Raw genomic sequence first — 225,497 nt, forward strand, 5'->3', positions numbered from 1 at the left:
CCGATGGTGATGTACGCCAGCACGATCGCCGCGCCGACCACGATCGCGGTCCAGAGCGGCCAGCCGAGCAGCGCCTGCATGACGAGGGCCAGTGCGTAGAGGTTGACGCCGGCGATCAGCACCTGGGCGACGGCGAAGCTGATCGCGTTGAGCAGGTGGGTGGGGCGGTTGAACCGCAGCCGCAGGTACTCCGGCACGCTGCGGACCTTGGAGCCGTAGTAGAAGGGCATCATCACGATGCCCAGGAACACCATCGCGGGGACCGCGCCGATCCAGTAGTAGTGGACCGTCATCACGCCGTACTGGGCCCCGTTCGCGGCCATTCCGATGATCTCCAACGCGCCCAGGTTCGCCGAGACGAAGGCGAGGCCGGTCACCCAGGCCGGCAGGGAGCGGCCGGAGAGGAAGAAGTCGACGCTGGTCCGGATCGCCCGGCGCGCGGCGAAACCGACCCCGAGGACGGTGACGAAGTACAGCGCCAGAATCAGGTAATCGAGGCCGTTCATGTTGAGCCGAAGACCGTCGCCGTCCATCCCGTCACCCCTCGTCCCGACGTCCGCGCTGGTTGGTGCGCGCGCGCCCTATTACCCAGTCCGAGCGGTTTCACTCCCGAAGGTAGGGCCCGTCGCGTTCGGCCCCGGCCGGGCGTTCTCGCACGAGCTGGCCGTACCCGTCGGCGCACAAGAAGGCGCCCCGGCCGTGACGGCCGGGGCGCCAGTTGTCGGTCGGGTTGCTCAGCGACCGAGCACGCGGTCCAGGAAGTCCCGGTAGTTGCGGACGGCCATCCGCAGCTGCTCGGTGTCGGCCGAGCCGGCGTCCTGCCACCCGCCCAGCGTGGTCTTCTGCGCGGCCAGCGCCGAGGAGAGGGCCTGGATGGCCTCCTCCACCAGCGACTGCGCCTCGCCGGCAGCGGCCTGCGGGTCGTCGACGAAACGCAGCTGCACGTCCCGCCAGCGCTCCCGGAAGCCCTGCGCGGTGTCCGTGTCGAGGAGCGTGGCCGGCTCGGCCGCGACTGTCGACCCGGCGGGCAGGGATCTTCCGGCGGACTCCAGCGTGGGGCTGGTGTCGTCGCCGGGGACCGGTTCGCCGTCCGCGTCCGGGTCGACCATCTCCGGTGTCGCACTGCCGTAGCCGGCCGCGCCCGCCGTGGCGGCGTCCCGGTCGCCGGTCAGATCGCTGCGCCGCTCGGGGGCGCCGTCCGTACTCCCCGGCGGGACGACGGTCCGCGCGGACGTGTCCGCGTCGGCGCGGTCGTCGAGGTCCGTACGGTCGTCGACGTCCGTGCGGTCGTCGACGTCTGCGCTGTCGTCGTCGACGTCCGTGTCGCGGCGGTGCAGCTCGGCGGTGGGGTCGGCGCGCAGGCCTTCCCGCTCGCCGTCCTCGGCGCCGTCGCCCGGCTGGGCGGTCCGCTCGGCCCGGGGGTCCGGCTGATCCTGCGGGCGTGGGCTGGCCAGCGCGGAGGCGGCCACCGCGTCGGCGACCGTGGTGGCCCCGAACGTGGTCGGCAGCGGCCCCGGCTCGTGGAAACCGCCGTCGTCGGTGGACCGGTCGTCGCGCCGGTGGCGCGGGTCGGAGTCGTCGGTCAGCTCGTCGTCGGCCGGGTCGTACGCGGCGTCCCGGTCGGTGTCGTCGGTCCGCTCGTGGCCGGTGGTCTGGTTGTCGAAGGTGCCCCGGTCGTCGAGGGCGTCCTCAGGGACGTCGGAGCGGCCAGCCCGGTCGTCGGCCGGGGGTACCGGCGCGGACCGGACGGCCTCCGGGTGGTCGTTGCTCACCTGCTGCTCTTCCTGGCGCATGGGTGGCCTCCTCAGCGGCTCGTGGCGTCGTGGTCCGGGTGGTGGCGCTGTTCGGGCGTGCGGTGGCCGACCGGCTCCTCGCCCAGCAGGTCGGCGAAGAGTGCGCGGTAGTGCACGACCGCCTGCCGCAGCTCCTCGGTGTTGGCCTCGCCCCGGGAGTTGCGCAGGTGGATCTCGTGCGCGTCCCGGTAGTTGGTCAGCGTGCGGGCGTGCTCGACGGAGAGGTGGGCGATCTGGTCGGAGAAGTCGCCGGTCGGGTAGCCCTGCTCCTCGATGAGCCGGGTGACCAGTTCGTCCGCGTCGCCCACGGTCTCGCCGGGGGAGTCGATGAAGCGGACCTGGAGTTCCTCCCAGGCGGCGGCGTACCGGGCCCGGGACTCCGGGCTCAGCGGGGTGAGCGTGAGCTCGGCATGCCGGCGTTCCCGGTCGCGCAGTTCGCGCTCGGCGGCGGACCGGCTGTCCTGTTCCGCCACCACCCGGTCGTACTCCGGCCCGAACCGGTTGCGCAGCGAGCGACGGCTGTTGAGCGAGCGGGCGGCCACGGCCAACGCCGCGACGATCACCAGCACGACGAGCACGATGACGATTATCTGCGTGGGCGACATGGGCTCCTCCTTCGTCTTCTGGTATTCCCTCCGCGCAGTGATCGCCAATCCCGATCCGAGGCACTTTCCTGATGAGGGCCACAACTGCCCGGCTACCAAAACTTGACTCATTCCAGAAAAGGCGGTTGGGTGGGGCGATGCACCCACAGACCAGCAAGCCGATCCTCACCACCCGGCAGGGTCACCCCGTGCACAACAACCAGCAGCAGCGGACGGTGGGCTCGCGCGGCCCCGCCACGCTGGAGAACTACCACTTCCTCGAGAAGATCAGTCATTTCGACCGGGAGCGGATCCCGGAGCGGGTGGTGCATGCGCGCGGTTTCGTCGCACACGGCGAGTTCGAGGCGTACGGGACGATCGGCGACGAGCCGGCCGCGACGTACACCCGGGCCAAGCTGTTCCAGGTCAAGGGCAGGAAGACTCCGGTGAGCCTGCGCTTCTCCACGGTCATCGGCGGCCGGGACTCCTCCGAGGCCACCCGCGACCCGCGTGGCTTCGCCGTGAAGTTCCGCACCGAGGACGGCAACTGGGATCTGGTCGGCAACAACCTGCCGGTCTTCTTCATCCGTGACGCGATCAAGTTTCCCGACGTCATCCACTCGCTGAAGCCGGACCCGGTGACCTTCCGTCAGGAACCGAACCGGATCTTCGACTTCATGTCCAACACCCCCGAGTCGATGCACATGCTGACCTGGCTGTTCAGCCCACGCGGCATCCCGGCCAACTACCGGATGCAGGACGGCTTCGGCGTGAACACCTACCGGATGGTCAACGCCGCGGGCGAGGGCGTGCTGGTCAAGTACCACTGGAAGTCGCAGCAGGGCATCGAGTCGCTGACCGAGGAGCAGGCCGCCGCCATCCAGGCGAGGGAGTTGGGTCACGCCTCCAAGGACCTCTACGAGGCCATCGAGCGCGGCGAGTGCCCCCGGTGGGAGCTGCACGTCCAGATCATGAGCGACGACGAGCACCCGGAGCTGGACTTCGACCCGCTGGACGACACCAAGACCTGGCCCGAGGACGTGTTTCCGCTGCGCCCGGTCGGCATGATGACGCTCAACCGCAACGTGAGCAACGTCCACAACGAGAACGAGCAGATCGCGTTCGGCACCGGCGTGCTTGTCGACGGCCTGGACTTCTCCGACGACAAGATGCTTGTCGGACGGACATTCTCCTATTCGGACGCCCAGCGCTACCGGGTCGGCCCGAACTACCTCCAGCTGCCGATCAACGCGCCGCGCGAGGACGTACAGGTCAACACCAACCAGGACGGCGGCCAGATGTCGTACGGGGTGGACAACCGGGCCGGTAACCCGCACATCAACTTCGAGCCGTCGTCGGTGGCCGGTCTCGACCAGGCCGACGAGTCGTACCGGGAGTACCGGCCGTTCGTCTCGGGTCAGGTCATGCGCGCGCCGATCGAGCGGCAGAACAACTACGGCCAGGCCGGGGAGCGCTTCCGCACCATGCCGCAGTGGGAGCGCGACGACCTGGTGAAGAACCTGGTCAACCTGTTGGGACAGTGCGACAAGCACATCCAGCAGGAAATGGTCTGGCACTTCAGCCAGTGCGACGACGCCTACGGTCGGCGGGTCGCCGAGGGCCTCGGCATCGCCGACCACGCCTGATCCCGACCGTTCGTCGCCGGCTCCGCCGTTCCCACCCGCCGCACATCCCGGAGCGTCGATGTCGGCGCGACGGGCGGTAGTGCAACGGCCCTCGATTACGTATCCTGCCCAAGGCGCCCGCGCCGGTGCCCGGCGATGCGGCCGGGCGCGCAGTCGGCCGGCGCGTTGCCCGGCAGTGCCGGCACCCCTCCTGCCACCCCTGTACGGGCGAGGTCTGATGAGAACCCGCGACTGGCCGATCCGCTCGAAGCTGACCGCGTTGGTCGTCGCGCCGGTGACCGCCCTCCTGGCACTGTGGATCTTCGCGACCACCCTGACCTTCGGTCCCGCCCTGAACCTGCTCTCCGCCCGCACCCTGCTGTACGACCTGGGCCGCCCCGGCGAGACCGTGGTCACCGAGCTGCAACGGGAACGCCGGCTCTCGGCGGTGCAGCTCGCCGGCAGCACCGAGCTGCCCGCACTCGCCGAGCAGCGCGGGCGCACCGACCGGGCCGTCGCCGAACTACGCCGCCGGGTGGACGGGGAGCCCCTGCGCGACGCCGCGGACGACCTGCTGGAATCCCGGGTCGACCAGCTGGTCAACGCCCTGGCGGCGCTACCCAGCGGGCGGAAGTTCATCGACGACCGCAAAGTGGACCGGGCCGGCGCGATCGGCCTGTACAGCGGCATGGTCTCCGCGGCCTTCCAGGCGTTCGCCGGCATGGCGACCCTGACCGACCCGGACATCAACCGGCAGGCACTGGCGCTCACCGCGCTGGGACGCTCCCGGGAACTGCTCGGCCAGAGCGACGCGCTGCTGGCCGGCGCGCTGACCGCAGGGCGGTTCGCCGAGGGGGAACACACCCAACTCGTACAGGCCATCGGCAACCAACGGTGGCTCACCGAGAGCGCCCTGGCCGACCTGCCCGAGAGCGGCCGGGCCGCGTACCAGCGGTTGACCGAGGGTGAGGCGTTCACCCGGCTGCGCACGATGCAGGACGCGTTGGTCGTACCCAACCGGTCCGGCCGCCCCGCGGTCGACGCGGCGTCCTGGCAGGCCAGCCAGGACGCGGTGCAGCAGCAGTTGCGGGACTTCGAGCTGTCCGAGGCCGACGCCCTCACCGACCGTTCGGTGCCGATGGCGGTCCGCATCCTGGTGCGGCTGGCCGCCGCCGGCGTGCTCGGACTCATCGCCGTGGTCGTCTCGGTGCTGGTGGCGCTGCGGGTCGGCCGGACCCTGGTCCGGCGGCTCAGCGGCGTCCGCACCGCCGCGCTGGAGCTGGCCGAGCACCGGCTGCCCGACGTGGTGACCCGGCTGCGCCGTGGCGAGCAGGTCGACGTCGCCCGGGAGGCGCCGCCGCTGGAGTACGGCCACGACGAGATCGGCGAGGTCGGGCGCGCCTTCACCGAGGTGCAGCGCACCGCCGTCCAGGCCGCGGTGGACGAGGTCACCCTGCGTCGCGGGCTCAACGAGGTCTTCCTCAACATCGCCCGACGGAGCCAGAGCCTGGTGCACCGTCAGCTGCACCTGCTGGACCGGATGGAGCGACGTAGCGAGGACCCGGACGAACTGGCCGAGCTGTTCCAGGTCGACCACCTGGCCACCCGGCTCCGCCGGCACGCCGAGGACCTGGTCATCCTCGCCGGCTCCGCACCCGGCCGGGGTTGGCGAAACCCGGTCGCGATGGTCGACCTGATCCGCGGCGCGATCTCCGAGGTCGAGGCGTACGAACGGGTGGACGTCACCGCCGTGCAGCCGGCCGGCGTGCTCGGGCGGGCGGTCGGCGACGTCATCCACCTGCTCGCCGAGCTGGTCGAGAACGCCACAGCCTTCTCCCCGCCCGACACCCGGGTCACCGTCAGCGGGACGCAGGTGGCCAACGGGTACGCCCTGGAGATCACCGATCAGGGGCTGGGCATGTCGGACGCGGCGCTGGAGACCGCCAACACCCGGCTGGCCAGCTCGCCCGAGTTCGACCCGGCGCAGAGCGCCCGGCTCGGCCTGTTCGTGGTGGCCCGGTTGGCGGCCCGGCACGGCGTACGGGTGGGGTTGCGCCCCTCCGGGGCGGGCGGCGTGACCGCCGTGGTGCTGATCCCCGGCGACCTGGTCACCACCGAGCCGCCGGCCGGCCCCGACCCGGCCACGCTCGGCGCCGCGTCGGCCGACCCGAGCCGGCGGCTGGCTCGGACGGCGCGCCGGGGCGCTGTGACCCGCCCCCGTACCCGCCCGCCGACCGCCCCGTCCGCCAGCACGGCCCCGCCCGCCCCGCCCACCGGAGCGCCGACCTTGGCCACTCCGCCTGTCGATGGGCGCGAGGAGGGGGCGGCGACCTCCGACGAGCCGGGGGACGAGCTGGATGGCCTGCCCCGCCGGGTGCGACGTCGTACCCCCGCCGCCCAACCCCGGTCGACAGTCACCGATACGCCGTCGCCCCGCTCGCCGGAGGAGGTCCGTCAGGTGATGGCGGCGCTGCAGGCCGGCACGGCGCGCGGACGCGCCACCGCCATCACCCCGACTGCACCGCCGGCGGCCACCGGCCCGGCGGTCCCCACCGATCCGCCGACGATCCCTGAACCCCCGACCGTGACTGAGAGGGACGCCTAGTGCCGCATTCGACGAAGCAGAGCGCCGGCCTCGACTGGTTGCTCGACGAACTGGTGCAACGGGTACCGGCTGCCCGGGAGGCGGTGGTGCTCTCCGCCGACGGCCTGCTGCTCGGCTGCTCGGCCGAGTTGGAGCGCTCCGACGCCGAGCACCTCTGTGCGCTCGCCGCCGGCTTCTCCAGCCTCGCCCGGGGCGCCAGCCGGCACGTGGACGGCGGCCCGGTCCGGCAGACAGTGGTGGAGATGGAGGCGGCGTACCTCTTCGTCACCGCTGCCGGGCAGGGTGCCTGCCTGGCCGTCGTGAGCGACGCCGACGCGGACATCGGGCTGGTCGCGTACGAGATGGCGATGCTGGTGATCCGGGTGGGGGAGAGCCTCGCCGCGCCGGCCCGACCGGCGGCGGGTGCCGGAGATGCGGACTGAGCCGCCCGGGCCGCAGCACGAGTGGCTGGACGCCGCAGCCGGCCCGGTGATGCGCCCGTACACGCTCACCGGAGGCCGCGTACGCTCCGCCGTCGACAATTTCAACCTGGTCGCGTTCGTGTTGGCCGGTTCGGACGTCGACGCGGCGAGCCAGTCGCGCCTGCCGCCGGAGCATCGACGGCTGGTCGCGTTGGCCCACCGGCCGGTGTCGGTGGCCGAATTGGCAGCCGAGTTGGACCTCGCGGTCGGCGTGGTCCGGGTACTGCTCGGTGATCTCCTCACCCAGGGCCTGATCGCGGTGCACGAGCCGCCGACCGCCGGCATCCTTCCCGACGACGACATCCTCAAGGCGGTGGTCAGTGGACTCCGTGCGCTATGACCAGGTGGGCACCAGCACCAGCATCCCGCTGGCACTGAAGATCCTCATCGCGGGAGGCTTCGGGGCTGGCAAGACGACCTTGGTGAGCGCCCTGAGCGAGGTCCGACCGTTGCAGACCGAGGAGGTGCTCACCGGTGCCGGGATCGGCACCGACGACATCTCCGGCGTGGAGGGCAAGTCCACCACCACTGTGGCGATGGATTTCGGCCGGATCACCATCAACGACGACCTTCAGGTCTACCTGTTCGGCACGCCGGGTCAGGACCGGTTCTGGTTCCTCTGGGACGAGTTGGCCTTCGGCGCGCTCGGCGCGGTGGTGCTCGCCGACACCCGGAGGCTGGCCGACTGCTTCCCCTCCATCGACTATTTCGAGCAGCGCGGCATCCCGTTCGTGGTGGGCGTGAACTGCTTCGACGATTCCCGCCGGTTCAACCTGGAGACCGTACGCCGAGCGCTGGACCTGGACCCGGACGTGCCGATGGTGCTCTGCGACGCCCGGGACCGGCAGTCCGGGAAGATGGTGTTGATCTCTCTGGTGGAGCATGTCGCCCGACAGCGCGGCGAGCCGGTGCCGACGGCCTGAGAACCGGGCCGGAAAGCCGGTTAACGGGCGGGCAACGCGGGCAGCCTCTGGTTGGATCAACGAAGGATGCCGGCGGAGGAGTGGGACGTGAGCGGTCAGGGTGAGGTCGTCCACATCGGGGGTTACACCGCGCAGAGTGGCGGACGGGGCAGCGGCATCGTCGCGGCACGTCGGGACCCGACCACCGGGGCGCTGACCCCGCTCGGCACGGTCGCGGTCACCCCGTCCCCCTCCTTCCTGGCGCGGCACCCCGCCCAGCCGGTGCTCTACGCGGTCAACGAGCTGGCGGACGGGGAGATCAACGCCTGGCAGGTCGGGGCGGACGGCGCGCTGGACCCGCTCGGCAGCCGGTCGACCGGCGGCGCCGAGCCCTGCCACCTGGCGGTGCTAGCCGGCGGCGATCACCTGCTGGCGGCCAACTACGGCAGCGGCAGCATCGCGGTCTTCCCGCTCGACCCGGAGGGCGTGCCCGGCGAGCGCACCGACCTGGTGGTGCACGAGGGGCACGGTCCCGACCCGGAGCGCCAGGACCACGCCCACGCCCACATGGTCTCGCCGGGGGCGGGCCGCGGGCCGATCTTCGCCGTGGATCTCGGCACCGACTCGGTCTATCGGTACGACCTGGACGACGCCACCGGACGACTGGTGCCGCGTGCCCCGCGGATCCGTACGGCGCCCGGGACCGGCCCTCGGCACCTGGCCCGGCACCCGGACGGACGGCGCTGCTACCTCGTCGGTGAGCTGGACGCCTCGGTCACCGCGTACGAGGTGACCGACGACGGCGCGTGGCACCAGCGCGGGCGGGTCGAGGCGAGCGAGCGCGCCGGTCACGTCCAGCCGTCGGAGGTCACGGTCGCCCCGGACGGCCGCTTCCTCTACGTCGCCAACCGTGGGGTGGGAACCGTGGCGGTTTTCAGCCTGGGCGGGGAGTTGCCCGAGCTGGTGGCCGAAGTGGACACCGGCGGCGAGTGGCCTCGGCACTTCGCTCTGATCGGGGAGCACCTCTACGTCGCCGACGAGCGGGCCGACATGGTGCGGGTGTTCCGGCGCGACGCCGACACCGGCGTTCCGGAAGCGGTCGGCGAGCCGGTGCCGGTGCCGAGCCCGACGTGCGTGCTGCCCTGAACGATGATTCAAGAGACGCGAGTGCTGCACTGATTCGGCAACGCCGTGAGGCTGCTACGTCACTCTGTGTTGCAAAAAGGTGGTCAACTGTTTCTCCTCCGTAACTTTAGTCCGAACGGATGTGGCAGAGACGGCACCTAGTACGCAAGATGGTCACCGTGTCAGCAGGCCGCCATCGCATGCGTTCGAAACTCCACCTAGCCGCCGCCGCCGCAACGGTGGGGGTGCTCGTCGTGACGACGGGCGCGTGGTTCGGCTATCGGGAGTTGATCCAGCCCAGTTGCTCGGGCGAGATCCGGCTCGCCGTGGCGGTCGCCTCCGAGCTCGCGCCGGCGGTGGACGCCGCCGCGTCCCAGTGGGTGAAGGACGGCGCCGCGGTAGGCCCGACGTGCATCCGAGTCGACGTCTCCGCGTCCGACCCGGTGGACGTGGCGGCCGTGGTGGCGGCCAAGCACGGCGCTGTGCTGGCCGGCGTGGGCCAGGCCAGTGGCACCGCCGTCAGCCCCGACGTGTGGGTGCCCGACTCCTCGACCTGGCTGCTGCGGTTGAAGAAGGACGCGACGGCGTTCGCTCCGACCAACGGCGCGTCCATCGCGCGCAGCCCCATCGTCGTCGCGATGCCCGAGCCGATCGCCACCCGGCTGGGCTGGCCGGACAAGAAGTTCAACTGGACCGACCTTCTCAAGCAGGTCAACAACACGAGCGCGCCGCTGCGGACCGGGATCGTCGAGCCGACCCGCGACGCTGCCGGCCTGTCCGGTCTGCTCTCGCTGACCGCGGCCGCCAACGGCGCCGGCGGCGACGCCCAGCGCAACACCGTCGGCGCGCTCCGCGCACTGGCCACCGGGCGCTCCTCGCTCCGCAACGACCTGCTGGCCCGCTTCCCGACGGCCAACGACTCGACGTCCATCGCCAGTGGTCTCGGCGCGGCGGCGCTGTCCGAAGAAGACGTGATCGCGTACAACAGCAAGAAGCCGCCGGTGCCGCTCGCCGCGCTCTACATGGAGCCGGCGCCGATGCCGCTGGACTACCCGTACGCGGTGCTGCCCGGCATCGAGCCGAGCAAGGCGTCGGCGGCCAAGGTGCTGTTCGAGCTGCTCACCAGCCCGACCTTCCGTAACCGGCTCGCCGCGCAGTCGCTGCGCGCGCCGGACGGCAACTGGGGCGAGGGTTTCAAGGCGCCGCAGGGTGCTCCGAGCCCGGCCGGCGGCGCGCCCACCGCGCCGGCGAACGGCGGCACCGCGGCGGGTGGCCTGGACCCGGCCGCCATCCAGCGGGTCGTCTCCAGCTGGTCGATCGCCACCCAGTCCGGTCGGATGCTGGCCGTCATCGACGTCTCCGGCTCGATGAAGGACCCGGTGCCCAGCGCCAACAACCGCAGCCGGGAAGAGGTCACCGTCGACGCGGCCCGTCGCGGCCTCGGCCTCTTCGACGACTCCTGGTCGATCGGTCTGTGGACCTTCTCCACCCAGCTCGTCGGCAACCGGGACTACCGGGAGTTGGTCCCCATCGGGCCGCTCTCCGGCCAGCGGGCCCAGTTGGAGGGCGCGCTCGCCACCGTCAAGCCCTCCAGCGGTGACACCGGCCTCTACGACACCATGCTGGCCGCGTACCAGGCGGTGCAGGAGAACTGGCAGCCCGGTCGGGTCAACTCGATCGTGCTGTTCACCGACGGCAAGAACGAGGACGACAACGGCCTCAACCAGCAGCAGTTGCTCGCCAAGCTCAAGCAGGCCGCCGACCCGGAGCGGCCGGTCCAGGTCATCATGATCGGCATCGGTGAGGGTGTCAGCAAGGCAGAGCTGGAGTCGATCACCAAGGTGACCGGTGGCGACGTCTTCGTCACCAAGGACCCGAGCGAGATCGGCAGCATCTTCCTCAGCGCCATCGCGCGGCGCCCACCCGCACCGCGCTGATCCGACGCTCAAGACGTCGAAGGGCCTGCCGTACCGTCGATTCGGTATGGCAGGCCCCCTTTCGGCCACCAGGCTGTTGAGGAAAAGTGACGGCAATACGTCGGAAGCAATCGGCAGTCATAGTTGTCAAGGCAGGATGTCGACTGTTCCGGCATAGTCGGTCCGCCTCCGGTCCGACCCGTCGGCCGGGGCCATCCTGTACAGAGTGGGAGGGCCGGTGAGCGTGGCGACACTGTTGACCCCCGCCACGTCGGCGGAGCCGAACGGTCGACGCACCGGCCTGGTGGCGCGCGCCGACGAACGGTCCTACGTCCGGGTCCTGGTGGTGCTGGACACCACAGTTCTCATCATCGCGTTGCTGATCGGGTACGTCACCCGTTTCGGTGAGGGCGAGCCGACCGGCTCGGACATCCCGTACGTGCTGGTCGCCCCCGGGTTGGTGCTGGCCTGGCTGATCTCGCTCAAGGCGCTCGGCTGCTACGACGACCGGGTGATCGGCTACGGGGCGGACGAGTACCGGCGGGTCAGCTCCGCCAGCCTGCGCCTGGCCGGGGCGATCGCCATCTTCGGCTACATCGCCGACGTCGGAGTCTCCCGGGGCTTCCTGGGCATCTCCTTCGCGGTGGGCACCGTCGGGCTGGAGGTGGCGCGGTTCGCCGCCCGCAAGCGGCTGCACCGGGCCCGCTCGGTCGGTGCCGGCTGGTCCCGCAAGGTGCTGGTGGTCGGCGACACCGCCCACGTGTTGGAGTTGGTCCACACGCTGCGCCGCGAGCCGTACGCCGGCTACCAGGTGGTGGGCGCCTGCATCCCGGACGCGTTGCTCGCGCCGGTGGCGCAGCGGCTGGGTGACGTGCCGGTGGTGGGGTCGTTCCGGGGCATCCCGGAGGCCGCCACCGCGATCGGCGCGGACACGGTCGCGGTGACCGCCTCCGGTGAGCTGACCGCGACCCGGCTGCGCCGCCTCGGCTGGCAGTTGGAGGGGACGGGCGTCGACCTGGTCGTGGCACCCGCGCTGACCGACGTCGCCGGTCCGCGGATCCACACCCGCCCGGTCGCCGGCCTGCCGCTGATCCACGTCGAGGCGCCCGAGTTCCGCGGGGTCCGCAAGCTGGTGAAGGGTCTCGTCGACAGGTCCGCCTCGTCGCTGGCGCTGGCGGTGCTGCTGCCGCTGATCGCGTTCATCGCCCTGGCCATCAAACTGGACAGTCGGGGCCCGGTGCTGTTCCGGCAGGTCCGCGTCGGCCGGGGCGGCCAGGAGTTCGGTGTGTTCAAGTTCCGCACCATGGTGGTGAACGCCGACGCGTTGCTCGCCGAGTTGACCGCGCGCAACGAGACCGACGGCCTGATGTTCAAGATGCGCCACGATCCCCGGGTCACCCGCGTCGGCCGGCTGCTGCGCAAATGGTCACTGGACGAGCTGCCGCAACTGGTCAACGTGCTGCTGGGTCAGATGAGCCTGGTCGGACCCCGCCCGCCGCTGCCCTCGGAGGTGGCCCGCTACGACGGTGACGTGGCCCGGCGGCTGCTGGTCAAGCCGGGCATGACCGGCCTGTGGCAGGTCAGCGGCCGCTCCGACCTGAGCTGGGAGGACGGCATCCGGCTCGACCTCTACTACGTGGAGAACTGGTCCCTCGCCGCCGACCTCACCATCCTCTGGAAGACCTTCGGCGCGGTGCTGAACGGCCGCGGAGCGTACTGACCACCGGTCACCGTTGCGGGCCGGCCCAGTCAAGGCAGACGACCACCGCGTCGTCGACCAGGTCACCGGCCACGAACGCGCGCAGATCACCGATCAGCGACCGGACGGCGTCCAGGGGCGCCATCGGCCCGGTCCGCCGCAGGAACCGGTCCAGTGCCGTCTCGCCGTAACGCACGTGCTGCCCGGTGGCCTCCACCACCCCGTCACTGACCACGAAGACCCGGTCGCCGCGCTCCAGCGGGAACTTCTGCTCGTGGTAGTCGGTCGCCTCGAACATCCCCAACGGGAACTGCGCCTCCAGGGGCTGCTCGGTGACGTCCCCGTCGCGGAGCAGGACCAGCCGGGGAGACCCGGCGTCCACCACGGTCATCATCCCGGAGCGCAGGTCCAGTTCCATCAGCAACGCGGAGAGGTGCTGCTCGCCCCGGTACAGGTCGTAGATGGCCTGGTCGGCGAGGGCGGCCTGGTCGGCCAGGCTCAGGCCGGCCCGACGCGCGTTGCGCAGCGCGTGGGTGGCCAGCGAGGTGAGCAGGGAGGCGGCCACGCCCTCACCGGTGCCGTTGATTGTGGACAACCAGAGCCGTTCCCCGTCGTCGGACCAGTCGAAGCTGTCGCCGCGCACCGCGTACGCCGGCTCCAACTGCCCGGCCAGGCTGAACGAGGGACGGATCCGGCTGCGGCCGGGCAGCAGGTCCCACTGCATCTCGGCGGCCAGGGTGAGGCGTTGGGTGCGCCGGGCCGCCCGATAGACGTCGGTGCCGGCGGAGACCGCCGCCACCTCGTGCGCGAGCGCCGTGGCGATCTCGGCCAGCGCGGCGACGACCTCCCGGTCGTCCGGAACGGGGGACAGGCGCAGCACCCCTCGACGCTCGCCACGCATGGTGACCGGGAACCAGGCGGTGCCGTCGGTCAGGATCGGCGACTGGTGGTCGAAGGCGCGCCAGGCGGGGTGCCCGGGGCTCGTGATCGAGTCACCCTCGGTGAGTGGCAGTAGCTCCGCGAGCCGATAGTCGACCTGGTAGAGCTCGACGTCGGTGATCCCGTACGACCGGCCGAGCACCTCCCCGATGCCCCCGACGAGCCGGTCAGCTGGTGTCTCGTTCAGGGCACGTCGTGCCCGATTGACCGGTTCGCTCATCGTCGCTCCTTCGCGGAAAGCTCGACCACCAGTGGGTTCGGAGTATTCTCGGGCCACCATGGCCGAAGTGAACCGTCCGACGGACCCCGAGACGAGTATGGCTGCCGCACTGGACGCGGCGGCCGCTGCCCTGTTGGGCATCTGGGAATCCGCCCGGGAGGGGACCGCCAACCGCGTGTCCGGTGCCCAGTTACGCGCGGTGATGGTGGTCGAGCAGTCCGACGGGATCAACCTGCGTCGGCTCGCCTCCCGACTCGACATGCTGCTCAGCTCCGCCAGCCGCCTCTGCGACCGGTTGGTCGCCGCCGGGATGCTGGAGCGCGAGCCGGGCCGCTTCGACCGGCGGGAGATCTCACTGCACCTCACCCCGGAGGCCCGCCGGCTCCTCGCCGAGCTGCGGGCCGACCGCCAGGCGCAACTCGCCGCCGTGCTGACCGGGATGAGCCGGGAGGGCCGCGACGCGTTGCTGCGCGGGATGCAGGAGTTCGACGAGGCCGCCCGCCGCCAGCAGGCGCAGAACCCGCCGACGCCCGGTGAGTCGACGGCCCAGGGGGACTGGCCGGACGACCCGGACCGGCCCGGTGGGCGCTCGGGGGACTGGTCGATCGATTCGGGTCGGCAGACCCGAGCGGTGTGGACGGGCTCGACGGGCGGCTCGGAACGATCGGTCGGCACCACCCGAGAATGGCCGGCCGGCGACCCGCCGGTGGCCCGTACCGCCTGATCGAGCCGGCCGGGCCGTCGCCCGCCGTTCATCCCGGCGGCGAAGCGCCCACGGCCAGCATCGCGATGTCGTCGTGGGCCTGCCCGTCCAGCCAGTCGTCGACCGCCCGGAACACCCGGTCGATCAGCGCCGCCGGCGGTTGCCCGGCGGCCGCCACGAGCGCGGCCCGCAGCCGGGCCTCGCCGAACATCGCCGCGTCGCGCGGGCCGCGCGCCTCGGTCACCCCATCGGTGTACGCGAGCAGCAGGTCGCCCGGATCGAGGTGCACCCGGGTCTCGGCGAACCGTGCGGCTGTCAGTGCCCCCACCGGCATGCCACCGACCGGGACCGGGGTGACAGTGCCGTCCGCGGTGACCAGCAGAGGCGCCGGGTGCCCCCCGCCGGCGATCCGGACGTCCAACCCGGCCGGCCCCCGGTCCAGGGAACCGAGCAGCACTGTGGTGAGCTGGCTGCGCCGCGCGGCGTCCGGCGCGTCGAACAGCGCCTGGTTGAGCAGGTGGACCAGCTCCAGCGGGCGTTGCTCGACGAGTCGCAGCGTCTGCAACGACTGGCGGACCCGGCCGGTCAGCACCGCCGCGCCCACGCCCTTGCCGCACACGTCGCCGAGCGCGAACAGGGCGCCGCGCGGGTGCGGGAACACCTCGTAGAAGTCGCCGCCGATGCGCAGGGTGTCGCCCGCCGCCCGGTAGCCGCCGGCCATGGTCACGCCGGGCACGACGGGCAACTCGGGCGGGAGCAGGCTGGTCTGCAGCACCCGGGCCAGGTGGGCCTGCTCGCCGTGCAGGTCGGCGGTGGCCAGCGCGGCGCCCGCGCGAGCGGCGAACTCCCGGGCCAACTCGATGTCACGCCTGTCGAAGCCGGCCCGCCCGGACCGACGGATGAGCAGCAGCGCACCGGCCGAATCGTTGCCGCTGAGCAGCGGGCTGGCCAGCACCATCCCCGGGGGGCCGAACCCGGGCGGCAGCAGGTCGGCCAGCTCGGTGAGCGGGGCGTCCGACCAGGGGCCCGGCTCGGCGCGGTCGCCGGCCAGTGCCTCGGCCAAACCGGGCACGGAGTTGGTCAACGCGGGACTGGCCAGCCCGGTGACCGGGGCGGGCTCACCGTCGGCGTACCGGATCCACCGGGCGCGCGGCTCGGCCGGCGCGGTCGGTCGGGGCAGTGCCACGGCGACGTCGGCCAGGTAGGGGACGGCGAGCGTGGTGGTGGCCAGGAGGACCTGGTCCCGGTGCAGGGCCAGCGCCAGCCGGCTGCCGGCCTGGGCGAGGAACGCGGTGCGGGAGCGTTCGGCGAGCAGGGCGTCGGCGCGGGCGTGTTCCTCGGTGACGTCGCGGACGTACCACGCCCACCGGGAGCCGGTGAGCTGTCGCCGGACGCCGCGCAGTCGCCGGCCGTGGTGGTCGGCGTCGAAGCGGTCAGCGCCGCTGGTGACCGCCCGGGCCAGGGCTGCCACCGGGCAGCCGGCCAGCTCGGTGCCGGCGTCGATCTCCGGGATCAGCTCGGCCGCCATGGCGTTGACCAGGGTGACCCGACCGGTCCCGTCCGTCGTCACCACAGCCTCGGCGAGCCCGTCGAGCAGCTCGCGGGCCAACCGTTCGTCGGTCGGCAACGGGGTGCCGCCGGGTTGCCGGGTCGTGGTCACCGCCGGACGCCGGCTCGCGTCTGACGACGTGTGCGCATGCTGCTTCTCGACTCCTCACCGGGGATCGTTGCCTGAGAGCAAGGGTACCGATCCTCCCCGACAGAGGCCCACGGCGTGGGGCGGCGATCAACCGGAGCGGGCCAGCCAGCCGGCGGGCTGCGCGACGATCCGACGGGCCACCGAGCCGGCGGCACCGACCGCGGCGGCCTCCGCGCCGAGCGTCGACGGCCGGACCGTGACCGGTGACCAGGCGGCGGTGAGCACCCGGGCGCGGATCTCGGCGAGCACCGGGGGGCACAGCCAGGGTGCGAGCGCCGCGTAACCGCCACCGAGCACCACGGTGTCCAGGTCGAGCAGGTTGACGACGCTGGCCACCGCGACGCCGAGCGCCGTTCCGGCGTCGTGCAGCGCCCGCAGCGCGTCGGCGTCGCCGGCCTCGGCCAACTCGGCCAACCGGGCCGTCGCGGTGTCCGCGGGAAGCTCCGCCCGGGCCAGCCCGGCGGCGGACACGATCGCTTCCTGGCCGGCGTACTGCTCCAGGCAACCCTGCCCGCCGCAACGGCACGGACGGCCCTCGGGGTGGACCGGAAGGTGCCCGATCTCGCCGCTCCACCCGCGTACACCGCGAAACAGCGCGCCGTCCAGCACGATGCCGGCGCCGATGCCCACCTCCCCGGAGATGTGCAGGAAGCTGGACGGGCCGGGTGGCTGCGAGTGCAGCTCGCCGAGCGCGGCGAGGTTGGCCTCGTTGTCCACCACCAGTGCGGGGACGCCGGGCACCTGCTCGATCAGCGGAGGGTGCTCGGCGAGCAGCGCGGGCACCGGCACGTCGCGCCAGCCGAGGTTCGGCGCGAGCCGGACCAGCCCGGTGTCGTCCACCAGGCCGGGCACCGCGAGCGCGGCCCCGACCAGGGTGAGGCCGTCCAGTGCGGCGTCGTCGCGAGCTGCCCCGGCCATCTCGACGAGGCGGGCCAGGGCGTCGGCGGGGGCCACCGGGCGCAGGTCGGCCCGGTATACCGTGCGGTGCCGGACCTGGCCGGTGAGGTCCACCACGCAGACCGCCAGGTAGTCGACGTTGACCTCCAGGCCGAGCCCGGCCGGCCCCTGATCGGCCAGGACCAGTCCGCGCGCCGGGCGGCCGGCGCCCGAGCGGGGCGCGGGGTCGGATTCACTGACCAGCCGGCCGGCGAGCAGGTCCTCGACCACCGCGGACACGGTGGCTCTGGTCAGGCCGGTCGCGGTCGCCAGGTCGGCTCGGGAGGGCGGTCGGTCGGCCGCGGCGATCCGGCCGAGGACCAGGGCGAGGTTGAGCTCGCGCAGACTGCCCTGACGGACTGCGCCGGCCGGGGCGTGGGTGAGGCTCACCCCTTGACAGTGCCATAGGGTGGGCAAATAATTCAATCGCTGAACAAATAGCGGACAACACCACCCCGGAGGTCGCTCATGGCACCCCGTCCCACCCCCGCCGACAAGTTCTCCTTCGGGCTCTGGACCGTCGGCTGGCAGGCCCGCGACCCGTTCGGTGACGCCACCCGTCCCGAGCTCGACGCGGTCGAGGCAGTGCACCGGCTCGCCGAGCTGGGCGCGTACGGCATCACCTTCCACGACGACGACCTGATCCCGTTCGGCGTCGACGCCGCCACTCGGGACCAGCACATCGCCCGGTTCCGCAAGGCCCTCGACGAGACCGGCCTCGTGGTGCCCATGGTCACCACCAACCTCTTCACCCACCCGATCTTCAAGGACGGCGGCTTCACCAGCAACGACCGCGACGTCCGCCGCTACGCGCTGCGCAAGGTGCTGCGGCAGGTCGACCTCGCCGCCGAGCTGGGTGCGAGCACCTTCGTCATGTGGGGTGGCCGCGAGGGCTCCGAGTACGACCTCGCCAAGGACGTCCGCGCCGCCCTGGACCGCTACCGCGAGGCGGTGGACCTGCTCACCCAGTACTCCATCGACAAGGGCTACAACCTGCGGTTCGCCCTGGAGCCCAAGCCCAACGAGCCGCGCGGCGACATCCTGCTGCCGACCATCGGGCACGCGCTCGGCTTCATCTCCCAGCTGGCCCACCCGGAGCTGGTCGGCCTCAACCCGGAGGTCGGCCACGAGCAGATGGCCGGGCTCAACTACGCCCACGGCATCGCCCAGGCGCTCTGGCAGGGCAAGCTGTTCCACCTGGACCTCAACGGCCAGCGCGGCATCAAGTACGACCAGGACCTGGTCTTCGGCCACGGTGACCTGATGAACGCGTTCGCCCTGGTGGACCTCCTGGAGAACGGCGGCCCCAACGGCGGGCCGGCCTACGACGGGCCGCGGCACTTCGACTACAAGCCCTCCCGCACCGAGGACATGGACGGGGTGTGGGCCTCCGCGGCGGCCAACATGAGCACCTACCTGCTGCTCAAGGAGCGCGCTGCGGCGTTCCGCGCCGACCCCGAGGTGATCGAGGCGCTGGCCGCCAGCAAGGTCGGCGAGCTGAGCACGCCGACGCTCGGCGACGGTGAGGGCTACGAGGAGATCCTGGCCGACCGGTCCGCGTTCGAGGATGTCGACGTGGACGCGGTGGCCGCCCGGGGCTTCGCCTTCGTCCGGCTCAACCAGCTCGCCGTCGAGCACCTGCTCGGCGCCCGCTGAGGCCCCGCCATGCCGTTGGTCGCAGGCGTTGACTCGTCCACCCAGTCCTGCAAGGTGGTGATCCGGGACGCGGAGACCGGCGCCCTGCTCCGGCAGGGTCGGGCCCCGCACCCGGACGGCACGGAGGTCGACCCGGAAGCCTGGTGGCAGGCGCTGCGCGGCGCCGCCGACCAGGCCGGCGGGTTGGCCGACGTGGCGGCGATCTCCGTCGCCGGCCAGCAGCACGGCATGGTGTGTCTCGACGAGGACGGCCGGGTGGTCCGCCCGGCGCTGCTGTGGAACGACACCCGATCCGCCGACGCCGCCGCCGACCTCATCGAGGAGGCCGGCGGCGGCTCGGCCGGAAGCCGGTTCTGGGCCGAGGCCACCGGCAGCGTTCCGGTGGCCAGCTTCACCATCACCAAGCTGCGGTGGCTGGCCAGGCACGAACCCGAGCTGGCCGCCAGGGTGGCCGCCGTCTGCCTGCCGCACGACTGGCTGACCTGGCGGCTGGCCGGCGCACCGGGGCTGGGCGCGCTGCGTACCGACCGGGGCGACGCCAGCGGCACCGGTTACTGGTCGCCGGCGACCGGCGACTACCGACTGGACCTGCTGGAGCGGGGCTTCGGTCGGCGGTTGGTGGTGCCCGAGGTGCTCGGTCCGGCCGAGTCGGCGGGAAAGCTCGCCGACGAGCTGGGCGGGCCGGGTGGTGCGCTGCTCGGCGCGGGCACCGGGGACAACGCCGCCGCCGCGCTGGGCGTCGGTGCCGGTCCGGGTGACGTGGTCGTCTCGATCGGCACCTCCGGCACCGTGTTCAGCGTCGCCGACGTGCCGGCCGCCGACGAGAGCGGCGCCGTCGCGGGCTTCGCCGACGCGTCCGGCCGTTTCCTGCCCCTGGTCTGCACGCTCAACGCGGCCCGGGTGCTGGACGCCGCCGCCGCGATGCTCGGCGTCAACCTGGACGAGCTGGCCGAGCTGGCGCTCTCCGCGCCGGCCGGCGCGGACGGGCTGGTCATGGTGCCCTACCTGGAGGGTGAGCGGACGCCGAACCGACCGCTCGCCACCGGAGCGGTGCACGGCCTGACCCTGCGCACGTCGACCCCCGCGCACCTGGCGCGGGCCGCCGTCGAGGGCATGCTCTGCGCGCTCGCCGACGGGTTGGACGCGTTGACCGCGCAGGGTGCCACCGTCCGCCGGGTCATCCTGGTCGGCGGCGGGGCCCGGTCGGCCGCGGTGCGTCAGATCGCCCCGCAGGTCTTCGGCTGTCCGGTCGTCGTGCCGCCGGCCGGGGAGTACGTCGCCGACGGCGCCGCCCGGCAGGCCGCGTGGGTCGCCCTGGGCGGCGACGCGCCGCCGGCCTGGGCGCTCGAGGGCACCGAGGAGTACGCGGCCGCGGCTGTCCCGGCCGTCCGCGACCAGTACGCCGCCGCTCGCGGGTTGGTGCTCGACCGGCGCTGACCGTGTGGATCGACGCGGGTGGGTGCGGGTCCACGGTGACCGGCACCCACCCGCGTGACGACCTTCTGCACGGAGTCTGGTTGGCTGCCGGTCATGACGGTGACCAGTGGTGGGCCCGGCCTGCGCCCGCACGGTCGGGGCGGTGGGCCGGCGCACCGGTTGTACAGCGTCGTGGTGTTCGTGGTGCTCGCCTCGCTGGACAATGTGGCGATCGGGCTGGTCCCCCCGCTGTACGGCCCGATCTCCGACGCGTTCGACGTGTCCGGGCGGCTGCTCGGCGTGGTCACCGCGGTCAGCTTCCTGGTCAGCGCGGTGGCGGCGGTCGGCTGGGCGTACGTCGGGGACCGGACCAACCGCAAGCCGCTGCTCATGGTGGGCACGCTCCTCTGGGCGGCGGGCACCGGCGGTAGCGCGCTCGCCGGCGGCTACCTGACGTTCCTGGCCGCGCAACTGGTCGCGGCGGTCGGCCTCGGCGCGGTCGGCTCGGTGGGCTTCTCCGTGGTCACCGACCTGATCTCACCGACCCGTCGAGGGCTGGTGATGAGCTTCTGGGGGCTCTCCCAGGGGGTCGGAACCCTCGCGGGCACGCTCGTCGGCGGGCTGCTCGGGGCGGCCGACTGGCGGCGGCCGTTCCTGCTGCTGACAGGTGTCGGCCTGGTCGCCACAGTGGCCTACCTGTTCACGTACGACATCCGGCGTGGCCAGAGCGAGCCGGAGCTGGCCGGCAGGCTGGACGCCGGCGCCGAGTACGACTACCGGATCAGCCGCGCCGACCTGCCGCGCATCCTGGCCCGACGGACCAACCGGTGGCTGATCCTGCAGGGTCTGACCGCGCAGGCCGCGTTCGGTTCGCTGGTCTGGCTGCCGGTGCTCTTCGCCGAACGGGCCGAGGCCCAGGGCTACTCGGCGTCTACCGCGGTGGTGGTGGGCAGCGTGTTCGCCACCCTGTTCCAGCTCGGCGGGGTGCTGTCCATCGTGGGTGGCCTGATCGGCGACGCGGTGCAACGGCGTACGCCGCGGGGGCGGGCGCTTGTCGCCTCGGTCGGCGTTCTCGCGGCGCTGCCGTTCTACCTGGTGTTGTTCTTCGTCCCGGTGACCATCGACGTGCCGGACGGCGCGAGCGGCGGCGCGGTGGTGGGTGCGGTGTTGGCCAGTGTGTTCACCGAGCCGTCGGTCGGGCTGAGTCTGCTCACCGCGATCGTGGCGCTCGCGTTGACCTCGGCCAACTCGCCGAACTGGTTCGCGTTGATCGCCGACGTCAACCCGCCGGAGCACCGGGGCACGGTCTACAGCCTGGGCAACCTGGTCAACGGGGTCGGACGCGCGGCCGGCAACGGGTTGGTCGGGGTGGCCTTCCAGGCACTGCGGGTGGCATTCCCGCCGCCGTTGAACTTCGCCGTCGGGCTGGCCGCGTTCCAGCTCTTCTTCATCCCGACCGGCGTCATGTACTGGCTCGCCTCGCGAACCTCACCCACCGACATCGACAACGTCCACGACCTCCTAAACACCCGAGCCGACCGCCTCTAACCCGCCCCCACCCCCACCCCCACCCCCACCCCGCCCCACCTCGTCGATCGTGGAGTTGTGGTGGGGGACAGATGACCCGTAGAAGGCCAAACCCGGCACCATAACTCCATGATCGATGGGCCGGACCACCCCTCGCCCCGCGATCTTGCGCTTACTGTCCCGACAAAAGCGATATAGAGCCCATACCGACATCCGAAACTGCAAGATCGGTGCGGCGGCGGCGTGGGCGGCACGCTCGACGTGCGGTTCCGCGGGCCCCAGGGGTCCCGCACGTCCCGCGCCATTCAAGATCGCGCTGCTTCCTGGTTCTAGTTGCCTTCCGGCGGGCCGAGGCCACTGCATCCTGGAAGTAGTGCGATCTCGAGGGCGCGGGGCGCGGGGCGCGGGGCGCGGGGCGCGGGGCGCGCGGCGGGCGGGCGGGGCGCGGGCGGGGCGCGGGTGGGCATGAATCGTTTACGACATCAGCTCCATAGCGAGCCGGTCCACACCGACCGGCCCGCCCGCGAGTACCGCGGAACGGACCGGTCGGCGCTGGGTCAGCCGTGCAGCCAGACGGTCACGTCGGGCGGGACCGTTCCGTCGTCGTTCAGGGGCGCACTGGCGGCCCGCACCTCGGCGCCGGCCGGCACCGGCACCGGGGCGGCGCCGAAGTTCGTCAGCACGGTCAGCTCACCGTTGCGGAAGCTCAGCACCTCGTCGCCGGAGGACAACCACTCCAGGGTGCCGCGACCCAGCCCGTGGGCACGGCGCAACTGCAGCGCCGTGCGGTACAGCTCGTACGTCGAGCCGGGCACGTCGCGCTGGCGGTCCAGCGCGTACTCCGCCCAGAGCGCGGGTTGCGGCAGCCAGCTCGCGTCGGTCGGCCCGAAGCCGTACGACGGGGCGTCGGCCTCCCACGGGATCGGCACCCGGCAGCCGTCCCGGCCGCGCTGGGTGTGCCCGCTGCGCGCCCAGGTCGGGTCCTGTCGGGCCTCGTCGGGCAGGGTGGTGTGCTCGGGCAGCCCCAGCTCCTCACCCTGGTAGAGGTACGCCGAGCCGGGCAGCGCGAGCATCAGCAGGGTGGCCGCGCGGGCCCGGCGCAGACCGAGTGCGGCGTCCGGCTGCGGGTCGCCGATGCCGATGCCGTTGGGGCGTACGGTGCCGACCGGCAGGCCGAGCCGGGAGGCGTGCCGCACCACGTCGTGGTTGGACAGCACCCAGGTGGTCGGCGCGCCCACCGAGTCGGTCGCCTCCAACGAGCGGGTGATCACCGCGTACTGGGCCGGTGCGGTCCACGCGGCGAGCAGGTACTCGAAGTTGAACGCCTGGTGCATCTCGTCCGGGCGGACGTAGCGGGCCAGTCGCTCGGCCGGCTCCACCCATGCCTCGGCGACCAGCACCCGCTCGCCCGGGTAGCTGTCCAGAACCTGCCGCCACTGCCGGTAGATCTCGTGCACGCCGTCCTGGTCCCACATCGGCGGGCGGGGCTTGTCGATCTCGTTGTCGGAGAGGATCTCTTGCGGCTCCTGCCAGTCGGCCAGGTCGGCCTGCTTGATGAGGCCATGTGCCACGTCGACCCGGAAACCGTCCACCCCGCGGTCCAGCCAGAACCGCAGCACGTCCAGGAACTCGGCGTGCACCTCCTGGTTGTCCCAGTTCAGGTCCGGCTGCCCGGTGTCGAACAGGTGCAGATACCACTGACCGGGCTGCCCGTCGGCGTCGACCGTCCGGGTCCAGGCTGGACCACCGAAGACGCTCTGCCAGTCGTTCGGCGGCTGGTCGCCGGCGGGACCACGGCCGTCGCGGAAGATGTACCGCGAGCGTTCCGGGCTGCCGGGCGCGGCCGGCAGCGCGGCCTGGAACCAGCGATGCGCCGAGGAGGTGTGGTTCGGGACCAGGTCGACGATCACCCGCAGGCTGCGGGACCGGGCCTCGGCGATCAGCTTGTCCGCGTCGGCGAGGGTGCCGAACAGCGGGTCGATGTCGCGGTAGTCGGCCACGTCGTAGCCGGCGTCGGCCTGCGGCGAGGGGTAGAAGGGAGAGAGCCACACCGCGTCCACACCCAGCTCGACCAGGTGGTCGAGACGGGCGGTGATGCCGGGCAGGTCACCGATTCCGTCCCCGTCCGAGTCGGCGAACGAGCGGGGGTAGATCTGGTAGATGGTGGCCTCGGTCCACCAGCCGGTGGCCGGGTGACCGGAGGAGGTCTGCTGCGTCGGGTCGGTGTTCAGGGTCGTCTCCCGTGTTGCGGTGTGTGGATTTCAGTGTGCCCGGGGCGGTGCGGTCGAGTCCCGGACCACCAATCGGGTGGGCAGGACCACCGGAGTGTCGCAACCGGCGCCCCGTTGACTGACGATGGGCCCCGCCGGTCGGGCCCCGAGCGGGTCGAGCAGCATCTGGGCGGCCAGCCGGCCCTGCTCGGCGGCGGGCTGGGCGACGGTGCTGAGCCCGAGCACACCGGCCAGGTCGTGGTCGTCGATGCCGACCACGCTGACGTCCTGTGGCACCCGCAGCCCGACGTCGCGCAGGGCGGTCATCGCGCCCATTGCCATCTCGTCGCAGGCGGCGACGATCGCGGTCGGCGGCTCGCCGCGGGCCAGCAGTTCGGCGGTGGCCCGGTTGCCGCCGTCGATGGTGAAGGTGGACTCGATGTCCAGGGTCGGGTCGGGCCGCACACCGGCGGACCGCAGCGCCGCCTGGTAGCCCCGGCGTCGGTCGAGGTGGGTGGTGAAGGCCAACTCGTCGTCCGGGTCGCCGGAGATGTGGGCGATCCGGTGATGACCGAGGTCGATCAGATGCTTGGTCGCGGCCCGCGCGGCCGCCACGTCGTCGATCCGTACGCACGGCCAGTTGGGCACCCTGCTGCCCGAGCTGATGGTGACTCCGGGCAGTTCGAGCGTGGCGAGCGCGGTCATGTCGGCCGGACGCAGGGGCGTGGCGACCAGCATCATGGCGTCCACCCGCTTGTGCAGGTTGGCCGTGCGCAGGACCCGCTGGCGGACCTGTTCCCGGCCGCCCAGGTTGTAGAGCAGCAGGTCGTAGCCGGACTGGTGGAGGTACTCCTCGACGGCCTCGACGACGGTGCTGAAGAACCAGCGGGTGATCCGGGGGACCACGACCGCGACCGTACCGGTCCGGCCGCCGGCGAGCCGGGACGCGCTCGGCGAAACCTCGTAGTCGAGCTGCTCGGCGGCGGCGAGTACCCGATGCCGGGTGGCGGCCGAGACCGTCGGTAGTCCGCGTAGCGCCCGCGAGACGGTGGCCGTGGACACTCCGGCCAACCGGGCCACATCATCGATCCTCGTCACGGTTTCCCCCGCTCGGTGCCCGGAGCGCCCGCCGCCGCCTCAGGGGCCAGGCGGCGACGGGCGCGGAGGGTCAGCCCTTGACGCTGCCGGCGAGCAGACCTCGCACGAAGAAGCGCTGTAGGGACAGGAACACGATGAGCGGTATGACGATGCTGACGAACGCGCCGGCGGTCAGGCGCTGCCACTCGTTGCCCCGGGTGCCGGCCATCTCGGCGAGCCGGACGGTGAGTGGGGCGGTCTCGTCGCCGCCGCCGGCGAAGATCAGCGCGACCAGCAGGTCGTTCCAGACCCAGAGGAACTGGAAGATGCCGAACGCCGCCAACGCCGGGGTGATCAGCGGCAGCACGATGGTGCGGAAGATCTTCGGGTGGGAGGCCCCGTCGACCCGGGCCGCCTCCATCAGGTCTCCCGGCAGCTGCGAGATGAAGTTGTGCAGCAGGAAGACGGCGAACGGAAGCGCGAAGCAGGTGTGCGCGAACCACACCTGGGCGAACTTCTGCTCGTCGACCAGGTCCCAGGCCGGCATCACTGTGACGCCGCCGAGGGTGACGCCGGTGGAGAAGAACTTCAACAGCGGCACCAGGGCCATCTGCAGCGGCACGATCTGCAACGCGAAGATCGCGATGTAGACCCAGTCCCGGCCGCGGAAGTTGATCCACGCGAGCGCGTACGCGGCGAGGCAGGCGAAGGCGAGCGGGAAGAGGACCGACGGGATGGTGATCGCCAGCGAGTTGACGAAGGAACCGGCGAGCTGCCCGGAGGACGACGACCGTCCGAACAGGACCTGCTGGTAGTTCTCGAACGTGAACTGCGGGTTGGTGAAGGCCGTCCACCAGCCGGTGGTCTTGATCTCGTCCTCCGGTCGGAGGGAGGAGACGAACAGGCCGAAGGTCGGGATGGTCCAGACCACCGCGATGACGATCGAGACGAGCGTCGCGGTGCGGCTGTTCAACCGCTTGCGGACCCGTCCAGCCGTGGTGGTGGGGGTGCCGTCGGTGTTCTGGGTGCCGGCGGCGACGGTGGGCGTTGCGGTCGTCATCTCAGCCCTCCCGCTGTTGACGGAGGTTGCGGATCTGGTAGATCACGACCGGGATGACCAGGATGAAGAGGAAGACCGCGAGCGCGGAACCCTGCCCGCTCTGGCCGTACCGGAACGCCTGGTTGTACATCTCGTTGGCGATCACGCTGGTGTCGTAGTTGCCGTTCGTCGAGGTCCGGACGATGTCGAAGACCTTGAGCGTGGCGATCGTGAGGGTCACCATCACGACGATCAGCGCCGGTCGGATGCTCGGCATGGTGATCCGCCAGAACATCTGCCACGGGCTGACACCGTCGAGCCGGGCGGCCTCGACGATGTCGCCGGGGATCGCCTTGATCGCGGCGGAGAGCACCACCATGGCGAAACCGGCCTGGATCCAGATCATGATGACGATCAGCAGCAGCGTGTTCAGGGGTGATTCCAGCAGCCACTGCTTGGGCTCACCGCCCATGCTGACGACGATCTGGTTGAGCAGACCGATCTGGTCGCCGTCGCCCCGGTAGGCGTAGACGAACTTCCAGATGATGCTGGCGCCGACGAAGGAGATGGCCATCGGCAGGAAGATCAGCGACTTGGCCACGGCCTCGAACCGGGCCTTGTCCACCAGTACGGCGTAGATCAGGCCGAACCCGGTCGCCACCAGCGGGACCACGAGCACCCAGACCAGGGTGTTGATCAGGACGCGGACCATCGCGTCATCAGAGAACAAGAAGCCGTAGTTGCGCAGCCCCACCCACTCGGTGCTGTCCCCGTTCATCAGGGAGAGCAACACGGTGCGGATGGCCGGCACGACCAGTCCGATGGTGAGCAGCAGCAGCGTCGGCAGCAGGAAGAAGAGCGCGAATATCCCCTCCCGCTGCCTGGGTCGGCGGGGCAGTGGAGCACCACTCACCGAGGCGGCGACGAGCTGCGCCTCCCGCCGCCGGGCGAACCAGGCCGGCACCACGTCGAGCAGCAGTAGCAGACCGCCCACCACCAACACGAAGGCGACCAGCCCGTACATCAGCATGAGGAACTTCGGCTGCTGATCGGCGAAGTCGAACTCCATCAACCCTCCCTTCCGGGTCCACCTCGGCCGGTGGCCCGGCCCGCGAACGCGGACCGGGCCACCGCCGGGATCACTTAGGCCAGCTGCTCTCGATGCCCTGGAGCACCGGGGCGGTCGCCTTGCCGTTCAGCCATTCGATCATGCCCTTCCAGAACGTTCCCGAGCCGACGGCGGCCGGCATCAGGTCGGATCCGTCGAAGCGGAAGGTACCCGTCTTGTCCTGCAGGATCTGGACGGAGAGCTTGTCGATGGGGCTGGCGACGTTGGCGATGTCCAGCTTGTTGTTCGCCGTGACCCAGTTGCCGAGCTTCGCGCGGCTGTTCACGTACTCGGCCGAGACGAGGTAGGTCTGCACCGCCTGCACCTCGGGGCGGTCGGCGTAGCCGACGACGAACTCGCCGGCGCCCAGCACCGGCTTGCCCTTGGCCGGGTCGATGGTCGGGAAGTAGAAGGCGAACGCGTCGCCGTCCTGGGCCACCTTGGTGCCCTCGGGGAACTGGTTGGCGTAGAACGACGCCTGTCGGTGCATCGCGCACTTGCCGGTGGTCACCGGCAGGCCCGCCTCCTGGAAGGCGGTGGTGGTGATGCTCTTGACGCCGCCGAAGCCGCCGTTGACGTACTTCTCGTTCTTGAGGATGCTGCCGGCGCGGTCGACCGCGTCGACGATCTTCGGGTCGTTGAACGGGATGCCGTGGGTGGTCCACTGGTCGTAGACCTCGGGGCCCTGCGTACGCAGGATCACGTCCTCGATCCAGTCGGTGGCCGGCCAACCGGTGGCGTCACCGGACTCGACGCCCACGCACCACGGCTTCATGCCGCTGGCGGCGATCTTGTCGCTCAGGGCGATGAGCTGGTCCCAGGTGGTCGGAACCTCCCAGCCCTTCTCCTTGAACGTCTTCGGCGAGTACCAGACGAAGGACTTCACGTTGGCGCCGAGCGGCACTCCGTAGAGCGTCCCGTTCACGGTGCCGTACTTCAGCCAGTCGGCCGGCATGTTCTGCTCGGCGAGGGCCTTGGTGTCGGCGCCGAGGGACTTCAGCTTGCCGGCGTCCGCGAAACGCTTCACGAGGCCCGGCTGGGGCACAAAGGCGATGTCGGGGGCGTTGCCGCCGTCGACCCGGACGGGGAGCTGCGCCTCGAACTCGCCGCTGCCCTCGTAGTCGATCTCGATGCCGGTGCACTCGGTGAACTGCGACCACGACCGCTCCAGCAGGTCGGCCTCGGCGTCACGGATGGACGCGTAGATGGAGACCTTCTTGCCGTCGTGGCCCTCGTACTTGTCGTATGCGGCGCACTCCGCGGAGCCCGCTTTGCTGCTCTTCTTGTCGTCGCCGGTACCGCAGGCGGTGGCGCTGAGCGCCAGCCCGATTACACCGGCGATCACGAAGGCCTGGCGTGGTCTGGTAAAGACCGCCATGCCGTCCTCCTTCCTAGCCGGCGCGGTCGTGCTGGTGACCCGTCGCCGGTCCGATTGGGCGTGCACACATGTAAGCGCTTGCATCCGGCGCGGTCCACCCCCTGTCAGACACGAGCGAGTAACAATCCGGAAACCTGCGGGCTGCCTGGTGGGCGCGTTCCCGGGACACGCTGGGGACTCTTTCGAAGATTGACGATATCTGTCAGGATGGGCGCACCGGATCGAAGGTTTTCTACATAGGAGGAGCTGTATGCGAAAGCGGTGGATCAGCCTGCTGGTGACGGGCCTCCTCGTCGGGGGAGCACTGGTGCCGGCGACCCCGGCGTTGGCCGCGCCCACCTTCAAGGTGCCGTTCCCGTGCGGCCAGTCCTGGTCCGGGCAGACCCGGTCGGCCCACAGCCCGGCCTACGCCGTCGACTTCAACCGCACCGACGACGTCGGCGACCCGGTGGTCGCCAGCGCCCCCGGCACTGTCGACCGGGTGACCGACCTCGGCGGCACCAGCTACGGCAAGTACGTCCGGATCAACCACGGTGGCGGATACAGCACCTACTACGCACACCTCAACGGCTTCAACGTCTCGGTAGGGCAGACGGTCGGGTACGGCAAGGTGCTCGGCTGGGTCGGCAGCACCGGGGGCTCGACCGGCCCACACCTGCACTACGAGCAGCGCCTCAACGGCGCCGACATCCAGGTCCGCTTCAACGGCGCCCTGGGGCTGTACTGGGGCACCAAGACCTACACCAGTGACAACGGGTGCTCCTCGGGCGGCGGCAACGGCACTGTCGACACCAGTGGCACGCCCCTGACCGTCCGCTCCGGCCCCGGCACCGGGTACGCCTCGGTGGGCACCGTCGCCGACGGCACCCGGGTGACCATCGCCTGCCAGACCAGTGGCACCACGGTCACCGGCACGTACGGCACCAGCTCGATCTGGGACCGGATCGGCTCCGGCCGCTACATCGCCGACGCGTACGTCTACACCGGCTCCGACGGATACATCCCCGGCGTGCCCCGCTGCTGACCCGGCGAACTCCCACGGTCCCCGGCGGTCGCCGCCGCCGGGGACCGACAGGTCAGTTGTTCAACTGCCAGATCGACAGGTTCAACGCGGCGGCGAAGGTGACCCAGGCCCAGTACGGCAGCAGCAGCGCCGCCGCCACCCGGGACACCCGGGCGAACAGCACCACGGTCAGGCCGATCGCCAGCCACATCAGCACGATCTCGGCGAACGCCAGCCCGTACTGCCCCGCGCCGAAGAACAACGGGGTCCAGATCGCGTTGAGAACCAGTTGGGCGGTCCACGCCCAGAGGGCGGGGGAGAAGCCGACCCGCCGCCACACGAGCCAGCCGGCCACCGCGATCAGCGCGTAGAGCAGCGACCAGACCGGGCCGAACAGCCAGGAGGGCGGCGCCCAGCCGGGCTGCCGCAGGCTCGCGTACTCGTCGGTGGTGCCCTGCACGCCCAGCCCGCCGATGGCGGCGGCGACGAAGACCGCCGCCGCGAAGCCGGCGAGGGCCCACCACGCTCGCCGCCCGGAGGTCGCCGGCGTGTCCCGAGATATCTCCATGGTCGAGATATTTCCTCCCGGCGTCGGCTCAAACCGCCTCGCGGGAGGGTCAAGGGCCGACCAGGCGCACAAAAAACGCCGGGATCGCCGCGGCCGGTGCCTCTGTCGGGAGGACGAAGCTCCGGTCGCGGCGACCCCGGCGGGTCCCGGTATTACGGCTGACGAACGCTAATTGAAGATGCTGACACCACCCGGGCCGACCAACAGCCCGACAACGATGAGGACGATGCCCCACAGGATCTGCCGGCGGAACAGCGCGAGGATGCCGGCGACCACGAGTACGACTGCGAGAATCCAGAGAATCAGCTCCATGACCTCTGACTACCCGACTGGCCGATCGGGGAAACCTGGTCGGTGTCGAGTTGATCGCCAACGTGAAAGACGCTGTACGCCTGCTTGATCACGGGGTGCGCGACGTTGCGGACGCGTACCCCGCCGGGGGTCGTGCCGCGCTCGGTGCCGGCGTGCGCATGCCCGTGCACGGCCAGCGCCGTGGGCGCCGAGTCGATCGCCTGCCCCAGCTGGTACGACCCGAGGAACGGGTAGATCTCCAGCGGTTCGCCGGCCAGGGTGTCCGGCACCGGCGAGTAGTGGGTGAGCGCGACAAGCATGTCGCAGTCGAGTGAGCGCAGCGCCGCACCGAGACGGTCGGCGCTGTCGGTGGTGGTGCGCACGAAGGCCTTCATCTCGGGCTCGCCGAAGTCACTCGCGCACCGCCCGGCGAACCCGCCGCCGAAGCCCTTGACGCCGGCGATGCCGAGCCGGCCACCCGCGCAGTCCAGCACCACGCCATTGCCCTCCAGCACTGTGATGCCCGCGTCCTCCAGCACCTTGACCACCTGTGGCACCTGGTCACACTGGTGGTCGTGGTTGCCGAGCACAGTCACCACAGGTACGGCCAACCCGCCGAACTCCTCTGCCACACAGCGCGCCTCGGCCTCGGTGCCGTGCCGGGTCAGGTCCCCGGCCAGCAGCAGCACGTCGGCGCACTCCGGCAGCTCCTCCAACGCCGGTCGGAACCGGCCGACCACGTCCTCGTCCAGATGCACGTCGCCCACAGCGGCGATCCGGATCACCATGGAACCTCCCTCAGGGCAGTTGCTCGATCTCCGTGGGTGCCTGGGCGCGGATCACCCCGATGTCGCTGGTGATCGGCACGTCCGGGAAGCGCTCGGACACCCGACGCAGGATCTCCTCCCGCCGGTGCGGGCTCTCCACCTCGCCGTAGAGCACGAGGGCGCGTTCCCGTCGAATCACGGTGATCCCCTGTTCGGCGACGGCGGGGTCCTCGACGAGCAGCCGTTGGATCTCCGCTTCGACGTACTCGTCCGGTGGCCCGGCGCCGATGTCGCGATGGTGGGTCACGATGTCCCCTCTCCTGGCTGGGTGCCGGCGTCCGGCACCACCTCCAGCCGGTCCAGCAGCACCAGGAACGCCTCGGCGTACGGCGAGTGCTGCGTCTCCTTGCGTACCCGTTCCCAGTCGATCTGCTCGCGCAGCGAGCGGGCCAGCGGCAGGCCGCGGGCGAAGTCGCAGTAGTGCTGGGAGAAGCTGAGCAGTTTGTGCACCATCAGCTGGGTGGCGGACAGCACCGGCATGTGGATCGCGTCCACCGGCCGGACGACCGTGTCGGCGAACGTCTCCTCGGTCACCGGTGTCTCGATCGGCCGGTGGATCAGGTCCACCATCCGGCCGTCGTCGAAGACCTTCACCAACCAGTCCTCGGGTGGACGCTCGGCCACGAAGCCGGCGGTCACCAGAGCCTCCAGCGCCTGTTCGACGTCGGCCTCCCGGATCAGGAAGTCGACGTCGTGGTCGCTGGAGTGGCCCCCGTGGGCGTAGACGGCGAAGCTGCCGCCCAGGGCGAACGGAATCTCGGACTGCTTGAGCACGGCGGCGACCTTCTTGAGGGTGTGCACAAGACTCTCGTCCCCGCGCTCAGCCATCTGGTTCCTCCGTCGTCGTGTTGGTGGACCGGCGGTTGGGTTTCAAACTCCGGTACCCGGCATTCCGGTCGGCCACACCTGCTGCTGTCGCGGTCGGGCGTCAACAGTGATAAAGCACCACAAACCTCGCGGAGCAGGTGCGTGGGTCGGATAACCTGTGGAGAGTGGCCAGATCATCGGGGATGCGACGACGCAAGGCCCGATTGCGCACCGTCGCCCTGATCGGCATCGACGGTTCGGGCAAGACCACTCAGGCACACCGGTTGGCCGACGCGCTGAACGCCGCCGGACGCCCCGCCACCTACCGCCGCAACGCCAGTGGCCGGCGCTGGCTCGGCCGGCTCGCCCACCGCCTCGGCCGGCCGGACGCGCAACGGCTCGTCGGGCGTGACGGCGTGCTGGCCGTGGAGTCGGTGCTGCGCTGGCTCGCCATCGCCGTCGCCCTGCTCAGTTGTCTGCTCACCGGCCGGACGGCGGTGATGGACCGCTACTCGGCCTGCCAGTACGCGAGCATCCGGGCGCACGGCGGACAGCGCTGGGAGCGGCTCGCCCGGGCCGGGTACCGGCTGTTCCCGACGCCGCAGGTGACCTTCCTGCTCGCCGTCGACCCGGCGGAGGCGTACCGGCGCATCGAGGAACGCGGCACCGACCACGAGACGATGGGGTGGCTGACCGCCGCCGACACCGCCTACCGGGCACTGCCCGAATACCCCAGCTTCGTGCTGGTGGACGCTGGCCGCCCGGCCGAGGAGGTGACCGAGCAGATTCAGGCGCACCTGGAGACCTGGCTGCCGCCCGCCGCGCCGGCCGGGGATGACGTCGGCCCGGTGGTGGCTCAGGCCCGCCCGTAGACCGGAACGGTGGCGCCACTGGTCGGGGCGGACTCGGCCGACGCGAGGAACCGGATCACCGGCGCGATCTCGTCCGGGGTCACCCAGCGGGAATGGTCGGCGTCCGGCTGGGCCGCCCGGTTCGCCGGGGTGTCGATGACACTGGGCAGCACCGTGTTGCAGCGCACGTTCTGCGACCGGTACTCCACCGCGACCGCGTTGGCGAAGGCCAGCACCGCCGCCTTGGCCGTCGAGTAGCCGGCCGCGCCCCGGAACGGGGCGACCGCCGCGCGAGCCGAGACGCAGACCACCGCGCCGCCGCCGGACGCCACCAGGTGCGGCAGCGCGGTCTGCGTGACCAGGTAGGTCGGCCGCAGGTTGACGGTGAGCATCCGCTCAAACTCCTCGACCGGCGTCTCGTGCACCAACCCGCCGCTGGCGTACCCCCCGACGAGGTTGACCACCGCGCGCAGCGGCGCCGCCGGTTCGCCGGCGGCGGCCTCGACCGCCTGCGCCGCGCCCGCCGGGTCACCCAGGTCCGCGACGACCCGGACCAGTCCGGCCGCCGCCGGCTCCGACCCGGGCCGGGCTTTCCGCTCCGGTACGACCACCCGCCAGCCCGCCTCGACGAACGCGGTGACCACAGCCCCGCCCAGCCCGCCGAACCCCCCGGTAACCACAACGCTGCGCACAACCATGCCCCCACGCTAGCGCCCCCCACCCCACCCTCCGTCGATCATGGAGTTGTTGCCGTGACACGCCGAGTTGAGTGACAACAACTTCATGATCGAGGTCTGCCCTGGGCAGAGGGGGTGGGTGGTTTCGGTCTTGGGGGCGCAGGATCGCTCCATGCGGATCCTCATTCTAGGTGGCACTCGATTCCTCGGCCGGGCTACGGCCAAGCTCGCCGTCGAGCAGGGTCACGAGGTGACCTGTGCGGCCCGGGGCGTGTCCGGCGTCGTACCGGCCGGGGCGCGATTCGTGGCGGCCGACCGCGATGATCCCGAGTCGCTCGTCCCGCTCGCCGACGCGGGCTTCGACGCCGTGGTCGACGTGACCCGCCAGATCAGCCATGCCCGGCACGCGCTGGCCGCGCTTGCCGACCACGTCGGCCACTGGTCGCTCGTGTCGACGATCTCGGTGTACGCGGACCACACCACCCCGGGCCAGACCGCAGCGGACGCGCCGATCCTGGCCCCGGCACCGCCGGACGTGGACGGGCCGATCGGTCCGGACCACCGCTGGTACGGCGAGTGCAAGGTGAGCATCGAGCAACTGGTCCGGGAGCGGGTCGGCGAGGACCGTGCGTTCATTTGCCGGGCGGGGCTGATCGTCGGCGCGGAGGACCCGAGCGACCGTTTCCCGTACTGGGTTCGGCGGCTGTCGGCAGGTGGCGAGGTGCTGGCACCCGGACGCCCGACCGACCGGGTGCAGTTCGTGGACGTCGCCGATCTGGCGCGTTGGCTGTTGCACGCTGCGGGCGCCGGCCTCAGCGGCACGTACGACGGGACGGGTCCGGCGATGTCCCGGGCTGATTTGTTGGCCGGGGTGGCCGCCGGGTTGGGCGTCGCCGACCCGCTCCTCACCTGGGTCGATCAGGAGTTCCTGCTGTCCCACGACGTACGCGAGTGGTCGGGGGAGCGGGCGCTGCCGCTCTGGGTGCGACTGCCGGAGACCGCTGGCCTGATGGACCGGGACGTCCGTCCGGCCCTGGACGCCGGGTTGACGGTCCGTCCGCTGGCCGACACCGTTCGGGCGACCGCGTCCTGGATGGCCGCGCATCCGACGGCCGTCCGGCAGGGTGGACTCGACCCGGCGGATGAGGCGGCGATCCTGGGGAAGTGGCAGGCTGTGCGGGACCGGTGATCCCAGATGGTCGAAGTTTCCCCCACCTCGGACAGTCATAGTTGACGCTCACGCCTGGTGAAAGTAAGTTTCATCCGTGGCGAAAAGTCCGAAGATTTCTGCGAGTCACGAGCCCGGTGGGCTGATCGTCCACATCAGCGGGCTGTTGCCATCGCTGTCGCCCGCCGAGCAGCGGGTCGCCCGACTGGTCGTCTCCGACCCGGCGGCCGCCGCCCGACGAACAATCACCGACCTCGCCACCGCAGCCGAGACATCCGAGGCGACAGTCATCCGGTTCTGCCGTTCGGTGGGCATGGACGGCTACCCCCAACTGCGCATCCGCCTCGCCGCCGAAGCCGCCCGGCGGATCGAGCCACCGGACGCCCGAGTGGTCGGCGGTGACATCCCGCCCGGTGCCGACATCGCCCAGATCATCGCCACCATCGCGTTCAACGACGCCCGCGCCGTCGAGGAGACTGCCGAACAACTGGACCCGGCCGTCTGCGAGCAGGTGGTCGAGGCGATCAGCGGCGCCGCTCGGATCGACATCTACGGCGCCGGCGCCAGCGGGTTCGTCGCCTCGGACTTCCAGCAGAAGCTGCACCGCATCGGCCGGATCGCGTTCTACTTCCCGGACGTGCACACCGCGCTGACCTCGGCCGCCCTCCTCGGGCGGGGAGACGTGGCGATCGGCATCTCGCACACCGGCACCACCTCCGACGTGATCGAGGTGCTGGAACAGGCCCGTACCCGGGGTGCCGCGACCGTGGCGCTGACCAACTTCCCGCGCTCGCCGATCACCGACGTGGCGGACTTCGTGTTGACCACGGCGGCCCGGGAGACCACCTACCGCTCCGGCGCGACGGCCAGCCGGTTGGCCCAGCTCACTGTGGTCGACTGCCTCTTCGTCGGGGTGGCCGCCCGTAACCGGGCCCGGGCCCGCAAGGCCCTGGAGGCGACCGCCGAGGCGGTCCAGTCGCACCGGGTGGGTGCCAACCGGAGGCGGGCATGACGGGCGGTGCGGAGATGCCCGCACCGCCCGCTCGTTCGACCGTCCGGGTGGGCGCCCCCACCGAACGGCGCAACCCGCTCAGCGTCGACCTCGACCTGATGTCGACCCGGGACGTGCTCACCGTGATCAACGAGGCGGACCGACGGGTGCCGGCGGCGGTCGCCGCGGTCCTCGACGAGATCGCCACCACCGTCGACCTGGCGGTCGAGGCCCTTCGCGGCGGTCACCGGGTGCACTACTTCGGAGCCGGCACCTCCGGCCGACTGGGCGTGCTGGACGCGGCCGAGCTGGCCCCCACCTTCAACTCGCCCCGACACTGGTTCTGCGCACACCTCGCGGGAGGCCCGGACGCCATGTGGCGGGCCGTGGAGGACGCCGAGGACGACGACCGGGGCGGCGCGGTCGAAGCGGCCAGTTGTGTACGTGCCGGGGACCTGGTGGTTGGTCTGGCGGCCAGCGGACGCACGCCGTACGTCCTCGGGGCGCTTGCCGCAGCTCGCGCCAAGGGCGCTTCGACGGTGCTGCTCTGCGCCAATCCGGAGGCGGAGGCCGCCCGGTCGGTCGACGTGTTCATCGGGGTGGACACCGGACCCGAGGTGGTCACCGGATCGACTCGGATGAAGGCGGGCACCGCACAGAAGTTGGTGCTCAACACGTTCTCGACCGCCGTCATGGTGCGCCTGGGGCGGGTCTACTCGAACCTCATGATCGATATGGTGGCGACCAACGCGAAACTCCGCGGACGAATGATCTCGATCCTGGTCGAGGCCACCGGCTGCTCGGAGGACCTCGCCCGGCAGGCCCTCACCCAGGCCGACGGGGACCTGAAGACGGCGCTCGTCTCCCTCGTCTCGGGCGCCGAGATCGACGCCGCCCGGGCCGCGCTGGCCCGCTCGGCCGACCAGGTGCGCGGCGCACTCGCCCTGCTCGCCTCCTAGCGTCACCCGCGCCGGGAAGCGAACGGGGCCTCGGATTGTTCATCTGGCCGGGGGGTAATAACACCCCTGGATGAACCGACCGGTCCACCGGTGCGTATCTGGCAGTGACCAGGATCGCATCGCTGTGGTGACCCGGGTCGCTGTGCCCCCACGGCGGGCGGTGTTGCCATGGTGCCGTAGCCCGTACGTGGTGCCCAGTGGCGAGCCACCCGATGGGGTGCTGACAGCAAACATGGACCGTGCTCTCAGCTACTACTCAGGCATTCGTGACACTTTCGACTCACGACGAGGAATCCCCGACACGTCTCATCTGTTGTGTAGGTGTCAGCACCGATGGGCACAGCAGAAGTTACCAGGGGCTGACAGGTGTGGGGAATGGCAAGGAACCGGGCAACCGGCGCGAGCGAGGGGACCGTGGGCAACGTGGACAAGAACATCGGCATGCGAACCGATCAGGTCGCCGAGGAACGCGACCTGGTGGGCGTCTACCTGCACGAGATCTCCCGGACGCCACTGCTGGACGCCGCTCGGGAGGTGGAGCTCTCCAGGGCGATCGAGGCCGGCCTCTACGCCGAGCACCTGCTCGGCGAGGACGCCGTTCCCGCCGCTGTTGACCGGGCCGACCTGGAGTGGCTGGTCGTCGAGGGGCATCGGGCGAAGGACCTCTTCATCCGCGCAAACCTCCGACTGGTCGTATCGATCGCCCGGCGCTACGTGCGCTCGGGGATGCCCATGCTGGACCTGATCCAGGAGGGCAACACCGGCCTCGTCCGGGCGGTCGAGAAGTTCGACTACGAGCGCGGCTACAAGTTCTCCACCTACGCCACCTGGTGGATCCGGCAGGCGATCAGCCGGGCGATCGCCCAGCAGGAGCGCACCGTCCGTCTGCCGGTGCACCTGGTGGAGGACGTCAACCGGATGCGCAACGTGGCGCGGCAGCTGACCCGTGAGTTGGGCAGCGACCCGGAGCCGGAGCAGATCGCCACCGCCCTCGGCGTCACCGTCGAGCGGGTGAACGAGCTGCGCCGCTGGTCGCAGGACACCGTTTCGCTGGACACCCCGGTCGGTGACGATGGCGACACCAGCCTCGGGGACCTGGTCGCCGACAGTGACGCGCCGTCGCCGGAGGACATCGTCCTCAGCGGTCTGGAGCGGCAGCGCATCGAAGGGCTGCTCAACCACCTCGACGATCGCTCCGCCGGCATCATGCGGGCCCGCTACGGGCTGGAGGACGGCCGGGAGCACTCGCTCACCGAGGTCGCGTCCCGGTTCTCGCTGTCCCGCGAGCGGATCCGGCAGCTGGAGATCCAGGCCCTCGGCCGGCTCCGCGAGCTGGCCCGGGCAGAGGGGCTGCAGGCAGCCTGACCTGGTAGCAATGACGGCGAACGGCCGGCGTCCGATAGGGGGACGCCGGCCGTTCGCCGTTGCCGATCGCGGTCAGCGAACCCGACCGTAACCCTGGATGGACATCATGTTCATGCCGCGCTTGAGCACGTTGCGACCGGCGCTCGGCGCGTCGATCACCTGGCCGTCGCCCACGTAGAGGGCGACGTGCCCGAGCCCGCTGTAGAAGACCAGATCGCCGGGGCGTAGGTCGCCCCGCCCGATGTGGGCGACAGCACTCCACTGCATCCGCGTGTTGTGCGGCAGGGACCTCCCGGCCGCCCGCCAGGCCGCCGAGGTCAGGCCGGAACAGTCATAGCCGTTCGGCCCGTCGGCTGCCCAGACGTACGGCTTGCCGATCGCGCCGAACGCGTAGCGCACCGCCGTGCCGGCAGCACCGGACACGGCGGGCACGTTCTTCGCCTCGGTCGCTGCCGCCTTGGGCTCGGGTCGCTCGGTGGCGGCCCCGTACGCCTGCCGGCGCAGCTCGTACAGCTTGGCCAGGTCCTGCTCGATCTGCTTCTTGCCCGCCGTGAGCTGGCGAGCCTGCGCGGCCTGCCGGGCCAGTGTCGCGTCCAGGCGGGTCTTCTCGTCGAGCAGCCGCTGCTGGTCGGCCGTGAAGCCGGAGATGCTCTCCTGCCGCTGGCGGGTCAACTGCTCGATCGTGCCGAGCCGGTCCAGCAGTGCGGCCGAGCCGCCGGAACGCAGCAGGGCCTCCGCGGTGCGCAGGCCGCCACTCTTGTACGCGGTGGAGGCGAGCTGGGCCACGTCGGCCCGGCTCTGCTCGACCTGCTGTTCGAGTGGGCCGATGCGGGTCTGTAATCGGGCCACGGAGGCCTCGTTTGTCTTGATCTCCTCACGCAGTTTGTTGTACGACTCGACGACCCGCTCCAGCTCGGCCGAGGACGTCTCGATCTGGCGGGTCAGGTCGGCGGGGGACGGCTCGGCCTGGGCCACCGCCGTCGGGGTGATCAGCGCGGCCGACATGCCGACCAGCGCCACGGTGCGCAGCAGATTTCTCAGGGATGACAAGAGCGGAAGGCCCCTCTCCCACGGCCGCCGGGGCTGCTGACGCCCTCGACGACACCGGCCGGGGCCATCCGGGCGGACGGCACTGTGCCGGATCGGCTCGCCCAACCTAACCCGGGACGGATGTCGCTCGCAGTTGAAGCAGGGGCGAAAGTTGGAAGAGTTGCGGGTCGTGCCCGTGGGCTGGGTGGCGTCATGGTGGCTGATGACGCCTGCGGACGGGGGAATATAGCCCCTTTCACCAGCTAGTGACGGATATACGACCTTCGTCGTTCCGGGCGTATGCCGCCGGAATCCTGGCCTCCATAACCGATAAAACCTGAAATGGATGCTGTTTCTCGACGATGTCACCCGTCATGGCGAGCTGTCGGGAGCCCGTAAATGCCCAGGTCGACTGGCAGTGCCGCAACACAATGAAGTCCGGAGCCGGGAATCCCGTCGACAGACAGCGATGACTGTCACCGGCGGGTCCACTCGGCCAACCGTCCCCTGCGGGAGGAACCGTGAATCGTGAAGGCGCACAGACGCGACCGCCGCGAACGGTGCCGGGCGCCCGGTCGACCCTGCTGTACGCGCGGCCCGGCATCATCGTGACCGTCGACCGGTTCACAGTCGGTCGGAACAGTTACCGAGTCGCCGACCTGACCCATCTGCGCACCACCCGGGGCCCGCACGACCGGATCGCCGTCCGGGCCGTCGTCATCACCGCCAGCATGCTCGGCGGTGTGGGGGTGCTCCTCGGCTTCACCGGCGGTCTGCAACGCCTCACCGCCGAGGCGTACCTGATCCTCGGCGCGGTGTTCCTGCTCCCGGCCGCTCTCGCACTGGTCGGGGACCGCTGGCGCCCACCGCCCCACGAGCTGTGGGGGTGGTACCAAGGGTCGGAGGTGCTGCTGTTCAGCGCCGACGACGAACGGCAGTTCGGCCAGGTCACCCGGTCGCTGCTGCGGGCCAGGGAGGTCAACCGCTACGGCGGTTGGGTCGACCCGCTCGCCGCAGCGGACCCGTGGCGGCCCAACCGCTGATCCGGCACGCGGTGGACCGGCGCCGGACTCGCGTCGGCCCACCGGCCGTTCAGCAAGCTCAGTGAGCGATTGGCTCCGGAGTCCGTTCCTCCTGCGGCGCGGCCACCCAGGCGCTGACCCGGCGCTCGGCGTAGAACGAGACGAACGGCACCGTGCCGGCCAGCATCACCAGCAGCATCCGCTTCAGCGGCCAGTCGGCTCGGCGGCTCAGGTCGAACGCGGCCACCAGGTAGATCATGTAAAGGAAGCCGTGCGCCGGCCCGATCGTCTCCACCACGACCGGGTTGTCGAACGCGTACTTCAGCGGCATGCCGATCACGACCAGCAGGATCAGCACCACGCCCACGATCCAGGCGATCACGCGGTACCGGGTAAGGGCAGCGCCCACCTTCGTCCGTCCTTCCGAGCCCGGCTCAGCCGGGATAGTCACCGGGCCGGGCGCCCGGATTGGCGTTCAACCATGACAGGTAGTGGTTGTAGGCGGCCAGGTCGGTGTCCTCGACGACATCGCCGGCGGCCGGCACCCGGGACACCCGTACCGGTCGGCGTACCGCCGGTCGGGACCCGCTGGTGACCGCCGGCGCCGGCTCGACGGCCGGATCCACGGGCGGCGCGTCGGCCTCCGCCGCCCGGCGTCGGGCCAGCTTCACCTCACGCCACCACACGTAGACCACGAAGCCGGCGAAGATCGGCCACTCGACCGCGTACCCCCAGCTCAGGCTGTTGCCGGCGGTGGCCCGGCTGATCTGCCACCAGCCCAGCCCGAGGAAGCCCACGACCAGCACGACCATGGCCACGTGGCGCGCGATCCACGCCGGGGTCCAGAGCCGCCTCATGGCATCGAGGGTACCGGGGGCGCTGCCGGTCTCCGACACCGTGTCGTAGTTGTCGCCTCGCCGGCTTGGTTTGGCATCACCACGCCTGGGCAATCGTCTAGACGCCAGCCCAAACGAGATCAAGGGGGGCGATCATGACCGGATCGGTACGTGAAGACGGTTTCGCGTCCAGCGGCAGCGCGGATATGAGCCCGGAGCAGCGGGTGCCCGAGTGGGGCGGCGATCAGCTCGCCGACCCGGCCGGCGCTTCCGCTCTCGACGGCGATCTGCTCGGCATCGACCCGACGGAGCTGACCGACGAGGACCTGATCCGCGAGATGCACAGCCTGCACCGCACCCGCCTGGACACCCTGCGGCACGCGGCGGACTCCGCACTCGCCAACCACCTGCGCCGCACGGCGGAGCTGGAGACCGAGTACCTGGCCCGCCACCCGGGTCGCGAGGTCGACCCCAGCCGCCTGCGGGACGCCTGATGGCGGCGCGCGCCGTGCGTGGCATGTCCGCGCCGCCCGAGGTGGTCTTCAGCACGGCCACCGACCCCGACCGGGCCTCGGCCTGGCTGCCGGAGCCACTACGTGGCGACGGCAGCCCCGCCGCCGAGATCAGCGGTGAGGAGCTGCGCGCCCGCTGGGGCGACGGCGACGACTGGTCCGCCGAGATCCGGGTCGAGCCGGCGGATTCCGGCGGCGCCCGGATCCAACTCGACCTGGCCGACGGGTCGGGCGGGTCCGGTCCGGACCAACTGGCCGACGAAGCGCTCACCAATCTGGTACGCGAGGTCGCCGACAACCTCCAGGCCGGCTGAGCCGGCCGCGCGGGACGCCACTCCCGCACCACCACGACATGTGAGGAGATCGGGTGAGCGACACTGGCCTGCGACAGAAGGCGGCCCGGCTGCGCCGGGCGTACGCGCCGCACGAACACCGGCCGCTCGGCGGCTACCTGGTGGCGATGGGCGCCTACGCCGGGGTGACCGGGGCTATCGCCGGCCTGGTCAAGGCGACCGGTCGGCCGGTGCCGGAGCGCCCCGCGCCGTCCGACGTGGTGTTGCTCTCCATCGCCACGCACAAGTTGAGTCGGTTGCTGTCCAAGGACGCGGTGACCAGCCCGCTGCGGGCGCCGTTCACCCGCTACGACCGCCCGATCGGCAGCGGCGAGGTGATGGAGCAGGTTCGCGACTCGGGCAGTCCGACCCGGCACGCCATCGGGGAGCTGTTGAGCTGCCCGTTCTGCCTGGCGGTCTGGGTGGCCACCGGGCTGACCGGCGGCCTGGTGCTCGCGCCCCGGCTCACCCGCCTGGTGGCCACCGCGCTGACGGCGGTCGCCGCGTCCGACTTCCTCCAGATGGCGTACGCGGCGGCGCAGCAGGCCGCCGAGGGCGGGCACGACGACGACTGACGAGCAGGACACGAAAAGGGGGGCCGGCACACGCCGGCCCCCCTTTCGTACGTCCTCAGCGCTGCATGCCGGACCAACCGTGCGGCGACTCCGGCTCCCGTTCGTCCTCGTCCGCCCCGGTGATGATGTCCCGATCCACAGCCGTGCGGTCGTGCTCGTTGGCGAAGTCCGGCTCGGGCGTGGTGTCCCGGCCCTTCGGCGGCTGACCCAGCGCCGGCACCTTCTCGTCGTGATCCTCGTGGTGCGTCATGTCGGTGTCCCTTCTGCGGTAGCTCACCCGATGGAACCGCCCAGCAGGTCGCTGGCCTCGTCCACCGAGTACTCGCCCTCGGGAAGCGCGTCGATGCGGGCGAGCAGGTCCGGCGGGAGTTCGGCGGCCACCGCCTGGCGGTAGATCTCAGCCTGGGTGACCCGCTCCTGCGCCCGGAAGATGTCGTCGAGCAGGTCGTCGAGGGCCTGGGTGTCCGGCTCGCCGGCCACGGATGCGTCGTCGGTCACCTCGATCAGCTACCCGGGGCGGAATCGGTCAAACGTCACCCCGGTGGCGGCCTGCGCTCTCGGTCGACAGCCCCGCGAACCCTCCTTTGCTCTGCACCCGCCCAGGCGACAGTCACGCTCGGTAGGTGGTGCGTGGGCGGGTGCAGAGCAAAGGGAGGCAAAGACGTAGCGGGGGCGAAGGAGGGCGAGGGTGATGTCGCTCGACCCTCTCGGCCAGGCCGATCCGCTGGTGTTCGCCGAATACAGACAGCGCCGCCCCCGGCCTTGTGGGCCGGGGGCGGCGCTGGTGTCGGTGTGCAGGTCGCCTCTCGGCGAGTGGCACTACGCGGCTCCAGCCGGACGGTATTCCGCGAAGGCTATTTAGGTGAGGCCCGGGGACACTGGACACACCGACACCCCTGTCAACGAGCCGACCCCCGCTCGTGTTCCGTGCGCTGAGGTGTTGGCGGTCACACAGTCGTCGGCAGCGTGGCCCGCCGGGCCCGCACGGCCGAGGCGAGGTGGTCGAGCACCTCGGCGGTGTCGTCCCAGCCGAGGCAGGCGTCGGTGACCGAACGCCCGTACTCCAGCTCGCGGGTCGGGTCGAGTTCCTGTCGGCCGGGCAGCAGGAACGACTCCAGCATCACGCCGGTGATCCCACGCTGACCGGCGGCCAGTTGCGCGGCCACGTCCGCGGCGACCAGCGGCTGGTTGCGGTGGTCCTTGCCGCTGTTGGCGTGACTGGCGTCGATCACCAGCCGCTCCGGCAGGTCCGCCGCGCGGAGCAGGTCGAGCGCGCCGGCGACCGACTCGGCGTCGTAGTTGGGCCGGCCGCCCCCGCCGCGCAGCACCAGGTGCCCGTCGGTGTTGCCCCGGGTGTGCATGATCGCCGGGGTGCCGGAGAAGTCGATGCCGGGGAAGACGTGCGGCACCCCGGCGGCGCGGATCGCGTCCACGGCGGTGCCGATGCTGCCGTCCGGGCGGTTCTTCATGCCGATCGGCATGGACAGGCCGGAGGCGAGCTGGCGGTGCACCTGGCTCTCCACGGTGCGGGCACCGATCGCGCCCCAGCCCACCGTGTCCGCGATGTACTGCGGGGTGATCGGGTCGAGGAACTCGCAACCCACCGGCAGGCCGAGGCGGAGCACGTCGAGCAGCAGCGCCCGGGCCAGCCGCAGGCCGGTGTTGACGTCCCCGCTGCCGTCCAGACCCGGGTCGTTGATCAGGCCCTTCCAGCCGACCGTAGAGCGGGGCTTCTCGAAGTAGACCCGCATGACGATCAGCAGGTCGTCGGCCAGCCGGTCGGCTGCCGTCCGCAGACGCTGCGCGTAGTCGAGGGCGGCGGCCGGATCATGCACCGAGCAGGGGCCGACCACCACCAGCAGGCGGTCGTCCTCGCGGTCCAGTACGCGACCGACCGCGCGACGGCCGGTCAGCACCGCCGCCGCGAGCGGGGCGTCCAGGGGCAACTCGTGGTGCAGCAGGGCGGGCGTGGTCAGCGGCACGACACGGTCGATTCGCTGATCGCTGACCCGATCGGTCTCCGGGGTCGTCACGGTGGGCATCCTTCCGCCGACCGTGCCCGGGGCCGGTGCCCGGGACGAGCCGGCTGCTCGTACGCAAAAGGGCAGGAACGACAGCTCCTGCCCAGCCGGCTCGGTCCGTGGTGACGTCAGTTCATGGGGAAGTCACCGGCGTGCGAGCCGGCCGCATAAACCATCGATAGGAACGCGTCACCGGGCCAGCGTACCCGACCGGAGGCGGACACCCGGACTGTCGTCCCAAGATGCGGGGCGAACATCGCGTGCCGAGAGCGAGGTCGGGGTAACAGGGGTGCCATGACACACGAGCAGAGCGATCAGGAGCGGGTGGAGTCCCGCGCGCACCACCTCCTGCCCGAGGAGACGGCGGTGGGCAGCGACGACCCGGAGGCGCAGGCGGAGGCCATCCTCGCCGAGTCGGACATCCGCGCTGCGGACCAGAACGCCGCACCGGACACGGTGCTGGAACGTCGTACCTCGGATCAGACCGTGGCCGCCGTCGAACCACCGGACTGAGCGGTCGCCCCGCGCGCCCGACGCGACCCCCGGTAGGTCTGGTCGCGCAGCCAGGCCAGCGGACCTGCCACCCGCAGATCGGGTGGCAGGTTGCGCGCCGGGTCGAACGCGAGCGCCGCGTCGTCCTCGGCGCTGAGCTGAGCACCGAGACTGACCTGACCGACCAGCCGCCAGGGCCCCACTGCCGACGCGACCGCGAGCACCAGGCGCGGGGTGTCCGTCCGGGTCGCGGCGGCCGCCGTGGCCAGGCTGCGACCGAGGTCGGCCGAGTCGGGGTCGGCCAACGCGGCCAGCCAGAGGCGGCGTCGACCCGCGCGGTAGCAGGTGATCGTGCTGTACGTGCCGCTGAAGCGGCGTCGGGGCAGCGGCAGGTTCCGCAGCACCGGGGCCGCGCCGCTGGAGCTGACCAACAGGTCGAACGGCCGGTCGCCGTCGCGGTGCAGGCGCAACGCGAGGCCCAGGACGTCCGGCCAACTGCCGGGCGTGGGCGTTCCCTTGGAGAGCCGGACGGTGGTCCGGTACCGGCCGGGGTCGTCCAGCAGAGCGACTCCGGTGGGCGGTCCGGGCGTACCCCAGATCACCGTCTCGCCGACGAACGAGCGACCGGTCGGATGCAGCAGTCGGCCGCGGCGCAGCCGGCCAAGTGCGGCGCTGGCGCGTTCGACGGCGGTGGCGGCCCGGCCGGCGGACCGGGACGGCGGTGGGGTGACGGTCATTCCTCTCCGGTACCCAACGCGGCGGCCCCGATGCCGCCCAGGTCGGCTCGCCGACCGACCGCACGTCACCTTTCCGCCTCCGAGATCGGATAGCGTCGGGGGCATGCCCGACAGCGGTTACCCCTGGCCCATTCAGACGTCCCGACTGGACAACGGCCTGCGCGTGGTGGTGAGCGAGGATCGCACCGCGCCCGCCGTGGCCGTGAACCTTTGGTACGACGTCGGCTCCCGGCACGAGCCGGCCGGGCAGACCGGTTTCGCCCACCTCTTCGAGCACCTGATGTTCGAGGGCTCCGTGAACGTGGCGAAGACCGAGCACATGAAGCTGATCCAGGGCTCCGGCGGCTCGCTCAACGCCACCACCAACCCGGACCGGACCAACTACTTCGAGACGGTCCCGGCCGAGCACCTGGAGCTGGCGCTCTGGTTGGAGGCCGACCGGATGGGCGGCCTGGTTCCCGCCCTCACCCAGGAGACGCTGGACAACCAGCGGGACGTGGTCAAGAACGAGCGCCGGCAGCGCTACGAGAACGTGCCGTACGGGGACGCCTGGCTGCGGTTGCTGCCGCTGCTCTACCCGCCGGCGCACCCCTACCACCACGCGACGATCGGCTCGATGGCCGACCTGAACGCCGCCGACCTCGCCACCTTCCAGGCGTTCCACCAGACCTACTACGCGCCGAACAACGCGGTGCTCACCGTGGTCGGCGACGCCACCGCCTCCGACGTGTTCGCGCTCGCCGACAAGTACTTCGGCGCGCTGCCCGCCCGTGACGACATCCCGTCGGCGCCGGACGGCCGCAGCGTCCCCGCCACCGGGCAGACGGCCGTGGAGTCGGTCAGCGCCGACGTGCCGGCGCCGCGGGTGTACATCGCCCACCGCAGCTACCCGTTCGGCAGCCCGGAATACAACGTGATCACCGTGCTCGCCACGGTCCTCGGCAGCGGCCGGGGCAGCCGCCTCTACCAGCGCCTCGCCGACGGCGAGCGGATCGCACAGCCGGACCTGGTCGGGGCGTACGGGGTGGACCTCGCCCACGCCCCGGCGCCGCTGATCGCCACCGCCACCGCCCGTCCCGGAGTGAGCGCCGAGCGGCTGGCCCAAGGGCTGGCCGAGGTCGTCGACGAGCTGGCCACCGTGCCGGTCACCGCCGCCGAGCTGGACCGGGCCAAGGCATTGCTCAGCACCGGGTGGTGGCGTCAGCTGTCCACTGTCGACGGCCGCGCGGACCTGCTCGGCCGGTACACCACGCAGTTCGGTGACCCGGCCCGCATCGCCGACCAGTTGCCGGCCCTGCTCGCGGTCACCGCCGAGCAGATCGCCGAGGCCGCCGCCGACGTGCTCACCACCGACCGGGTGACCCTGACCTACCTGCCCGAGGAGACCTCATGACGCTGATCGCCGACCGTCCCGGGCCGGGTGCCGCCCGCCCGTACCGGTTCCCGCCGGTGGTCCGCCGCACCGTGGCCGGTGGTCAGGTCGTCGCCGCGCACCTGCCGGGGCAGAACCTCGCCGTGGCCCTGCTGCTGCTCGACGTGGGCGCCGGCCAGGAGCCGGTCGGCAAGGAGGGCCTGTCCGGTGTGCTGGCCAAGGCGTTGGAGGAGGGGACCGCGCAGCGGGACGCCGCCGCGTACGCGCTCGCCGTCGAAGGGCTCGGCACCGCGTTGTCGACCGGCCTCGACTGGGACTCGTTCCAGGCCAGCGTGGTGATTCCGGTGGACCGGCTGAGCGCCGCCGTGGAGCTGCTCGCCGAGGCGGTCCGGACGCCCAGGCTCGACCCCGCCGACGTACGCCGGGTCCGCGACGACGAGGCGACCGCGCTCCGGATGGACTGGGCCAACCCCGGCCCGCGCGCCGACGCCGCGCTGCGGGCCGACCTGTTCGGCGCGCAGAACCGCTGGGGACGGCCGATGCACGGCGACCCGGAGTCGGTCGCCGGGTTGGACGTGGAGGACGTGACGGTCTTCCACTCCGAGTGGTTCCTGCGCCCCGGCACGCTGATCGTCGCCGGTGACCTGGAACGCATCGACCTGGACGCCCTGGCCGCCGCGGCGTTCGCCGGCACCGGTGGTGGCCCCGCCGAGCGGGGCGGCCCCATCGAGGTGCCGCTGCACACCGGTCGACGGATCATCCTGGTGGACCGGCCCGGGTCGGTGCAGTCCACACTGCGGCTGGGCCACCCGTCACCACACCGGGCGCACCCCGACTACGTGCCGATGACGCTCGCCGGCACGGTGCTCGGCGGGGCGTTCACGTCCCGGCTCAACCACCTGCTGCGCGAGGTGCACGGCTACACCTACGGCATCCGGGGTGACTTCGCCGCGTCGCGGCGGTTCGGCCGGTTCGCGGTCAGCTCGGGCGTGCAGACGGCGGTGACCGCGCCGGCCCTGGTCGAGGCGGTGGGCGAGATCACCCGTACCCAGGCCATCGGGGTGACCGAGGACGAGCTGGAGGTGGCCCGCTCCTGGCGGGCCGGGCAGCTCTCGGTCGAGTTGCAGAGCCCCCGGGCGATCGCGTCGGCGCTGACCACCCTGGTGGTGCACGACCTGCCGGACGACTACCACGCCCGGTTGCGCGAGTCGCTGCTCTCCGCCGACGTGGACCAGGTCTCCGCGGCGGCAGCCACCCACCTGCACCCGGAGGCCCTCACCCTGGTCATCGAGGGCGATGCCGCGGTAATCCGCGACGACCTGGAGTCCACAGCCCTAGGAACCCTCCTCCCCTAACCCCGACCCCCACCCGGCCGCGCACCCCGCCCCCACCCGTTGATCATGAAGTTGTTGTCACTTGCCACGGCGTGTCGCGGCAACAACTTCATGATCGACGGGGGGAGGGGTTGGGGAAGGGGCGCGGGGTGGGGGTGTGAGGTGGGACCCGGGGGGTGGGAAAGGGGTCCCGGTTTCGGGGGTGGGGTCGGTAGCCTCCGGGCATGAGGATCGGCATTGTGGGGGCCACCGGCCAGGTCGGTGGCGTTATGCGGCAGGTGCTGGCGGAACGGGAGTTCCCGGCGGAGCAGGTGCGGTTGTTCGCCTCGGCGCGGTCCGCCGGGCGTACGCTGCCGTGGCGCGAGGGCGAGGTGACCGTCGAGGACGCCGCGACCGCAGACTATTCCGAGCTGGACATCGTGCTCTTCTCGGCCGGTAAGGGCACCGCCCTGGAGTTGGCGCCCCGGGTCGCCGAGGCCGGCGCCGTGGTGATCGACAACTCGTCGGCGTTCCGGATGGACCCGCAGGTGCCGCTGGTGGTCGCCGAGGTCAACCCGCACGCCGCCCTGGACCGCCCGAAGGGCATCATCGCCAACCCCAACTGCACCACGATGGCCGCGATGCCGGTGCTGCGTCCGCTGCACGCCGAAGCTGGCCTGGTCGGCCTGGTCGTCTCCACCTACCAGGCGGTCTCCGGCGCCGGGCTGGCCGGCGTCGCCGAGCTGGACGAGCAGGTCCGCAAGGTGGCCGAGCACGCCGCCGGGCTGGCCTTCGACGGGTCGGCCGTGGAGTTCCCCGCGCCGCGCTCGTTCACCCAGCCGATCGCCTTCAACGTCCTCCCGCTGGCCGGTTCGATAGTCGACGACGGCTCGTTCGAGACCGACGAGGAGCAGAAGCTCCGCAACGAGAGCCGCAAGATCCTGGAGATCCCCGACCTGAAGGTCTCCGGCACCTGCGTCCGGGTGCCGGTCTTCACCGGGCACTCGCTGCAGATCAACGCCCGGTTCGCCCGGCCGCTCACCCCGCAACGCGCGCACGAGCTGTTGGCCGACGCGCCCGGGGTGGCACTGACCGACGTCCCGACGCCGTTGCAGGCCGCCGGCCAGGACCCGACCTACGTGGGCCGGATCCGCGCCGACGAGACCGTGGAGTACGGGCTGGCCCTGTTCTGCTCCAACGACAACCTGCGCAAGGGCGCCGCGCTGAACGCGGTGCAACTCGCCGAGCTGGTCGCCGCCGAACGCCGCTGACCAGTCGCGGTCGCCAACACACCGAGCCCTCGCCGTCCGTCGGCGGGGGCTCGGTGCCGTTCCGGGTGGTCGCCCGCGACGGCCGGCAGGTCGTGCTTGGATGGGCCGGAGACGATCGTCCAACCTGGAGGACACCATGCCGGATGACCGCACCCAGCAGGCGTTGACCGATCTGGTGGCCGCCCGCTCCATGGGCGTGCTCGCCACCATCAAACGGGACGGGCGGCCGCAGCTCTCCACGGTGGTCTACTCCTTCGACCGGGAGGCGGGCCTGATCCGGGTCTCGGTCACCGACGGTCGGGCCAAGACCGCCAACCTGCGCCGGGACCCACGTGCCAGCTTCCACGTCAGCAGCGAGGATGGCTGGGCGTACGCGGTGGTCGAGGGTCGCGCCGAGCTGACCCCGCCGTCCGCCGAACTCGGCGACGAGACGGTCGAGGAGTTGGTGGCGCTCTACCGGGGGCTGAGAGGCGAACACCCCGACTGGGACGAGTACCGCCGGGCCATGGTCGACGAGGGACGAGTCGTGCTGCGCCTGCACGTGGAACGGATCTACGGGATTCCGCCCCGGGGCTGACCCGCCCGGAGCCGGTCAGCCCGGCTCGATCACTGTCACACCGGGCCAACGCTGCGCCGGCCGGTGCCGGGCCAACCGCTGTCGGGACCGGGCCACGTCCACCCGGGCCGGGTTGTGCCGCCACACCCCGCCCAGCAGATCTGTCAGGCCGTACGGGGCGCAGACCTTGAGCCGGTCGGCCGAGTCCAGGCGGACGGCCACCGCTGTCGCGTACTCCGGCCAGGTGGCGACCGCCTCGGCCACGCTGCGGTACGGCTCGATCGGGTCACCACCGAACTTGGCCGCGTACCAGGTGTGCACCGCCGCCTGGTTGCGTGCCTGCCACGGCGGCTGCGGCCACATCTCCGTCAGTCGGGCGGTGGCCCGGTCGTCGTCGACGGAGGTCAGCCTCGCCGGGTCGAAGAAGACCACGTCCACATCCCGGACCTGCGCCGGGTCGAACCCGTCGCCGTACCGCTCGCCCCAGACCAGGTCGCGCAGGGCCCCCGCGCCGATCCAGGCGTCCGGCAGCCCGGAGTCACGCACCACGGTCAGTGCCCGGGTCAGCCAACCGCTGCCGGCGACCAGTTCCCGCAGCTCCTTCTCGCCCGTCGTCATCCGCCCACGGTAGGCAGCGAGGCCGACGCGCGCCGCCCGTAGACGGGTGCGCCTATACCGCCCGTCAGCGGGTATACCGCCCTGCTTTGTCGTTGCGGGACTTCGGGGGAGGGGGTGGGCGATGGGCGCCGGCACGAGCAGCGACGGGACCGGCCCCGCGGGCCCGACCCTGCGGCGGGAAACCTCCCGGCTGCTGTCGTTCAGCGACGGGGTCTTCGCCATCATCATCACGCTGCTGGTGCTCGACCTCCAGCCTCCCCGGGTCGGCCGCGGTCAGCTGCTGCACGCACTGGTCGAGCAGTGGCCGGCGTACCTCGCCTATGTCACGTCGTATCTGTACGTGGCGGTGAACTGGCTGAACCACCGAGCCGCCTTCAACCGGGTGGAGAGCAGCGGAAAGGCCCTCCAGTGGTACAACCTCGGGGTGCTGTTCAGCACCGCCCTGCTGCCGTTCGCCACCTCGGTCGTCTCGCAGGCCATGCGGGACGGCGACCAGGCGGACCAGCGGACGGGTGTGGTCGTCTACGGTCTGGTCGGCGTGCTGGTCTCGGTGAGCTGGCTGGGGTTGTACCACTACCTCGCCCGGCATCACGATCTGCTGGACCAGACGGTGCCGCGTCGGTTCTTTCCGGTCGAACGGGCGAGGGCCGCGATCGGCCTGCTGGGGTACGTGTTGGCGATCCTCGTCGGATTCCTGGCCAGCCCGCTGTTCGCACTGGTGATCTTTTTGCTGCTACCGGCGTTCTACAGCCTGACCAGCAGCGGGCTGTACGAGCTACGACGCCTACGGCATCCGCGCGGATAGGCAGCGGCCGTCGGCGTTACCCCCTCCCGGGCGGCGGGTAGACGGGGCGTGCCGACACCGAGAGGGGAGCACCATGACAACGGTCGGAGAGTTCATGACGACCCGGTTGGTGACGATGGACGGCAATGACACGCTCATCGCAGCCGCGCAGGAGATGCGTGACAGCGCGATTGGTGATGTGGTGGTGACCGACGGCGACAGTGTGGTCGGCATCGTCACGGACCGGGACATCACGGTCCGAGGTGTCGCGGAGAACATGGACCCGGGCTCGACCCGGTTGAACCAGATCACCACTCGCGACGTGATCACGGTGAGTCAGTACGACGATGCCGTGGCCGCCGCGGACCTGATGCGGACGTACGCCGTACGCCGGCTCCCGGTGATCGACGACGGCCGCCTGATCGGGCTGATTTCGATGGGTGACCTCGCGGTCGAGCGCGAACCGCAGTCGGTCCTGGCGGACATCAGCGCCGACGACCCGAACAACTGACCGTCCGCCGCGGCATGCGCCGGCCTTCCCTGCGGGGAGGGCCGGCGCTGTGGCGTCCGGGGCCCTTTTCGGCGCTCACCCGATATGGGCGAGGTTGGCCGGGGGACCGGCGGGGACCCGTGCGGGGACGTGCAACGCCGGCCGTCCGCGCGACGCGAGCGCGGTGGGTGGGATCCCCGGCCCGGCAACTGGGAGGAGTGGACCCGATGGTGGACGCGACCACGAGGTTCTTCGAGGACCTGGACCGTAGGGGGTACGAACCCCTGCTGGCCAAGACCTCCGGGACGCTGCGGATCGACCTGCACGAGGGGGCGCAGACCCGGCACTGGCTGCTGAGGATCGATCACGGCCGGCTGAACGTCAGCCAGGAGGACCAGGAGGCCGACACGGTGATCGGCGCGAGCCCGGTCCTCTTCGACGACATCGCTTCGGGGCGCGAGCACGGCCTGGCCGCCCTGTTGCGGGGGGACATGACGGTGTCGGGCGACGCTCGTCTCGTCGTACAGGTGGAGCGGATCTTCCCGGGTTCCCCGGACGCCCGTGGGCCGCGCCGGCGTTTCGCCGGGGAGGTGCACTGATGGGGCAGAGCAATACGATCCGGATCCTGGACGGCAACACGTTCGTCGTCTGCGAGGACACCGGTGACATCGAGGCGACGCCGAATGAGCCGACCGGGCTCTTCTCGATCGACACCCGGTTCCTGTCGACCTGGGTGCTGACCGTCAACGGTGAGCGACTCAACTCGCTCTCCTTCGACGACCTGCAGTACTTCGAGTCGCGATTCTTCCTGGTCCCGGGGATGGCCACGCACTACGTGGACGCGAAGCTGTCGATCATCCGGGAGCGCGCGGTGGGCGGCAGCTTCTGTGAGCAGCTGACCATCCTCAACCACGACGAGAAGCCGGTCGACCTGGAAGTCCGGATGGACGCGGCGTCGGACTTCGCCGACCTGTTCCAGGTCAAGGACGAGATCCTGAACAAGAAGGGCGAGATCTACACCGAGGTGGAGTCGGACCGGCTGCGGCTGGGGTACCGGCGGGGAAACTTCCGGCGGGAGACGGTGATCTCGTCGTCGATGTCGGCCCGGTACGACAGCAAGGGCTTCGCGTACACAGTCCACCTGGAGCCCAACGAGCAGTGGGAAGCCTCGATCGACGTGCAGACCCGCGCGGTCGGGCCCGGCGGCCGGGACCTGCGTTTCGGGCTGCGCACGCACGGCACCGAGCGGCTCGCTCTCCAACACGACCTGGAGAGGTGGATCGCCGACGCGCCCAAGGTCAACAGTGAGCACGGCCGGGTGGCCAGCACGTACCGGCGCAGCCTGATCGACCTGGCGGCACTGCGCTTCTCGCCGCTGTCACTGGGCGGCGCCACCCTGCCCGCCGCCGGTCTGCCCTGGTTCATGACCATGTTCGGCCGGGACAGCATCCTCACCTGCCTGCAGACACTGCCGTTCACACCGCAGTTGTCGAAGACGACGCTGCGCATCCTGGCGTCGCTGCAGGGCAGCCGGTTCGACGACTTCCGGGACGAGGACCCGGGGCGCATCCTGCACGAGATGCGCTACGGCGAGACCGCGGCCTTCGAGGAGCAACCACACTCGCCGTACTACGGCTCGGTGGACGCGACGCCGCTGTTCATCGTGCTGCTCGACGAGTACGAGCGGTGGAGCGGGGACGTCGCGCTGGTCAAGGAGTTGGAGCAGGAGTCCCGGGCCGCGCTGAGGTGGATCGACAACTACGCCGACCTGGTCGGCAACGGCTACATCTGGTACGAGCGACGCAACACCGAGACCGGCCTGGAGAACCAGTGCTGGAAGGACTCCTGGGACTCGATCTCCTACTCGGACGGCACGCTGCCACCGTTCCCACGGGCCACCTGCGAGGTGCAGGGGTACGCGTACGACGCGAAGGTCCGCGCGGCACGGTTGGCGCGCGAGTTCTGGGGTGACCCGGGGTTCGCCGACCAGTTGGAGCGGGAGGCGGCGGAGCTGAAGGAGCGGTTCAACCGGGACTGGTGGGTGGACGACGGTGAGTACTTCGCCCTGGCCCTGGACCCGAACGGCCGCCAGTGCGACATCCTCAGCTCCAACATCGGCCACCTGCTGTGGAGCGGGATCGTCGAACCCGATCGGGCGGAGAAGCTCGCGGCGCACCTGGTCGGGCCGCGGCTCTTCTCCGGCTGGGGGGTGCGCACGCTCGCCGAGGGGGAGGCACGGTACAACCCCATCGGCTACCACAACGGGACGATCTGGCCGTTCGACAACTCGTTCATCGCCTGGGGGTTGCGCCGCTACGGCTTCGCCGAGGAGGCCGCGACCATCGCCAACGGCATCCTGGACGCGGCCACGTACTTCAACGGCCGGTTGCCGGAGGCGTTCGGCGGCTACCCGCGGGAGCTGACCAAGTTCCCGGTGGAGTACCCGACGGCGTGCAGCCCGCAGGCCTGGTCGACGGGTGCGCCGCTGTTGCTGCTGCGCACCATGCTCGGTCTGGAGCCCCACGAGGGTCACCTGGCGGTCGAGCCACGGTTGCCGGTGGGGATGGGTCGCATCGAGGTGCTGGACATCCCGGGTCGCTGGGGCCGCGTGGACGCGTTCGCCAGGGGTCGACTTGACCTGGACAACCTCACCGATTGACGGATGCCAGCACCGAACCGGTGGTGGCGTGCCGCCCGCGCCGCCGCCGGTTCGCCACCCAAGCCGATCTCCAGCCGGTCAGGGTAGATTCTGCGAATGCCGGAGCTCGTGTACCCGCCCGTTATCGCCGCCGCCAAGACGCTGTTCCGGGTCCTCGACCTGAAGATCACCATCGAGGGCGCCCACCACGTACCCCGCACGGGCGGGGCGGTGCTGGCCAGCAACCACGTCAGCTATCTCGACTTCATCTTCGCCGGTCTGGGTGCGAACGCGTCGGGTCGGATGGTTCGGTTCATGGCCAAGGATTCGGTCTTCACGCACAAGATCTCCGGCCCGCTGATGCGCGGCATGCGGCACATTCCGGTGGACCGGCAGGCCGGCGCGGCCTCGTTCCGCGCCGCCGTGGGTGCGCTCAAGCAGGGCGAGGTCGTCGGCGTCTTTCCGGAGGCGACGATCAGCCGGTCGTTCACCGTCAAGGAGCTGAAGAGCGGCACGGTCCGGATGGCCCGTTCGGCGAAGGTGCCGGTGCTGCCTGTCGCTCTGTGGGGCACCCAGCGCCTCTGGACCAAGGGCCGCCCGCGCACCCTGACCCGCCGGCACACGCCGATCACCATCCTGATCGGCGAGCCGATCAGCCCGGCGGACTTCCCGGACCCGAACGTGCTGGCAGCCGAGCTGACCACCCGGCTCAGCGCCCTCGTCGAGCGGGCGCAGCGGGATTATCCGGACACTCCCGCCGGCCCGGACGACACCTGGTGGCAGCCCGCGCACCTGGGCGGCAGCGCGCCCACGCCGGAGGAGGCCGCCGCCCTGGACGCCGCCGCCGAGCAGCGCACCCCCAGCGCCTGACGCCCTGGGGCGCGGGCGGTCGGCTTCACCGATGCCCGGATGCTGCGCCGCCGGTGAACCCGCCCCAGAAGGTCGGTTCCGGTCTTGAGCGGTAGTAGTCGTCCCGGGAGAAGAACTCCACCGGCAACGAGCCGGGCAGCGTGATCCGGGTGTCGCCGGCGAGCAGACCCGGGCCGGCGCGCAGCAGCAGCACGTCGCGCTCCTGGGCCGAGAGGTCGACGAGTTGTGGACGGGTGAGCCGGAACATGGCCACCGCCCGGCGGACCTGCCGGCCCAGCGCCACGACCTCGGCGGCCGCTCCGCTGAGGGCCAACGCCGGCTGCTGAATGGTGCGCAGCGCGTCGCAGACGATCATCAGCTGCGCGGGTGTGTCCTGCTCGGTCGCCGGCAACTCCAACCGGGATGGCCACTGCCAGCGGATCTGGCCGGTCATCAGGCCGTTGAGCCGAGCGGGCGGCCGGGTCCGGCGCGTGCTGCCGGCGACAAGCGACAGCTGCGAGCCACTGCCCACCCAGCAGATTCGCTGATCGGTGACGGTGACCGCGACCGGCTCGGGCAGCTGCCAACGGCAGCGCACCTCGCTCGGCCCGAGCAGGTAGCCCGCGACCAGCAGCCGGTGTCGTCCGAGCACCCGCTCATCGGGCCTCGGTCGTAGGTCGTAGCGGCGGTCCAGGGTCGGGCCCACATCGTCGTCCGGGGCGTCGAACCGGTGGGGACCGATGAAGAAGGGGGACGTGTCGGCGTGCATCGTCACGACCTTCCGGTCAGCTGGCTGTGTACTGAAGCCTGGCGGACCGGAGCGCCCCTGTCATGACGCCTGTTAGGGGGTCGTCCGGTCGTGTGTCGCCTGTGACCGGTAGATGCCGATCTCCTCCGGGCGGACGAGACCGTCCTCGATCGCGCGGGCGAGTAACGCCGCCTTTGTGGCGGCTGGCCGCCCCGCCCGGGTGTACTTGATCCGCGCACGGTCGACGTACTGCTTCACCGTGTGCTCGCTGATCTGCATCCGCCGAGCCACCGACGCCTTGGACATCGACTGGAACCAGAGCAGCAGCGCCTCACGCTCCTTGTCGGACAGCATCGGCCGGTCCGGCCGTGGGTCGCCGACCATCGCACCCGCCAGCGCCGGCGGCACGTACGGGCGGTCGCTCGCGGCGGCCAGCACCGTCTCCACGCAGTGCTCCCGACCCTCGTGCTTGGCCAGGAACGCCACCGCCCCGGCGTCCAGCGCGGCGAGCATCGTCTGTGGATCGGTGTGTTCGGAGTAGACCACCACCCGCCGCCCGGCGGCGCTCAGCTCGGCCAACTTGTCCAACGCCATCCGCCCGTGCAGCCGCAGGTCGAGCAGGACGACGTCGGCGTTCGGCGCCGCCCGCAGCACCTCGTCCGGGTCGTCGCCGGTGGCGAGCACCGTCAGGCGCGGCTCGCTGGCGAGCCAGGCACGGACCCCCTCGACCACCACCGGGTGATCATCGACGATCGCCACCCCGACCGGCCGATCGCCGGTCACCGCCGCCACCGGGTCTGCGCCCATCTGATGTTCCCGTCCCGTTCGTAGAGGTACTGCACCGGCCCGTCCTCGTGCTCGCCGGGTGGCGGGCCGGTCGCCTCCGGCCCCTCCCGGTCCGGCGTGACGAGGCTGACCACCACCTCGTCCGGGCCGGAGACCACTGTCAGTCGCGCCCATCCCCGGGCGTCGGCGAGGGTGCCGGTGAGTGGGTCGGCCAGCCGGCGGCGGACCTCCACCGGCAGCGGCGGCGGGGTGCCGATGGTGACCAGGTCGATCGGTAGACCGTTGCGTTCCGCCAGGTCGGCGGCGGCTCGCAACTCGTGCAACAGCGGGTCGGGGACATCGTCGGACTCGGCGATCAGCCGGCGCAGCCGGGCCGCGGCCAGCACGCAGCGGCGCTGCACCTCCGGGTCGTCCGGGTCGGCCTGGCCCGCGGCCAGGTCTCCGAGGACCCGCCCGGCCGCCGTGCTGACCAGGGCGAGCCGTTCCCGGCGTTCCCGGAGGCCACGCTCGGCGGCATCCCGCTCCGCGGCCATCGCGTGACCGGCGGCCGACACGGCGGCCCGCTCCCGAGCCAGGCCGACGATGACAGTGCTGCCCACGAAGACCGCCACCGGCAGCGAGAACGTGCCGTAGACGTACATCACGTAGCGGGCCACGTCGGCCGGGTCGGGGCCGTGCCCGAGCACGGCGACCAGGGCGATCAACGCGTGCGTGCTGAGGAGCGCGATCAGCCCCACGACGCGTCGACCCCACACCGCCAGCACGAAGAACCAGCCGAGCGTTCCCCACACCCAGTTGGCGGCGGTGAACAACTGCCGCTCACCGGCTGCGGCGAAGACGGCCGCGTCGACGACCAGCAGCAGCCCGGCCAGCGGCCACGGCGGCAGCGGCGAGCCCTGCAGCAGCCGTACCCCGGCCACCGCGCCGGCCACGGCGACAAGTATCCAGGCGCCGAGCACCACCGCCGGCGCGGCGAACTCCGCGCGGGCGGACAGCACCGCCGGCAGCGCGATAGCGACGTGCCAGGCCAACGCGATGGCGACGGCGGCGATCCGGGCACCCCGGTCGGACGCGTGCGCGACGGCGGCCGGCGCGGCGAGCGCCGCGGCGGAGACCGGCTCCCGGGGCGTCGGAACACTCGGCCGGGCCGGTGCCTCCGGGGCGTCAGCGGAGTGCGCCGGGGCGTTCAGGTCAGCCGACACCGGGCCACTCCAGTCGAATACGGGTGCCCGCGCCGACCGTCGAGTGCACGTCGGCCCGCCCGCCGACCGTCGCCATCCGGCCGCGGATCGACTCGCGCAACCCGTACCGGTGCGGTGGGACGGTGGCCAGGTCGAAGCCGGGGCCGTCGTCGACGACCTCGACCACGACGCCGATCGCGTCCCGGGCCAGCCGCAGCGTGGCCGCGGCGCCCGGCGCGTGACGGACCACGTTGGACAGCGCCGCGTAGGCGCTCTCGCCGATCGCGTCGGCCACACCCACGGGGACGGCGCAGGACGCCAGGTCCAGTCGTACCGCGAGCTCGGGCAGCCGGCCGACCACCGACCGCAGACGTCCGTCGAGCGGCACCGGGCCGTCGCCGGCCACCGGGCCGACGTCGGTGAGTGAGACGAGGGTACGCAGGTCGGCCCCGCACCGGTCCCGGAAGGCAGTCGTGGGCCCGGCCACCGCGCCCAGCCCCACCATGGTCAGCGTGCCGAGCACCGTGTCGTGCAGATCGCGGTTCTGTTGGCGTTCGGCCTCGCGGGCGGCACGTGCCACCAACGCCTGCCGGGTCAGCCGCTGGTGCTCGGCGAAGGCGCGGTCCGCCCGGCCGATGCGTCGACGCATGACCGCCGCCATCATCGCCGTGCAGGCGGTCTGCGCCAGCAGCGTGGCCGCGTGCGCCCGAGCCTCGGTGGGGTTGCCGGCCGCCTGCGCCCCGGTCACGTAGGTGGCGATCACGAGGAGCCCGGCAGGGATCGACCAGCGTCCCGGGGCGGTGGCCTGCGCGTTGATCACTGTGGTGCTGGCCAGCACGGCGATCCAGCTGCCCTCGCCGGGCAGCACCTCGGGCGCCACCAGCACGGGGATGAGGAGGCAGGCCAGCGCCGTGACCGCCACGTCACCGGCGACGAGGGCGGGGCCGATGCCGTGGCGCAACGCGCGGTGTGCGTACCAGAGGGACCAGCCGGTCAGCACTGCCACAGCGGGTAGCAACACCGCCTGCTCGACCGGCGGGGTCTGCACCGACACGGCCACCGCCGCGCCGAACAGCCCGCAGGTCAGCCGCAGCAACGCCGGCAGCGTGGTGAAGATGAGGCCCAGGGCCCCGCCGGCCGGATTGTCCAACGTGGGCGGCGGCACGGCTGGAGTGGCAACGGCCGGCATCGGGAAGTGTCCTTCCGACAACGACCCGTCCGGGTCCACACGGCGTAGATCGACATCGGACAATAGCATGTCGGGGGACATCGGATGACCCTTAGTGTGCGGAGTGTCGCTAATGTGTCACTCTGTGCTGCGGGGTTGGAGAAGGTCCCATCGGTTGCCATAGAGATCGACGAACACCGCTACCGAACCGTACGCCTCATGCCGCGGCTCCTCCAGAAAACGCACCCCGGCCGCCACCATTCGGGCGTGATCCCGGGCGAAATCCTCCGTGTACAGGAACAGCCCGACCCGGCCGCCGGTCTGGTCGCCGACCCGGGCCCGTTGCTCGGCGCTGCTCGGCCGGGCCAGCAGCACTGCCGTCTCCCGGGCCCCCGCCGGGCGGACCACCACCCAGCGTGAGCCGTCCGGTCGGGCGGTGTCCTCCAGCAGCTCGAAACCGAGGTCGCCGACGTAGAAGTCGATCGCCTCGTCGTACTCCCTGACCAGCAGCGCGACAAGTCCCAGGTGTGCCATTCGGCCATTCTGCCGGCGGACGCCCTCGGCCCAGCCGGTGACGTCCCCGGCGGTCACCCTCGTCACGCCTCCGGCCGGCCGGCCGGAACCGGACGCGCCCGTCGCCCGTCTCATCCTCGGGTGGAAGGATGGTGAGCCGGATGCGCTCGTCCCGGACGGTACTGGCGGTGGCACTGCTCGGCATGGCACTGAGTGGCTGCGGTGGCACGGAGACCGTGCCGCCGGGGACCGGTGAGCCCGCTCTTGCCCAGATCGTCGATGGGTGGACCTCCTGCGCCAAGGAGGCACCACGGGCCGGCGAGATGATCATTGAGGCGTCGCCGCCGACCGTGAACGAGCCGACCATCGGTCGTATCGACCCCACGTTCACCCCGGTCGCGGCCGTGATCTGTGGGCGGGAGATTCGGCCCGGCCGCAACGGCGGCAAGGAGCAGATCGCCACCGAACGACGCGCCGAGGCGATCACGCCGCTGCTCACCGCGCTGCGCCTGCCCACCGAGCAGACCGGCGGCGAGGTCGCCTGCACCCTCGAGATGGTCATCCCGCCATGGCTGGCCCTGCTGGACGACCGGGGGCGGTGGCTGCGGCCCCACATCCCGACGGACTCCTGCGGCAAGCCGCGCGCCGAGGTGATCGCCGCGTTGGCCGAGCCGCAGTGGACCACTGTGGACACCCGTATCATCCGGCAGCTCGAATCGCCGTCCGCCGAGACCGCCGGATGCGCGCAGCAGTGGACGGACATGGTGTCGGTGGAGACCCGGAACAGTCGCCCCGGGCCGGTCGGGCCGGCCACCCGGCCGGCCGCCGCGCCGCTGCGCCTCTGCGTCTACGAGGTGCCCGCGTCGCTTCAGGACGGCGACAAACCGGCGGGCGACTTCGTGTACGGCGGGCCGCTGCCGACCGAGCGCCAGGCGGGCGTGCTCCGGGCGCTGTCCAACCGCCGGGCGGTCGTCGACTGTGCCACCCCCGCGTCCCGCTTCGCGGTGCTACGCCCCCTCGACGGGGCAGGCCCCGACCGGTACGTGGAACTCGACGGCTGCCGACGGTTCCTGATCGCGCCAGCGACGGGTGAGGCGCAGCTCGGCCAGGGCGACGACGCGCTGGCCGCCCTGCTGGGGCCCGTCTGAGCCGTGTCGGGGCCAGGACCCCCCGTCGCTACTTCGACAGGGCCCGCTCCAGCTCGCTCTTCGACATCGACGAGCGGCCCTTGATGCCGCGCTGCTTCGCCTCGTTGTACAACTGCTCCTTGGTGCGACCCTGGGCGCCGCTGTGGGAGCGCTTACCGCCACGGTGCCCGGACGACACATCGTTCCGGGAGGACGGGCTCGCCGTTCGGGACTCACCCGAGCGGGCCCTTTCCTTGTTGACCGTGCGGGCCGCGATCTCCTTCGCCCGGCCGGAGGAGGCGCCCCGCTGCTGCGCGCTCTCCTTGATGTGCTCGTACTGTCGTTCTCTCTTCGGGCTTGATCCTGCTGGCATCGGTGCCTCCCACCTCCGCTGTCGGTGCGGCCGAAACCCGGCTCCGCGCTTCTGAGCTGCCATCGGCGCATCCCGAGCCGGGGCGTGGTGTTCACGCTGTCCGAGCAGATGCCCCGCCGCCCGGCGGATCAAACGAGTGCGTGCCCCACCGCAGCGGCGGCTCGGCCAAGGGCCGACGCGCCGACTGGCGGTCGACCGCCCAGCCGATTATCGTCGAAGTCGGTCAAGCCATGCGCCAATCCTGTTACGGATTTCGACAGGAGGCGTGTGCCCCCATGACCGAACCTTCCTGGTTGTTCCAGACCCGTTCCTCGGCTGCCGTCAGCCTCGGGCAGGTCACACAGGCCGCGCTCGCCGGCAGCCAGCGGGATGGCCGTCTCGACGTGGACGCCTCCGGGCCGTCGTTCCAGGTGACCCGCTACACCGAGCCCACGAACCTGTCCGCGACCATCTCGGCCGACCGGATGGTTGTCGCCCCGGTGGGGTACGTCGACATGGACACCGCGCCACGCCTGGCGACGGCCCTGATGAAGGCGATCGACAGCCATCCGGAAGTCTGCTGCGACCTGACCGGCGTCGGCTTCTTCAGCGCCGCCGGTGTGTACGTACTTCTGCTGGCGCGCGACCAGGCGGAGCGGGTCGGCTCCCGCTTCTCGATCCGAGGCGCCGGGGGAATCACCCAGCGGGTGCTGCGGATCACCGGGGTGGAGCGGCTGCTCCTCAGTCCCGAACAAGACACCGGCCCAAGCGCGCGGCTCGGCTGATCCGCAATTCCGCCACGCGGTGGCGTCACCAGGTGTCGGGGCGGTCGAGATCGCGGGCCGGCCGGTACCCGCCGAGGACCGCCAAACCCTCCGCCTCGGTGTAGCCGTTCCCCCAACCCTTCAGGAACGCCTCGACGTGGCACGACTTGACCACCATCTTCAGCACGTCACTGCCTTGCCGGCGGACCCGGTAGGGGCCGGCGGCAAGATCCCCAGGCCCAGCTTCATCGCCCGCCGGGGAGAATTGCGCCCGCACCGTCAGCCAACGGCCGGATGCGTCACCGACCACCAGAGACCCGTCGACGAAAGAGTCCCGCGCCGACCGGCCGAGGGTGACCGAGCACTCAAGCAACCGTCCCCCGGGCGGCATCGACTCCAGGCGGAACGGCACGACGCAGCGGTGGGCACCGTCGAACCGGACCCGGCCCGCCGTGCCGGCCGCCTCGTCCCGGGTGGTCGCGTACGTGTCCAGCTGGGCCCAGAGCCCGTCGGCGGGTTGCCAGCGGACGAACCACAGCTTGCGGTCGCCGGACGGATCGAACCAGGCGACCCCCGAACGGGCGCCGACCCGTACCTCCGTCCGTGCCTGCGGTCGCCCTGCCGACGACAACGTCTGCTGGAGCCCATTCAGCAACGCTTCGGTGCGGGCCAGCGCGAAACGGGCCTGACCGCTCGGGCCCTGGAGCTCGACGCTCTCGATGCCGCGCCCGGTGCGCCACGTCGCGTACTCGGCATCGTTGAGCAGGGCGTCGGTCGTGAAGTGCACAGTCGCGGGATCGGCACCGACCTCCTCGGGGCGTACGGTCCCGTCGCTCTGGGCTTCCGGCAGCATCAGCGCCGCAGCCGGCATGATCGGGTCATCGGTGCTCCGAACGCCGGGGATCGCCAGCACCACCGACGTGAGAGCGACACACGCCGCTGCCACGCCTCCGGCGATCAGCCCCCGCCGGCGCAGTCGCAACCGCCGGCCGCGATACCGGGCGTGCTCCACGATCGGCGCCGGGTCGACGTCGCCCCCCGCCCGATGCCTGAGCGTGGCGGCGAGCTGCTCATCGAGATCACTGAACATCAGAGCTCTCCTGCCCATGCGTGGGTTGCCGCAATCTGTCGTTGACGCAGCGCCGCCAGGGCGCGCTTCGCGTGGGTGCGTACCGTCCCGGCCGAGCAGTCGAGGAGCTCGGCGATAGACGTGTCATCGAGGTCCTCGTAGTAGCGCAGAACTATCACCGTGCGTTGACGCGCTGGCAGATCACAGACCAGCCGCCACAGTGCGTCGCGCTCGGCGACCCCGGCGGCCTCGTCCACGTCGCCAGCCCGATCGAGCACCGCGGCGACGGAGATCTCCCGGCTGCTGCGCCGACGCCACCACGAGTTGTGGGTGTTGACGAGCATGCGCCGGACATAGGCGTCGGGACGGTCCGTCCGCGAGATGCGGCCCCACCGGGCGTACGCCCGCGCGAGCACATCCTGAACCAGGTCCTCGGCCCGATGCTCGTCACCGGTCAGCAGCCGGGCGAGCCGCACCAGCGCCGAAGTGCGAGCGAACGCGTACTCCTCGAACGTCACGCCCTATTAACGCCGTAGGCCGGCCGCCCCGTAGACACCTGCCGGGCACTTTCTGCGAAGCCGGCCCGGATCAACCTCGTGACGCGGCTACTTGGGGAAGCGCTTGGCGCTACGGGGCCGAGCGGCCACGCGCCCGGGTGGGCTAACGCCGCTCGCCGAGTCGAGGCACGGGCTGGCGGTTGCGCCACGACTCCGCGTCGCCTCGCAGCCGGCGCCAGTTGCGCCGCAGCCACCACGCGTACGCCAGTGCCAGCACCGCGCTGCCAGCGAGGAAAAGGGTTGGGAAGAGCACGCCCGGTTCGTCGCCCGACAGGTAGGCACTCTCGATCGGGTCCACCCGGTCGTAGGTCACGTCGACCTCTTCACCAACGCTCGGCTCGTCCCAGGGTGAATAGTTGATCCAGGTGTTGACCTGCTCACCGCTTCGGGTGGTGAAGCTGACCGACACCCACCACTTTCGGCCGTGTACCTCGCGCACCGTCCCGACCGCCCGCTCGCCCCGTTCCACCATGTCGTTGCGGTGGTGCAGGTCGCGGAGGCCGCAGGTGACGAGGACGAATACCAGCAGTGCCCCGACAGCGACGCCGAGGGCCGGGTGCCGGAGCCAGTAGCCGGGGCGCCATCGGCTCCGGGGTTTCGGGTCAACCAGCTCAGTCGACTGCCCGGTGGTCCATGGTCCCGTCGTTCGCGAGCGCCGTCGGTACCGCTTGACCACCGCGCCTCCCGTACGTCCCCTCGGGATGTTCCGGCCCACGGTAGTTGACTGCGCAAAGCCCTAGGACTACCCACGTGCTCAGAGAAAATCTATGTGCGAAGCGCTAGACATCCTTGCCGATGCCGGCTAACGTTCCTGTGGTCGAGAACAGAGCAAACAAAGACGCTGACGTTGCCGCCCCGCACGAGGGCGAAGGAGTAGGGCCAGGGAATCGATAGGCCCCGCTCGGTTCGGCGGCAGAAGTTTGCCGTAGTTGGGTAGTGGTGTGACAGCGGGTGGGGCCGACGCTGGTTCAGGGCTTCACCCGAGGTGAGAAGGGTTCGTCGTACGTGTCAGGGCCAAGAAGTCGCGTGGGGCTCGGACACCGACGGACAGCACGGAGTACGACAGAGGAAATCAGAGGCAAGGGAGGGCATTACACCGTTGGATCGCCCGCAGTCAGCCGCATTCACGGGCTGGTCGCGGACACCGCAGTTTCCCTCGAACGAGAGGTGGTCTCCGGTCACGCATATGCGATCCTCGCACCCGAAGCCGTCACTGACGGCCGGTGCGGACAAGACAAGCCGACGTTCTGTCGGTAGATGGTGTTCCTGACCCACAACCCTTGGGCCCCGGTGCTTTCGAGCACCGGGGCCCTCGTGATGGAGGTTTCATGGCTCAACCCGGCGACATGCTCGACGACGAGGACTACCCCGCCTACACGATGGGCCGCGCCGCCGAGATCATCGGCTGCTCGCAGGACTTCCTACGCCGGCTCGGTGACGCGAAACTGATCGACCCGCAGCGCTCCAGTGGCGGGCACCGCCGCTACTCCCGCTACCAACTACGCCTCGCCTCGCGCGCCCGAGAGATGTGCGACCAGGGCACCGACCTGGCCTCGGCCTGCCGGATCATCATTCTTGAGGATCAGCTCGAAGAAGCCCTTCGACGCAACGAGCGCTACCAGCAGGGCTGAGCACCCCACGCGGCGGCCGCCCGCGAAGCTGACGCCAAGCGCCACACGGTCCCTCCCACCAGGGCAGGGACCGTTCGTCGTCCCCGGACCGCTAATGGATCGGGGGAAGGACACCGCTCGGCGTGTACCGTTCCCCGTCGTCGCCCTGAAGGTTTGCCTGAAAGTCCTCGGCGAGGCCGCCGAATTCCCGGTAGGCGTCGCCGTCGAAATGGCCCTTGATCTCGATGGCGCCTTCGAACCAGGTCAACGAGACAACGCTTCCATCGCCGCAGGTGAACACGTAGAAGGGGTGGCGGTCCTCGTCCCACCAGATCCATCCGCCCTGGGTGAGCGTCGGACTGCGTTCCGCGTAGGCGAGCCACTCGTCCAGAGCGATCGGGTGCTCTTCACTCTCGTAGTACTCCGCAGCCCGGGTGACGTGCAGTTCGTACCCCATGGTTCCTCCCCGCAGTCGGCTCCCGTCCGGGGCGGAGCGCAGCTCGGGCCGACCCCCGCTCAACGTACAGCGGCGGCGGAGGCAGCGGCTCGATCATGGACGCGTCCAAGAGGTGCGGCCGTCAGAGCCGTTGGACGACTTCGACGACTCGCAGATCAGCCCTTCTGCAACATCACCGCTGCCACTTCTGCGGCCAGCTCGATGGCCCAATCAAGCTGTGGGCAGACGTTTCGATCTCGGCACTCTAGGCACCCTCCTGGACGCCAAGGCTGGTCGAGTGCCCGAGTCCAGTGCGTGTCCAAGATTCGCTTGGCTATGAACAGCTCTGTCGCTCTGGAGATCGGTTCATCGATCGGCACCGTGACCCCCGCTCAGGCTCGCGCCACGGTCGGAGAATCCGACTCTTCCGTCCATGCCCACTGTGGTTCGCCGCGGTTTCGCCTCTTCCGGTCCATCTCCGAGTGGTCCCCGGAACCGGGGAGGATCGTTCTTGAAAGCGAGGGGTTCAGCCACGGCCGTCTCCTCAGTAGTCTGTGGTTGGCGTCCCGTTCGGCCTGCTGAAACCCAGTGAAGTCGAAAGCGGGTGGAGTGCCGATGCAAACCCAGTGCAATGCGCGGAAATCCGATGCAACTTGCAAGCTCGGGAGACCACGGTGGCGACGGTAGACCGGTGGACAGGAAAACTCGCCTGCTCGCTTCAAGCCGCCTCAAGCATGACGAACGAGGGATTCGCGGGGTGGCTCGGTATCGCGACAAGGACAGTCGCCTACTGGCATAGTCGACCCGACACTGTTCCTGGAAATACGAATCAAGAGTTGCTGGAGGCCGCCCTGGGCCGTGTATCGGATTCGGTTCGATCACGGTTTTTCGAAGCGCTCAGAGGAGTGCAGTCCGACGGCACTGCTGGCAGCGACGGCATTGTTCTGGATGGTCTGAACGCTGCTGTCGAATCGGTCGCCAACGATTCCTTGCTGATGAGTCTTGCTGTGCCGCACGACTCCATCGAGTCCTTGCAGGAAGACGTAACGCTGCTCGCCCGGTCGGGCGGCATGGCAGCCTTCGACGTGTTCATTGGCGCCCGGCGGTTGCGCGACGAGGCAAGGGCTCTAGTCGAGCGCACCCATCGGCCCGTTGAGCTGGCCGATCTCTACGTGATTATCGGCCAGAGCGCCTCCCTGATGGCCTCTACCGCCTTCGATCTCGGGCACTGGAACGAGTCGACGGCACTGGCCAGGGCATCGACCCAGTACGCCGACCTGGCCGGGCATGCATCGTTGAAGGCATGGACCTACGGCCTGCAAATGACACTTGCCAACTGGCGCAACGAGCCTGATTCCGCACTGAGCTACTTCGCTCGTGCCATGCGAGCGGCCCCCGAGGGAGAGCCGAGGCTGAGGCTCCGCTATATCGCGTCCCGCTCTCATGCTCTGCTCGCCGATTCCGATTCAGTCACGGCGGTCCTGGCAGCAGCCCAGCGAGACAGAGAAGCGGCAGCGGACCGACCCGACGAACTCGCCACCTCTACCGGCGGGGAATTCGCATTCGGCGAAGCGCGGGCGGCGGCGTGTGCGGCTGCGGCATGGCTTGACCTTCGCAACGGCGAGCAGGCCGCGAGGTACGCCCGAGAGGCGTTGCAGGTGTACGAGGCGTTGCCCTCGCCCAGGCGGCCGTACTCCCAGATCAGCGGTACGCAGATCGATGTCGCCGCTGCTCACCTCCACATGCGAGACAAGGATGGTGCGGCCAATGCGTTGTGCACCGTCTTGGACCTGCCGCCACAGAAGCGCAACGCTTCCTTGGCAGGCCGGCTGTCGCGGGTGGAGCGCCTGCTGAGCGAATCTCCGTGGGACCGCGACGCGGACGCGCGCCAGCTCGCCGAGCACATCGCGGCATGGTTGTCGGAAACGTCAGCCCGTCCGCTCACCTGACCGGTGCCAGGCGGCCAACACCTGCTCTTCCTTCGCCCGGCTGACGCCGATCTCCGCTGCCCGATCGTGGTTGCTGACCTCGCCGTTCTCCACCATCCATCGCCAGGTGTCGCGGACGGTCAGCGAGAGCGGTCGGCAGCGCAGGCCGGCTGTCTGCGCTTTGGTGGTGTCGACGCGCCACACACCGTCGAACGTGCGCCAGAGGGGCAGCTCGGACCACTGCCTGACGCCTTGGCTGAGCAGCACCTCATCGGGCACCCAGTCGAAGGAGGCATCACCGCGGGTTGCGTGGGCGCAGTCCGCCAGTAGTCCGCCGAAGGTGGCACCATCCACCGGGGCGCAGACGTTGAACGCGCCGGAGGAACCTTCGGTGATGGCGTGGAGTGCGAACGCGGCCAGGTCCCGTACGTCGACCGGCTGGATGGTGCGGTCGGGGGAGCCGGGGGCTAGGACTCGCCCACCGGCAGCCACACGGCTCAGCCACCATGGCAGACGGCCGACGTACTCACGCGGGCCGAGCACTACACCGGGCCGCAGGAGCGTGGCCCGGTCTGTTCCGAACGCGGCGGCCGCTGCGGCCTCGCATCCGGATTTCTGGTAGCCGTATTGGGTCGGCCCGTCCTCCGTGTCGGTGCCGTAGTCCGGGCCGGCATCAGGCGGGCAGTAGAGCACTTCGGAGCGTTCGGTGAGAGGCTTCAACGGCCAGTCTCGGTAGACGCTGACCGTGGACATGAAGACGTAGCAACCCACCACGGGAGCAAGCGCCCGTGCCACGTCGAGAACGTTCCTAGGCACGTAGCCCGAGGTATCGACCACGGCATCCCAAGGGCCAGCAGTGGCAAGGGTGGCCACGTCCTCAGGACGGGTCCGGTCGCCCCGGATGGGCCGTACGGCTTCCATGAACGGGTCCGAGGTGCCCCGGTTGAACGTCGTCACCTGCCAGCCTGCGTCGAGCGCAGTCGTGACGATCGCGTGTCCTACGAACCAGGTTCCGCCGAGCACCAGCAAACGCATAGGCCAATCATGGCCGAGCGGAGCGATGGCCCGGTCCGCGGAGGGTGCCGGACGGCCACGTCGAGGGACGGCGCGATCACAAGACCTTCGGCCTTTCCCCGCTCGTCGGGCGGTATCCGACCTTCCAGCCTCCGCAGACGGGGACAAGGCGGAGCGCTCTACCGGACGAACGTCCTTGGCCCCGTCCCGGGAGGCTGGAAGCCCTTGTGGTGCCCGGCGAGGTGATCCGTTTCCAGTCGATCTCTGGCGATGGCCGAGGTTGAGATCCCACCCTCAATGAGGAGGCGCTTGCTACGCAGGGTGCCGAGACATGAAGTCTTGGACGCCCATGGAGAGGAGTCTGACCTGCTCTATCGTGTAGTCGTCGTAGTTGGCGTGTGCCGCTTTGTTGCGTAGATCCAGCCAGGACGTAATGGTCTTCTGCTGTAGCAGGTTGTAGACGCTTGCCTTCGTCAGATCCTGGTTCAGTCGCTCGGCCCGCTTCGGCCTTAGGCCGCTGCTAGAGTTCTCTTCGATATCAACCCCGTGCTTTGCTGCGAGCTTTTTCAAGTGACTCTCAAGAGCGCCTCCAGCGAGGACGGCAGCCGGGTCCTTGTATCCCTCGGCGAGTAGATGTTCGGCCATTTCCAGGATGTCCGAAAAGACGTCAGCATGCGCAATTTCGGCAAAGTCCTGCGTGAATCCCATGTCAATGTCTCGTTTTAGTGCACCGACTATGCCATAAAAGCGCGGGACTACCTGCGCATTCGCTATAGCGTAAGTCTTCAGAATGCTCGCTGCTTGCTTGGCGTAGACACTGTCGTCGCCAGCTACGCGATGGATGAACGCGAGGCATGCCGAGCTGAATTCGACATACTCTCGCACCGTAATGTCTCCCCCCGAAAAGTCGTCGTACGTTCGTCTCTGATCGAGGTCGTTATAAAGTGCCTCTAGAACCTTGAACTGCTCAGTCGCTTGGCTGCGCAAACTCGTCATGTTCGACAGGCTAGCCGCGGCGAAGCCCGACCGGATGTTGGCAGCGGGGTGTCGCATTGAACAATCCCTGCAATAGGACGCACTTCGCAGAGAATGCCCAGAAATGCCTGGTGTGCGGGGGCTGGGCGGTCAGGAGCCGAAAGTGGCGGGGGGTCGGCTGAGCGCGACGGCGACGAGGGCGTCAGGGTTGTTCAGGAGGGGAGTGCGTCACGTTTTCCTCTTCCCGGTCTATTTGCTCTTGCACGGCCACAAACGAGTTACATGTCTCGTCCACGAAGTGACTCATAGTCGTCATGTACAGCAACTCCTGTGGATCTGTGACTGAGTAGACTAGCAGCGCCGACATGCACTGCATTAGTGCTATCAGGGCGATTTGGGCAGGGTCGGCGAGGTAGTGGTTCGTCCGGTTGACGAGTTGCACTTCCTGTCCCCGAAAATCGATCGAGTTGAAGCTAAGACTTCGCGCGCCGGAATGCACCTCCTGGCTCGACCATCGGTAAAATCCGCGCAGATGCGAGAGGTTGGCCCTCTCTTCGAGGTCGCGGAATGTTGGGCGATCCTTGTCAAGAAGCTTGGACGCCCAGCCATATTCGTTTCTATAAGAGCGACCGAAGCGGGTAAGAAGTTCCTCCCTCGTTATCCTCATTCGCTCCACGTGTTCCACTTCAAGAGGCTCATATCCCAGCCCTTCTGCATTCTCCTGATAAACCAAGGCGTCAGCGTATGCGCTTACGTGGCCATGAAGACGAAACCGCTCTGCGAGGTCCCGATTGTCCTCGCCATCTGTCGATTCCTGTATCAAGAATGCGGCAACCGCAAGTTCGTGAATTGTCCGCGCTCGCGCAAGTGCGTCAAGGGGGAAGCCCCCGCTCAGTAGATGGTGCACTGCGTGGGCCACTCGACACGCGCGCGCGCAGATGTCATCTAGTGCGAAGAACGCATGGTCTTGCTGCTCTGCGGCACCAATTCGGCTCGTTTGGCCAACGCGTTCCCAAAAATCGATGGCCAGGCCTACGAGGGCCAAATAGCCGTCCAAGGGCACTCGCCATCGGTCGAGCAATCTCTGCTCAAAAGACTCCGTTTCCCGTTGGCGTTGTGCGGCGTAGGCGGGAATTGCCCTTCGGAACGCTTCAATTGCTTCCGCGCTTCCCTCATCTAAAGCCCGTTGCAATGTCTCGGCCGCGAGCCGGCCTGCATCAGCCTCCGGCAGGCCCCTGTTCAACGCACCCGCTTCTGCCTCTTGTGCTTGATCGAGCACGTTGCACCCGAGTTGTGCAATCTCCGGAAACATAAGCCATCCCCTCGTGCCCTGCTTCCCGGACTACCTCGTCCGGCTAACGGCCTCATGACTCCTCCGGTTACCGTGCCATGCATGTGCCAGCAGCCGGTACCCCGGGCCGTGACCAGCGGGCACGGACTGCCTGCATTGAGTTGGCTCACGAGACCCATGTCGGCCGCGATCTTCGTCCTCCCGCACTGACGATGCGTCGGCACTTGCTCCGCAGGCGCGCGCCTGGCGCAGTCTCATTCAGCCCTAAATACGCCGAACTCCGGCCTTCGACGGTAAGAGATGCTGAGAGGTGTTTGCGGAGGCGGCGGCGGGTCCGGGTAGTTAGATCGAGGGAAGCAACTTGATCTCCTAGTGCGCGTGTCGCCTTCACAGATGAGCAGACTGACGTGGGACGGGCCGATGTTCGGCACCTTGAAGCAGGTTGTCGCCAGACCCATCTGGCGAGTTCTTAAGGCGAGGTTGAGCGACGGTCGCCCGGCGACCTCGAACGACGCGTACCAAACCCTCTGCCGCCAGCAGCGCCACGCCGCGGTGAGCGGTACCGACCGAAACGCCAAGCGCCGTAGCCAGCTCGGCAACCGCAGGGAGTTGGTCGCCGGGCCGAAGCTGACCATTGGCGATCTGCTCGCGCAGGCCAGCGGCTATCGCTTGGTACGGGCTGGTCGACACAATGCCTTGAGTTGGCGTGACTGGTCGCGGCGGCATCCGAGCGGCCAGCGTCCCTGCCGCCCGTTGGTCCGACTCCGACAGCCAGGCTGCGTACACCCTGAGGGTCGTTGTCCCACCGCCGCCATGACCAAGCCGGCCGGCGACCGTCCGTACGTCAACGCCAGCGTTTATCAGCTCGGTTGCCGAGTAGTGCCGCAGTGCGTGAATGTGGCTGTCGATGCCGAGCCGGGTTGCGAGCCGGCCGTACCGCTGAGTAATGGTGTCGGGTCGGTAGCCACGGCTGTTGTCCGGTTCGGGGGAGAAGACGTAATCGGCAGTGTCGGCGTCAGCGCCGAGCTGCGCCAGGCGGTCAAGGTACCGACCGCGCAGCTCACGCAGCACTTCGATCGTCTCGGGGTCGAGAGCCACCCGCCGCTGCTGGTGCGTCTTGGTGTCCTTCTCCCGCAGCTCGCCGTGTTCGTCCAGGTAGGCGCTGCGCCGCAGCGTCAGCACACCGGCGTCCAAGTCGAGATGCTGCCAGCGCAGCGCACACAGTTCACCGCGCCTGGCGCCCGTCGTCATGGCAAGCCAGACCAGCGCGCCCCAGTCAGGGTCACGCCACGCTTTATTGATGATGCGCGCGGCTTCGGCCGGGTTTGGCGGTTGCGGGTCGGGGTGCGGCGGCGCAGGGGGCTCGGCCTGTCCGGCGGGGTTGACGGCGATCCAGCGCCACCGGACGGCGCGACTGAGCGCACCACTGAGGATCCAGTGAATCTGGCGCACGGACGAAGCGCTGAGCGGCTTGCAGACGTGCGGCCGGCACTTCGCCGTGCAAGTGTGTTCACCTTCTACGCGGTGTTTCACGTACGCCTTACCGCCGCACCAGTCGCGGCAGCGACGGAGGCTCGCGTAGAACGACTCCAACGTCTCGGCGTCGAGTCGGCCAACCGGCAGGTTGCCCAGCACTGGCCGTACGTGCTTGTTGAGCTTGTTGACGTAGCCCATACGGGTGGTGGCCTCGATGTCGGCCACCTCAAGCCATCGGTCTAGAAGCTGGTCGAGCGTGGCGCGTGTACATGGGTTGCGCCGCTCGTCCACCTGGGCCAGCAAACGGGTACGCGCCTTCTCGGCGTACTTGACGGCGGCGCGGCCGGCGGGGAATGACCTCGGTCAGGTGGCGCCGCTTCCCGCCGATCAGGTCGACGCCGGCATAGACCTTCACCCGCAGTGACCCGCTGGGCAGGGTTTCGTTCTCGCCGCACAGGCGCTGCTGCGTCCGTTCGAGGCTGCCACGGCCCGCCGGAGCGCGCTCGCACCACGAGCAGCCCCATAGGAGCTGGTCAGAGGGAGGGATTGCCTGTGCGCCCGGCAGGATTCGAACCTGCGGCCTTGGGATTAGAAGTCTTCTAGGTGGGTGTCTACCGGGATCTACCGACGTCTAAAGGTGCAGGTCAAGGCGCATACATGAACCTCTGTAGACGATCGCAGATGTTGGTGTACTGCAACTGGATCTGCAACGGCCCGTAAGGGCTACAGAACGTAAGCGGGCCGGGCAGGAGTTGGCGCTCCTGATCCCGACCCTTGATCGAACCGACCTGACTCAACCAGGAGGTACGACCCGTGAGCATCATCGCATCCGCATCGGTCCCGTCGGAGCACCGGCTCGACGGCGCCAACACCACCGATCTGGCCCTCATCCGCGCCGACCTCGGCCTGCGGATTCAGGAGCTGGACAGCACGTACGTTCAGCCGCTCTCCGACGCGGAGGTGGCCCGCCGGCTCGGTGTCGGTGAGCACGAGGTGCACGCAGCCCGCTTCCCGGTGAACCAGGCGTACACCGGCCGTGCCGCGGTCCCGACCCAGCCGACCGCCGAGATGCTGGCGTTGGGCCAGCGGGCGTGGGAACTGGCCCAGACCTCCCCGAAGCCGCTGAGCGACAGGCAGCTGGCGGTCAACCTGGGGACCAGCGAAGCGCGCATCAACGCCGCGGTGCTGGCGTACCTGAACACTCAGCCGCCGGCCGCCGCGGCGCTCACGCTCGGACGCAGCGTGGACGCCATGCTGAACGCCGACCCTCACGCCACGTACGACGAGGTGGCCGCCGACCTGGGCATCACCGTCGACCAGGCCCTCGACGCCCGTAACAACATCGTCTGCCTCGACGAGGGCGTGGTGCGGCTGATCCGCATCCCCGAGCCGGTCGAGGGCCGGACGGACTTCCTGGGGCGGCCGTCGGTGGACTGCGGCGTCGCCTGGTGCGCCGGGAACTGCACGTTCGACGACGGGTTCGCCGCCGACGAGCACTCCCACAACCGGACGCTGGTCGACGACCGGGTGGCCGACGGTTCGGCCATCGGGGAACGCCGCCGGCTGTTCGTGCAGCTCCAGTCGTTCCACTCGCCGAGCGCGGGTGACTGCGAGGAGCCCTCGATCTACCTGTCCACGGGCGACGACGACGGGTACGCCGCGAAGCTGACCCTCGACGAGGCCGAAGTGATGGCCCTGGCCCTGCTCGCCGGCATCCGCGCCGCTCGGGCTGCCCGCTGATGCGCGGGATGGTTGACCGCCTGGTCGCGCGCACCGTTCTGGTGTGCGCGGCCCTGGCCGTCATCGCGTTCGCCCACAACCACACCACCCAGCCGTGCACCGGCAACGAGGCCGGCGCCGGCGGCATGTGCGTGTCGACGAGCTGGGGTGCCCGATGAACCCCCCGGCCGATCACCCGACGTGGTGCGACCGGGACCGCTGCGACCGCTTCCGGACGCACGTCTCCCCGGTGGTGCACGTCGACACGAACCGCACCGAAGAGACCGTGATGGACGTCGCGCTGATCAAGCCGTGGACGCCCGTCACCGACCCGCAGGTGAGCCTGACCGTCACGGCCGGGCCCACCGTCGACCAGGTGGTCATGTCGCTGGGGCAGGCGCGCGCACTGGCGTACCGGCTCCGCGAACTGCTCGCCGCTGCCGGGGAGGGGCCCCGATGAACGAGTACGAGCTGCTGCTGCTGATTGTGGGTGGCGGCGTGGCCGTCCCCACCACCGTGTTCCTGATCGCCCGCGCGCTGGTCCACCGCAACGACGAGCGGTACGGGCAAGCGTCCGCCGCCCAGGGCCGTCTGCAGGTCGCCAACGCCGAGGCCCGCCGCCGGGCCGCCCAGCGCACCAAGGAGATGGCCCGATGAGCGTCGAGATGGTCGACCAGTTCCTCGCCACCGTGGAGCGTCACCGCGGCGTCCTGCTCGCCGCTGGCGGTGTCCTGCTCGTGCTGCTGGTGCTTGCCGGCTGGTGGGCTCGACGGCGCGGCAACCGTGGCGCCGCGTACCGGTGGGCTGCCGGCGCGGTGGCGGTGGCGCTGTCCGCTGAGGGCATGTGGGAGGTGGCCACGGAATCCCTCGGGTTCGCCTGGTGGAAGGCGCTGCTGCTGTTCGCGTTCGCTGAGCTGGCGATGCTCAACGAGGCGCACCAGGCGAAGGCCCGGGTGAAGCTGGACCGTGAGCCCGGCGTGCATGGCGTCGCGGTGTGGGTGATCGCCGTCGGGGCGGGTCTGATCGCCGCCAGCAACGCGGCGAACACCGCCGAGTACCTGCTCCGGCTCGGTGCTCCCACGCTGCTGGCGTGGCAGTGGTGGTCGGACCTGATCGCCGACCGTCCAGACCGGGAGCGTCAGCCGTCGCGGTGGATCTGGACGCCGCAGCGCCTCGGGGTTCGCCTCGGGCTGCTCCAACCGGGCTCGCTCGACGACCTGGGCGTGACGTTCCGGCAGCGCAACGTCGACCGCATGGTCCGCCTCGCCGACCGGATCGACACCGGTAGCAAGCACCTCACCGGCCGGCGGGCGTTGAAGCTGCGTCGCCTTGCCCAGGGCTCGACGCCGGAGATGCTGGCCGAAGTCAGCGAGCGCTACCGGCGGGGCCTCGACGTGGCGGCAGTCATCTTCGGTGACCAGCCTGCCGACGACGTCACGCCGGAGTCGGAGTCGACGCCGGTTGACCCCTGGGACTACGCCGAGTCGAGCGCCACCGTGACGCCAGCGCCGGCCGAGCCTGCCGCCAAGCCGCGCGTCAGCCGACCCCGGGCGCGCTCGCTCACCAGCGCTCAGAAGGTCGCCCGTGCAGCAGCGAAGCTGCCTGACGCCAGCGCCGCGCAGATCGCCGCTAAGGCTGGCGTCAGCGAGTCCACCGCCCGCCGGTACATGCCGCCGCTCCCGCCAGCGGCCGACCTGGCGGAAAGCCTCGCCGTGCCCGAGGGCACCGTGGCGGACCACTACGCCCGCATGGGTTACGACGCGGACGGCCACGACCTGGCGTCAGCAACCGGTGACCAGCCTGCGGGAACGCCCATCAACGGCACACCAGTGGAGGTGACCGCATGAAGCGCGGACCGCGCCTGTTCCTGGCCATGGCGATCGTGTGCGCCGGCCTCGCCGTAACCGGGGACGGCTGGTCCCGGGTGGCGTGCATCTGCGCCGCCGTGACCTGCCTGATCGCCTACTTCAAGCCCAGCGCCACCAACCGGCAGGCCAGCACCGACCCGGCCGCCATGCCGGTGGGGACCGTGATCGAGCTGGACGGGATGACCGCCCGGAAGGCTCGCCGGTCCGACCGCGACCCGCAGCCGTGGACGTCCGGCGGGGTGGCCTACTCCGACGAGTGGGCGGCCGGCGTGATCGCCGGTGGCGCCCAGGCCCGCAAGCCCGGCGGCCGGCGTGGCTGAGTCCGACTGCACGACGTGCCCCGAGCTGCACACGCGGCTCGGGGCCGCGGCCGGCGGCATCCGCGCCCTGGCCGTGCTCATCGAGTCCGAGATGGTCGAGCCCACGATGCCGTGGCGCGACCTGCTCCCCATCCTCGCTATCCGCGCTCACAACCTCGCCGACCAGGCGCAGGGGAGGTAACCATGTCCGTCATCCCGTTCGACGAGTACGACGATGAGCGGCACATCATCGAGGCCGACAAGGTCGGCGGTCAGGTCGACCCGGCCGACCGCAAGGCCACGTTCGCCGACGTCGTGTCGCGCACCGACGCCCGCCGGCCCATCGTGCCGGCGGTGCTGCGCAACCCGGACGCCCGGCGGGCGCTGAGCCGCTGGGCGGTCAGCTACGGCGGGCACACCGCCCTCTACCACCTGACCCGCTCCCCTAAGTACGCCGCCAAGGTGGCCGTGTACGCCCCGCGTGGGGCCTGGCGGGGCGGGGCGGGGGTGTTCTGGTGGGCCGTGGGCGGCCGGGACAACTGGCAGCTCATGAACTCGGCGGCCAACAAGGACGACCCGCACACCTGGCAGGCCCTGGAGCGCACCCGGGCGAAGCGGTCGAGCGCGCGAGCGTGGAAGCTCGGAGCCACCATCGGCGTCCTGGTGGTGCTGCTGGCCGTCGCGCAGCTGGCCGTCGGCATCCCCGCGATCGGCTGGTTCGCCGTCGCCGTCGGGGTGGTCCTGGTGGCCGCACGCAACGGGCGGCCGGCGGACAAGCCGATCGTCGACCGGGTCGTCACCAAGGCGGCGTTCACCAAGCTCACGGGCGAGATGGTGCGTCACTCCGTGGTGGCGCTCGGCATCGGCGTCAAGGAGCCGGGACAGATCACGTTCCCGCCGCCGGGCATCCACAAGGACGGACCTGGCTGGTTGGCCCGGTTCAACCTCCCCGGCGCCATCGTGGCCACGCAGCTACTGGAGAAGCGCGACAACCTCGCCGCCGCGCTGCGCCTGCCCGTCGACCAGGTGTGGCCGGAGGTCGGCCCCGACCATCCCGGACAGGTCGACCTGTGGGTCGGCTACCAGCCGTCGTCCAAGATGGGCCAGCCGGCGTGGGCTCTGACGGCGGACAACGCCCGGACCAGCGTGTTCGAGCCGAACCCGTTCGCCACCGACTCCCGCCAGCGGGCCCTGACGACCGTGCTGTTCCAGCGGAACTTCCTGGTCGGCGGACAGCCCGGCTCGGGCAAGTCGTACGCCGCCCGGACCCTGCTCACCATCGCCATGCTCGACCCGACCGTCGAGTTGAAGGTCGCCGAGTTCAAGGGCGTCGGGGACTTCCTGGACGTCGAGCCGCTGTGCTCCACGTACGCCGTGGGCGTCGATGACGACGCGTTCCAGACCGGCGCCGACGTCATCACCTGGGCCCTCGCGGAGTGCGAGCGTCGCGGTAAGCGGATCCTCGCGGCCAAGAAGCGGGGCGACGCCCCCGAGGGCAAGGTCACGCCTGAGCTGGCTGCCAAGCCCGGATCCGGGCTGCACCCGGTGTTCATCCTGCTCGACGAGGTGCACGAGCTGTTCGCCGCGGTGCCGGGCGCTGCGGCGGCGTGTGAGCGGGCCATCAAGCGGGGCCGGGCGCTGGGCATCATCTTCTGCCTGGCCACGCAGATCCCCGACAAGGACAGCCTGCCGCCGAACATCACCCGTTGCATCACCACCAGGTGGTGCCTGTCGGTGCTCGGCCAGGTGGAGAACGACATGATTCTCGGGACGGGGGCGTACAAGCGCGGCATGACCGCCACCGTGTACCGGCCCGGCGTAGATGCCGGCTGGGGCGTGATGGTCGGCGTCGACAAGCCGGGCAGTGCCCGATCGTTCTACCCGACGCCGGAAGCCACCGCGGCGATCGTTGCCCGAGCCGCGCAGCTGCGCGGCAAGGCCGTCATCGGCGAGGACGTCCAGCGAGCCGAGATGCGCGACATGCTCGCCGACGCCCGGTCGGTGCTGCGGTCCGGAGAGTCCGGCGCACCCTGGGCGGTGCTCGCCGAGCGCCTCGCGGAGCTGGCACCGGAGTTCTACGCGGGCATCACGCCCGACGTGGTCCGGGAGACGCTCGCCCCGTACGGCGTCGAGTCGCAAGACGTGAAGGTCGGTCGGAGCAACCTCAAGGGCGCCCGCCGGACGGCCCTCGACAACGCCCAGCAGCGCCGCGAGATCGAGGCCAAGTAGTGGTCGCGGGGCTGGTCGCGCCACGCAGCTTGGTCGCGGATCCGCGACCAGGGGTGCGACCAGCCCTCACCTGCGTAAACCCTTGTTGGTCGCGTGGTCGCGGCCCTTGTCCAGCACCCCCGAAACCTGCCCCTGGGAGGGCATCGTGAGAGGCACCCTCGTTGCGACCAGCATCGCCCTGGTCGTCCTGTTGGGCTACGCCCTGTCGTGCGCCGTGCGGCCCTATCGGGACTGCTGGCTGTGCGACGGGAAGGCTCACCACCGGTCCAAGCGCAACCCGAAGTTGTCCCGTCCGTGCCGGTGGTGCCGGTCGACGGGGAAGCGGCTACGGCTCGGCCGGCGGATGTGGAACCGCGCCCGACGTGTCCACCGTGAAGCCTGACTTGAGCACCCGATGAGCCCCGCCGACACGGCTGGACGGTGGGGCTCACTCGTTGCGGCTGGTCGGTAGCGTGCCGTGCATGATCCGTACCCGCCTCACTGCCGCCGCCCTGACACTGGCCGTCGCCGTTGCTACCGCCGGGTGCGGTGGCGACGCGGAACCGGGCGCCACCGCGACGAGCAGCGCACCGAGCGCGTCAACGAGCACCAGGCCCGCCGCTGTCGAGGTCGAGTGCGTCAACATCGATCGGGCTCACAACGCGTGGGATGGGCCTCGCCGCGCCCAGTCGGCGGCGGAGGTCGCCGGATGGAACGAACTCGACATCAAGATGGCCATGGAGACCGGCGAGGACTACCTCAAGGCTGTCTCTGGGTATGAGAGTCAGCCCTCGAAGACGCTTGCGGTTGCGATCGCTGAGTACAACTTCGAGCTGTCCTTGGTCAACGCCGAGGCGGTGATCGGCGACAGGATCGGCGAAGAGCAAGCGGGCAAGGCTGCCGCTGCGGCCGGCTCGGTCGGGGACGCCTACCGGGCGTGGCGTTCGGCTACCTGCGCCTGACACTGCACAGCACAGCGAACGGCCCGCCAGGGGCGATCCTGGCGGGCCGTTCGGCGTCGAGGGTCGGCTACCCCGCCTTGCGCCACGTCTTGCCGCCGCCGCGCTCATACGCCCGGATCGCCTGGACGGTCACCCGGCCAACATCCGCCAGGTTCGCGCCGGGGGCAACCGACACGTTGACGTTGAACGTCGGGCTGTAGACCTGCGTCCCGCCGCCGCCGGCAGCCGGGACGGCCCGCCCGGAGCCGACCTGCGGGCGGGACTGCACTGTCGCCCCGTACCAGCCGGCTGCCGTAGCGAGGATGTCCAGCGAGCGTCGTGGGTCGCCATACTTCGGCACGAACGCCTCACCGCCGGTGGCCTGCTCCGCGTACGCGTACCGCGCTCCAGCGACGGGCGACGCGACGTGCGCCTCCCGCAGGACACCCCACTGGGCGTGGTCGACGGCGGTGCCCCATCGGGCGTGTTCGGTGACGCCACCCCACCGGCGGCCGGTCGCCTCGGTGGCCTGTTCCCGGCGGACCTCAATGTCCACGATCGCCAGTAGCCGCGCCGAGGTGAAGATCGTCTTGTCGATCCCCGACAGGGTCTTTTTCCACGCCTTCACGCCCTTGTTGTCTGGGGTGAACTCGGCCTTCGTGTTGCGCTCCGGAGGGATCCCGAACAGTTGATCGGCGAGACGCTTGGCCTCGCCTCTCTCCACACCCATCGCGGCGGCGGCCTGCAAGAACTTCGCCCGACCCCGCTCGGTGGCGACCGTGGCGGCATCCTGCGATCGGGTCTGCTCAAACACCTTCTCGGCGGCCGTGGCCGCTGCGCCCGCGATACCCAGCAGCGCCTCGCGGTTCGCCCTGCCGCGCTCGGTGTTCGTGCTGATCCCGTCGTTGTTGGCCTTCCCCGCGGCGGTGGCCTTGTCGATGGCCTCCTCCAACCGCAGGTTGGCCTGCTCCGCTGACAGGTTCGCGCTGGTCCCCTTGTTCTGCAGCTCGAACGCTTCGGCCAGCTTGGCGTTGAACTCTTCGATCGACTGGGTGGTGTTGCGGTAGCTCTCACCGTTGGCCCCGAGCGCGCCGTTGACCTCTTCGGTCTTCGCCCGGAATGTGCCACTGGCGTCGGCGGCCGCGACCTGCGCATCGGTCATCCCGGCAGCCTTCAGGGTGGCGAAGTCAGCCGCGGTCGCCGTGCCCTCGGTGGCCGCCCGGTACGCCTCAGCCTCCGCCGTGCCGGCCTTGAAACCGTCGGCGGTGATGTCGAGCTGTATGCCCTGGCGCGCCAGGGCCTCCGAGATGTAAGAACTGTCCTCGATCCAGTACCGGCCACGGTCGATCGCCGTGTCGACCTGGTCAGTCCAGCCCTTGACGGTCGCCCCGGCGTGCACGATCGCGGCCGACACACGGATAAAGCTGGTGACTGCCGTGGTGAGGTCTTCGATCGCTGACGCGCCCTCGTCGGCGTCCTGCGACAGTGTGGTGAACGCGTCGCCAGCGGCGTCACCCACACCATCGAGCAGGGTCCCGAACGCGGCGACGGGCGCGTCTGCGTTATCCACCGCGTCCGCGATGCCGCCGACAAGCTTCTGACCACCAGACACCAGCCCGGCGACCAGCGGCTCCACCAGCCGCGACGAGTTGAAGATCCGCGACAGGTCCGGGCCGAGAGCACCCCATCCGGCTCGGATGTCGTCGATGCTGTCCAGCACCACCGGTGTGAACCCGGCGGCGCGCTTCTCCAGGTCACCCAGGATGAACCCGCCCAAGTCCTTGCCGGCGGCCTGAACCCGAGCGTCCCGGGCGGCGAGGATGACACCACCGACGATGCCGGCGCCAGCAGCACCGCCCACCACCGCGCCGGACAGTGCCGCCGACAGGGTCGGGGCCATCGCCAACCCCAGCGCAGCGCCAGCGGCACCCGCACCAGACGCGATCGGCGCGGACGCCATCAACGGACCGATGCGACCACCGAAGCGGGCGGCGAAGCCGCTGGCGGCGTCCTCGGCCTCCACCTCCATCAGCTTGCGCAGGTTCAGGTTGCGACGCAGGCCCGCCTGGTCGACCTTCAGCTTCTTCGACAGATCCGCCCGCGACGCCTCATCTGAGGTCGCCGCGATCTGCCGCGCCAACTCCCGGATCCCGTCCCGCGTCTCGTCGATCTGCGCGTCCAGCCGGCGGGCATCACGAGCCATCTCAGACAACTCGTCGCCGAGCTGCTCCGCCTCCTGGCTGGCCTTCTCGCTGGCGCCGCCCAGGTCCTCGACGGAGTCCTTGACGTCGTCGGTGGCCCGCTTCGCCTGCCGGCCACCACGGATGTATCGGGCAGCTTCCAGCAGCAGTTCAACCTTGACGGTGCGTGCCATGTCAGGCTCCTAACTACGCGCCGTCACCGGCGGTGAGGGACGTAACGCTTCGTAGCTCTCGGCAAAACGTGGGAACCGTACAGAAGGCGAGCGACCTGCCCCAGTGGTCCAGGTTTGCTCATGATCAGATTTTTCCGGGCTTCACAGTGACGCAGCGTTACATGGCTCTCGTCACTCCTTGTGGTCAATTCCCCTGACTGGATAGGGATTGCGCGCGTATGTGTGGCCGTTGGGGTGGCGCGCAGGGGCGGTCGATGCGTGGAAAGGAGGCACGCTCTCGCCCCTTCGGCCCCGGCTCGCTGCCGACGGACGATGCAGACCGCCGACCTCGGGTGACGTTGACGCTGCTGCACCCCGGCCTGCCTCTATCGACGCCGCGGCGGGAACAGGTGCGCGAGGTCGCCCAGATCGTCGGGGCCAGCGTTGTCCGGCGGGAAGAGCGCGGCGAACTCGGCCAGGTCGTCAGGCCCGTTGCGCACGGCCGGCGGGAACAGGCCGGCGAACTCGTCGTCATCGACGGCCTGTTCCCGCTGCTCCTGCTCGGCCGAGATGGCGAGCAGCCTCGCCACGGTCGGGTCGGCCAGGACGGGGAACAGCCCGGCGATCGTCCGCCCAGCCTCGTCGGGGTCGTTGTCGTAGATGGCGCGCCACGTCTCGCGGGACTCGGCGGTGACTCGGCCGGTCCGGTACGCCCAGTCGGCGGGGTGCTCGCCGTGGCTCCACGGTCCTTGGTGGGTGCTCATGCTGTCTCGCCTCTCGTGAGTGCGTACGCGGCCAGGCTGTCGGGGTCGATGTGCCATTCAGTTCCGCTGCGCTGGGCTTCCAGAGCCCCTGTGCGGCAGAGCCGGCGGATGTAGCTGTCGCTGACCCGCAGCGCCTGAGCTGCGGCGCCTGACGTCACCGTTGACGGTGCCGGAGCAGGCGGCACCGAGACAGCCGCGGTTCCCATGGCGGAACTCCGGGCCGCGTAGGCGGCCTGCTCGACGGCCATGAGCAGCGCACCCTCGCCGGTGGTGAGGTTCCGGCGGTGGCGGAACGTCAGCGCACCAGCCCGCACCAGCTGCGCGAGCCGGCAGGCGTCGTCGGGGGCGATGAGCAGCCACCCGTCGGCGAGGGGTTGGGTCATGGTTCGACCACCATCGACAGCCACTCGTCAACCGTGATCAGGGTGTCTTGGGGTCGCCCAACCATGCTGGCGAGGACGGCGGCCACGTCGAGCAGCTGGTCGACGGGGAGCGCGGCCAGCTCACCCACGGCCGCCTGATGCCCCAGGGCGCTGTTGCGGGCGGCGAGGGTCGCGAGGACGGCAGCGCGGGCGGCGTGCAGGGCCTCTGCGCTAACCGGGCCGGGGGTCGCCAGCGGGCGCCAGGTGCTCATCTGGTCACCCCTGCCCGTGGCGTGACACGGCTACGGTCGGCGCCATGGCTGGAACCTTGTGGGTAGCGGTCCTCGGCGTGGTCCTGTCGTGCCTGTCGCTGGGATGGCAAGCCGCGAACTACGTCCTGACGGGCGGCCGGGTGAGGGTGACCCTGCTGGTCGGCGCGATGGGCAACGGCGGCATGGTGACCGGCAACCCGAACAAGCTGCGGGCTGGCTGGTTCGATCGTGTTGCCGAGCAGGGTTTCCGTGCGCCGGTAGTAGCGGTCAAGGTGGCCAATGTGGGTCGCCAGCCGGTGACGGTGGCCCGTTGGAGCGTGGTGTGTCCGCTGGCCGGCACATTCACCCCGGTCAACAGCTCGATTGGCCCGGTCCTGCCGCACCGCCTGGAGGTGGGCGAGTCGGAGACGTGGGCGATGGACATGCACGAGGTGCGCGCGTTGATGGAGACCACACGGAAGGTGGTCGCTAGGGGCAGGCGCGTGGTGGCGTTCGGTCAGGTCGAGTTGGGCGACGGCCGCACTAAGCGCACGCGTGAGGAGATCCGCTGAGGGGTGCCGGGTCACCGCCGGCCGCCCTTCCCGCGCCTGCGCCCTCGTGCGCCTCGCGGTTTGGCCCTGCCCGTACCCCTCGGCGCTCCGTTCTGAGCCGGCAGCGTGGCGCTGAGCGGGTTGCTGCTGGTGGTGGGTGGTTCCACTGGCGGGTTCACTGCGGCAGCCCCCGGTACGGGTCAGTGCGGATCTGGTAACGCTGGCCGGTGCGCGCGGCCAGCTCGGCGACGGCCGAGGTCACATCGTCGGCGAACTGCTCGGGGGTCTGGCTGTCGCGACGCATGAACACCATGGCCGAGGTGTGACCGGACCGACGCAGCCGGGCGAGCATCGGGCAGGTGTCGTCATGGTGGACGGACACGTTGCCGGTGCGCCGCTCAACGGTGACGTCGCTGGAGCAGTCCGGGCAGCGGTGCGCCTTGCGTGCGTCGCGGACCTCGGCGGCGGTGAGCTTCCTCATCGGGTCGCCCCCGCCGGCCGGAATGCAGTCGGCAGCCAGCGCGGCTCGGCATACCCGTCGGGACCTGGGAGGCTCGCGGCCACCGGGTGACGGAGCATCTGCCCGTCAGCGACGTACGACAGCGGTGAGCAGATGGCTACGGCAACCCGAGGGTCACGACGGAGCTGGTCGACGATCTCGGCGTACTGCTGGCTCATCCCTGCCCACATCAGGCCGTTGGGCACCACCTCCAGGGCGTACGTGCCTTCGGTGGGGATGCCGTCGGCACTGACCAGGCGACCGATCTCGGCGAAGGTCGTCCAGTCCCACTGGGCGATGTGCGCGACCAACTGGTCGATCAGCTCGGCACTCACGGGGCCACCCCCAGCTCACCGGCGCACCGCCCGCAGACACCGAAGCTGAGCAGCATCGGCCCGATCGGCAGTACGCCCATGACCAGGCCGCGCCGGGTGTAGACCGAGCAGCGGTCACAGGTCCGGTCGTCGACCGGGCCCAGCGGCGGCCGGAACGCCAGGCAGCCCCGGCAGGTGATGACCGCTGCGTTGCCAACGAACTCCGCGTGCATCGGGCCGATGGGTAGCCCGGGACCGACGTGCGGGCACACCCGGGCACCGCCTCGGGTGGTGAGCAGGGTCAACATCCGCTCGCCGAGGCCGGCAAGCCACGGGTGCGCGGCGGTGGTGGTCATCGAGGCTTGGGAGCCGAGCGAGGCGGCCACCTTCACCATCAGGTGCTGCTGGTCGGCGGCGGCGACCCGGGCGGCCACCCGCTCGCCGTTGGTCATGGTGGCGCTCATGCTGCGTTCCTTTCGCTGAGGCAGGTCTGACAGGTCGGCCCGTGGCCGCCGCGACCGCGTACGTGGGTTCGGGTGCCGCACCGGTCGCAGTCAGCCCACACCGCCGGATTGGCGTAGGTCTGCTGGCACCGCAGGCAGTAGTTCGGGTCCGCTCTCTCCACACCCGCCGGCAGGCCCGCGAGAGGGAGGTGCGGGGGATGCGGGGGATGCGGGGGATGTTTCGGCCGGTCCCCGTAATCAAAATCAAGATCATCCGATTTCACATGCGCGAGATGGGCTGGATTACTCCCCGCATCCCCCGCATCCCCCGCAGAAGGTGTCGCCGTATGTCCCGGTGCCGCCTGGATTCGCCACTTCTTGGTGCCGTCACGGTCCTTGCCTGCCGCCCGGACCGTGAGCGAGCCCGCCCAACGCCCGTCGCGGTTCTGCAACCACTTGCCGAGCGAACGCGTGATGCCCACCGGGCCGTTGCCCGACCGTGCCGCCTTGTCAGCCAGCTCGCCGGGCAGCGCGTCGAGCTGGATCGGGCGTTGGTCGGTGGCGAAGGTGCCCGCGTTGACCTCGGTCAGCAGCTCCTTGGCCGTCCACATGCGGTCGCCCTTGACCCGGTAGGCGGCAGCCAGGAAGTCGGCCCACTCGTCGTCGTCGCCGCCCACCTCGACCTGTGTGGAAGCGTGGTCGAAGATCCCGCCGACCTCGGCGAAGGTCAGGATGCCCTCGACAGCTCGCGTCCACCTGGCGTAGCCATCGCTGGCCCGCTCCGGCGGCAGCGGCATGCCTGCGACCACCCACGCCTGAACGACGGTCAGCAGGGCGTGCAGCAGCTGCGGCCGGTGCATCCGCGCCCAGACCTCCGGGTCGCCGATGGCGAAGCCGGTCCGCAGCTCCGGACGGGGCACGCCCGGGTCGATGTCCGCGCTGATGGTCCGGCGCGGGATGTCCCCACCCAGGTTGAGGTTGTTGCCCGTGATGACCCACAGCCGATCGTTGGGCACGCCAACCCAAGCCGTCGCGCCGAGCGGCCGGTCGCCCCACTGGTCGGAGGTGAGCAGGCCCGCCATGGTCGACGACCGGAGCACCCCGGAGACGTTGTCGAACACCACCACCGGCCCCGTGGTGTGGGACAGCACCGACGTGACCTGCTTGCGGAGTTCGGCCTCGTCCTCGGGCATCTCGGAGCGGAACACCCCGCCGTGGATGATCTGGGCGACCTTCGCCAGCTTCGTCTTGCCCGACCCGCGCTGGTGGGCGCCGATGGCCAGCAGCTTGTACGGCGGCGGCGTCAGGGTCCGCAGCAGCGGTGTGACCAGGCCGCCGATGTAGTTGGCCCGGTGGTGCGGGCTGACGAACGGGAAGCCGGCCAGCAGCTCGTCGAGCAGCGCCACGGCTGCCTTCACCTCGCGCGGGCTGGGCCGCTCGGACACGGCCGGCAGCGCGAGGCCCGGCTCGGGCAGGTAGAGCAGCTTCGTGGCCAGGTCGTACCCGGGGACGTCGAGCAGGCTCCCGTCCGGGCGGAAAACCGGCGTGTGGATCACGCCGCGCAGGCGCCGGAGGTTGGGCAGCATGTCGACGGCGTTGGTCGCAGTACGGGCCGCCGCGGTGGGGAACAGGGCCGGCGTCGGCACGTACGTGACGTCGGGTGCCTTGCCCTGCTTGACCAGCTTGAAGCAGTTGAAGGTGTACTGCACCCGGGCCGAGATGTAGTCGTACGACGCCACTCGGACCTGAGCCGGCCCGTCGTTGTTGTCGGGGTTGTCGTCGAGCGGGACATACCCGTTCTCGCCCTCCCGGGGGGTGTGGACGATGTCCGGGCCCCGGGTGAACATGCCGGCCAGCAGCCCGGTGCCGACGTTGTAGCGCAGCCAGTCCGCCATGATCGCCGGGTTGCCCACGTCGAGCGCCGGCCGCTCGGCCGCCTGGTCGCCCTCGACGGCCAGGACCCGAGACGGGGGCGGCGCGCTGCTGGGCTTGCTCCAGCACCGGGCGACCTCGACGGCCACCCGGCCGACGTACTTGTCGTGCTGGTCGCACCAGGGCGTGAGCACGGTGACGGCCTGGCCCTGGGTGAACCCGGCCTCCATCAGCTCACGGGCGAGTCGGTAGAACTGCTCCGACCGATCACCCGGGTCGGCGTCCAGCAGCTCGGCGACGCGCGGCGTCAGCGGCCGGTTGAGCGGTTCGCCGTCGACCACCTCGGTGTGCTGGCGTGCCGGCGGCGTCAGGGTCTCGGCGAGCCAGTCGGGCAGGTCGGCGAACGGGGCCGCCCAGTCCTCCGGCAGATACACCTGGCCCGAGGCGTGGAGACTGCCCGGCCCGACGACGTACCCGCCCTTGCCGCGCACGTCTACGCCCTTGGGCAGGTTGCCCGTCGAGTTCGTGAACGGGTGCTCTCGGGGAACGCGGAAGTAGAAGTGCCTGCCGCCGCCCGGTCGCCCGCTCCGGACGATGAAGGTGTGCGGGATGGTGTGGCCGTGCTGCGCGGCGTAGTCCGTGAACAGCCCGAGCACGTCCTCGTCGATGACGAGCAGCTGCGAGGCGCGGCAGTCGATGCCGTAGTTCCTGGTCGTGCCGGCGAACATGGCGACGATGTCGGCGAGCTTGTTGGTGGCCTCGATCGACCACCGCCCGGTCGGGTGCTTGCCGCGCTCGGCGCACGTCGTCGGGTCGTGGCCCTTGGTCGGCACGCCGGCGCACTGTGGCAGTGCGGGGTGGTCGAGCGGGAAGACGTAGGCACCCCGTGTGGCCATGTACTGAGCGGCGTCCAGCACGGTAACCTCGGGATTGGTCTCGCCGACCTGCTCACCGGCCGTCCCGTTCGCCTCGGGGCGGCCGTTCTGCGTCTGGGTCATCTCAGGCGACCGCCTTGCGCTGCTCGGTCCGCAGCCGGTCGACGTACGCACCCAACGCCTCGGTGGGGATCCGGCGCGAGCGTCCGATCTTGACCGATTCGATCTCGCCAGCCTTGAGCAGTTGGAACATCTTGGCTCGGCTGATCCGGGCCTTCTTCGCGCTCTCCTCGACGGTGAGCAGCAGGGGGTCTGACATGACCACTCCAATGATCTGGCCGATTCATGGTGCCGTGCACATGTGACCACACTTGGCCGGTCCATGCAAGTATCGGCAGACACATGGAGGTCCACGCTGGTTGACTCACGAAGTCGGCAGCCCTACGGTTGCGACATGCCAGAAAATCCCAAGGTCCAACTCGACTATCCGGAGGATCCCTTTGCTGAGCTGCCAGAAGGTCAGGTCGACGTACGGCGCGTGAGCGATGCGCTGGGCGACCTGCTTGGGGGAGAGTGGGGCGGCTGGCACCGAGGGCGGATCGTTCCCGACGCCGCGGTGTGGGCGCGGTTCTCGGAGGAAGAGACGGGCCGGTGGGTGCTCAGCGGGTTGCTACTCCTGGGCGACGCCGTCAAGGGGGAGACCTTGCGCAAGGTGCCTGTCTCCGTGATGGAGAACTCGCACAACCTGACCCAGCGGCAGAGCGACACCGAAGTCATGGACGCGATTGCCGACCTACCGCCACTGCGGCGCGAGGTCGGCATGACGCCCGAAGAGTTCTCCCAGCTCGTCGCCCGGCACTACCGGGCTTGGGCGGCGGTGGTGCCTAGCCCGGTCGCTGCGATCGCCGCCGAGTGGGAGGTCAAGCCGCCGACGGTGCACACCTGGATCCGCGAGGCCCGCCTACGGGGCTTCCTCCCGCCAGCGCGGAAGGGGAGGCCGACGTGACCAGCGGGCGGAAGGCGAACGGCCGTAGCTCGATCTTCAAGGGGTCGGATGGGCGTTGGCACGGCTACGTGACCATGGGCGTCAAGGACAACGGCCGCATCGACCGGCGCCACGTTCAGGCCGGCACCGAGAAGGCCGTGACAGCCAAGGTCCGCGAGCTGGAGCAGAAGCGCGAGGCCGGCGGCGTCACCGCCGCCGGGAAGCCGCCCACGGTGGGGGAGTGGCTGACGTACTGGCTGGACAACATCGCGGCCCGGAAGGTGCGGGAGTCCACGTTGCAGGGCTACCGCTCGAAGGTGGACGCGCACCTACTGCCGGGCATCGGCGCGCACCGGCTCGATCGGCTGCTGCCGGAGCACGTCGAGAAGTTCTACGCCGCGTGCGCCGTCAAGAAGCCGAAGCCGCTCGCCCCCGCCACGGTGCTGCAACTGCACCGGATCCTGTCTCGGTCGTTGAAGGTGGCGCACCAGCGCGGCCGGGTGACCCGCAACGTCTGTGAGCTGGTCGACTCGCCCAGCGTCAGCCGCGAAGAGGTGCAGCCGCTCACCGCAGCGGATGCGCGCGCCATCCTCGCGGCGGCGGCCGGGCGACGGAACGCGGCACGCTGGTCCGTCGCGCTGGCCCTCGGGCTGCGCCAGGGCGAGGCACTGGGGCTGTTGTGGGACGCCGTCGACCTCGACGCCGGACAGATCCGCGTGCGGTGGCAGCTGCAACGGCTCACCGGCCGTGGGCTGGTGCTGGTCGAGCCGAAGTCGCGGGCGAGCCGGCGCACCATCGCTGTGCCGGACCAGTTGGTCGACGCGCTCCGAGCGCACCGGGCAGAGCAGGATGCCGAGCGCGCGCTGGCCCGCGACCTGTGGGACGACCAGGTGCCGACGCTCGACGGCAAGGTGCTGCGCGGGTTGGTGTTCCCGCAGCCGACTGGGCGCCCGATCGACCCTCGGGCCGACTGGGCACAGTGGAAGCAGCTCAGCAAAGACGCAGGGGTGCGGGAATCCCGTCTTCACGACGCCCGACACACTGCGGCCTCGGTACTGCTCGCTCAGGGCGTGCCCGCCCGCGTGGTGATGGAGCTGCTTGGGCACAGCCAGATCGGGCTCACGCTGGGTACTTACTCGCACGTCGCGCCCGAGCTTTCGAGGGCGGCGGCCGAGGGCATCGGAGGTGCCCTGTGGAACTAATTGCAACGGGAACTGCAACGGGGCTTCCCTGCCCGCCATTGACGGGGTACAGTCCAGGCAGGTAAAGAACGGTGCGCCCGGCAGGATTCGAACCTGCGGCCTTGGGATTAGAAGTCCCCTGCTCTATCCGCTGAGCTACGGGCGCGTGTGGCGTGGATGTCGCGCCCAGAGGGTACCGCCGTCCCACTGCTCGACGGCGAAAAGGGTGCCCGCGTCCACGTTGCCGAGCAGAGTCTCACGTCGACCTCGTAGCGGGCATCCGGGTTACCGCGGACCGACCTGGCGCCGGACCGTACCTTTGGCTGGTGTTGCTGGATTCCGACGCCGAGAGCGACGTCGCCTACGAGCTGTGCCAGGTCGTTGGTCGCGCCATCCTGCCGTACCGGTCATCGGGCGCCTTCGGTACCGCGTTCTTCTTTCAGGGCGGCGACGACCCGGTGGGGGAGTCGCTGCTGACGGCCGCCGACCTGGTGGGCGGGTCCGGGGGCGAGTTGGGCCTGCGGTCGAGCGTCACGGAGCCGGTGGGGGTGGCCCCGGCCGTCATCTCCGAGGCCGAGATCGTGCCCGGTTGGGCCCGCTTCCCGGGCGACGGGGTCGCGGTGTTGCCGACCGCTGGCCTGCACCGCCATGCCGGTGACGGCGGCTGGCGGTGGCGGGTCCAGCCGGTGCCGGCGGGGATCGCCGCCGGGCCCGAGGTGGTCGCCCGCCTCGGCGCCGACGCCGGTTCCGCTTTCGTGCTGGCCCATGGGGTACGCGATGACCTGTCGCGTCCGCTTGAGGTCGCGATCGAGCGGGTGGTCCGCGACGGGGACGCCGTGCTGATCACCACGGAGCTGCCGCCGGGGTACGTCGGCGCACCGGTCTTCATCGTCCAGGCTGAGCCCACCGGTGAAGTCTCCCCGTACTGCCTGGGCCTGGTCCTGCCCGGCATCGGCGGGCATCCGGTGGCGACCTTCGACCGGATCCGTGCCGTCCTCCCGGCGACGCCCGGCGACGTCTGAGCGGCGACGCCGTCCGGCCTGGTCAGCCGCCGGGCGTCGTCGCCCCCGCCGCGTCGGCCGTCTGCGCGTTGGTCTGCGCGGCGTCAGCTCGGCCGGCGTCGGTCGGCGCGGCATCCGCTAGGGACGCGTCTAAGCGTGCGGCGTCGGCCGGGGCGGTGGGGCCGGCGGCGAGGAACGCCTCGGCCCAGCGGCCCACCTCGTCGAAGACCTTCTTCCGTACGGCGGGGCCGGAGAGGGTGAGGTCGTGCAGCCCGCCGTCGAAGCGGGCCAGGGTGACGTGGCGACCGAGGCGGGGCGCGTAGCGGACCATGTGTTCGACGTCTAGTACGGCGTCGGCCAGGGTCGCGTTGTCGTGCCACTTGGTGCCCCGGAAGGAGCGGGTCGAGCAGGCCAGCAGCACCGGCACCTGGATGTCCAGCCCGGCGCGGAGCTGGCGTTGCCCGGTGCGGATCGCGTTCAGCCAGCCGGCCCGGACCGGGAACCCGGCCAGCGGCTTCCACGCCAGGTCGTAGGTCCACTCGCCGCGGTGGTCGGAGTGGATGCTCTCGCCGTACACCGTGCCCAGCCCGAACGGGAGGATGCGGTGCGGCGCCCTGCGGCCCAGCCGGGACACGGCGGCCGCGAGGGGTCGACGGACCGCCCAGGGGGCGTTCAGGTCGAAGAAGGGGCTGTTGAGCACCAGGCCGTCGATGGTGCCGGTGTCGCGGCGGGCGTCCGCCCAGAGCGAGATGATCAGGCCGCCGGTGGAGTGGCCCATCGCCAGCAGGGTGTCGTGCCCGTCGTCCTTGCGGATGATCTCAGCGGCGGCGTCCAGCTCGGGGAAGTAGTCGCTGATGTCGCGGCAGAAGTTCGGGGTCTGGGACGGGAGCAGACTGCGACCGTACTTGCGCAGGTCGAGCGCGTAGAAGTCCCAGCCTCGCTCGGCGAAGAAGTCGGCCAGGTGCGTCTGGAAGAAGTAGTCGACGAAGCCGTGTACGTAGAGCACGGCCCGCCCGGTGGGGCGCTCGGCCCGCCGCCGGACCAGTGTCGCGACAACGGGGCCTTCGTCGTCGGTGCCCAGGTCGATCGTCTGCCGCTCGTACGGCGGCCCCAACACGTCCGGTTCCACGAACGCGACGCTACGCCCCCGCCCTACCCAGCGGTAGCCCGAGCCTCGCCGATGCGTGCCCCCGCGATCTTGCACTTTCTGCCCCGACATAAGGGGCGATAGCCGCTGTTCGGGAGCCGAAAGTGCAAGATCGCGGGGTTGGGCGTGGGTCAGGCGGTTTCCGCGTCGGCGCGGGGGGCCGTGTTCTCGGACTCGTCGACCTCAGCCTGCGGCTGGGGGACGTCGCGCAGGTGCTTGTTGTGCCGGGGCTCCTGGCGGGTCTTGGCGTCGTTGAGCCGACGCCGCAGGTCGTCACGGACGTCGTTCAGGGCGGCGTGCAGGTCCTCCTCCGCGGAGGTGGTGACGATCTTCTGCCGGCCGGCGATCCAGCACTCCAGGGTGACCTTCTGCCCGCGCGCCTCCCGGTCCTTGACCGACACCTCCAGCTCGGTGGCGTCAGCGTGGAAGCTGGCGAGCCGGGCGTCGAGGGTGGCGAACTGCTCGGCGATCCAGTTGCGGTCGCCCTGCGAGAACCCGGCGCCCACCCGCAGGCACTCAGCCACGGTGGCCGGGTTCGCCACGGCGCTCATCGCCGCGCCTCGGAAGCGTTCGCGGAGCCGATGGTAGTGATCGTCATGGCGCTGACCTCTCGTCGACGTGGAGCTGTCGGTGGTGCGTTGATCAAGTCCTTACCCAGTTCGGGCGGCGTGGGAAACCGTGGACGGCGCGTCGGGCGGGTCGGGCGTACCACATCGGGGCGTGATCAGGGCGTTGTCCACAGGTGGGTTCGTCATCCACAGGCGGGGGATGGGCGCTGGCGACGGGTGCCCTCAGTGTCGATGCTCGGTGTCGAGTCGACTCGCGCTGGCAGGCCCCGATCCCCCTGGAGGGACGATGTTCGACACTTACGTGACAATCGTCGGCAATGTGCTGACCACGCCAGAATGGCGACGTACGACCCAGAGCAACACCTTGGTGGCCAACTTCAAGGTCGCCTCCACCGCCCGCCGACTCGATCGGGACAGCGGTCGGTGGGTCGACGGAAATTCGCTCCGCGTCCGCGTCAACTGCTGGCGCAAGCTCGCCGAGGGAGTGGCGGCCTCCGTCATGATCGGCGACCCGGTGGTGGTCTGCGGACGGCTCTACACCCGCGACTGGACCGACGACGCCGGTAACCACCGCACGCTCTACGAACTGGAGGCGGTCGCCGTCGGCCACGACCTGTCCCGAGGTCGAGCCCGGTTCCTGCGCAACCGGCCGAGCATGACAACCAGCACGGTGGAGGACGCGGAGGCCGAAAGCCGGGTGCACGGCGAGCCCACCGAGCCGGTGCCCGCTGGGCAGGCGCCCGTGCTGCCCGACGACCGTCAGCTGGACGACGACTTCGAGCTGCCCGACTACGCCGAGCTGCGAACCAGCCCGTTCGGCAACCTCCCGTCGGACGACGACAGCTCCCCGAGCGACGGGGTCCCCCTGAGTGGGGGAACCTCCCCGGTCGGTGGGGTCTCCTCGGGCCTCGACGACGAGCTGGCCCCTCCGCCCGGGGAGGACGACGACAACGCCGACGCTGACCTGGACATCGAGTTGGGGCCGGTGCCCGACGAGGGGCAGCCGGAGCCGGCGCAGCCCGGTCGAGGGCGGCGTGGCCGGGGCCGGATCCCGCAGCCAGCCTGACCGATCGGTGGTGCGGCACGACGGGGGCGGGGTGGCGGCGTGACAAGCGTCGTCACCCCGCGTGACGGGCGTCGGACGGCTGGCCCGCCTGTTCGCTCCGGCGGTTCTCGTTGCCGGTGCGGGACCGTGGGTTGGGCTGGCTCACGGGGTGCTCGTCTAGGCTGGCCGGCCGGAGGTGGTGCGGGTGCGACGGACAGCGCCGATGGCGAACGCGGTGGGGCTGCTGGCCGGGTACGCGCTGGACAGGCTGCTCGGCGACCCCCGCCGGTGGCACCCGGTGGCCGGCTTCGGGCAGGCCGCAGGCGCGCTGGAGCGCCGCCTCTACCGCCCGGACCGAGCGGCGGGTACGGCATTCACCGCCCTGGCCGTCGGAGGGCCGGTATTGCTCGGGGCGGTCGCCGCGGCGGCCACCCGGCACCGGCCGGTGACCCGGGCGGTGCTCGTGGCGGCCGGCACGTGGAGCGTGCTGGGCGGCCGCACGCTACGGCACGAGGCGACAGTCATGGGTCGGACGCTGCGCGACGGCGACCTGCCCGCTGCCCGGCGACGGCTCGGTCACCTCTGCGGGCGGGACCCGTCGACGCTTGACGAGTCGGAGCTGGCCCGTGCCACAGTCGAGTCGGTCGCGGAGAACACCTCCGATGCGGTCGTCGCTCCGCTGCTCTGGGGTGCGGTCGCCGGCCTGCCCGGGCTGCTGGGCTACCGCGCGGCCAACACCCTCGACGCGATGGTCGGGCACCGGTCGGCGCGCTACGCGCGGTTCGGTACCCCGGCCGCTCGGCTGGACGACGCGCTCAACCTCGTGCCGTCCCGGCTGACCGGTCTGCTCACCATCGCCGTCGCGCCGGTCGCGCACGGGGACCGCCAGCGTGCCTGGCAGGTGTGGCGGCGGGACCGCAACGACCACCCGAGCCCCAACGCCGGTCAGTGCGAGGCGGCGATGGCCGGTGCGCTCGGGGTCCGTCTCGGTGGGCGCAACGTCTACTTCGGGCGCTCCGAGGTCCGGCCGTTCCTCGGCGACGGTCCCCGTCCCGAGGCGCGGCACCTGAAGCGGGCCGCCCGGATCTCCGGCGCGGTCGGGCTGGCCGCCGTCGGGCTGGCCGCCGCGTATCCGGTGACCCTTGGCCGCTTGGTCGGTGCCGTGAGCAGGCACGCACTGGTCGGGGTGCGGCAGGTGAGCGGGCGGTGAGCGGCGGGCTTCTGGTGGCCGGCACGACATCCGATGCTGGCAAGAGCGTGCTCACCGCCGGCATCTGCCGCTGGTTGCATCGGCAGGGCGTGAGGGTGGCGCCGTACAAGGCGCAGAACATGTCGAACAACTCGGCGGTGGTCGTCGGGCCGGACGGGCGTGGCGGCGAGATCGGACGCGCCCAGGCCATGCAGGCCGCGGCGTGCGGGCTCGCACCCGACCTGCGGTTCAACCCGGTGCTGCTGAAGCCGGGCAGCGACCTGGCCAGTCAGGTCGTGCTGCTGGGCGAGGCGGTAGACACGATCACCGCCGGCACCTTCCGGCAGCTACGTCCCCGGCTCGCCGAGACCGCGTACGGCGCACTGGCCGAGCTGCGCGAGACGTACGACGTGGTGATCTGCGAGGGCGCCGGCAGCCCCGCGGAGATCAACCTGCGGGCCGGCGACTACGTCAACATGGGGCTGGCCCGGCACGCCAACCTGCCCACCATCGTCGTCGGCGACATCGACCGGGGCGGTGTCTTCGCCTCGATGTTCGGCACCGTGGCACTGCTCGACCCGGCCGACCAGGCGCTGATCGCCGGCTTCGTGATCAACAAGTTCCGGGGCGACCTCGGGCTGCTCCAACCAGGTCTGGACATGCTGCGTCAGGTCACCGGCCGCCCCACGTACGGGGTGCTGCCCTGGGCACTGGACCTGTGGCTCGACGCGGAGGACTCACTCGCCTACGGCCGGGTGCTCGGCCGACCCGCCGCCCCGCACGGCAGCGAATGGCTGGACGTGGCCGTCGTCCGCCTGCCCCGGATCAGCAACGCCACCGACGTGGAGGCGCTCGCCACCGAGCCGGGCGTCCGGGTACGCCTCACCATCGAGCCGGCCGAGCTGGCCGCCGCCGACCTGGTCGTCCTGCCCGGCTCCAAGTCCACCGTCGCGGACCTCGGGTGGCTGCGCGAAACGGGCCTCGCCGACGCGGTGGCCACCCACGTGGCGGCCGGCAAACCCCTGCTTGGCCTCTGCGGCGGTTTCCAGATGCTGGGCCGCGCCATCCACGACCCTGTGGAGAGTCGGCAGGGCAGCGTGCCGGGGCTCGGTCTGCTGCCCATCGACATCACCTTCGATCCGCGCAAAACCGTCCGGCAGTCGGTGGGCACCGGCCACGGCGGCCTCCCGGTGCGCGGCTACGAGATCCACCATGGGTACGTGTCACACGCCGACCCCGGCCTGACCCCGCTGCTGACCAGCGACGACGGTGTCGGAGAGGGAGCCGTGCTCGGCGCGGTGCACGGCACGCACTGGCACGGGGCGTTCGAGTCCGACGGGTTCCGCAGGTGGTTCCTCACCGAGGCGGCTCGCCTGGCCGGCCGCAGCGGGTTCCGGGTCGCACCGGACACCAGCTTCGCCGCCGCCCGGGAACGCTCACTCGACCTGCTCGGCGACCTGGTCGAGGAACACCTGGACACCGATGCCCTCTGGCGTCTCATCGAAGCCGGCCCACCCGCGGGCCTCCCCTTCATCCCACCCGGCCCGCCACCCTCCTGACCGGCGAACCGTCTCGACCGGCTCACCGTCCCACGTGGAGCGTGCGGGCGGGGCCGTGTCCGGGGCGGTGAGGTGCGATCTTGAGCCGGGCCTGTCGTGGGCCCCACTACATCCGCGTGATCGTGCTCGATCCTTGTTGTAGGGGCGTCGTCCGTGCGGGGAGGGGCCTGTTTCCTGGTTCGAGCGTGATCTTGAGCTGGCGGCGTCAGCCCGTACCGGGTCCACCCGCAGTGGCCGCGCAAAGGGTCCAAGATCTGCGCACTTTCAGGGGAACTGCTGCCTCAGCCGGTCGCGAGGCAGCAGTTTCCCTGAAAGTGGGCGGGGGTCGCTGAGCGAGTTGTGTCGGTGGCGGTCCCGGGTCGCCACTTCCGCGTGATCGTGCTCGATCCTTGTTGTAGGGGCGTCGTCCGTGCGGGGAGGGGCCTGTTTCCTGGTTCGAGTGCGATCTTGAGCTGACCGCCCACCCGGGGCGAGGCCGGGGGATATCAGGGGCGGATGTCGGCGGGGCGGTCGGATGTGGGCAGGCCGGCGGCGAGCCAGGCGTCCACGCCACCGATCATGTCGGTGGCCCGGCGCAGCCCGAGGGTCTGCAGGCTGGCGGCGGCGAGGCTGGAGCTGTAGCCCTGCCGGCACGCCAGCACGATCTCCCGGTCGTACCCGGTGGCTTCCGGGATCCGCCAGGCGCTGGCCGGATCGAGGCGCCACTCCAGTACGGTCCGGTCGATGACGACCGCGCCCGGCAGGTCGCCCTGTTCTCGACGCTGTAGTTCGGTACGGGTGTCGACCAGCAACGCGCCGCCGCGGACCGCCTCTACGGTCTGCTGCGGAGTCAGTCGGTGCAGCCCGGCGCGGGCCTGTTCGAGTAGGGCGTCTATACCGGGGCTCATCACGTCTCGGAGCACCACCCGATCATGCCGATTCGGTGGCACGCCCGGCGGGGAACGGGCCGCCCGTCACCCGTCGCCGCACCAATTCCCCCGGACGTGATGGTGACCGGCCAGGGCGGTCAGCCGGACGTGTCGGCGTGGCCCACCCTGACCTGCCCGGCAGCGGTGGCGGCATACTTCGGCCATGCACCACGCGAGGCTGAGCTGAACCCGGGAACTGGCGGGTCGACCGTCGCGGTTGTCGAGGCGTACGCCGAATTGGCTCGTCGGGTGCTCGCGGGCCCGGCGCGGTTGGGGCGGACCCGGCTCGTCGCTGTCGACGGGCCGAGCGGCGCGGGTAAGAGCCGGTTCGCCGCGCAGCTCGCGGATGCCCTGGCGGGGCCGCTCGGCGGCCGACCGCCGGTGGTGCACACCGACGACCTGCTCGACGGGTGGGACGACCAGGTCACCTTCTGGCCCCGGCTCGACGAGTGGGTGCTCGCCCCGCTGCGCAACGGGGAGCCGGGCGCCTACCGGCGGTACAGCTGGGTCCGGCAGTGCTTTCTGCCCCGGCCGGTTCCGGTTCCGGTGGCTCCGGTGCTGGTGGTCGAGGGGGTCAGCGCCGCCCGTGCGGTCGTCCGGCCGGAGCTGACGCTTGCCGTGTTCGTCACCGCGCCCGCGTCGCTGCGGCTGGCCCGCGCGGTCGCCCGGGACGGGCCGGAGATCCTGCCCGAGCTGCGGCGCTGGCACGAGGGGGAGAGGGCGCACTTCACCGTCGACGAGACCGCGAACCACGCCGACCTGTTGGTGGACGGCGCGCCGACGCTGCCACACGACGCGGACCGGTACTACGTGCGGCTGTGCTGAGCGGGGCATGGACGTCGGCCAGTGACTGCGGCACGATGCGGGGAGCTACGGCGAACGGGGAGCCACCATGACAGCAGCGGACGCGCCAGCGCGGCGTCGAATCACTCTCACCGGCATCAGCTCACGGGCCTGGGAGCATCCGGCCGACCGGGGCGCCCTGGTCGCGCTGCGGGAGCTGCGCGGTTTCGACGACGTGGTACGCGCGTTCTTCGGGATGTGGAACGAGCGGGGTTTCCGGCTGTCAGTGCTGGCCTCCGGCATCCGGGTCGACCACCGGCAGTACCCGGCGGTGTGGCAGCGCTACACCGAGGCCGCGGCGGCGCTCGACGTGGCCGAGCTGCCCGAGCTGTACGTGACCCAGTCGCCTTGGCTGGGCGCCGAGGCGGTCGGGCTGGAGCGGCCGTTCATCGTGCTGAACTCCGCGTGCGTGCAGCAACTCGACGAGGACGAGCTGCGCTGCCTGCTCGGCCACGAGTTGGGGCACGTGGGCAGCGGGCACGCGGTCTACAAGACCATGCTCATGATTCTCACCCGGTGGGCGGCCAACCTGAGCTGGTTGCCAGTCGGTGCGATAGCGCTGCGGGCCATCATCGCGGCGATGCTGGAGTGGTGGCGCAAGGCGGAGCTTTCCGCCGACCGGGCCGGCCTGCTCGCCGGGCAGGACCCGGGCGCCGCGCTGCGGTTGCTGATGAAGCTGGCCGGCGGCGGTGATCTGTCCCAGGTCGACACGACGGCCTTCCTGGAGCAGGCCGCCGAGTACGCCGGTGGGGGCGACCTGCGCGACAGCCTGCACAAGATCCGGATGACGGCATGGAGCACCCACCCGGCGCCGGTGGCGCGGGCGGCGCAGCTGCGCCAGTGGATCGACTCCGGGGCGTACGGGCGGGTGCTGGCCGGGGACTATCCGCGCCGCGAGGACGATGGCTCGACAAGCGTCTCGGAGGAGATCAAGGCGGCTGCCGAGTCGTACCGGGAGGAGTTCAGCCGGTCCACCGACCCACTTGTCGGGTTGCTGCGGCGGCTCGGCGACGGCGCGAGCGACGTCGGCGAGTGGGTGGGCGGCACCGCCGGCCGGGCCCGTTCGTGGATGGACGCGGCCACCGAGGCGGCGGGCCGCGCACACCGCGCCGGCCGGGCCGCTCCCGGCGCTCGGGCCGGCGGGGACCCCACGGAGAACGGTGACGGTACGGGCTCCGCCGGCACGCCCCGGTAAGGCCGGCATACGATTCCGGCCATGACCTCACCGATCATGTCCGAGTCCGAGGTGCGGGCCGCCGTCGAGCGGGAGATGCCCGGCGTACGCGCCGACCTGGAGCGGCTCGTCCGCATCCCCGGCATCGCCTTCGAGGGCTTCGACCACTCGCACGTGGAACGCTCCGCCGAGGCGGTCGCCGAGCTGCTGCGCGGCTGTGGCCTGGACGTCGACATCGTGCGTTCCGGCGGCCAGCCCGCGGTGATCGGCCGTCGGGCCGCCCCGCCCGGCGCACCCACAGTGCTGCTCTACGCCCACCACGACGTCCAGCCGGTCGGCGACCGGTCGCTGTGGGAGTCCGACCCGTTCGAGCCGGTGGAGCGGGACGGCCGGCTCTACGCCCGGGGCGCGGCCGACGACAAGGCCGGCATCATGGCGCACGTCGCGGCGCTGCGCGCGTACGGTGACGCGCTGCCGGTCGGCGTGGTCCTGTTCATCGAGGGCGAGGAGGAGTACGGCTCCGACTCGCTGGAGCAACTGCTTGCCGAGCACCGCGACGAGATCGCCTCGGATGTCATCGTGATCGCGGACTCCGGCAACTGGGACATCGGCGTACCGGCGTTGACCACCTCGCTGCGGGGCATCGTGAACTGCTTCGTGGAGGTGCGCACGCTGGACCACGCGGTGCACAGCGGCATGTTCGGCGGCGCCGTGCCGGACGCGCTCACCGCGCTGGTCCGGCTGTTGGCGACGCTGCACGACGACGCCGGGAACGTGGCAGTGGACGGGCTGGTGGGCCGGGAGGGCGCCGCCGTCGACTACCCGGAGGAGCGGGTCCGGGCCGAGGCTGGGCTCGCCGACGGCGTGCAGTTCATCGGCACCGGCCGGATCACCGACCGGCTCTGGACCAAGCCGGCGCTGGCCATCCTCGGTGTCGACGCGCCGTCCACCGGCGAGGCGCCGAACGCCCTGGTTCCGGCCGCGAAGGCGAAGCTCAGCATCCGCCTGGCCCCGGGCGACGACCCCAAGCGGGCGTACGCGGCGGTGCGCGCGCACCTGGAGCAGCACGCGCCGTGGGGCGCGCAGGTGACTGTCAGCTTCGAACACGACGGTGACCCGTGCGTGATCGACGCGTCCGGGCCGATGTTCGATGCCGCCCGTTCGGCCTTCCGGACCGCCTGGGACGGCACCGACCCGGTGGACATCGGCGTCGGCGGCTCGATTCCGTTCATCGCCACCTTTCAGGAGATGTTCCCGAAGGCGGCGATCCTGGTGACCGGCGTGGAGGATCCGCACGCCCGCGCGCACGGCCCGAACGAGAGTCTGCACCTGGGGGAGTTCGCCCGGGTCTGTCTCGCCGAGGCGCTTCTCCTGCGCAACGTGGCGGCGGTGGGCGGTTAGGTTCCAGTGCGGCAACTTTGGGCCCTGATCTGGGGGTTTACGGCGTGTCGGCCGACCACCTGTTATAGCCTTTCGTACATGAGTACGAACGAGGTGATGGCCCGGTTGGGGGCCGCTGTCAGCGCGCTGGGAGATGTCGATGTCTCCGCGTGGTCCGAGGACACGCTCAACGAACAGCTCGGTGAGCTCTCCGCCGCACTGGTCGCCCTCGACTCGGTGCTCTCCCGGGTCGCCGGCGAGGTCCGCGCCCGAGGGTTGCGCATCGAGGAGCCCGTCTCCGCTTAAGGGCCGGAGCCTGTCGTCCGCATGAGCGGGCGGCACCCTGCCGACACCGCCCGGGCACGGCAATGCCCGGGCGGTGTCGGAGGTGACTGGCAGGATGAGCTGCGTGCGGTTCCTCGATCTGGCAGCCACGTCCGCCGCCGTCGGCGCCACCAGCGGCCGACGGGCCAAGGTGGAGCTGCTCGCTGACGCGCTGCGCCGGCTCGACCCCGACGAGGTCGAGCCCGGCGCCGGTTATCTGGCCGGTGAGCTGCGCCAACGGCAGACCGGGGTCGGCTACGCGAGCCTGCGTGACCTGCCGCCACCGGCCGTCGAGCCGACGTTGACGGTGGCCGCCGTGGACGCGGCCATCGCGCAGATCGCCGCAGTGCACGGCTCGGGCTCGCAGGCTCGGCGTCGGGCGCTGCTCGGCGCCCTCTACGCGGCGGCGACGGCCGACGAGCAGCGCCTGCTCACCGGCCTGTTCAGTGGCGAGCTGCGCCAGGGTGCCCAGGCCGGGCTCCTCGCGGATGCGATCGCCCGGGCCGCCGAGGTGCCGGTGGCGGCGGTCCGCCGGGCGCTGCTGCTCGCCGGTGATCTCCGGGCCGTGGCGGTGGCCGCGCTGGCCGGAGGGGCCGCCGAGTTGGCCGGGTTCGGTCTGCAGGTCGGTCGACCGCTGGCGCCGATGCTCGCGCAGAGCGCCCCCTCGGTCGACGAGGCGCTCGCCGCCACCGGCAGCCCGGCGGTGGTCGACGTGAAGCTCGACGGCATTCGCATCCAGGTGCACCGCTCCGGTGCCGACATCGCGGTGTTCACCCGCAGCCTCGACGAGATCACCAGCCGGGTGCCCGAGGTGGTCGCCGCCGTCCGTGCCCTGCCCGGCCGCGAGTTGGTCCTCGACGGCGAGGCGATCGGCCTGGACCAGACCGGCCGCCCGCTGCCGTTCCAGCAGACGTCGAGTCGGGCCGCCCGACGCACCACCCCCAGCACCACCGGCCGCACACCTGTCGCCCCGGCGGTGCTCGCGGCGGCCGCCAGCACGGGCGCGACGGTCCTCACTCCGTATTTCTTCGACCTGCTGCACCTCGACGGCCAGGATCTGATCGACAGTCCCGGCCGGGATCGGTGGGCCGCCCTCGCCGGTTTGGTGGATTCGTCGCTGCTGGTCGGGCGCATGGAGGTCGACAATCCGGAGCAGGCGGTCGCCGCGTTCGCCGCGGCGCTCGACGCCGGGCAGGAGGGCGTGGTGGTCAAGGCGCCCGGCGCCCCCTACGACGCCGGCCGACGCGGTGCCGCCTGGGTCAAGGTGAAACCGCGGCACACCCTCGACCTGGTGGTGCTCGCCGTGGAGTGGGGCAGTGGCCGACGCAAGGGCTGGCTGTCCAACCTGCATCTGGGGGCCCGTGACGCGCGCACCGGCGAGTTCGTGATGCTCGGCAAGACGTTCAAGGGGCTCACCGACGAGCTGCTGCGGTGGCAGACCGAGCGGTTCCTCGACCTCGCCGTGGAACGCGGCGACTGGGTGGTCCGGGTCCGACCCGAGCAGGTGGTGGAGATCGCCTTCGACGGGGTGCAGACCAGCTCGCGCTATCCCGGTGGAATGGCGCTGCGGTTCGCCCGGGTGGTGCGCTACCGCGACGACAAGTCCGCCGCCGAGGCGGACACCATCGACGCGGTCCGCGCCATCCACGCCGGCCGCGTGAGCGGCTGACGGGCCGAGGTCAGGCGGACGCGGTCGGCGTCGGCTCGGCGGCCCGGTCCAGCGGAGCCGGGGTGGTGCCGATGCCGGCGGCCCGGCGGGCCTCTCGACGGGCCACCCAGCCGTAACCGAACAGAGCCATCACCGCGAAGAGCCACCACTGCACGACGTAGCCGAAGTTCTGCCAGTTGTTGGCGTGCCCGACCGGCACCGCCTTGAACACCGGATCGGCTGCCGGGGTCTGCTCGTCGAGCAGCAGGTACGCGCCGTAGACCGGGTAGGGAAGCTCGCCGGCCAGCCGCGACACCCCGATCCGCCGGATCTCCAGCAGCCCGTCGCGGCGGGCCACCGCGCCGGCGCCGCTCTCGGTCTCGTGCACCCGACCGACAACCGTCACGTCGCCGGTCGGCGCGGCCGGCACCGACGGCTGGGCGGTCGCCCCACCGGGTGCCGGCGGGATCCAGCCCCGGTCCACCAACAGCGCCGTGCCGTCGGTGAGCACCAGCGGGGTGAGCACCTCGAAGCCGACCCGGCTGTCCACCGTCCGGCCCCGGACCAGCACGGTGTTCGTGGGGTCGTACCGGCCGGTGACGGTGACCCGGGTCCAGACCTTGTCCTCGGCGGGGGCCGGACCCGTGGTTCCGGCGCCGCCGGCGGGAGCGCGCAGCGCGTCGGCGAGCGGCGCGGGAGCCATCCGCTGGCCCGCGTCGATCCGCTCGTTGACCTCGGTGCGCCCCCGGTAGCGGTCCAACTGCCAGTTGCCGAGGAACACCATGACGGCGGCCGCGACAAGGGTCAGCGCGAGAGCGCCCAGCCAACGTGGGCTCAGCAGGAACCGGTACACGGCACCGAGGCTACTCGTATGACCGGCGCCACTGACCTGGACCGGGCCGGACCGGGCCGGGGCCGTCGCCAGGGGCCCTGCCAGGGCCGGGCCGCCCGCCCCGGTTGGCGGTGCTCGCGCCTCCGGCTGGGCGGGTATCGTCACGCCGACGGATCGGCCTCGGTCGTCCCGTCGCGTACCCGCCGCCGCTCGCGAGGAGTCGATGATGACCGTCGTGCCGCGCCTGGTGCTCAGCGCGCCGTCCTCCGGGCACGGTAAGAACGCGCTGGCGATCGGGCTGCTCGCCGCCCTGGCCGAGCGAGGGGTCGACGTCGCCGGGTTCAAGCTCGGGCCGGACCACGTCGACGCCGCCTACCTCGGTCTCGCCTCCGGTCGGCCAGGTCGGGTGATCGACCCCCGGCTGGTCGGCATCGACCGGCTCGCCCCGCTGGTGGCGCACGGCGCCGCCGGTGCCGGGCTCGCCGTGGTGCAGGGCAGCATGGGGCTGTACGACTCGGTCGGCGGCCGTCCCGAGCAGGAGTCCACGGCCGCCGCGGCCGCCGCGCTGCGCAGCCCGGTGGTGCTCGTTGTCGACGTGGCCGCGATGGGCCAGTCGGTGGCGGCCCTGGTGCACGGTTTCCGCTCGTACGACGAGCAGTTGTGGCTCGGTGGGGTGATCCTCAACCGGGTGGCGTCGTCGCGGCACGAGGGGATGCTGCGCGAGGCGTTGGACGACGTGGGAGTGCCGGTCTACGGCGCGTTGCGTCGCCAGGACCTGCCCGCGGTGCTGCCGTCGCGGCGGCACGGTGTGGCGCCGGTGGTCGACGACTCGGCCGACGCCATCCGTGCGGTGCGCCGGCTGGGCGAGGCGGTCGCCGCCACTGTCGATCTGGAACGGCTGCTCGGGTTGGCCCGCTCCGCCCCGCCGCTGCCGACGCCGGCCTGGTCTCCCGAGGAGGCCCTCGGCACGTTCAAGGCTCCGGCGAACCGTCCGTTGGTGGCGGTGGCCGGCGGGCCGGGTGGCAGCTTCAGCCACCCGGAGACCACAGAGTTGCTCCGGGCCGCCGGTGCCGAGGTCGTCGTCGTCGACCCGCTGCGCGACGAGGCGCTGCCGGTCGGCACCCGCGCGCTGGTCGTCGGTGGCGCGCTGCCCGAGGCGTACGCCGAGCAGTTGTCGGCCAACCGGCGGCTCTGCATCGCGGTGGCCGAGTTGGCGCGGACCGGGCGTCCGGTGATCGCCGAGGGCGCCGGGTTGCTCTGGCTGGCTCGGGAGTTGGACGGGCTGCCGATGTGCGGTGTCCTGGACGCGGTAGGTGTCAGCCGGGACGGGGTGGTGGCCGGCTACCGGGAGGCGACCGCCCAGACCGACAGCGTGGTTGCCGCCACCGGCACGGTGCTGGTCGGGCACAAGGCGCACCGCGCGGTGCTCACCCCCCGCGCCGGTCAGCGCCCGGCCTGGAGCTGGGACGGGGGCGCGCCGGAGGGCTTCGTCTGGCGCAACGTGCACGCCTCGCAGCTCACAGTGCACTGGGCCAGCCATCCGGCGACGGCGGCGCGGTTGGTCGCCGCCGCGGCGGCCGACCCGACGAGCGAGGTGGTACCCGCGCAGTCGGGCGAGGTGTCGGTGTGATCGGTCAGGTGGCGGTGCGCCGATTCCCGGCGTTGACCGTTTCCACCCCGCGTACCGAGGTGCGTCAGCTCATTTCGGCCGACGCGGCGGCGGCCGGTGAGATCTTCGCCGACAAGCTGACCCGGCGTTGGCTGCCGCTGCCCGACGACTCCGGTCCGATCGACGGGCTGGCCTGGTGCACCGACCTGGCCCGGCAGCGGCGCGACAGTGGGGAGGGCGACCACTACGCGGTGCTCCGGCGGGAGGACGACCAGGTGGTGGGCTCGCTGTGGACGAGGCGCACCGACTGGGGCGCCCGTCTCACCGAGATCTCCTACGCGATGGCGGCACACGCGCGGGGCTTCGGCCTCGCCGCCGAGGCTGTCGACGCGGTGGCCATCGCGCTGATCCTGGAGCACGGCTTCCAACGGGTCGAGCTGCGGGTGGCACCCGGCAACCTGGCCTCGCGCCGGGTCGCGGAGAAGGCCGGGTTCAGCTACGAGGGTCTGCTGCGTAACGCCGGGTTCGTCAGCGGTGGCCGGGTGGACCTGGAGGTCTGGTCGTTCGTCGCCGCCGACCTGCGCTGAGTCACGCGCGACGGGCGGACCGTCAGCCGACGATGGCGTCCGACGGTGGGGTGAACTGGCGGGTCGGTGTGCCCTTCAGGCCGTCACGAAGGGTCTCCGAGACCGCCTTGATCGGGATCTGGGACTGCCCGTCACCGACGGCGTTGAACGGATTGTCCGGGTCGGAGATGAAGCTCGCCGCGGCCAACTCCGGGGTGTAGCCCACGAACCAGGCCGATCGGGTGCTGTCGGTCGTACCGGTCTTGCCGGCCACCGGGCGTCCGACGGTTCCCCGCACGCTGTCGGCGGTGGACCAGCCGCCGCAGCTGCCGCGCGCCGGGGTGTCTCCGGTCGGGCAGCGGGCCGCGTCGGTGGCCGCCCGCGCGGCGTCCGCGCTCACGACCTGCCGGCAGCGCGGCTTGGCCACTTCGCGGTGGAGGCCGCCCGGTGTGGCGTACGTGGCGGGCGTGCCGTCCCGGTTCATGATCGCTTGTACGGGGATGGCCTCGCAGTAGCGGCCGTCGGCCGCGATGGCGGCGTACGCGTTCGCCATCTCCAGCGGGGTGGCGTCGGAGACGCCCAGGGTGAACGCACCCCACTTCTTAGCCTTGTCCGGGGATGCGTGATCCCGGTCGACGTCGGTGCGCCACCGCAGCCCGAGCTGCTCGGCCAACCGGACGGCCCGGTCCGCGCCGACCTTCTCCTCCAGCCACACGAAGTACGTGTTCACCGACTTGCCGAAGCCGGACCACATGGTCTGCTGACCGGACATCGCGCCGCTGGCGTTGGAGGGCGACCAGCCGTCGTAGACCTCGGAGCGGTAGCGGTGTGGGGCGTTGAACGAGGTGGAGAGGGTCATCCCGGAGTCCAGCGCGGCCAGCATCGGGAACATCTTGAACGTCGACCCGGCCTGGTAGCCGGCCAGGTCACCGCCGCCGAGCAGCGGTGCCACAGTGTTCGGGTAGTTGGCCTTCACCTTCGGCCCGGCCTCGGGGTTGGAGCTCTGCGGGTTGTCGGCCAGGTCCAGCGAGTACGTCCGGTTCACCGCCATGGCCTTCACCCGCCCGGTGCCCGGCTCGGAGACCACGATGCCGTTGGCGAACGGACTGCCGGTGGCCTCCTTGGCGCCGACGTTCTTCTCCGCCGCTGCCTGGACCTTCGGGTCGAGGCTGAGCACGATCCGGTAGCCGCCCCGGCGCAGGTTGTCCATCCGTTCCAGCCGGTTCGCCCCGAACGCGGGCTGTGCGCTCCACCAGTTCTTCAGGTAGTCGCAGGCGAAGCCCCAGCTGTTGTACTTCTCCGCCACCGCGGCGCAGTCGTGCGGTGGGGTGGTCAGCTTGAGCCGGATCGGCTCGGACTTGGCGGCGGTGGCAGAGTCGGGGGAGAGGTAGCCGAGTTGGCTCATCCGGTCCAGCACGTAGTTGCGCCGCCCGGTGGCCTCCTTCTGGTCGGAGTCGGCCGGGTCGTACTCGGAGGGGGACTTGACCAGTCCGGCGAGGGTGGCGGCCTCGACCGGGGTGAGGTCCTTCGGGGTCTTGGAGAAGAAGATCTCGCTGGCCGCGTAGATGCCGTACGCCCGGTGCCCGAAGTACGCCGAGTTCAGGTAACGCTCCATGATCTGTTCCTTGCTGATCTCCTTCTCCAGGTCCAGCGCCATCCGCATCTCCTTGACCTTGCGCAGGCTGGTCTGCTGGGTGGCTTCCTGGACCTCCTTGGGCGTGGTCGCGCTGTCCCGCAGGGCCATCCGGACGTACTGCATGGTCAGCGTCGAGGCGCCCTGGGAGCCGCCGGAGCGGGCGTTGGAGACGAAGGCCCGGGCCACGCCCTTGGGGTCGACGCCGTGGTGCTGGTAGAAGCGGGAGTCCTCGGCGGCGATGATCGCCTGCTGGATGTTCGGCGACATGTCCGACAGCTTGGTGTACTGCCGGTACTCCTCGTAGAACATGGTCAGCACTGTCTTGCCGTCCGGGCCGTAGACGTACGAGGTCTCGGCGGGCAGGGCGGTCTTCAGCACCCGGGTCTTCTGGTCCACGGCGTGCGCGGTGGCCTTCGCGCCGAGCCCGGTGAGGGCGACCAGCGGGTACGCGGCGGCGGCGATCACGATTCCGGCGATCAGTCCGGCGCGGAGGAGAGGGACGAGTCGACCAGCGGCAGCAAGGGGTCGGTTGCTCACCAGGTCAAGTTATGACATTTCCGATTCGTACATGAGAAGAACTCTTAAACCGCCGAGTGGTGACGTGGCTTACGCCGAGATCGACTGTCCCGCCGGCCACCTTCCCGGCAGGATCGCGGACATGTCCGATCAGCCGAGCACGGCCACCCCACCCACCGGGGTCGAGCCGGACCTCGCCCACCACGGCGACGCGGAGGCGACCGCCGGCCTGATCGACCTCGCCGTCAATGTCCGTCGGGCGCGGCCGCCCGCCTGGCTGGCCGACCCGATCGCCGCGACCCTGACCGATCTGGCCCGCTATCCGGACCCGGCGCCGGCCCGCGCGGCGGTCGCCGCCCGACACCGCCGTCACCCGAACGAGGTACTGCTCACCGCCGGCGCCGCCGAGGGCTTCGTGCTCATCGCCCAGGCGCTGCGCGGCGTTCGCCGCCCCGTGGTGGTGCACCCACAGTTCACCGAGCCGGAGGCGGCGCTGCGGGCCGCCGGACACCCGGTCGAGCGAGTGCTGCTCGACGCCGCCGACGGTTTCCGGCTCGACCCGTCCCGGGTGCCCGCCGACGCCGACCTCGTGATGATCGGCAACCCGACGAACCCGACCTCGGTGCTGCACCCCGCCCAGACGGTGGCCGCGCTGGCCCGCCCCGGCCGGGTGCTGGTGGTGGACGAGGCGTTCGCCGACACCACGATCGCCTCCGGGCACCCCGGCGAACCGGAGTCGCTGGCCGAACGCCGGGACCTGCCCGGGCTGCTCGTGGTGCGCAGCCTCACCAAGACGTGGGGCCTGGCCGGCCTGCGGATCGGCTACCTGCTCGGCGCTGCGGAGCTGCTGTCCCGGCTGGCAGCCGTCCAACCGCTGTGGGCCGTCTCCACGCCCGCGCTGGCGGCCGCGTCGGCCTGCGCCAGCGCCGTCGCGGTCCGGGCCGAACGCGCGATCGCCGCCGACCTCGCCGCCGACCGCGACCACCTGGTCGCGCGCCTCACCGACCTGCCCGGTGTACGCGTCGTCGGCCGCCCCGCCAGCGCGTTCGTCCTGCTGCACCTGCCGGGCGCGACAGCGATCCGGGCCGCCCTGCGCGAGCGCGGCTGGGCGGTGCGCCGGGGCGACACGTTCCCCGGCCTCGGCCCGGACTGGCTGCGGGTGGCGGTACGGGACCGAAACACCACCGACGCGTTCATCGACGTGCTGCGCGAGATCATGGAGGCATGATGCTGGAGACCACGATCGCGGCGATCCGCCCGGCGGACGAAGCGGCCATGGCCGCCGCCCGGGAGCTGCACGGCCGGCTGACCAAGCCGGCGGGCTCGCTGGGCGCGCTGGAGGAGCTTTCGGTACGCCTCGCCGGCTTGGCCGGAGCCTGCCCGCCACCGCTGCCCGAGCCGGCCGCGGTGGCGATCTTCGCCGGCGACCACGGGGTGCACGCCCAGGGGGTGAGCCCCTGGCCGCAGGAGGTCACCGCTCAGATGATCGGCAACTTCCTGGCCGGTGGAGCGGTGGTCAACGCCTTCGCCCGGCAGGCCGGCGCCTCGGTCACAGTGGTCGACGTCGGCGTGGCCACCCCGCTGCACACCGACCCGGCGGTGCTCGACCCGGCGGTGCTCGATCCGGCGGTGCTCGATCCGGCCGTGCCCCGGCTGGTCGTCGCCTCCGTCCGCCGGGGCACCCGGGACCTCACGATGACCGCCGCGCTGACCCGGGACGAGGCGCTGGCGGCGGTGCGGACAGGCATCCGGATCGCCGACGAGCTGATCGACGCCGGCGCCGGCATCCTGCTCACCGGTGACATGGGCATCGCCAACACCACTCCGGCCGCCGTGCTGATCGCCGCGTTCACCGGCGCCGACCCGCTCGACACCACAGGTCGGGGCACCGGGGTCGACGACCCGACGTACGCGCACAAGGTGGCCGTGGTGCGGGCCGCGCTGGCCCGGCACACCCCCGACCCGGCCGACCCGCTGGGAGTGCTGGCCGCCGTCGGTGGTCTGGAGCACGCCGCCCTGGCCGGGCTGATCCTGGGGGCCGCAGCCCGCCGCACGCCGGTGCTGCTGGACGGCGTGATCGCGGTCTCGGCCGCGCTCGCCGCCGCCGCGTTCGCCCCGACGGCGGTCTGCGCCATGGTCGCCGGTCACCGCTCGACCGAGCCCGGTGCCACTGTGGCGCTGCGCCACCTCGGCCTCGACCCGCTGATCGACCTGGGGCTGCGCCTCGGCGAGGGCACCGGCGCGCTGCTGGCGTTGCCAGTGGTCACCGGCGCGGTCCGGGTGCTGCACGAGGTGGCCACCTTCGACTCCGCAGGGGTGGCCGAGAAGTGAGCACGCGCAGCGAACGAGCAGTCCGCCTCGGTGGTGCGGCGTGACCTCCAATCCGTACCCCCTGGGTTTGCGGCTGCACGGGCGGCGGGTGGTCGTGGTGGGCGGTGGCGCGGTCGCCACCCGGCGGGTCCCCGCGCTGCTCGACGCCGGCGCGGACGTCCTGCTGGTGGCCCCGGAGCTGACCCCGGCGCTGCGTGCCCGGGCCGACGCGGGTCGGCTGCACTGGGTGCCGCGCCGGTTCGTGCCGGAGGACCTGGACGGCGCGTGGCTGGTCCACGTGGCGATCGACGACCCGCTGGCGGCGGCCTCGGTGAGCGCCGTGGCCGCCGAGCGGCGGATCTTCTGCGTCCGGGCCGACGACCGGACCGCCGCCACCGCCTGGACGCCGGCGGTGACCAGGCACGGCCCGGTCACCGTGGCAGTGTTCGGCGGCGGCGACCCGCGCCGTGCGATGACCGTGCGCGACGCGATCCGCGACCTCCTCGCGGTCCGCCTGGCGCCGGACGGGAGCGCTGGCCGGCCCGACGCCTCGGCCGAGACGACAGGCGGGCGGCAGTCCGGCCGGGTGGCGCTGGTCGGGGCCGGGCCGGGCGACCCGGAGCTGATCACCGTGAAGGGCTGGCGGCTGCTCACCGAGGCCGACGTGGTGGTCGCCGACCGCCTGGTGCCCGGGCTGCTCCTCGACGAGCTACGCCCGGACGTCGAGCTGGTGGACGCCTCGAAGATCCCCTACGGCCCGTCCCGGGCCCAGGAGGAGATCAACCAGATCCTGGTCGACCGTGCCCTGGCCGGTGCCTTCGTGGTGCGGCTCAAGGGCGGCGACCCGTACGTCTTCGGGCGGGGCGGCGAGGAGCTGCTGGCCTGCGCGGCGGCCGGCGTGCCGGTGACTGTGGTGCCCGGGGTGACCAGCTCGATCGCCGCGCCGGCCGCAGCGGGCATCCCGGTCACCCATCGGGGGGTGGCGCACGAGTTCACAGTGGTCTCCGGACACCTGGCACCCGACTCGCCGGCCTCACTGGTGCGCTGGGACGCCCTCGCCGGCCTGCACGGCACCCTGGTGATCCTGATGGGGCTCAAGAACCTTGCCGCCATCACGGCCACCCTGATCGCCCACGGTCGGTCACCGGAGACGCCGGCCGCCGTCGTCCAGGAAGCCACGACGGGCACCCAGCGGGTCCTGCGGTCCACGTTGGGCGAGGTGGCCGCCGACCTGCTCGCCGCCGACCTGCGCCCGCCCGCGGTAGTCGTGCTGGGCGACGTGGTGGGCGCACTCGACGGCTGACCGGCGACCGAACGCGCCAGCAGGCTAGATCTTGGACAGTTTCCGTTAGCACGTAACGGAAACTGTCCAAGATTGCCAACTGCGGTGGTTGTCGGTGGCTGTGGACACAATGTCGCTCATGCTCACCGTGAAGGATCCTCACGAGACGTGGCGAACAAAATTGCTGACACCCGTCGCGCAGCGATGCGAAAGCCCCGGCCTGACCACCACCTTCGAGGACCTTCCCTCAAGGTGGCGCGATGCTCCGGTCCGGACGCTGAGGTGCGGGGACGTCGACGGCTCCTGGGCCGTCCTGGTCACTGTGGTCCGTGGCTATCGCCAACAGCCGGGCGACTCGCTCGTCGGCAACGAGTTCGGCCGTGACCCGCACACCGCCTACGACCTGGAATCGCCCGGCGACCTGGTGTACGAGGTGCAGGTGACCGAGGACGACGGGTCCGACGAGTACGAGCTGCTGGCGTTCCGGCTCTTCGGCGACCCGCAGGAGGCCGGGGCGGAGGTGCTGCGGTGGGCGGGGAAGAAGGCGGCTTACTCGGTCAGCCCGTCGGTCGAGCGGGCCGAGACACGGCAGCGCCGGGACCGTCGACAGTTCGACAATCGCCAGGCCAGCGCGGCATCGCCGCTGGTCCGGATCGGCGTGGTGTCGGACGAGGCCGCCGCAGACCTCGACGCCATCGACAGGTCCGCGTTGTGCTGGCACTTCCCGCGCGGGAACACAGGTGCCTACCTGCGGTCCGCGGTGGTCGCACTGGCCGGCTACGACGAACAGCGGCCGCACCTGCGGGGCCGGTGGCTCACCGCACGGGTCGAGGGCGAGGATTTGGTCCTCGGCGTCGACGACCTGATCCCGGCCAACCAGCGGCACCGCTGGGACAGCGCCCGCTGGCTGTGGGACCGCCGACAGGCGGACACCCCGGCAGGGCTTCGCTGGCAGGTCGACCGGGTCGAGCAGGCCGCCCCTGCGGTCGCGGCCGTCCGCCGTGGCGCGTTGCTTGAGGCGTTGACCAACGCCGGGGTGGAGACGGACCCGGAACTCGAGGCGTTGCTGACCGGGGTGCCGTACCGGCTCTCCGACGCCGAACTCACCCCGACCTGGGTGGCGAACCTGTACCGCGGTCTCGCCGACCTCGCGCCCTGGCGGCTGGACGCGGCGTACCGAGGTTGGCGTGACGGCCGGCAGGCACAGGGGCTTCCGGTCCAGGACCCGGTTGTCCTGTTCGGCCTCGGCGGCGTCGGCGCGGCCCGTAAACCGAAGCTCGCGCTCGACCACACCGGGGACGCCCCTCTGCTCTGCCTGATCCACAGCGGCAGCAACGCGGTGCTGCCGTACGCGCACTGGACGGTGCCCATCGACCTCGACGCCCACCTGTACGGGTGGCGACCGAACCTGCCGTACCCACACTGACCGAAGGGGCCGGAGCGCAAGCGCTCCGGCCCCTTCACACGTGCTGTCGAAACTACTGCTTGAGCATGTTGTCCAGCAGCAGGGCACAGCGGATCAACCCGAGGTGGCTGTACGCCTGCGGGTGGTTGCCCAGGCCGCGCTCGGCGAGCGGGTCGTACTGCTCGGGGAGCAGCCCGGTCGGGCCGGCGGTCAGCACCATCTGCGCGAACAGCTCCTCGGCGTCGGTGCGGCGGCCGGTGCGCAGGTACGCCTCGATCAGCCATGCCGTGCAGATGTGGAAACCGCCCTCACGACCGGGCAGGCCGTCGTCCCAGTGGTAGCGGTAGACGACCGGGCCGCTGCGCAGGTCAGCCTCGATCCGCAGGACGGTGGACAGGAAGCGCGGGTCGTCGCCCGGGAGCAGGCCGGAGAGCCCGATCCAGAGTGACGAGGCGTCCATGTCCTCGTCCCCGTACGCGACGCTGTACGCCTCGACGTCGGAGTGCCAGCCGTGCTCCAACACGTTGGCGCCGATCCGGTCCCGCAGGTCCTTCCACTCGGGCCGGTCCTCGCCGCCGTGCTCGCGCATCACGTGCAGTGCGCGGTCGACGGTCATCCAGCACATCACCTTGGAGAACACGTGGTGCCGGGGTGGCAGCCGGGCCTCCCAGATGCCGTGGTCGGGCTCGTGCCAGCGGCGGCGGACCGCCTCGACCATGTTCTCCAGGACCCGCCACTCGTCGTCGCGGACCGAACCGCGAGCGTCGGCGACGGCCGCGATCAGGTCGGCGATCGGGCCGAAGACGTCCAGCTGCAACTGGTGGTTGGCGAGGTTGCCGACCCGGACCGGACGGGAGCCGGCGTACCCGGGCAGCGTGTCGATGACCGCCTCGGCGCCCAGCTCGTAGCCGTCGATGGTGTAGAGCGGGTGCAGGCGCTCCGGGTGCCCGCCGGTGCGCTCGATGCAGCCGTCCACCCAGCGCAGCAGCGCCTCGGCCTCCTCGACGGAACCCAGGTCGACAAGCGCGCGGGCGGTCAGCGCGGCGTCGCGCAGCCAGCAGTAGCGGTAGTCCCAGTTGCGTACCCCGCCCAGCTCCTCGGGGAGCGAGGTGGTCGCCGCCGCCAGGATCGAGCCGGTGGCTTCGTGGCAGAGCCCGCGCAGGGTGAGGGCGCTGCGCGCGACCAGGTCACGAGCGGTGGACGGCAGCCGCAGCGAGGCCACCCAGTCCTTCCACGGCTGCTCGGCGGCGGCCTGACGCTCGTGGATCGGCACCCGGTGGTGCTCCAGGCTGTGCGTGCCGAAGCGCAGCTCCAACACGACCTGCCCACCGGCGGCGGAGAGGTCGACGATCGCCTTGGCGGTCTCGTACCCGCCGTCGTTGCCGACCTCCCACTCCACCCCGGGGGCGTAGAGCGCGACCGGCTCGTTGGAGCCGAGCACCAGCAGACCGTCGCCGATCGGCTGCAACTGCACGGCGACCTGACCGAACTCGGGCCTCGGCGCGAACTCCACCTTGGCCTTGCCACTGCCGGTCAGCACCCGGACCAGTGTCGAGTCGCCGGTGATGACCGCCGGGCTGTCGTCCGGGGTGGTCTCCCGGGCCGGCTTGTCCAGCCAGTCGGTGACGGTGAGCCCGGACCAGCGAGTTTCCACGGTCATCGTGCCGGAGCGGTAGCGCTGACCCAGCGGGATGCCGCCGCGCTCCGGGGCGACGCTGAAGTGACCGGCCGGGCTGCCACCGACCAGGTCGGCGAAGATCGCCGCCGAGTCCGGCTTGGGGTGGCAGAGCCAGCTCACCTTGGCCTCGGGGGTGAGCAGAGCGACGGTACGACCGTTGGCCAGCATGGAGTGCCGTTCGATCGGCACCGCCCGCTCGCCGAACAGCCAGTGCCGTCGGGTCTCCAGCAGCAGCGCCAGCGACCGAGCGGCCTCCAGCGGGTCGGCGACCCGGTAGCTGGCCTTGGTGTCCCCGGGGCCAATCTTGATGCCGAGGTCGGGACCGTGCAGGTGACCGAACGCGTTCTCGTCGGTGATGTCGTCGCCGATGAACAGCACCGCGCTGGAGGCGAGTTGGGTCCGCAACTGGTCGAGTGCGGTGCCCTTGTGGGTGGCCACGACGGACAGCTCGATGACCTCCTTGCCCTGGGTCACCGTGACGCCGTCGAAGGTGGCCGGGCCGTTACGGACCGCCTCGATGGCGGCGGCGGCCACCTGCGGGTCGACCCCACGGGTGTGCACCGCGACGCTTGCCGGCTTGCGTTCCAGCCGGATGCCCGGATGCTTGGCGGCGATCTCGCGAAGCGAGTTGCGCACCTGCTGGCGAACCGCGACCAGCTCGGGGGAGAGCCGTTCGACGAAGCCGATGTCGAACTCGGAGCCGTGGCTGCCGACGAGGTGCACCTCGCTGGGCAGCCGGGAGAGTGCGGCCAGGTCGCGCAGCGCCCGACCGGAGACCACCGCCACGGTGGTCTGCGGCAACGCGGCAAGCGCGCGGACCGCGGCCACCGACTCGGGCAGCGGGACGGCTGTGCTCGGGTCCTCCACGATCGGCGCCAGCGTGCCGTCATAGTCGCAGGCGACCAGGAGCTGGGGGACCCGGGCGATCCGGCCGATGGCGGAGCGCAACTCGGGGTCCATGACCCCGGTGGCGATTGCCGCCCCATCGTTGACGGGCGTGTTCACTCGGCCTCCGCCTCGGGAACTCCGAGCTCCGAGAGGAAAGACTTGGCCCAGTGGCCCACGTCGTGGGTACGCAGGTGACGTTGCATTGTCCGCATCCGGCGGCGTGCCTCGGTTTTCTCCACGTGCACTGCCCGGAGCAGGGCGTCCTTGACCGCGTCCGGGTCGTGCGGGTTACACAAAAATGCCTGGCGAAGCTCGGTGGCGGCGCCGGCGAACTCACTGAGGACGAGCGCGCCACCCTGGTCGGCACGTGATGCTACGTATTCCTTCGCCACGAGGTTCATTCCGTCTCGCAGCGGGGTCACCATCATCACGTCGGCAGCAACGTACATCGCCGCCAGCTCACTGCGACTGTACGACTGATGGAGATAATGGACCGCCGGCACGCCGACCCTGCCGAACTCGCCGTTGATCCGACCGACCTCGCGCTCCACCTTGACCCGTAGTGCCTGGTAGTGCTCCACGCGCTCGCGGCTGGGCGTGGCGACCTGAACCATGACCGCGTCGGGAACTGTCAACTTTCCGTCAGCCAGCAGCTCCCGGAAGGCCTTGAGCCGCAACTCGATGCCCTTGGTGTAATCCAGCCGGTCCACGCCCAGGATTATCGTCTTCGGATCGCCCAGCTCGGCGCGAATCTGCTTGGCCCGGGCCTGGATCGCCGGGTCAGCGGCCATCCGTTCCATCTCCTGGGTGTCGATCGAGATGGGGAAGGCGCCCGCCTTCACCTGCCGACCGTCGACCTGGATCATCTGCCCCTCGTAGCGCAACCCGAGCAGGTGCCGGGCCAGCCGGACGAAGTTCTGCGCCGCCAGCCGCTGCTGGAAACCGACCAGGTCGGCGCCGAGCAGACCGCGCAGGATCTCGGTGCGGAACGGCATCTGCATGAACAGCTCGATCGGCGGGAACGGGATGTGCAGGAAGAACCCGATCCGCAGGTCCGGGCGGAGCTCACGGAGCATCGCCGGCACCAACTGGAGCTGGTAGTCCTGCACCCAGACCGTCGCGCCTTCGGCCGCCACGTCGGCCGCGGCCTCCGCGAACCGGGCGTTGACCAGGCGGTACGCCTCCCGCCACCGGCGCTTGTAGGCCGGCGTCTCCACCGCGTCGTGGTAGAGCGGCCAGATCGTCGCGTTGGACTGGCCCTCGTAGTAGCGCTCCAGCTCCTCGGCGCTGAGCGGGACCGGGTGCAGCCGGATCCCCTCCAGGTCGAACGGCTCGGGGGCCGCGCCGGTGCCACCGGCCCAGCCGACCCAGGTGCCCTTGTGTTCGGCGAGTACGGGGTGCAGCGCGGTGACCAGCCCGCCAGGGCTGCGCCGCCACTGCCGGCCCTCGGGTGTGCTCACCTCGTCGACCGGCAGACGGTTCGCCACTACGACAAAGGAGCTACGGACGGTCACGATCGGCCACCTCCGGGTACTGACGGGTCCACCGCGATGAGCGTACTGAGCGTAGCTGCGGCGTCTTGTGCCCCGTGCCGGAGTCTCCTACCCGCCTCGTACTCCTCGAAATCCTGAAGGTGATCTTGTCGACAACCGCGTCGGTCAGAGGTCGATGATCGGCCACTCCTTCGGCAGCACCTCGCCCAGCAGCTCCCGCCGATCCGTCATGATCGGCGTGATCGCCCGAGCCGCCTCCATCGCGGCCTGGGCCAGGTCCATGGACGGCGCACTCCGCAACCACAGGCCCAGCGCGGCCGAGCAGTCTGCGGTCAGAGCCCTGACCCGCGTCGGGCGTAGAGAGGCAAGGAGGTCCAGCACCCACCACCCCTCCTGAGGAGTTTGCCGATAGGCGCTGGCCAGGCAACCCGCTGGGATGACCACCGTCAGTCGGCGATCAGAGGCCACCGAGACTTTGGCGGCGACCTCCTCGTTACCGCAGGCGAAGGCCAGCAGCGCAGGCGTGTCCAAGACGAATGCCGACCTGCCAGAAGCCAACGCCGGTCTATCCGGCCTGCCCGCCCTGGGTCCCGCGACGAGAGCACTTAGCTCCGGTGTGATCAGCTCAAGCGCCGCGTCCAACACCCGCCCGGCCTGCTTCAGGTCGGCCGAAGAGAGCGCGAAGCCCGCCTCCCGGAGTGTGGGCAGGATGCGCTCGTCGGCCATGTCCTTTCGTACGCACTCCGTCACAAAGGCCGAGATGTCCGGTTCCTCGGCCAGCCGGTCGGCCAGCTCGTCCGGCAGCTCGATGACGAACTCGGTAGACATCGAGTCACGATAAAAAGCGGACTGCCGAGTGGCAACGCGGCGCGCCCGCGTACTCCTGGGGCGGGGTGATGTGGGCGAAGCGCGCCGTACCTGTCAGGATTGACGATGGCGTGCGCGCGGCCGGCTTCCCGGCCGGCGGCGGCGGGCGGATCGCACAGCTCGCGCCGCGCCGCCGATCAGCGACAGCAACCGACGGAGGTAGCCCGCACCGTGGCCCAGTACATCTACGTCCTGGAAAAGGCGCGCAAGGCGCACGGCGACAAGGTCGTGCTCGACAACGTCACGTTGAGCTTCCTGCCGGGGGCCAAGATCGGTGTGCTCGGTCCGAACGGCGCGGGTAAGTCCAGCCTCCTCAAGATCATGGCAGGGCTGGACAAGCCGAGCAACGGCGAGGCCCGACTCATGCCCGGGTACACCGTCGGCATGCTCGCCCAGGAGCCCCCGCTCAACGAGGCCAAGACCGTGCTCGGCAACGTCGAGGAGGCGGTCGCCGAGACCAAGGCCAAGCTGGAGCGGTTCAACAAGATCGCCGAGCAGATGGCGACCGACTACTCCGACGAGCTGATGGAGGAGATGGGCAAGCTCCAGGAGGAGCTCGACCACCTCGACGCCTGGGACGTCGACTCCAAGCTCGAACTGGCCATGGACGCGCTGCGCTGCCCGCCGCCGGACGCCGACGTGACCCAGCTCTCCGGTGGTGAGCGTCGCCGGGTCGCGCTCTGCAAGCTGCTGCTGGAGGCGCCCGACCTGCTGCTGCTGGACGAGCCCACCAACCACCTGGACGCGGAGAGCGTCTCCTGGCTGGAGCAGCACCTGGCGAAGTACGCGGGCACCGTCATGGCGATCACCCACGACCGGTACTTCCTCGACAAGGTGGCCGGCTGGATCCTGGAGCTGGACCGCGGCCGGGCGATCGGGTACGAGGGCAACTACTCCACCTACCTGGAGAAGAAGGCCTCCCGGCTGGCCGTCGAGGGTCGTCGCGACGCCAAGATGAAGAAGCGCCTCACCGAGGAGCTGGAGTGGGTCCGCTCCAACGCCAAGGCCCGCCAGACCAAGTCCAAGGCCCGTCTGGACCGGTACGACGAGATGGCCAACGAGGCGGAGAAGACCCGCAAGCTGGACTTCGAGGAGATCCAGATCCCGCCGGGTCCGCGCCTGGGCAGCACGGTGATCGAGGCGAACAACCTCACCAAGGGCTTCGGCGACCGAATCCTCATCGACAACCTGTCGTTCTCGCTGCCGCGTAACGGCATCGTCGGCATCATCGGCCCCAACGGCGTCGGCAAGACCACGCTCTTCAAGACCATCGTCGGGCTGGAGCAGCCGACGGACGGCAAGGTGCGGGTCGGCGAGACGGTCTCGCTGTCGTACGTCGACCAGAACCGCGAGGGCCTCAACGGCGACAAGACCGTCTGGGAGGTCGTCTCCGACGGACTTGACTACCTGATGGTGGGCAAGGTCGAGATGCCGTCGCGGGCGTACATCGCCGCGTTCGGCTTCAAGGGCCCGGACCAGCAGAAGCCGACGAAGGTGCTCTCCGGCGGTGAGCGCAACCGGCTCAACCTGGCGCTGACCCTGAAGATCGGCGGCAACGTCATCCTGCTCGACGAGCCGACGAACGACCTGGACGTGGAGACGCTGTCCAGCCTGGAGAACGCGCTGTTGGAGTTCCCCGGCTGCGCCGTGGTCATCTCGCACGACCGGATGTTCCTGGACCGCGTCGCCACGCACATTCTGGCCTGGGAGGGCGACGACCAGGACCCGGCCAAGTGGTTCTGGTTCGAGGGCAACTTCGAGGCGTACGAGAAGAACAAGATCGACCGCCTCGGCGCGGAGGCCGCCCGGCCGCACCGGGTGACGTACCGCAAGCTGACCCGCGACTGACCGGCCGAGACGGTGTCTGACCGCTTCGTCTACCACTGCACCCTGCGCTGGTCCGACCTGGACGCGTACGGCCACGTCAACAACTCGCGCTTCCTCACCCTGTACGAGGAGGCGCGGGTCGCGTTGATGTTCGCCGGCGGCCGGGCCTGGGGGGTCGGCTCGTTCGCCGACGGGGTGGTGATCCGCCGGCACGAGGTCGACTACCTGCGCCCGGTCGACTACGCGCTCGGTCGGGCCACCGCGGAGGCGGCACCCACCGTGCGGATCGAGCTGTGGGTGGAGGAGATCCGGGCCTCCCGGTTCACCGTCGCCTACGAGCTGTACGACGGTGAGGTGCTGGCCAGTCGTGCCCGCTCGGTGCTGGTGCCGTTCGATCTGACCCGCCAGGTGCCCCGGCGGATCACCACCGAGGAACGGGACTTCCTGCTCACGTACGCGCCGCAGGGCGGTGTGGCGTGACCCGGCCGGGCATGGCTGAGCCTGGCCGGGTGGCGGCGTCCACGCATGGTGTCGCCGGGGTGGCGGACGCGGGCGCCTTCCTGGCCCGGCTGGTCCGGCTGGATCCGGTCGCGCCGGTCCGGCTGCGGCCGGCCGGCGCACCCGGCCGGGTCGCGCTGTGGGCCCGGCTGCCGTGGCAGGTTCTGGTGGTCCGCACGGTTGCCGGCGGGCCGGCCGACGGTGCCGCCGAGGACGTCACGGTGGCGGCCACGGAGCTGCTCGCCGAGCTGGAGCGCGGCGGCGCGGCCCTGCCGACCCGCCGGGACGCCCAGTGGCGGTGGCCGCTGCCGCCGATGCGGAGCCGCCAGGTGGAGGCGCTGCCCGTCGCCGAGTTGCGACGGATCGCGGACGCGGCGGCCGGCACCCTGCGGACGGCGAGCGAGCAGGGTGTGGCCGGCCGTGCCGTGGGCCAGCGGGCCCTGCGTGACGCGTTGCTCGACCACGTGGCGGTGCTGATCACCCCGGACGGGGCGCCCGCCGCGCCGGTCGAGGTGCCGCAGCGGCTGGTGCAGGGGGTGGTCCGAATGGGCTTCCTCGGCGCCGCTGACGGCTCGCCGGCCGACGAGGGCGGGAACGCCGTTCAGGTGCGGGTGGCCGGACGCTGGGTCGGCCTGGTGGGACCGCACGGAGCGGCTTGGTTGCAGAAGGCCACGGATCTTGCCGTGACACCCCTCAGCGCTCGTCCGAACGGATGACCCCGAATCATTCTTCTGGTCAGGGGCGGTCGTTGGGGGGGTGCTTCAACCCGGCTGTCCGGGTACCGTCCATCCTCGGATCCAACGCACCGTAGGCGTCTGGATCCGCTGGGGAGTGAGGTGCGCGAGCGATGCCGTGGTGGTCATGGCGCCCCGGTCCCGCCGACGGCGGCGATCCGGAAACCCGAAGCGGGATCACAGTCGACAGTGCGGTCCGGATCGGGCCGCCCAGCCCTCGCCAGCCGGGGGACGACTGCCCGTCCAACGAGCGGCCAGTGCTGACCGAGATGCCCGCCACCGTCGAGCCGGTGAGTCTGCGCCGGGTCTGTGACGCACTCGACCTGCTCGACGTGCGTTACCTGGCCGACGGCGACGGCAACCTGCTGGCGATGTGGGAGCGGCACGCGGTGCTGGTCACCCTCGAAGGTCCGGAGGACGAGATCCTGGTCATGCGGGCACGTCCGCACGCCACGGTCCCGCCGGACTGGGCCGACCGGGCGTACCGGGTGGTCAACGAGTGGAACCACACCCGCCGGTTCTGCAAGGCGTACATCGGTGACCCGACCGAACGCGGTCAGCTACCGATCTACGCCGAGCTCCAGGTGCCACTCGGCGCCGGCACCCACGACGCGCTCCTGGTCGAGATGCTCGACTGCGGCGCGGCGGTCGCCACCAGCTTCGTGGACTGGCTGCACGACGAGGGCGCCCTGCTCTGACGCCGCTTCGGGTCGGGCGGTGTCAGACACCGTTGGCCGGGTCGTCCTCGACGTTGACCATGAAGTACGCGGCACGCTCGAGGTAGTCCCAGAGTGTGCCGGCGATCTCCGGCTCAAGATCGAGCCGGTCCACGGCGCGGCGCATGTTCCGCAGCCAGGCGTCCCGTTCGGCCGCGCCGATCCGGAACGGCGCGTGCCGCATTCGCAGCCGCGGGTGCCCCCGCTGCGCGGAGTACGTGTTCGGCCCGCCCCAGTACTGCATCAGGAACAGGGTCATCCGGTCGGCGGCCGGGCCCAGGTCCTCCTCCGGGTACATGGGCCGCAGCAGGGGATCGGTGGCGATACCGGCGTAGAACTCGTCGACCAACTTGCGGAAGGTGGGTTCGCCACCGACCGCTTCGAAGAGGGTCATCGACGCACCGGGACGGTCGGATTCGCCTGCGGAAGTCACAGTTCCATCCTGCCAGGTGTGCCCGGTGCCGACCCGACCCGCACGGCGTGCGTCGGATCACGCCGGGTCGACGCCTCCGAATGCCGGGCACCCGCTCCGGTCGAGGTCGGCTCGACGGGTCAGGTCACCGCGTGCCGGCGGTGGCCGTCACCGGCGTGCGGGTCGGCGGTGCCTCCGACCGAGCCGTCGCCGGCCGGACCGTCGGGCCCGGAGGGCGGCGGATCGGCGTTGGCCGTCGAGGCGGCAGTGATCGCGTCGTCCACCGTCTGCCGGTCCGGCCAGCGCAACGTGGCCACCACCATCAGCACCACCCCGGCCGCGCTCCACACCCCGACCACGATCGGGATGGGGAACCGCTCGGCGAGCACCCCGGTTACCAGCACCGCGAAACCCTGGATGACCTGCACACCCGTTGCCATCACGCCGAAGGCGCGGGCCCGGAACCCGTTCGGCAGCGCCTGGACGAACAACCCGTTGGCCATCGGCATCATGCCCGCGACCGCGAACCCGCAGAGCGCGGCGAGCAGCGCGACCACCAACGGCGGCGGGTCGAGCAGCACCGGTACGAGCACCAACGGGGCGAGCACCGCGAGCGGCCGCATCAGCTTCAGTCGGCGAGTCGGCCCGAACAGGCGACTCACCAGCAACCCACCGAGGATGAAGCCGACCGGGTTCGCCACCATGATCGCCGCTTGCGCTGTGCCCGCGCTCACCGCACCACGGCTCTCGTCATTGGCCCAGGCCGCGGCCAGCCCCTCCGGCACGATCGAGAAGAGCATCGCGCTGAACACCAGCACCGCGATGGCCCGCAGCACAGGTGTACGGAAGACGATGCCGAACCCCTGGCGAGTCTCCCGCAGCAGGTGACTGCGGTGCGCCGGGTTCATCACCGCCGGGCGGTCGCGCACACCGAGGCGAACCAACAGCGCCGAGAGGCCGAACGTGGCCGCGTTGAACAGCAGCGCCACCTCCGGGTTGATCGCGGCGACAGCGGCGCCGAAGACGTACCCCACGACCTGGGCGGCCTGCCCGACGCTGCCGTTCACCGACAGCCCCACCACCAGTCGGTCCCCGGTGAGCAACTGCGGGATCAGCGCGGACTTCGCCGCCTGGCTCGGTGGGTTGGCCAACGTGGCGGCGAAGATGAGCACCAGCACCACCTGGTACGGCAGGCTGGGAATGGCGATGAGCACCATCAGCGCCATCCGGATGAGGTCGCACGCCACCATCACCCGTCGGTACGGGTACCGCTCCGCGAGTGCGGCGAGCACGGGACCGCCGAGCAACCACGGCAGGAAGCTGACCGCGAAGGCGGCCGCGGACAGCGCGACGGACCGGGTCTGCTGATAGACGAGCAGGGTGACGGCGGCCTTCGCGACATAGTCGCCGACCCAGGAGAGAGCGCCGGCCACGAACACAGCCCGGAACTCGTGCTGGGCGAACACTTCGCGAAACGTGGCGGGACCTTCCGCGGAAGGTCGCTCGTTAGGCACCGTCGCCTCCATCGGCTCCGGCTCGGCCGCTCGTGGCAGCACCGCCGGAAGCTCTCGTCAGATCTACGGATCAGCGAGGATGTGATCACGCGTCGGTGGGAACGCGTGCTCCGGATTCTGCCCGATCGTCTGACAACTAGCTAGGTCGAACGGGTCGTTCGTCGCCTCCCCGACTGAACGAACGGACGATACCCGAGGGGCCGGCCGGCTCGCGACCCCTGAATAGCAGGACAATGTCGCGGGGTCAGGTGGCGCCGCCCTGCCCGGTCTCACCTTCGGGCAACGGCCGGGTCGACAGACCGGGATAGATGCGGGCGGCCGCGATCTGCGCCGTGATCCCCGAATTCTCCAGAGCCTCCGCGAGACGCCGACGCAACTCCCGGCCCACCGCGAACTGCCCGTCCGCTGTCGTCTTCACCACGGTGCGGATGACGGCGCCGTCCACCGTCACCTGCTCGACGCCCAGCACCTCGGGCGCCTCCACGATCTCCGGCGACAGCTCCGGGTCCATGGCGACCGAGGCGGCCGCAGTCCGTAGCACCGCGGTGGCCTCCTCGGTGCTGTTGAAACCGATCGGAAGGTCCACCACCACGAGGGCCCAGCCCTGGCTCTTGTTCCCCACCCGGATGATCTCGCCGTTGCGGATGTACCAGAGCACGCCGCGGCCGTCGCGCACTGTGGTGACCCGTAGGCCGACCGACTCGACCACGCCCATCGCCTCGCCCAGGTCGACGTTGTCGCCCACGCCGTACTGGTCCTCGATCAGCATGAAGAGGCCGGCGATCAGGTCCTTCACCAGGCTCTGCGCACCGAAGCCCAGCGCGACGCCGGCGATCCCCGCGCTGGCCAGCAGCGGCGCCAGGTCGAAGCTGAATTCGCGCAGGATCATCAGCAGCGCGATGCCGAAGACGAACGCGGTGGTCAGGCTGCGCAGCACCGACCCGATCGCCTCGGCCCGCTGCCGTCGCCGCTCGGGTACGAACTCGGCCGGGTCGACCGCGGCGGTGGGCACCCGCTCGCGTAGTGGCCGCAGCATCGTCGGCACCGCACCGTCGGTGGTCGTCCGCACCAGCCGGTCGATCGTCCGGTGCAGCGCCCAGCGGGCCACCATCGCGAGTGCCAGGATCAGCAGCACCCGAAGCGGTTTGAGCAGGATCCAGTAGCTTCCCTCGGCGAACCAGGCGGACCCGGTGATCCGGTAGAGCCACTCGCAGGAGGTGCTGCCCTGGCAGCTCACCGAGACGGCGTCGGACAGGGCTAGGGGCGTCACGCTGGCGGCACTCACTATGTCTTCGTACCGCAAGGGGCCCGAGCGCCCACCGCCGACCCACCGGTCGATCACCGCAGCGAGGAAATCCGGCGTTGAGGCCGGTGGCCCAGGGCCAACCAAAGGCTACCGACCAGCCGGGATGCCTGCCTCGACCAAGATTCGGCGGTAGATCGGCTCCCAGTCGACAGGCACGGTCAACGCATCCCACACGCTTTCCGGAGGGACGAGGCGCCGCTCGACCATTTCGTGCGCGGGCCTCCAGGCGTCCAGGCGGACGTCGGCGCGCCACAGGGCCCGCACGAGCACGAGACCCTGCTCTGGCCCCCGCACGCACACCCCGCGGCTGAAGCCCAGCAGTCGACAGTCGAGCACCGTCGCGCACGCCTCCTCGCTCACCTCGCGGGCCAGGGTGTCGGACCAGTCCTCGCCGTCCTCCGGGCGTCCGCCCGGCAGCTGCCAGTGTCTGCCGTCATCGCTGACCAGGACCACACGATCGCCGACTGTGCAGACCCCGGTCGATCCGTGTGGAGTGCCAGTGGGGAGGTTCGAGGGCGGATACCAGGAGGACTGCCAGTGGTCCCCAACCGTGATGATGTCGACGGCTTCCCCGTCCGCTGCGATGTGCACCGCCCGATGCTGTCCGTCGCCGAGCCAGCCCGTCCACCTGGTTACGGGTGCGCCGCAGCGGCGATCCGTCCGGTTGCGGATGATCCTCATACCCCATGCGGGATTAGTACGTGCAATCCGGGGTCCGATCAGGGACTATTGGCGCAACGGACGTCGGTGATCGGCCCGGCGTCGACCGTGTGGGCCGTTGTGCCCGGCCCCGGTCGGCGGCGGTCCCCAGCAGCCGCTGAACCGGGAGGGTGAGCGCGATGCCTGACATACGACCCACGGTGGGCTCCGGCGCGTTGGTCCTCAACGCCACCTACGAGCCGCTGTGTGTCGTGTCGGTGCGTCGCGCCGCGATCCTCGTCCTCTCCGCCAAGGCGGTCTGCGTCGCCGATGGTGACGGCATTTTGCACAGCGCCCGGAACGCGCTCCCGGTGCCATCCGTGGTCCGGTTGACGCGCTTTGTCCGGGTGCCGTACCGAACACATGTCGGGCTGTCCCGGCGGGCGATCTTCGCCCGGGACGGGTGGCGGTGCGCCTACTGCCGGGGTCCGGCCGAGACCATCGACCACGTCTTTCCGCGCAGCCGGGGCGGCCGGCACGCCTGGGAGAACGTGGTCGCCGCGTGCGCCCGCTGCAACCACACCAAGGGCGACAAGACCCCGGCCGAGATGGGGTGGCGGTTACACGCGTTGCCGGCGGCCCCGAAGGGCACCGCCTGGCGGGTGCTCGGGCACCGCGCCCCTGACCCCCGCTGGGCCGACTGGCTGGACCTGCGGGAGCCCGAGGCGGCCGCCTGAGTCGGAAGGACGCGGTCAGGCTTCGGGTTCAGGTCGGGTCGCACGGCGCGCTGCGCGCTCCCGGCGGTCGACCGCTCGGCCGTGCGCGATCGCGAGTAGCCCGTCGATCTCGGGCAGCAGCTGCGGGCCGGGCATGACGATGCCGGCGAAGCCGTGTTGGGCGTAGCCCGGGTGCGGCACGAGGGTGTCCAGTCGGGCGAAGTCGAACTCGTGCCGGTGCTCCTCGAACGCCTTCGGCGGGAAGCCGAACCGCCGCTCGAACTCGGCCCGCCCCAGGTCCAGGTTGAGGCGGAAGACGCCGGGGCGGTCAAGCTGTGCGGCCTCGTCGAAGCCGGGCACGTCGTGCTCGACGATTGTGGCGAACGGCTGGCGACGGTCCGGGCCGACGAAGAAGAACCGGTCGCCCCAGGCCGCCTCGGGTGATCCGTTCTCCTCGCTCGCCACGACCTGCTCGACGTCGGGCAGCGCGACGATCCGTTCGGCGAGCACGGCCGCGTCGACACCTGTCGGAATGTGCAGGATCGCGTCGGCGTGCTCGATGATCGTCCGGTCCAGCGGGAAGTAGCGGTAGTCGTGCGTTCGCTGCTCGGCCGCTGCGATGTCGGACGTCGGCAGGTACCGGGGAAGGCTGGTCTCCTGTTGGAGTCTGCCTTCGTAGGTGGCGGGGGCGGGCGGCCCGATGCCGAGCGCCGGGCTCGCGCCGAGGCTGCCGGCGATCACCGCGTACCGGTCGCCCAGCAGCGACGCGACGATCGCCCCGGCGCCGGCCCAGGACACCTGCATGCTGGCCAGGGTCATCGTGCTCTGCTGGCGCTGGAGGTGCGTGTTGTGCGCGAAGACCAGTGTGGGCCCACGGTGTGCCTCGGCCGATCGGATCGCGAGCAGGTTCTCGGCCATCAGCGCGTCCCGGACCGCGGCCAGGCGGGCGAAGCGTTCCTCCTGGGCCAGTGGCGCGGCGGCCGCGGCGTGGTAACGCAGCAACGCGACCGCAGCCGTGGCGTGCACGAACGCCGCCTGCCAGCCCGCTGACTTCCACGGCGCCCGCAGGTACAACTCGGTCACCAGGTCGTCGGCGAGCACCCGCAGTCGCTGGGCGTCGGTCGAGCGCCCGACGGACCGGCCCGGTTCCCAGATCGCGGCCGTGTCATTCCACAGTGCCTCGTCCCCGATCAGGTCGTCGATCTCGGCCGACCGGTCCAGGTCGAGGAAGTGGCAGACCTGGTTGAGGTGGCGGCGCGGGCTCGGAGCGCTCTCCAGTTCCACCGGGGCGTCGAAGCCGTGGAACGTCAGGCGCTCGGTGACCGGCCGTCCGGCGTTCCATTCCCGCATCCGCAGCAGGAGGTCGCGGTTGGCCGGTGCCGCGCCGAACCCGTGGCTGAACCCTTCGGCGAGCGCGCGGTCGAGCGTCACGTCGGCGACGCCCTGCACGAACGCGTCGGCGATCAGCCCGGCCGCTCGGTCGCTCTCCACGGCGATCGAGCGGTAGCCATGCTCCGTCAGCGACATGAAGGCCTCGTTGCGGAGCTGCAGGAAGGCGGACTCACCATGCGTTGGTTCGCCGAGCGCGAGCAGGTCCGGGGATACCGCCAGCAGGTCGAGAAAAGATGCCATTCCATGAACCGTATCGTTGAACCAGCGGTTGAGACTCACGAGCAACGGAGCACGGTGACGACCCAAAAACCTTCAAACACAGGGGTACGCCGACCGGTCGATCTTGCGCGCGCCCACGGTCTTTCCGCACAGGCAGTGCGCAACTACGAACGAGACGGCGTCCTGCCGCCGGCCCAGCGCACCCCGAACGGCTACCGTCGCTTCACCGAGCTGCACGTCAAGGCACTGAGTGCCTACCTCGCCTTGATCACGGGCCACGGCTATGCGGCCAGCGGCGAGATCATGCGGGCCGTCAACCGGGGCGACATCGACACGGCGCTGCGCACCGTCGACCAGGGCCATGCCCTGCTCCAGCGCGATCGGGAGACCCTGGACGCGGTGGAGAGGGCGGTGGCGACGCTCACCGGAACGAGACCGCAACCGCAGAGCCAGAAAGCCGTGCCGATCAGCGTGCTGGCCCACCGGCTCGGTCTCCAGCCAGCCACCCTGCGCAAATGGGAGCGGGCCGGGGTGCTGCGGCCGGCACGTGATCCGGTGACCCACTACCGGCTCTACCTTCCCGACGACGTCCGGGACGCCGAACTCGCCCACCTGCTGCGCCGTGGCGGGTACCGGCTCGACCACATCGCCGGCGTGCTGCGTCGAGTGCGCGACGCCGGCGGCGCTGAACCGCTCGCCGCGTCGCTGCGGCAGTGGCGACAACGTCTCACCGAGCGCGGTCGGGCCATGCTCACCGGGGCCGCCCGGCTCGCCGATTACGTCGACGCCGCGAACAGGCTCGCAGTGTAGAACATCTGGTTCTACACTATGACCATGGAGCGTATCGGGGTCCGAGAGCTGAACCAGAACACGAGTCAGGTCCTGGCTCGGGTGAGTGGTGGCGAGACGGTCGAGATCACCGATCGTGGGCATCCGATCGCCCGACTGGTTCCGATCAGCGACGACAGGTCTGTGCTGGCCAAGCTCGTAGTGGCGGGGCGGGCCGTCGCGCCAACTGGGAGCGGCCCTGTCCCGCTTCCGCCAAAGCTCGGCGCCGAGGACGTGGACGTGGCTGCCACGCTCGCCGAGATGCGAGACGAGGAGCGCTGGTGATCTACCTCGACTCCGCCGCCGTCGTGAAGTTGGTTCGGCAGGAGGCGTGCAGCGCTGACCTTGTCTCCTGGCTCAACGCCCAGGGCGACGTCCCACTGGTCTCCTCCGCTCTCGTCGAGGTTGAGGTGCCCAGAGCGTTGCGCCGATCAGCCCCGCAAGCGTTGATCGGAGTGCCGGCGGCCGTCGGACGCCTCTTCCGGCTGGAGATCGACGGCACTGTCCGCGCGACCGCCGCCGCGTTCGCCGAGCCGACGCTACGCAGCCTCGACGCCATCCACCTTGCCACGGCCCAGGTCCTGACCAACGAGTCCGGAGCGGCACTTGTCGCCTTCGTCAGTTACGACCGGCGACTGCTTGACTGTGCCAAGGCCGCAGGGTTGCCCGTGGCAAGCCCAGGCCAGAACTGACTCGTAGTCCCGATCTGCCTGCCCTCAACCACCACGCGCCTTGACCAACGATGCGAAGACCACCACGTTGTCCGCGTAGCCGGTCTCGCCGCCGACCCACTGGCCGCCGCAGGTGATCAGGCGGAGACTCGGGCGGCTGAAGTCGCCGTACACCTCGTCCACCGGCAGTCGGTCCTTGTCGAACTTCTCCACCGAGTTCACCTCGAAGACCGCCACACGCTGGTCGGTGCGCGTGACCTCGATCTCGTCACCCGAGCGCAGCTCGCGGATCTTGTGGAAGACCGCCGGCCCGCTGGTGGTGTCGACGTGCCCGACGATCACGGCTGGGCCGTACTGGCCCGGGGTGGGCCCCTGGTCGTACCAGCCGGCCTCCTGAGCGCGGGCCGCGTCCGGCACGGCGATCGTGCCGTCCGGAGCGATGCCCACGTCGTGTACTGGCGCCCGCAGGTCGATCTTCTCGATGGCGAGACTTGTCGGATGGCTTGCCGGCAGCACCGGGAACTTCTTCGGCGGCGGTCGCAGGCCGGCGCTGAGTCGGTCCGGCAACAGGCTCATTCCGGTCACCTGCTCGACGCCGAGCATCGCCACGATCAGCACCATCAGCGCGGCGATGGCCAGCACCGGCAACCCTGGGCTCGTACCGAAACGCAGTCGGGTCGACGGCGGCCCGGCCGGACGCCGCGGCGGCAGCGGGCGGACGGCCGGGTCGGTGGTGGTGACGCTGGCAGACACGGCCTGCCCGGCGACCCGGCGCAGTCGCCTGGAGGCACGGGCCACCAGTCGGCCGGACGCGCGCAGCGCCGGCCCGGCCCGGAGGCGGGCGCGGCGGTCCGGCCGCGCACGCGCGGATCTGCGGGTCATGGGTGATCCGGCTCAGGAGCCGGCTCCCGGTCGACGTCGGCCGCCGGCCATCCCGAGCACGATCGCGGTGGCCACCAACGCCACGCCACCGAGCACCAGTAGCGAGCCGGTGCCGCGACCGCCGGCCATTCCGCCGCCACCGGTCGCCGGCCCCTTGCTGGGTGAGGCCATGTTCAGCACGGTCAGAGTGGTTGACGCCGTCTGACCGTTCTCGCAGCGTAGGTCAACCGGGTAGTCACCGGCTGGCTTGTCGCGCGCAATGGTGACCTGACCGGTCAGGAAGCCCTTGTCCGGTTTGAGCATCACGTGCCCGAACGCGTCGGAGTGCACGTTGGACTGGCGGTTGTTGTTGTCGTTGTCGCAGCTCGCCTTGATGCTGACCCGGCTGCCGGCCTGGGCGCTGTTCGGTGTCACCTCGACGAAGACGTTCTCGCCGGCCCGCGCCGGTGCGACCGACAACAGGACGAACGCCCCGACCAGCCCCACAAGTGTCAGTACGGACGAGAGCGCGCGGTTGATCGTGCGGATTCCCTGCATGATTTCCCCCCAACCGGCGACGACCGCCGGAACCCTCCCCTGGGCACGGGCGCTGCTTTCCCGCTGGCGCAAAGGCAAACCCGCAGGGTGCGCGAGTCAGCGTGGGCGAGGGACGGGCCCAGTGGCGGGGAGGGGGGTTACGGGCTGCCAGTTCAGCGGGGAGGAGAGGACCATCGTGCTCGACGGTTGGCCGTACGGGGCGAGACGGTCGATGACCCCCTCGAAGGCGCCGATCGAGCCGGCGGCGACCTTCAGCATGCTGCACGCGTCCCCGGTGATCCGGTGGATCTCCAGGATCTCCGGCCAGCCCGCCACCGCCGGGTCGTGCAGGATGCATCGCGCGCCGTAGCAGGACATTCGGATCAGCGCGACAACGGTACGGCCGGCGCGGCTCAGGTCGACGTGGGCGTGGTAGCCGGTGATGACCCCGGTTTCCTCCAGCCGGCGGACCCGCTCCGCGACCGACGGTGGCGACAGGTGCACCCGCCGGGACAACTCGCTGAAGGAGAGCCGCGCGTCGGCCTGCAACTCGCGCAGCAGCGCCCAGTCCATGTCGTCCACGCTCAGACCTTACTTTCGTGAACCGACTTCGCCTAGTTGCCTTTGGTTTGCCAGGAGAAGGCGGTGAGAGCCGTTGATTCGGCATTCCGCAGGCCGATCCGACCGCGAGATCATGACCTCGGCTATTCCGGGGGAGGGAGACGAGATGGTGGATCAGACGGAGCGGCGGGCGCCGAACCGCCGTGCCACGGTGCAGCCGGTGACCCCCGGACAGCGTGCCGAGCAGGCGGCGCGCACCGGTGGCGAGCCGACGCTGGAGTTCGCCGACATGGTGCCGTACGACGCGTACGTGCAGGCCAGTGCCCTGCACAAGATGCAGCACCCGCTCAGCAGCGACCCGGGCGAGATGTCCTTCCTGATGGTCAGCCAGATCATGGAGCTGTACTTCGGGCTGACCTGCCACGAACTGCGGGAGACCCAGCGGCTGATCCGCGCCGACCAGATCTGGGAGGCGCTGGCCCCGCTGGGCCGAGCCAAGCTGCACCTGGAAGGGCTCAACGCCGCCTGGCAGGGCCTGCGCTGGATGAGCCCGGCCGACTTCAACAGGTTCCGCAACCTGCTCGGCGAGGCCTCCGGCTTCCAGTCGGCGATGTACCGGCAGTTGGAATTCCTACTCGGGTTGCGCGACTCGACGCTGATCCGCCCGTTCCGCCGGCAGGCCGAGGTGCACGCCGCGCTGAGCGCCGCGCTGACCACCCCGAGCCTCTGGGATGACGTGCTCGCGCTGCTCGCTCGACGCGGCTTCGACCTTCCCGACGACCTGCTCGACCGGGACGTGGCCGTCGAACACGACCCGCACCCGTTGGTCGAGGCGGCCTGGGTACGGATCTACGACGACGCCAGCCCGGACAACCACCTGCGGCTGCTCGGCGAGGCGCTGAGCGCTGTCGCCGAGGAGTTCGGCGACTGGCGCTGGAACCATGTCAAGGCGGTGCAGCGGACGATGGGTGCCAAGGTCGGCAGCGGCGGCTCCGCCGGCCTGGCGTGGTTGCAGCGCAGCATGGCCCGGGTGGTCTTCCCGGAGCTGTGGTCGGCCCGCACCGCGATGTGACCGGAGAGCGAGACATGTACACCTCAGCAGAAGAAGCGCATCGCCGCGACGAGGCCGACCCCGGCCACCGGCACCTGTTCCACGTGCCACCGGCCGACGGCGGCGACCACCCGGAGTCGGCGTACCTGGCCGGCAACTCGCTCGGCCTGCAACCTCGGGCCACCCGCGACGAACTCCTGGCCGACCTGGACGCGTGGGGGCGGCTCGGCGTGGAGGGGCACCTGGAGGCGGAGCGCGCCTGGCTGCCGTACCACGAGTTGTTGACCGGGCCGGCCGCGCGACTGGTCGGCGCCCGGCCCACGGAGGCCGTGGTGATGAACTCGCTCACTGTCAACCTGCACCTGCTGATGGTGAGTTTCTACCGACCGGCCGGCGCGCGCACCCGCATCGTCATCGAGGACGCCGCGTTCCCCTCGGACAGCTACGCAGTGCGCAGCCAGGCGCGGTTCCACGGCCTGGACCCGGACGACACGGTGGTCCGGCTGCGTCCGCGCGACGGTGAGGACGCCCTGCGCACCGAGGACGTGACGGACTACCTGGCCGCCGAGGGCGACCGGGTGGCGCTGCTGCTGCTCGGCGGGGTCAACTACCTCACCGGCGAGCTGCTGGACATCCCGGCGATCACGGCTGCCGGCCGGGCCGCCGGCGCGGTGGTCGGTTGGGACCTGGCCCACGCGGTCGGCAACGTGCCGCTGGCCCTGCACGACTGGGACGTCGACTTCGCCGCGTGGTGCTCCTACAAGTACCTGAACTCCGGCCCGGGCGCCCTGGCGGGCGTCTTCGTGCACGAGCGGCACCTCGGCGACGAGTCCCTGCCCCGCTTCGAGGGATGGTGGAGCACCGCGGCGACCACCCGGTTCGAGATGACGCCGGTGTCCCGGCCACCGGCCACCGTGGAGGCCTGGCAGATCTCCAACCCGCCGATCTTTGCGATGGGCCCGGTGCGTACCTCGCTGGAGCTGTTCGACGCTGTGGGAATGACCGCGCTGCGCGCCCGCAGCCAGCGCCTCACCGGCTGGCTGGAGTCGCTGCTCGACGAGGTGACCGTCGGTCGACCGCTGCGGGTGGTCACCCCGCGCGACCCGGCCCGCCGGGGCTGCCAGCTCTCCGTGCGCATCGGGTCCGGCAGCGCCGCCGAGCTGACCAAACGCCTACGGTACGAACACGGGGTCATCGCCGACGCCCGCGAACCGGATGTCGTCCGGTTCGCCCCGGTGCCGCTGTACTCCACGTACCTCGACTGCTGGCGGGCCGCCACCGCGCTGGCGTCCACCGTCGGGCAGGTGACCTCATGACCGCGCGGCGCGACGAGGTCGCGATCATCGGCGCCGGGCTGGCCGGCTGTCTGGCGGCCTGCTTCCTGGCCCGGCGTGGTTACCCGGTGGCCCTCTACGAGCGTCGCTCCGACCCGCGTGCCGGCAGCGCCGAGCGAGGTCGCTCGATCAACCTGGCGCTCTCCGAGCGCGGCCTGGACGCGTTGCGCAGGATCGGGCTGGCCGAGCAGGTGATGACCGACGCGCTGCCGATGCGCGGCCGGATGATCCACCCGGTCGAGGGCGAGCAGCAGTTCCAGTCGTACAGCGCGGCCGGCGACCGGGCGATCAACTCGATCAGCCGGGGTGCGCTGAACAACGCCCTGCTGGACGAGGCCGCCGCGCTGCCCGGGGTGCGGGTCGTCTTCGACCACCGGCTGGTCGGGCTCGACCCGACCGACGGCGCCCTGAGCTTCGAGACCCCGCAGGGTCCGGTCGCGGCGAAGGCGTCGGTCGTGCTGGGTGCCGACGGCGCCGGCTCCGCGGTGCGTGGGCAACTGCTGGCGTACGGGCTGCTGGACGAGAGCGTGGACTTCCTCGACTACGGCTACAAGGAGTTGACGATTCCGCCGCTGGGCGGGGACTTCGCCCTGGACCCGGACGCGCTGCACATCTGGCCGCGGGGCACCTCGATGATGATCGCGCTGCCGAACCCGGACCGCTCCTTCACCTGCACGCTGTTCTGGCCCAACGACGGTGCCGGCAGCTTCGCCTCGCTGACCAGCCCGGCGGAGATCGAACGGCACTTCACCGAGCACTATCCGGACGTGGTGCCGCTGGCCCCGAACCTGGTGGACGACTACCAGCACAACCCGGTGGGCGTGCTCGGCACGGTGCGCTGCGCCCCCTGGCAGGTGAACGGGAAGGTCGGCCTGCTTGGCGACGCGGCGCACGCCATCGTGCCGTTCTACGGCCAGGGCGCCAACTGCGCTTTCGAGGACGTGGTGGAGCTGGACCGCTGCCTGGACGAGTGCGCCGACGACTGGTTGTCGGCGCTGCCGTTGTTCCAGCGGCGCCGACAGGAGAACGTCGAGGCCATCGCGACGATGGCGCTCACCAACTTCGTGGAGATGCGGGACAAGGTCGCCTCCCCGGTCTTCCAGACCCTGCGGCGGGTGGAGCACGCACTGGAACGGGCCCTGCCCGGCCGGTACGTTTCCCAGTACGAGCTGGTGTCGTTCTCCACCACCCCGTACGCGGAGGTGCGTCGCCGGGTGCGCCGACAGCACCGGGTGCTCGGGGCGGTCGTCGGTGGTGCCGCGCTGCTGCTGGTCGGCGCGATCGGCGCGGCACTGAGCCGAGGGAGGCAGGCATGACCGGCAACTGGGATCCGCGACTGATGGCCGGTCACGCCCCGGCCGGCCCGCACCGGTTGCGCAACTTCGTGGCCGGCGAGTTCGTCGACGGCCTGACGACGTTCCCCAAGGCCAGCCCGGTCACCGGCGAGCAGGTCTTCGAGGTGGCCGAGGCGTCGCGGTCCACTGTGGACGACGCGGTGGCCGCCGCCCGGGCGGCGCTGCGGGGGCCGTGGGGCCGGATGGGGGAGCGCGAGCGCGCCGAGGTGCTGCGCCGCGTCGCCGACGAGTTGGAGCGCCGCTTCGACGATTTGGTCACCGCCGAGGTCGCCGACACCGGCAAGTCCATCGCCCAGGCCCGCACGCTCGACATTCCGCGCGGCGCGGCGAACTTCCGGGCGTTCGCGGAGATCGTGGCGACCGCCCCCACCGAGTCGTTCACGACTGTCACCCCGACCGGTGGCCGGGCGCTCAACTACGCGCTGCGCAAGCCGGTCGGCGTGGTCGCGGTCATCGTGCCGTGGAACCTGCCGCTGCTGCTGCTCACGTGGAAGGTGGCCCCGGCGCTGGCCTGCGGCAACGCCGTGGTGGTCAAGCCCAGTGAGGAAACTCCCGCCTCGGCGACGGTGCTCGCCGAGGTGATGGCCGCCGCCGGCGTACCGGCCGGGGTGTTCAACCTGGTGCACGGCTTCGGGCCGGACTCGGCGGGCGAGTTCCTCACCCGCCACCCCGGCGTCGACGCGATCACCTTCACCGGCGAGTCGGCCACCGGCGGCGCGATCATGCGGGCCGCCGCCGACGGGGTGAAGGCGGTCAGCTTCGAACTCGGCGGCAAGAACGCCGGCCTGGTCTTCGCCGACGCAGACCTGGACGCGGCGGTGGCCGGTTCGGTGCGGTCCAGCTTCACCAACGGCGGTCAGGTGTGCCTCTGCACCGAGCGCATCTACGTGCAGCGCCCGGTCTTCGAGGAGTTCACCGCCCGGCTGGCGAAGCGGGCCGGTGAGCTGGCGTACGGGTGGCCGACCGACGAGGCGACCGCCACCATGCCGCTGATCTCCCACCAACACCGGGCGAAGGTGCTCGGCGCGTACGAGCTGGCCCGCGCCGAGGGCGCCGAGGTGCTCACCGGCGGCGGCACGCCCACCTTCGGGGACACCCGCGACGGCGGGTCGTACGTGCAGCCGACGGTGCTCACCGGGCTCGGCCCGGCCGCCCGCACCAACCGGGAGGAGATCTTCGGCCCGGTGGTGCACGTCGCGCCGTTCGACACCGAGGACGAGGCGTACGCCCTCGCCAACGGCACCGAGTACGGCCTGGCGGCGACCGTGTGGACCCGGGACGTGGGTGTAGCGCACCGGGCCGGCGCCCGGCTCGACGCCGGCATCGTCTGGGTCAACACGTGGTTCCTGCGTGACCTGCGTACACCGTTCGGCGGGGTGAAGGCGTCCGGGATCGGTCGCGAGGGCGGCGTGCACTCGCTGAACTTCTACTCCGAACTCACGAACGTCTGCGTGGACCTGTCGTGAGCCGTAGCGAGGGAGCAGGCATGGAAGCTGACATCGAGGCCGCCAACCGGGAGTTGGCCGACGCCCGCAGCACCGGCAAGCCCTGCGCGCCGCTTCGGGGCCGGCTGTTGCCGGAGGGCGACGTCGAGGCCGCGTACCGGGTGCAGCAACTCCAGGCGCGGGCCTGGCAGGGCCGCGGCGAACGCCGGGTCGGCGCGAAGATCGGGTTGACCTCCCGGGCGGTGCAGGAGACCTTCGGGGTGTTCCAGCCGGACTTCGGCATGCTTACCGACGCCATGGCGGTCGGCGACGGGGTCGAGGTGCCCATCGACCGGCTGCTCCAGCCCCGCGTCGAGGCCGAGATCGCCTTCGTGCTTGACAAGGATCTCCCGAACCCGCAGCTCACCACTGTCGACCTGATCCGCGCGGTCGACCACGTGTTGCCGGCGATCGAGATCGTCGACTCCCGGATCGCCGCCTGGGACATCTCCATCGTGGACACCGTCGCCGACAACGCCTCCAGCGGGCTCTTCGTGCTCGGCACCACGCCGCGCCGGCTCGCCGACGTGGACCTGCGACTGTGCGGAATGGTGTTGGAGCACGCCGGCGAGCCGGTCTCGGTGGGCGCGGGCGCCGCCTGCCTGGGCAACCCGCTGCACGCCCTGCAGTGGCTGGCCGGCACCCTGGCCCGCGCCGGCGACCCCCTGCGCGCCGGGGACGTGGTGCTCTCCGGGGCGCTCGGTCCGATGGTGCCGGTCACCCCGGGCGCCGCGTACGAGGCCCGCATCTCCGGGCTCGGCTCGGTGCGGACGTGTTTCAGTGATGGAGGCAACCAGTGACCACCAACGTGGCGGTGCTGGGATCGGGAAACATCGGCACCGATCTGATGATCAAGGTTTTGCGGCTCAGTGACAGCCTGCGCATGGTGGCGATGGCCGGCATCGACCCGGCCTCCGACGGCTTGGCGCGCGCTCGCCGGCTCGGCGTCGCCACCACCGCCGACGGCGTGGACGGGCTCGTCGCAATGCCCGAGTTCGCCGACGTCGAGCTGGTGTTCGACGCCACCTCGGCCGGCGCGCACCGACGTCACGACGAGGTGCTGCGCGCACACGGCCGGACTGTGGTCGACCTGACCCCGGCCGCGCTCGGCCCGTACGTGGTGCCGCCGGTCAACCTCGACGAGCACCTGCACCAGCCGAACGTCAACATGGTGACCTGCGGCGGGCAGGCGACAGTGCCGATCGTCGCCGCGGTGCGCCGGGTCACCCCGGTGGCGTACGGGGAGATCGTCGCGTCGATCGCGTCGAAGTCCGCCGGGCCGGGCACCCGGGCCAACATCGACGAGTTCACCGAGACCACGGCCCGGGCCATCGAGGTGGTGGGCGGCGCCGAGCGGGGCAAGGCGATCATCGTGCTGAACCCGGCGGACCCGCCGCTGCTGATGCGGGACACCGTCTACTGCCTCTGCCCGGACGTCGACGCCGACACCGCCGCCATCGCCGCCTCCGTGGCCGAGATGGTGGCGGCAGTGCAGGAGTACGTCCCCGGCTACCGACTCAAGCAGGACGTGCAGTTCGACCGGGTCGAGGCGTACCTGCCGACGTTCGGACGGCGGATCACCGCCCTGCAGGTGTCGGTCTTCCTGGAGGTCTCCGGTGCCGGGCACTACCTGCCCGCGTACGCCGGGAACCTGGACATCATGACCTCCGCCGCGCTGCGTACCGCGGAGCGGCTGGTCGCCAGGCGTTCTTCGGAGGTGGCCGCGTCATGACCGACCTGTACATCCAGGATGTGACGCTGCGCGACGGCATGCATGCCATCGCCCACCAGTACACAGTCGACCACGTACGCACCATCGCCGCCGCGCTGGACGCCGCCGGGGTGGCCGCCATCGAGGTGGCGCACGGTGACGGCCTCGCCGGCTCCAGCGTCAACTACGGCCACGGCGCCGCCAGCGATGCGGAGTGGATCTCGGCGGCTGCCGAGGTGCTGACCACCGCCAAACTGACGACCCTGCTGCTGCCGGGCATCGGCACGATCGCCGACCTGAAGGCGGCGAAGGCACTCGGGGTGACAAGCGTCCGGATCGCCACCCACTGCACGGAGGCGGACATCTCCGCCCAGCACATCTCCTGGGCCCGGGAGAACGGCATGGACGTGGCCGGGTTCCTGATGATGTCGCACATGAACGATCCGGCAGGGCTGGCCGGTCAGGCGAAGCTCATGGAGTCGTACGGGGCGCACTGCGTCTACGTCACCGACTCCGGTGGCCGGCTGCTGATGTCCGACGTGGCGCAGCGGGTCGACGCGTACCGGCAGGTCCTCGCCCCGGACACGCAGATCGGCATCCACGCCCACCACAACCTGTCACTCGGGGTGGCCAACAGCGTGCTCGCCGTCGAGCACGGCCGGGTCACCGGGTCCGGCCCGGCCGGCCCCGACGCGGCGCACGGTCGGACCGTCCGCGTCGACGCCTCCCTCGCCGGCATGGGCGCGGGCGCCGGAAACGCCCCGCTGGAGGTCTTCGTCGCGGTCGCCGAGCTGCACGGCTGGAAGCACGGCTGCGACGTGTTCGCGCTGATGGACGCCGCCGACGACATCGTCCGCCCGCTCCAGGACCGGCCGGTCCAGGTGGACCGGGAGACGCTTTCCCTGGGGTACGCCGGGGTCTACTCCAGCTTCCTGCGGCACGCCGAACGGGCCTCCACGAAGTACGGCGTGGACGTCCGGTCGATCCTGGTCGAGCTGGGCCGTCGCCGAATGGTCGGCGGCCAGGAGGACATGATCGTGGACGTGGCACTAGACCTGGCCGACAAGGAGCAGCACTCATGATCGGCGTAGACATCGTCGGGATCGCCGACAAGCTGGGCGCGGCGGCCGACACCGCCACCGCGATCCCGCAACTCGCCGCCGAGACCGGCCTCGACGTGGACACCGCGTACGCCGTGCAGGCCGCGTTGCTGCAACGCCGGCTGAACGCCGGTGAGCGGTTGGTCGGGTTGAAGATGGGGCTGACCAGCAGGGCGAAGATGGCCCAGGTCGGCGTGGACGAGGTGATCTGGGGGCGGCTCACCAACGCGATGCGGGTGCCCGACGGTGGTGCCGTGGACCCGGCCGCGTACATCCACCCCCGGGTCGAGCCGGAGGTGGCGTTCCTGCTGGACCGGCTGCCCGAGCCGGGCGAGCCGGTCGGCGACTTCGCCACGGCGGTCCGCGCGGTCGCCCCGGCCATCGAGCTGATCGACTCCCGGTACGCGGACTTCCGCTTCTCGCTGCCGGACGTGATCGCTGACAACACCTCGGCCGCCGCCTTCGTGATCGGGCCGTGGTCGCCGGTGCCGGCGGGGCTGGACAACCTGGGCGTGCTGCTGGAGGTCGACGGGCGGGTGGCGCAGGTCGGCTCGACGGCGGCGATCCTCGGTGATCCGCGTCGGGCGCTCGACGAGGGCATCCGGCTGGCGGGCCGGCACGGGGTGCGGTTGGAGTCCGGCTGGGTCTTCCTGGCCGGCGCCGCCACCGCCGCTGTCCCGCTGCGCCCCGGCGCCCACGTCCGTGCCGTCGTGGAGAAGCTCGGCACGGCCTCGCTGCGGGCGTCGTCGTGACCGCCAGGGTGGTCGCCGGGAAGGCTGTGCCGCGGGGGGCTTTTCCGCACGTCAAGGTCGCGGGTGGGTTCGTCTTCGTCTCTGGTACGTCGTCACGGCGCGCGGACAACACGTTCGCCGGTGTGTCCGTGGACGAGTTCGGTACGACGAACCTCGACATCCGGGTGCAGACACGGGCAGTCATCGAGAACATCGGCGATCTGCTGCGGTCGGTCGGCGCGAACCTCGCCGACCTCGTCCAGGTGACGACGTACCTGGTCAACATGAACGACTTCGGCGGTTACAACGAGGTGTGGGCCGAGTTCTTCGACACCTCCGGACCGACCCGTACGACGGTGGCGGTGCACCAGCTGCCGCACCCGCACCTGCTGATCGAAATCCAGGCCGTGGCCCTTCTTCCCTCGGGAGGTCAGTCGTGAGTGAGATCGCCGAACCGTTCAGCTTTCCGGGCTGGATCGCGGACAACCAGCACCTGTTGAAGCCCCCGGTGGGCAACAAGGAGATGTTCCCCGGCGGGGACGACTTCATCGTGATGGTGGTGGGCGGGCCCAACCAGCGCACCGACTTCCACGTGGACCCGTACGAGGAGTTCTTCTACCAGGTCAAGGGCAACATGCACATCAACCTGGTCACTCCGGAGGGGCCGCGTACGGTGCACGTGCGCGAGGGCCAGATGTGGATGTTGCCGCGCAACACCCCGCACTCGCCGCAGCGGCCGGAGGCCGGGTCGATCGGCGTGGTCGTCGAGCGGGTCCGCGAGGAGGGCACGCTGGAGACGTTCCAGTGGTACTGCCCCGAGTGCGGCGGCAAGGTGCACGAGGTCGAGTTGCAGGTCCGCGACATCGCCGCCGATCTGCCCCCGGTGTTCCAGGCGTTCTACGCCGATGAGCAGGCCCGCACCTGCGCCAACTGCGGCACCCTGCACCCGGGCAAGGGCTGATGCCCGCAGGCGTGGTCGACGTGCACACGCACGTCGTACCGAAGGGTTGGCCGGACCTCGGCGCGGCGTGCGGTGGGTCCGGCTGGCCGTGGTTGCGGGTCGACTCCGAGCGCGCCGCCATGATCATGGTGGGGGAGACGGAGTTCCGTCCGGTCGGCGCCGAGTGTTGGGACGCATCGCGCCGACTGGCCGACATGGACGCCGACGGCGTGGACGTGCAGGTGGTCTCGCCCACCCCGGTCTTCTTCAGCTACGACCGCCCGGCCGACCAGGCGGTGAAGGTCGCCCGGATCTTCAACGACCTGACCCTGGAGGTCACCGCGGCCGGAGGTGACCGGCTGGTGCCGTTCTGCCAGGTGCCGCTCCAGGACCCGGACGCCGCCTGCGCCGAGTTGGACCGGAGCCTCGCCGCCGGGCACGTGGGCGTGGAGATCGGCAACCACGTCGGCGACCGGGACCTGGACGACGCCGGCGTGGTCACCTTCCTCCAGCACTGCGCCGAGGTGGGCGCACCGGTCTTCGTCCACCCGTGGGACATGCCGGGCGGGCCGCGACTGGACCGCTGGATGGCCCGTTGGCTCACCGGGATGCCCGCCGAGACGCACCTGTCGGTGCTGGCGATGATCCTCGGCGGCGTCTTCGACCGGGTGCCCGAGACGTTGCGGATCTGCTTCGCGCACGGTGGCGGCAGCTTCCCGTTCTGGCTCGGCCGCGCCGACAACGCCTGGCACCGCCGTGGCGACCTGGTCCGGGGTGCATCCGCCGGCCCGCCGAGCAGCTACCTCGACCGGTTCAGCGTCGACTCGGTGGTCTTCGCGCCGCCCGCGCTGCGGCTGCTTGTCGACACGTTGGGGGAGGACCGGGTGCTGGTCGGCAGCGACTACCCGTACCCGTTGGGCGAACGCCCGGCCGGCGCGGTGGTGCACGCGGCCGACTTCCTCACCGACGACCAGCGCGCCAAGCTCCTGTCGACCAACGCCCTGCGCTTCCTGCACGGCTGAGCACAGCGATCTGCTGCTCGCACAGGCCGGGCGTCCGGTTGGTCCGTTTCCGGTCGCCAGCGCGTGTCGGCTGCGCGGAAGGCTGACGGCCGGCAGGATGACGGCATGGCCGAGCCGCACGACCTGACCGCGTTGGAACAGGCCGCCGCGATGACCCGCGGCGAGCTGTCCAGCGTCGACCTGGTCGAACATTCCCTGAACCGGGTGGCGGCGCTCGGCGACACAGTGGGCGCGTTCGTCACCGTCACACCGGACCTCGCCCGGCAGGCCGCACGCGCCGCCGACGCGGTGCCGATCGAGGAGCGCGGCCCGCTGCACGGCGTGCCGACCGCGATCAAGGACCTGACCCTCACCGCCGGGGTCCGCACCACCTTCGGCTCGGCCGCCTTTCTCGACTTCGTCCCGCCGGTCGACGCCGACGTGGTCCGGTTCATCAAGGCCGCCGGCCTGGTCAGCCTGGGCAAGACGACCACCTCGGAGTTGGGCTGCTCGCTCTACTCCGAGGGCCGGGTCGCGCCGCCGGCCCGCAACCCGTGGCAGCTGGCGTACACCGCTGGCGGTTCCAGCGGCGGCGCGGCGGCGGCGGTCGCGGCCGGGCTGATCCCGGTCGCCCAGGGGTCCGACGGCGGTGGATCACTGCGCATCCCGGCGTCGCTCTGCGGCCTGGTCGGTTACAAGCCCAGTCGGGGCCTCGTCTCCGGCGGGCCGATCGGCTCCGGCGCATTCGGCCTGACCACCAGTGGCCCGCTCGGGCGCACGGTCACCGACGTCGCCGCGCTGCTCGACGTCATGGCCGTCCCGGTCCCCGGCGAGCCCTACCTGCCGCCGGCCGCGCCGTCCGGCGGTTATCTTGCCGTCGCCCGCCGGGCTGAGCCCGGCCCGCTGCGGATCGGCCGATTCACGGCGCCGATGCTCGCCGACGAACCGGTGCACCCCGACTGCGTGGCCGCCGTGGACCGGGCCGCGGCGCTGCTCACGGCGGCCGGCCACGAGGTGGTCGAGGTGCCGCCGCCGCTCGGGCCGGCGGCGTGGCCGCTGTTCGAGATCCTCTGGTACGTGCTGGCGCTCGTCCCGGTGCCGCCGCAGCGGGAGGCCGAGCTGCTGCCGTTGACCCGGCTGCTCCGGGCCCGGGGCGCCGAGATCTCCGCCGGCACCCTGGCCGCCACCCTCGGGGAGTTGCAGGCGCAGGTGCGCCTCGGCGCCCGCCGCACTGCCGGCTGCGATCTGCTCCTCTGTCCCACCCTGGCCACCCCGCAGGCACCCGTCGGCTGGTTCACCGCCGACGCGGACCCGGCCGCCGACTTCGACAGGCAACGCCGGTTCTCGCCCTACTGCGCCATCTTCAACGTCACAGGTGATCCCTCCGTCTCCCTGCCGCTGGGCACCACGACCGACGGCCTGCCCGTCGGGGTGCTGCTCACCGGCCGGTACGGCGACGACGCGCGGCTTATCGCTACCGCTGCGCAACTGGAGAACTCCAGTGACGGATGGGATCGGCACCCCGCAATCTGGCGGGCCGCCGACTCCGCTAACGTGAATGGTGACGGAGTCGGGCGGTCGGCATTGTGATCGTCCATCCGACCCGGTTGTTCAAGGTCGTCCTTCTTCCGCCTGGGGGCGTTGGGATTGTCTGTTACCGAGACGTTGCTGGTCTTCGTCGGCATCCCGTTGGCCGCGGTGCTGGTCATCGCCGGCCTGTCGTACGCCGGTAGCCATGGGGGTGCCACCGGCGGTGGCGGTGGCGCCAAGCGCTACCGTCCGGGCCGGCCCTTCGACTTCACTCCGGTCTGGTTCCTGGGCCGCCCGGAGCAGCTGGCCGACTCGGCCGGCACCGCGCTGACGGCGGGGGCGCAGGCGCCCGCGCTGACCAGCCACAAGCTTGAGCAGGCCAGCGTCGAGGCGCCGGCCGGTGGAACCGGAGGCGCAAGTGACCGTTGGTGAGAAGCAGGCCGGGTCGGAAAATCCGCCCGAGGTGCTCGACGGGCCGTTCTCGACCCGCCAGCTGCTGCGCATCGACGAGGCCCTGCGCCTGGCCGACAAGGGCACCGGGCTGGTCTTCTCGGTCTTCGTCGGCGGCCTCGACGAGCCGATCCGCGAGCACGCCCAGCGGCTGCACCGTCAGCTCGCCGAGCCCGACAAGTCGGTGTTGATCGCCGTGTCGCCCAACCAGCGTCAGCTGGAGATCGTCACCGGGCGGTACGCCCGCAAGCGCATCCCCGACACGTACGCCAAGCTGGCCGCGCTCTCCATGGTCGGCGCGTTCAGCGGCGGTGACCTGGCCGGCGGCATCATCAACGGCCTCGACCAGCTCGCCAGCCACGCCGGCAAGGGCTGACCCACACACACGACACCTGGGCACGCATGGTCGTGCTCGATCCAGGAAATAGGGGCCTCGGCTGCGGCTGAGGCCCCTATTTCCATGTTCGAGCACGATCTTCAGAAGTGCTGGCCCGGGGCCGGCGAGAACCCGCCGGCCCCGGACAAGCTGCTCAGGCGCTCTGGGCGTCCTTCGCGCGGGCCTTCAGCGCCCGCACCACACCGTCGCGGCCCTCGGCCACCAGCCGACGCAGCGGGGCGGGGTGCCCGTCACCGGCCAGCCATGCGTCGGTGGCCGCCACCGTGTCGTCCTCCACCAGGTAGGTCGGGTACGCCAGCTGGGCGAACTCCTGCGCAGGCTCGCTGTCCCGAGTGGCCCACACCTGCCCGACCGCCGCGAAGTAGCGCTCCCGGTACGGGGTGACCAGCTCCACCTGCGCCGGGTGGGCGAAGCCCTGCAACAGCGCCCGGTGCCGCCAGTTGGGCAGCGCGTCCGGGCCGGTGAGCAGGGCCCACACGGCGGCCTTGTTTTCGGCCGTCGGCATCAACGCGTGCGCGTACGCGGCCTCCCGCTCGCCGCTGGCCGTGCGGTCGCTGCTCAGCTCCGCCTCGATCTCGGCCGTGCCGGCGGCGCCGTTGGCCACCAGCGCGGCGAGGACCGACCAGCGCAGCTCGGTGTCCACGGTCAGCCCGGCCGGCATCCCGGTGCCGTCCAGCCAACCGCGCAACGTCGCCAGGTCTTCCTCGGAGCGGACCGCCGACGTGAACGCACGGGCCCAGGCCAACTGGAACCCGCTGCCGGGCTCGGCGGCGGCGAGCGCGTCGCGGGCGGTACGGGCCAGGTCGGCCCAGCCGGTCGGCGCCCAGGCCGGGTCGGCGTACAGGGTGAGCGCGGTGGTCGCCTGCCGCAGGGTGGCGGTGACGAGGTTGATGTCGGTCTCCGCGGGCAGCCCGCTCAGCGTCAGCGCCACGTAGTCGCGGGCGGACAGCTCGGCGTCGCGGATCATGTCCCAGGCGGCGGTCCAGCAGAGGGCGCGGGCCAGCGACGAGTCGAAGCCACCGATGTGCTGCACCACTGTCGCCATCGAGCGGTCGTCGAGGCGCAGCTTGGTGTAGCTGAGGTCGTCGTCGTTGAGCAGCAACACGTCGGCGGCCCGGACGCCACGCAGCGGGGCGAGATCCGTGTGCTCGCCGGTCACGTCCACCTCGTACCGCTCACGACGGGTCAGCCGCCCGTCGGTCAGGTCGTACAGGCCCACGCCGATCCGGTGCGTCCGCAGCGTCGGGTACGCCGCCGGCGCCTCCTGCCGCACCAGCACCTGCTCGTACGTGCCGTCCGCCCCGATGGTCACCTCCGGCCGCAGCGTGTTGACCTGCGCGGTCTCCAACCACTGCGCGGCGAACTTGCGCAGCTCCCGCCCGGATGCGGCCTCCAGCTCGGTGAGCAGGTCGTCGAAGGTGGCGTTGCCCCAGGCGTGCTTGCCGAAGTAGGCCCGCAGCCCGGCCACGAACGGCTCCTCACCCACGTACGCGACGAGCTGCTTGAGCACGCTCGCGCCCTTGGCGTAGGTGATGCCGTCGAAGTTGACCTCCACGGCCTCCATGTCCGGCATCTCCGTGTAGACCGGGTGGGTGGAGGAGAGCTGGTCCTGCCGGTAGCCCCAGTTCTTCCGGATGGACAGGAAGGTCGTCCACGCCTCGGTGAAGCGGGTCGCGTTGGTGTTGCACCAGTGGCTGGCCCACTCGGCGAACGACTCGTTCAGCCACAGGTCGTTCCACCAGCGCATGGTGACCAGGTCACCGAACCACATGTGGGCCAGTTCGTGCAGGATCGTGTTGGCCCGCTGCTCGTACTCGAAGTCGGTGACCTGCGAGCGGAACAGGTAGTGCGACTCGGCGTGCGTCACGCAGCCGAAGTTCTCCATCGCGCCGGCGTTGAAGTCGGGCACCCAGAGCTGGTCGTACTTCGGCAGCGGGTAGCGCACGCCGAACTTCTCGTGGAAGAAGTCGAAGCCCTGCTTGGTGATCAGGAACAGGTCGTCGGAGTCCAGGTACTGTGCCATCGACGCCCGGCAGAACACACCCAGGTCGATGCCGTCGTGCGCGTCGCGCACCTCGTGGTACGGCCCGGCGCACATCGCCGTGATGTAGGTGCTCATCCGGGGCGACTCGGTGAAGTGCAGCGTCTTGAGCGCGTCACCCGCCGGCTCCTCGCGCTGCACCGGCATGTTGGAAACCGCCCGCCAGTGCGCCGGCACCGTGACGTGCCAGGTGTAGACGCTCTTCAGGTCGGGTTGGTCGAAGCAGGCGTACACCCGCTGCGCGTCGGCCGTCTCGAACTGGCTGTAGAGGTACGTCTCGCCGTCCACCGGGTCGACCGTCCGGTGCAGACCCTGCCCGCTGTTGGAGTAACCGAAGTCGGCCTCGACCACCAGCACGTTGTCGCTGTCCAACCCGGACAGGGTCAGGCCCTTCTCGGCCGACCAGTCGGAGAGGTCGACGGGCGTGCCGTTCAGCGTCGCGGACCGCACCGACTCGGCGGCCAACTCGATGAATGTGCTCGCGCCCGGTTCGGAGCAACGGAACCGAACCTCGGTCGTCGACCTGAACGTGCGGCCGTCGGCCGCCAGCACGGCGGTGGACAGGTCCAGACTGATGTCATACCCCGTCACGTTGAGCAGGCGTGCCCGCTCGGTCGCCTCGACCTGCGTCAGGTTGCGCACTCCCGGCACTGTTCGTCTCCATCCCACATGTCGCCGTACGCCCGGCGGCGCCCGTTCGCCTACCGCTCGTGACGGCCGGCCCGATTCGAGTCTTCCATGTACGGGCAGCCCGCGGTGGCCGAGGTCACGCTCTCATTCGGGTGCCGGTCGATGCGCTGCGGGGTGAAGATTCTCTGGAGACGCCGACCGCCGGCGCCACCCGTCGCGAAGGGATCTCACAGTGACCGAACGTGTCACCGCCGACATGTGGTTCGACCCGGCCTGCCCGTGGGCATGGATCACCTCCCGCTGGCTGCTCGAGGTCGAGCAGATCCGAAACGTGGACATCCGTTTCCACGTGATGAGCCTGGCTGTGCTCAACGACGGCCGGGACGGGCTGACCGAGGACTACAAGGAGTTCCTGAAGACCGCGTGGGGCCCGGTGCGTGTCTGCATCGCCGCCGAGCAGCGCCACGGCAATGAGGTGCTGCGCCCGCTGTACACCGCGCTCGGCACCCGGATCCACCTGCAGAAGCAGGAGCGAAATCAGGAGTTGTACGTCGCCGCGCTCACCGAGGCCGGCCTCGACCCGGCGCTGGCCGCGGCCGCCGACAGCACCGACTACGACGAGGCGCTGCGGGCCAGCCACGAGGCGGGCATGCGCCCGGTCGGGCAGGATGTGGGCACTCCGGTCGTGCACGCGCCCGGCCCGGACGGCACCCCTGTCGCGTTCTTCGGCCCGGTGATCACTCCGGCTCCGAAGGGGGAGGCCGCCGGCCGACTCTGGGACGGTGTGCTGCTGGTCGCCGGCACCCCGGGCTTCTACGAGCTCAAGCGCACCCGCGAGCAGGACCCGATCTTCGACTGAGTGACGACCACCGCGCCCCCGTCCGTGCTTCGTCAGCTGAGCGGACGGGGGCGTTTCGGGTCGGACGCCGAGTGCGGCGCCGAGGTCTGCGGACGATCGTGGCGTCACCGGGAGGCGGGCGGCGTCGTTTCCCTCGGTGTCCGCCGCAGCGACCCGCCGGGCCGCGCGCCGCAGTTCGTGGAGGCAATCCCGATGGCCAAGCACCGTGCGTCCGGTGATGATCAGCTGACCCGGCAGGGGGTGATCGAGACTCCCGGCGCGGACTACTGGTCCGTTGACGACTCCCGCTGGCCGACGGTCCGCCCGGACCTACCCGCCCACCTGGTGGATCTGCTCGCGCCGCCCATCGTGGTGGGCGTGGCGCGGGTCCCGGTGACCTCCCGGCTCACTCCGCCCGCGTCCGTCGACCCGCTGCCGTCGCCAGTCGACGCCGTGCCGACCGATGTTCCGGCGCTGGTGCCGTCGGGGGCGGCCCCGGCCGAACCGGCGCCCCCGCCGCCGGCGCCGGCTCCTCCGCGCCCGGTGCCGACGCCGCCGCTGAGCCCACGGCCCGTTCCGACGCCTCCTCCCGACCGTCCCGTGCCGGGGCCGCCCGCGTCGCCCCGCCGCGCCCTGAACACCGGGCCGATCGGGACCGGTCGACGCGGCAACGGTGGGCCGGTCAGCGCGGGTAGGCACCGCCGGGGCACCTCCGACCGCGCCGGCTGACCCACCCGGGTCCGACCCGGCGCTTTCATCTGGTGGACGCCCTGCGGGTCCCCGTCGGCGGCGACACCGTCGCCGGTAGCGTCAGTGGGCATGACGGTCGTGCATCCGATCACCCGGGCCTGGGTCACCACTGGCGGCACCGGCGCGCAAAACTACGACGAGTTCGCCGACGACGCGGAGATCACCGCGATCATCGAGTCGAACCCGCACAGTGCTCTCGGCATCGAGATGCCGCACCGCGCCCCGCAGAGCCTGGGCAAGTCGTTCCTCGACGCGCTGCCGGACGCAGTGGCCCGCTTCGCCGAGGCCAAGGCCGACGGCAGTTACACCCCCGCCGAGCAGGTGGTGGTGCTCTACCGGATCAGCGCACCCGGCGAGGAGCCGGCGTACGGGCTGTTCGCGATGGTGGACACCGACCAGATCTCCACCCGGGCGGACGAGCCGGGCCTCGTCATCCGCAACGAGGACGTCTTCATCGCCAAGGTGCGCGAGCGCGTGGCGTTGGCCGACGCGCTGGGCCACCTGCTCTCGCCCGTACTCCTGCTGCAGACCGGGCGTGGCGACGAGTTGCACGCCGCGCTCGCGGCGGCGACCGACACGGCCGGCGCGCCCGCCGCGACGGACACCGACCAGGCGGGGCGCACGCACGCCATCTGGCTGCTCGGCCCCGGCCCGGAGCAGGCCACGCTCACCGCTCTCGCCGGTGGCGGGGATCTGGTCGTCGCAGACGGCAACCACCGCAGCCTGGCCGCGCAGACCGGGGGGCTGCCGCGCTTCCTGGCCGTGGTCACCACCCCCGCGTCGTTGGCCATCCAGCCGTACAACCGGCTGGTCAGCGAGCTGACCACCACGCCGGCCGAGCTGCTCGACCGGCTGCGGGCCGCGGGCGCCGAGGTCGAGCCGATCGACGGCCCGGTCGAGGTCCCGGCGGCCGGCGGCACCGTGCACCTCCGCCTCGACGGCCAGGGGTACGCGGTGCGTCTGCCCGCCACCGCCTCGGCCGGCCTGGAAAACCTGGACCACGCACTGGTCGAGCGGCTGGTGTTGCGCGACGCTCTCGGTCTGGACCCGGGCGACAAGCGGATCACCTACGTCGGCGGTGACTACCCGGCGAGCTGGCTCACCGGTGAGGTCGACGCCGGGCGGGCCGAGTTGGCCATCCTGATCGCTCCGGTGACCGTGGCGGATTTCGTCGCGGTCAACCTGGCCAGGGAGAAGATGCCCCGCAAGAGCACCTGGTTCACCCCGAAGGCGCGCGGCGGTCTGGTCGTCGCCGAGCTGCCGCGTTGAGCGCCATCCCCACGACCGTGTGACGAACTCGGCTCGGGGACGCCGCCCCTGTGACGTCCCCGAGCGCGGCCTGACAGACTGCCCGGTATGCGCGTCTATCTGGGATCCGATCACGCCGGTTTCGAGTTGAAGGTGCACCTGGCCAATCACCTGGCCATGCAGGGGTACGACGTGGTCGACGTCGGCCCGCACGGCTATGACCCGGACGACGACTACCCCACGTTCTGCCTGCACACTGGCGATCAGGTGGTGGCCGACGAGACGGGTCTGGGAGTAGTCATCGGTGGCTCGGGCAACGGTGAGCAGATCGCCGCGAACAAGGTCGCCGGCGTCCGCGCCGCGCTGGCCTGGAGCGTCGAGACCGCTCAGCTGTCCCGCCAGCACAACGACGCGAACGTGGTCGCGATCGGTGCACGCCAGCACACGCTCGACGAGGCGACCGGCATCGTCGAGGCGTTCCTGAACACGCCGTTCTCCGGCAACGAGCGGCACGCTCGTCGGATCGCCCAGGTGGCCGAGTACGAGCGGACCCGGGAGTTGCCCGTCCTGCCCTGACGCGTCGCTCAGCGCGGCGAGCGGGGCAACTCCTCGCGGGGCACCCAGTTTCGACGGACGACCACCACCCGCGCCTCCGCCTCGGCCAGGTCGTCGTCGGTGGGGCGGGCCGCATCCCGGGCCCGTAGGGCGGCGCTCAGCCCCACCTGGGACGAACCGGACCCGACCAACCCGCGCAGCCCCCGCTCGCCGTCACGCTCGTCGCCGCCCGCACCCCTGCGTCGGGGCGGCGGGTCGTCACCGTCGTGCACGACCGGGGTGCTGGCCGTCGGGCCGTCGGCACCCGGTTTGGCCGTCTCGGTGTCGGCGTGGTGGCGCAGCCGTCGCCGTCGTCGGTCGGGGTCACCCATCAGCCGACCGTACCCTGCGCGGGTTTGATCCGGCACCGTCGCGTGCCCTCGCCTCCCGGCCGGGGTCGGCGACCGATTTGCCGGCTGGCTACCCTCGAATCCAGGCGGTGCTGTTGCCGTCGGTCAGGGGGAGCAAGATGGCAGACCAGACGCAGCCGTGGGCGGAGCGGACCGTGGAGGTTCCACCGCAGGCCGGCGTCGGGGTGCCGCCGCAGCGCGACGGGTTCCGCCGGGGCGTCGCTCCGGTGGGTCAGCCGCGCACCCCGCGGACGGAGCCGTTCCCGGTGGTCGAGCAGGAGCCGACCGGCACCGGCTGGCCCGGCGAGCCGGCGCCACGCCGTTCGCTGAGCTCGCGGATGGCGCAACTGCGGCGTGGCGGTGAGTGGAGCGCGGCAGCCGGTCTCTTCGCGTTCGTGTGCTGGGGGATCTGGGCGCTGTCCGGCCAGGGTGATCTGAGCGGCCCGCTGCTGGTGCTGGTGCTCAGCCTGCTGGTGGCGGTCGGCCTGTTCGCCCTGTTCCGGCTGGTCGGCCGGGTGGTGCTGGAGCGGCAGTTGGGCCGGGTCCGGCGCAGTGCCCGAGGTGCCCACCTGGCGACGGCGGTGTTCCTCGTCGGCCTCGGTGTGGCGTGGCTCCAGCAGACCGAGTGGGTCGTCTCGGCCTGGAACTGGATCTCCTCGAACTGAGCGGTCGTGCACGGGCGGACGGTCCAGGACCGCCCACCCGTGCACCCGGTCGTCTCCCCACCAGGCAAGGTCGCTGCTTACCCGGCCGGCTGCGGTTCATCCGCGGCCGGCCGCTCGGACCGGTACCTCATTCGTGGGCTTGCGTGATCCCGACGGTGCGGCGGTCAGTGGGTGCCGCCGTGCCCCTCGGCGTCGGCTCGGGGCGACGCGACCCGGGCGGCCGGATCCTCGACGCCGGGCTCGCCGCCGTCCGGGGCGACCGCCCCGTCGTAGTTGTAGAGCGGTCGACCATCGTCGTGCTGCTTGGTGGTCTTGATGTAGCGGTGCATCAGGCCGTCGATCTCCACCTCGACGAGTGCCTCGTTGCCGGTCTCGTGGGTGCTGCCGTCTCGGGGGCCGCCCACCAGGTGGGCCGTCGTGTTCGTGTCCATGGACGGGCCCCTACCCGCCAGGCAGCGGGCGGAAACGGGTGAAATCCGGCCAGCGGCCGCGCAGGCACGTTCGTGTCAGTGCTCGGGTTTGTGCGCGCGGACCAGGATGCGCTGGGCGTGGGCCACGAACGGACCGTGTCGACGGATGTGGTCGTGCAGATCGACGAGGCGGGCCCGGTAGCGGTCCACGGTGAAGTCCGGCACCGTCCAGATGACCTTGCGGAGGAAGTGCACCACAGCCGCGACGTCGTTGAAGGTGGTCGGCAGCGCTTCGTGCCGCAACTCGTCGACGACCAGGCCGGCGGCCTGCGCGCCGGCGGCGGCGCGGGCCGGGCTGCGTTCGTCGCCGATCTCACGGGAACCGGTGAGAAACTGCGCCAGCTCCCGGTTCGAGCCGGGGCCGATCTGCTGGGCCAGATACCGCCCGCCGGGAGTGAGCACCCGCGCGATCTCGTCCCAGAGCACCACGTTGGGATGGCGGCTCACCACCAGGTCGAACGTCTCGTCGGGAAACGGGAACGGGGCGTCCTCGGCGACGTCGACCACCCGCACGCCGCGCGGTTCGAGCGCGCGCCGGGCCAGTTGGAGGTTGGGCGGCCAGTGTTCGGTGGCCACGGTCACCTGTGGAAGTGCTGGCACCTCGGAGAGCACCTCGCCGCCGCCGGTCTGGATGTCCAGAGCGGCGCGGGCCACCCTCATCTGGGCTGCCATGAGTTTCAGATATCCCCAGGACGGCCGTTGTTCTGTCGCGCGGCCGTCGAACCAGGAAAAGTCCCAACCGTCCACGGATGCGTCAACGCCTTCGCGGAGCAGATCCTCGAAGGTTGCCGTGTCCTGCATTCCGCCAGGCTGACAGGCCGCAGTGGTGATGGCAAGCAAAAGTGCCACGTGTCGGCACAGGGTGCACGCAATGACTCCTGTCAGTGATCTGACACCGATTCCGAACGATCTTTCGGCGAGAATTTGTCACGTGGCGGATCTTCTGCGTTTCGAGACTGATCAGGGCGTCCTGCTCGTCGAGGAACACGCTGGCACCGATCTGGAACGGGTCGGTCTGCTCGACCGGATCCGCCCCGCCCGGCAGACGCTGGAAATGGCACTGGCCCAGATCAAGCCGGCGCTCGACGCGGCGCTGGGCGTGGTCCGGGGGGTGTCGGTGCGACCCGACCAGGTGGAGGTCGAGATCGGCGTGACCCTCACCGCGGAGGCCGGCGCCGTCGTCGCCCGCACCAGCGCGCAGGGCCACCTCAAGGTCAAGCTGATCTGGACGTCGGGCGTCCCCGCCGCCCTGCCGTCGCAGGGCGAGGACGGGGCCGTCGCGCAGGAGACCGTCGCGCATGACTGACCGCAGCGCCGGCCGCCGGCTGCCGACCGCCCGGGTCGAGTGGTCGGCGGAGCACTGATGACCGGCGCCCGGTCGCTCGCCGGCCGGGTACGGATACACGGCGGCCCCTCCTCGTCGGTCATCGGCGCGGGCATCCAACTGACCGCCGACCTGGTGCTGACCTGCTGGCATGTCGTCGACGACGGCACCGGGGCGGCGGACCGGCCCGGGTTGCTCGTCGACACACCGAGCCACCCCGGCACCCTGGTCGGCGCCGAGGTGACCTGGTCGCGGGGTGTCGGCCCGGCGGGCGACGGCGACCTGGCGGTCCTGCGCTGCGCCACACCGCTGCCGTCCGCCCCGGCCACCCTGGCCGATCGCGGCGACGACGAGTTCGACGTGCGGATCGTGGGTTTTCCGGCCAACACCCCGGCGTCCGTCATGGTGGTGGCGCGGGCCGTCGGGCCGGTCGACGCGAGCACCGGGTGGCGCCAACTCGACCGAATCTCCTCCGCCACGGCGGGAGTCGACAGGGGGTTCAGTGGTTCCGGGGTGTACGCCCCGGATGGCGCCGTGGTGGGCATGGTGCTTGCCCGCACGAGCGTCGGCCAGCAGTTGGTCGCCTGGATGCTGCCGGTCGGGCAGTGGCGTGCCCTGTTGCCGCCGGGCCTGTTGCCGCCTGCCCTGCTGCCGTCCGGCCCGCTGCCGGCCGTTGGCCGGACGGCACCCGGGCCGCTCTCATTCGCGCAGAAGATGGCGCTGGCCCGACTGCTGGAGGAAATACCGGTACTCCGGCACCCCGACAGCCGTCAATTGGTCATTCAGTCGTTGCCACCGCACATCAGCCGGATGGTGAACCCATTCGGACCATTGGGTCTCGACATGTTCGGCCTGATTCGGACGGGCTTAGAATACGAGGATGGGATCGCGGCGCTCTATCGCGTCCTGCTGTTGACGGAAGGGTCGGCGAGTAAGCCACTGCGGGCCTTCCGTGACCTTGCCGAGAGCCTCGGTCTGCTGACCGGTACGGAGGACAATCGGTGACGACGCCCCGGATGCCGAACGCCCAGGTGCAAGCCATCTGCGACGCACTGCTGTCGATGAGTTCGATCAACGACGGAAAAACCCGTGCGCTCTACCTCGACGAGGTCGAGGGGGAGCTGCGTAAGCCACTGTCGGTGCCCCGGCACCCCGAGGTCCGCTACGACGTCTACCTCATCGTGCGCGCCTGCGCGCAGGAGCCCCGGGGCCTGTCCACGCTGTTGCAGGTCATCGGCAACTTCCACCCCGGTGCCGCCGCGGTCATCTCCGCCCACCAGATCTACCTCTCCTGGCGCCTCGCGCAGTTGCTCACTGACGTCCCGACCGAGGTGGTGACCGGGGCCGTCGTGGCGGTCGCCGATCGTCAGTTGTCACCGGACGACCTGCCCGGCCTGGTGGCCGCCGTCGGTTGGCAACCGGCGGGTGACTGGCGGGTCCCGGCCGCCGTGGCGCTTGCGGGCCTGGTCCTCGCCGGCCTCGAGTCGGGCGAGAAGCCGTTGGAGCAGTGGTTGCGGGATGCGGCGGCGGCCCTGCAGTTGAGCGCCGCCGACCTCGACGATGTGCGCGTGACTGCGAAGGCGCACTGGACGTCGCTACGATCCCCGCACCAGGCGGCACCGGCCGAGGCCGGTGGAGAGGAACCTGAATCCGACATGCGCAGGACGATCATCATCGAGGAGACGACGCCCCAGCGATCCCGAACTCTCATTCGGGGCGGCGTCCCACCGCGCAACCTGTACTTCACCGGCCGGGAGAAGCAGCTCGTCGCGCTCGACGAGCTGCTCTCGTCACAGCATCGGGCGTCGGTGCTGCCGGAAGCGGCGCTGCGCGGTGTCGGTGGGGTCGGCAAGACCCAGCTCGCTGTCGAGTTCGCCTACCGGTACGCGGACCGTTACCAGCTGATCTGGTGGATGGCCGCCGAGGATCTCAGTGCGCTGCGTACCTCGATCGCGGCCCTCGGCGAGCGGCTCGGCCTGGCGGCGAGCGCCAGCCTGGAGCAGACCGTGCGGACGGTGCTCGACTCCCTGTCGACGAGTTCGCTCAGTTGGCTGCTGGTCTACGACAATGCCGACGACCCGCACGAGCTGGCCCCACTCATGCCCTCGTCGAACCTCGTCGGCGAACGCGGCCACGTCCTCGTCACGTCGCGCAACATGGCCTGGTCGGCGAGTGCCCTGACCCTGGACGTCGACGTGTTCACCCGGGCCGAGAGCGTGGAACTGCTGCTCAAGCGGCGTCCCGCGACCACCCCTGACGACGCCCGCCGGCTCGCCGCGGAGCTCGGCGACCTGCCGCTGGCCCTGGAACAGGCCGCCAGTTGGCTGCTCACCATGCTGTCGTCGGTCGACGAATACCTCGTCGACCTGAAGGAACACGCCCGGGAACTGCTGGGCGAGGGGCAGCCCCGGCAGTACCGGGGCACCGTGTTGACTGTGGTGTCGATGGCGCTCGCCGCGGTACGCGAGCAGAATCCCGCCGCCGCGCAGCTGATCCAGCTACTCGCCTTCCTCAGCCCCGACCCGGTCCCGATGCGCCTGCTGTGGGAGGGGCGCCGCGCCGGGTTGGACGAACCGCTGCGCACCAGCCTCCAGGAGCGCAACGACATAGCCCGGGCCATCCGGCAACTGGCGTCGCTCGGGCTCGCGAAGGCGGACAACGCCGGCCGACACGTGCAGGTGCACCGGCTGGTGCAGGCGGTCCTCCGGGAGGGGCTCGCCGAGCAGGGCGACGACAGCCCGCTGACGAACGCCCGCCGGCTGCTGGCCGCCGCCAACCCGGGCTTCCCCGACGACCGGAGCACCTGGCCCCGCCACGCCGACATCGCGCCACACGTCCGCGTCGCCGGCCTGATCCACGGTGACCTCGACGCCCGCCGGACGGCGATGGACCAGCTGCGCTACATCTACAACCTGGGTGACTTCGAAGGCTGTCGGGACTTCGCCGAGGAGATCCTGGCCGCCTGGGACCAGCCCGGTCCGAACGGCGACCGCAGCGGCGACCCGCTGACCCTGCTGGCGATGCGACGGTACGCGGACGCCCTGCGGCTACTCGCCGACCCGCGCGCGGCCGAGTTCGGCCTTGAGGCGCTGGAGCGGATGCGGACGAGCCTCGGTGAGGAGCACGAGTACACCCTCGGTGCGGCGAACAGCGTCGGCGCTGACCTGCGGCGGATCGGCGACTTCGTGGCCGCCGCCGACCTGGACCGGCGCAATCTCGACGTGCACCGTCGGGTGCTCGGCGACGGGCATCCGAGCACGCTGCGGGTGATGAACTCGATGGCGATCAACCTTCGCCTGATCGGTGACTTCGAAGGGGCGTACCAGCTCAACCTCGAAGTGGCACGGCACGCCGGTGCGGCCGCGGAGGACGGCACCTATGCGCTGGTGCTGGCCCAGGAGGCCCAGGCGCGCGACCTCTACCTCCTGGGCCGGTACGCCGACGCGTTGGAACTGCTGGACAGCTCCCTGCCGGTGCAACGTTCGCTGCTGGGCGCCGAGCACCTCACCGTGCTGCGCGCCACCTGCATCCACATCGCCTGCCTGCGCAAGACGGGGCGACTCGACGCCGCCGTGACCGAGGGCGCGGCCAACTACCGGCTGGTGACCCGCCGGTTCGGGACCGACCATGTGCTGGCCGCGGAGGCGGGCATGACCTGCGCCAACGCCATGCGCGCAGCGGGCGACGCGACCCAGGCGTACGCCCTGGCCGCCCAGGGGCACGCCACCTTCCGATCCGTCTTCGGGGAGCGGCATCCGGTCACGCTCTGCGCCGCGGTCAACCTCGGTGTGATCCTGCGTGCTCGCAACTTCGACCGTGAGGCGCGGGAGCTGGGTGCGGCCACCTTGCAGGCGATGGGCGAGGCGCTGCCGCCAACCCATCCGTACCTGCTGAGCGCGCGCTCCGCGCAGGCGATCAACCTGGTCCGGTCGCACCGGCTGGAGCAGGCGCAGGTGCTCTCCGCGGCGATCCTTGAGGACTCGCGTCGTCTGCGGGGACCGGGGCATCCGTACACGCTCTACTGTGCGGTCAACGCGTCGGTCGATCTGATCGAGGTCGGCGAGGAGGTTCGGGGCCGCGAGCTGCTCGACGAGGCTGCCGCGGCGCTGGAGGCGTTGTTCGGGCCGGATCATCCGGAGGTGGACGCCGCGCGGGGTCAACGCCGCATCGAGTGCGACATCGAAACCGTCGGGCTGACCTGACGCCTCGTTCGGCGGCGGTGACGGCCGTGCGCGAGTCGCGGAGTCATCCGGTGGTGATCGTCGGTAGACGGGTGCGCTCGGCCTCCGCCACCTCCCGCCGCGCGGCGGCGTCAGCGGACGCCGGAACCGGCACGGCGGCCAGCTGACCGATCCGTTCGGTCAGGCGATCCGCCCAGAGCCGCCCGGCCGAGGTGAGGCTTCCGGCCCGGCCGAGTTCGACCAGGGCGCGCTCCAGTTGCGCCCGTACCACCGCGAACCGCGCGGTGGCCTGGGCCCCCAGGTCCGGATGGGCGCGCAGCGCGGCCCACACCTCGGCGACGGCAGTGAAGGCGTACGTGCCGTGCAGCAGCCCGCCGATCGGGCGGGGGTCGGGACGCCAGGGCGCGAAGTACCGCACCGGGTCGGTCGGTTCGTAGAGCTGAACCAGGCCGAGGACGGCGTTGAGTTTGCTGTGTTGCAGCTCGTGCACCATCGTCACGGCCAGGTCCACCGGGTCGAGATCGGCGTCGGCGGCGAACGCGCCGAAGGCGTCGGCGTGCGTGACACTGTGCCCGCGCTCGGTGCCGTCGGCCAGTGGCACGAACGTGCTGATCCCGGCGGCGACCTCGGCGGCGTGCGTCGGGGCGTACGCGACGAGCAGGTGCCAGGCGTGCCCGACGGACCGTTTCAACGCCGCGGCCCGGGGTGGGGAGAGCCGGGTGGCGACCGGCAGGCTGAAGCAGTCGCGGTAGGGGTCCAGGTCGTCGACGCGGAGGTCGAGGGTGACCCTCTGGTCGGTGAACCGCCACCAGCGGATGGGCGTCCACTGTCGCCCGCTCAGGTCGGCCGGCGTCACCGTCGTGCTGCCGCCGGGTCGGCGCACCACCCCGAGGCCCGGCACGGGCACCAGCCCCGCACACGGTGTGACCGGCACCGCAGCGTCTGACCAACCGCTGAGGGTGGCCGCCGCGAGCGCCGCGAACGGGAGGTAGTCCGGTCGGCCGGTGGTGCCGTGCCGGACGCGATCGATCGCCCAGACGGCCAGCCACGGGTGATCGAGCAGCACGTCCACGGCGGCGGGGTCGAGGCGGTGGGCGTGGCCGAGCAGGTGCGCCGACGCCGCCAGGGCGTCGTCCCGATCGGCGAGGCCCTTGAGGACGAGCATCGTGCGGTTGCGTTGTGCGTGCCGCAGACCGCGGATGGAAGCGGGGCCCGCCCGGCCCTCGGCCAGGCGTGTGAACTCCGACCGGGTCAGGTGGAGTCGACGCCGGGGTCGAGGAAGCTGTTCCAGCCGGACAGCGTCGTCTGCCGGGGAGTCTTCAGTGTCGCGACCAGTTCCTCGATCCATCGGGCCAGTTCCGGATCCTCGTCGCGTAGCAGGTGGCTCAGGCCCTGCGTCAACACGTCAACCACAACGAGGTGATCAGGTGCGGGTTGCTCAGTCATCGATGTCCCGGGTTGGCGCAGGCGTGCTGACATGAAAACACGTCTACGTCTGTGATCACCATCGGCTTACCGTCCGTCACCGCTCGCGGTCGGCGCTGAGCCACGACAGGCCGGGCACCTCGTACCGCCGCCGGGTTGCGGCCGGCGGCGGTACGAGAGCCGTGGGTCAGTCGGCGGCAGCCTCGGCAGCGGCGTAGTCGCGGGCCACCCGGACCATCTCCACCAGACCGCCGGCGTACTCCTGGGACTCGCCGTGCGCCTCGTCGAACGGCGGCTGGAAGCCGACGCCCTCCCACTGGTTGGTCGCCGGGTTCCACAGGTCGTTGCCGACCTCGAAGTCCCAGGCGAAGATGCCCAGCTCGTAGTAGAGCTGGTCGGCCGAGTTGCCGGCGGCGGAGTAGAGCACGTCGGCGACAGGTCCGGTCTGCGACGGCCAGGTGACGGTGCCGCGCTCCTGTGCGATGGCGCCGACGATCCGCCGGGCGCTGTTGAGGAACAGCGTCGACTCGTCGATCGACGGTCGCGGCAGGGTGACCCTGCCGTCGGCCCGGTACGCCCCCGGCGGCCACATGAAGTACCCGCCGTAGGAGTGCACGTTCATCGCGAACTTGATGTTCGGGTGGTCCTCGGCGAGCGTGATCACGTTGCGGCTCTCCGCCTCGGACAGCTCGGCCGTGCCCGCGAAGGTGCCGGACAGGCAGTTGGCGCTGGCGCCCACGTAGCCGTCGAAGAACGACCCGACGGTGTAGTTGCGGTTGATGTCGACGCCCCACGAGGTGCGGTTCTTCGGGTCGCGGGCCGCCCCGGTGCAGTGGTTGACGAGATTCTTGCGCTGGAAGTTGAAGTCGTTGAACGAGTAGTTCGCGCCGTCCGGGTTGACCGTCGGGATGACGAAGATGTCGACCTGCTCCAGCAGCTCACGGGTGGCCGGGTCGGTCCGGGCGTTGGCCAGCATCCGCTCGGCGAACTCCAGCGTCACCAGCGGGGTGGCCCACTCCCGGGCGTGTTCCTGGGAGTACGCGAGCACCCCGACCCGGGAGCCGTCCCGGTGTACGCCGAGGCGTAGCGCCTGCACCGTCCACGGCCGTGCCGGCACCTCGGTGCCCTGGAGGCCGTCGTCGAGTCGGGTGGGGCCGGCGACGGGCATCGGCAACCCGGCCGAGCCGTCCTCGACAGTGGCCCGGAACCGGTCCGGTTGACGGGCGTTGATCGCCGCCGCTACCTCGTCGGTGGTGCTCACCGTCTTGCCGGCGGTGTCGGTGGCCAGCGACACGGTGAGGACGCGGTCGCGGTAGCCGACGGTCAGTGGCCGGTTCGCCCGGCCCGGGTCGACCGTCCGCACCTGTACGCCGTTCATGTTCTGGTCGCCGAAGCGGACCGACTCGACCACCACCGCCGCCACGGCCGGGTCGCCCAGGTACGCGGCGGCGGTGCGCCGATAGCCCTGGGTCTTGTTCGGTAGGTCGATCACGTCCACCAGGTCCCGGTACTGGCGGGCCAACCGCTTGATCCGTGCCTGGATGTCCACGGGCGTCAGGTACGCGTCGATGAAGTTCTTCTGGTAGCCGGTCGGCAGCGGCGGTGGGGAGGCATTCGGCCAGAGCGTCGGCGTGATCGCCCGGCTGACCCCGCCGAGGCTGGAGGTGGCAGTCAGCTGAACCGGTCGGCTCGGCACCGGCTGGGGGAGCGCGTAGTGGTACTGGTACTCGCCGGAGTCCTCGAACCGGAACAGTGGGAACGAGCCGGTGGCGCCGTCCGCCGTCCGCCAACTGACGGTGATCTCCACATCCGGGTCGTCGGTGGCGGTGGTGGCCACCTGGGCCTGCAGGAAGGTCTGTCCGGTCGTCGTCCACCAGTACGCCTGCTGCACCTGGAGGGTGTCCACGGCAGCGGCGGCGGTGCTGGACCGCTGGCCGGGGGCCGGCGTACGCAGTCCGGCGGCGGTGCGGGCCTGGGCCGCGCGGACGCTGTCGGCGTAGTGCCGGTTCCCGTCCCCGGCGCGTTGAACGATCTGCACGGCCGTCGCGCCCTGCGCGGTCAGTTCGGCGAGCTGTGTGCCGCTGAGCACCAGGTCGGCGATGATCCGGCCGTCCCGCGCTCGGGGCCGGTTGGCCAGGTCCGCGCCGGTGGCGACGAGCCGGTCCAGCTGGGCCTGGTCGCGGAGCTGGACTCGGACCAGTGCGGTTTCGGTGGCGCTCAGAGTGATCGGCGCGGCCGGGGCCGCGGGTGCCGCCGCTGCGGAAGCGGGATGGGACAACACTGCGCTGAACAGGATCACTGTGGTGGCTGCAGCTGTCCACCGTCGTCGGACGATCATGTGCCCTCCTGTGACGGACGTCGATGTGCTTGGTCCTTACACCAGTGCACAGATCGACACCTGTCAAGGTAAGGGTGTCGGCTCGGCCCTTCCGCCGTTGATCCCGTGACATGTCCGCGAGTTCCGGGGCAACCCGCTGGGCCAGACCCCGCGTGACTAACTCGAAACGGGGATCGGAGGCCTGAATGAGCGATCGCGACGAGGCGTTCGCCGAGTACTTCGCGGCACGGTCCGGTGTCATGCGCGGCACCGCGTACCTGCTGTGCGGCGACTGGCACCGTGCCGAGGACCTGGTCCAGACGGCGTTCGTCAAGCTCTACCGGGTCTGGAACCGGGTATCCCGGCACGAGGTGCTCGACAGTTACGTGCGCCAGATCCTGATCCGGACCTTCCTCGACGAGCGCCGTCGCGGCTGGTGGCGGCGCGAACGGGTGGGTGGCGAGGACGCCGAGCAGGCGGCCCCGCCGGACTCGCCGGAGAGCCGACTGGTGCTGCTCCAGGCGCTGGCCCGGGTGGCGCCGCGTCAGCGGGCCGTGCTGGTTCTGCGGTACTGGGAGGACCTGTCGATCGAGGACGTCGCGGCGCTGCTGGAGTGTTCTCCAGGGACGGTGAAGAGCCAGGCGGCACGCGGGCTCGACACGTTGCGCGGCCTCCTGTCACCCACCTACAGCGGGATCGAGATGGGGGAGCGATGAACGAGGAAGAGTTCCGCGAGGGGCTCCGCAGCGAGATGGCGGGGATAACCCCGCCACGACCATTGAGTACGGGCGCCGCGCTCGGCGCGGCACGGCGGACGCACTTCCGCCGACGCGCGCTGTGGGCGTCCCTCGGGTCGGCGGCTGTCGTGCTGGCGGTCACCGGCTTCGCGGCCGTCGCCACTCCGGACGGCCATGTCTACGAACCGGCGGGTCAGGGGCCACCGGCTGCTCCGGACACCAAGGAACCGTGGCCGACCGGGCCGGACGGCCAACCGCAGGAGGACCGGACCGCGCGGGCCGGATCCAAGTATGAGCAGGGAGTCCACCTGCTCACTGAGACTGTCTCGGTCGTACCCGCCGGCTTCACCGCGCCGGAGGACCCGCCGGGCCAGTCCGCAGAACAGCGGACGCTGCGGACCAACCAGGCGCAGTTCGAGGACAAGGTGGGTGGCGTCGACGTGTGGAGCTACTCCTCCTCCGTCGCCGTGGCGCAGGGCAAGGGCACCGGGCGTGTGATCGTCGAGGTGCACGACGCCGGCAACCCGTTCCCGACCGAGCCGTGCGCCCTGGCCCAGCAGTTCTGGGGCATGCGGGGCGAATGCCAGGTCGAGTCCGTCGGGACGGTGCGGGTCGGCGTGGTGGTCCGTCCGGGCAGCGACGACCGGCTCGACCAGTGGTCGGCGTACCGGCACCCGGACGGGGTGGTGGTCTTCGTGGCGCAGGGCGTACGACTCGACGAGAGCCGGCCGGCGTTGACGAAGCTGCCGTTCTCCGTGCCGCAGTTGGCGGCTCTCGCGGTCGACGAACGGTTCCACCTGAAGTGACACGGCGACTCGGCGTCGCCGAGCGGGTCCAGGTGCCGACACCGTGCCGTTTACCTGGGCCGTGCCGTTCTCTCAGCGGCGCGCTGTGAGGGGCACGAGGACGAGGAGGGCAATGCCGAGCGTGGCGGCGCCGACGGCCCACCACCAGAAGAATCCCGAGAAGGCCGAGGCGACCAGGAGCCCCACGCCGAGACCGGCCAGCAGGCCGAGTGCGAACAGGGCCCGTGGCGGCAGGGCGAGGTACGGCAGGCGTCGTATCACCAGCACCTCCAGCCAGGTGCCGCCCGCCGTCAGCAGCGCTGCGCCGACCCCGTCCACGGCGGACAGCCCGTGACCCTCGCTGATGGGCACGAGAACTTTGCCCTCGTCACCGGCCGGGACGAAGAGGACCAGCACACCGACGACGACGAGCAGAGCGGCAGTGACGACCTGCCTGCGTGGGGCGCCCGCACCATCGGATGACATCGCTACAGTCTCGGCCGTCCGCCATCGTCTGCGCAGCGGCCGTATCGGCAAACATCGAACGTCCGGCGCCCCGGCTGGTCGTCGGGCACCCGCTCGGGCATCGCACGGGCGCAGGCCGCCCACCAAAATGCCCTCCGACCTGGGCCGGAGGGCGTTGGAGCGGGCGACGAGAATCGAACTCGCGTAGTCAGTTTGGAAGACTGAAGCTCTACCATTGAGCTACGCCCGCGTGCATCCCGCCAAAACGGGACGCGCCCACAGCGTACCCAATGTCTTTACCCGACGCGTAACCGCGTCGCCGCCCGCGGTGCCGCGTCGTGCGCGACCCCGGCGGCCGCCGACCCCAAGATCCGCACAACATCCGGGATGTAGTGGCCTCTCCGTTCGAGGAGACCACTACGTCAGTGAAGTTGTGCGGATCTTGGGGTCGCCCTGCGGATCATGGCGGTACGTAAGCGGAGCGGAATGGTAATTTTCGGGTGATGTGTCCGGGTGGGGGATGCCCCGGCACCGACTGAGGCGTGACGACGGCATAGACTGCACGTCGCCACGGGGTGTGGCGCAGCTTGGTAGCGCACTCGCTTTGGGAGCGAGGGGCCGTGGGTTCAAATCCCGCCACCCCGACTGTCGTCCGCGGCCGGGCCCACCCGGGTGCCGCCCAGTGCGGCCCCCGGGCGATGCCGGAGCGTCAGGCCGGCTCGCCTACACTCGATGGGCTGAATCACGCCCAGACTCAACTGAGATCCGTCAAGGAGTACGCCTGTGAAGAGCACCGTCGAGACTCTGAGCCCGACGCGCGTGCGGCTCGCCATCGAGGTGCCGTTCGTCGAGCTCGAGCCGAGCCTCAAGAAGGCGTACCGGGAGATCGGTTCGCAGGTCCAGGTTCCGGGCTTCCGCCGGGGCAAGGTGCCGACCGCGGTGATCGACCAGCGGGTCGGCCGGGGCACCGTCCTCAACGAGGCGGTCCAGGAGGCCATCCCGGAGAACATCCTCGCCGCCGTGCGCGAGCACGACCTGAAGACGCTGGGGCGCCCGGAGGTCGAGATCACCGAGTTCAACGACGGTGACTCGCTGAACTTCACGGCCGAGGTCGACGTCCGCCCGGAGATCACCATCCCGGACGCGAGCACCATCGAGGTGACCGTCGACGAGCTGCAGATCGACGAGACCGAGATCGACGAGCAGGTGAAGAACCTGCGGGAGCGTTTCGCGACCCTCAAGACCGTGGAGCGGGCCGCCGCCGAGGGCGACTTCGTCCAGATCGACCTCAACGCCACCGTCGACGGCGAGGACGTGCCGGGCGGCCAGGCGAGCAACATCTCCCACGAGGTGGGCAGCAAGCAGCTCCTGCCGGGCCTGGACGAGGCCGTGGTCGGCCTTGCCGCCGGTGACGACACCACCTTCACCACCCAGCTGGTCGGCGGCGACTTCGCCGGTCGGGACGCCGAGGTGGCGGTGACCGTGCGCACGGTCAAGGAGAAGGAGCTGCCGGAGCTGAACGACGAGTTCGCCCAGATGGCGAGCGAGTTCGACACGATCGAGGAGCTGCGCGGCGACCTGCGGGCCCGGGTCAACCAGGGCAAGCAGGTCGAGCAGATCTACGCCGCTCGGGACAAGGCCCTCGCCCAGCTGGTCGAGGCCGCCGAGATCCCGGCCCCGGAGGGTGTCGTCCGCGAGGAGGTCGAGAGCCGCAAGCAGGCGATGGTCGACCAGCTGGAGCGGATCGGCGCCTCGATGGAGGAGTACCTCGCGGCCGAGGACAAGACCGAGGAGCAGATCGACACCGAGCTGACCGAGGCGGCGACCGAGGGCGTCAAGGTCCAGCTCCTGCTGGACACGCTTGCCGACGCGGAGGACGTGCAGGTCTCCGACGACGAGTTCGGGCACGAGATCGTGCACCGGGCGCAGCGTGCCGGGATGGCCCCGCAGCAGTACTACGACCAGCTGGTGCGCTCCGGCGCGGCCGCAGCGGTCTTCGGCGACGTGCGGCGGGGCAAGGCGCTCGCGGCCGTCATGGAGAAGATCACGATCAAGGACTCGGCCGGCAACGGGATCACCCTCGACGCGCTGCGCGCCGCCAACGAGGCGGAGCACAACCACGACCACTGATCGTCGGGTGCGGCCGCCGTCCGCCGCTCAGCGGTAGACGGCGGCCGTTTCCCTTTCCGGGGGTATTCCCGGGCAGCAAGCACTGCCGGGTACGCCCGGAAGCCCGCGCCGCGGGTACGCCCGACACAGCTGCGCTGAGAGCGAACACTGCCCCGACCGGGACTCTGCCGCCCCGCACAGCGGTTAGTGTCGGGAAAGACGGTACGGAGAGCGAAGGGCTGCCATGACCGACATGCACATCCCCAAGAAGTCGCTCCGGGCGATTGACGCGCGCGGTGGCGACTCCATTGGCAACCTCGACGACTCGGTCTACAACCGGTTGCTCAAGGAGCGCATCATCTTCCTGGGCAGTGAGGTGACCGACCAGGTCGCCAACCGCATCTGCGCGCAGCTGCTGCTGCTCGCCGCGGAGGACCCGGACCGCGACATCAACCTGTGGATCAACTCGCCGGGTGGCTCGGTCTACTCCGGCATGGCGATCTACGACACCATGCAGTTCATCGACAACGACGTGTCGACCGTGGCGATGGGCATGGCTGCCTCAATGGGTCAGCTGCTGCTCTGCGCGGGCACCAAGGGCAAGCGGTACGCCCTGCCCCACGCACGGATCATGATGCACCAGCCGTCCGGTGGTCTGGGCGGCACGGCGTCCGACATCGCCATCCAGGCGGAGCAGATGCTCTACACGAAGCGGATGTTCCAGGAGCGGGTCGCGCACCACACCGGCCAGAGCCAGTCGCAGATCGAGGCCGACTCGGACCGGGACCGTTGGTTCACCGCCCAGGAGGCCATGGACTACGGCTTCATCGACAAGGTGATCATCGGGGCCGCACAGGTTCCGGATGGCGCCGGGACCCTGAGCTGAGGAGCTGACGATGACCGATCTGAGCCTGCCGCCCCAGTTCGCGGCCGTGCACAACCGCTACGTGCTGCCGTCGTTCGTCGAGCGCACGTCGTACGGGGTCAAGGAGTCGAACCCGTACAACAAGCTCTTCGAGGACCGGATCATCTTCCTCGGCGTCCAGGTGGACGACGCGTCGGCCAACGACGTGATGGCCCAGCTGCTGACGCTCGAGGGCACCGACCCGGACCGCGACATCATCATGTACATCAACTCGCCGGGTGGGTCGTTCACCGCCATGACGGCGATCTACGACACCATGCAGTACGTCCGTCCGGACATCTCGACGGTCTGCCTCGGGCAGGCGGCGAGCGCGGCGGCGGTGCTGCTCTCGGCGGGCACTCCGGGTAAGCGGATGGCCCTGCCGAACTCGCGGATCATCATCCACCAGCCGGCCACCGAGGGCGGCTACGGGCAGGGCTCGGACATCGAGATCCAGGCCCGGGAGATCCTGCGGATGCGTACGCAGCTGGAGGACATGCTGTCCCGCCACTGCAACCGCCCGATCGAGCAGGTTCGCAAGGACATCGACCGTGACAAGATCATGACGGCCGAGGAGTCCAAGGAGTACGGGCTGGTCGACACGATCCTGACCAGTCGTAAGAAGGGTCTGCTGGCGGCCAACGCCGCCCGCTGAGCTGTATCGGGTCAGAGGTTGGCCGGGGCTTGAGTTCCTGGCCGACCTCTGACACACCCGTTTTGGGGGTCGGAGAATGCCCCGCCAGCGGGTAACGTCGGGTCCGTACCGCTTCGCCGGTTCGGCCGGCGGCGCGAACCAAGCCGGGCGGCGCGCAACGTCCGCAGGTCAGGGCCGGGTCTCCGGCCGATGAGTGCAGGGAGAACGTAGGTGGCACGGATCGGTGACGGCGGCGACCTACTGAAATGCTCCTTCTGCGGCAAGTCGCAGAAGCAGGTCAAGAAGCTCATCGCGGGCCCAGGGGTCTACATCTGCGACGAGTGCATCGATCTCTGTAACGAGATCATCGAAGAGGAGCTGGCCGAGTCCGGCGAGGTGAAGTGGGAAGAGCTTCCCAAGCCGATGGAGATCTGCCAGTTCCTCGACACCTACGTCGTGGGACAGGATCAGGCCAAGAAGGCGCTCGCGGTCGCGGTCTACAACCACTACAAGCGCATCCAGGCCGAGGCGGCCAACGCGCCCGGCTCCGGCAGTGACGCCGTCGAGCTGGCCAAGTCCAACATCCTGCTGCTCGGCCCGACGGGGTGCGGCAAGACCCACCTGGCGCAGACCCTCGCCCGGATGTTGAACGTCCCGTTCGCCATCGCCGACGCCACCGCGCTGACCGAGGCGGGCTACGTCGGCGAGGACGTGGAGAACATCCTCCTCAAGCTGATCCAGGCCGCCGACTACGACATCAAGCGCGCCGAGACCGGCATCATCTACATCGACGAGGTCGACAAGATCGCCCGCAAGTCGGAAAATCCGTCGATCACGCGGGATGTCTCCGGTGAGGGCGTGCAGCAGGCCCTGCTCAAGATGCTTGAGGGCACGACGGCCAACGTGCCGCCGCAGGGTGGCCGCAAGCACCCGCACCAGGAGTTCATCCAGATCGACACCACAAACGTGCTGTTCATCTGTGGTGGCGCGTTCGCCGGCCTCGACCAGATCATCGAGTCCCGCACCGGGCAGGGCGGCACCGGCTTCGGCGCCCGGCTCCGGTCGGTGTCCGATCGGTCGACTGACGACATCTTCAGCCAGGTCATGCCGGAAGACATGCTCAAGTTCGGGCTGATCCCCGAGTTCGTCGGCCGGCTGCCGGTGATCACCAACGTGCGCAGCCTGGACCGCAGCGCTCTCGTACGGATCCTCACCGAGCCCCGCAACGCCCTGGTCCGGCAATACCAGCGCCTGTTCGAGCTGGACGGTGTCGAGCTCGAGTTCGACGAGCCGGCGTTGGAAGCCATCGCCGACCAGGCGATGCTGCGGGGCACCGGTGCCCGTGGTCTTCGGGCCATCATCGAGGAGGTCCTGCTCTCCGCGATGTACGAGGTGCCGAGCAACCCCGACGCCGCCCGCGTGCTGATCACCCGCGAGGTCGTCCTGGAGAACGTCAACCCGACGATCGTGCCGCGTGAGTTCACCGGGCGCCGGGCCCGGCGCGACCGCGAAGAGAAGTCCGCCTGATCCTTTCCGCGTCACGCCGGCCGTCCGATCCTGACGCGGCCGGCGTGATCGTGTTCGGCGGCGCTTTCCCATGACCAACCGGGCGGCTGACCAAATCGTGACGCTGTCCGTGAGCGCCCTCCAGCCGTACCCTTTGCTCATGCGTGTCGCCGTCTGTCAGCTGAACGCCCGGGACGACCGTAAGGCCAATCTGGCGGCCGCGGAGGCCTTACTGGAGCGCGCCGCCGCCGGCGGCGCGGATCTCGCCGTCCTCCCGGAGTACGTCGACTACCTGGGTCCCGCCGCTGGGCTGCCGGAACCGGAGCCGGTCGACGGGGAGGTGGGCAGCTTCTTCGCCGAGGTCGCCCGGCGGCTCGGGATCTGGTTGGTGGCCGGCTCGTTCCACGAGGCCGGCCCGGACCCGGACCACACCTGGAACACGTCGCTGGTCTTCGACCGTTCCGGCAGCCTGGCCGCGAGCTATCGCAAAATCCACCTGTACGACGTGGAGATCCCCGGCCGGGTCTCCTACCGGGAGTCGGCGAGCGTCGCGCCCGGGGTGCAACCGGTGGTGGTCGACGTCGAGGGGCTGCGGGTCGGCCTGTCGATCTGTTACGACCTGCGCTTCCCGGAGCTGTACCGGTTGCTCGCGTCCGACGGCGGCGCGCAGCTGCTGGTGGTGCCGGCCGCATTCATGATGCACACCGGGCGGGACCACTGGGAGGTTCTGCTGCGGGCCAGGGCGATCGAGAACCAGTGTTTCGTGGCGGCGGCCGGTCAGACCGGCGACCACGAGCCGGGCCGCACCTGCTTCGGGCGCAGCATGGTGGTCGACCCGTGGGGGACGGTCATCGCCCAGGTGCCGGACGGCCCGGGGGTCTCCCTCGTCGACCTGGACCTCGATCGGCTCGACGTGATCCGCGCCGAGCTGCCCAGCCTGGCCAACCGCCGGCTCTGAGCCTCAGCCCTCCAGCAGGACGCCGATCACCGCGAACCCGGCGATGGCCGCCGCAGTGACCAGCAGCGCCGTGGTCATCCGGGACCTGCCCCGTCGGGCCAGTCGTCCGACCGAGAGCACGAGTACGACCAGCACGACCGCACCGATCACCACCTGCCAGAACGGCCCGATGAGGCCGAGCAGCGCCTGCTCGGCGAACACCGTGGCACCGTGCCCGGACTCATCCATGCCTGACACTCTGGCACGTTGAGGTGGCCCGCGTCCTCGGCTGTACCGAGGAGCGTGGCAGGCGGCTCGTCCGAACCAGTGATGAACCCTGATTTGCCTTCTCCGGGCTGTCCGCGTAACTTTCTCTCTGCACGGGGGAGGCCGGACAAACGGGCCGAGAACGGGCGCCAGGCTCGTGGCGGGAACGCCGAGCGAGACTGAGGATCGGGCGGTGCGGGACACCCCGGAAACGGGGTTGCGAACGCGAAGCCGACCGGGTAGAGTTCTGAAGCCGGCAGGAGCCGGGCAGAGAGCCGCGAAGCGGCGATCGGCCGGTCTGCGGTTTCCCACGACAGAAACGAACGTCGGAAACGACGCGCGTCATCGTGGAGTCGAACAAGTAAGAGTATCCGCAATGTCGGGTGAAGCACGACGAACCGCGAAATATCGGTTTGACACGGCGGAATCGAGCGGGTAACGTAGTAAAAGTGCCTGGCGCTGAAAACGCCGGTGCGCGGAGCGGTAAAAGCCCCGAGATGGGTTCCACTGAGGTGGGGCTTCTGGTCGGTGTGTGGTTGTTCTTTGAGAACTCAACAGGGTGCTTGTAAAGCCAGTGCCAATTATGATTTATACCCCGGACTGGTCAGTTTTTGCTGGCTGGTTGGGATTCCTTTGGCAACATTTGTTTGTTGTCAGGATGCTGTTCAACTAATTTTTTGTTGGAGAGTTTGATCCTGGCTCAGGACGAACGCTGGCGGCGTGCTTAACACATGCAAGTCGAGCGGAAAGGCCCTTCGGGGTACTCGAGCGGCGAACGGGTGAGTAACACGTGAGCAACCTGCCCCAAGCTTTGGGATAACCCTCGGAAACGGGGGCTAATACCGAATATTACTTCTGGCCGCATGGCTGGTGGTGGAAAGTTTTTCGGCTTGGGATGGGCTCGCGGCCTATCAGCTTGTTGGTGGGGTGATGGCCTACCAAGGCGATGACGGGTAGCCGGCCTGAGAGGGCGACCGGCCACACTGGGACTGAGACACGGCCCAGACTCCTACGGGAGGCAGCAGTGGGGAATATTGCACAATGGGCGGAAGCCTGATGCAGCGACGCCGCGTGAGGGATGACGGCCTTCGGGTTGTAAACCTCTTTCAGCAGGGACGAAGCGAGAGTGACGGTACCTGCAGAAGAAGCACCGGCCAACTACGTGCCAGCAGCCGCGGTAAGACGTAGGGTGCGAGCGTTGTCCGGATTTATTGGGCGTAAAGAGCTCGTAGGCGGCTTGTCGCGTCGACCGTGAAAACTTGGGGCTCAACTCCAAGCCTGCGGTCGATACGGGCAGGCTAGAGTTCGGTAGGGGAGACTGGAATTCCTGGTGTAGCGGTGAAATGCGCAGATATCAGGAGGAACACCGGTGGCGAAGGCGGGTCTCTGGGCCGATACTGACGCTGAGGAGCGAAAGCGTGGGGAGCGAACAGGATTAGATACCCTGGTAGTCCACGCTGTAAACGTTGGGCGCTAGGTGTGGGGGACCTCTCCGGTTTCCTGTGCCGCAGCTAACGCATTAAGCGCCCCGCCTGGGGAGTACGGCCGCAAGGCTAAAACTCAAAGGAATTGACGGGGGCCCGCACAAGCGGCGGAGCATGCGGATTAATTCGATGCAACGCGAAGAACCTTACCTGGGTTTGACATGGCCGCAAAACTCGCAGAGATGTGAGGTCCTTCGGGGGCGGTCACAGGTGGTGCATGGCTGTCGTCAGCTCGTGTCGTGAGATGTTGGGTTAAGTCCCGCAACGAGCGCAACCCTCGTTCGATGTTGCCAGCGCGTTATGGCGGGGACTCATCGAAGACTGCCGGGGTCAACTCGGAGGAAGGTGGGGATGACGTCAAGTCATCATGCCCCTTATGTCCAGGGCTTCACGCATGCTACAATGGCCGGTACAATGGGCTGCGATACCGTGAGGTGGAGCGAATCCCAAAAAGCCGGTCTCAGTTCGGATCGGGGTCTGCAACTCGACCCCGTGAAGTCGGAGTCGCTAGTAATCGCAGATCAGCAACGCTGCGGTGAATACGTTCCCGGGCCTTGTACACACCGCCCGTCACGTCACGAAAGTCGGCAACACCCGAAGCCGGTGGCCCAACCCCTTGTGGGAGGGAGCCGTCGAAGGTGGGGCTGGCGATTGGGACGAAGTCGTAACAAGGTAGCCGTACCGGAAGGTGCGGCTGGATCACCTCCTTTCTAAGGAGCACCTTCACCTGAAAGGGTGCAAGGAGCCCGCGGCCCACGTATGTTGGGTCGGGGTGCTCAGATGGCGGAGACACTGGCAAGTTTTGCCCTGGCAACGGCCGGCGGCGCTTAGTACAGCCTAACTTTCGGGTTGGTGGGAACGGTTGCTGTTGGTGCGGCTGGGGGAGAATGTGAGCACCCTGTTGGGTCCTGAAGGAACAACCATTGGTTGTTGTTTCAGAGACTTGGCCAGCCTCCCGTTGTGGGGGCTGGAAGTCTGCCAGGCATGGCCTGGCCCCACATACCGCTGGTCCCCTTGGGACTGGGTTTTGGTGTGGGGCGGATCGGGTTGTGGGTTGGTCGTTTGTTGAGAATTGCACAGTGGACGCGAGCATCTTTGTGGTCAAGTTGTCAAGGGCGAACGGTGAATGCCTTGGCACCAGGAGCCGATGAAGGACGTGGGAGGCCGCGATAGGCCTGGGGGAGCTGTCAACCAAGCTGTGATCCCAGGGTGTCCGAATGGGGAAACCTGGCACCAGTCATGTGGTGTCACCCACACCTGAACACATAGGGTGTGTGGAGGGAACGCGGGGAAGTGAAACATCTCAGTACCCGTAGGAAGAGAAAACAATTTAGTGATTCCGTGAGTAGTGGCGAGCGAAAGCGGATCGAGGCTAAACCGGCTGCGTGTGATACCTGTCAGGGGTTGCGTGGTCGGGGTTGTGGGACCCTGCTAAACAAGCTGACACTTGTTTGAGAAGTTACAAAGTTAGTGGCTAGTCGAACAGTCTGGAATGGCTGACCGTAGACGGTGAAAGTCCGGTAGGTGAAAGTTGCTGACCTTCTGTGGGTGTTCCCGAGTAGCGGCGGACCCCTGAAATCTGCCGTGAATCTGCCAGGACCACCTGGTAAGCCTAAATACTTCCTGGTGACCGATAGCGGACAAGTACCGTGAGGGAATGGTGAAAAGTACCCCGGGAGGGGAGTGAAATAGTACCTGAAACCGTTCGCCTACAATCCGTCGGAGCCTTACGGGGTGACGGCGTGCCTTTTGAAGAATGAGCCTGCGAGTTAGTGGCATGTGGCGAGGTTAACCCGTGTGGGGGAGCCGTAGCGAAAGCGAGTCTGAATAGGGCGATTCAGTCGCGTGTCCTAGACCCGAAGCGGAGTGATCTAGCCATGGGCAGGCTGAAGCGCGGGTAAGACCGCGTGGAGGGCCGAACCCACCAATGTTGAAAAATTGGGGGATGACCTGTGGTTAGGGGTGAAAGGCCAATCAAACTCCGTGATAGCTGGTTCTCCCCGAAATGCATTTAGGTGCAGCGTCGCGTGTTTCTTGCCGGAGGTAGAGCACTGGATGGTCTAGGGGGCCCACAAGCTTACCGAAATCAGCCAAACTCCGAATGCCGGTAAGTGAGAGCGCGGCAGTGAGACTGCGGGGGATAAGCTTCGTAGTCGAGAGGGAAACAGCCCAGATCACCAGCTAAGGCCCCTAAGCGTGTGCTAAGTGGAAAAGGATGTGGGGTCGCATAGACAACCAGGAGGTTGGCTTAGAAGCAGCCACCCTTTAAAGAGTGCGTAATAGCTCACTGGTCAAGTGGTTCCGCGCCGACAATGTAGCGGGGCTCAAGCACACCGCCGAAGCTGTGGCATTCACATTTTAACCTCGCTTGGACTTGATTCCTTGTGCAGGTGTGTGGATGGGTAGGGGAGCGTCGTGCCGCGAGTGAAGCAGCGGGGTGACCCAGTTGTGGACGCGGCACGAGTGAGAATGCAGGCATGAGTAGCGAAAGAAGGGTGAGAAACCCTTCCGCCGGATGACCAAGGGTTCCAGGGCCAGGCTAATCCGCCCTGGGTGAGTCGGGACCTAAGGCGAGGCCGAGAGGCGTAGTCGATGGACAACGGGTTGATATTCCCGTACCCGCGAAAGAGCGTCCCTGATGAACCTCGTTGTGCTAACCGCCCGAACTTGGTGAGGTCTTCGGACTGATCTGAGGGAGCGTGGGAACCTGATGGGTAGTAGTCAAGCGATGGGGTGACGCAGGAAGGTAGCTGAGCCCGGCCGGTGGTTGTGCCGGGGTAAGCGTGTAGGCCGTGTTGTAGGCAAATCCGCAACACACATAGGCTGAGACGTGATGCCGAGCCGATTCAGGTGAAGTCAGTGATCCTATGCTGCCGAGAAAAGCCTCTAGCGAGTTCTTAGCGGCCCGTACCCCAAACCGACACAGGTGGTCAGGTAGAGAATACCGAGGCGATCGGGCGAACTGTGGTTAAGGAACTCGGCAAATTGCCCCCGTAACTTAGGGAGAAGGGGGGCCGGAGACGTGAAGCCCCGCGCGGGTGGAGCGTTGTATGGCCGCAGAGAGCAGGGGGAAGCGACTGTTTACTAAAAACACAGGTCCATGCGAAGAAGTAATTCGATGTATATGGACTGACGCCTGCCCGGTGCTGGAACGTTAAGGGGACCTGTTAGCTCTTTCGGGGGCGAAGCGGAGAACTTAAGCGCCAGTAAACGGCGGTGGTAACTATAACCATCCTAAGGTAGCGAAATTCCTTGTCGGGTAAGTTCCGACCTGCACGAATGGCGTAACGACTTCCCCACTGTCTCAACCACAGGCCCGGCGAAATTGCAGTACGAGTAAAGATGCTCGTTACGCGCGGCAGGACGGAAAGACCCCGGGACCTTTACTATAGCTTGACATTGGTACTCGAATTAGCTTGTGTAGGATAGGTGGGAGCCGGTGAAGTCCATACGCCAGTATGGGTGGAGGCAATCTTGAAATACCACTCTGGTTGATTTGGGTATCTAACTTCGGACCGTTATCCGGTTCAGGGACAGTGTCTGGTGGGTAGTTTAACTGGGGCGGTTGCCTCCTAAAAGGTAACGGAGGCGCCCAAAGGTTCCCTCAGCCTGGTTGGCAATCAGGTGTTGAGTGCAAGTACACAAGGGAGCTTGACTGTGAGACTGACAGGTCGAGCAGGGACGAAAGTCGGGACTAGTGATCCGGCACTTGCGAGTGGAAGCGGTGTCGCTCAACGGATAAAAGGTACCCCGGGGATAACAGGCTGATCTTCCCCAAGAGTCCATATCGACGGGATGGTTTGGCACCTCGATGTCGGCTCGTCGCATCCTGGGGCTGTAGCAGGTCCCAAGGGTTGGGCTGTTCGCCCATTAAAGCGGTACGCGAGCTGGGTTTAGAACGTCGTGAGACAGTTCGGTCCCTATCCGCCGTGCGCGTAGGATACTTGAGAAGGGCTGTCCCTAGTACGAGAGGACCGGGACGGACGAACCTCTGGTGTGCCAGTTGTCCTGCCAAGGGCACGGCTGGTTAGCTACGTTCGGAAGGGATAACCGCTGAAAGCATCTAAGCGGGAAGCCTGCTTCAAGATGAGGTATCCCACCCACCTTGGTGGGGTAAGGCCCCCAGCTAGACGACTGGGTTGATAGGCCGGAAATGTAAGCCCGGTAACGGGTTCAGTTGACCGGTACTAATAGGCCGAGGACTTGACTACTAAGCTGCTACGCGTCCACTGTGCAACTCTGAACAAGCGAACACCCGTGACATTATGCCCGGGGTTGTTTGACATGTTCATAGAGTTACGGCGGTCATGGCGGAGGGGAAACGCCCGGTTACATTCCGAACCCGGAAGCTAAGCCCTCCAGCGCCGATGGTACTGCACTCGTGAGGGTGTGGGAGAGTAGGACGCCGCCGGACAATCTTTCAGAAAAGGCCACCCCTTTCGGGGGTGGCCTTTTCTGCGTTCCCTCGGATTGTCGATCGGCTTGGGTTCACCGAGTCGATCAACGACCCGACGTGTCAGTCCCGGGTCTGCATGCCGTCGCGGAGGTTGCGCAGCAGGCCGCCCGCGTCGCTGACCGACCGACCCGGGAACATCGCCATGACCACGCTGCCGTGGTCGGCCCAGCCGCACACCGCGAAGTCCCCGCCCTCGCCGCTGGTGTTGCCGCACTTCAGCACCCCGCCGAGATCGCCCGCGGGCAGCTCCCGCAGGCCGTTCACCGCACCGGTCTCGTCCGACATCAGGCGGAAGAGGCTGTCCAGGTCCCGTTCCGGCTGCCAGAGCAGGGTGGTGCCCCCGAAGATGAGCACCGAGCGTTTGTCGTCGGCCGGGTCGCGGTAGACCGTGCCGAAACTGCGGTCCAGTTCGATGTTCGCCGCCAGACCGCTGCGCAGATAGTCGGCAGTGCTCTTCGCCCGCTCGCTGTCGTCGCGGGTCAGACCCGCCACCCGATCGGGTGAGGTCAGTTGGGTGTCCTTCTGCTGTGCTACCCGCCACCCACCGACACCGAGCACCGCGGCGCCGGCGAGGCCGACCACCAGTGCGGCCGTCCAACCGATCTTGCGGCGGCGTGACCAGCCGGCGGACCCCTCGTCGGGGTCGCCTCCGGGGTCCCGGGTGCTCAGCTGGATCGGCTCTTCGGTCAGCTCGACCGGCTCGCGGCCGCCGTCGCGCGACCGCTCGGTGAGATGTGCGTCGGACATAGCCGACACCGTACGCGAACGGCAGGTGGCGCACGTCAGGTCTGCGGAAGCCCTCCGTAGACTTGTCCGGTGACCGAGAGACTGGATGCCCGACGCCCCGACGCCCCGACCCTTGCCGGCCAGTACCAGCCCGGTGAGGTAGAGCAGCGACGGTACGAGCAGTGGGTAGCCGGCGGGCACTTCCGGGCCTCCGCCGACAGCGACAAGCCCCCCTTCACCATCGTCATCCCGCCGCCGAACGTCACCGGCTCACTGCACATGGGCCACGCGTTCGAGCACACGTTGATGGACGCGTTGACCCGACGTAAGCGGATGCAGGGCTTCGAGGCGCTGTGGCTGCCGGGCATGGACCACGCCGGCATCGCCACCCAGAACCTGGTCGAGCGCCAGCTCGCCGCCGAGGGTCTTTCCCGGCACGATCTCGGCCGGGAGAAGTTCGTCGAGCGGGTCTGGCAGTGGAAGGCCGAGTCCGGTGGCGCCATCCTCGGCCAGATGCGCCGCCTCGGCGACTCCGTCGACTGGGACCGCGAGCGCTTCACGATGGACGCGGGGCTGACCCGCGCCGTCCAGACGATCTTCAAGAAGCTCTTCGACGACGGCCTCATCTACCGGGCCAACCGGATCATCAACTGGTGTCCGCGCTGCCTCACTGCGCTCTCCGACATCGAGGTCGAGCACACCGACGACGACGGCGAGCTGATCTCGATCCGCTACAGCGACGAGGTCGTGGTGGCCACCACCCGCGCCGAGACGATGCTCGGCGACACCGCGGTGGCGGTGCACCCCGACGACGAGCGCTACCAGCACCTGATCGGCACGGAGGTCGAGCTGCCGCTGACCGGCCGCCGGATCCCGATCGTCGCCGACGCGCACGTCGACCCGTCGTTCGGCACCGGAATGGTCAAGGTGACGCCCGCCCACGACCCGAACGACTTCGAGATCGGCCAGCGGCACGGCCTGCCCGCGCTCACCGTGATGGACGAGCGCGGTGTGATCACCGTGCCCGGCCCGTTCGAGGGGTTGGACCGGTTCGAGGCGCGGCCCGCGATCGTGGCGGCGCTGCGGGAGCAGGGCCTGATCGTCGCCGAGAAGCGCCCGTACGTGCACGCGGTCGGGCACTGCTCGCGCTGCAAGACCACTGTCGAGCCGCGGCTGTCGCTGCAGTGGTTCGTCAACACCGCCCCGCTGGCCCAGGCCGCGGGTGACGCGGTGCGCGACGGTCGGGTCCGCATCGAGCCGGCCGAGTTGGCCAAGCGCTACTTCGCCTGGGTCGACAACATGCACGACTGGTGCATCTCCCGCCAGCTGTGGTGGGGGCACCGCATCCCGGTCTGGTACGGCCCGGCGGGTGAGATCGTCTGCGTCGGCCCCGACGAGGCGCCGCCGACCGGCGAGGGCTGGCACCAGGACGAGGACGTCCTGGACACCTGGTTCTCCAGCGGTCTGTGGCCGTTCTCCACGCTGGGCTGGCCCGAGCAGACCCCGGACCTGGCGAAGTTCTACCCGACCAGCGTGCTGGTCACCGGGTACGACATCCTGTTCTTCTGGGTCGCCCGGATGATGATGTTCGGCCTCTACGCGATGGACGGCCGGCCGCCCTTCGACGTGGTCGCGTTGCACGGCATGGTGCGCGACCAGTTCGGCAAGAAGATGTCGAAGTCGTTCGGCAACGTGGTCGACCCGCTGGACTGGATCGACAGGTACGGCGCCGACGCCACCCGGTTCACCCTGGCGCGGGGCGCGAACCCCGGCCAGGACGTCCCGGTCAGCGAGGAGTGGTGCCAGGGCTCGCGCAACTTCTGCAACAAGCTTTGGAACGCCACCCGGTTCGCCCTGATGAACGGCGCGCACACCACTGGCGACCTGCCTCCCACCGAGCAGCTCTCCACCGTCGACCGATGGATCCTGTCCCGGTTGGCGCACGTCACCGCCGAGGTCGACGAGCAGTTCGAGGCGTACGAGTTCGCCAAGGTGTGTGACCTGCTGTACCACTTCGCCTGGGACGACGTCTGCGACTGGTACGTCGAGCTGAGCAAGCCGGTGCTCGCTGAGGGCGGTGAGCGCGCGGAGGCCAGCCGCCGGGTGCTCGGGCACGTGCTCGACCAGCTGCTGCGGCTGCTGCACCCGGTCATCCCGTTCGTCACCGAGGAGTTGTGGCTCGCGCTGACCGGCGGCGAGACGGTGCAGGCCGCCGCCTGGCCGGTGGCCGACCGGTCGCTGATCGACGACGCCGCCGAGGCCGAGCTGGTCGGCGTGCAGCGGGTGGTCACCGAGATCCGGCGGTTCCGCTCCGACCAGGGGCTGCGCCCGACGCAGCGGGTGGCTGCCCGCCTGGACGGGCTGTCCGGCGCGGGTATCGCGGCCCACGAACCGCTGATCCGTTCGCTGGTCCGGCTGGATCCGGCCGGTGACGACTTCCAGGCCAGCGCCACGCTGGCCATGCCCGGCGCGGTCGGTGTCGCGTTGGACACCCGGGGGTCGATCGACGTGGCCGCCGAGCGGGCCCGGCTGACGAAGGACCGCGCAGCCGCCGAGAAGGAGGTCGCGCAGGCCCGGGCGAAGCTCGACAACCCTGCCTTCATCGGCAAGGCCCCCGAGCCGGTGGTCGCGAAGATCCGCGACCGGCTCGCCACCGCCGAGGCCGACCTGGTCCGGATCGACGCTGCTCTGGAGACACTGCCCTCGTGACCGACCGTACCGATTTCGCCGCCGTCGAAGCCGAGCTGAACGCCCGCGGCTTCACCCGCATGGTCTTCGAGCTGGACCGGATCGAGTCGCTGCTCGACCTGCTCGGCAGCCCACAGCGGGCGTACCCCGCGATCCACCTGACCGGCACCAACGGCAAGACCTCCACCGCGCGGATGATCGACTCGCTGCTGCGGTCGCACGGACTGCACACCGGGCGGTACACCAGCCCGCACCTGGAGACCGTCCGGGAGCGGATCAGCCTGGACGGGGAGCCGGTCAGCGAGGAACGGTTCACTTCGGTGTACCGCGAGATCAAGCCGCTGGCCGAGCTGGTCGACGCGCGGTCGGACGAGCCGCTGACGTACTTCGACATGACCACCGCGCTGGCGTTCGCCACGTTCGCCGACGCGCCTGTCGACATCGCGGTGGTCGAGGTCGGCCTCGGCGGTGCAGAGGACGCCACAAACGTTCTCCAGGCCGGGGTCTGCGTGATCACCCCGATCGGGCTGGACCACACCGAGTGGCTCGGCGACACGCTTCAGGACATCGCGTTGGCCAAGGCCGGCATCATCCACCCGGGCGCCACCGTGATCGCGGCAGCGCAGGAGGAGGAGGCCGCCGGTCCCCTCCTCGAACGCTGCGCCGAGGTCGGGGCCACCATCGCCCGGGAGGGCGGCGAGTTCGGCGTACTGGGTCGGGCGGTCGCAGTCGGCGGGCAGGTGCTCACCCTCCAGGGCCTGGGCGGCGTGTACGACGATGTCTTCATCCCGCTGCACGGCGCCCATCAGGCGCAGAACGCGGCGGTGGCGCTCGCCGCCGTGGAGGCGTTCCTGGGTGCGGGGGCCCGACGTCAGCTGGACATCGAGGCGGTCCGGGAGGGCTTCGCCTCGACCAGCTCCCCGGGCCGGCTGGAGCGGGTTCGGAACGCCCCGACCATCCTGCTGGACGGTGCGCACAACCCGCACGGCATGAAGGCCACCGTCACCGCGCTCCAGGAGGAGTTCGCGTTCAGCAAGCTGGTGGCCGTGATCGGCGTACTCGCCGACAAGGACGCGGAAGCGATGCTGGAGCTGCTGGAGCCGGTGGTCGACCAGGTGGTGGTCACCCGCAACAGCTCGCCACGGGCGATGCCGACGGACGAACTCACCGCGCTGACCGCCGAGATCTTCGGCGAGGAGCGGGTGGCCTCGGCGGAGGAGATGCCGGACGCCATCGAGTTGGCGGTGGCGATGGCCGAGGAAGACGTCCCAGGTGAGCTGAGCGGCGTCGGGGTGCTGATCACGGGTTCCGTGGTGACGGTCGCCGACGCGCGCAGGCTGCTGAAGCGATGACCAGCCCGGAGCGGGACCCGCACACCACCGAGGACCCGACCGGCCCGCCGGCCGAGCAGCCGGTGGGGGAGGAGCCCACGACCGGGCAGCCGAGGCGCTCCGGGTTGCGCAACCCGGAGCGGGCGGTACGCGGTCTCGGTGCTGGCACGCTCAGCCTGGAGGCGCTGGTGCTCCTGCTGGCGATCCAGCCGATCCGGGTGGTCGGCGGTGACCTCGGCGGCGCCGCGATCGGTGCGGTGGTGGCACTGGCAGTGGCCGCCGTGGTGCTCGCCGGCATGATGCGCCGCCCCTGGGCCTGGAACGCCGGCACCGTGCTCCAGGGCCTGCTGTTGCTGGGCGGTCTGCTGCACTGGTCGCTGCTCGGGCTGGGCATCATCTTCGCCCTGGTCTGGGCGTACGCGTTGCACGTTCGCCGCGTCATCCTCGGCTGACGCTTGACCCGGCCGGTGGCACCCCCGGCGCGAACGGGCCGGTTCAGGCGTCGGCGCGTTCGCGCCACTGGGTGAGCGCGACGCCGTGGCCGTCCGGGTCGCGGAAGGCCGCCGCCCATCCCTCCAGCTTGGTGCCCCGGTTGACCACGCGGGGCGCGTACGTGAAGCGGACGCCCGACTCGCGCAACCGCTCGTACGCCGCCTCGATGTCGTTCACCTCGAGATTGACGTGCACCAGTCGGCGGCTGATGGGCGCTGCCCCGCTCACCTCGCGCAGGACGATCCGGGTCGCCCCGGAGGCGAGGACGGCGTTGTGGGCGCCCTGGTCGACCTCGCTGAAGCCGAGCACGTCGCGGTAGAAGCCGAGCGACCGGGGCAGGTCGGTGACCAGCAGGGTGAGACCCACCCCGCTGATCGGCGCGGCCGAGCCGCCGTCGAACCCGAAGATCGCCCGGTCAAGTTCCTCGTCGGTCACTGTCGTGCGGGCTGCCCCGGCCGGTGCAGGGTCGTCCAGCGGGAGGTCGAGGGGGTCCAGCGGGTCGACCAAACCGGGGCCGGACCGCTGTGTGGGCGATGGGTCGGAGCGCTGCGCGCTGGGCGGGTCCGAGCGCGGCGCGCTGGGCGGGTCGACGAAGTCGTCGGAGGGCGGGGTGGTCGGGCCGTCCGCCTCCGGAGCGTCGGGCCGGTCGGTGGTGGGTTCGTCGAAGCGCTCCTCGACGGGCGGGCGCGGCGCGGGAGTGGTTGCCCGTCGGGGCAGCCCACCGGCCTGCGGTTCGACGACGACGCCCTCCAGCACCATCGGGCCACCCGGGCTCTGGTGCATCACCACGGGCTCGCGCTCCTCGGGCACGACGACCGGGTCGTCACGTCGGAGGTCGTCACGCCGGAGGTCGTCACGCCGGGGGTCGGTGCGCAGAGGGTCACCGAGCGGGTCCCGGAACGGGTCACCGACCGGGTCGCGGAAGTCGTCGCGGAAGTCGTCGTCCGGCGCACGGTCGGCCCAGGGTGGCGCGTCCTGCTGGATCAGCAGTTCGTCCATCGCCTCCGCGTCGGCGAACTCGGGCGGGAGATCGGCGACGGCGGCGGCGGTCTCGGCGTGGGTGGGCACCTCGTCCCAGAGGACCTTGACGTGCCGCTGGTCGTCCAACGCGACCCGGATCGGCAGGGTCTGGCCCAGCGACGGCCACTTGGAGACCGGCACCCTCGGCTCGATGATCTTCTTGGACCGCGGCGGCAGACCAGGGGCATCGATCACCAGTTGCAGTTCGCAGCGGCCGAACGCGTACTGGGTGGGTGGTTCGGAGGCGCTGTGCACGTGCCCGACACCGACGACCCACGTGCGACCGCCGCCGCGGACGGTCGCCAGCGCGATCGCCAGCACCAGCAGGGCGACCCCGAGAGCCACGATGGCCCAACTGGTCATGCCCAGCCCGAACAGGACGATGAACGTGGCCACGGTGCCCAGCACCGTGCCGATCAGCTTGCGTACCGGCGCGATGGGTCGGTTCCCGCCATTCGCCACAGTGGACCTCCCGGGGGTCAGGGCCAGGCTAGGCCGGATCGGCCACCGGGGGAAAGACCGGCCGCCGCGCCGGCGCCGGGACCGGGTCGCTAGGCTGACCGTACCGATCCCAAGCGTTCAGTGCGTACAGGAGGAACCCAGCGTGTCCAGCAACAGCCCGGATGAGCGCAGCCTCGTTCTGATCAAGCCCGACGCGGTCCGCCGCGGCCTGGTCGGCGAGGTCCTCTCCCGCTTCGAGCGCAAGGGGCTGCGGATCGACGCGATGGTGCACCGGACGATGGACGCCGCGCTCGCCGACGAGCACTACGCCGAGCACGTCGACAAGGCGTTCTACCCGCCGCTGAAGGACTTCATGACCGGCGGCCCACTGGTCGCCCTGGTGCTCTCCGGCGACCAGGTCATCGACGTGGTCCGCGGGCTGGTCGGCGCCACCGACGGGCGCAAGGCCGCCGCTGGCACCATCCGGGGTGACCTGTCGCTGTCCAACCGGGAGAACCTGGTGCACGCCTCCGACTCGACGGACAGCGCCAAGCGCGAGATCGCGCTCTGGTTCCCCGAGCTGGGCTGACGCCCACCGCCCAGGGGCCGACCGACGACGCCCGGGTTCAGTCGATCGCCGGCACCTTCGCCGGGTTGCCGACCACGTAGATCCCGGTGATCCGTCCGTCGGCCGCGGCGATGGTCAGCGTGTACCGACTGCCGTCCGCGCGGGTGATCAGCATCGCGGGTTCTCCGTTGAGCTCGACCGGATCCATGATCGTCCGGTGACGCGGGCCGTAGACCCCGGCGTAGAACCTGGCGATCCGGTCCGCGCCGGTGACCGGGTTGAGGGCGGCCCGCACCCGACCGCCACCGTCGTTCCACGCTGTGGCGTCGGCGGCCACCAGGTCGGTGAGCGTCGCCAGGTCACCGTCGCGGGCGGCCGCGAGGAACGCGTCCAGCAGCCGCTCCCGCTCCAAGCGACTGGCGGTGAACCGGCGCTGCTCCTGCCGTACCCGCGCGGTCGCCCGGTGGTACAGCTGGCGGCAGTCGGCGGCGGACCGGTCCAGGATCTCGGCGATCTCCGCGTACGGCACGTCGAAGGCCGTGTGCAGGACGTACACCGCTCGCTCCGGCGGGGTGAGCCGCTCCAGCACGTGCAGCAACGCGGTGGAGAGCGAGTCGCGTAGCTCCACCCGGTCCAGTGGCCCGAACGGCGAGGGAGCGGTCGGCACCGGTTCGGGCAACCACGTCCCGACGTACGTCTCGCGGGCCGCCTGCCGGGCGCGCAGCCGGTCCACTGCCAACCGGGTGACCACCCGGGACAGGTACCGGCGCGGTTCCTCGACCCGGGCCCGGTCCACACCCACCCAACGCAGGTACGCCTCCTGGAGCACGTCCTCCGCGTCGTGCCGGCTGCCGAGCAGGCGGTACGCGAGCCCAAGCAGCATCGGCCGGTGCGCCTCGAGCGCACCGGCCGCCTCTGCTGCCGCCTCGGTGGTCACGCCTGGGTCGGAGGCTCCAGCCGCATCGTCACCCCGATCCGATTCCACACGTTGATTGTGGCAATCGCGATGACGAGGTCGGCCAGTTCCTTCTCCGACCAGACCTTCGCGGCGTCGTCCCACACGCCGTCCGGCACCCCGTGCTCACCGAGCCGGGTGACCGCGTCGGTGAGGGCCAGCGCGGCCCGCTCCCGCTCGTCGAAGAAGGGCGCCTCCCGCCAGGCGGCGACCGCGAACAGCCGCCGGCTCGACTCGCCGTCGGCGAGCGCGTCCCGACTGTGCATGTCCACGCAGTACGCGCACCCGTTGATCATCGACGCCCGCAGCTTCACCAGCTCCAGCACTGTGCGGTCGACGTTCGTCTGGACGTACTTCTCCAACCCCATGACGGCCTTGTACGCCTGCGGTGCGACCTCGGCCGCGTTCATCCGTTGCACGACTACCTCCCGATCGGTCCGACACCCGTACGACGGCTGAGCCGGGGTGGATCGTGACAACCGGGTCTGTGACCCCGCTCATGTCGCCGAAACCGCCGGGGTGGGGAGAGGGGCGGGGAACGGGCGGGAGGGGGAGCGGGTCTTGTATCGTTTGGGACCGTAAGGCTTTGACCCGGCTATCACCGGTGAGCCTCCGGAAGAACAGCCGGGTGACCGGCCCAGTAGAACCGGACGGGTGCGGCCCGTCACAGCCGGCAAATGAGCGGGCGGTCGATCCTGACCGCCAAGCGGGGTGGTACCGCGGGCCACCCGGGAGCGCCGTTCCAGGCGTACCCCGGAAAGCTCGTCCTCGCAGACCACGTTGCGTGAGCTGCATGAGGAGAGCGACCCCCGATGGCCTACCCGTTGCACGACCCGACCGCCGCCGGTGTGCCGGCGAGCCCGGACCTGCCCGCGGTCGAGCGCCGGGTGCTGGAGCACTGGACGGCCGACAAGACCTTCGAGGCGTCGGTCGAGGCCCGTCCGGCCGGCGACGACGGCAAGAACGAATACGTCTTCTACGACGGCCCGCCCTTCGCCAACGGCCTGCCGCACTACGGTCACCTCTTCACCGGTTACGTCAAGGACGTGGTGCCGCGCTACCAGACCATGCGCGGCCGGCACGTCGAGCGGCGCTTCGGCTGGGACTGCCACGGCCTGCCCGCCGAGGTGGTGGCCGAGAAGCAGCTCGGCATCACCAGCAAGGCGGAGATCATCGACCTGGGCGTGGCCCGGTTCAACGAGGCGTGCCGTACCTCTGTGCTGGAGTTCACCCAGGACTGGGAGCGGTACATCAACCGGCAGGCCCGCTGGGTCGACTTCAGCAACGACTACAAGACCCTCGACCTGGACTACATGGAAAGCGTCATGTGGGCCTTCAAGACCCTGCACGACAAGGGTCTGATCTACGAGGGCTTCCGGGTGCTCGCGTACTGCTGGCGCTGCGAGACCCCGCTGTCGAACACCGAGACCCGGATGGACGACGTCTACCGGGACCGGCACGACCCCACCCTGTCGGTGTGGTTCGAGCTGACCGCCGACGAGTCCGCGCCGGAGCTGGTGCGCGGGCCGGTCAAGCTGGGCGTCTGGACCACCACGCCGTGGACCCTGCCGTCGAACCTGGCGCTCGCCGTCGGCCCCGACATCGAGTACGCGGTGCTCGAACGCGACGGCGACCGCTACCTGGTGGGCGCGGCGCGGCTGGCCGCGTACGCCAAGGAGCTGGACGGCTACGAGCAGGTCGGCACCGTGTACGGCCGGGACCTGGTCGGGCGCCGCTACACGCCGCTGTTCGACTTCCTCGTCGAGCAGGCCGGGGAGAACGCCTACCAGGTGCTCGGCGCGGAGTTCGTCACCACCGAGGACGGCACCGGGATCGTCCACCTGGCCCCGGCCTTCGGTGAGGACGACCAGAACGTCTGCAACGCCGCCGGCATCCCCACCATCGTCACCGTCGACGACCACACCCGGTTCACCGCGCTGGTCCCGCCGTACCAGGGTGAGCAGGTCTTCGACGTCAACAAGCCGGTGATCCGGGAGCTGAAGGACCGGGGGGTGGTGCTCAAGCAGGACACCTACACCCACTCGTACCCGCACTGCTGGCGCTGCGACACCCCGCTGGTCTACAAGGCGGTGTCCTCGTGGTTCGTCGCGGTGACCCAGTTCCGGGACCGGATGGTCGAGCTGAACCAGGAGATCAACTGGACGCCCGGCCACATCAAGGACGGCTCGTTCGGCAAGTGGCTGGCCAACGCCCGGGACTGGTCGATCAGTCGGAACCGGTTCTGGGGCTCGCCGATCCCGGCGTGGAAGTCCGACGACCCGAACTACCCCCGGCTGGACGTCTACGGCTCGCTGGCCGACATCGAGCGGGACTTCGGCGTACGCCTGACCGACCTGCACCGGCCGGCGGTGGACGACCTGGTCCGCCCCAACCCGGACGACCCGACCGGGCAGTCGATGATGCGTCGGGTGCCGGAGGTGCTGGACTGCTGGTTCGAGTCCGGGTCGATGCCGTTCGCCCAGGTGCACTATCCGTTCGAGAACGCGGACTGGTTCGAGCACCACTACCCGGGTGACTTCATCGTCGAGTACATCGGGCAGACCCGCGGCTGGTTCTACACGATGCACGTGCTGGCCACCGCGCTGTTCGACAGGCCGGCGTTCCGCAACTGCCTGAGCCACGGCATCCTGCTCGGCTCGGACGGGCGCAAGATGTCCAAGAGCCTGCGCAACTACCCGGACGTCTACCACGCCTTCGACTCGTATGGCTCGGACGCGATGCGGTGGATGCTGATGTCCTCGCCGGTGCTGCGCGGTGGGGACATGGCGGTCACCGAGTCGGGCATCCGCGACGCCGTTCGGCAGGTGCTGCTGCCGCTGTGGAACGTGTGGTACTTCTTCACGCTCTACGCCAACGCCGACGGGTACCAGGCAAAGCGGAAGACCGACGCGGAGCCGACGAGCGACGGCGAAGCCGCCGCCGGCACCCTGCTCGACAGGTACGTGCTGGCGAAGACGAACGAGCTGGTGTCGACGGTCGGCGCGCAGATGGACGCGTACGACATCTCCGGTGCCTGCGGCACCATCCGGTCCTACCTCGACGCGCTGACCAACTGGTACGTGCGCCGGTCCCGGGACCGGTTCTGGTCCGGCGACGCCGACGCCTTCGACACGCTGTCGACGGTGCTGGAGACGCTCTGCCGGGTGGTGGCGCCGCTCGCGCCGCTGACCGCGGAGGAGATCTGGCGTGGCCTGACCGGGGAGCGTTCGGTGCACCTGACCGACTGGCCGGAGGCGAGCGAGTTCCCAGCCGACCACGACCTGGTCGCCGCGATGGACAACGTGCGGGCGGTCGCCTCCGCGGCGCTGTCGCTGCGCAAGGCCAAGGGGCTGCGGGTGCGACTGCCGCTGTCCAAGCTGACCGTGGCCTCGCCGGTCGCGGAGCAGCTGCGGCCGTTCGCCGACCTGGTCGCCGACGAGGTCAACGTGAAGACCGTGGAGTTCAGCGCGGAGCTGTCCGCGTACTGCGAGCAGGTGTTGACTGTGGTGCCCCGGGCGCTCGGCCCGCGGGTCGGCAAGCAGGTGCAGCAGGTGATCAAGGCGGTCAAGGCGGGCGAGTGGGAGCTGGTCGACGGCGCCCCGGTGGCTGCCGGCGTCACCCTCGCCGAGGGTGAGTACGAACTGCGCCTGGTCGCCGCCGACGCCGAGCACTCCGCGCCGCTGCCCGGCGGCGAGGGCGTGGTGGTGTTGGACACCGACGTCACCCCGGAGTTGGCCGCCGAGGGGCTGGCCCGCGACGTGGTGCGGGTGGTGCAGCAGGCCCGTCGGGACGCCGACCTGGACGTCTCGGACCGGATCGTGGTGTCGGTGTCGGCGTCCGACGAGGTGCGCGCGGCGGTGGCCGCGTACGTCGACTTCGTCTCCGCGGAGGTGCTGGCCGACTCGGTGGACTTCGCCGAAAGTCCGGACGGCTCCGCTGTCGAGGGCCCGGACGGCTCCGCCGTTGAGGGCCTGGAGGGGTTCGCTGGCGAGGTCGGCGATGGTGAGCGGGTAACTGTGGTCGTACGCCGGGTATAACGGACCATCGCCCGGTTGCGGACGCCTCCCACCTCCGTCGGGGAGGTGTGGAGGCGTCCGCTACCGTGACACCGCCTGTTCGCACCTGATCTGCCGGAGGACCAGTGCCCCTGCTCTACACCATCGGCAAGCTGACCGTGGCGCCCGCGCTGCGGTTGGCGTTCCGCCCGACCGTGGAAGGGCTGGAACACGTGCCGGAGACCGGTGGCGCGGTCTTCGCCGGTAACCACCTCTCGGTGGCCGACGAGCTGTTCCTCGGCACGGTCGTGCCCCGGCACCTGGCGTTCTGGGCCAAGTCGGAGTACTTCACGGGCGCCGGCGTGAAGGGCGCGTTCTCCAAGTTCGTCCTCACCGGCCTGGGCGCGATCCCCGTCGAGCGGGCCGGCGGCCGGGCGGCGCTGTCCGCGTTCGACGCGGCGATCCCGGCGCTCAAGGGCGGTGACCTGGTGGTGGTCTACCCGGAGGGCACCCGATCTCCGGACGGCAAGCTCTACCGGGGGCGGACCGGCGCGGCTCGGCTGGCGATCTCGGCCGGCGTGCCGATCATTCCGGTCGGCATGATCGGCACGGACAAGGCGCAGCCGATCGGTGCCCGGGTGCCCCGGCCGGGCACTGCCAAGATCACGGTTCGATTCGGCAAGCCGTTGGACTTCACCGGCCGACCGGACGACCGCACCTCACTGCGGCAGATGACCGACGAGCTGATGAGTGAGATCCAGAAGCTCACCGGCCAGGAGTACGTGGCCCGCTACGCCCCGCCGCGCGCCCACTCGGACTCGACAGGCGACGCCTGACCCCGGCTGCCGCGCGGGCCGACCGCGCGGGGTGCGGCTCAGCCCCGCTCGGGCTGGACGATCTGGGCGCGCAGGGTGGCCAGCAGGTCGGCACTGTCGGCCACCGAGAGCCGGGTGAACACGCCGGTGGCGATGCTGCCGTGGTCGACCGACGTGCAGACCACCACGGCACTGCCGTCGGCGCTACCCACCGCGCATCGTTCGTGCCTGCCCCGCACACCGGTGTCCACGCTCTCCGGAGCGTCCAGCGCGTACCGCGCGGTGAGCCGACTGATCTCGGCTTCCGCGTCCGACTCCGGACTCAGCCGGAAGCCGGTGCCCCCGAAGACGGTCACCAGCTTGCCGCTCGTCGTTGAGTAGACGCCGGCGAACGTGTCCTCGGCCAGCCAGTGCTCCTTGCGTACCTCGTTCTCCAACGTCTGGGCGGTCTCCGTGCTGCGGTTGTCCTGCCGCAGGCTGAGGTCGTCCACCTGGACGGGCAGTGCCGCGCGCGCCGGGTACTGGGCCGAGATCGGGAACCCGTAGTAGGCGGGGCAGCCACAGCAGCAGGCCAGCGTGAGGAGCAGCAGCCACGGCCAGCGGCGTCGCCGGCGGACCGGGACCGGCACGTACCCCTTGGGGGCCTGCCAACCGGGCGGTGGCGTCGGCGGTGGCGCTGTCGATCGCCGGCCCCGGCGCTGCTTCGGCACCTTCGGCATCTTCTGCGGCGCGGGTGGCGACACCGGTCGGGCCGGCACCATGGGTCCGACGGCCCGCGGTGCGCTCGGGGCAGCCGGCGGCGGCGCGGGGTGTGGCCCGGCGGGCGAAGCGGGCGGCCCGGACCACTGCCGGGTGTCCGGCGGCGTCGGGTACGACATCGTCGGCGGCAGCGGGGGCAGTTCGGCGGAGGGCAGGTCCCAGCCACCGGTGTCCACGCCGGCCCACGGGTCGACAGGCGTCTGGTGCTCCGGCGGCCCGACGGGGACCGGCGGGGGAGGGGTCGGCTCGGCCGACTCGCCCCAGACGGACCGGCGTGGCAGCGGCGGCGGCACCGGTGCCGAGCCGCTCCACCTGGGCGCCGGGACCTCCGCGGTGGCGGTGGGTTCCGGCTGGTCCGGGGGTTCCGGTTGGTCGGCGGGGTCCGGCTGGTCCGAGGGTTCCGGCTGGTCCGGGGGTACGGGTGGGGAGGTCGGCTCGTCGGCGACCGCCGGGTCCTGCTCCGGCTCCGTGCCCGGGGTGCTCCCGTCGGCCGGCCGTGCTTCCGGCTGGGGCTCCGGCATCGCGGCAATCTCCTCTCGCGCCGATCCGAGGTTAGTACCGCGCCGCCACCACCGCCGATCGGGCGTGCGCGCGATAGTCGCCGGGCGAACGCGTACCCTTGGGCATCATGAGTGCCCCGTCCACGACGCCGCGAGCGGCCGCGACCAATTCCGTCTGGTCCCAGCTCGAGCCGCTGCTGCCCCAGGTCTCCAAGCCCATCCAGTACGTCGGGGGCGAGTTGGGCGCGGTGACGAAGGACTGGGACGCGGCGACCGTGCGCTGGGCGCTGATGTATCCCGACGCGTACGAGGTGGGCCTGCCCAACCAGGGCGTGCAGATCCTCTACGAGGTGCTCAACGAGCTGCCCGACACCCTCGCCGAGCGGACGTACGCGGTCTGGCCGGACCTGGAGACGCTGATGCGCACGCACGGCGTGCCGCAGTTCACCGTCGACGCGCACCGGGCGGTGCGCGGGTTCGACGTGTTCGGCATCTCCTTCTCCACCGAGCTGGGCTACACCAACATGCTCACCGCGATCGACCTGGCCGGCATCCCGATGCTGGCCGCCGACCGCACCGACGCCGACCCGGTGATCGTGGCCGGCGGGCACGCCGCGTTCAACCCGGAGCCGATCGCCGACTTCATCGACGCCGCGGTGCTCGGCGACGGCGAGGAGGCGGTCCTGGAGATCACCGCGATCGTCCGGGAGTGGAAGGCCGAGGGCTCGCCGGGCGGCCGTGACGAGCTGCTGCTGCGGCTGGCCCGCACCGAGAGCGTCTACGTGCCGCGCTTCTACGACGTCGACTACCTGCCGGACGGCCGGATCCAGCGGGTCGTGCCGAACCGGGCGGACGTGCCGTTCCGGGTGCACAAGCGCACGACGATGGACCTGGACGCCTGGCCGTACCCGAAGAAGCCCCTCGTTCCGCTGGCCGAGACGGTGCACGAGCGGTACGCGGTGGAGATCTTCCGGGGCTGCACCCGGGGTTGCCGGTTCTGCCAGGCCGGGATGATCACCCGGCCGGTGCGGGAGCGGTCGATCACCACTGTCGCTCAGATGGTCCGCGAGGGCCTGGAGTTCTCCGGCTTCAACGAGGTCGGCCTGCTGTCGCTCTCCTCCGCGGACCACTCCGAGATCGGCGACATGTGCTCGGGCCTCGCCGAGCAGTACGCGGGCACGAACGTCTCGCTGTCGCTGCCGTCGACCCGGGTGGACGCCTTCAACATCGACCTCGCGCAGGAGCTGTCCCGCAACGGGCGGCGTACCGGCCTGACCTTCGCCCCGGAGGGCGGGTCGGAGCGGATCCGCAAGGTCATCAACAAGATGGTGACGAAGGAAGACCTGATCCGGACGGTCGTCACCGCGTACACCAACGGCTGGCGGCAGGTGAAGCTCTACTTCATGTGCGGCCTGCCCACCGAGACCGACGAGGACGTCCTCGAGATCGCGGAGATGGCCCACGAGGTGATCAGGGCCGGCCGGGCCGCGACCGGCTCCAAGGACATCCGTTGCACGGTGTCCATCGGAGGGTTCGTGCCGAAGCCGCACACCCCGTTCCAGTGGGCCTCGATGGACCGTCCTGAGGTCATCGACCACCGGCTCAAGATCCTCAAGCAGGCCATCAACGCGGACCGTTCGCTGGGCCGGGCCATCGGCTACCGCTACCACGACGGCGAGCCGTCGCTCATCGAAGGACTGCTCTCCAGGGGTGACCGCCGGGTCGGCTCGGTGATCCGCAAGGTCTGGGAGAACGGCGGCCGGTTCGACGGGTGGAGCGAGCACTTCTCGTACCAGCGCTGGGTGGACGCGGCGGCCGAGACGCTGCCCGCGTTCGGGGTGGACCTCGACTGGTTCACCACCCGTCAGCGCGACGAGCTGGAGGTCCTGCCCTGGGACCACCTCGACTCGGGCCTGGACAAGGACTGGCTCTGGCAGGACTGGCAGGACTCGGTCAGCGGGTTCGAGCAGGACGACTGCCGGTGGACGCCCTGCTTCGACTGCGGCGTCTGCCCATCGATGGACACTGAGATCCAGATCGGCCCCACCGGCAAGAAGTTGCTGCCGCTCACCCCGCTGGGCGGCAACGGCATGAAGGTCCCGTCGGGCCACTCGCACTCGCACCCCTGACCGGGGTAGCGCCGGCTGGCGGCGCACCACCCTCCACATCCGACATGTCGCCCAACGGGTCCGCGTCTCGCGGGCCCGTTGGCGCGTTACGGCCCTCGCCGCGCACCGGACCTTCCCCGAGATCGGCGGTCATCTGTACCACGTGGTGGTGGCTGGGGCTGCCTCGACTAGGTCAGACTCGATACGCTGCGTCTGACATGGACCGACCCGGCGGGTCGGGAACGGGGGAGGAAGCGCATGGGTAGCATCCCGCCGCCGAACACCGGCGATCTGCACGTCAGCGTCGAGGACCTGGACGCTGCCGCCACGTACGTCGAGCGGCTCAGGCAGTACATCGACGACACCATCAAGTACGAGATGGAACGCATCAAGGAGCGGATGAAGGGCGACAGCAACAACGCCCAGACCGTCCCGAACGGCACTCCCTTCGGCGCGTACGAGGACGCGCGCATGCAGTGGGCGGCCCTGACGACGTCCACGGGCAACATGGAGGCCCACCTCACGACGCTCTCCCAGAAGCTCGCCGCGCTCAAGGAGGGCACCGAGGAGATCGCCAAGGCGTTCCGCGACACCGAGGCGCGCAACGGCGCCAACGGCAAGGAGATCGAGCGGCTGCTGGAGTCTGCGGCGCCGCCGCCCACGGCCAGCGGCGCACCCACCTACCCGTACACGGCCTGAGGGGGACGTCATGGCTGGAGGAACCTGGGAGCGGTGCGTCCGCGAGGTGACGCTCTCCGCGGACCCGGAAACTGTCGGATCGGTCGGAGCGGGCTGGAGCAATCTCTCCAGCGGTCTGCAACAACTGCGGGACGCGCTCGTCGGTCGGTCGTTCGTCGGCCCGATCGCTACGGGCCAGGAGCGCCCGCACGTCGGCGGTCTGCCCGGGATGCTGGCCGGCTGGAAGGGCAGCGGTGGCGACGCGTACCGCGAGCACCTGGGCAAGATCGGCAAGCAGATCGAGGATCTGATCACCGACGCGACGAACGTCAGTGGCGCGTTGACGCGGATCGAGGGCGACATCCGTAAGTCCGTCTCCACGATCCCGATCCCGCTGATGGACGACTTCGGCTTCAACGAGTGGAGCCTGCCCAACGGCACCGAGCTCGACGACGCCCGCGACGGTGAGAGCTCGTCGGGGTTCCTCGCCGCGCTGCGCAAGGACTACCAGAACAACCCCGGCTCGTACGCCGACGGCGCGTTCCGTGACAAGGCCGACGACCTGGAGGCGACCATGAAGGTCGATGGCCAGGCCGGCGACAGCAAGCGGGGCGGCTGGTGGGACACCGGGGCTCACCTGGACAACTGGTACCGGGACAATCAGAACGCGGCGAACACGGCGATGTCGCCTCTGCCCCAGGCGGTGTACACCGAGCGTCCGAAGCTGAAGGTGGTGGGGCCCGAGGGCCAGGGCGATATCGACGACGTCCGCCGCGACACCCGGGTGCCGCCCACGGGACGGCCCGACATCAGCGGTGGCGAATTCGGCGGGAAGCCCGACATCGGTGGTGGCGGCCCCACGATCGGCAGTAGGCCACCGGGCATCGACGACACGGGCGGTCCGACGTCCAGTGTCGAACCGTTCTCCCCGACCAAGCCCGGTGGGCTCGGCGATGGCTCGCCAACCGGCGGCACCGGCCAGCTCACGGCCCCACCGACCGGTTCCGGTTACCCGGGCTACGGCGACGATGACTACACCAGCGGTCTGGCTGGTGCCACCCCGGGCGGTGTCGGCGGCCTGGGCGGTGGCGTCGGCGGCGGCGGGGTCGGCAGCGCCGGTCTCGGTGGCGCTGGCGGCGGTTTCGGCGGCGGGGCCGGGGTGGGCTCGGCCGGCGGCATCGGCGCCGGCGGCGGCCTGGGCGGTGGTGCCGGGATCGGCGTGGGTGGCATCCCCGGCATGGTGGGTGGCGGTAACGGAAAGCTGCCGCCGATGACGAGCGCCGCGAACGCGCTGCGTACTGCTGCCGCCGCCGGCCCTGGCGGCGCAGGGATGGCGGGCGGCGCGCGTGGTGCGGGCGTCGGCGGCGCCGGAATGATGGGCGGCGGCATGATGGGCGGCGCGGGCGGCGCCGGACACGGCGGCGGTGGCAGCGGCTCCGAGCACTCGTCGTGGTTGACTGAGGATGACGATCCGTGGGGTCCCGGTGACGGGGCGTCCCCGGGTGTCCTTCGATGAGGATGGACGGATGAGGGTGAACGTCGGAAGCCTCCGGCCGGTAGCCGCCTGTCTGCTGGCGGGGCTCCTCGTGGTGGGGGCCGCCCAGCCGGCGACCGCCGCGCCGCGGCGGGCCGAGCAGTGGTATCTGGACGAGCTCCGGATCGAGCAGGTGCACAAGATCTCCACCGGGCGGGGTGTGGTCGTGGCCGTGCTCGACAGTGGCGTCGAGGCCACCCACCCGGACCTGCGGGGTCAGGTGCTGCCTGGAGGTCGCAGCTACGGCGCCTCCGGAGATGGCAGAGCGGACGAGGACGGGCACGGCACGCACATGGCCGGCATCATCGCGGCGAAAGCCAGCGGGGACGGCGTGGACGGCATCGCCCCCGGCGCGAAGATCCTGCCCATCAAGCTGCGCAAGGGCAGCGGCACCACCAGTGACGCGGCGATGGCCCTCGGCATCCGGATGGCCGTCGACGGCGGTGCCAAGGTGATCAATATTTCCCAGAGTGGCCCGGGCCTCGTCACCGACGCGGAGGCGAGCGCGATCAAGTACGCGTTCGACCGCGACGTCGTCGTGGTCTCCGGCGCTGGCAACACCGCCAGGGGCAGCGTCGCCGTAGGAAACCCGGCCAACACCCCCGGCGTGATCGCGGTGACCGGGACGACCAGGGGCGGCGCATTCTGGTCCGGCTCTGTCCGGGGTCCGGAGGCGGTGGTCGCCGCTCCAGGCGAAAGCGTCTACAACATCACCAACGAGGCGGGCTACGGCTGGGGCGACGGGACCTCCGACTCCAGCGCGATCGTCTCCGGTCTCGCCGCGCTGATCAGGTCGAAGTATCCGGACCTCAACGCTCCAAGTGTGATCAACCGGATCATCCGGACCGCCCGGGACGCCGGCCCGTCCGGCCGGGATCCGGAGTACGGCTTCGGGCTGATCGACCCGATCAAGGCGCTGACCGCGAACGTGCCACCGGTCACCGCAAACCCGCTGCTCGGCCCGGCCGCGGCGCCGGTGGACCCGGGCCCGACCCGCGCCGCGGGTCCGGACGAGGAATTCGACGTCACCCAGCACGGCGATCGCGGTGGTCCGACCGACCAGCAGGTCATGGTGGTGGGCGTCGGCATCGCCGTGGTGCTGGTGTTGCTGTTGGGGCTGGCGGTGTTCCTCATCTGGAACCGCCGGCGGTACCGGCGGGAGGCGGCCCGGGCCGCCGCTATCCCGGACGAGGCGTTGGACCAGGCTCTCTCTGGGGCCTACCCGTCGCCGGGCGCGGGTTACGCCCCGCCGCCCGGCTACCCACCAGCCCCCGGCTACCCACCAGCCCCCGGGTACGCCCCATCCTCCGGGTATGCCGCCTCGCCCCCCGGTCAGGGCCCGCCCTCCGGCTACGGCCCGCCTTCCGGTTATGCCCCGCCTCCCGGTCATGCCCCTGCTCCCGGTTACGGACCGCCGGGCGGGGTGCCGCCTGCCCCGCCGCAGGAGCGGTAACCGGTCCTGATCGTGGTGGCCGGCTGGTGACCATTCCGGGTCACCAGCCGGCCATCGGGCTTTTCGGGCCGGTGGTCACCATCCACACGACCGTTTTGCACCCACCTGCGGGGCGGTTCGACCGCCCCGGCTGCGTACCGTCACGAGCCCTGAGCCAGGATGGGCGGACACGCAGGTACACCCGAGGAGCCCACGATCGCCAGAAAGCCTCAACCCGAGGGCGGCCAGGCACCGGTCGTCCAGCGCGTCCGCATCCGGTACGCCAAGCGCGGGCCGCTGCGGTTCACCTCGCACCGGGACTTCGCCCGTGCGTTCGAGCGCGCGCTCCGCCGGGCCGCAGTTCCGGTCGCCTTCTCCCAGGGTTTCCACCCGCACCCGAAGATCTCCTACGCCAGCGCCGCGCCCACCGGAGTGGCGAGCGAGGCGGAGTACCTGGAAATCGCCCTTCAGGCCGAGGTCGACCCGGAGGCGCTGCGCGCCGCTTTGGACGCCGCGCTCTCGCCGGGGCTGGATGTCCTGGACGCCGTGATCGCCGAGGGGGGCAATCTGCCGGACCGGATCGAGGCGTCGCACTGGTACATCGAGTTGCCCGAGGTCGACACTGCGGTGCTGCGCGCCGCGGTGGACGCCTTCGTCGCGGCCGAGGAGGTGCTGGTCGAGCGTATGACCAAGCAGGGTCGACGCACTTTCGATGCCCGGTCCGCCGTGATGTCCATCGATGTCCAACCCCCTACGCCGACGCCTTCCGGGGCGCCGGCCGTCCCGTGTGCGATACTCGAACTGGTCGTGCGGCAGGTCACCCCGTCCGTACGGCCCGATGACGTCCTTTCCGGCCTCCGCGTGGTGGCCGACCTGGAGCCGCCGGTTTCGCCGAGGGTGACCCGGCTGGCTCAGGGCACGTTGACCGCGCAGGGTGCGATCGTGGATCCGTTGGATGCGGACCGCGACGGGGCAGCCATCGTTGGGCACTGACCGACGGTCGGTGTTCTGGCAGGCAGACTTCGGCGGTCGCGCACCACGCGCGCCCGGCGGAAACACTTTTGCGGCGACCCTGCGTGGCAGCGCTCACCCGCGCCCGGGCTAGCCAGAACTGGAGAACGTCCATGCTCGAGAACGAGCCCGAGGGCGGCGAACGGACCGGTTCACAGCCGGCCGCCGACACCGCTGACCAGAGCACCACGGCCGACGGCGCCGCCGTCGAGACCTCCACCACGGCTGTCGGTTCGGCCTCGGTGGAACCAGCCGGCGCGGAGAGCGAGGCCGTCGAGCCCGCCGCGCCGGTGCGCCGCACCCGGGCGACCCGTCGTCGGGCCGCCCCGCTCAACCAGCCGGAGCAGACCGATGCCCCGGTCGAGGCGTCCACCGGTGGGGCCGGCAGCGCCGAATCGCCGCAGGCGGAGGTGTTCGCGCCGGTCTCCGGTGATCTGGATGTCGCCCCGAAGACCCCCCGGCGCCGCCGCAAGGCCACAGCTGTCGAGACGACCGCCGAAGAGCCGCTGGTCGCAGCCTCCGCGGAGGCTGCCTCGGCCGAGGTGGTTCCGCCGGTCAAGGTGACCCGTACCCGGCGCAAGAAGGCCACCCCGGCCGCTGTCGAGGAGCCGCCCGCCACCGAGCAGCCGGCCGCCGCCGACGAGGTGCCCGCCGTCGAGGAGCCGGTCGTCGCCGAGGAGCCGGCCGAGTCCGACCTGCGCGAGGCCGAGGCCGAGTTGAACGACTCCGAAACCCTCCCGAGCACGTCCGCCGCCGAGCTCCCCTGGAGCAGCGGCGCGCAGGACCGCTCCGGCGAGGTGCCACCGGGTGTGGCCGTTCCCGTTGTGACGGATGAGCCGAACGAGCCGGCCGAGGTCGAGCCGGAGCAGCCGCGTACCCGTCGTCGGCGGGCTGCGCTCTCCGCGCCCACCGTGCTGTTCATGGCGCCCCAGCCGGACGCCGTGCCGGTGACCCGACCGGCGGAGCCCGCCGCGGCGACCGAGGAGCCGGCCGTCGAGGAGGCCGCCGAGCCGTCCCGCCGCCGTCGGCGTGGTCGCCGCGAGGCCGAGCCGGTGGAGCCGATCGAGGCGATCGAGGCCGAGGAAGAGCCGACCGAGGAGGCCGACGAGGCCGCCGAGGCGGATGATGACGACGAGGACAGCGCCGCCGCGCGCCGCCGCCGCCGGCGTGGTCGCCGCGGCCGGGGCCGGGGCAAGGGCGGGGCCGACGACGCCGAGGACGAGGAGTCCGAAGAGGCGGCGCAGGCCGATGAGGAAGAGACCGCCGAGACCGAGCCTGAGGGCGACGAGGACGAGGAGTCCGAGGGCGGGGACGGCCTGACCCGCCGTCGTCGCCGTCGTCGCCGTCGTGGCGCCGGTGACACCGAGGGTGCGGCGGACGACGGCGTGCCGACCGTGGTGAAGATCCGCGAGCCGCGCCGGACCGTCGACGAGGTGCAGGGTGTGTCCGGCTCGACCCGGCTGGAGGCCAAGCGGCAGCGCCGCCGCGACGGTCGGGAGCAGCGCCGTACCCGCCCGCCGATCCTCAGCGAGTCGGAGTTCCTGGCGCGCCGCGAGGCCGTCGACCGGGTGATGGCGGTCCGCCAGCGCGGTGACCGCACCCAGATCGCCGTCCTGGAGGACGGCGTGCTGGTCGAGCACTACGTCACCCGCAACTCCTCCGGGACGATGGCCGGCAACGTGTACCTGGGCAAGGTGCAGAACGTGCTGCCGAGCATGGAGGCCGCGTTCGTCGACGTCGGCCGCGGCCGCAACGCGGTGCTGTACGCCGGTGAGGTCAACTGGGACACCTCCGGGCTGGAGGGGCGCGCTCGCTCGATCGAGCAGGCGCTGCGCTCCGGCGACTCGGTGCTGGTCCAGGTCACCAAGGACCCGATCGGGCACAAGGGCGCGCGGCTGACCAGCCACATCGCGCTCTCGGGCCGGCACCTGGTCTACGTGCCCAACGGCAACGCGTCCGGGATCAGCCGCAAGCTGCCGGACAACGAGCGCAAGCGGCTGCGGGACGTGCTCAAGAAGCTGGTCCCGGACGGCGCGGGCGTGATCGTCCGGACGGCCGCCGAGGGTGCCACCGAGGACGAGCTGGCCCGCGACGTCAAGCGTCTGCAGGCGCAGTGGGAGGACATCCAGGCCAAGGCCGCCGAGGGTGGCGCTCCGGCGCTGCTCTACGGGGAGCCCGACCTGGTCATCCGGGTTGTCCGGGACCTGTTCAACGAGGACTTCCGCGAGCTGGTGATCGAGGGCGAGCAGTCGTACGACATCGTCGAGTCGTACCTGTCGCACGTCTCGCCGGACCTGGTCGACCGGGTGCGCCGGCACGTCGGCACGAGCGACGTCTTCGCCGAGTACCGGATCGACGAGCAGATCATCAAGGGCCTGGACCGGAAGGTCTTCCTGCCCTCCGGCGGCTCGCTGGTGATCGACCGCACCGAGGCGATGACCGTGGTCGACGTCAACACCGGCAAGTACACCGGTTCCGGGGGCAACCTGGAGGAGACCGTCACCCGCAACAACCTGGAGGCGGCGGAAGAGATCGTCCGTCAGCTCCGGCTGCGTGACATCGGCGGCATCGTGGTGATCGACTTCATCGACATGGTGCTGGAGTCGAACCGTGAGCTGGTGCTGCGTCGACTGACCGAGTGCCTGGGCCGGGACCGCACCAAGCACCAGGTCACCGAGATCACCTCGCTCGGCCTGGTGCAGATGACCCGTAAGCGGATCGGTGCGGGCCTGCTGGAGGCGTTCAGCGAGACCTGCGAGTGCTGCAAGGGTCGGGGCGTCATCATGCACACCGAGCCGGTGCCGGAGAAGCCGCGTCCCGCTGGTGCGGGAGAGAAGGTCAAGGCGGTCGCCTCGTCGGTGGCTGCCGCTCCGGCGGCCGAGCAGGGTGCCACAGCCACGTCGTCCCGCCGCCGGGCGCGCAAGAACGCGCCGGCGGAGCGGACCGTGGTCGAGGTCGTCGAGACCGACACCACCGCCGAACCAGACGCCGACTACCAGGACACCATGGGCTACGACCTGTCCCGCTACGAGTCGGACACCGCCGCCGCGCCGGCGATCTCCGACGCTCAGCAGGGTGAGTCGGCTCGGCTGGCCGCGGCGGACGACCCGGACGCGCTCGCCGACGGTGAGGGCGACGAGGAGACCACCGAGGGCGGTGGCGGCCGTCGCCGGTCGCGTCGCGGTGGCGCCCGTCGGCGGACCCGCCCCTGAGCGCCTGACCGGCCACGTGTTTGACGAGGTCCCTCTCCCGGAAAGTGACGGGGGAGGGACCTCGCCGTTGTGGCCACCCGGTCCTCGATCGGCCGTCCCAGGTCAGGAGAAAAAGATGCGCCGTCTGCTCGCCGTCACCGCGCTGCTCACCATGCTCTCCGGCGCGGCCGGCTGCTCCACCGGTGGGACCGCCGGGGGCGCCGGCACGGCGGCTGCTGGCACCCCTTCCGGGCCGACCGGCATGCCAGCCAGCGGTGGTGTGGCGGGTGGCGACGCCACCCAGGTCTGCACCGCCGCGCGGGAGGCCGGCACCACTGCTGTCCGGACGTACGTGGCGGAGTTGGGCCAGATGCTCGTGGCGGTGGGCGCCGGGGACACCCGCACGGCCGAGGCCGCCCGGGGACGGGCCGAAGCGGCGCTGGCCGACTGGCGGACCGTGCTGCGGGAGCAGTCGGCGCGGACCGACGATCCGCAGCTCAAGACTCTGCTCACCGACATCGGGACCGAAGTCTCCGCGCTCGGCGCCGACGTCGAGGCGATCGACGAGACCGAACTCGACAGGCTCCAGCAGCGCCTCGACCAGCTCTGCCCGCGCTGACCAGGGCGGGCCGGTTTGGGGTCCGGGCCAGCAATGGCGTACTCTTGCCTGCGGCCCACCTTTGGTGTGCCGAGTTCCCGTGTGCCCGCGCCGCCGTGCACTGCTACCCGGCGAGCCGCTGCGGGGACGACCGCCAGCAGCCTCAACGACAGGGAGTCCGCCTCCGATGTACGCGATCGTCAAGACCGGCGGCAAGCAGTACAAGGTCGCCGAGGGCGACGTGATCGAGGTCGAGAAGCTCACCGGCGCCCCCGGTGACGCGGTGAAGCTCACCGCGGTGCTCCTCGTCGACGGTGACGACCTGGTGACCGACGCGGCGAAGCTTGCCGAGGTCGCGGTGTCCGGCGAAATCGCCGCGCACACCAAGGGCCCGAAGATCCGGATCCACAAGTTCAAGAACAAGACCGGCTACCACAAGCGCCAGGGTCACCGCCAGCCGTTGACCCAGGTCAAGGTGACCGGCATCTCCAGCGGGAAGTAGGTCGTCCTCCAATGGCTCACAAAAAGGGTGCGTCCAGCTCGCGTAACGGTCGTGATTCCGCGGCCCAGCGACTCGGCGTGAAGCGCTTCGGTGGTCAGGTTGTCAGCGCCGGTGAGATCATCATCCGGCAGCGTGGCACCAAGTTCCACCCCGGTGACCTGGTCGGCCGTGGCGGCGACGACACGCTGTTCGCGCTGTCCGCCGGTGCGGTCCTGTTCGGCACCAAGCGCGGTCGTAAGACCGTCAGCATCGTTCCGCAGCAGTAGTTCTGGGGCTAAGCGGGCCGCGGACCTCCGGGTCCCGGCCCGCTTAGCCTTTTTCGCGAAGTGCGAGGTCGGACCTCGCTGGAAGGATTGACGCCGTGGCAACGTTCGTTGACCGGGTCGTACTGCACCTGCAGTCCGGCGATGGCGGGCACGGTTGTGCCTCGATCCACCGCGAGAAGTTCAAGCCGTTCGGTGGACCGGACGGCGGCAACGGTGGGCACGGGGGCAGCGTGTCCCTGGTGGTCGACCCGCAGGTGACCACGCTGCTCGACTTCCACTTCCACCCGCACGTCAAGGCCGACAACGGCAAGGGTGGCGCCGGCTCGAACCGGGACGGGGCCAACGGCCGCAACCTGGTGCTCAAGGTGCCCAACGGCACCGTGGTGCAGACCTCCGACGGCACCGTGCTGGCCGACATGGTCGGCGCCGGCACCACCTTCGAGGTCGCCCGGGGCGGGCGCGGCGGGCGGGGCAACGCCTCGCTGGCCAACGCCAAGCGCAAGGCACCCGGCTTCGCCGAGCTGGGGGAGCCCGGCGACCAACTGGACATCGTGCTGGAGCTGAAGAGCGTCGCCGATGTGGGCCTGGTGGGCTTCCCGTCCGCCGGCAAGTCGTCGCTGATCTCGGTGATCTCCGCCGCGAAGCCGAAGATCGCCGACTACCCGTTCACCACCCTGGTGCCCAACCTCGGTGTGGTCCGGATGGACAACCACACCTTCACCGTCGCGGACGTGCCGGGCCTGATCCCCGGCGCGGCCACCGGCAAGGGGCTGGGCCTGGAGTTCCTGCGGCACATCGAGCGCTGCGCGGTGCTGGTGCACGTCATCGACTCGGCGACCCTGGAGCCCGGTCGTGACCCGGTGGCCGACATCGACGCCATCGAGGCCGAGCTGAGCCAGTACGGCGGCCTGACCGACCGCCCCCGGCTGGTCGCCATCAACAAGGTCGACGTGCCGGACGGCCGCGACCTCGCCGAGATCGTGCGCCCCGACCTGGAGGAGCGCGGTTACCAGGTGTACGAGGTCTCCGCGGCCACCCGGGAGGGGCTCAAGGAGCTGACCTACGCGATGGCCGAGCTGGTCGACGCGGAGCGTAAGGCCGCCCCGCCGGCCGAGCCGACCCGGATCGTGATCCGCCCGATGGCGGTGGACGACGACGGTTTCACCATCACGGCCGAGACGGACGGCTCGTTCACCGTCCGCGGCACACGGCCGGAACGCTGGGTCAAGCAGACCAACTTCGACAACGACGAGGCGGTCGGCTACCTGGCTGACCGGCTGGCCCGGCTCGGGGTGGAGGACAAGCTGGCCAAGGCCGGCGCGCAGCCCGGTGACCTGGTCCGGATCGGTGCGCGCGAGTTCGACTGGCAGCCGACGCTCTTCGCCGGGGTGGACTTCGTACCCGGCAACCGGGGCACCGACGTCCGCCTGGAGGAGAAGTCGAACCGGGCCTCCGCCGCGGATCGGCTCGCCGCCCGGAAGGCGCGCCGGGTGCGGTCGGCCGACGAGGTGGGCGCGGACGCGTCCGACGACCTCGACGCCGACCTCGACGACGAGGACGACGCCGAGTAGTTCGCTGCGCTCCGTGACGGGGTTGATTGCCGGAAACCTCCCCGAAATCCACGCCTCCTAGCGTGGGGTGATGCTGATCGAGTCCCGGCCTGCCATCGATCCGGAGATCGCCGCCATGGTCACCGCACAGCAGCGTGAGCTGCGCGAGGCCGATGGTGGGTTGGACGGGCAGGTCTTCGTCCCCCATGACGACGTCCGCTACCTGGCGGTGGTGGTGAACGGTCGGGCGGTCGCCTGCGGTGGGCTCCAGGCGCTCGATGCCGAAACCGGTGAGATCAAGCGGATGTACGTCCGGCCCGCTCACCGGGGGCGGGGGATCGGTCGTCAGTTGCTCGCCGCTCTGGAGGAGTGCGCGTTCCGGCAGGGGCACTCGGTGGTCTGCCTGGAGACGGGCACCTACCTGCCGGCCGCCATCGCCTTGTACACCTCGTGTGGCTATCAGCGGATCCCGGTCTACGGCGAGTACGTGGGCAACCCGTACAGCGTGTGTTTCGCCAAGCGGTTGCCGGTCGCGGCCTGACTGTCGTCGCCGTGGCCGCGACCGCCGTTTCAGGCGCCGGTGGTGGCGTGCGCGACGGTCACCGGCTTCGACTCCGGCGAGGCGTGCTGGCGCAGGACGATGCTCAGCAGGATCAGCGCGCCGACCGCGAGGAACTCGCTCTGCCAGTTCTGCATGGACTGGAACCAGAAGTCACTGGTGCCGAGGAACTCCCACGCCCCGATCGGCGGCGCTCCGCTCTGCAACGCCTGCTCCTGGTTGTACGCGGCGGTGCCACCGAGCAGGTGACCGACGAACGAGCCGGCGAAGATCAGCAGCAGCGCGAGGGAGAGGCTGTTCCGGTAGATCACCAGCGGCAGGCCGCCGACGCGTACCGGCCAGGGTGACTGCGGGGTTGCCCGGCGCTCGTCGTCCTCGGGCCGGTCGGTCTGGTCCATCGGCTTCGACTCGGCCGAGCCCCGCTGCACCAGGTACGCGGTGAGCAGCACGTACCCGCCCATCTGGAGGAACTCCGACTCCCAGTTCTCGAAGACCGACTCGGCGAAGTGCCCACTGGTCAGGTACGCCGGCCAGCTCAGCGGCGCGGCCCCGAACTCGGTCAGCTCCTCATTGTGGGTATGCCAGCCGAAGACGCTCTGTAACACCAGAAAGACGAGGAACGCCCCCAGCATGGCGACGGCCAGGGCGTTGTGACGTAGCCAACGAGGCATGATCGCACCTCCTTCGCCTGTCGATTACCCCTGCGGGCACGACCACGAAACCCAGGTCAGTGCCGGTCGGCGGGGCTGTCCAGGCGTCCTCCGGTGCCCGCCTGGTTAGACAGCAGCAGCCCGAGCGCGAGCATCCCGAAGCCGAGCGCGAGGTGCAGCCAGTTGTCGTTGTCGTTGACCGGCAGGATGTTCGCCCCGCCCTCCGGGTTGATCGCCTCGATCGCCAGGCCGTACAGCCAGAGAGCGAGATAGATCGCGCCGCCGGCGGCCAGGAACACGCGGGCGCCGGCGACGCTGCGGGCCAGCACCAGGCCGGCCAGCCCGAAGATCAGGTGCACCACGTTGTGCAGGATCGACACCTGGAACAGCCCGAGCAGGTCAGCTTCCGAGTGGTGCCCGGCGAACCGCAGCTCGCCGTAGTCGGTGGTGATGCCGGGGATGAAGCCGAGAACACCGATCAGCAGGAAGACCCCGGCCACGACCAGCGCGGCCAGCTGCACCCGGGGTCGGGGGCGGGCCCCTCGGCCGCCCCGTGCGTCTCGTGCCATCGCTGCCCCCTCCGTGGATCTGCCGGCCTCGCGAACCTCACTGTCCGCGGCGGCGACGTGACGCAGCCCGACGATCCTCCATTTTGAAGTCCATCCGGTGGGCCGCGCAGAGAAATGCACGAAGAGGTATGGAAGCGAGAACGCAGGGTAGGTGAATGGTCAGCGGCGGCGGCAACGCGCCGCATCCCCCCAGCACAACCGCGACGACTTTCTGAGCGGAAGGGAAATCATGACTTACGATCTTTCACCTACGTCCTCCACGTACGGGCAGCAGTCGACCAACGGCGGTGGCGTCCGGGACCAGGCGCGCCAGGTCGGGTCCGAGGCCGCGCAGGCTGGTGGCGCGGTCGCCCAGACCGCCAAGGAGCAGGGCACCGAGGTCGGCCGTGAGGCGGCCCGGCAGGCCCGCAACCTGTACGGCGAGGCCCGCAGCCAGCTCGCCAGCCAGACCGGTGAGCAGCAGCGCCGAGCCGCCGGTGGGCTGCGTTCCTTGGCCGACGAAATGCGCTCGATGGCCGAGCAGGGCGGTCAGGCCGGCCCGGTGACCGAGCTGGCCCGTCAGGCCGCCGACCGGGTGCACGGCGTCGCCGGTTGGCTCGAGCAGCGCGAGCCCGGCGACATGATCACCGAGGTACGCGACTACGCGCGGCGTAACCCGGGCACCTTCCTGGTCGGCGCGGCGGTGCTCGGTGTGCTGGCCGGCCGGCTGACCCGTGGCATCTCGGCCGCCGGCGACGACTCCGGCAACGGTTCCTCGACCTACCGGGGCGCCGGGGCGTACGACCCGGAGCAGACCGCCGTGATCCCGACGCAGCCGCCGGCGCCCCGTGCGGTGCCGGACGCCGTCCCGCCGGGCGGCTACCTCGACCCGACCCCCGGTACGCACACCCCGCCGACGTCCGGTGGCTACACCGATCAGACGCCCGGCACCTCCGCCGACCCGGCCCCCGGTAGCTACGCCGACCCGGCGCCCGGCGGCTACGTGGAGCCCGATCGGGGCGACTACCCGGAGCACTCCGGCACCGGTCAGCCGTTGCCGCCGGTGACCCAGACCGATCCGCTGCCGGGCGTGCCGTCCAGCGGCAGCCCCCGCCCGTGAGCCGCCGAGTCATCCGAAGGGAGACGACGGCATGAGCATGCCGACGCAGGGGTCCGGACTGGACTCCGGTTACCACCCCGACGCGGGTGCCCCGCACAGCGCGGCGGAGGTGAAGAGCAGCTCGCTGGGTGACCTGATGCGTCAGGTCACCACCGACCTGTCGACGCTGATGCGTCAGGAGGTCGAGCTGGCCAAGGCCGAGATCCGCCAGGAGGGCAAGAAGGCCGGCAAGGCCGCGGGCCTCTTCGGCGGTGCCGGCTTCGGTGGCTACATGGTGGCGCTCTTCGTGTCCATCGCCGTCTGGCAGTTCCTGGACAACGTCATGGACTCCGGCCTGGCCGCGCTGATCGTGGCCGTGATCTGGGCCGCGGTCGCCGCGGTCCTCTACTCGATGGCCAAGAAGAACGCCCAGCACGTACGCGGGCTCAAGCAGACCAACGACAGCGTGCAGCGGATCCCCGACGCGCTCAAGCCGCACCCGGAGGGAGTCACCCGATGAGCACCGATCCCGATCAGATCCGCCGGGAGATCGAAGCCACCCGCAACAGCCTCAGCTCCGATGTGGATGCGCTGGCGTACAAGGTCAGCCCCAGCCGCATCGTCGACGACCGCAAGCAGCGGGCCCGTTCCGCTCTGCAGAATGTGAGGGACAAGGTCATGGGAACCGCGTCTGACCTCGGCCACGGCACCGGCCAGGCCGCCCACTCGGTCGGTGACCGCGCCTCGTCGGCGGCCTCCAGCGTCGGCGACGCCGCGCAGTCGGCGGCGGCCACTGTCAGCGACGCCGCGCACAGCGCGCCGCGGGTGATCCGGCAGAAGTCCCAGGGCAACCCTCTCGCCGCCGGCTTGATCGCGTTCGGGGTCGGCTGGCTGGCGTCGTCGCTGATCCCGGCCTCCCGCCGCGAGCAGCAGGCCGCCACCCAGGTGAAGGCCAAGGTCAGCGAGCACAGCGGAGCGGTGAAGGAGAAGCTCGGCGAGGTGGCCAGCGAGCTGCGCGAGCCGGCCCAGCACGCCGCCGAGTCGGTGAGGTCCGCCGCTCAGGACGCCGTGCACGTGGTCAAGGACGACACGAAGTCCGCCGCCCACAACGTCAAGGACCACGCCACCCCCTGACCCCACCACGACAGCTCGCGGTCACCCCCCCCCGGGGGTGCCCGCGAGCTGTCGCGCTCCACCCACCCCCGACCTTCCCTCGCGATCTTGCACTTACAGTTGGGTTTTTGTCGGCTCTGGGTTGTTTCGCCCCCGCAGAAAGTGCAAGATCGCGCGGGTTTGGGGGGCGGGGGTCGCGGCCCGGCGGATTCGGGTCTCGCCATAACGGACGCCGCCTCGCAGGAAGCGTTGGGCGACCGCGAGCCAGCTGCAGATGCCACGCTCCAACAGCCAGAGCGGGGCTGCCAGGGCTGTGGTCGGTGGGAAAACACGGCATCCGTTGGCGCGGCGGCGACCCGTCTCGGCCAGGGCGACGACCCCGGCCACCGCGCCGACCAGCAGCCTGGGCCGGCGCGACGCGACCGCCGCCGTCAGCGCCGGCAGCACCGCGAGCGCGGTCAGCAGGCGAGCCGGCTGAGCCAGATCGTCGTACGCCTGACGGACCCGTTGACCGCGGAAGTGCGCGGCGTCCGGAGGCAGCCGGCGGACGTACAGCCAGGCTGGGGCGGCCTCGGTGCCGCCGTACCCGCGCACCGTGCGGATCAGCTCCAGGTTCTCGAAGAGCACGTCCGGGTCGTACCCGCCCATGGCGAGGAAGGTGCTGCGCCGCACGGCGAGGGTGCCCGGATAGTCCGCCCCGAGCGCACGGTTGAGCAGCGTGCGGCCGGTGTCCCACCAGGCGTGCCAGGGCACCGGGTCGAAGTAGTTCTGCGGTCGTACCAGGTCGGCCCGGCCCAGCAGCCGGTGTACGGCGGCCAGTGCGGTCTCGTCGTACCGGACATCGTCGTCGGCGATCACCACGTGCTCGTGGCCGGCCGCACGGACGCCCGTGCGTACGCCGAGCACCTTGCCGTTGAGCCCGTGCTCGCTCGGGTCCGGTGGGAGGTGCCGGACCAGCCCCCGCCACGCCTCGGCATGCCGCGCGAAGAGGTCCGGAGGCGAGCCGTCGACCACGAGCACCTCGACCCGCTCAGCCAGCGAGCGCAGGTAGTCGGTCAGCTCGGCCAGGTCGGTGTCGGTGTGCCAGCGCAGCGGCAGCACGTACGTCATCGGTAGGAGGGTCGGTGGGGCGCCGGTCCGCCGTACCGCCTCGTCACCTCGACCAAGCACGATCGTCGCCCCCTCAGGCGGCGCGGTGGACGTTGGTGAGGGTCAGCCCGAGGGGCGGCAGCGCGGGCATCCGGTGCAGGTCCAGGGCCAGGTTCTGGACGGGCACGTCGTAGCGCATTGTGGTGGCCAGGTTGGTGACCGCCCGTTTCATCAGGTCGATGGTGATCCACTCGCCGGCGCAGCGGTGCCCGGCCCAGTGGTCGCCGCCGCCCTGCGGGATCAGCTCGAACGGGTCCACCCGGCGGCCGGCGAACCGCTCCGGGCGAAACAGCTCCGGTTGCGGCCAGAGTGTCGGGTGGTGGTTGGTGCCGTAGAGGTCGAGCAGCACCCGCCGGCCCTTCGGAAAGTGGTGGCCCTGCCAGTCGAAGGACCGCCGGACCCGGGCCGCCGCGATCGGAAAGAACGGGTAGTAGCGGCGTACCTCCTGGACGAAGTGCTCGGCGGCCTCGTCGTCGTCACGGACCCGTTCCCGCCAGGCCGGATGGTCGTGCAGGGCGAGCGCGGCGAAGGTCATGTACTGGTCGACGGCGACCACCGGGCGCAGCACGTTGAGCAACTCCACCGCCGCGATCCGCCGGGGGAGGAGGTTGCCGCGCCCGTCCCGGTGTTCGGCGATCACGGCCAGGGCGCTGCCCGCCGGCGCCGGAGCGAAACCGACCCGGGTCCGTTCGATGAGGTCGGCGAGCCAGCGTTCGGCGCGGTACCGGGCGAGCCGTCCCCGCCAGTGCCGGGGGCCGATCACCGCCGGGGCCTCGATCATGGCGTGCAGCTCGACGGCGCGGCGCTCGACCTGCGACGCGGGCAGCGGCACCCCGGCCCAGGCGCAGACCACCCGGGTCAGCATCCGACCCAGCTCGTCGTAGAGCGACACCGGAGCGGCGCTCTCCCAGGCGGTGATCCGGGTCCGCCACTCGTCGTCGAAGAGCTGGCCGAGCCGCTGGATCGCGGCCGGCGTCATGATCGACATGAACATGGCCTTGCGGTCGGAGTGCTCCGACCCGTCCAGCCCCTGCACCCCACCCCGACCGGTCAGGGTCCGCTGCACGCGCAGCGGCATCGCTGTGGCGCGTTGGAAGCGGTCATTGTCGTAGAACAGCTCCGCCGCCGGCCGACCGCGCAGGCAGATGGTCGGGGCGAGCAGGATCCGGGTCCGGAAGACGTCGCTGCCGTACCGCTCGCAGCGCTCGCCGATGAACCGGTAACCGGCGCGGAGCAGCGCGAGGGTGCTGTCCGGGCTGCGGTCGGCCGGCATGGTCGCCATCGGGTCTCCTCACGCGCGGGTGCGGCTGATCGCCTTACCGCCGCGCTTACCCCCGTCGACGCCGCTGAACCCCGCGCGGCTGGCCCCTCCCGGGGGCGGCGGAACCTGGTTTGCTGCTGGTGGGACAACCACGGGGAGGGCGGATGCGCGACAACAGATCGCCGCACTGGCGGCAGAGGCGAGCGGCCGGAGCACTGGGCGGAGTCCGCGACGGGCGGTCACTCATCGGGCCGCCTCGGCGGCCCACCCGCCCGCACCGGTTCTTCACAGTGCACCTGGGCTTCACCGCGCCCGGCCTGGCCGAGGCGCGCGAGCTGGCCGTGGCGTACGCCGAGGCCCTGAGCCTGCTCCGCTCGGAGGTGGCACTCGGGGCGGCGGCCCTGTCACCGGCGGACGCCTGGCAGCGGGCCGAGCGGCTGTTCTGCGGCGCGCTCGGGCCGGACGGGGAGCGCTGCGTCGACGTGGCCGACCATCCGGGCTTCCATCACGCCCCGGGCCCCGGCGGCCTCGGCTGGGGCGACGGCGACGGCCCCGGTGATGGTTGACCACCGGTCCCGGGCGGTCGATCCGGGAGTGCGTCGACCAGCCCGCCCGCGTGGCCGTGCCGGTGTCCCGACCACGGGCACCGGCACGGCGATCCAACGCCGACGGGTCGGCGGGCACGATCAGTCCAGGTCGAACTCGCCGTCCTGCGCTCCGGCCACGAAGGCGTCCCACTCGGCCTGGGTGAAGACCAGCACCGGCCCGTTCGGCTCGGCGGAGTTGCGCATCCCGATCAGGTCGTCGACGAAGGCGACCTCAACGGCGCTGTCGGAGGTGTCCCCCTCGGCCCGCTGCCAGACCGCCCGTGAGAGGTCGAAGTCGCCCTTGGGGTGCTGCGCCATTGTTCTTTCCTCCAGTGCCGAGGGTCGTGTGGTGACCGGGTGCCGATCCCCATCGGGCAGGATAAGCGGATGCCGAGCCTGACCCGTGTAGAGGCGACCGCGCGTGGCGCGGCGATTACTGTCGAGTCCTATCAGGTGGACCTCGACCTGACCGGTGACGGCGACCTGTTCCGCTCCCGCGTCGAGATCCGGTTCCGGGCCACCGTCGGCGCCGCGACCTTCGCCGAGGTCAAGCCCGCCAAACTGCTCGGCGTACGCCTCAACGACAGCGACCTCGATCCCGACCTGCTCACCGACAACCGGTTGCCGCTCGACGACCTGGCCGTGGCGAACACGCTCATCGTCGAGGCCGAGATGGCGTATTCCCGGACGGGGGAGGGGATGCACCGCTTCGTCGACCCGGCCGACGGTGAGACCTACCTCTACGCCGAGTCCTTCCTCGACAATGCGCCGCGCATCTTCGCCGCCTTCGACCAGCCCGACCTCAAGGCCCCGGTCACGCTCTCGGTCACCGCGCCGCCGCAGTGGATCGTCGCCGGCAACGCCGAGCTGGCCGCCAACCCGGCCCCCGGGCGCTGGGAGTTCGCCCCGAGCGCGCCCCTGGCCACGTACTTCTTCTCGCTGATCGCCGGGCCGTACCACGTCCGGCGGGCCGAGCACGACGGCATACCGCTGGGCATCTACTGCCGCCGGTCGCTCGCCGAGCACCTGGACGCCGACGCCGACGAGATCTTCACCATCACCCGGCAGTGCCTGGACCGGTTCCACCAGCTCTTCACCGAACGCTACCCGTTCGGCAAGTACGACCAGGCGTTCGTGCCCGAGTTCAACGGCGGCGCGATGGAGAACCCGGGCCTGGTCACCTTCCGCGACGACTACGTGTTCCGTTCGGTGGTCACCGACACCCAGCGCGAGCAGCGGGCCGGCACCATCGCCCACGAGATGGCCCACATGTGGTTCGGTGACCTGGTCACCATGCGCTGGTGGGACGACCTGTGGTTGAACGAGTCCTTCGCGGAGTACCTCGGCACCCGGGTCACCGCCGAGGCGACCCGATTCGGTCAGGCCTGGACCACCTTCGCCATGCGCCGCAAAGCCTGGGGGTACGCCGCCGACCAGCGGCCCTCCACCCACCCGATCGCCCCGCAGGAGGTTGCCGACGCCGAGGAGGGCCTGCTCAACTTCGACGGCATCTCGTACGCCAAGGGGGCCAGCGTCCTGCGGCAGCTGGTCGCGTGGCTCGGCGACGAGGCATTCCTCGCCGGCCTGAACGCGCACTTCGCCGCGCACCGCTTCGGCAACGCCACCCTCGCCGACCTGCTGGCCAGCCTCTCCGCCAGCAGCGGACGGGACCTGTCCGACTGGGCCGAGCTGTGGTTGCGCCGACCGCAGGTCAACACCCTGCGTGCCGAGTTCGCCGTGGACGCCGAGGGCCGCTACACCGAGGTGGCCGTGGTGCAGACCGCGCCCGAGTCGTACCCGGTGCTGCGCCCACACCGGATCGGCGTGGGCCGCTACTCGACGGACGGCACCGGGCGGCGCGACGAGGTGGACATCGACCCGAGCGTCGACGGAGGCCGGACCGTGCTCGGCGCGCTGGCCGGCGAGCCGGCGGCCCGGCTGCTGCTGCTCAACGACGGCGACCTCACCTTCGCGAAGGTACGCCTCGACCCGGCGTCGGCGGACGCCGTCGCGCAGGTGCTGCCCGGTCTGACCGACCCGCTGGCGAGGGCGCTGCTCTGGCGCGAGGCACTGGACGCGGCGACCGACGGCGAGCGCCCGGTCACCGGCCTGGTCGACCTGATGGTCGCCGCGCTGCCCGCCGAGACCGAAGTGATCATCGCGGAGGACGTGCTGACGCTCAGCCGGTCCCTGGTCGACCGCTACCTGGACCCGCTGACCCGCTCCACGGCCCTGGCCAGGGTGTCGGGGGCGTGCCAGCGGCTGCTCGACGGCGCGCCGGCCGGGGAGTCGCTGCAGCTCGCCGCCGCGCGGGGTTGGATCGCCGCGACCACCGACGCGGATCTGCTCGTCGGTTGGCTCGCCGGCCGGGACGTGCCGGCCGGTCTGAAGGTCGACGCGGAGCTGCGCTGGTCGGTGCTGCGCCGACTGGTGGTGCTGGGTGCCGCCGGCGAGGCGGAGATCGCCATCGAGGCCGCCGCCGACAACAGCTCCACGGGCGCGCAACGGGCCGCCCACTGCCGGGCGGCCCTGCCCGACCCGGCAGCGAAGCAGGCGACCTGGGAGATCATCCTGCGGGACACCGGGCTGTCCACTCGGCTGCTGGAGGCGATCGCCGAGGGGTTCTGGCAACCCGAACAGGCCGAGCTGACCGCCGCGTACGTCGATCGGTACTTCGCGGAGATGCCGGCCGCCGCGCACCGGCGTACCCCCTGGACGGCCGACCGGGTGGCGGCCCTGGCGTTTCCCCGCTACGCCGTGGCGCAGCCCACCCGGGAGGCGGCCGCGGCGCTGCTGGCCCGCGACGACCTGACTCCCGGCCTGCGTCGGGTGGTGACCGACGCCGACGACGACCTGCGCCGCGCGCTGGTCGCCCGGACGGCGACGGCCGCCGCCTCGGCCTGAACCCCGACGAGCGCGGGCTGATCAGCGCGGGGTGGCCGGCGCGGCGCCCCTTTCCCTTGATCGCCGGGCCGGGGCGGTCGGCCACGACGCTCGGCCTACGATCACTGGGTGGAGGAAGATATCCGGCGGATCGGGATCATGGGTGGCACCTTTGACCCGATTCACCACGGGCACCTCGTCGCGGCCAGTGAGGTGGCGGACCGGTTCGGCCTGGACGAGGTGGTCTTCGTCCCCACCGGGCAGCCGTGGCAGAAGGCCGACGAGCCGGTCAGCCCGGCCGAGGACCGGTACCTGATGACCGTGATCGCCACCGCCTCGAACCCTCGCTTCCAGGTCAGCCGGGTCGACATCGACCGCAGTGGGCCGACCTACACGGTCGACACGTTGCGTGACCTTCAGGCCGAGTACGGCCCGAAGGTGCAGTTGTTCTTCATCACCGGCGCGGACGCCCTGCAACGCATCCTGTCCTGGAAGGACCTGGACGAGATTTTCGAGCTGGCTCACTTCGTCGGCGTGACCCGGCCGGGTTTCCCGCTGACCGACAAGCATCTTCCGGCGGACACCGTCAGCCTGATCCAGGTGCCCGCGATGTCCATCTCGTCGACCGATTGTCGCGCTCGGGTCGCCAGGGGTGAGCCGGTCTGGTATCTGGTGCCCGACGGTGTGGTGCAGTACATCGCCAAGCGGAGCCTCTATCAGCGCTGAACGCGCCCTTTATGCCCAGGTTCGTGCCCTTAACCGACCAGAACTGGACGATCGGGGTGCCGGCGGGTATGAGACGCTTGGAGGATCGCACGCTTGATCGAAGGAGAACGGTGACAGTTTCCGAACGCGCTCACGAGCTGGCTATCGCGGCCGCCCAGGCCGCCGCCGACAAGAAGGCGCAGGACATCACGATCATCGACGTCGGCGACCAGCTCGCCATCACCGACGCGTTCGTGCTCGCCGCCGCCCCCAACGAGCGTCAGGTGCTGGCCATCGTCGACGCCATCGAGGAGAGCCTGCTGGAGTTGCCGGACAAGGCGAAGCCGGTGCGGCGCGAGGGCGAGCGTGGTGGCCGTTGGGTGCTGCTCGACTACGTCGACATCGTGGTGCATGTCCAGCACACCGAGGAGCGCGAGTTCTACGGGCTCGACCGCCTGTGGAAGGACTGCCCCACCATCCCGTTCGTCGACCGCGACCTGGTCGAGGCCGACGCCAGCGGGTCCGCCGCCGCCGAATGACCCGGCTGATCGTCTGGCGGCACGGCAACACCGACTGGAACGCCGCCAACCGTGTCCAGGGGCAGACCGACGTACCCCTCAACGATCTTGGTCGTGACCAGGCGCGCGCCGCCGCGCCGCTGCTCGCGGCGCTGCGGCCCGACGCCATCGTGGCCAGCGACCTGAGCCGCGCCGCGGAGACCGCCGCCGCGCTCGCCGCGCTGACCGGGCTTCCGGTACGCACCGACGCCCGGCTGCGCGAGCGGCACTTCGGCCAGTGGCAGGGTCTGCACCTCACCGAGGTCGCCGAACGCTTCCCCGAGGAGTACGCGCGCTGGCGGGCCGGCGACCCCGACCCGGGCGCGGATGTGGAGCCTCTGCACGACCTCGGCGAGCGGGTCGGCCTCGCGCTGCGGGAGGCGGCCGAGGCGGCACCCGGCGGCACGGTGGTGATCGCCACCCACGGTGGCGGCTCCCGCCAGGGCATGGGACACCTTCTCGGCTGGGACACCGGCGTGCTGCGCTCCATCGGCTCGTTGGCCAACTGCCACTGGAGTGAGCTGCGGCACGACGACCGCGCGCCGGCCATCGGGCGCCCGCAGGACGTCAGTGGGTGGCAGTTGCGGGCGCACAACGTCGGCCTGATCACCGCCCCGGTCGCCGTCGACGCGATCTGAGCACTCGCGCCTCGGCGTTCGCGCCCTCGATCGGCTAGCGTGCCGGGCATGCCCGTCGCGGTTGTCATCGACTCCACCGCCTACCTTCCGCCCGAGCTGGTGCAGGCGCACCGGCTGACCGTCGTGCCGTTGACCGTCGTACTCAACGGAGTGGAAGGGCTGGAGGGGGTGGAGACCCAGCCGGCCGACGCGACAGTGGCACTGAGCGCCCGCCGGGTCACGGCGACCACCTCCCGCCCGGCACCCGAGCAGTTCGCCCGCACGTACCGCCGACTGCTCGACGCCGGCGCCGACGGGATCGTCTCGGTGCACCTCTCCGCCGCGCTGTCCGGCACGGTGGAGGCCGCCCGGCTGGCCGCCACCGACCTGGACGGCCGGGTCGAGGTCGTGGACAGCCGCTCGGCGGGAATGGGGCTGGGGTTTCCGGCCATCGCCGCCGCCATCGCCGCCGAGACCGGCGCCGACCTTGCCGGGGTACGTGACGCAGCGCTCGCCGCCATCGCCCGCACCACCGTCTGGTTCTACGTCGACACGCTGGAATTCCTGCGCCGGGGCGGCCGGATCAACGCGGCCGAGGCGTTGGTCGGCACCGCGCTGTCCGTCAAGCCGATCATGCACATGCCGGACGGGGCGATCGTGCTGCGCGAGAAGGTCCGTACCGCCAGCCGGGGAGTGGCCCGTCTCGTGGACCTTGCCGTCGAGGCGGCCGGCGACGACGACGTGGATCTCGGGGTGCACCACCTGGCCGCACCGCAACGGGCCGAGGCGTTGCGCGCCGCGCTGACCGAACGGTTCGGCGACCGGCTGCGCGACACGTACGTCTCCGAGGCGGGCGCCGTCGTCGCCGCGCACGCCGGGCCCGGCCTGGCCTGCGTGGTCGTCCACCGCCGACCGGAGGGCTGAGCCGTGTCCACGTCGTGCGTGGTGACCGGCGGCGGTCGCGGTGTCGGCCGGGCTGTGGTTGAACGGCTGGTGGCGACCGGCGCCACCATCGTCGTACTGGAACGCGACGCCGACGCGGTCGACTGGTTGGCCGGCCATCCGGCCGCCGATCGGCTCGTCCCGGTGGTCGGTGACGCCGCCGACGAGCAGGTGGCCGAGCGCGCCGCCGAACTGGCGGACCACGCCGCGCCACTGACCGGCTGGGTGAACAACGCGGCGGTGTTCCGCGATGCCACGCTGCACTCCGCGTCGGCCGACACGGTGCTGGATCTGATCAACTTGAACCTGCGCCCAGCCGTGGTGGGCGCCGCAGTCGCCGTCCGCCGCTTCCTGGCCCGCGCCGCCGGTGGCGCGATCGTCAACGTCTCGTCCCACCAGGCCCGTCGACCGGTGTCAGGTGCCCTGCCGTACGCGACGGCGAAGGCCGCCGTGGAGGGGCTCACCCGGGCGCTGGCAGTCGAGTACGGGCGGCACGGCATTCGCGCCAATGCGGTAGCGCTCGGCTCGATCGCCACCGAGCGGCACGCCGAATTCCTGGCCACGCAGGAGCCCAACCAGGCCCAGTGGATCGACGCCGAGCTGACCCGGCTGCACCCGGTGGGCCGCATCGGGCGGGCCGAGGAGGTGGCCGAGGCGGTCGCGTACCTGCTGTCGCCCGCGGCGAGCTTCGTCAACGGGGTGACGCTGCCGGTGGACGGCGGACGGGCCGTACTCGGCCTCGACCCAGAGGCCCGCTGACCCTCGTGCCGGTCGGAGCCTAGCTGTCGGCGACGAAGACGCCCTGGCCCTGCTGACCGTAGATCAGGTTCCGCTCGTGCAGTTCCTTGACCGCTCGATAGGCCGTTGAGCGTGCCACGTTGTACAGCTCGCCGATCTCGGACACCGACGGCAGTTGTTGGCCGGGCGAGTATTCGCCTGAGCGGATCTTCTGCTCGATGTCATCCGCCACGCGGCGGTAGTGCGGTGGTCTCGTTGGCATGAGCGGCTCTCCCGGACTTCAGCGGAGATCATGTTTCCAGCCCGGGTGTGATCGAGACAAGGCGACAACGCGGCAAAGTGGAGACAGTGAGAACTTGACTACAGTGAGACAGTGGATACAGTGAGATAGTGATCGGGTGCTCCTGGACTTCAGCACTCCTGAGGTATCCGGTCCGCCCGCCCTGAGGGAGTGCACCGCAAGGCTTCGACCCCCGGGGCGGGCTACTTCGGATCGTGCGGAGGTGCCGACCATGCCAATCGATGAACCGGTGTCCACGGCGACCGAACTGTTCACGGCCAAGCGGGTACTGGATGCTCACTGGACCCGGGCGCTCGACCGGCCGTGGCGGGCGGGCGGGTGCCTGGAGTGCCGAGGACGCAACGAGTGCCGACAACTCGACTGGGCGTTGGCGCTCATGGCAGAGGTCGCCTCGGTCATGCTCCAGAAACGGTGAATGATCCTGCCCACGCCGCTGTGTTAGCCTCCGTGCGCGCCCCAGATGGGCCTACCCCCCGGAGGTTCTGGCTACTTCAGCCACCACGCCGAGATCGATGCGATGTACGCGTCTCTCGTGCGGGATCCGGGGCGTCGGTGCCCTCGGGGCTTCGTCATCTGCGTGGCTGGGTGAACGCTGTGGGCCTCCGGTCGGGTCTTCGGATCGACCGGGAAGAAGACGGTACGGATGACAGTCACGTTCAACCACACGATCATCGCCAGCAAGGACAAGAGCGCCTCGGCCGCGTTCTACCGGGAGCTGTTCGAGCTGCCGGAGGCGCCTTCATGGGGGCCGTTTGCCAACGTCCAACTGGACGAGGGTGTGCTGCTCCAGTTCGCCGAGCCGCCGGTGGACATCCAGATGCAGCACTACGCGTTCCTCGTCGACGACGAGTTGTTCGTGCGCTGCCTGGCGTTCGTCGAGGGGCGCGGCATCACCTACTGGGCCGACCCGCAGCTGAAGCGGGAAGGGGAGACCAACACCGAGCACGGTGGGCGGGGCTTCTACTTCTTCGACCCGGCGGGGCACGCCATCGAGATCATCACCCGACCGTACCTGTAGCAGGCCCGGCGGCCGGTCGGGCACCGTTGCCCACCGGCCGTCAGCCTCGCTGCTGAGCCTCGTGGATCGTGGGGTCCGCGCTCTCGCCTGGGTGTACGGGATTGGTCAGCTGGAACCCCGACGCTGCGAAGCTGGCCCCATGCTCGCGGTCGTACAGCACGAACGTTCCGCCCCGCTGCTCTGGCTGCCATCCACTCTTCAGGCCGCAGATGATGACGGCCCGCACGTCGACGGGTGTGGGGTAGCCGCTGTCGACAATGTACGGCCCGGGGGCCGACAACAGATCCGCTTCGAGCTTCTGGCCGTTCTTGCCGCCGCCACCCCAGGCCCGGACGTAGACCGCCCGGTGGTGGAAGCCATCGATCTGTACGCGGTGCAGCGCCGCGCGCCACGTGTAGGTGTGCCCGTCGATGTGTATCTGCCGTAGTCGAGCCCGCATCCGAGCCACCTCCGATCCTTCAAGATCGATGAGGCGTACTCTACGTCGCACTCCCCAATGGAGCGGTGGGAATTAACTTACCGATGCGTGACGGCGGTACCCGGCGGGTGGTCAGGCGTGCGCGGACAGGTCGAGGAGGTCACGGGCGCCCTGCCGGAGCAGGGCGGCGGCGACGGAGGTCCCGAGGGTGATCGGATCGGCTGCCCATTCGTGTACGTCGAGCACGGTCTTACCGTCGAGGCTGATCACTCTCGCCCGTAGGCCGAGGCGTCCGTCGGGTTCGGTGCGGGCAAGCGCAGCGATGGGGGAGTGACAGTTGCCCTGCAGGATGTGCAGCACGGTCCGCTCCGCCACGGTCTCGCGCCAGGCCTGTGGGTCGCCGAGGCTGGCTGCCAGGTCACGGGTGCGGGTGTCGTCTTCCCGGCACTGCAGGACGAGGGTGCCGGAGCCGACGGCCGGGACCATCGTGTCGACGTCGATCGGGTGGGTGATCCGGGCGGCCTGCCCGATCCGCTCCAGCCCGGAGAAAGCGAGCAGCAGCGCGTCGTACCTGTCCCCGGCGTCGAGCTTGGCCAGTCTGCTGTTCGCGTTGCCCCGGATGGCCACCGGCACCAGGCCCGGCCAGTGCAGCGCCAGCTGCGCCACCCGCCGGACCGCTGAGGTGCCGATCCGGGTGCCGGGGGGCAGCTGGTCGATCCGCAGCCCGCCCGGGTGGACGAGGCAGCCCCGGACGTCGTCACGGGCCAGGTAGGCGGCCATCACCGTGCCGGCTGGTGCCGGCCGGTCTCCGGGGACGTCCTTGACGCAGTGCACCACCAGGTCCACATCCCCGGCGATCAGGGCGGCGTCCACCTCCTTGGTGAATGCCCCCTTGCCGCCCAGGGCGGCCAGGTCACCGTGCCAGCGGTCCCCGCTTGTCGACATCGACAGCACGTCCACCGTGACGTCGGGGTGCCGGTCGGCGAGCATCGCGCGGACCCGCTCGACCTGGGCGAGAGCCATCGGAGAGTTGCGGGTGCCGATGCGCAGCAGGCGAGTGTCGGACATACCAGGGAGGGTAGTCCGGTCGATGCGGTCGTCGGCGACCAGACCCGGCGCCCAGGCCAAGTGCCGAAATTCGACTCCTGCCTAGCAGATCGGAGCATGATCAGGGCGTTGTCCACAGTGGCGGTGGTTGTCCACAGGACGGCGTCGTCCCGCTCCACCGTCCCGGCCGCCGCCATAGCGTCGCGGTGTGTCGCACGACGAGGAGACAGAGGTACGCCAGCGCCTGCGCCGGCTGACGGAGGCGGTTGTCGCACCGCTGCCCCGGCCGGAGGCGCCGCTCACGGGCGTACCCTCGTCGTCCCTGGTCGGTGGGCCGCCTGCCTCCCGACCCGCCGCGCCTGTCGCGGAGTCGGCTTCGGACGGCCTTGCCCTCCCGCCCGAGTCACGGTTGCCCGGGCCAGGGGCGTTCGACCCTGGGCGGCGCGGTGTGCGGGCCTTGGCGGTCGTCGCCGTGGTGGTGGTCGTGGGTGCGGCAGGCTGGGCCTGGCAGGCCCGGCCGCAGTCGGAGCCGATCGCGCCGCTGGCCAGCGAAACTGCGTCGGCCGCACCGGCGGGTGACCCCAGCGTGTCCGGCTCCGGCGAGTTGGTGGTGGCGGTCGCGGGCAAGGTCCGAAAACCCGGTTTGGTACGCCTGCCGGCCGGGTCCCGTCTCGCCGACGCGGTGCAGGCGGCCGGCGGCGCGCTGCCCGGGGTTGACGTGGCGCTGCTCAACCCCGCCCGCAAGGTCACCGACGGCGAGTTGATCGTGGTGGGGGTGACGCCACCGCCGGTGCCGGGCGCGGCCGGGCCTGTGGCGGGCGGTGCGGCACCCGCCGTCGGGCCGCTGAACCTCAACACCGCGACACTGGCCCAGCTCGACGCGCTGCCCGGGGTGGGGCCGGTGCTCGCCCAACGGATCCTCGCTCACCGTGATCAGCACGGCGGGTTCAAGTCCGTCGGCGACCTACGCCAGGTCGACGGGATCGGCGATGCCCGCTACGAGCAGCTCAAGGATCTGGTGACGGTGTGAGCGGGTTCGCCGGAGCCGCCGACCCACCGCCGGTCGGCGTGGCGCAGCCCGAGCCGCCGGATCTGAGACTGGCGGGGCTCGCCGTGGCGGCCTGGCTCACGGCGCTCGCCGGCCTGCACCTCGGCAGCAGCACCCTCCTGCTGGTGGCCGGCACGGCGGCCGGGCTGACGGCGCTTGGTGCTGTGCACCTGCTCGGCCGCCTCGGCCGTCCCCGACCCATGCTGCGGCGTTACGGGTGGGTCGCCGTGGCGGTCGGCCTCGGTGTGGTCTGCGGTGGTGCGGGCACCGCCGCCCAGCTCGCCGTTCGCGACGCGCCGCCGATCCGTGCCCTCGCTGAGCAACGAGCTCCGGTCACCGCCGACCTGGTCGTCCGGGACGACCCGCGCCCGATCCGGAGCGCCGGGCGGCTAGGCATGTTGCTGGTCTCGACCGAACTGGTTCGGCTCACCGGCCCGGATGGTCGGCGGATCCACGCGTCGGTGCGGCTGCTCGTCCTGGCCACCGACCCGGCCTGGCGGGGCCTGTTGCCCGGGCAGCGCCTCACCGCCGACGGCCGGCTCGGCGTACCGCACGGTGGCGACCTCACCGCGGCGGTGCTCAGCACCAACGGCCCACCGGAGCGGCACGGTGCGCCGTCCTGGGCGCAGCGCGCCGCCGGGACGCTGCGTACCGGCCTGCAACGCGCCTGCGCGCCGCTGCCCGACGACCCCGGTGGGCTGCTGCCCGGTCTGGTGGTGGGCGACACCAGCCGACTGCCACCCGCCGTCGAGGCGGAGTTCCAGGCCACCGGGATGACCCATCTCAACGCGGTCTCCGGCTCCAACGTGGCGATCGTGGTGGGTGCGGTGTTGTTGCTGGCCCGGTGGTCGCGGGCCGGTCCGTGGCTCGCTGCCGGGCTGTGCGGGGTGGCGCTCGTGGGGTTCGTCATTCTGGTCCGTCCGTCGCCGAGCGTCGTACGAGCCGCCACGATGGGCGCGATCGGTCTCGCCGCGCTCGCCGCCGGTCGTCCCCGCGCGGCGTTGCCCGCGTTGGCCGCCGCCGTGACCGTGCTGGTGCTCGTCGACCCCGAGCTGGCCGGGGACCCGGGGTTCGCGCTCTCCGTGCTGGCCACCGGTGGCCTGCTGCTGCTCGCGCCACGCTGGCGGGACGGGTTGCGGCGGCGAGGCGTCCCGCCGGGGCTGGCCGAGGCGTTGGCCGTGCCGGCGGCCGCCCAACTTGCCTGCGGCCCGGTCGTCGCCGGGATCTCCGGCACGGTGAGCCTGGTGGCGGTGCCGGCCAATCTGCTGGCGGTGCCGGCCATCGCGCCGGCGACCGTGCTGGGCGTGCTGGCGGCCATGATGTCGCCGATCTGGCCGGCCGGTGCCGAGTTCGTCGCGTGGCTGGCGAGTTGGCCGGCCTGGTGGCTGGTGATCATCGCCCGGCAGGGTGCTCGACTGCCGGGCGGCACCCTGCCGTGGCCGGGCGGGGTGCCCGGTGCCCTCCTGCTGACCGGGCTGACCGTTGCGCTGCTGATCGCGGTGCGCCGGCCACTCGTACGCCGGCTGGTGGCGGTTGTCGGTGTCGCCGCCGCGCTGGGTGCCCTGCCGGTTCGGCTGATGGCCGCCGGTTGGCCGCCCGCCGGCTGGGTGGTGGTGGCCTGCGAGGTGGGCCAGGGCGACGCCCTGGTGCTCCCGGTCGACCCCGGCCGGGCCGTGGTGGTGGACGCCGGGCCGGAACCGGGTGCGGTGGACGGTTGCCTGCGTCGGCTCGGCGTACGGGAGGTGCCCCTGCTGGTGATCAGCCACTTCCACGCCGACCACGTGGGCGGGGTCGCCGGGGTGTTCCGGGGGCGGCGGGTGGGTGCCGTGCTGATGCCTTCGTCGACCGACCCGGAGAGCGGCCGGGACCAGGTCCGGGCGGCGGCCGCCGGCGGGCGGGCAGCGCTGCTGACCACGGTGGCCGGCGCTCGCCATCCCGTGGGCGGGGTCGACCTGTTGGTGCTCGGCCCGCCGTACCCGCTGGCCGGGACCAGGTCCGACCCCAACAACAACTCGCTGGTGCTGCGCGCCACGGTGGCCGGGGTGCGGATCCTGCTGGCCGGCGACGCGGAAACCGAGGAGCAGCACGCGATGGTGACGCGGGCGGCGCCCGGCCAGCTACGGGCGGACGTGCTGAAAATCGCTCATCACGGGTCGGCGTACCAGGACCCGGGCTTCCTCGACGCGGTGCGGCCGACGGTGGCGCTCGTGCCGGTGGGCACGGGCAACACCTACGGGCACCCGAGTCCGGGGTTGCTTGCCCGACTGAGCAGAGGCGGCGTGCGGGTGCTGCGTACCGACACGGACGGCGATGTGGCGGCGGTCCGAACGGGCGACGGCCTGGCGGTGGCCCGGCGAGGTGTGCCCGCAGGCCGACAACCCTGATCAAGGCGGCGGGCGGTCCATTGAGCGGGTGACTTGCGGATTAAACGGGTAATTGAGCCGGATGTCTGGATTTGCGCTGTGTGCGGGCTGCGCCGATCAAGCAGCGAATGAGCAGGCACGATCCCGCCGCAGGCCGTGCGAATATGGGCGACGTGACCCCCGCCAGCCTCGCCCCCATTCTGCTCGTCCTCGGTGACGAGGAACTGCTCGCCACGCGCGCGGTCACCGAAGCTGTCGCGAAGGTTCGCAGCGTCGACGCCGAGGTGGACGTCCGCGAGTACCAGGCCAGTGCGCTCACCGTCGGCGAGATCGCCGAGATGCTCAGCCCTTCGCTGTTCGGCGGACGGCGGCTGCTGGTCCTGCGTTCCGGCCAGGACGCCCGCAAGGATCTGGTCGCCGCGCTGTTGGCGTACGCGAAGAACCCCGACCCGGACGTCCAACTGCTGGTGCTGCACCTGGGCGGTGCGAAAGGCAAGGCGTTCGCCGACGGTCTGCGGGCGGCCGGCGCGACGGTGGTCCCGGCCGGCAAGCTCAAGGGGCACCGCGACCGGGTGACCTTCGTCCGCGACGAGATCCGCCGGGCCGGCGGAAAGTGCACCGACGACGCCGCCGAAGCGCTCATCGCCGCGGTCGGCAACGACCTGCGCGAGCTGGCCGCCGCCTGCTCCCAACTGATCGCCGACACTGACGGGCGGATCAGCGCCGAGACGGTCTCCCGTTACTACCGGGGCCGGGTCGAGGTGACCGGCTTCACGGTGGCCGACGCCACAATGGTCGGCGACGTGCCGGCGGCGCTTGAGGCACTGCGCTGGGCCCTGCATGTCGGGGTCGACCCGGTGCCCATCGCCGACGCCCTGGCCGACGGCGTGCGCACGGTGGCCCGGGTGGCATCGGCCGGGCGAGGTAATGCGTACCAGCTCGCCAGCAGCCTCGGAATGCCCGCCTGGAAGATCGAACGGGCGCAGCGGCAGGCGCGGGGCTGGACGCCGGAGGGCCTGGTCCGGGCGATGCAGGTCGCCGCCGAGTGCAACGCGGCCGTCAAGGGCGGCTCCGACGACCGGGCGTACGCCCTGGAACGTGCGGTCTTCTCCGTCGCGGCGGCCCGGCAGGGCAGCACCAGGTGACGAGGGCGAACCGCCCAGTGTGGGCAACCATTGGAGTGGACGAGGAGCGCTACCGGCCGCTCTACGCCCGGCTGCTCGGCCTGCGGTTCGTCAACCCCGGCGGGGTGCTGTGCTTCCTCTTCTTCGAGGGCGCCATCGCCCTGGCGGTGCTGCTCGCCCTCGCCGAGTTGGTCAGCTGGTGGGCGGTGCTGGTGTTGCCGGTCGTGGTGGCGGCCATGGTCAAACTCAACGACATGGTGGCCGCGGTCGTTGTCCGTTCCGCCGCGCTCGTGCCCGAGCAGGAACGGGACCGGTTTCGCCGGCAGATGGAGCCGGCGGTCGGGCGAGCGCAGGTGGAGTGGATCCTGCACAGCGTGCCCGGCGTCGTCGTGGCGACGGACACATCGCCCCCGCACACCGACGCGCCGACGCGCCCACCGACGCACTCGTCGTAGATCTTGGAGCGGAACGGCCCCTCTTGGGGCACTTTCCTTCCAAGATCTCAAGGCGGGCGCTCAAGGCGGGCATGCTGCTCTGAGGGCTTGGACGGCCGGCCGCTGGGCACACGGAAGCCCCGGGCCTGGGCCCGGGGCTTTCCGAATCAGTCTGACGGTGAAGTCGTCAGACGGAGAGCGACACCACGCGCTTTGCGATCGCGGACTTGCGGTTCGCGGCCTGGTTGGAGTGGATCACGCCCTTGCTGACGGCCTTGTCCAGCTTGCGCGAGGCGTCCAGCATGAGCGCGGTCGCCTTCTCGACGTCACCGGCCTCGGCAGCCTCGTGGAACTTCCGGACGGCGGTCTTCAGCGACGACTTGACCGACTTGTTGCGCAGCCGGGCCTTCTCGTTCTGCCGGTTGCGCTTGATCTGGGACTTGATGTTCGCCACGCGACAGCCTCGTCTTGATAGCTCGGGTTGGTCAGCTTATTGCGCGTGATGACGAACATGCGTCATCGCTGCGCGAAGAGCCAGGTTACCAGGTCGCCCGGGACGAGCCAAAACGGCTCGGCCTTCGCGCGGACGGACCCGGCCCGTCGGGGACCAGGTTACGCCCTCGACCAGGGCAGCGGCTCACCCGCCAGCCCGGGCGGCAGCCCGGCTCGCGTCCCCGCCAGCCCGGCTCGCATCCCCGCCAGCCCGGTCCGCTTCACCGCCAGCCCTGGCGGCGGGCCAGCCAGTCGAGCGACTGCTCGCCGCTCCATCGCTGATGGGCGGGCAGGTGCGGCGAGGCCGTCGGTGGTGCCGCCGCAGCGCCGGTCAGGTAGTAGCCGGCCAACGCGGCCAGGGTCGCGTCCAGGGCGTCCGGGGGCGCGCCGGCGGTGGCCGGGTGCGCGGCGAAGAGACGGTCCGCGTCCAACCCGCTGGCGTACGCGGTGAGCAGCAGGCCGGCCACGTCGAACCAGGCCGGCCCGGAGCAGACCCAGGTCCAGTCGCAGAACCAGGCTCGGCCGTCCGCGCCGATCAGCACGTTGTCGACCCGCAGATCGCCGTGGATCAGGCCGGTCGCCCCGTCGGCGTACCGGGGGAGGAGGGACTCCAACTCCACCAGCTCGGGCAGCCGGCCCAGGAGTGGCGCGGGCAGTGGCGGGCTCGGCTCACGACCGGCGGCGACCTCTTCCCACCAGAGGATGTCCGACCTGGCCAGGTCGGCCAGGCGCGGCAGGCCGAGCGCGGTCAACTCGGCCGGCGGGTCGGCCAGGGCGGCGGCGACCTGCGCGTACCCGGCGAGGGTGGCGTCCAACTCGGCGGGCGCCCAGGGCAGGCGCGGGGTGTGCCCGTCGACGGCGTCGGTACACAGCACGAACCAGCCGGCCGCGGAGAGGGTCCACCGGGGGGGCGGCGCCGGCAGGTCCGCCGGCAGCCGGTCGAGGATCGCGGCCTCTCGGGCGTACCAGTTGACCAGATGCGGTTGCTCGGCGGCGGGTGCGGCCTTGACGAAGGCCCGACCACCGTCGGCGGTGTCGAGCACGGCGGCGAAGCCGCGGGTGAAGCCCGCGCCCGCGACCCGGGCGGTGACCACCGGCGCGCCCAGCCGTTCGGCGACCGCGGCCCGCAGT

At 70.7% G+C, this 225,497-nt stretch carries 220 protein-coding genes, 3 tRNA genes, 3 rRNA genes and 1 pseudogene (2 of these 227 cut by a window edge); 137 read left to right on the plus strand and 90 right to left on the minus strand.

The window, feature by feature from the left end; translation table 11 throughout:
• The 3 genes from IW248_RS31315 to IW248_RS31325 all read right to left on the minus strand — a co-directional run.
• A protein-coding gene (locus IW248_RS31315; protein ID WP_196929776.1) for a sodium:solute symporter family protein crosses the window boundary here: on the minus strand, positions 1-533 show its 5' portion. The gene continues 1,126 nt to the left of window position 1, outside the view; only the first 533 of its 1,659 coding nucleotides appear in the window; the start codon lies at positions 531-533; its stop codon lies beyond the left edge, outside the window.
• A gap of 201 nt (positions 534-734) precedes the next feature.
• The gene (locus tag IW248_RS33955; RefSeq protein WP_196929777.1) at positions 735-1,793 is read right to left on the minus strand and encodes a hypothetical protein; all 1,059 of its coding nucleotides are present in this window, start codon (positions 1,791-1,793) and stop codon (positions 735-737) included.
• Between the two features lie 11 nt (positions 1,794-1,804).
• A complete protein-coding gene (locus IW248_RS31325; RefSeq protein ID WP_124816094.1) occupies positions 1,805-2,398 on the minus strand; it encodes a hypothetical protein in 594 nt (197 codons plus the stop codon).
• A gap of 137 nt (positions 2,399-2,535) precedes the next feature.
• On the opposite strand from IW248_RS31325, the gene IW248_RS31330 reads away from it, so the two are divergent.
• From IW248_RS31330 to IW248_RS31365, 8 genes are all read left to right on the plus strand, one after another.
• Complete coding sequence (locus IW248_RS31330) at positions 2,536-4,023, plus strand: catalase (protein WP_196929778.1); 1,488 nt, start codon at positions 2,536-2,538, stop codon at positions 4,021-4,023.
• A gap of 217 nt (positions 4,024-4,240) precedes the next feature.
• Positions 4,241-6,607, plus strand: a complete 2,367-nt coding sequence (locus IW248_RS31335) for a sensor histidine kinase (protein ID WP_196929779.1) — start codon at positions 4,241-4,243, stop codon at positions 6,605-6,607.
• Positions 6,607-7,029, plus strand: coding sequence for a roadblock/LC7 domain-containing protein (locus IW248_RS31340; protein WP_124821675.1), 423 nt, complete (start codon positions 6,607-6,609; stop codon positions 7,027-7,029). Before IW248_RS31335 ends, IW248_RS31340 begins: the two co-directional genes overlap by 1 nt.
• Complete coding sequence (locus tag IW248_RS31345) at positions 7,019-7,408, plus strand: DUF742 domain-containing protein (RefSeq protein ID WP_124821676.1); 390 nt, start codon at positions 7,019-7,021, stop codon at positions 7,406-7,408. The genes IW248_RS31340 and IW248_RS31345 overlap by 11 nt, the downstream gene beginning before the upstream one ends.
• Complete coding sequence (locus IW248_RS31350; protein ID WP_124821677.1) at positions 7,389-7,991, plus strand: GTP-binding protein; 603 nt, start codon at positions 7,389-7,391, stop codon at positions 7,989-7,991. The genes IW248_RS31345 and IW248_RS31350 overlap by 20 nt, the downstream gene beginning before the upstream one ends.
• 87 nt (positions 7,992-8,078) lie before the next feature.
• A complete protein-coding gene (locus IW248_RS31355) occupies positions 8,079-9,116 on the plus strand; it encodes a lactonase family protein (protein ID WP_196929780.1) in 1,038 nt (345 codons plus the stop codon).
• A 158-nt stretch (positions 9,117-9,274) separates the two neighbouring features.
• Positions 9,275-11,032 (plus strand): substrate-binding domain-containing protein, encoded by a 1,758-nt coding sequence (locus IW248_RS31360; RefSeq protein ID WP_196929781.1) that lies wholly within the window; start codon positions 9,275-9,277, stop codon positions 11,030-11,032.
• Between the two features lie 217 nt (positions 11,033-11,249).
• Positions 11,250-12,731: a sugar transferase gene (locus IW248_RS31365; protein ID WP_124821680.1), complete on the plus strand. Its 1,482-nt coding sequence runs from the start codon at positions 11,250-11,252 to the stop codon at positions 12,729-12,731.
• A 7-nt stretch (positions 12,732-12,738) separates the two neighbouring features.
• Here the strand turns inward: IW248_RS31365 and IW248_RS31370 are convergent, their stop codons facing one another.
• Positions 12,739-13,869, minus strand: a complete 1,131-nt coding sequence (locus IW248_RS31370; protein ID WP_124821681.1) for a PP2C family protein-serine/threonine phosphatase — start codon at positions 13,867-13,869, stop codon at positions 12,739-12,741.
• 67 nt (positions 13,870-13,936) lie between these two features.
• Here IW248_RS31370 and IW248_RS31375 point away from each other — a divergent pair, with 67 nt between their 5' ends.
• Positions 13,937-14,593 carry a MarR family winged helix-turn-helix transcriptional regulator gene (locus IW248_RS31375; protein WP_240639324.1) on the plus strand — a complete coding sequence of 219 codons (657 nt, stop codon included), beginning with the start codon at positions 13,937-13,939 and terminating at the stop codon, positions 14,591-14,593.
• A 28-nt stretch (positions 14,594-14,621) separates the two neighbouring features.
• On the opposite strand, the gene IW248_RS31380 is transcribed toward IW248_RS31375, so the two are convergent.
• Together IW248_RS31380 and IW248_RS31385 are read right to left on the minus strand one after the other, a co-directional pair.
• The gene (locus IW248_RS31380) at positions 14,622-16,232 is read right to left on the minus strand and encodes a SpoIIE family protein phosphatase (RefSeq protein ID WP_307788334.1); all 1,611 of its coding nucleotides are present in this window, start codon (positions 16,230-16,232) and stop codon (positions 14,622-14,624) included.
• A 126-nt stretch (positions 16,233-16,358) separates the two neighbouring features.
• Positions 16,359-17,597, minus strand: a complete 1,239-nt coding sequence (locus tag IW248_RS31385) for an ROK family transcriptional regulator (RefSeq protein ID WP_196929782.1) — start codon at positions 17,595-17,597, stop codon at positions 16,359-16,361.
• A 78-nt stretch (positions 17,598-17,675) separates the two neighbouring features.
• On the opposite strand from IW248_RS31385, the gene xylA reads away from it, so the two are divergent.
• The 3 genes from xylA to IW248_RS31400 all read left to right on the plus strand — a co-directional run bounded on the left by xylA (position 17,676) and on the right by IW248_RS31400 (position 21,827).
• A complete protein-coding gene (xylA, locus tag IW248_RS31390) occupies positions 17,676-18,863 on the plus strand; it encodes a xylose isomerase (RefSeq protein WP_196929783.1) in 1,188 nt (395 codons plus the stop codon).
• 9 nt (positions 18,864-18,872) lie between these two features.
• Positions 18,873-20,300: a xylulokinase gene (gene xylB / locus IW248_RS31395; protein ID WP_196929784.1), complete on the plus strand. Its 1,428-nt coding sequence runs from the start codon at positions 18,873-18,875 to the stop codon at positions 20,298-20,300.
• 93 nt (positions 20,301-20,393) lie between these two features.
• Entirely contained in the window at positions 20,394-21,827 is a 1,434-nt protein-coding gene (locus IW248_RS31400; protein ID WP_196929785.1) for an MFS transporter, read from the plus strand.
• Positions 21,828-22,363: 536 nt separating this feature from the next.
• On the opposite strand, the gene IW248_RS31405 is transcribed toward IW248_RS31400, so the two are convergent.
• The 5 genes from IW248_RS31405 to IW248_RS31425 form a co-directional block, all read right to left on the minus strand.
• Positions 22,364-24,037, minus strand: a complete 1,674-nt coding sequence (locus IW248_RS31405) for a glycoside hydrolase family 13 protein (protein WP_196930443.1) — start codon at positions 24,035-24,037, stop codon at positions 22,364-22,366.
• Between the two features lie 30 nt (positions 24,038-24,067).
• Positions 24,068-25,114, minus strand: coding sequence for a LacI family DNA-binding transcriptional regulator (locus tag IW248_RS31410; RefSeq protein ID WP_124823209.1), 1,047 nt, complete (start codon positions 25,112-25,114; stop codon positions 24,068-24,070).
• 70 nt (positions 25,115-25,184) lie between these two features.
• Positions 25,185-26,153, minus strand: a complete 969-nt coding sequence (locus IW248_RS31415; RefSeq protein ID WP_196929786.1) for a carbohydrate ABC transporter permease — start codon at positions 26,151-26,153, stop codon at positions 25,185-25,187.
• A gap of 1 nt (position 26,154) precedes the next feature.
• Complete coding sequence (locus IW248_RS31420; protein ID WP_196929787.1) at positions 26,155-27,201, minus strand: carbohydrate ABC transporter permease; 1,047 nt, start codon at positions 27,199-27,201, stop codon at positions 26,155-26,157.
• A 70-nt stretch (positions 27,202-27,271) separates the two neighbouring features.
• Positions 27,272-28,618 carry an ABC transporter substrate-binding protein gene (locus IW248_RS31425; protein ID WP_196929788.1) on the minus strand — a complete coding sequence of 449 codons (1,347 nt, stop codon included), beginning with the start codon at positions 28,616-28,618 and terminating at the stop codon, positions 27,272-27,274.
• Between the two features lie 250 nt (positions 28,619-28,868).
• On the opposite strand from IW248_RS31425, the gene IW248_RS31430 reads away from it, so the two are divergent.
• On the plus strand, positions 28,869-29,642 hold the full coding sequence (locus tag IW248_RS31430; RefSeq protein WP_196929789.1) for a M23 family metallopeptidase: 774 nt from the start codon (positions 28,869-28,871) through the stop codon (positions 29,640-29,642).
• A 52-nt stretch (positions 29,643-29,694) separates the two neighbouring features.
• On the opposite strand, the gene IW248_RS31435 is transcribed toward IW248_RS31430, so the two are convergent.
• The 5 genes and pseudogenes from IW248_RS31435 to IW248_RS31455 all read right to left on the minus strand — a co-directional run.
• Entirely contained in the window at positions 29,695-30,189 is a 495-nt protein-coding gene (locus tag IW248_RS31435; RefSeq protein ID WP_196929790.1) for a TspO/MBR family protein, read from the minus strand.
• A 168-nt stretch (positions 30,190-30,357) separates the two neighbouring features.
• The gene (locus tag IW248_RS31440; RefSeq protein WP_007464364.1) at positions 30,358-30,501 is read right to left on the minus strand and encodes a GPGG-motif small membrane protein; all 144 of its coding nucleotides are present in this window, start codon (positions 30,499-30,501) and stop codon (positions 30,358-30,360) included.
• Positions 30,492-31,268 carry a metallophosphoesterase family protein gene (locus tag IW248_RS31445; protein ID WP_091405690.1) on the minus strand — a complete coding sequence of 259 codons (777 nt, stop codon included), beginning with the start codon at positions 31,266-31,268 and terminating at the stop codon, positions 30,492-30,494. The genes IW248_RS31440 and IW248_RS31445 overlap by 10 nt, the downstream gene beginning before the upstream one ends.
• A gap of 10 nt (positions 31,269-31,278) precedes the next feature.
• Positions 31,279-31,554 (minus strand): BON domain-containing protein, encoded by a 276-nt coding sequence (locus tag IW248_RS31450; RefSeq protein WP_124823215.1) that lies wholly within the window; start codon positions 31,552-31,554, stop codon positions 31,279-31,281.
• Positions 31,551-32,138 (minus strand): annotated as a pseudogene (locus IW248_RS31455) (nucleotidyltransferase family protein); the annotation flags it as partial. The pseudogene IW248_RS31455 and the gene IW248_RS31450, both read right to left, overlap by 4 nt.
• A gap of 179 nt (positions 32,139-32,317) precedes the next feature.
• Between IW248_RS31455 and IW248_RS31460 the strand changes: the two are divergent.
• Positions 32,318-32,986 carry a dTMP kinase gene (locus tag IW248_RS31460; protein ID WP_196929792.1) on the plus strand — a complete coding sequence of 223 codons (669 nt, stop codon included), beginning with the start codon at positions 32,318-32,320 and terminating at the stop codon, positions 32,984-32,986.
• Here the strand turns inward: IW248_RS31460 and IW248_RS31465 are convergent.
• On the minus strand, positions 32,971-33,663 hold the full coding sequence (locus tag IW248_RS31465; RefSeq protein ID WP_196929793.1) for an SDR family NAD(P)-dependent oxidoreductase: 693 nt from the start codon (positions 33,661-33,663) through the stop codon (positions 32,971-32,973). The genes IW248_RS31460 and IW248_RS31465 overlap by 16 nt on opposite strands.
• A gap of 151 nt (positions 33,664-33,814) precedes the next feature.
• On the opposite strand from IW248_RS31465, the gene IW248_RS31470 reads away from it, so the two are divergent.
• The 4 genes from IW248_RS31470 to IW248_RS31485 all read left to right on the plus strand — a co-directional run bounded on the left by IW248_RS31470 (position 33,815) and on the right by IW248_RS31485 (position 38,125).
• Positions 33,815-34,831 carry an NAD-dependent epimerase/dehydratase family protein gene (locus tag IW248_RS31470; protein WP_196929794.1) on the plus strand — a complete coding sequence of 339 codons (1,017 nt, stop codon included), beginning with the start codon at positions 33,815-33,817 and terminating at the stop codon, positions 34,829-34,831.
• Between the two features lie 76 nt (positions 34,832-34,907).
• Complete coding sequence (locus IW248_RS31475) at positions 34,908-35,822, plus strand: MurR/RpiR family transcriptional regulator (protein WP_124823035.1); 915 nt, start codon at positions 34,908-34,910, stop codon at positions 35,820-35,822.
• Positions 35,819-36,760 (plus strand): N-acetylmuramic acid 6-phosphate etherase, encoded by a 942-nt coding sequence (murQ, locus tag IW248_RS31480; RefSeq protein WP_196929795.1) that lies wholly within the window; start codon positions 35,819-35,821, stop codon positions 36,758-36,760. Before IW248_RS31475 ends, murQ begins: the two co-directional genes overlap by 4 nt.
• 375 nt (positions 36,761-37,135) lie before the next feature.
• Complete coding sequence (locus IW248_RS31485) at positions 37,136-38,125, plus strand: sigma-70 family RNA polymerase sigma factor (protein ID WP_196929796.1); 990 nt, start codon at positions 37,136-37,138, stop codon at positions 38,123-38,125.
• 72 nt (positions 38,126-38,197) lie between these two features.
• Here the strand turns inward: IW248_RS31485 and IW248_RS31490 are convergent, their stop codons facing one another.
• On the minus strand, positions 38,198-39,175 hold the full coding sequence (locus IW248_RS31490; RefSeq protein WP_196929797.1) for a C40 family peptidase: 978 nt from the start codon (positions 39,173-39,175) through the stop codon (positions 38,198-38,200).
• Positions 39,176-39,675: 500 nt separating this feature from the next.
• On the opposite strand from IW248_RS31490, the gene IW248_RS31495 reads away from it, so the two are divergent.
• Positions 39,676-40,197, plus strand: a complete 522-nt coding sequence (locus IW248_RS31495) for a DUF6232 family protein (protein ID WP_196929798.1) — start codon at positions 39,676-39,678, stop codon at positions 40,195-40,197.
• A gap of 58 nt (positions 40,198-40,255) precedes the next feature.
• Here the strand turns inward: IW248_RS31495 and IW248_RS31500 are convergent, their stop codons facing one another.
• Positions 40,256-40,585 (minus strand): DUF3817 domain-containing protein, encoded by a 330-nt coding sequence (locus IW248_RS31500; RefSeq protein ID WP_196929799.1) that lies wholly within the window; start codon positions 40,583-40,585, stop codon positions 40,256-40,258.
• Between the two features lie 25 nt (positions 40,586-40,610).
• Positions 40,611-41,033: a hypothetical protein gene (locus tag IW248_RS31505; protein ID WP_196929800.1), complete on the minus strand. Its 423-nt coding sequence runs from the start codon at positions 41,031-41,033 to the stop codon at positions 40,611-40,613.
• A gap of 131 nt (positions 41,034-41,164) precedes the next feature.
• On the opposite strand from IW248_RS31505, the gene IW248_RS31510 reads away from it, so the two are divergent.
• The 3 genes from IW248_RS31510 to IW248_RS31520 are packed head-to-tail and all read left to right on the plus strand — an operon-like array spanning position 41,165 to position 42,431.
• A complete protein-coding gene (locus IW248_RS31510; RefSeq protein WP_372432775.1) occupies positions 41,165-41,506 on the plus strand; it encodes a DUF6158 family protein in 342 nt (113 codons plus the stop codon).
• A complete protein-coding gene (locus IW248_RS31515) occupies positions 41,506-41,838 on the plus strand; it encodes a hypothetical protein (RefSeq protein ID WP_124823042.1) in 333 nt (110 codons plus the stop codon). Before IW248_RS31510 ends, IW248_RS31515 begins: the two co-directional genes overlap by 1 nt.
• Before the next feature lie 53 nt (positions 41,839-41,891).
• The gene (locus tag IW248_RS31520; protein ID WP_124823043.1) at positions 41,892-42,431 is read left to right on the plus strand and encodes a DUF1360 domain-containing protein; all 540 of its coding nucleotides are present in this window, start codon (positions 41,892-41,894) and stop codon (positions 42,429-42,431) included.
• A gap of 55 nt (positions 42,432-42,486) precedes the next feature.
• Here IW248_RS31520 and IW248_RS31525 read toward each other — a convergent pair whose 3' ends face one another.
• From IW248_RS31525 to IW248_RS31535, 3 genes are all read right to left on the minus strand, one after another.
• Positions 42,487-42,681 carry a hypothetical protein gene (locus IW248_RS31525; RefSeq protein ID WP_091405645.1) on the minus strand — a complete coding sequence of 65 codons (195 nt, stop codon included), beginning with the start codon at positions 42,679-42,681 and terminating at the stop codon, positions 42,487-42,489.
• Positions 42,682-42,704: 23 nt separating this feature from the next.
• Entirely contained in the window at positions 42,705-42,938 is a 234-nt protein-coding gene (locus tag IW248_RS31530; protein ID WP_231398081.1) for a hypothetical protein, read from the minus strand.
• A gap of 440 nt (positions 42,939-43,378) precedes the next feature.
• Complete coding sequence (locus IW248_RS31535; RefSeq protein WP_196929802.1) at positions 43,379-44,473, minus strand: 3-deoxy-7-phosphoheptulonate synthase; 1,095 nt, start codon at positions 44,471-44,473, stop codon at positions 43,379-43,381.
• Positions 44,474-44,746: 273 nt separating this feature from the next.
• On the opposite strand from IW248_RS31535, the gene IW248_RS31540 reads away from it, so the two are divergent.
• A complete protein-coding gene (locus tag IW248_RS31540) occupies positions 44,747-44,965 on the plus strand; it encodes a hypothetical protein (RefSeq protein WP_196929803.1) in 219 nt (72 codons plus the stop codon).
• On the opposite strand, the gene IW248_RS31545 is transcribed toward IW248_RS31540, so the two are convergent.
• The gene (locus tag IW248_RS31545; RefSeq protein WP_196929804.1) at positions 44,932-45,681 is read right to left on the minus strand and encodes a phosphodiesterase; all 750 of its coding nucleotides are present in this window, start codon (positions 45,679-45,681) and stop codon (positions 44,932-44,934) included. The two genes, IW248_RS31540 and IW248_RS31545, sit on opposite strands and share 34 nt — an antisense overlap.
• Before the next feature lie 103 nt (positions 45,682-45,784).
• On the opposite strand from IW248_RS31545, the gene IW248_RS31550 reads away from it, so the two are divergent.
• The 4 genes from IW248_RS31550 to IW248_RS31565 all read left to right on the plus strand — a co-directional run bounded on the left by IW248_RS31550 (position 45,785) and on the right by IW248_RS31565 (position 50,214).
• Positions 45,785-47,074 (plus strand): M16 family metallopeptidase, encoded by a 1,290-nt coding sequence (locus IW248_RS31550; protein ID WP_196929805.1) that lies wholly within the window; start codon positions 45,785-45,787, stop codon positions 47,072-47,074.
• Positions 47,071-48,408: a M16 family metallopeptidase gene (locus IW248_RS31555; protein ID WP_196929806.1), complete on the plus strand. Its 1,338-nt coding sequence runs from the start codon at positions 47,071-47,073 to the stop codon at positions 48,406-48,408. The genes IW248_RS31550 and IW248_RS31555 overlap by 4 nt, the downstream gene beginning before the upstream one ends.
• A 203-nt stretch (positions 48,409-48,611) precedes the next feature.
• Positions 48,612-49,637: an aspartate-semialdehyde dehydrogenase gene (locus IW248_RS31560; RefSeq protein WP_196929807.1), complete on the plus strand. Its 1,026-nt coding sequence runs from the start codon at positions 48,612-48,614 to the stop codon at positions 49,635-49,637.
• Positions 49,638-49,773: 136 nt separating this feature from the next.
• Positions 49,774-50,214, plus strand: a complete 441-nt coding sequence (locus tag IW248_RS31565; RefSeq protein WP_196930444.1) for a PPOX class F420-dependent oxidoreductase — start codon at positions 49,774-49,776, stop codon at positions 50,212-50,214.
• 15 nt (positions 50,215-50,229) lie between these two features.
• Here IW248_RS31565 and IW248_RS31570 read toward each other — a convergent pair whose 3' ends face one another.
• The gene (locus IW248_RS31570; protein WP_196929808.1) at positions 50,230-50,811 is read right to left on the minus strand and encodes a nucleotidyltransferase family protein; all 582 of its coding nucleotides are present in this window, start codon (positions 50,809-50,811) and stop codon (positions 50,230-50,232) included.
• Positions 50,812-50,932: 121 nt separating this feature from the next.
• Here IW248_RS31570 and IW248_RS31575 point away from each other — a divergent pair, with 121 nt between their 5' ends.
• The 5 genes from IW248_RS31575 to IW248_RS31595 all read left to right on the plus strand — a co-directional run bounded on the left by IW248_RS31575 (position 50,933) and on the right by IW248_RS31595 (position 55,593).
• The gene (locus IW248_RS31575) at positions 50,933-51,616 is read left to right on the plus strand and encodes a TMEM175 family protein (protein ID WP_196929809.1); all 684 of its coding nucleotides are present in this window, start codon (positions 50,933-50,935) and stop codon (positions 51,614-51,616) included.
• Positions 51,617-51,689: 73 nt separating this feature from the next.
• Positions 51,690-52,106: a CBS domain-containing protein gene (locus IW248_RS31580; RefSeq protein ID WP_124822133.1), complete on the plus strand. Its 417-nt coding sequence runs from the start codon at positions 51,690-51,692 to the stop codon at positions 52,104-52,106.
• A 206-nt stretch (positions 52,107-52,312) separates the two neighbouring features.
• The gene (locus IW248_RS31585; protein WP_091405597.1) at positions 52,313-52,684 is read left to right on the plus strand and encodes an SCP2 sterol-binding domain-containing protein; all 372 of its coding nucleotides are present in this window, start codon (positions 52,313-52,315) and stop codon (positions 52,682-52,684) included.
• On the plus strand, positions 52,684-54,744 hold the full coding sequence (locus tag IW248_RS31590; RefSeq protein ID WP_196929810.1) for an amylo-alpha-1,6-glucosidase: 2,061 nt from the start codon (positions 52,684-52,686) through the stop codon (positions 54,742-54,744). The genes IW248_RS31585 and IW248_RS31590 overlap by 1 nt, the downstream gene beginning before the upstream one ends.
• Positions 54,745-54,840: 96 nt before the next feature.
• The gene (locus tag IW248_RS31595) at positions 54,841-55,593 is read left to right on the plus strand and encodes a lysophospholipid acyltransferase family protein (RefSeq protein WP_124822130.1); all 753 of its coding nucleotides are present in this window, start codon (positions 54,841-54,843) and stop codon (positions 55,591-55,593) included.
• Between the two features lie 25 nt (positions 55,594-55,618).
• Here the strand turns inward: IW248_RS31595 and IW248_RS31600 are convergent, their stop codons facing one another.
• The 5 genes from IW248_RS31600 to IW248_RS31620 all read right to left on the minus strand — a co-directional run bounded on the left by IW248_RS31600 (position 55,619) and on the right by IW248_RS31620 (position 59,989).
• Positions 55,619-56,341 carry a hypothetical protein gene (locus tag IW248_RS31600; protein ID WP_196929811.1) on the minus strand — a complete coding sequence of 241 codons (723 nt, stop codon included), beginning with the start codon at positions 56,339-56,341 and terminating at the stop codon, positions 55,619-55,621.
• A 72-nt stretch (positions 56,342-56,413) separates the two neighbouring features.
• Positions 56,414-57,127, minus strand: coding sequence for a response regulator transcription factor (locus IW248_RS31605; protein ID WP_196929812.1), 714 nt, complete (start codon positions 57,125-57,127; stop codon positions 56,414-56,416).
• A complete protein-coding gene (locus tag IW248_RS31610; protein WP_196929813.1) occupies positions 57,100-58,308 on the minus strand; it encodes a hypothetical protein in 1,209 nt (402 codons plus the stop codon). The genes IW248_RS31605 and IW248_RS31610 overlap by 28 nt, the downstream gene beginning before the upstream one ends.
• The gene (locus IW248_RS31615; RefSeq protein ID WP_196929814.1) at positions 58,298-59,476 is read right to left on the minus strand and encodes a sensor histidine kinase; all 1,179 of its coding nucleotides are present in this window, start codon (positions 59,474-59,476) and stop codon (positions 58,298-58,300) included. The genes IW248_RS31610 and IW248_RS31615 overlap by 11 nt, the downstream gene beginning before the upstream one ends.
• Positions 59,477-59,593: 117 nt before the next feature.
• Positions 59,594-59,989, minus strand: a complete 396-nt coding sequence (locus IW248_RS31620; protein WP_196929815.1) for a VOC family protein — start codon at positions 59,987-59,989, stop codon at positions 59,594-59,596.
• A 140-nt stretch (positions 59,990-60,129) separates the two neighbouring features.
• On the opposite strand from IW248_RS31620, the gene IW248_RS31625 reads away from it, so the two are divergent.
• Positions 60,130-61,116: a hypothetical protein gene (locus IW248_RS31625; RefSeq protein ID WP_196929816.1), complete on the plus strand. Its 987-nt coding sequence runs from the start codon at positions 60,130-60,132 to the stop codon at positions 61,114-61,116.
• Between the two features lie 28 nt (positions 61,117-61,144).
• On the opposite strand, the gene IW248_RS31630 is transcribed toward IW248_RS31625, so the two are convergent.
• Complete coding sequence (locus IW248_RS31630) at positions 61,145-61,468, minus strand: plasmid stabilization protein (protein WP_196929817.1); 324 nt, start codon at positions 61,466-61,468, stop codon at positions 61,145-61,147.
• Positions 61,469-61,743: 275 nt separating this feature from the next.
• Between IW248_RS31630 and IW248_RS31635 the strand changes: the two genes are divergently transcribed.
• Positions 61,744-62,232: an STAS domain-containing protein gene (locus tag IW248_RS31635; protein ID WP_196929818.1), complete on the plus strand. Its 489-nt coding sequence runs from the start codon at positions 61,744-61,746 to the stop codon at positions 62,230-62,232.
• 25 nt (positions 62,233-62,257) lie between these two features.
• On the opposite strand, the gene IW248_RS31640 is transcribed toward IW248_RS31635, so the two are convergent.
• The 3 genes from IW248_RS31640 to IW248_RS31650 form a co-directional block, all read right to left on the minus strand.
• A complete protein-coding gene (locus tag IW248_RS31640) occupies positions 62,258-63,301 on the minus strand; it encodes a hypothetical protein (RefSeq protein WP_196929819.1) in 1,044 nt (347 codons plus the stop codon).
• On the minus strand, positions 63,301-63,798 hold the full coding sequence (locus IW248_RS31645) for a SigE family RNA polymerase sigma factor (RefSeq protein ID WP_196929820.1): 498 nt from the start codon (positions 63,796-63,798) through the stop codon (positions 63,301-63,303). The genes IW248_RS31640 and IW248_RS31645 overlap by 1 nt, the downstream gene beginning before the upstream one ends.
• A 142-nt stretch (positions 63,799-63,940) precedes the next feature.
• Positions 63,941-64,513 carry a DUF3592 domain-containing protein gene (locus tag IW248_RS31650; protein ID WP_196929821.1) on the minus strand — a complete coding sequence of 191 codons (573 nt, stop codon included), beginning with the start codon at positions 64,511-64,513 and terminating at the stop codon, positions 63,941-63,943.
• 652 nt (positions 64,514-65,165) lie between these two features.
• On the opposite strand from IW248_RS31650, the gene IW248_RS31655 reads away from it, so the two are divergent.
• Positions 65,166-65,468, plus strand: a complete 303-nt coding sequence (locus IW248_RS31655) for a MerR family transcriptional regulator (RefSeq protein WP_124822122.1) — start codon at positions 65,166-65,168, stop codon at positions 65,466-65,468.
• A 91-nt stretch (positions 65,469-65,559) separates the two neighbouring features.
• Here the strand turns inward: IW248_RS31655 and IW248_RS31660 are convergent, their stop codons facing one another.
• Entirely contained in the window at positions 65,560-65,904 is a 345-nt protein-coding gene (locus IW248_RS31660) for a hypothetical protein (RefSeq protein ID WP_196929822.1), read from the minus strand.
• An 815-nt stretch (positions 65,905-66,719) separates the two neighbouring features.
• Here IW248_RS31660 and IW248_RS31665 point away from each other — a divergent pair.
• Positions 66,720-67,832: a hypothetical protein gene (locus IW248_RS31665; protein ID WP_231396512.1), complete on the plus strand. Its 1,113-nt coding sequence runs from the start codon at positions 66,720-66,722 to the stop codon at positions 67,830-67,832.
• Here IW248_RS31665 and IW248_RS31670 read toward each other — a convergent pair.
• The 4 genes from IW248_RS31670 to IW248_RS33815 all read right to left on the minus strand — a co-directional run bounded on the left by IW248_RS31670 (position 67,812) and on the right by IW248_RS33815 (position 72,858).
• Positions 67,812-68,846 (minus strand): NAD-dependent epimerase/dehydratase family protein, encoded by a 1,035-nt coding sequence (locus tag IW248_RS31670; protein ID WP_196929823.1) that lies wholly within the window; start codon positions 68,844-68,846, stop codon positions 67,812-67,814. The genes IW248_RS31665 and IW248_RS31670 overlap by 21 nt on opposite strands.
• Positions 68,847-69,137: 291 nt before the next feature.
• The gene (locus IW248_RS31675; RefSeq protein ID WP_196929824.1) at positions 69,138-69,821 is read right to left on the minus strand and encodes a hypothetical protein; all 684 of its coding nucleotides are present in this window, start codon (positions 69,819-69,821) and stop codon (positions 69,138-69,140) included.
• 181 nt (positions 69,822-70,002) lie between these two features.
• On the minus strand, positions 70,003-71,112 hold the full coding sequence (locus IW248_RS31680) for a DUF5677 domain-containing protein (RefSeq protein ID WP_196929825.1): 1,110 nt from the start codon (positions 71,110-71,112) through the stop codon (positions 70,003-70,005).
• Between the two features lie 366 nt (positions 71,113-71,478).
• Positions 71,479-72,858: a tyrosine-type recombinase/integrase gene (locus tag IW248_RS33815; protein ID WP_307788335.1), complete on the minus strand. Its 1,380-nt coding sequence runs from the start codon at positions 72,856-72,858 to the stop codon at positions 71,479-71,481.
• A 522-nt stretch (positions 72,859-73,380) separates the two neighbouring features.
• On the opposite strand from IW248_RS33815, the gene IW248_RS31690 reads away from it, so the two are divergent.
• The 9 genes from IW248_RS31690 to IW248_RS31730 all read left to right on the plus strand — a co-directional run bounded on the left by IW248_RS31690 (position 73,381) and on the right by IW248_RS31730 (position 79,623).
• Positions 73,381-74,307 (plus strand): hypothetical protein, encoded by a 927-nt coding sequence (locus IW248_RS31690; RefSeq protein ID WP_196929826.1) that lies wholly within the window; start codon positions 73,381-73,383, stop codon positions 74,305-74,307.
• Positions 74,308-74,315: 8 nt separating this feature from the next.
• Entirely contained in the window at positions 74,316-74,465 is a 150-nt protein-coding gene (locus tag IW248_RS31695; RefSeq protein WP_196929827.1) for a hypothetical protein, read from the plus strand.
• Positions 74,462-74,746 carry a hypothetical protein gene (locus IW248_RS31700; protein ID WP_196929828.1) on the plus strand — a complete coding sequence of 95 codons (285 nt, stop codon included), beginning with the start codon at positions 74,462-74,464 and terminating at the stop codon, positions 74,744-74,746. Before IW248_RS31695 ends, IW248_RS31700 begins: the two co-directional genes overlap by 4 nt.
• A complete protein-coding gene (locus tag IW248_RS31705) occupies positions 74,743-74,943 on the plus strand; it encodes a hypothetical protein (protein ID WP_196929829.1) in 201 nt (66 codons plus the stop codon). The genes IW248_RS31700 and IW248_RS31705 overlap by 4 nt, the downstream gene beginning before the upstream one ends.
• Entirely contained in the window at positions 74,940-76,133 is a 1,194-nt protein-coding gene (locus IW248_RS31710) for a hypothetical protein (protein WP_196929830.1), read from the plus strand. The genes IW248_RS31705 and IW248_RS31710 overlap by 4 nt, the downstream gene beginning before the upstream one ends.
• Positions 76,130-76,474 (plus strand): hypothetical protein, encoded by a 345-nt coding sequence (locus tag IW248_RS31715; protein WP_196929831.1) that lies wholly within the window; start codon positions 76,130-76,132, stop codon positions 76,472-76,474. The genes IW248_RS31710 and IW248_RS31715 overlap by 4 nt, the downstream gene beginning before the upstream one ends.
• A complete protein-coding gene (locus tag IW248_RS31720; RefSeq protein WP_196929832.1) occupies positions 76,467-76,655 on the plus strand; it encodes a hypothetical protein in 189 nt (62 codons plus the stop codon). The genes IW248_RS31715 and IW248_RS31720 overlap by 8 nt, the downstream gene beginning before the upstream one ends.
• Before the next feature lie 2 nt (positions 76,656-76,657).
• Positions 76,658-78,682: an FtsK/SpoIIIE domain-containing protein gene (locus tag IW248_RS31725; protein ID WP_196929833.1), complete on the plus strand. Its 2,025-nt coding sequence runs from the start codon at positions 76,658-76,660 to the stop codon at positions 78,680-78,682.
• Positions 78,683-79,143: 461 nt separating this feature from the next.
• Positions 79,144-79,623 (plus strand): hypothetical protein, encoded by a 480-nt coding sequence (locus IW248_RS31730; RefSeq protein ID WP_196929834.1) that lies wholly within the window; start codon positions 79,144-79,146, stop codon positions 79,621-79,623.
• Between the two features lie 67 nt (positions 79,624-79,690).
• On the opposite strand, the gene IW248_RS31735 is transcribed toward IW248_RS31730, so the two are convergent.
• From IW248_RS31735 to IW248_RS31750, 4 genes are all read right to left on the minus strand, one after another.
• On the minus strand, positions 79,691-81,976 hold the full coding sequence (locus tag IW248_RS31735) for a hypothetical protein (RefSeq protein ID WP_196929835.1): 2,286 nt from the start codon (positions 81,974-81,976) through the stop codon (positions 79,691-79,693).
• A 365-nt stretch (positions 81,977-82,341) separates the two neighbouring features.
• Positions 82,342-82,719: a hypothetical protein gene (locus IW248_RS31740; RefSeq protein ID WP_196929836.1), complete on the minus strand. Its 378-nt coding sequence runs from the start codon at positions 82,717-82,719 to the stop codon at positions 82,342-82,344.
• Entirely contained in the window at positions 82,716-83,102 is a 387-nt protein-coding gene (locus tag IW248_RS31745) for a helix-turn-helix domain-containing protein (RefSeq protein ID WP_196929837.1), read from the minus strand. The genes IW248_RS31740 and IW248_RS31745 overlap by 4 nt, the downstream gene beginning before the upstream one ends.
• Positions 83,099-83,353, minus strand: coding sequence for a hypothetical protein (locus IW248_RS31750; protein WP_196929838.1), 255 nt, complete (start codon positions 83,351-83,353; stop codon positions 83,099-83,101). The genes IW248_RS31745 and IW248_RS31750 overlap by 4 nt, the downstream gene beginning before the upstream one ends.
• 44 nt (positions 83,354-83,397) lie before the next feature.
• Between IW248_RS31750 and IW248_RS31755 the strand changes: the two genes are divergently transcribed.
• Positions 83,398-83,904 (plus strand): hypothetical protein, encoded by a 507-nt coding sequence (locus IW248_RS31755; protein ID WP_196929839.1) that lies wholly within the window; start codon positions 83,398-83,400, stop codon positions 83,902-83,904.
• 154 nt (positions 83,905-84,058) lie between these two features.
• On the opposite strand, the gene IW248_RS31760 is transcribed toward IW248_RS31755, so the two are convergent.
• The 5 genes from IW248_RS31760 to IW248_RS31780 are packed head-to-tail and all read right to left on the minus strand — an operon-like array spanning position 84,059 to position 88,205.
• Complete coding sequence (locus tag IW248_RS31760; RefSeq protein ID WP_196929840.1) at positions 84,059-84,364, minus strand: hypothetical protein; 306 nt, start codon at positions 84,362-84,364, stop codon at positions 84,059-84,061.
• Positions 84,361-84,717, minus strand: a complete 357-nt coding sequence (locus tag IW248_RS31765) for a hypothetical protein (RefSeq protein ID WP_196929841.1) — start codon at positions 84,715-84,717, stop codon at positions 84,361-84,363. The genes IW248_RS31760 and IW248_RS31765 overlap by 4 nt, the downstream gene beginning before the upstream one ends.
• Positions 84,714-85,160: a hypothetical protein gene (locus tag IW248_RS31770; RefSeq protein WP_196929842.1), complete on the minus strand. Its 447-nt coding sequence runs from the start codon at positions 85,158-85,160 to the stop codon at positions 84,714-84,716. The genes IW248_RS31765 and IW248_RS31770 overlap by 4 nt, the downstream gene beginning before the upstream one ends.
• On the minus strand, positions 85,157-88,009 hold the full coding sequence (locus IW248_RS31775; protein ID WP_196929843.1) for a bifunctional DNA primase/polymerase: 2,853 nt from the start codon (positions 88,007-88,009) through the stop codon (positions 85,157-85,159). Before IW248_RS31775 ends, IW248_RS31770 begins: the two co-directional genes overlap by 4 nt.
• A 1-nt stretch (position 88,010) precedes the next feature.
• Entirely contained in the window at positions 88,011-88,205 is a 195-nt protein-coding gene (locus IW248_RS31780) for a helix-turn-helix domain-containing protein (protein WP_196929844.1), read from the minus strand.
• A 135-nt stretch (positions 88,206-88,340) separates the two neighbouring features.
• On the opposite strand from IW248_RS31780, the gene IW248_RS31785 reads away from it, so the two are divergent.
• Together IW248_RS31785 and IW248_RS31790 are read left to right on the plus strand one after the other, a co-directional pair.
• The gene (locus IW248_RS31785; protein ID WP_196929845.1) at positions 88,341-88,892 is read left to right on the plus strand and encodes a hypothetical protein; all 552 of its coding nucleotides are present in this window, start codon (positions 88,341-88,343) and stop codon (positions 88,890-88,892) included.
• The gene (locus IW248_RS31790; protein ID WP_307788337.1) at positions 88,889-90,073 is read left to right on the plus strand and encodes a tyrosine-type recombinase/integrase; all 1,185 of its coding nucleotides are present in this window, start codon (positions 88,889-88,891) and stop codon (positions 90,071-90,073) included. The genes IW248_RS31785 and IW248_RS31790 overlap by 4 nt, the downstream gene beginning before the upstream one ends.
• A 72-nt stretch (positions 90,074-90,145) precedes the next feature.
• On the opposite strand, the gene IW248_RS31795 is transcribed toward IW248_RS31790, so the two are convergent.
• Positions 90,146-90,218: transfer RNA gene (locus IW248_RS31795), tRNA-Arg, on the minus strand.
• 160 nt (positions 90,219-90,378) lie between these two features.
• Between IW248_RS31795 and IW248_RS31800 the strand changes: the two genes are divergently transcribed.
• Complete coding sequence (locus IW248_RS31800) at positions 90,379-91,074, plus strand: hypothetical protein (RefSeq protein ID WP_196929846.1); 696 nt, start codon at positions 90,379-90,381, stop codon at positions 91,072-91,074.
• 22 nt (positions 91,075-91,096) lie between these two features.
• Here the strand turns inward: IW248_RS31800 and IW248_RS31805 are convergent, their stop codons facing one another.
• Positions 91,097-92,182 (minus strand): alpha/beta hydrolase, encoded by a 1,086-nt coding sequence (locus IW248_RS31805; RefSeq protein WP_196929847.1) that lies wholly within the window; start codon positions 92,180-92,182, stop codon positions 91,097-91,099.
• A gap of 149 nt (positions 92,183-92,331) precedes the next feature.
• Positions 92,332-92,751, minus strand: coding sequence for an HPF/RaiA family ribosome-associated protein (locus IW248_RS31810; RefSeq protein WP_124822119.1), 420 nt, complete (start codon positions 92,749-92,751; stop codon positions 92,332-92,334).
• 304 nt (positions 92,752-93,055) lie between these two features.
• Between IW248_RS31810 and IW248_RS31815 the strand changes: the two genes are divergently transcribed.
• The 3 genes from IW248_RS31815 (at position 93,056) to IW248_RS31825 (ending at position 96,562) form a co-directional block, all read left to right on the plus strand.
• Positions 93,056-93,835: a single-stranded DNA-binding protein gene (locus IW248_RS31815; protein WP_196929848.1), complete on the plus strand. Its 780-nt coding sequence runs from the start codon at positions 93,056-93,058 to the stop codon at positions 93,833-93,835.
• Between the two features lie 202 nt (positions 93,836-94,037).
• Positions 94,038-95,024 (plus strand): cobalamin biosynthesis protein, encoded by a 987-nt coding sequence (locus tag IW248_RS31820; RefSeq protein ID WP_196930447.1) that lies wholly within the window; start codon positions 94,038-94,040, stop codon positions 95,022-95,024.
• The gene (locus IW248_RS31825) at positions 95,021-96,562 is read left to right on the plus strand and encodes a cobyric acid synthase (protein ID WP_196929849.1); all 1,542 of its coding nucleotides are present in this window, start codon (positions 95,021-95,023) and stop codon (positions 96,560-96,562) included. The genes IW248_RS31820 and IW248_RS31825 overlap by 4 nt, the downstream gene beginning before the upstream one ends.
• 485 nt (positions 96,563-97,047) lie before the next feature.
• Here the strand turns inward: IW248_RS31825 and IW248_RS31830 are convergent, their stop codons facing one another.
• Positions 97,048-97,449, minus strand: a complete 402-nt coding sequence (locus IW248_RS31830; protein ID WP_196930448.1) for a rhodanese-like domain-containing protein — start codon at positions 97,447-97,449, stop codon at positions 97,048-97,050.
• A 24-nt stretch (positions 97,450-97,473) separates the two neighbouring features.
• Here IW248_RS31830 and IW248_RS31835 point away from each other — a divergent pair, with 24 nt between their 5' ends.
• The 5 genes from IW248_RS31835 (at position 97,474) to IW248_RS31855 (ending at position 102,860) form a co-directional block, all read left to right on the plus strand.
• Positions 97,474-98,295, plus strand: coding sequence for a uridine kinase family protein (locus IW248_RS31835; protein ID WP_231396513.1), 822 nt, complete (start codon positions 97,474-97,476; stop codon positions 98,293-98,295).
• A 67-nt stretch (positions 98,296-98,362) separates the two neighbouring features.
• Positions 98,363-99,508, plus strand: a complete 1,146-nt coding sequence (locus IW248_RS31840) for a M48 family metallopeptidase (RefSeq protein ID WP_196929850.1) — start codon at positions 98,363-98,365, stop codon at positions 99,506-99,508.
• Positions 99,509-99,544: 36 nt separating this feature from the next.
• On the plus strand, positions 99,545-100,888 hold the full coding sequence (locus IW248_RS31845; RefSeq protein ID WP_196930450.1) for a dipeptidase: 1,344 nt from the start codon (positions 99,545-99,547) through the stop codon (positions 100,886-100,888).
• Between the two features lie 78 nt (positions 100,889-100,966).
• Positions 100,967-101,173 carry a hypothetical protein gene (locus tag IW248_RS31850; protein WP_030333429.1) on the plus strand — a complete coding sequence of 69 codons (207 nt, stop codon included), beginning with the start codon at positions 100,967-100,969 and terminating at the stop codon, positions 101,171-101,173.
• A 94-nt stretch (positions 101,174-101,267) separates the two neighbouring features.
• Positions 101,268-102,860: an ATP-dependent DNA ligase gene (locus IW248_RS31855; protein ID WP_231396514.1), complete on the plus strand. Its 1,593-nt coding sequence runs from the start codon at positions 101,268-101,270 to the stop codon at positions 102,858-102,860.
• 10 nt (positions 102,861-102,870) lie between these two features.
• Here IW248_RS31855 and IW248_RS31860 read toward each other — a convergent pair whose 3' ends face one another.
• Positions 102,871-103,692: an SURF1 family cytochrome oxidase biogenesis protein gene (locus tag IW248_RS31860; RefSeq protein ID WP_196929852.1), complete on the minus strand. Its 822-nt coding sequence runs from the start codon at positions 103,690-103,692 to the stop codon at positions 102,871-102,873.
• Between the two features lie 205 nt (positions 103,693-103,897).
• Between IW248_RS31860 and IW248_RS31865 the strand changes: the two genes are divergently transcribed.
• Both IW248_RS31865 and IW248_RS31870 read left to right on the plus strand, forming a co-directional pair.
• Complete coding sequence (locus IW248_RS31865; protein ID WP_196929853.1) at positions 103,898-105,301, plus strand: cobyrinic acid a,c-diamide synthase CobB; 1,404 nt, start codon at positions 103,898-103,900, stop codon at positions 105,299-105,301.
• Entirely contained in the window at positions 105,298-105,867 is a 570-nt protein-coding gene (locus IW248_RS31870; protein WP_124817242.1) for a GNAT family N-acetyltransferase, read from the plus strand. The genes IW248_RS31865 and IW248_RS31870 overlap by 4 nt, the downstream gene beginning before the upstream one ends.
• Before the next feature lie 22 nt (positions 105,868-105,889).
• On the opposite strand, the gene IW248_RS31875 is transcribed toward IW248_RS31870, so the two are convergent.
• On the minus strand, positions 105,890-108,019 hold the full coding sequence (locus tag IW248_RS31875) for a transglycosylase domain-containing protein (RefSeq protein WP_196929854.1): 2,130 nt from the start codon (positions 108,017-108,019) through the stop codon (positions 105,890-105,892).
• A gap of 121 nt (positions 108,020-108,140) precedes the next feature.
• Here IW248_RS31875 and cobC point away from each other — a divergent pair, with 121 nt between their 5' ends.
• The 4 genes from cobC to IW248_RS31895 all read left to right on the plus strand — a co-directional run bounded on the left by cobC (position 108,141) and on the right by IW248_RS31895 (position 113,016).
• Complete coding sequence (gene cobC, locus IW248_RS31880; protein ID WP_196929855.1) at positions 108,141-109,226, plus strand: Rv2231c family histidinol phosphate aminotransferase CobC; 1,086 nt, start codon at positions 108,141-108,143, stop codon at positions 109,224-109,226.
• Positions 109,226-110,329, plus strand: a complete 1,104-nt coding sequence (gene cobT / locus IW248_RS31885) for a nicotinate-nucleotide--dimethylbenzimidazole phosphoribosyltransferase (RefSeq protein ID WP_196930451.1) — start codon at positions 109,226-109,228, stop codon at positions 110,327-110,329. Before cobC ends, cobT begins: the two co-directional genes overlap by 1 nt.
• Before the next feature lie 40 nt (positions 110,330-110,369).
• Positions 110,370-111,611 (plus strand): uroporphyrinogen-III C-methyltransferase, encoded by a 1,242-nt coding sequence (gene cobA, locus IW248_RS31890; protein WP_196929856.1) that lies wholly within the window; start codon positions 110,370-110,372, stop codon positions 111,609-111,611.
• A gap of 118 nt (positions 111,612-111,729) precedes the next feature.
• On the plus strand, positions 111,730-113,016 hold the full coding sequence (locus IW248_RS31895) for a hypothetical protein (protein WP_196929857.1): 1,287 nt from the start codon (positions 111,730-111,732) through the stop codon (positions 113,014-113,016).
• 52 nt (positions 113,017-113,068) lie between these two features.
• Here the strand turns inward: IW248_RS31895 and otsB are convergent, their stop codons facing one another.
• The 3 genes from otsB to IW248_RS31910 all read right to left on the minus strand — a co-directional run bounded on the left by otsB (position 113,069) and on the right by IW248_RS31910 (position 117,882).
• The gene (gene otsB, locus IW248_RS31900; protein ID WP_196930452.1) at positions 113,069-115,633 is read right to left on the minus strand and encodes a trehalose-phosphatase; all 2,565 of its coding nucleotides are present in this window, start codon (positions 115,631-115,633) and stop codon (positions 113,069-113,071) included.
• Between the two features lie 41 nt (positions 115,634-115,674).
• Positions 115,675-117,075 (minus strand): alpha,alpha-trehalose-phosphate synthase (UDP-forming), encoded by a 1,401-nt coding sequence (locus IW248_RS31905; RefSeq protein WP_030333449.1) that lies wholly within the window; start codon positions 117,073-117,075, stop codon positions 115,675-115,677.
• A 144-nt stretch (positions 117,076-117,219) separates the two neighbouring features.
• Entirely contained in the window at positions 117,220-117,882 is a 663-nt protein-coding gene (locus IW248_RS31910) for a PIN domain-containing protein (protein ID WP_196929858.1), read from the minus strand.
• A gap of 210 nt (positions 117,883-118,092) precedes the next feature.
• Here IW248_RS31910 and ettA point away from each other — a divergent pair, with 210 nt between their 5' ends.
• The 4 genes from ettA (at position 118,093) to IW248_RS31930 (ending at position 121,678) form a co-directional block, all read left to right on the plus strand.
• Complete coding sequence (ettA, locus tag IW248_RS31915) at positions 118,093-119,769, plus strand: energy-dependent translational throttle protein EttA (RefSeq protein ID WP_124817258.1); 1,677 nt, start codon at positions 118,093-118,095, stop codon at positions 119,767-119,769.
• Between the two features lie 12 nt (positions 119,770-119,781).
• Positions 119,782-120,228: an acyl-CoA thioesterase gene (locus IW248_RS31920; RefSeq protein WP_112584127.1), complete on the plus strand. Its 447-nt coding sequence runs from the start codon at positions 119,782-119,784 to the stop codon at positions 120,226-120,228.
• Positions 120,229-120,239: 11 nt separating this feature from the next.
• On the plus strand, positions 120,240-120,962 hold the full coding sequence (locus IW248_RS31925) for a DUF8185 domain-containing protein (protein WP_196929859.1): 723 nt from the start codon (positions 120,240-120,242) through the stop codon (positions 120,960-120,962).
• A 131-nt stretch (positions 120,963-121,093) separates the two neighbouring features.
• On the plus strand, positions 121,094-121,678 hold the full coding sequence (locus IW248_RS31930; protein WP_030333460.1) for a type III secretion system chaperone family protein: 585 nt from the start codon (positions 121,094-121,096) through the stop codon (positions 121,676-121,678).
• A gap of 22 nt (positions 121,679-121,700) precedes the next feature.
• On the opposite strand, the gene IW248_RS31935 is transcribed toward IW248_RS31930, so the two are convergent.
• From IW248_RS31935 to IW248_RS31950, 4 genes are all read right to left on the minus strand, one after another.
• Positions 121,701-122,090, minus strand: a complete 390-nt coding sequence (locus IW248_RS31935; protein ID WP_196929860.1) for a globin — start codon at positions 122,088-122,090, stop codon at positions 121,701-121,703.
• 158 nt (positions 122,091-122,248) lie between these two features.
• Positions 122,249-123,634, minus strand: a complete 1,386-nt coding sequence (locus IW248_RS31940) for an MFS transporter (RefSeq protein WP_196930453.1) — start codon at positions 123,632-123,634, stop codon at positions 122,249-122,251.
• 232 nt (positions 123,635-123,866) lie between these two features.
• On the minus strand, positions 123,867-124,925 hold the full coding sequence (locus IW248_RS31945; protein WP_196929861.1) for a mechanosensitive ion channel family protein: 1,059 nt from the start codon (positions 124,923-124,925) through the stop codon (positions 123,867-123,869).
• A 90-nt stretch (positions 124,926-125,015) separates the two neighbouring features.
• Positions 125,016-125,519, minus strand: coding sequence for an NUDIX hydrolase (locus tag IW248_RS31950; protein ID WP_196929862.1), 504 nt, complete (start codon positions 125,517-125,519; stop codon positions 125,016-125,018).
• A 248-nt stretch (positions 125,520-125,767) separates the two neighbouring features.
• Between IW248_RS31950 and IW248_RS31955 the strand changes: the two genes are divergently transcribed.
• Complete coding sequence (locus tag IW248_RS31955; protein ID WP_196929863.1) at positions 125,768-126,304, plus strand: HNH endonuclease; 537 nt, start codon at positions 125,768-125,770, stop codon at positions 126,302-126,304.
• A 15-nt stretch (positions 126,305-126,319) separates the two neighbouring features.
• Here the strand turns inward: IW248_RS31955 and IW248_RS31960 are convergent, their stop codons facing one another.
• Positions 126,320-127,915 (minus strand): DUF6194 family protein, encoded by a 1,596-nt coding sequence (locus tag IW248_RS31960; RefSeq protein WP_196929864.1) that lies wholly within the window; start codon positions 127,913-127,915, stop codon positions 126,320-126,322.
• Between the two features lie 135 nt (positions 127,916-128,050).
• Here IW248_RS31960 and IW248_RS31965 point away from each other — a divergent pair, with 135 nt between their 5' ends.
• Genes IW248_RS31965 through IW248_RS31975 form a run of 3 tightly spaced genes read left to right on the plus strand, consistent with a single transcriptional unit; the run spans position 128,051 to position 129,414 of the window.
• Positions 128,051-128,704: a TioE family transcriptional regulator gene (locus IW248_RS31965; protein WP_372432749.1), complete on the plus strand. Its 654-nt coding sequence runs from the start codon at positions 128,051-128,053 to the stop codon at positions 128,702-128,704.
• 24 nt (positions 128,705-128,728) lie between these two features.
• Positions 128,729-129,007: a type II toxin-antitoxin system Phd/YefM family antitoxin gene (locus IW248_RS31970; RefSeq protein ID WP_196929866.1), complete on the plus strand. Its 279-nt coding sequence runs from the start codon at positions 128,729-128,731 to the stop codon at positions 129,005-129,007.
• Positions 129,004-129,414: a type II toxin-antitoxin system VapC family toxin gene (locus IW248_RS31975; protein ID WP_196929867.1), complete on the plus strand. Its 411-nt coding sequence runs from the start codon at positions 129,004-129,006 to the stop codon at positions 129,412-129,414. Before IW248_RS31970 ends, IW248_RS31975 begins: the two co-directional genes overlap by 4 nt.
• A gap of 24 nt (positions 129,415-129,438) precedes the next feature.
• Here IW248_RS31975 and IW248_RS31980 read toward each other — a convergent pair whose 3' ends face one another.
• From IW248_RS31980 to IW248_RS31990, 3 genes are all read right to left on the minus strand, one after another.
• Positions 129,439-130,275: a class F sortase gene (locus tag IW248_RS31980; protein WP_196929868.1), complete on the minus strand. Its 837-nt coding sequence runs from the start codon at positions 130,273-130,275 to the stop codon at positions 129,439-129,441.
• 12 nt (positions 130,276-130,287) lie between these two features.
• The gene (locus IW248_RS31985) at positions 130,288-130,812 is read right to left on the minus strand and encodes a hypothetical protein (RefSeq protein WP_196929869.1); all 525 of its coding nucleotides are present in this window, start codon (positions 130,810-130,812) and stop codon (positions 130,288-130,290) included.
• Between the two features lie 96 nt (positions 130,813-130,908).
• Complete coding sequence (locus IW248_RS31990; RefSeq protein WP_196929870.1) at positions 130,909-131,373, minus strand: Lrp/AsnC family transcriptional regulator; 465 nt, start codon at positions 131,371-131,373, stop codon at positions 130,909-130,911.
• A 148-nt stretch (positions 131,374-131,521) separates the two neighbouring features.
• Here IW248_RS31990 and IW248_RS31995 point away from each other — a divergent pair, with 148 nt between their 5' ends.
• From IW248_RS31995 to IW248_RS32060, 14 genes are all read left to right on the plus strand, one after another.
• The gene (locus IW248_RS31995) at positions 131,522-132,424 is read left to right on the plus strand and encodes a tryptophan 2,3-dioxygenase (protein ID WP_196930454.1); all 903 of its coding nucleotides are present in this window, start codon (positions 131,522-131,524) and stop codon (positions 132,422-132,424) included.
• A 14-nt stretch (positions 132,425-132,438) separates the two neighbouring features.
• Positions 132,439-133,719, plus strand: coding sequence for a kynureninase (gene kynU / locus IW248_RS32000; protein WP_196929871.1), 1,281 nt, complete (start codon positions 132,439-132,441; stop codon positions 133,717-133,719).
• Positions 133,716-135,053: an FAD-dependent oxidoreductase gene (locus tag IW248_RS32005; protein WP_196929872.1), complete on the plus strand. Its 1,338-nt coding sequence runs from the start codon at positions 133,716-133,718 to the stop codon at positions 135,051-135,053. Before kynU ends, IW248_RS32005 begins: the two co-directional genes overlap by 4 nt.
• A gap of 23 nt (positions 135,054-135,076) precedes the next feature.
• Positions 135,077-136,558, plus strand: coding sequence for a 2-hydroxymuconic semialdehyde dehydrogenase (locus IW248_RS32010; RefSeq protein ID WP_196930455.1), 1,482 nt, complete (start codon positions 135,077-135,079; stop codon positions 136,556-136,558).
• 20 nt (positions 136,559-136,578) lie between these two features.
• Complete coding sequence (locus IW248_RS32015; RefSeq protein ID WP_196929873.1) at positions 136,579-137,376, plus strand: 2-keto-4-pentenoate hydratase; 798 nt, start codon at positions 136,579-136,581, stop codon at positions 137,374-137,376.
• A complete protein-coding gene (locus IW248_RS32020; protein ID WP_196929874.1) occupies positions 137,373-138,308 on the plus strand; it encodes an acetaldehyde dehydrogenase (acetylating) in 936 nt (311 codons plus the stop codon). Before IW248_RS32015 ends, IW248_RS32020 begins: the two co-directional genes overlap by 4 nt.
• Positions 138,305-139,369, plus strand: coding sequence for a 4-hydroxy-2-oxovalerate aldolase (gene dmpG, locus IW248_RS32025; protein ID WP_196929875.1), 1,065 nt, complete (start codon positions 138,305-138,307; stop codon positions 139,367-139,369). Before IW248_RS32020 ends, dmpG begins: the two co-directional genes overlap by 4 nt.
• A complete protein-coding gene (locus IW248_RS32030) occupies positions 139,366-140,139 on the plus strand; it encodes a 2-keto-4-pentenoate hydratase (RefSeq protein ID WP_124822653.1) in 774 nt (257 codons plus the stop codon). The genes dmpG and IW248_RS32030 overlap by 4 nt, the downstream gene beginning before the upstream one ends.
• Positions 140,136-140,558, plus strand: coding sequence for a RidA family protein (locus IW248_RS32035; RefSeq protein ID WP_196929876.1), 423 nt, complete (start codon positions 140,136-140,138; stop codon positions 140,556-140,558). The genes IW248_RS32030 and IW248_RS32035 overlap by 4 nt, the downstream gene beginning before the upstream one ends.
• Positions 140,555-141,079: a 3-hydroxyanthranilate 3,4-dioxygenase gene (locus tag IW248_RS32040; RefSeq protein WP_124822655.1), complete on the plus strand. Its 525-nt coding sequence runs from the start codon at positions 140,555-140,557 to the stop codon at positions 141,077-141,079. Before IW248_RS32035 ends, IW248_RS32040 begins: the two co-directional genes overlap by 4 nt.
• A complete protein-coding gene (locus tag IW248_RS32045) occupies positions 141,079-142,080 on the plus strand; it encodes an amidohydrolase family protein (protein ID WP_196929877.1) in 1,002 nt (333 codons plus the stop codon). The genes IW248_RS32040 and IW248_RS32045 overlap by 1 nt, the downstream gene beginning before the upstream one ends.
• A gap of 105 nt (positions 142,081-142,185) precedes the next feature.
• Positions 142,186-143,649 carry an amidase gene (locus tag IW248_RS32050; protein WP_196929878.1) on the plus strand — a complete coding sequence of 488 codons (1,464 nt, stop codon included), beginning with the start codon at positions 142,186-142,188 and terminating at the stop codon, positions 143,647-143,649.
• A 51-nt stretch (positions 143,650-143,700) separates the two neighbouring features.
• The gene (gene ctaJ / locus IW248_RS32055) at positions 143,701-144,021 is read left to right on the plus strand and encodes an aa3-type cytochrome oxidase subunit CtaJ (protein WP_443673278.1); all 321 of its coding nucleotides are present in this window, start codon (positions 143,701-143,703) and stop codon (positions 144,019-144,021) included.
• Positions 144,008-144,415, plus strand: coding sequence for a DUF5130 family protein (locus IW248_RS32060; protein ID WP_030333506.1), 408 nt, complete (start codon positions 144,008-144,010; stop codon positions 144,413-144,415). Before ctaJ ends, IW248_RS32060 begins: the two co-directional genes overlap by 14 nt.
• 154 nt (positions 144,416-144,569) lie before the next feature.
• Here IW248_RS32060 and pepN (IW248_RS32065) read toward each other — a convergent pair whose 3' ends face one another.
• Complete coding sequence (pepN, locus tag IW248_RS32065) at positions 144,570-147,119, minus strand: aminopeptidase N (protein ID WP_196929879.1); 2,550 nt, start codon at positions 147,117-147,119, stop codon at positions 144,570-144,572.
• A gap of 220 nt (positions 147,120-147,339) precedes the next feature.
• On the opposite strand from pepN (IW248_RS32065), the gene IW248_RS32070 reads away from it, so the two are divergent.
• From IW248_RS32070 to IW248_RS32085, 4 genes are all read left to right on the plus strand, one after another.
• Positions 147,340-147,966, plus strand: coding sequence for a mycothiol-dependent nitroreductase Rv2466c family protein (locus IW248_RS32070; RefSeq protein ID WP_124822662.1), 627 nt, complete (start codon positions 147,340-147,342; stop codon positions 147,964-147,966).
• On the plus strand, positions 147,967-148,674 hold the full coding sequence (locus IW248_RS32075; RefSeq protein ID WP_196929880.1) for a hypothetical protein: 708 nt from the start codon (positions 147,967-147,969) through the stop codon (positions 148,672-148,674).
• A gap of 90 nt (positions 148,675-148,764) precedes the next feature.
• Positions 148,765-149,964, plus strand: a complete 1,200-nt coding sequence (locus IW248_RS32080) for a DUF1015 family protein (protein WP_196929881.1) — start codon at positions 148,765-148,767, stop codon at positions 149,962-149,964.
• Positions 149,965-150,051: 87 nt separating this feature from the next.
• Positions 150,052-150,519, plus strand: coding sequence for a ribose-5-phosphate isomerase (locus IW248_RS32085; protein WP_124822664.1), 468 nt, complete (start codon positions 150,052-150,054; stop codon positions 150,517-150,519).
• Between the two features lie 8 nt (positions 150,520-150,527).
• On the opposite strand, the gene IW248_RS32090 is transcribed toward IW248_RS32085, so the two are convergent.
• Positions 150,528-150,869 carry a hypothetical protein gene (locus IW248_RS32090; RefSeq protein WP_196929882.1) on the minus strand — a complete coding sequence of 114 codons (342 nt, stop codon included), beginning with the start codon at positions 150,867-150,869 and terminating at the stop codon, positions 150,528-150,530.
• A 137-nt stretch (positions 150,870-151,006) separates the two neighbouring features.
• On the opposite strand from IW248_RS32090, the gene IW248_RS32095 reads away from it, so the two are divergent.
• The gene (locus IW248_RS32095) at positions 151,007-151,552 is read left to right on the plus strand and encodes a hypothetical protein (protein ID WP_196929883.1); all 546 of its coding nucleotides are present in this window, start codon (positions 151,007-151,009) and stop codon (positions 151,550-151,552) included.
• A gap of 164 nt (positions 151,553-151,716) precedes the next feature.
• Here IW248_RS32095 and IW248_RS32100 read toward each other — a convergent pair whose 3' ends face one another.
• Positions 151,717-151,983 carry a hypothetical protein gene (locus IW248_RS32100; protein WP_091405397.1) on the minus strand — a complete coding sequence of 89 codons (267 nt, stop codon included), beginning with the start codon at positions 151,981-151,983 and terminating at the stop codon, positions 151,717-151,719.
• A 75-nt stretch (positions 151,984-152,058) separates the two neighbouring features.
• Positions 152,059-152,823, minus strand: a complete 765-nt coding sequence (locus IW248_RS32105; RefSeq protein ID WP_196929884.1) for a class I SAM-dependent methyltransferase — start codon at positions 152,821-152,823, stop codon at positions 152,059-152,061.
• Positions 152,824-152,953: 130 nt separating this feature from the next.
• On the opposite strand from IW248_RS32105, the gene IW248_RS32110 reads away from it, so the two are divergent.
• From IW248_RS32110 to fxsT, 3 genes are read left to right on the plus strand one after another with little or no spacing between them, the layout of a single operon-like run.
• On the plus strand, positions 152,954-153,328 hold the full coding sequence (locus IW248_RS32110; protein ID WP_196929885.1) for a CU044_2847 family protein: 375 nt from the start codon (positions 152,954-152,956) through the stop codon (positions 153,326-153,328).
• Positions 153,329-153,385: 57 nt separating this feature from the next.
• Positions 153,386-154,351, plus strand: coding sequence for a trypsin-like peptidase domain-containing protein (locus IW248_RS32115; protein ID WP_196929886.1), 966 nt, complete (start codon positions 153,386-153,388; stop codon positions 154,349-154,351).
• Positions 154,348-157,548: an FxSxx-COOH system tetratricopeptide repeat protein gene (gene fxsT, locus IW248_RS32120; RefSeq protein ID WP_196929887.1), complete on the plus strand. Its 3,201-nt coding sequence runs from the start codon at positions 154,348-154,350 to the stop codon at positions 157,546-157,548. The genes IW248_RS32115 and fxsT overlap by 4 nt, the downstream gene beginning before the upstream one ends.
• A gap of 43 nt (positions 157,549-157,591) precedes the next feature.
• Here fxsT and IW248_RS32125 read toward each other — a convergent pair whose 3' ends face one another.
• The 3 genes from IW248_RS32125 to IW248_RS32135 all read right to left on the minus strand — a co-directional run bounded on the left by IW248_RS32125 (position 157,592) and on the right by IW248_RS32135 (position 161,290).
• The gene (locus IW248_RS32125; RefSeq protein WP_231396519.1) at positions 157,592-158,692 is read right to left on the minus strand and encodes an aKG-HExxH-type peptide beta-hydroxylase; all 1,101 of its coding nucleotides are present in this window, start codon (positions 158,690-158,692) and stop codon (positions 157,592-157,594) included.
• 86 nt (positions 158,693-158,778) lie between these two features.
• A complete protein-coding gene (locus tag IW248_RS32130; protein ID WP_231396520.1) occupies positions 158,779-158,940 on the minus strand; it encodes a hypothetical protein in 162 nt (53 codons plus the stop codon).
• Between the two features lie 199 nt (positions 158,941-159,139).
• Positions 159,140-161,290, minus strand: a complete 2,151-nt coding sequence (locus tag IW248_RS32135) for a M14 family zinc carboxypeptidase (protein WP_196929889.1) — start codon at positions 161,288-161,290, stop codon at positions 159,140-159,142.
• Positions 161,291-161,475: 185 nt separating this feature from the next.
• Here IW248_RS32135 and IW248_RS32140 point away from each other — a divergent pair, with 185 nt between their 5' ends.
• The gene (locus tag IW248_RS32140; protein WP_196929890.1) at positions 161,476-161,985 is read left to right on the plus strand and encodes a SigE family RNA polymerase sigma factor; all 510 of its coding nucleotides are present in this window, start codon (positions 161,476-161,478) and stop codon (positions 161,983-161,985) included.
• Positions 161,982-162,812, plus strand: coding sequence for a hypothetical protein (locus IW248_RS32145; protein ID WP_196929891.1), 831 nt, complete (start codon positions 161,982-161,984; stop codon positions 162,810-162,812). The genes IW248_RS32140 and IW248_RS32145 overlap by 4 nt, the downstream gene beginning before the upstream one ends.
• A gap of 72 nt (positions 162,813-162,884) precedes the next feature.
• On the opposite strand, the gene IW248_RS32150 is transcribed toward IW248_RS32145, so the two are convergent.
• Positions 162,885-163,277: a hypothetical protein gene (locus tag IW248_RS32150; RefSeq protein ID WP_196929892.1), complete on the minus strand. Its 393-nt coding sequence runs from the start codon at positions 163,275-163,277 to the stop codon at positions 162,885-162,887.
• Positions 163,278-163,432: 155 nt separating this feature from the next.
• Positions 163,433-163,506, minus strand: a tRNA-Gly gene (locus tag IW248_RS32155).
• Positions 163,507-163,827: 321 nt separating this feature from the next.
• On the opposite strand from IW248_RS32155, the gene IW248_RS32160 reads away from it, so the two are divergent.
• The 6 genes from IW248_RS32160 to IW248_RS32185 all read left to right on the plus strand — a co-directional run bounded on the left by IW248_RS32160 (position 163,828) and on the right by IW248_RS32185 (position 169,367).
• Positions 163,828-163,901 (plus strand) — tRNA-Pro (locus IW248_RS32160).
• 138 nt (positions 163,902-164,039) lie between these two features.
• Positions 164,040-165,386, plus strand: coding sequence for a trigger factor (gene tig, locus IW248_RS32165; protein ID WP_196929893.1), 1,347 nt, complete (start codon positions 164,040-164,042; stop codon positions 165,384-165,386).
• Positions 165,387-165,609: 223 nt separating this feature from the next.
• On the plus strand, positions 165,610-166,251 hold the full coding sequence (locus IW248_RS32170) for an ATP-dependent Clp protease proteolytic subunit (RefSeq protein ID WP_007464111.1): 642 nt from the start codon (positions 165,610-165,612) through the stop codon (positions 166,249-166,251).
• Between the two features lie 10 nt (positions 166,252-166,261).
• Positions 166,262-166,924 carry an ATP-dependent Clp protease proteolytic subunit gene (locus IW248_RS32175; RefSeq protein ID WP_030333536.1) on the plus strand — a complete coding sequence of 221 codons (663 nt, stop codon included), beginning with the start codon at positions 166,262-166,264 and terminating at the stop codon, positions 166,922-166,924.
• 210 nt (positions 166,925-167,134) lie between these two features.
• Positions 167,135-168,430, plus strand: coding sequence for an ATP-dependent Clp protease ATP-binding subunit ClpX (clpX, locus tag IW248_RS32180; RefSeq protein WP_124822673.1), 1,296 nt, complete (start codon positions 167,135-167,137; stop codon positions 168,428-168,430).
• 139 nt (positions 168,431-168,569) lie between these two features.
• A complete protein-coding gene (locus tag IW248_RS32185; RefSeq protein ID WP_196929894.1) occupies positions 168,570-169,367 on the plus strand; it encodes a carbon-nitrogen hydrolase family protein in 798 nt (265 codons plus the stop codon).
• A 3-nt stretch (positions 169,368-169,370) separates the two neighbouring features.
• Here the strand turns inward: IW248_RS32185 and IW248_RS32190 are convergent, their stop codons facing one another.
• A complete protein-coding gene (locus IW248_RS32190; RefSeq protein ID WP_124822675.1) occupies positions 169,371-169,595 on the minus strand; it encodes a hypothetical protein in 225 nt (74 codons plus the stop codon).
• Positions 169,596-170,290: 695 nt separating this feature from the next.
• Here IW248_RS32190 and IW248_RS32195 point away from each other — a divergent pair.
• From IW248_RS32195 to rrf, 3 genes are all read left to right on the plus strand, one after another.
• Positions 170,291-171,807, plus strand: a 16S ribosomal RNA gene (locus tag IW248_RS32195).
• A gap of 389 nt (positions 171,808-172,196) precedes the next feature.
• A 23S ribosomal RNA gene (locus IW248_RS32200) occupies positions 172,197-175,308 on the plus strand.
• An 86-nt stretch (positions 175,309-175,394) separates the two neighbouring features.
• A 5S ribosomal RNA gene (gene rrf, locus IW248_RS32205) occupies positions 175,395-175,511 on the plus strand.
• The 16S, 23S and 5S rRNA genes sit together here, the layout of an rRNA operon.
• Before the next feature lie 102 nt (positions 175,512-175,613).
• On the opposite strand, the gene IW248_RS32210 is transcribed toward rrf, so the two are convergent.
• Positions 175,614-176,300 (minus strand): hypothetical protein, encoded by a 687-nt coding sequence (locus IW248_RS32210; protein ID WP_196929895.1) that lies wholly within the window; start codon positions 176,298-176,300, stop codon positions 175,614-175,616.
• A 69-nt stretch (positions 176,301-176,369) separates the two neighbouring features.
• On the opposite strand from IW248_RS32210, the gene IW248_RS32215 reads away from it, so the two are divergent.
• The 3 genes from IW248_RS32215 to IW248_RS32225 are packed head-to-tail and all read left to right on the plus strand — an operon-like array spanning position 176,370 to position 180,750.
• Positions 176,370-178,988 (plus strand): valine--tRNA ligase, encoded by a 2,619-nt coding sequence (locus IW248_RS32215; protein WP_196929896.1) that lies wholly within the window; start codon positions 176,370-176,372, stop codon positions 178,986-178,988.
• Positions 178,985-180,319, plus strand: a complete 1,335-nt coding sequence (locus IW248_RS32220; RefSeq protein WP_196929897.1) for a bifunctional folylpolyglutamate synthase/dihydrofolate synthase — start codon at positions 178,985-178,987, stop codon at positions 180,317-180,319. The genes IW248_RS32215 and IW248_RS32220 overlap by 4 nt, the downstream gene beginning before the upstream one ends.
• Positions 180,316-180,750, plus strand: coding sequence for a DUF4233 domain-containing protein (locus IW248_RS32225; RefSeq protein ID WP_124815852.1), 435 nt, complete (start codon positions 180,316-180,318; stop codon positions 180,748-180,750). The genes IW248_RS32220 and IW248_RS32225 overlap by 4 nt, the downstream gene beginning before the upstream one ends.
• Before the next feature lie 43 nt (positions 180,751-180,793).
• On the opposite strand, the gene IW248_RS32230 is transcribed toward IW248_RS32225, so the two are convergent.
• On the minus strand, positions 180,794-182,272 hold the full coding sequence (locus IW248_RS32230; protein WP_196929898.1) for a VOC family protein: 1,479 nt from the start codon (positions 182,270-182,272) through the stop codon (positions 180,794-180,796).
• A gap of 142 nt (positions 182,273-182,414) precedes the next feature.
• On the opposite strand from IW248_RS32230, the gene ndk reads away from it, so the two are divergent.
• Entirely contained in the window at positions 182,415-182,840 is a 426-nt protein-coding gene (ndk, locus tag IW248_RS32235; RefSeq protein WP_091409968.1) for a nucleoside-diphosphate kinase, read from the plus strand.
• Between the two features lie 37 nt (positions 182,841-182,877).
• Here the strand turns inward: ndk and sigJ are convergent, their stop codons facing one another.
• A complete protein-coding gene (gene sigJ / locus IW248_RS32240) occupies positions 182,878-183,756 on the minus strand; it encodes an RNA polymerase sigma factor SigJ (protein WP_196929899.1) in 879 nt (292 codons plus the stop codon).
• Positions 183,753-184,184 (minus strand): carboxymuconolactone decarboxylase family protein, encoded by a 432-nt coding sequence (locus IW248_RS32245; RefSeq protein WP_196930457.1) that lies wholly within the window; start codon positions 184,182-184,184, stop codon positions 183,753-183,755. Before IW248_RS32245 ends, sigJ begins: the two co-directional genes overlap by 4 nt.
• A gap of 402 nt (positions 184,185-184,586) precedes the next feature.
• Here IW248_RS32245 and ileS point away from each other — a divergent pair, with 402 nt between their 5' ends.
• Positions 184,587-187,811 (plus strand): isoleucine--tRNA ligase, encoded by a 3,225-nt coding sequence (ileS, locus tag IW248_RS32250; RefSeq protein WP_196929900.1) that lies wholly within the window; start codon positions 184,587-184,589, stop codon positions 187,809-187,811.
• A gap of 104 nt (positions 187,812-187,915) precedes the next feature.
• Positions 187,916-188,605 (plus strand): lysophospholipid acyltransferase family protein, encoded by a 690-nt coding sequence (locus IW248_RS32255; protein ID WP_196929901.1) that lies wholly within the window; start codon positions 187,916-187,918, stop codon positions 188,603-188,605.
• A gap of 38 nt (positions 188,606-188,643) precedes the next feature.
• Here IW248_RS32255 and IW248_RS33350 read toward each other — a convergent pair whose 3' ends face one another.
• Positions 188,644-189,864: a hypothetical protein gene (locus IW248_RS33350; RefSeq protein ID WP_231398140.1), complete on the minus strand. Its 1,221-nt coding sequence runs from the start codon at positions 189,862-189,864 to the stop codon at positions 188,644-188,646.
• Positions 189,865-189,971: 107 nt separating this feature from the next.
• Here IW248_RS33350 and IW248_RS32265 point away from each other — a divergent pair, with 107 nt between their 5' ends.
• From IW248_RS32265 to IW248_RS32315, 11 genes are all read left to right on the plus strand, one after another.
• On the plus strand, positions 189,972-191,972 hold the full coding sequence (locus tag IW248_RS32265) for a TIGR03960 family B12-binding radical SAM protein (RefSeq protein WP_124823374.1): 2,001 nt from the start codon (positions 189,972-189,974) through the stop codon (positions 191,970-191,972).
• A 237-nt stretch (positions 191,973-192,209) separates the two neighbouring features.
• Positions 192,210-192,650, plus strand: coding sequence for a hypothetical protein (locus IW248_RS32270; RefSeq protein WP_124823376.1), 441 nt, complete (start codon positions 192,210-192,212; stop codon positions 192,648-192,650).
• Positions 192,651-192,660: 10 nt separating this feature from the next.
• Positions 192,661-194,145 carry a WXG100 family type VII secretion target gene (locus IW248_RS32275; RefSeq protein ID WP_196929902.1) on the plus strand — a complete coding sequence of 495 codons (1,485 nt, stop codon included), beginning with the start codon at positions 192,661-192,663 and terminating at the stop codon, positions 194,143-194,145.
• 10 nt (positions 194,146-194,155) lie between these two features.
• Positions 194,156-195,616, plus strand: coding sequence for a type VII secretion-associated serine protease mycosin (gene mycP / locus IW248_RS32280; RefSeq protein ID WP_196929903.1), 1,461 nt, complete (start codon positions 194,156-194,158; stop codon positions 195,614-195,616).
• Between the two features lie 159 nt (positions 195,617-195,775).
• A complete protein-coding gene (locus tag IW248_RS32285) occupies positions 195,776-196,588 on the plus strand; it encodes a TIGR03936 family radical SAM-associated protein (RefSeq protein ID WP_196929904.1) in 813 nt (270 codons plus the stop codon).
• A gap of 131 nt (positions 196,589-196,719) precedes the next feature.
• Entirely contained in the window at positions 196,720-199,818 is a 3,099-nt protein-coding gene (locus IW248_RS32290; RefSeq protein ID WP_196929905.1) for an Rne/Rng family ribonuclease, read from the plus strand.
• A 115-nt stretch (positions 199,819-199,933) separates the two neighbouring features.
• Positions 199,934-200,416, plus strand: coding sequence for a hypothetical protein (locus IW248_RS32295; RefSeq protein WP_196929906.1), 483 nt, complete (start codon positions 199,934-199,936; stop codon positions 200,414-200,416).
• Positions 200,417-200,582: 166 nt separating this feature from the next.
• Positions 200,583-200,897 carry a 50S ribosomal protein L21 gene (gene rplU, locus IW248_RS32300; RefSeq protein ID WP_007464063.1) on the plus strand — a complete coding sequence of 105 codons (315 nt, stop codon included), beginning with the start codon at positions 200,583-200,585 and terminating at the stop codon, positions 200,895-200,897.
• 11 nt (positions 200,898-200,908) lie between these two features.
• A complete protein-coding gene (gene rpmA / locus IW248_RS32305; protein WP_007464062.1) occupies positions 200,909-201,163 on the plus strand; it encodes a 50S ribosomal protein L27 in 255 nt (84 codons plus the stop codon).
• Positions 201,164-201,258: 95 nt separating this feature from the next.
• Complete coding sequence (gene obgE / locus IW248_RS32310; protein WP_196929907.1) at positions 201,259-202,734, plus strand: GTPase ObgE; 1,476 nt, start codon at positions 201,259-201,261, stop codon at positions 202,732-202,734.
• 70 nt (positions 202,735-202,804) lie between these two features.
• Positions 202,805-203,254, plus strand: coding sequence for a GNAT family N-acetyltransferase (locus IW248_RS32315; RefSeq protein ID WP_196929908.1), 450 nt, complete (start codon positions 202,805-202,807; stop codon positions 203,252-203,254).
• A gap of 29 nt (positions 203,255-203,283) precedes the next feature.
• Here IW248_RS32315 and IW248_RS32320 read toward each other — a convergent pair whose 3' ends face one another.
• Together IW248_RS32320 and IW248_RS32325 are read right to left on the minus strand one after the other, a co-directional pair.
• Positions 203,284-203,943, minus strand: a complete 660-nt coding sequence (locus tag IW248_RS32320) for a DUF6766 family protein (RefSeq protein WP_196929909.1) — start codon at positions 203,941-203,943, stop codon at positions 203,284-203,286.
• 56 nt (positions 203,944-203,999) lie between these two features.
• Entirely contained in the window at positions 204,000-204,491 is a 492-nt protein-coding gene (locus IW248_RS32325) for a DUF4383 domain-containing protein (protein ID WP_196929910.1), read from the minus strand.
• Between the two features lie 229 nt (positions 204,492-204,720).
• On the opposite strand from IW248_RS32325, the gene IW248_RS32330 reads away from it, so the two are divergent.
• The 3 genes from IW248_RS32330 to IW248_RS32340 are packed head-to-tail and all read left to right on the plus strand — an operon-like array spanning position 204,721 to position 206,703.
• Positions 204,721-205,590 (plus strand): hypothetical protein, encoded by an 870-nt coding sequence (locus IW248_RS32330; RefSeq protein WP_196929911.1) that lies wholly within the window; start codon positions 204,721-204,723, stop codon positions 205,588-205,590.
• Positions 205,591-205,621: 31 nt separating this feature from the next.
• Positions 205,622-206,089, plus strand: coding sequence for a phage holin family protein (locus IW248_RS32335; RefSeq protein WP_124817451.1), 468 nt, complete (start codon positions 205,622-205,624; stop codon positions 206,087-206,089).
• Positions 206,086-206,703, plus strand: coding sequence for a DUF3618 domain-containing protein (locus IW248_RS32340; protein ID WP_196929912.1), 618 nt, complete (start codon positions 206,086-206,088; stop codon positions 206,701-206,703). The genes IW248_RS32335 and IW248_RS32340 overlap by 4 nt, the downstream gene beginning before the upstream one ends.
• 93 nt (positions 206,704-206,796) lie before the next feature.
• Here IW248_RS32340 and IW248_RS32345 read toward each other — a convergent pair whose 3' ends face one another.
• Positions 206,797-207,792 (minus strand): glycosyltransferase family 2 protein, encoded by a 996-nt coding sequence (locus IW248_RS32345; protein ID WP_196929913.1) that lies wholly within the window; start codon positions 207,790-207,792, stop codon positions 206,797-206,799.
• Positions 207,793-207,865: 73 nt separating this feature from the next.
• Positions 207,866-209,113, minus strand: a complete 1,248-nt coding sequence (locus tag IW248_RS32350) for a cytochrome P450 (protein WP_196929914.1) — start codon at positions 209,111-209,113, stop codon at positions 207,866-207,868.
• Between the two features lie 143 nt (positions 209,114-209,256).
• Between IW248_RS32350 and IW248_RS32355 the strand changes: the two genes are divergently transcribed.
• Positions 209,257-209,658, plus strand: a complete 402-nt coding sequence (locus IW248_RS32355) for a hypothetical protein (RefSeq protein ID WP_196929915.1) — start codon at positions 209,257-209,259, stop codon at positions 209,656-209,658.
• A 120-nt stretch (positions 209,659-209,778) separates the two neighbouring features.
• Here IW248_RS32355 and IW248_RS32360 read toward each other — a convergent pair whose 3' ends face one another.
• The gene (locus IW248_RS32360; RefSeq protein ID WP_124817462.1) at positions 209,779-209,997 is read right to left on the minus strand and encodes a DUF397 domain-containing protein; all 219 of its coding nucleotides are present in this window, start codon (positions 209,995-209,997) and stop codon (positions 209,779-209,781) included.
• Between the two features lie 69 nt (positions 209,998-210,066).
• Between IW248_RS32360 and pepN (IW248_RS32365) the strand changes: the two genes are divergently transcribed.
• The 6 genes from pepN (IW248_RS32365) (at position 210,067) to IW248_RS32390 (ending at position 216,142) form a co-directional block, all read left to right on the plus strand.
• A complete protein-coding gene (gene pepN, locus IW248_RS32365) occupies positions 210,067-212,583 on the plus strand; it encodes an aminopeptidase N (protein WP_196929916.1) in 2,517 nt (838 codons plus the stop codon).
• Between the two features lie 108 nt (positions 212,584-212,691).
• Positions 212,692-213,288 (plus strand): nicotinate-nucleotide adenylyltransferase, encoded by a 597-nt coding sequence (gene nadD, locus IW248_RS32370; protein ID WP_124817466.1) that lies wholly within the window; start codon positions 212,692-212,694, stop codon positions 213,286-213,288.
• A 110-nt stretch (positions 213,289-213,398) separates the two neighbouring features.
• Positions 213,399-213,806 (plus strand): ribosome silencing factor, encoded by a 408-nt coding sequence (gene rsfS, locus IW248_RS32375; protein ID WP_124817468.1) that lies wholly within the window; start codon positions 213,399-213,401, stop codon positions 213,804-213,806.
• Positions 213,803-214,462, plus strand: coding sequence for a histidine phosphatase family protein (locus IW248_RS32380; protein WP_196929917.1), 660 nt, complete (start codon positions 213,803-213,805; stop codon positions 214,460-214,462). The genes rsfS and IW248_RS32380 overlap by 4 nt, the downstream gene beginning before the upstream one ends.
• A gap of 48 nt (positions 214,463-214,510) precedes the next feature.
• Positions 214,511-215,365, plus strand: coding sequence for a DegV family protein (locus IW248_RS32385; protein WP_196929918.1), 855 nt, complete (start codon positions 214,511-214,513; stop codon positions 215,363-215,365).
• Between the two features lie 3 nt (positions 215,366-215,368).
• A complete protein-coding gene (locus IW248_RS32390) occupies positions 215,369-216,142 on the plus strand; it encodes an SDR family NAD(P)-dependent oxidoreductase (RefSeq protein WP_196929919.1) in 774 nt (257 codons plus the stop codon).
• A 19-nt stretch (positions 216,143-216,161) separates the two neighbouring features.
• On the opposite strand, the gene IW248_RS32395 is transcribed toward IW248_RS32390, so the two are convergent.
• Complete coding sequence (locus IW248_RS32395; protein ID WP_091409860.1) at positions 216,162-216,383, minus strand: GntR family transcriptional regulator; 222 nt, start codon at positions 216,381-216,383, stop codon at positions 216,162-216,164.
• 250 nt (positions 216,384-216,633) lie between these two features.
• Here IW248_RS32395 and IW248_RS32400 point away from each other — a divergent pair, with 250 nt between their 5' ends.
• Both IW248_RS32400 and IW248_RS32405 read left to right on the plus strand, forming a co-directional pair.
• On the plus strand, positions 216,634-216,837 hold the full coding sequence (locus IW248_RS32400; protein ID WP_196929920.1) for a hypothetical protein: 204 nt from the start codon (positions 216,634-216,636) through the stop codon (positions 216,835-216,837).
• 228 nt (positions 216,838-217,065) lie between these two features.
• Positions 217,066-217,440 carry a VOC family protein gene (locus tag IW248_RS32405; RefSeq protein WP_112604312.1) on the plus strand — a complete coding sequence of 125 codons (375 nt, stop codon included), beginning with the start codon at positions 217,066-217,068 and terminating at the stop codon, positions 217,438-217,440.
• Between the two features lie 40 nt (positions 217,441-217,480).
• Here the strand turns inward: IW248_RS32405 and IW248_RS32410 are convergent, their stop codons facing one another.
• Both IW248_RS32410 and hemC read right to left on the minus strand, forming a co-directional pair.
• On the minus strand, positions 217,481-217,879 hold the full coding sequence (locus tag IW248_RS32410; protein ID WP_196929921.1) for an integrase: 399 nt from the start codon (positions 217,877-217,879) through the stop codon (positions 217,481-217,483).
• A 111-nt stretch (positions 217,880-217,990) separates the two neighbouring features.
• The gene (gene hemC, locus IW248_RS32415; protein ID WP_196929922.1) at positions 217,991-218,926 is read right to left on the minus strand and encodes a hydroxymethylbilane synthase; all 936 of its coding nucleotides are present in this window, start codon (positions 218,924-218,926) and stop codon (positions 217,991-217,993) included.
• A gap of 187 nt (positions 218,927-219,113) precedes the next feature.
• On the opposite strand from hemC, the gene IW248_RS32420 reads away from it, so the two are divergent.
• The 4 genes from IW248_RS32420 to IW248_RS32435 all read left to right on the plus strand — a co-directional run bounded on the left by IW248_RS32420 (position 219,114) and on the right by IW248_RS32435 (position 223,895).
• Positions 219,114-219,935, plus strand: a complete 822-nt coding sequence (locus IW248_RS32420; protein ID WP_196929923.1) for a ComEA family DNA-binding protein — start codon at positions 219,114-219,116, stop codon at positions 219,933-219,935.
• Entirely contained in the window at positions 219,932-222,337 is a 2,406-nt protein-coding gene (locus IW248_RS32425; protein WP_196929924.1) for a ComEC/Rec2 family competence protein, read from the plus strand. The genes IW248_RS32420 and IW248_RS32425 overlap by 4 nt, the downstream gene beginning before the upstream one ends.
• Positions 222,338-222,480: 143 nt before the next feature.
• A complete protein-coding gene (gene holA / locus IW248_RS32430) occupies positions 222,481-223,461 on the plus strand; it encodes a DNA polymerase III subunit delta (protein ID WP_196929925.1) in 981 nt (326 codons plus the stop codon).
• Between the two features lie 17 nt (positions 223,462-223,478).
• The gene (locus IW248_RS32435; RefSeq protein WP_307788341.1) at positions 223,479-223,895 is read left to right on the plus strand and encodes a hypothetical protein; all 417 of its coding nucleotides are present in this window, start codon (positions 223,479-223,481) and stop codon (positions 223,893-223,895) included.
• A 166-nt stretch (positions 223,896-224,061) separates the two neighbouring features.
• Here IW248_RS32435 and rpsT read toward each other — a convergent pair whose 3' ends face one another.
• Positions 224,062-224,328, minus strand: a complete 267-nt coding sequence (gene rpsT / locus IW248_RS32440) for a 30S ribosomal protein S20 (RefSeq protein WP_196929927.1) — start codon at positions 224,326-224,328, stop codon at positions 224,062-224,064.
• A gap of 259 nt (positions 224,329-224,587) precedes the next feature.
• Positions 224,588-225,497: the 3' portion of a phosphotransferase gene (locus IW248_RS32445; RefSeq protein WP_196929928.1), read on the minus strand. The gene runs 77 nt beyond the window's last position; 910 of the gene's 987 nt are visible here — the last part of the coding sequence; its start codon lies beyond the right edge, outside the window; the stop codon is at positions 224,588-224,590.

The organism is Micromonospora ureilytica (genome assembly GCF_015751765.1).
Lineage (GTDB): Bacteria > Actinomycetota > Actinomycetes > Mycobacteriales > Micromonosporaceae > Micromonospora > Micromonospora ureilytica.

Excerpts from the sequence above, each read along its gene's own strand:
- IW248_RS32105 (WP_196929884.1), bottom strand. The coding sequence starts at position 152,823 with ATGCAGGACACGGCAACCTTCGAGGATCTGCTCCGCGAAGGCGTTGAC.
- IW248_RS31545 (WP_196929804.1), bottom strand. The coding sequence starts at position 45,681 with ATGACCGTCACCCCACCGCCGTCCCGGTCCGCCGGCCGGGCCGCCACC.
- IW248_RS31735 (WP_196929835.1), bottom strand. The coding sequence starts at position 81,976 with ATGGCACGCACCGTCAAGGTTGAACTGCTGCTGGAAGCTGCCCGATAC.
- cobT (WP_196930451.1), top strand. The coding sequence starts at position 109,226 with ATGCTGGAGACCACGATCGCGGCGATCCGCCCGGCGGACGAAGCGGCC.
- pepN (WP_196929916.1), top strand. The coding sequence starts at position 210,067 with ATGCCGAGCCTGACCCGTGTAGAGGCGACCGCGCGTGGCGCGGCGATT.
- IW248_RS31700 (WP_196929828.1), top strand. The coding sequence starts at position 74,462 with ATGAACCCCCCGGCCGATCACCCGACGTGGTGCGACCGGGACCGCTGC.
- holA (WP_196929925.1), top strand. The coding sequence starts at position 222,481 with ATGGGCGACGTGACCCCCGCCAGCCTCGCCCCCATTCTGCTCGTCCTC.
- IW248_RS31820 (WP_196930447.1), top strand. The coding sequence starts at position 94,038 with ATGGCGAACGCGGTGGGGCTGCTGGCCGGGTACGCGCTGGACAGGCTG.
- IW248_RS32315 (WP_196929908.1), top strand. The coding sequence starts at position 202,805 with ATGCTGATCGAGTCCCGGCCTGCCATCGATCCGGAGATCGCCGCCATG.
- IW248_RS32135 (WP_196929889.1), bottom strand. The coding sequence starts at position 161,290 with ATGATCGTCCGACGACGGTGGACAGCTGCAGCCACCACAGTGATCCTG.
- IW248_RS31845 (WP_196930450.1), top strand. The coding sequence starts at position 99,545 with ATGTCCGAGTCCGAGGTGCGGGCCGCCGTCGAGCGGGAGATGCCCGGC.
- IW248_RS31440 (WP_007464364.1), bottom strand. The coding sequence starts at position 30,501 with ATGGAGCTGATTCTCTGGATTCTCGCAGTCGTACTCGTGGTCGCCGGC.
- IW248_RS31415 (WP_196929786.1), bottom strand. The coding sequence starts at position 26,153 with ATGACGACCGCAACGCCCACCGTCGCCGCCGGCACCCAGAACACCGAC.
- IW248_RS32265 (WP_124823374.1), top strand. The coding sequence starts at position 189,972 with ATGAGTGCCCCGTCCACGACGCCGCGAGCGGCCGCGACCAATTCCGTC.
- IW248_RS31425 (WP_196929788.1), bottom strand. The coding sequence starts at position 28,618 with ATGGCGGTCTTTACCAGACCACGCCAGGCCTTCGTGATCGCCGGTGTA.
- IW248_RS31830 (WP_196930448.1), bottom strand. The coding sequence starts at position 97,449 with ATGAGCCCCGGTATAGACGCCCTACTCGAACAGGCCCGCGCCGGGCTG.
- IW248_RS32360 (WP_124817462.1), bottom strand. The coding sequence starts at position 209,997 with ATGGCGCAGCACCCCAAGGGCGACTTCGACCTCTCACGGGCGGTCTGG.
- IW248_RS31910 (WP_196929858.1), bottom strand. The coding sequence starts at position 117,882 with ATGTCTACCGAGTTCGTCATCGAGCTGCCGGACGAGCTGGCCGACCGG.
- IW248_RS31970 (WP_196929866.1), top strand. The coding sequence starts at position 128,729 with ATGGAGCGTATCGGGGTCCGAGAGCTGAACCAGAACACGAGTCAGGTC.
- IW248_RS32170 (WP_007464111.1), top strand. The coding sequence starts at position 165,610 with ATGACCGACATGCACATCCCCAAGAAGTCGCTCCGGGCGATTGACGCG.
- IW248_RS31715 (WP_196929831.1), top strand. The coding sequence starts at position 76,130 with ATGAAGCGCGGACCGCGCCTGTTCCTGGCCATGGCGATCGTGTGCGCC.
- IW248_RS31935 (WP_196929860.1), bottom strand. The coding sequence starts at position 122,090 with ATGACCCTCTTCGAAGCGGTCGGTGGCGAACCCACCTTCCGCAAGTTG.
- IW248_RS31535 (WP_196929802.1), bottom strand. The coding sequence starts at position 44,473 with ATGCCCACCGTGACGACCCCGGAGACCGATCGGGTCAGCGATCAGCGA.
- IW248_RS31445 (WP_091405690.1), bottom strand. The coding sequence starts at position 31,268 with ATGGTGATCCGGATCGCCGCTGTGGGCGACGTGCATCTGGACGAGGAC.
- xylB (WP_196929784.1), top strand. The coding sequence starts at position 18,873 with ATGCCGTTGGTCGCAGGCGTTGACTCGTCCACCCAGTCCTGCAAGGTG.
- IW248_RS31525 (WP_091405645.1), bottom strand. The coding sequence starts at position 42,681 with ATGACGCACCACGAGGATCACGACGAGAAGGTGCCGGCGCTGGGTCAG.
- IW248_RS31655 (WP_124822122.1), top strand. The coding sequence starts at position 65,166 with ATGGCTCAACCCGGCGACATGCTCGACGACGAGGACTACCCCGCCTAC.
- IW248_RS31600 (WP_196929811.1), bottom strand. The coding sequence starts at position 56,341 with ATGCACGCCGACACGTCCCCCTTCTTCATCGGTCCCCACCGGTTCGAC.
- IW248_RS31930 (WP_030333460.1), top strand. The coding sequence starts at position 121,094 with ATGCCGTGGTGGTCATGGCGCCCCGGTCCCGCCGACGGCGGCGATCCG.
- IW248_RS32245 (WP_196930457.1), bottom strand. The coding sequence starts at position 184,184 with ATGAACGCGGCCGAGGTCGCACCGCAGGCGTACAAGGCCGTCATGGGG.
- IW248_RS32355 (WP_196929915.1), top strand. The coding sequence starts at position 209,257 with ATGCGCGACAACAGATCGCCGCACTGGCGGCAGAGGCGAGCGGCCGGA.
- IW248_RS31740 (WP_196929836.1), bottom strand. The coding sequence starts at position 82,719 with ATGAGCACCCACCAAGGACCGTGGAGCCACGGCGAGCACCCCGCCGAC.
- IW248_RS31335 (WP_196929779.1), top strand. The coding sequence starts at position 4,241 with ATGAGAACCCGCGACTGGCCGATCCGCTCGAAGCTGACCGCGTTGGTC.
- IW248_RS31615 (WP_196929814.1), bottom strand. The coding sequence starts at position 59,476 with ATGCCGGCCGTTGCCACTCCAGCCGTGCCGCCGCCCACGTTGGACAAT.
- IW248_RS31985 (WP_196929869.1), bottom strand. The coding sequence starts at position 130,812 with ATGCAGGGAATCCGCACGATCAACCGCGCGCTCTCGTCCGTACTGACA.
- IW248_RS32320 (WP_196929909.1), bottom strand. The coding sequence starts at position 203,943 with ATGCCTCGTTGGCTACGTCACAACGCCCTGGCCGTCGCCATGCTGGGG.
- IW248_RS31670 (WP_196929823.1), bottom strand. The coding sequence starts at position 68,846 with ATGCGTTTGCTGGTGCTCGGCGGAACCTGGTTCGTAGGACACGCGATC.
- IW248_RS31400 (WP_196929785.1), top strand. The coding sequence starts at position 20,394 with ATGACGGTGACCAGTGGTGGGCCCGGCCTGCGCCCGCACGGTCGGGGC.
- IW248_RS32090 (WP_196929882.1), bottom strand. The coding sequence starts at position 150,869 with ATGGGTGACCCCGACCGACGACGGCGACGGCTGCGCCACCACGCCGAC.
- IW248_RS32145 (WP_196929891.1), top strand. The coding sequence starts at position 161,982 with ATGAACGAGGAAGAGTTCCGCGAGGGGCTCCGCAGCGAGATGGCGGGG.
- IW248_RS31855 (WP_231396514.1), top strand. The coding sequence starts at position 101,268 with ATGAGCTGCGTGCGGTTCCTCGATCTGGCAGCCACGTCCGCCGCCGTC.
- rplU (WP_007464063.1), top strand. The coding sequence starts at position 200,583 with ATGTACGCGATCGTCAAGACCGGCGGCAAGCAGTACAAGGTCGCCGAG.
- IW248_RS31550 (WP_196929805.1), top strand. The coding sequence starts at position 45,785 with ATGCCCGACAGCGGTTACCCCTGGCCCATTCAGACGTCCCGACTGGAC.
- IW248_RS31420 (WP_196929787.1), bottom strand. The coding sequence starts at position 27,201 with ATGGAGTTCGACTTCGCCGATCAGCAGCCGAAGTTCCTCATGCTGATG.
- IW248_RS31785 (WP_196929845.1), top strand. The coding sequence starts at position 88,341 with ATGCCAGAAAATCCCAAGGTCCAACTCGACTATCCGGAGGATCCCTTT.
- IW248_RS32380 (WP_196929917.1), top strand. The coding sequence starts at position 213,803 with ATGACCCGGCTGATCGTCTGGCGGCACGGCAACACCGACTGGAACGCC.
- IW248_RS31775 (WP_196929843.1), bottom strand. The coding sequence starts at position 88,009 with ATGACCCAGACGCAGAACGGCCGCCCCGAGGCGAACGGGACGGCCGGT.
- dmpG (WP_196929875.1), top strand. The coding sequence starts at position 138,305 with ATGACCGACCTGTACATCCAGGATGTGACGCTGCGCGACGGCATGCAT.
- IW248_RS32080 (WP_196929881.1), top strand. The coding sequence starts at position 148,765 with ATGACGGTCGTGCATCCGATCACCCGGGCCTGGGTCACCACTGGCGGC.
- IW248_RS31750 (WP_196929838.1), bottom strand. The coding sequence starts at position 83,353 with ATGAGCACCTGGCGCCCGCTGGCGACCCCCGGCCCGGTTAGCGCAGAG.
- IW248_RS32405 (WP_112604312.1), top strand. The coding sequence starts at position 217,066 with ATGACAGTCACGTTCAACCACACGATCATCGCCAGCAAGGACAAGAGC.
- IW248_RS32395 (WP_091409860.1), bottom strand. The coding sequence starts at position 216,383 with ATGCCAACGAGACCACCGCACTACCGCCGCGTGGCGGATGACATCGAG.
- IW248_RS31515 (WP_124823042.1), top strand. The coding sequence starts at position 41,506 with ATGGCGGCGCGCGCCGTGCGTGGCATGTCCGCGCCGCCCGAGGTGGTC.
- IW248_RS32190 (WP_124822675.1), bottom strand. The coding sequence starts at position 169,595 with ATGGATGAGTCCGGGCACGGTGCCACGGTGTTCGCCGAGCAGGCGCTG.
- IW248_RS32225 (WP_124815852.1), top strand. The coding sequence starts at position 180,316 with ATGACCAGCCCGGAGCGGGACCCGCACACCACCGAGGACCCGACCGGC.
- hemC (WP_196929922.1), bottom strand. The coding sequence starts at position 218,926 with ATGTCCGACACTCGCCTGCTGCGCATCGGCACCCGCAACTCTCCGATG.
- IW248_RS31345 (WP_124821676.1), top strand. The coding sequence starts at position 7,019 with ATGCGGACTGAGCCGCCCGGGCCGCAGCACGAGTGGCTGGACGCCGCA.
- IW248_RS32005 (WP_196929872.1), top strand. The coding sequence starts at position 133,716 with ATGACCGCGCGGCGCGACGAGGTCGCGATCATCGGCGCCGGGCTGGCC.
- IW248_RS31485 (WP_196929796.1), top strand. The coding sequence starts at position 37,136 with ATGGCAAGGAACCGGGCAACCGGCGCGAGCGAGGGGACCGTGGGCAAC.
- IW248_RS32050 (WP_196929878.1), top strand. The coding sequence starts at position 142,186 with ATGGCCGAGCCGCACGACCTGACCGCGTTGGAACAGGCCGCCGCGATG.
- IW248_RS31760 (WP_196929840.1), bottom strand. The coding sequence starts at position 84,364 with ATGAGGAAGCTCACCGCCGCCGAGGTCCGCGACGCACGCAAGGCGCAC.
- IW248_RS32150 (WP_196929892.1), bottom strand. The coding sequence starts at position 163,277 with ATGTCATCCGATGGTGCGGGCGCCCCACGCAGGCAGGTCGTCACTGCC.
- IW248_RS31325 (WP_124816094.1), bottom strand. The coding sequence starts at position 2,398 with ATGTCGCCCACGCAGATAATCGTCATCGTGCTCGTCGTGCTGGTGATC.
- IW248_RS32100 (WP_091405397.1), bottom strand. The coding sequence starts at position 151,983 with ATGGACACGAACACGACGGCCCACCTGGTGGGCGGCCCCCGAGACGGC.
- IW248_RS32275 (WP_196929902.1), top strand. The coding sequence starts at position 192,661 with ATGGCTGGAGGAACCTGGGAGCGGTGCGTCCGCGAGGTGACGCTCTCC.
- IW248_RS31430 (WP_196929789.1), top strand. The coding sequence starts at position 28,869 with ATGCGAAAGCGGTGGATCAGCCTGCTGGTGACGGGCCTCCTCGTCGGG.
- IW248_RS31680 (WP_196929825.1), bottom strand. The coding sequence starts at position 71,112 with ATGTTTCCGGAGATTGCACAACTCGGGTGCAACGTGCTCGATCAAGCA.
- xylA (WP_196929783.1), top strand. The coding sequence starts at position 17,676 with ATGGCACCCCGTCCCACCCCCGCCGACAAGTTCTCCTTCGGGCTCTGG.
- IW248_RS32345 (WP_196929913.1), bottom strand. The coding sequence starts at position 207,792 with ATGACGTACGTGCTGCCGCTGCGCTGGCACACCGACACCGACCTGGCC.
- IW248_RS31640 (WP_196929819.1), bottom strand. The coding sequence starts at position 63,301 with ATGTTCAGTGATCTCGATGAGCAGCTCGCCGCCACGCTCAGGCATCGG.
- IW248_RS32125 (WP_231396519.1), bottom strand. The coding sequence starts at position 158,692 with ATGCTCGTCCTCAAGGGCCTCGCCGATCGGGACGACGCCCTGGCGGCG.
- IW248_RS32010 (WP_196930455.1), top strand. The coding sequence starts at position 135,077 with ATGGCCGGTCACGCCCCGGCCGGCCCGCACCGGTTGCGCAACTTCGTG.
- IW248_RS33955 (WP_196929777.1), bottom strand. The coding sequence starts at position 1,793 with ATGCGCCAGGAAGAGCAGCAGGTGAGCAACGACCACCCGGAGGCCGTC.
- IW248_RS31755 (WP_196929839.1), top strand. The coding sequence starts at position 83,398 with ATGGCTGGAACCTTGTGGGTAGCGGTCCTCGGCGTGGTCCTGTCGTGC.
- IW248_RS31580 (WP_124822133.1), top strand. The coding sequence starts at position 51,690 with ATGACAACGGTCGGAGAGTTCATGACGACCCGGTTGGTGACGATGGAC.
- IW248_RS31865 (WP_196929853.1), top strand. The coding sequence starts at position 103,898 with ATGACCGTCGTGCCGCGCCTGGTGCTCAGCGCGCCGTCCTCCGGGCAC.
- IW248_RS32085 (WP_124822664.1), top strand. The coding sequence starts at position 150,052 with ATGCGCGTCTATCTGGGATCCGATCACGCCGGTTTCGAGTTGAAGGTG.
- IW248_RS32410 (WP_196929921.1), bottom strand. The coding sequence starts at position 217,879 with ATGCGGGCTCGACTACGGCAGATACACATCGACGGGCACACCTACACG.
- IW248_RS31630 (WP_196929817.1), bottom strand. The coding sequence starts at position 61,468 with ATGCCAGCAGGATCAAGCCCGAAGAGAGAACGACAGTACGAGCACATC.
- murQ (WP_196929795.1), top strand. The coding sequence starts at position 35,819 with ATGACGGGCGGTGCGGAGATGCCCGCACCGCCCGCTCGTTCGACCGTC.
- IW248_RS31840 (WP_196929850.1), top strand. The coding sequence starts at position 98,363 with ATGACAGCAGCGGACGCGCCAGCGCGGCGTCGAATCACTCTCACCGGC.
- IW248_RS33350 (WP_231398140.1), bottom strand. The coding sequence starts at position 189,864 with ATGCCGGAGCCCCAGCCGGAAGCACGGCCGGCCGACGGGAGCACCCCG.
- IW248_RS31585 (WP_091405597.1), top strand. The coding sequence starts at position 52,313 with ATGGTGGACGCGACCACGAGGTTCTTCGAGGACCTGGACCGTAGGGGG.
- IW248_RS31555 (WP_196929806.1), top strand. The coding sequence starts at position 47,071 with ATGACGCTGATCGCCGACCGTCCCGGGCCGGGTGCCGCCCGCCCGTAC.
- IW248_RS32400 (WP_196929920.1), top strand. The coding sequence starts at position 216,634 with ATGCCAATCGATGAACCGGTGTCCACGGCGACCGAACTGTTCACGGCC.
- IW248_RS31780 (WP_196929844.1), bottom strand. The coding sequence starts at position 88,205 with ATGTCAGACCCCCTGCTGCTCACCGTCGAGGAGAGCGCGAAGAAGGCC.
- IW248_RS31695 (WP_196929827.1), top strand. The coding sequence starts at position 74,316 with ATGGTTGACCGCCTGGTCGCGCGCACCGTTCTGGTGTGCGCGGCCCTG.
- mycP (WP_196929903.1), top strand. The coding sequence starts at position 194,156 with ATGAGGGTGAACGTCGGAAGCCTCCGGCCGGTAGCCGCCTGTCTGCTG.
- IW248_RS31575 (WP_196929809.1), top strand. The coding sequence starts at position 50,933 with ATGGGCGCCGGCACGAGCAGCGACGGGACCGGCCCCGCGGGCCCGACC.
- IW248_RS32030 (WP_124822653.1), top strand. The coding sequence starts at position 139,366 with ATGATCGGCGTAGACATCGTCGGGATCGCCGACAAGCTGGGCGCGGCG.
- cobC (WP_196929855.1), top strand. The coding sequence starts at position 108,141 with ATGTCCGATCAGCCGAGCACGGCCACCCCACCCACCGGGGTCGAGCCG.
- IW248_RS31835 (WP_231396513.1), top strand. The coding sequence starts at position 97,474 with ATGCCGATTCGGTGGCACGCCCGGCGGGGAACGGGCCGCCCGTCACCC.
- IW248_RS31620 (WP_196929815.1), bottom strand. The coding sequence starts at position 59,989 with ATGGCACACCTGGGACTTGTCGCGCTGCTGGTCAGGGAGTACGACGAG.
- IW248_RS32285 (WP_196929904.1), top strand. The coding sequence starts at position 195,776 with ATGGGCGGACACGCAGGTACACCCGAGGAGCCCACGATCGCCAGAAAG.
- IW248_RS31625 (WP_196929816.1), top strand. The coding sequence starts at position 60,130 with ATGCGCTCGTCCCGGACGGTACTGGCGGTGGCACTGCTCGGCATGGCA.
- IW248_RS31940 (WP_196930453.1), bottom strand. The coding sequence starts at position 123,634 with ATGGAGGCGACGGTGCCTAACGAGCGACCTTCCGCGGAAGGTCCCGCC.
- IW248_RS31560 (WP_196929807.1), top strand. The coding sequence starts at position 48,612 with ATGAGGATCGGCATTGTGGGGGCCACCGGCCAGGTCGGTGGCGTTATG.
- IW248_RS31565 (WP_196930444.1), top strand. The coding sequence starts at position 49,774 with ATGCCGGATGACCGCACCCAGCAGGCGTTGACCGATCTGGTGGCCGCC.
- IW248_RS31960 (WP_196929864.1), bottom strand. The coding sequence starts at position 127,915 with ATGGCATCTTTTCTCGACCTGCTGGCGGTATCCCCGGACCTGCTCGCG.
- IW248_RS32325 (WP_196929910.1), bottom strand. The coding sequence starts at position 204,491 with ATGGCACGAGACGCACGGGGCGGCCGAGGGGCCCGCCCCCGACCCCGG.
- IW248_RS32295 (WP_196929906.1), top strand. The coding sequence starts at position 199,934 with ATGCGCCGTCTGCTCGCCGTCACCGCGCTGCTCACCATGCTCTCCGGC.
- IW248_RS31815 (WP_196929848.1), top strand. The coding sequence starts at position 93,056 with ATGTTCGACACTTACGTGACAATCGTCGGCAATGTGCTGACCACGCCA.
- IW248_RS32095 (WP_196929883.1), top strand. The coding sequence starts at position 151,007 with ATGGCAGACCAGACGCAGCCGTGGGCGGAGCGGACCGTGGAGGTTCCA.
- IW248_RS32290 (WP_196929905.1), top strand. The coding sequence starts at position 196,720 with ATGCTCGAGAACGAGCCCGAGGGCGGCGAACGGACCGGTTCACAGCCG.
- IW248_RS31810 (WP_124822119.1), bottom strand. The coding sequence starts at position 92,751 with ATGAGCGCCGTGGCGAACCCGGCCACCGTGGCTGAGTGCCTGCGGGTG.
- rpmA (WP_007464062.1), top strand. The coding sequence starts at position 200,909 with ATGGCTCACAAAAAGGGTGCGTCCAGCTCGCGTAACGGTCGTGATTCC.
- IW248_RS32335 (WP_124817451.1), top strand. The coding sequence starts at position 205,622 with ATGAGCATGCCGACGCAGGGGTCCGGACTGGACTCCGGTTACCACCCC.
- IW248_RS31705 (WP_196929829.1), top strand. The coding sequence starts at position 74,743 with ATGAACGAGTACGAGCTGCTGCTGCTGATTGTGGGTGGCGGCGTGGCC.
- IW248_RS31435 (WP_196929790.1), bottom strand. The coding sequence starts at position 30,189 with ATGGAGATATCTCGGGACACGCCGGCGACCTCCGGGCGGCGAGCGTGG.
- IW248_RS31505 (WP_196929800.1), bottom strand. The coding sequence starts at position 41,033 with ATGAGGCGGCTCTGGACCCCGGCGTGGATCGCGCGCCACGTGGCCATG.
- IW248_RS32270 (WP_124823376.1), top strand. The coding sequence starts at position 192,210 with ATGGGTAGCATCCCGCCGCCGAACACCGGCGATCTGCACGTCAGCGTC.
- IW248_RS31635 (WP_196929818.1), top strand. The coding sequence starts at position 61,744 with ATGACCGAACCTTCCTGGTTGTTCCAGACCCGTTCCTCGGCTGCCGTC.
- IW248_RS31470 (WP_196929794.1), top strand. The coding sequence starts at position 33,815 with ATGCGGATCCTCATTCTAGGTGGCACTCGATTCCTCGGCCGGGCTACG.
- IW248_RS31590 (WP_196929810.1), top strand. The coding sequence starts at position 52,684 with ATGGGGCAGAGCAATACGATCCGGATCCTGGACGGCAACACGTTCGTC.
- kynU (WP_196929871.1), top strand. The coding sequence starts at position 132,439 with ATGTACACCTCAGCAGAAGAAGCGCATCGCCGCGACGAGGCCGACCCC.
- IW248_RS31850 (WP_030333429.1), top strand. The coding sequence starts at position 100,967 with ATGAGTACGAACGAGGTGATGGCCCGGTTGGGGGCCGCTGTCAGCGCG.
- IW248_RS31980 (WP_196929868.1), bottom strand. The coding sequence starts at position 130,275 with ATGACCCGCAGATCCGCGCGTGCGCGGCCGGACCGCCGCGCCCGCCTC.
- IW248_RS31730 (WP_196929834.1), top strand. The coding sequence starts at position 79,144 with ATGATCCGTACCCGCCTCACTGCCGCCGCCCTGACACTGGCCGTCGCC.
- IW248_RS32045 (WP_196929877.1), top strand. The coding sequence starts at position 141,079 with ATGCCCGCAGGCGTGGTCGACGTGCACACGCACGTCGTACCGAAGGGT.
- IW248_RS32330 (WP_196929911.1), top strand. The coding sequence starts at position 204,721 with ATGACTTACGATCTTTCACCTACGTCCTCCACGTACGGGCAGCAGTCG.
- IW248_RS32015 (WP_196929873.1), top strand. The coding sequence starts at position 136,579 with ATGGAAGCTGACATCGAGGCCGCCAACCGGGAGTTGGCCGACGCCCGC.
- IW248_RS31895 (WP_196929857.1), top strand. The coding sequence starts at position 111,730 with ATGCTCACCGTGAAGGATCCTCACGAGACGTGGCGAACAAAATTGCTG.
- IW248_RS32115 (WP_196929886.1), top strand. The coding sequence starts at position 153,386 with ATGACCGGCGCCCGGTCGCTCGCCGGCCGGGTACGGATACACGGCGGC.
- IW248_RS32140 (WP_196929890.1), top strand. The coding sequence starts at position 161,476 with ATGAGCGATCGCGACGAGGCGTTCGCCGAGTACTTCGCGGCACGGTCC.
- IW248_RS31925 (WP_196929859.1), top strand. The coding sequence starts at position 120,240 with ATGGCTGAGCCTGGCCGGGTGGCGGCGTCCACGCATGGTGTCGCCGGG.
- IW248_RS32185 (WP_196929894.1), top strand. The coding sequence starts at position 168,570 with ATGCGTGTCGCCGTCTGTCAGCTGAACGCCCGGGACGACCGTAAGGCC.
- IW248_RS31330 (WP_196929778.1), top strand. The coding sequence starts at position 2,536 with ATGCACCCACAGACCAGCAAGCCGATCCTCACCACCCGGCAGGGTCAC.
- IW248_RS31675 (WP_196929824.1), bottom strand. The coding sequence starts at position 69,821 with ATGACGAGTTTGCGCAGCCAAGCGACTGAGCAGTTCAAGGTTCTAGAG.
- IW248_RS32385 (WP_196929918.1), top strand. The coding sequence starts at position 214,511 with ATGCCCGTCGCGGTTGTCATCGACTCCACCGCCTACCTTCCGCCCGAG.
- IW248_RS31570 (WP_196929808.1), bottom strand. The coding sequence starts at position 50,811 with ATGACGACGGGCGAGAAGGAGCTGCGGGAACTGGTCGCCGGCAGCGGT.
- IW248_RS31605 (WP_196929812.1), bottom strand. The coding sequence starts at position 57,127 with ATGGGCGCAGACCCGGTGGCGGCGGTGACCGGCGATCGGCCGGTCGGG.
- otsB (WP_196930452.1), bottom strand. The coding sequence starts at position 115,633 with ATGGACCCCGAGTTGCGCTCCGCCATCGGCCGGATCGCCCGGGTCCCC.
- IW248_RS31460 (WP_196929792.1), top strand. The coding sequence starts at position 32,318 with ATGCGACGACGCAAGGCCCGATTGCGCACCGTCGCCCTGATCGGCATC.
- IW248_RS31540 (WP_196929803.1), top strand. The coding sequence starts at position 44,747 with ATGACACACGAGCAGAGCGATCAGGAGCGGGTGGAGTCCCGCGCGCAC.
- IW248_RS31955 (WP_196929863.1), top strand. The coding sequence starts at position 125,768 with ATGCCTGACATACGACCCACGGTGGGCTCCGGCGCGTTGGTCCTCAAC.
- IW248_RS31370 (WP_124821681.1), bottom strand. The coding sequence starts at position 13,869 with ATGAGCGAACCGGTCAATCGGGCACGACGTGCCCTGAACGAGACACCA.
- IW248_RS32350 (WP_196929914.1), bottom strand. The coding sequence starts at position 209,113 with ATGGCGACCATGCCGGCCGACCGCAGCCCGGACAGCACCCTCGCGCTG.
- IW248_RS31660 (WP_196929822.1), bottom strand. The coding sequence starts at position 65,904 with ATGGGGTACGAACTGCACGTCACCCGGGCTGCGGAGTACTACGAGAGT.
- IW248_RS31745 (WP_196929837.1), bottom strand. The coding sequence starts at position 83,102 with ATGACCCAACCCCTCGCCGACGGGTGGCTGCTCATCGCCCCCGACGAC.
- IW248_RS31595 (WP_124822130.1), top strand. The coding sequence starts at position 54,841 with ATGCCGGAGCTCGTGTACCCGCCCGTTATCGCCGCCGCCAAGACGCTG.
- IW248_RS32175 (WP_030333536.1), top strand. The coding sequence starts at position 166,262 with ATGACCGATCTGAGCCTGCCGCCCCAGTTCGCGGCCGTGCACAACCGC.
- IW248_RS32210 (WP_196929895.1), bottom strand. The coding sequence starts at position 176,300 with ATGTCCGACGCACATCTCACCGAGCGGTCGCGCGACGGCGGCCGCGAG.
- IW248_RS31725 (WP_196929833.1), top strand. The coding sequence starts at position 76,658 with ATGTCCGTCATCCCGTTCGACGAGTACGACGATGAGCGGCACATCATC.
- IW248_RS31465 (WP_196929793.1), bottom strand. The coding sequence starts at position 33,663 with ATGGTTGTGCGCAGCGTTGTGGTTACCGGGGGGTTCGGCGGGCTGGGC.
- IW248_RS32340 (WP_196929912.1), top strand. The coding sequence starts at position 206,086 with ATGAGCACCGATCCCGATCAGATCCGCCGGGAGATCGAAGCCACCCGC.
- ileS (WP_196929900.1), top strand. The coding sequence starts at position 184,587 with ATGGCCTACCCGTTGCACGACCCGACCGCCGCCGGTGTGCCGGCGAGC.
- IW248_RS31770 (WP_196929842.1), bottom strand. The coding sequence starts at position 85,160 with ATGAGCGCCACCATGACCAACGGCGAGCGGGTGGCCGCCCGGGTCGCC.
- IW248_RS31710 (WP_196929830.1), top strand. The coding sequence starts at position 74,940 with ATGAGCGTCGAGATGGTCGACCAGTTCCTCGCCACCGTGGAGCGTCAC.